The 173,072-nt window shown below is 38.2% G+C and carries 154 protein-coding genes, 1 tRNA gene and 3 pseudogenes (1 of these 158 only partly in view); 102 read left to right on the top strand and 56 right to left on the bottom strand.

Annotated elements, in window-relative coordinates:
* The 29 genes from AAZR93_RS18450 to AAZR93_RS18310 all read left to right on the top strand — a co-directional run.
* Window positions 1–349: FimD/PapC C-terminal domain-containing protein (locus AAZR93_RS18450; protein ID WP_434720682.1), on the top strand; the 349-nt coding region annotated here is incomplete at its 5' end.
* A gap of 102 nt (window positions 350–451) precedes the next feature.
* Window positions 452–1,192 carry a fimbria/pilus periplasmic chaperone gene (locus AAZR93_RS18445; RefSeq protein WP_434720681.1) on the top strand — a complete coding sequence of 247 codons (741 nt, stop codon included), beginning with the start codon at window positions 452–454 and terminating at the stop codon, window positions 1,190–1,192.
* Window positions 1,193–1,236: 44 nt separating this feature from the next.
* On the top strand, window positions 1,237–1,869 hold the full coding sequence (locus AAZR93_RS18440; RefSeq protein WP_294108515.1) for a fimbrial protein: 633 nt from the start codon (window positions 1,237–1,239) through the stop codon (window positions 1,867–1,869).
* A 13-nt stretch (window positions 1,870–1,882) separates the two neighbouring features.
* Window positions 1,883–2,440: a fimbrial protein gene (locus AAZR93_RS18435; protein ID WP_434720680.1), complete on the top strand. Its 558-nt coding sequence runs from the start codon at window positions 1,883–1,885 to the stop codon at window positions 2,438–2,440.
* Window positions 2,440–2,973, top strand: a complete 534-nt coding sequence (locus tag AAZR93_RS18430) for a fimbrial protein (RefSeq protein WP_434720679.1) — start codon at window positions 2,440–2,442, stop codon at window positions 2,971–2,973. Before AAZR93_RS18435 ends, AAZR93_RS18430 begins: the two co-directional genes overlap by 1 nt.
* Window positions 2,974–2,983: 10 nt before the next feature.
* Window positions 2,984–3,532, top strand: coding sequence for a fimbrial protein (locus AAZR93_RS18425; RefSeq protein WP_434720678.1), 549 nt, complete (start codon window positions 2,984–2,986; stop codon window positions 3,530–3,532).
* A gap of 360 nt (window positions 3,533–3,892) precedes the next feature.
* Entirely contained in the window at window positions 3,893–4,999 is a 1,107-nt protein-coding gene (locus AAZR93_RS18420; RefSeq protein ID WP_434720677.1) for a hypothetical protein, read from the top strand.
* A gap of 940 nt (window positions 5,000–5,939) precedes the next feature.
* Window positions 5,940–6,236, top strand: coding sequence for a helix-turn-helix domain-containing protein (locus tag AAZR93_RS18415; RefSeq protein WP_434720676.1), 297 nt, complete (start codon window positions 5,940–5,942; stop codon window positions 6,234–6,236).
* Between the two features lie 170 nt (window positions 6,237–6,406).
* Complete coding sequence (gene ecpA, locus AAZR93_RS18410; RefSeq protein WP_434720675.1) at window positions 6,407–7,015, top strand: common pilus major fimbrillin subunit EcpA; 609 nt, start codon at window positions 6,407–6,409, stop codon at window positions 7,013–7,015.
* Between the two features lie 93 nt (window positions 7,016–7,108).
* A complete protein-coding gene (locus AAZR93_RS18405) occupies window positions 7,109–7,792 on the top strand; it encodes a hypothetical protein (protein ID WP_294109141.1) in 684 nt (227 codons plus the stop codon).
* Between the two features lie 19 nt (window positions 7,793–7,811).
* Entirely contained in the window at window positions 7,812–10,310 is a 2,499-nt protein-coding gene (locus AAZR93_RS18400; protein WP_434720674.1) for a TcfC E-set like domain-containing protein, read from the top strand.
* A 7-nt stretch (window positions 10,311–10,317) separates the two neighbouring features.
* A complete protein-coding gene (locus AAZR93_RS18395; protein WP_434720673.1) occupies window positions 10,318–11,919 on the top strand; it encodes a fimbrial protein in 1,602 nt (533 codons plus the stop codon).
* Window positions 11,920–12,021: 102 nt separating this feature from the next.
* Window positions 12,022–12,705, top strand: a complete 684-nt coding sequence (locus tag AAZR93_RS18390; RefSeq protein WP_434720672.1) for a fimbrial protein — start codon at window positions 12,022–12,024, stop codon at window positions 12,703–12,705.
* 772 nt (window positions 12,706–13,477) lie between these two features.
* Window positions 13,478–13,834 (top strand): helix-turn-helix domain-containing protein, encoded by a 357-nt coding sequence (locus AAZR93_RS18385; protein WP_336430929.1) that lies wholly within the window; start codon window positions 13,478–13,480, stop codon window positions 13,832–13,834.
* A gap of 193 nt (window positions 13,835–14,027) precedes the next feature.
* The gene (locus tag AAZR93_RS18380) at window positions 14,028–14,549 is read left to right on the top strand and encodes a fimbrial protein (protein WP_434720671.1); all 522 of its coding nucleotides are present in this window, start codon (window positions 14,028–14,030) and stop codon (window positions 14,547–14,549) included.
* A 65-nt stretch (window positions 14,550–14,614) separates the two neighbouring features.
* A complete protein-coding gene (locus AAZR93_RS18375) occupies window positions 14,615–15,346 on the top strand; it encodes a fimbrial biogenesis chaperone (protein WP_434720670.1) in 732 nt (243 codons plus the stop codon).
* Window positions 15,330–15,911, top strand: a complete 582-nt coding sequence (locus tag AAZR93_RS18370; RefSeq protein ID WP_434720669.1) for a fimbrial protein — start codon at window positions 15,330–15,332, stop codon at window positions 15,909–15,911. Before AAZR93_RS18375 ends, AAZR93_RS18370 begins: the two co-directional genes overlap by 17 nt.
* A 15-nt stretch (window positions 15,912–15,926) precedes the next feature.
* Window positions 15,927–16,505 (top strand): hypothetical protein, encoded by a 579-nt coding sequence (locus AAZR93_RS18365; RefSeq protein WP_294108543.1) that lies wholly within the window; start codon window positions 15,927–15,929, stop codon window positions 16,503–16,505.
* Between the two features lie 11 nt (window positions 16,506–16,516).
* The gene (locus AAZR93_RS18360) at window positions 16,517–17,113 is read left to right on the top strand and encodes a fimbrial protein (RefSeq protein ID WP_434720668.1); all 597 of its coding nucleotides are present in this window, start codon (window positions 16,517–16,519) and stop codon (window positions 17,111–17,113) included.
* Between the two features lie 18 nt (window positions 17,114–17,131).
* On the top strand, window positions 17,132–17,887 hold the full coding sequence (locus AAZR93_RS18355; RefSeq protein ID WP_434720667.1) for a fimbrial biogenesis chaperone: 756 nt from the start codon (window positions 17,132–17,134) through the stop codon (window positions 17,885–17,887).
* A 19-nt stretch (window positions 17,888–17,906) separates the two neighbouring features.
* Window positions 17,907–18,704: a fimbrial biogenesis chaperone gene (locus AAZR93_RS18350; RefSeq protein WP_434720666.1), complete on the top strand. Its 798-nt coding sequence runs from the start codon at window positions 17,907–17,909 to the stop codon at window positions 18,702–18,704.
* A 78-nt stretch (window positions 18,705–18,782) separates the two neighbouring features.
* A complete protein-coding gene (locus AAZR93_RS18345; RefSeq protein ID WP_434720665.1) occupies window positions 18,783–21,443 on the top strand; it encodes a fimbria/pilus outer membrane usher protein in 2,661 nt (886 codons plus the stop codon).
* Window positions 21,444–21,653: 210 nt separating this feature from the next.
* On the top strand, window positions 21,654–22,778 hold the full coding sequence (locus AAZR93_RS18340) for a hypothetical protein (protein ID WP_434720664.1): 1,125 nt from the start codon (window positions 21,654–21,656) through the stop codon (window positions 22,776–22,778).
* 497 nt (window positions 22,779–23,275) lie between these two features.
* Window positions 23,276–25,270, top strand: coding sequence for a transketolase (tkt, locus tag AAZR93_RS18335; protein WP_294108554.1), 1,995 nt, complete (start codon window positions 23,276–23,278; stop codon window positions 25,268–25,270).
* 308 nt (window positions 25,271–25,578) lie between these two features.
* Entirely contained in the window at window positions 25,579–26,598 is a 1,020-nt protein-coding gene (epd, locus tag AAZR93_RS18330) for an erythrose-4-phosphate dehydrogenase (protein WP_294108555.1), read from the top strand.
* Window positions 26,599–26,703: 105 nt separating this feature from the next.
* On the top strand, window positions 26,704–27,867 hold the full coding sequence (gene pgk / locus AAZR93_RS18325) for a phosphoglycerate kinase (protein ID WP_294108559.1): 1,164 nt from the start codon (window positions 26,704–26,706) through the stop codon (window positions 27,865–27,867).
* A 60-nt stretch (window positions 27,868–27,927) separates the two neighbouring features.
* Window positions 27,928–29,004: a class II fructose-bisphosphate aldolase gene (fbaA, locus tag AAZR93_RS18320; RefSeq protein WP_294108562.1), complete on the top strand. Its 1,077-nt coding sequence runs from the start codon at window positions 27,928–27,930 to the stop codon at window positions 29,002–29,004.
* Between the two features lie 303 nt (window positions 29,005–29,307).
* Window positions 29,308–29,586 (top strand): type II toxin-antitoxin system RelE/ParE family toxin, encoded by a 279-nt coding sequence (locus AAZR93_RS18315; RefSeq protein WP_434720663.1) that lies wholly within the window; start codon window positions 29,308–29,310, stop codon window positions 29,584–29,586.
* Window positions 29,586–29,873 (top strand): HigA family addiction module antitoxin, encoded by a 288-nt coding sequence (locus AAZR93_RS18310; RefSeq protein ID WP_434720662.1) that lies wholly within the window; start codon window positions 29,586–29,588, stop codon window positions 29,871–29,873. The genes AAZR93_RS18315 and AAZR93_RS18310 overlap by 1 nt, the downstream gene beginning before the upstream one ends.
* A gap of 19 nt (window positions 29,874–29,892) precedes the next feature.
* On the opposite strand, the gene AAZR93_RS18305 is transcribed toward AAZR93_RS18310, so the two are convergent.
* Together AAZR93_RS18305 and AAZR93_RS18300 are read right to left on the bottom strand one after the other, a co-directional pair.
* Window positions 29,893–30,267 carry a DUF4440 domain-containing protein gene (locus AAZR93_RS18305; RefSeq protein ID WP_434720661.1) on the bottom strand — a complete coding sequence of 125 codons (375 nt, stop codon included), beginning with the start codon at window positions 30,265–30,267 and terminating at the stop codon, window positions 29,893–29,895.
* 2 nt (window positions 30,268–30,269) lie between these two features.
* Window positions 30,270–31,121: a LysR substrate-binding domain-containing protein gene (locus tag AAZR93_RS18300; RefSeq protein ID WP_434720660.1), complete on the bottom strand. Its 852-nt coding sequence runs from the start codon at window positions 31,119–31,121 to the stop codon at window positions 30,270–30,272.
* An 87-nt stretch (window positions 31,122–31,208) separates the two neighbouring features.
* Here AAZR93_RS18300 and AAZR93_RS18295 point away from each other — a divergent pair, with 87 nt between their 5' ends.
* Complete coding sequence (locus AAZR93_RS18295; protein WP_434720659.1) at window positions 31,209–31,913, top strand: ankyrin repeat domain-containing protein; 705 nt, start codon at window positions 31,209–31,211, stop codon at window positions 31,911–31,913.
* Between the two features lie 53 nt (window positions 31,914–31,966).
* Entirely contained in the window at window positions 31,967–33,151 is a 1,185-nt protein-coding gene (locus tag AAZR93_RS18290) for a cyanate transporter (protein WP_434720658.1), read from the top strand.
* A gap of 662 nt (window positions 33,152–33,813) precedes the next feature.
* On the opposite strand, the gene AAZR93_RS18285 is transcribed toward AAZR93_RS18290, so the two are convergent.
* From AAZR93_RS18285 to AAZR93_RS18160, 26 genes are all read right to left on the bottom strand, one after another.
* On the bottom strand, window positions 33,814–34,077 hold the full coding sequence (locus tag AAZR93_RS18285) for a helix-turn-helix domain-containing protein (RefSeq protein ID WP_434720657.1): 264 nt from the start codon (window positions 34,075–34,077) through the stop codon (window positions 33,814–33,816).
* Between the two features lie 62 nt (window positions 34,078–34,139).
* Complete coding sequence (locus tag AAZR93_RS18280) at window positions 34,140–35,090, bottom strand: O-antigen ligase domain-containing protein (RefSeq protein ID WP_434720656.1); 951 nt, start codon at window positions 35,088–35,090, stop codon at window positions 34,140–34,142.
* 155 nt (window positions 35,091–35,245) lie between these two features.
* On the bottom strand, window positions 35,246–35,599 hold the full coding sequence (locus tag AAZR93_RS18275) for a hypothetical protein (RefSeq protein WP_434720655.1): 354 nt from the start codon (window positions 35,597–35,599) through the stop codon (window positions 35,246–35,248).
* An 18-nt stretch (window positions 35,600–35,617) separates the two neighbouring features.
* Entirely contained in the window at window positions 35,618–36,670 is a 1,053-nt protein-coding gene (locus AAZR93_RS18270; RefSeq protein ID WP_434720654.1) for an adhesin, read from the bottom strand.
* Window positions 36,671–36,685: 15 nt separating this feature from the next.
* The gene (locus AAZR93_RS18265) at window positions 36,686–37,195 is read right to left on the bottom strand and encodes a fimbrial protein (RefSeq protein WP_434720653.1); all 510 of its coding nucleotides are present in this window, start codon (window positions 37,193–37,195) and stop codon (window positions 36,686–36,688) included.
* An 11-nt stretch (window positions 37,196–37,206) separates the two neighbouring features.
* A complete protein-coding gene (locus AAZR93_RS18260; RefSeq protein ID WP_434720652.1) occupies window positions 37,207–37,734 on the bottom strand; it encodes a fimbrial protein in 528 nt (175 codons plus the stop codon).
* Entirely contained in the window at window positions 37,727–38,077 is a 351-nt protein-coding gene (locus AAZR93_RS18255; RefSeq protein ID WP_434720651.1) for a hypothetical protein, read from the bottom strand. Before AAZR93_RS18255 ends, AAZR93_RS18260 begins: the two co-directional genes overlap by 8 nt.
* Before the next feature lie 28 nt (window positions 38,078–38,105).
* Entirely contained in the window at window positions 38,106–38,834 is a 729-nt protein-coding gene (locus AAZR93_RS18250; protein ID WP_434720650.1) for a fimbrial biogenesis chaperone, read from the bottom strand.
* Between the two features lie 13 nt (window positions 38,835–38,847).
* Window positions 38,848–41,337, bottom strand: a complete 2,490-nt coding sequence (locus AAZR93_RS18245) for a fimbria/pilus outer membrane usher protein (RefSeq protein ID WP_434720649.1) — start codon at window positions 41,335–41,337, stop codon at window positions 38,848–38,850.
* Window positions 41,338–41,372: 35 nt separating this feature from the next.
* Window positions 41,373–41,942, bottom strand: a complete 570-nt coding sequence (locus AAZR93_RS18240) for a fimbrial protein (RefSeq protein WP_434720648.1) — start codon at window positions 41,940–41,942, stop codon at window positions 41,373–41,375.
* Between the two features lie 42 nt (window positions 41,943–41,984).
* Window positions 41,985–42,536, bottom strand: a complete 552-nt coding sequence (locus AAZR93_RS18235; RefSeq protein WP_434720647.1) for a fimbrial protein — start codon at window positions 42,534–42,536, stop codon at window positions 41,985–41,987.
* Window positions 42,537–42,944: 408 nt separating this feature from the next.
* Complete coding sequence (locus AAZR93_RS18230) at window positions 42,945–43,427, bottom strand: hypothetical protein (RefSeq protein WP_434720646.1); 483 nt, start codon at window positions 43,425–43,427, stop codon at window positions 42,945–42,947.
* A complete protein-coding gene (locus tag AAZR93_RS18225; protein ID WP_434720645.1) occupies window positions 43,417–44,178 on the bottom strand; it encodes a winged helix-turn-helix domain-containing protein in 762 nt (253 codons plus the stop codon). The genes AAZR93_RS18230 and AAZR93_RS18225 overlap by 11 nt, the downstream gene beginning before the upstream one ends.
* Window positions 44,179–44,503: 325 nt before the next feature.
* The gene (gene hpaC, locus AAZR93_RS18220; protein ID WP_434720644.1) at window positions 44,504–45,022 is read right to left on the bottom strand and encodes a 4-hydroxyphenylacetate 3-monooxygenase, reductase component; all 519 of its coding nucleotides are present in this window, start codon (window positions 45,020–45,022) and stop codon (window positions 44,504–44,506) included.
* Between the two features lie 21 nt (window positions 45,023–45,043).
* Window positions 45,044–46,606 carry a 4-hydroxyphenylacetate 3-monooxygenase, oxygenase component gene (gene hpaB / locus AAZR93_RS18215; protein WP_294108607.1) on the bottom strand — a complete coding sequence of 521 codons (1,563 nt, stop codon included), beginning with the start codon at window positions 46,604–46,606 and terminating at the stop codon, window positions 45,044–45,046.
* 454 nt (window positions 46,607–47,060) lie between these two features.
* A complete protein-coding gene (gene hpaA / locus AAZR93_RS18210) occupies window positions 47,061–47,942 on the bottom strand; it encodes a 4-hydroxyphenylacetate catabolism regulatory protein HpaA (RefSeq protein WP_294108609.1) in 882 nt (293 codons plus the stop codon).
* A 304-nt stretch (window positions 47,943–48,246) separates the two neighbouring features.
* Window positions 48,247–49,617, bottom strand: a complete 1,371-nt coding sequence (gene hpaX / locus AAZR93_RS18205; protein WP_294108611.1) for a 4-hydroxyphenylacetate permease — start codon at window positions 49,615–49,617, stop codon at window positions 48,247–48,249.
* Between the two features lie 309 nt (window positions 49,618–49,926).
* The gene (hpaI, locus tag AAZR93_RS18200) at window positions 49,927–50,733 is read right to left on the bottom strand and encodes a 4-hydroxy-2-oxoheptanedioate aldolase (RefSeq protein ID WP_434720643.1); all 807 of its coding nucleotides are present in this window, start codon (window positions 50,731–50,733) and stop codon (window positions 49,927–49,929) included.
* A 10-nt stretch (window positions 50,734–50,743) separates the two neighbouring features.
* The gene (gene hpaH / locus AAZR93_RS18195) at window positions 50,744–51,547 is read right to left on the bottom strand and encodes a 2-oxo-hept-4-ene-1,7-dioate hydratase (protein ID WP_434720642.1); all 804 of its coding nucleotides are present in this window, start codon (window positions 51,545–51,547) and stop codon (window positions 50,744–50,746) included.
* 238 nt (window positions 51,548–51,785) lie between these two features.
* On the bottom strand, window positions 51,786–53,249 hold the full coding sequence (locus AAZR93_RS18190; protein ID WP_434720641.1) for an NAD-dependent succinate-semialdehyde dehydrogenase: 1,464 nt from the start codon (window positions 53,247–53,249) through the stop codon (window positions 51,786–51,788).
* Window positions 53,246–54,472: a Bcr/CflA family multidrug efflux MFS transporter gene (locus AAZR93_RS18185; RefSeq protein ID WP_336430939.1), complete on the bottom strand. Its 1,227-nt coding sequence runs from the start codon at window positions 54,470–54,472 to the stop codon at window positions 53,246–53,248. Before AAZR93_RS18185 ends, AAZR93_RS18190 begins: the two co-directional genes overlap by 4 nt.
* A 43-nt stretch (window positions 54,473–54,515) precedes the next feature.
* A complete protein-coding gene (locus AAZR93_RS18180; RefSeq protein WP_336430940.1) occupies window positions 54,516–54,899 on the bottom strand; it encodes a 5-carboxymethyl-2-hydroxymuconate Delta-isomerase in 384 nt (127 codons plus the stop codon).
* A gap of 9 nt (window positions 54,900–54,908) precedes the next feature.
* Entirely contained in the window at window positions 54,909–55,790 is an 882-nt protein-coding gene (gene hpaD, locus AAZR93_RS18175) for a 3,4-dihydroxyphenylacetate 2,3-dioxygenase (protein ID WP_434720640.1), read from the bottom strand.
* 247 nt (window positions 55,791–56,037) lie between these two features.
* Window positions 56,038–57,504 carry a 5-carboxymethyl-2-hydroxymuconate semialdehyde dehydrogenase gene (gene hpaE / locus AAZR93_RS18170; RefSeq protein WP_336430941.1) on the bottom strand — a complete coding sequence of 489 codons (1,467 nt, stop codon included), beginning with the start codon at window positions 57,502–57,504 and terminating at the stop codon, window positions 56,038–56,040.
* Complete coding sequence (locus tag AAZR93_RS18165) at window positions 57,504–58,271, bottom strand: fumarylacetoacetate hydrolase family protein (protein WP_294108633.1); 768 nt, start codon at window positions 58,269–58,271, stop codon at window positions 57,504–57,506. The genes hpaE and AAZR93_RS18165 overlap by 1 nt, the downstream gene beginning before the upstream one ends.
* Before the next feature lies 1 nt (window position 58,272).
* Window positions 58,273–58,902, bottom strand: coding sequence for a fumarylacetoacetate hydrolase family protein (locus tag AAZR93_RS18160; protein ID WP_434720639.1), 630 nt, complete (start codon window positions 58,900–58,902; stop codon window positions 58,273–58,275).
* A gap of 405 nt (window positions 58,903–59,307) precedes the next feature.
* On the opposite strand from AAZR93_RS18160, the gene hpaR reads away from it, so the two are divergent.
* The 4 genes from hpaR (at window position 59,308) to AAZR93_RS18140 (ending at window position 67,842) form a co-directional block, all read left to right on the top strand.
* On the top strand, window positions 59,308–59,769 hold the full coding sequence (gene hpaR, locus AAZR93_RS18155; protein WP_336430942.1) for a homoprotocatechuate degradation operon regulator HpaR: 462 nt from the start codon (window positions 59,308–59,310) through the stop codon (window positions 59,767–59,769).
* 451 nt (window positions 59,770–60,220) lie between these two features.
* Window positions 60,221–61,894, top strand: coding sequence for a ShlB/FhaC/HecB family hemolysin secretion/activation protein (locus tag AAZR93_RS18150; protein ID WP_434720638.1), 1,674 nt, complete (start codon window positions 60,221–60,223; stop codon window positions 61,892–61,894).
* 24 nt (window positions 61,895–61,918) lie between these two features.
* Window positions 61,919–67,228, top strand: coding sequence for a DUF637 domain-containing protein (locus AAZR93_RS18145; RefSeq protein ID WP_434720637.1), 5,310 nt, complete (start codon window positions 61,919–61,921; stop codon window positions 67,226–67,228).
* Between the two features lie 11 nt (window positions 67,229–67,239).
* Entirely contained in the window at window positions 67,240–67,842 is a 603-nt protein-coding gene (locus AAZR93_RS18140) for a hypothetical protein (protein ID WP_434720636.1), read from the top strand.
* Window positions 67,843–67,977: 135 nt separating this feature from the next.
* Here AAZR93_RS18140 and AAZR93_RS18135 read toward each other — a convergent pair whose 3' ends face one another.
* The 4 genes from AAZR93_RS18135 to AAZR93_RS18120 all read right to left on the bottom strand — a co-directional run bounded on the left by AAZR93_RS18135 (window position 67,978) and on the right by AAZR93_RS18120 (window position 71,981).
* Window positions 67,978–69,984: a BCCT family transporter gene (locus AAZR93_RS18135; protein WP_434720635.1), complete on the bottom strand. Its 2,007-nt coding sequence runs from the start codon at window positions 69,982–69,984 to the stop codon at window positions 67,978–67,980.
* Window positions 69,985–70,528: 544 nt separating this feature from the next.
* Window positions 70,529–70,795 carry a DksA/TraR family C4-type zinc finger protein gene (locus AAZR93_RS18130; protein ID WP_434720634.1) on the bottom strand — a complete coding sequence of 89 codons (267 nt, stop codon included), beginning with the start codon at window positions 70,793–70,795 and terminating at the stop codon, window positions 70,529–70,531.
* An 83-nt stretch (window positions 70,796–70,878) separates the two neighbouring features.
* Window positions 70,879–71,316, bottom strand: a complete 438-nt coding sequence (locus AAZR93_RS18125; RefSeq protein WP_434720633.1) for a GNAT family N-acetyltransferase — start codon at window positions 71,314–71,316, stop codon at window positions 70,879–70,881.
* Window positions 71,317–71,483: 167 nt separating this feature from the next.
* Window positions 71,484–71,981: a hypothetical protein gene (locus AAZR93_RS18120; RefSeq protein ID WP_294108653.1), complete on the bottom strand. Its 498-nt coding sequence runs from the start codon at window positions 71,979–71,981 to the stop codon at window positions 71,484–71,486.
* Between the two features lie 308 nt (window positions 71,982–72,289).
* Between AAZR93_RS18120 and AAZR93_RS18115 the strand changes: the two genes are divergently transcribed.
* Complete coding sequence (locus tag AAZR93_RS18115; protein WP_434720632.1) at window positions 72,290–72,985, top strand: DUF421 domain-containing protein; 696 nt, start codon at window positions 72,290–72,292, stop codon at window positions 72,983–72,985.
* Window positions 72,986–73,034: 49 nt separating this feature from the next.
* On the opposite strand, the gene cptA is transcribed toward AAZR93_RS18115, so the two are convergent.
* The gene (gene cptA, locus AAZR93_RS18110; RefSeq protein ID WP_434720631.1) at window positions 73,035–74,744 is read right to left on the bottom strand and encodes a phosphoethanolamine transferase CptA; all 1,710 of its coding nucleotides are present in this window, start codon (window positions 74,742–74,744) and stop codon (window positions 73,035–73,037) included.
* 396 nt (window positions 74,745–75,140) lie between these two features.
* Here cptA and AAZR93_RS18105 point away from each other — a divergent pair, with 396 nt between their 5' ends.
* From AAZR93_RS18105 to AAZR93_RS18080, 6 genes are all read left to right on the top strand, one after another.
* Entirely contained in the window at window positions 75,141–76,313 is a 1,173-nt protein-coding gene (locus tag AAZR93_RS18105; protein WP_294108659.1) for an NAD-binding protein, read from the top strand.
* Between the two features lie 30 nt (window positions 76,314–76,343).
* Complete coding sequence (gene ccmA, locus AAZR93_RS18100; protein ID WP_434720630.1) at window positions 76,344–76,961, top strand: cytochrome c biogenesis heme-transporting ATPase CcmA; 618 nt, start codon at window positions 76,344–76,346, stop codon at window positions 76,959–76,961.
* On the top strand, window positions 76,961–77,626 hold the full coding sequence (gene ccmB / locus AAZR93_RS18095; protein WP_434720629.1) for a heme exporter protein CcmB: 666 nt from the start codon (window positions 76,961–76,963) through the stop codon (window positions 77,624–77,626). The genes ccmA and ccmB overlap by 1 nt, the downstream gene beginning before the upstream one ends.
* Window positions 77,627–78,088: 462 nt before the next feature.
* Window positions 78,089–79,798: a ShlB/FhaC/HecB family hemolysin secretion/activation protein gene (locus tag AAZR93_RS18090; protein WP_434720628.1), complete on the top strand. Its 1,710-nt coding sequence runs from the start codon at window positions 78,089–78,091 to the stop codon at window positions 79,796–79,798.
* A gap of 11 nt (window positions 79,799–79,809) precedes the next feature.
* A complete protein-coding gene (locus AAZR93_RS18085; protein ID WP_434720627.1) occupies window positions 79,810–91,350 on the top strand; it encodes a hemagglutinin repeat-containing protein in 11,541 nt (3,846 codons plus the stop codon).
* A gap of 11 nt (window positions 91,351–91,361) precedes the next feature.
* Window positions 91,362–91,844 (top strand): hypothetical protein, encoded by a 483-nt coding sequence (locus AAZR93_RS18080; protein WP_434720626.1) that lies wholly within the window; start codon window positions 91,362–91,364, stop codon window positions 91,842–91,844.
* Here the strand turns inward: AAZR93_RS18080 and AAZR93_RS18075 are convergent.
* Window positions 91,758–91,991, bottom strand: coding sequence for a hypothetical protein (locus tag AAZR93_RS18075; RefSeq protein WP_434720687.1), 234 nt, complete (start codon window positions 91,989–91,991; stop codon window positions 91,758–91,760). The two genes, AAZR93_RS18080 and AAZR93_RS18075, sit on opposite strands and share 87 nt — an antisense overlap.
* Window positions 91,992–92,136: 145 nt before the next feature.
* Here AAZR93_RS18075 and AAZR93_RS18070 point away from each other — a divergent pair, with 145 nt between their 5' ends.
* Window positions 92,137–94,041 carry a VENN motif pre-toxin domain-containing protein gene (locus AAZR93_RS18070; protein ID WP_434720625.1) on the top strand — a complete coding sequence of 635 codons (1,905 nt, stop codon included), beginning with the start codon at window positions 92,137–92,139 and terminating at the stop codon, window positions 94,039–94,041.
* A 1-nt stretch (window position 94,042) separates the two neighbouring features.
* Complete coding sequence (locus AAZR93_RS18065; protein WP_434720624.1) at window positions 94,043–94,435, top strand: DUF6896 domain-containing protein; 393 nt, start codon at window positions 94,043–94,045, stop codon at window positions 94,433–94,435.
* Window positions 94,436–94,468: 33 nt separating this feature from the next.
* Here the strand turns inward: AAZR93_RS18065 and AAZR93_RS18060 are convergent, their stop codons facing one another.
* Window positions 94,469–94,663 carry a SymE family type I addiction module toxin gene (locus tag AAZR93_RS18060; RefSeq protein ID WP_434720623.1) on the bottom strand — a complete coding sequence of 65 codons (195 nt, stop codon included), beginning with the start codon at window positions 94,661–94,663 and terminating at the stop codon, window positions 94,469–94,471.
* A gap of 136 nt (window positions 94,664–94,799) precedes the next feature.
* On the opposite strand from AAZR93_RS18060, the gene AAZR93_RS18055 reads away from it, so the two are divergent.
* The 3 genes from AAZR93_RS18055 (at window position 94,800) to AAZR93_RS18045 (ending at window position 97,185) form a co-directional block, all read left to right on the top strand.
* Entirely contained in the window at window positions 94,800–95,039 is a 240-nt protein-coding gene (locus tag AAZR93_RS18055; protein WP_434720622.1) for a hypothetical protein, read from the top strand.
* Between the two features lie 127 nt (window positions 95,040–95,166).
* Entirely contained in the window at window positions 95,167–95,946 is a 780-nt protein-coding gene (locus tag AAZR93_RS18050; protein ID WP_294108668.1) for a sulfite exporter TauE/SafE family protein, read from the top strand.
* A 231-nt stretch (window positions 95,947–96,177) separates the two neighbouring features.
* On the top strand, window positions 96,178–97,185 hold the full coding sequence (locus AAZR93_RS18045; RefSeq protein ID WP_294350095.1) for a LacI family DNA-binding transcriptional regulator: 1,008 nt from the start codon (window positions 96,178–96,180) through the stop codon (window positions 97,183–97,185).
* Between the two features lie 83 nt (window positions 97,186–97,268).
* On the opposite strand, the gene AAZR93_RS18040 is transcribed toward AAZR93_RS18045, so the two are convergent.
* From AAZR93_RS18040 to AAZR93_RS18025, 4 genes are all read right to left on the bottom strand, one after another.
* Window positions 97,269–98,240 carry an ABC transporter permease gene (locus AAZR93_RS18040; protein WP_294108670.1) on the bottom strand — a complete coding sequence of 324 codons (972 nt, stop codon included), beginning with the start codon at window positions 98,238–98,240 and terminating at the stop codon, window positions 97,269–97,271.
* Window positions 98,241–98,250: 10 nt separating this feature from the next.
* Window positions 98,251–99,735, bottom strand: coding sequence for a sugar ABC transporter ATP-binding protein (locus tag AAZR93_RS18035; protein ID WP_434720621.1), 1,485 nt, complete (start codon window positions 99,733–99,735; stop codon window positions 98,251–98,253).
* Window positions 99,736–99,885: 150 nt separating this feature from the next.
* Window positions 99,886–100,746, bottom strand: a complete 861-nt coding sequence (locus AAZR93_RS18030) for an ABC transporter substrate-binding protein (protein WP_434720686.1) — start codon at window positions 100,744–100,746, stop codon at window positions 99,886–99,888.
* Window positions 100,747–100,888: 142 nt separating this feature from the next.
* Window positions 100,889–101,962: a zinc-binding dehydrogenase gene (locus AAZR93_RS18025; RefSeq protein WP_294108675.1), complete on the bottom strand. Its 1,074-nt coding sequence runs from the start codon at window positions 101,960–101,962 to the stop codon at window positions 100,889–100,891.
* Between the two features lie 1,219 nt (window positions 101,963–103,181).
* On the opposite strand from AAZR93_RS18025, the gene dmsA reads away from it, so the two are divergent.
* The 19 genes and pseudogenes from dmsA (at window position 103,182) to AAZR93_RS17930 (ending at window position 124,729) form a co-directional block, all read left to right on the top strand.
* The gene (gene dmsA, locus AAZR93_RS18020) at window positions 103,182–105,617 is read left to right on the top strand and encodes a dimethylsulfoxide reductase subunit A (protein ID WP_434720685.1); all 2,436 of its coding nucleotides are present in this window, start codon (window positions 103,182–103,184) and stop codon (window positions 105,615–105,617) included.
* A gap of 11 nt (window positions 105,618–105,628) precedes the next feature.
* The gene (locus AAZR93_RS18015; RefSeq protein WP_294108680.1) at window positions 105,629–106,246 is read left to right on the top strand and encodes a DMSO/selenate family reductase complex B subunit; all 618 of its coding nucleotides are present in this window, start codon (window positions 105,629–105,631) and stop codon (window positions 106,244–106,246) included.
* Window position 106,247: 1 nt separating this feature from the next.
* Entirely contained in the window at window positions 106,248–107,105 is an 858-nt protein-coding gene (locus AAZR93_RS18010) for a DmsC/YnfH family molybdoenzyme membrane anchor subunit (RefSeq protein WP_434720620.1), read from the top strand.
* Between the two features lie 114 nt (window positions 107,106–107,219).
* The gene (dmsD, locus tag AAZR93_RS18005; RefSeq protein WP_434720619.1) at window positions 107,220–107,822 is read left to right on the top strand and encodes a Tat proofreading chaperone DmsD; all 603 of its coding nucleotides are present in this window, start codon (window positions 107,220–107,222) and stop codon (window positions 107,820–107,822) included.
* 229 nt (window positions 107,823–108,051) lie between these two features.
* Window positions 108,052–108,228: pseudogene (locus AAZR93_RS18000) on the top strand (IS3 family transposase); the annotation flags it as partial.
* 871 nt (window positions 108,229–109,099) lie between these two features.
* On the top strand, window positions 109,100–111,640 hold the full coding sequence (locus AAZR93_RS17995; RefSeq protein WP_434720618.1) for a filamentous hemagglutinin N-terminal domain-containing protein: 2,541 nt from the start codon (window positions 109,100–109,102) through the stop codon (window positions 111,638–111,640).
* A gap of 78 nt (window positions 111,641–111,718) precedes the next feature.
* Window positions 111,719–112,105, top strand: a complete 387-nt coding sequence (acpS, locus tag AAZR93_RS17990; protein ID WP_434720617.1) for a holo-ACP synthase — start codon at window positions 111,719–111,721, stop codon at window positions 112,103–112,105.
* A 10-nt stretch (window positions 112,106–112,115) separates the two neighbouring features.
* A complete protein-coding gene (locus AAZR93_RS17985) occupies window positions 112,116–112,871 on the top strand; it encodes an SDR family oxidoreductase (protein ID WP_434720616.1) in 756 nt (251 codons plus the stop codon).
* 11 nt (window positions 112,872–112,882) lie between these two features.
* Window positions 112,883–113,440 carry a 3-hydroxyacyl-ACP dehydratase FabZ family protein gene (locus AAZR93_RS17980; RefSeq protein ID WP_294108696.1) on the top strand — a complete coding sequence of 186 codons (558 nt, stop codon included), beginning with the start codon at window positions 112,883–112,885 and terminating at the stop codon, window positions 113,438–113,440.
* Between the two features lie 19 nt (window positions 113,441–113,459).
* On the top strand, window positions 113,460–113,750 hold the full coding sequence (locus AAZR93_RS17975; protein ID WP_434720615.1) for an acyl carrier protein: 291 nt from the start codon (window positions 113,460–113,462) through the stop codon (window positions 113,748–113,750).
* Between the two features lie 30 nt (window positions 113,751–113,780).
* Window positions 113,781–114,947: an aminomethyl transferase family protein gene (locus AAZR93_RS17970; RefSeq protein WP_434720614.1), complete on the top strand. Its 1,167-nt coding sequence runs from the start codon at window positions 113,781–113,783 to the stop codon at window positions 114,945–114,947.
* A gap of 73 nt (window positions 114,948–115,020) precedes the next feature.
* Entirely contained in the window at window positions 115,021–117,606 is a 2,586-nt protein-coding gene (locus tag AAZR93_RS17965; RefSeq protein WP_434720613.1) for a beta-ketoacyl synthase N-terminal-like domain-containing protein, read from the top strand.
* Window positions 117,603–118,820: a beta-ketoacyl synthase N-terminal-like domain-containing protein gene (locus AAZR93_RS17960; RefSeq protein ID WP_434720612.1), complete on the top strand. Its 1,218-nt coding sequence runs from the start codon at window positions 117,603–117,605 to the stop codon at window positions 118,818–118,820. The genes AAZR93_RS17965 and AAZR93_RS17960 overlap by 4 nt, the downstream gene beginning before the upstream one ends.
* Window positions 118,820–119,878 (top strand): ATP-binding protein, encoded by a 1,059-nt coding sequence (locus AAZR93_RS17955; RefSeq protein WP_434720611.1) that lies wholly within the window; start codon window positions 118,820–118,822, stop codon window positions 119,876–119,878. The genes AAZR93_RS17960 and AAZR93_RS17955 overlap by 1 nt, the downstream gene beginning before the upstream one ends.
* A 20-nt stretch (window positions 119,879–119,898) precedes the next feature.
* Window positions 119,899–120,612: an ATP-binding cassette domain-containing protein gene (locus tag AAZR93_RS17950; protein WP_434720610.1), complete on the top strand. Its 714-nt coding sequence runs from the start codon at window positions 119,899–119,901 to the stop codon at window positions 120,610–120,612.
* Window positions 120,593–121,267 carry a hypothetical protein gene (locus tag AAZR93_RS17945; protein WP_434720609.1) on the top strand — a complete coding sequence of 225 codons (675 nt, stop codon included), beginning with the start codon at window positions 120,593–120,595 and terminating at the stop codon, window positions 121,265–121,267. Before AAZR93_RS17950 ends, AAZR93_RS17945 begins: the two co-directional genes overlap by 20 nt.
* A gap of 11 nt (window positions 121,268–121,278) precedes the next feature.
* Complete coding sequence (locus tag AAZR93_RS17940; protein ID WP_434720608.1) at window positions 121,279–122,583, top strand: ABC transporter permease; 1,305 nt, start codon at window positions 121,279–121,281, stop codon at window positions 122,581–122,583.
* Window positions 122,584–122,685: 102 nt separating this feature from the next.
* Window positions 122,686–123,630, top strand: coding sequence for an ACP S-malonyltransferase (locus tag AAZR93_RS17935; RefSeq protein WP_434720607.1), 945 nt, complete (start codon window positions 122,686–122,688; stop codon window positions 123,628–123,630).
* 262 nt (window positions 123,631–123,892) lie between these two features.
* On the top strand, window positions 123,893–124,729 hold the full coding sequence (locus AAZR93_RS17930) for a hypothetical protein (RefSeq protein WP_434720606.1): 837 nt from the start codon (window positions 123,893–123,895) through the stop codon (window positions 124,727–124,729).
* A gap of 157 nt (window positions 124,730–124,886) precedes the next feature.
* Here the strand turns inward: AAZR93_RS17930 and AAZR93_RS17925 are convergent, their stop codons facing one another.
* Window positions 124,887–125,198: a hypothetical protein gene (locus tag AAZR93_RS17925; RefSeq protein ID WP_434720605.1), complete on the bottom strand. Its 312-nt coding sequence runs from the start codon at window positions 125,196–125,198 to the stop codon at window positions 124,887–124,889.
* Window positions 125,199–125,839: 641 nt separating this feature from the next.
* Between AAZR93_RS17925 and AAZR93_RS17920 the strand changes: the two genes are divergently transcribed.
* From AAZR93_RS17920 to AAZR93_RS17780, 29 genes and pseudogenes are all read left to right on the top strand, one after another.
* Window positions 125,840–126,373: a hypothetical protein gene (locus AAZR93_RS17920; RefSeq protein ID WP_294108718.1), complete on the top strand. Its 534-nt coding sequence runs from the start codon at window positions 125,840–125,842 to the stop codon at window positions 126,371–126,373.
* A gap of 44 nt (window positions 126,374–126,417) precedes the next feature.
* Window positions 126,418–128,703, top strand: coding sequence for a TcfC E-set like domain-containing protein (locus tag AAZR93_RS17915; protein WP_434720604.1), 2,286 nt, complete (start codon window positions 126,418–126,420; stop codon window positions 128,701–128,703).
* 20 nt (window positions 128,704–128,723) lie between these two features.
* Window positions 128,724–129,401 (top strand): hypothetical protein, encoded by a 678-nt coding sequence (locus AAZR93_RS17910; protein WP_434720603.1) that lies wholly within the window; start codon window positions 128,724–128,726, stop codon window positions 129,399–129,401.
* An 11-nt stretch (window positions 129,402–129,412) separates the two neighbouring features.
* Window positions 129,413–129,934 (top strand): hypothetical protein, encoded by a 522-nt coding sequence (locus AAZR93_RS17905; protein ID WP_294108725.1) that lies wholly within the window; start codon window positions 129,413–129,415, stop codon window positions 129,932–129,934.
* Between the two features lie 7 nt (window positions 129,935–129,941).
* Window positions 129,942–130,574 carry a hypothetical protein gene (locus AAZR93_RS17900; RefSeq protein WP_434720602.1) on the top strand — a complete coding sequence of 211 codons (633 nt, stop codon included), beginning with the start codon at window positions 129,942–129,944 and terminating at the stop codon, window positions 130,572–130,574.
* 8 nt (window positions 130,575–130,582) lie between these two features.
* Window positions 130,583–131,566 carry a hypothetical protein gene (locus tag AAZR93_RS17895; protein WP_434720601.1) on the top strand — a complete coding sequence of 328 codons (984 nt, stop codon included), beginning with the start codon at window positions 130,583–130,585 and terminating at the stop codon, window positions 131,564–131,566.
* Between the two features lie 9 nt (window positions 131,567–131,575).
* Window positions 131,576–132,718 (top strand): hypothetical protein, encoded by a 1,143-nt coding sequence (locus AAZR93_RS17890; protein ID WP_434720600.1) that lies wholly within the window; start codon window positions 131,576–131,578, stop codon window positions 132,716–132,718.
* 211 nt (window positions 132,719–132,929) lie between these two features.
* Window positions 132,930–134,981, top strand: a complete 2,052-nt coding sequence (locus AAZR93_RS17885) for a hypothetical protein (RefSeq protein WP_434720599.1) — start codon at window positions 132,930–132,932, stop codon at window positions 134,979–134,981.
* Window positions 134,982–135,019: 38 nt separating this feature from the next.
* Window positions 135,020–136,981, top strand: a complete 1,962-nt coding sequence (locus tag AAZR93_RS17880) for an RCC1 domain-containing protein (protein ID WP_434720598.1) — start codon at window positions 135,020–135,022, stop codon at window positions 136,979–136,981.
* Window positions 136,982–136,997: 16 nt separating this feature from the next.
* Complete coding sequence (locus tag AAZR93_RS17875) at window positions 136,998–137,939, top strand: hypothetical protein (RefSeq protein WP_294108737.1); 942 nt, start codon at window positions 136,998–137,000, stop codon at window positions 137,937–137,939.
* Between the two features lie 218 nt (window positions 137,940–138,157).
* Window positions 138,158–139,108: a hypothetical protein gene (locus AAZR93_RS17870; RefSeq protein WP_294108739.1), complete on the top strand. Its 951-nt coding sequence runs from the start codon at window positions 138,158–138,160 to the stop codon at window positions 139,106–139,108.
* Window positions 139,109–139,231: 123 nt separating this feature from the next.
* Entirely contained in the window at window positions 139,232–140,185 is a 954-nt protein-coding gene (locus tag AAZR93_RS17865; protein ID WP_434720597.1) for a hypothetical protein, read from the top strand.
* Between the two features lie 51 nt (window positions 140,186–140,236).
* Window positions 140,237–140,341, top strand: a pseudogene (locus AAZR93_RS17860) (integrase core domain-containing protein); the annotation flags it as partial.
* 939 nt (window positions 140,342–141,280) lie between these two features.
* Window positions 141,281–141,580, top strand: a complete 300-nt coding sequence (locus AAZR93_RS17855; protein WP_434720596.1) for a helix-turn-helix domain-containing protein — start codon at window positions 141,281–141,283, stop codon at window positions 141,578–141,580.
* A gap of 376 nt (window positions 141,581–141,956) precedes the next feature.
* Window positions 141,957–142,526 carry a fimbrial protein gene (locus tag AAZR93_RS17850; RefSeq protein ID WP_434720595.1) on the top strand — a complete coding sequence of 190 codons (570 nt, stop codon included), beginning with the start codon at window positions 141,957–141,959 and terminating at the stop codon, window positions 142,524–142,526.
* 70 nt (window positions 142,527–142,596) lie between these two features.
* On the top strand, window positions 142,597–143,112 hold the full coding sequence (locus tag AAZR93_RS17845; protein WP_434720594.1) for a fimbrial protein: 516 nt from the start codon (window positions 142,597–142,599) through the stop codon (window positions 143,110–143,112).
* A gap of 53 nt (window positions 143,113–143,165) precedes the next feature.
* Entirely contained in the window at window positions 143,166–145,706 is a 2,541-nt protein-coding gene (locus tag AAZR93_RS17840; RefSeq protein WP_434720593.1) for an outer membrane usher protein, read from the top strand.
* A gap of 39 nt (window positions 145,707–145,745) precedes the next feature.
* Window positions 145,746–146,486: a fimbria/pilus periplasmic chaperone gene (locus tag AAZR93_RS17835; RefSeq protein WP_434720592.1), complete on the top strand. Its 741-nt coding sequence runs from the start codon at window positions 145,746–145,748 to the stop codon at window positions 146,484–146,486.
* A gap of 26 nt (window positions 146,487–146,512) precedes the next feature.
* Window positions 146,513–147,151, top strand: coding sequence for a fimbrial protein (locus tag AAZR93_RS17830; protein ID WP_434720591.1), 639 nt, complete (start codon window positions 146,513–146,515; stop codon window positions 147,149–147,151).
* A gap of 19 nt (window positions 147,152–147,170) precedes the next feature.
* Window positions 147,171–147,695, top strand: a complete 525-nt coding sequence (locus AAZR93_RS17825) for a fimbrial protein (protein WP_434720590.1) — start codon at window positions 147,171–147,173, stop codon at window positions 147,693–147,695.
* A 17-nt stretch (window positions 147,696–147,712) separates the two neighbouring features.
* A complete protein-coding gene (locus tag AAZR93_RS17820) occupies window positions 147,713–148,264 on the top strand; it encodes a fimbrial protein (protein WP_434720589.1) in 552 nt (183 codons plus the stop codon).
* A gap of 40 nt (window positions 148,265–148,304) precedes the next feature.
* Window positions 148,305–148,883 (top strand): fimbrial protein, encoded by a 579-nt coding sequence (locus AAZR93_RS17815; protein WP_434720588.1) that lies wholly within the window; start codon window positions 148,305–148,307, stop codon window positions 148,881–148,883.
* A 20-nt stretch (window positions 148,884–148,903) separates the two neighbouring features.
* On the top strand, window positions 148,904–149,482 hold the full coding sequence (locus AAZR93_RS17810) for a fimbrial protein (protein WP_434720587.1): 579 nt from the start codon (window positions 148,904–148,906) through the stop codon (window positions 149,480–149,482).
* A 9-nt stretch (window positions 149,483–149,491) separates the two neighbouring features.
* Window positions 149,492–150,031, top strand: coding sequence for a fimbrial protein (locus AAZR93_RS17805; protein WP_434720586.1), 540 nt, complete (start codon window positions 149,492–149,494; stop codon window positions 150,029–150,031).
* Window positions 150,032–150,044: 13 nt separating this feature from the next.
* Entirely contained in the window at window positions 150,045–150,557 is a 513-nt protein-coding gene (locus AAZR93_RS17800) for a fimbrial protein (protein WP_434720585.1), read from the top strand.
* Window positions 150,558–150,569: 12 nt separating this feature from the next.
* Window positions 150,570–151,481 (top strand): hypothetical protein, encoded by a 912-nt coding sequence (locus AAZR93_RS17795; protein ID WP_434720584.1) that lies wholly within the window; start codon window positions 150,570–150,572, stop codon window positions 151,479–151,481.
* 768 nt (window positions 151,482–152,249) lie between these two features.
* Window positions 152,250–152,444, top strand: coding sequence for a hypothetical protein (locus tag AAZR93_RS17790; RefSeq protein ID WP_434720583.1), 195 nt, complete (start codon window positions 152,250–152,252; stop codon window positions 152,442–152,444).
* A gap of 14 nt (window positions 152,445–152,458) precedes the next feature.
* The gene (locus tag AAZR93_RS17785) at window positions 152,459–153,307 is read left to right on the top strand and encodes an efflux RND transporter periplasmic adaptor subunit (protein WP_434720582.1); all 849 of its coding nucleotides are present in this window, start codon (window positions 152,459–152,461) and stop codon (window positions 153,305–153,307) included.
* 3 nt (window positions 153,308–153,310) lie between these two features.
* Entirely contained in the window at window positions 153,311–154,945 is a 1,635-nt protein-coding gene (locus tag AAZR93_RS17780) for an FUSC family protein (protein ID WP_434720581.1), read from the top strand.
* Between the two features lie 91 nt (window positions 154,946–155,036).
* Here the strand turns inward: AAZR93_RS17780 and AAZR93_RS17775 are convergent.
* From AAZR93_RS17775 to mutY, 5 genes and pseudogenes are all read right to left on the bottom strand, one after another.
* Window positions 155,037–155,195, bottom strand: a pseudogene (locus AAZR93_RS17775) (Arm DNA-binding domain-containing protein); the annotation flags it as partial.
* 195 nt (window positions 155,196–155,390) lie between these two features.
* Window positions 155,391–155,466 (bottom strand) — tRNA-Phe (locus tag AAZR93_RS17770).
* 228 nt (window positions 155,467–155,694) lie between these two features.
* Entirely contained in the window at window positions 155,695–156,768 is a 1,074-nt protein-coding gene (gene mltC, locus AAZR93_RS17765) for a membrane-bound lytic murein transglycosylase MltC (RefSeq protein ID WP_294108759.1), read from the bottom strand.
* A gap of 57 nt (window positions 156,769–156,825) precedes the next feature.
* Window positions 156,826–157,092, bottom strand: coding sequence for an oxidative damage protection protein (locus AAZR93_RS17760; protein ID WP_294108761.1), 267 nt, complete (start codon window positions 157,090–157,092; stop codon window positions 156,826–156,828).
* 11 nt (window positions 157,093–157,103) lie between these two features.
* Window positions 157,104–158,156, bottom strand: a complete 1,053-nt coding sequence (mutY, locus tag AAZR93_RS17755) for an A/G-specific adenine glycosylase (protein WP_434720580.1) — start codon at window positions 158,154–158,156, stop codon at window positions 157,104–157,106.
* Window positions 158,157–158,497: 341 nt separating this feature from the next.
* Here mutY and trmB point away from each other — a divergent pair, with 341 nt between their 5' ends.
* The 5 genes from trmB to AAZR93_RS17730 all read left to right on the top strand — a co-directional run bounded on the left by trmB (window position 158,498) and on the right by AAZR93_RS17730 (window position 162,460).
* Window positions 158,498–159,223 (top strand): tRNA (guanosine(46)-N7)-methyltransferase TrmB, encoded by a 726-nt coding sequence (gene trmB, locus AAZR93_RS17750; RefSeq protein ID WP_434720579.1) that lies wholly within the window; start codon window positions 158,498–158,500, stop codon window positions 159,221–159,223.
* A complete protein-coding gene (locus AAZR93_RS17745; RefSeq protein ID WP_294108767.1) occupies window positions 159,216–159,545 on the top strand; it encodes a YggL family protein in 330 nt (109 codons plus the stop codon). Before trmB ends, AAZR93_RS17745 begins: the two co-directional genes overlap by 8 nt.
* A 61-nt stretch (window positions 159,546–159,606) precedes the next feature.
* Complete coding sequence (gene glsB, locus AAZR93_RS17740) at window positions 159,607–160,533, top strand: glutaminase B (protein WP_434720578.1); 927 nt, start codon at window positions 159,607–159,609, stop codon at window positions 160,531–160,533.
* Window positions 160,534–160,573: 40 nt separating this feature from the next.
* Entirely contained in the window at window positions 160,574–161,302 is a 729-nt protein-coding gene (locus AAZR93_RS17735; RefSeq protein WP_434720577.1) for a DUF2884 family protein, read from the top strand.
* A gap of 207 nt (window positions 161,303–161,509) precedes the next feature.
* A complete protein-coding gene (locus tag AAZR93_RS17730) occupies window positions 161,510–162,460 on the top strand; it encodes a siderophore ABC transporter substrate-binding protein (protein ID WP_434720576.1) in 951 nt (316 codons plus the stop codon).
* A 126-nt stretch (window positions 162,461–162,586) separates the two neighbouring features.
* Here AAZR93_RS17730 and hemW read toward each other — a convergent pair whose 3' ends face one another.
* The 9 genes from hemW to rsmE form a co-directional block, all read right to left on the bottom strand.
* On the bottom strand, window positions 162,587–163,726 hold the full coding sequence (gene hemW, locus AAZR93_RS17725; protein WP_434720575.1) for a radical SAM family heme chaperone HemW: 1,140 nt from the start codon (window positions 163,724–163,726) through the stop codon (window positions 162,587–162,589).
* A complete protein-coding gene (locus AAZR93_RS17720; RefSeq protein ID WP_294108775.1) occupies window positions 163,719–164,312 on the bottom strand; it encodes an XTP/dITP diphosphatase in 594 nt (197 codons plus the stop codon). The genes hemW and AAZR93_RS17720 overlap by 8 nt, the downstream gene beginning before the upstream one ends.
* 15 nt (window positions 164,313–164,327) lie before the next feature.
* Window positions 164,328–164,912 carry a YggT family protein gene (locus tag AAZR93_RS17715; RefSeq protein ID WP_294108777.1) on the bottom strand — a complete coding sequence of 195 codons (585 nt, stop codon included), beginning with the start codon at window positions 164,910–164,912 and terminating at the stop codon, window positions 164,328–164,330.
* Window positions 164,913–164,930: 18 nt separating this feature from the next.
* Window positions 164,931–165,752, bottom strand: a complete 822-nt coding sequence (gene proC / locus AAZR93_RS17710; RefSeq protein ID WP_434720574.1) for a pyrroline-5-carboxylate reductase — start codon at window positions 165,750–165,752, stop codon at window positions 164,931–164,933.
* Between the two features lie 18 nt (window positions 165,753–165,770).
* Complete coding sequence (locus AAZR93_RS17705) at window positions 165,771–166,475, bottom strand: YggS family pyridoxal phosphate-dependent enzyme (RefSeq protein ID WP_434720573.1); 705 nt, start codon at window positions 166,473–166,475, stop codon at window positions 165,771–165,773.
* 237 nt (window positions 166,476–166,712) lie between these two features.
* Window positions 166,713–167,132, bottom strand: coding sequence for a Holliday junction resolvase RuvX (gene ruvX / locus AAZR93_RS17700; RefSeq protein ID WP_294108782.1), 420 nt, complete (start codon window positions 167,130–167,132; stop codon window positions 166,713–166,715).
* Window positions 167,132–167,695, bottom strand: coding sequence for a YqgE/AlgH family protein (locus AAZR93_RS17695; protein WP_294108784.1), 564 nt, complete (start codon window positions 167,693–167,695; stop codon window positions 167,132–167,134). Before AAZR93_RS17695 ends, ruvX begins: the two co-directional genes overlap by 1 nt.
* 148 nt (window positions 167,696–167,843) lie before the next feature.
* Window positions 167,844–168,797, bottom strand: coding sequence for a glutathione synthase (gene gshB / locus AAZR93_RS17690; protein ID WP_434720572.1), 954 nt, complete (start codon window positions 168,795–168,797; stop codon window positions 167,844–167,846).
* A gap of 9 nt (window positions 168,798–168,806) precedes the next feature.
* A complete protein-coding gene (gene rsmE / locus AAZR93_RS17685) occupies window positions 168,807–169,538 on the bottom strand; it encodes a 16S rRNA (uracil(1498)-N(3))-methyltransferase (protein ID WP_294108788.1) in 732 nt (243 codons plus the stop codon).
* 247 nt (window positions 169,539–169,785) lie between these two features.
* On the opposite strand from rsmE, the gene AAZR93_RS17680 reads away from it, so the two are divergent.
* A complete protein-coding gene (locus AAZR93_RS17680; RefSeq protein ID WP_434720571.1) occupies window positions 169,786–170,598 on the top strand; it encodes a prepilin peptidase in 813 nt (270 codons plus the stop codon).
* A 26-nt stretch (window positions 170,599–170,624) separates the two neighbouring features.
* Here AAZR93_RS17680 and AAZR93_RS17675 read toward each other — a convergent pair whose 3' ends face one another.
* Window positions 170,625–171,269: a DsbA family protein gene (locus AAZR93_RS17675; protein WP_434720684.1), complete on the bottom strand. Its 645-nt coding sequence runs from the start codon at window positions 171,267–171,269 to the stop codon at window positions 170,625–170,627.
* Between the two features lie 261 nt (window positions 171,270–171,530).
* Entirely contained in the window at window positions 171,531–172,403 is an 873-nt protein-coding gene (locus tag AAZR93_RS17670) for an MBL fold metallo-hydrolase (RefSeq protein ID WP_434720570.1), read from the bottom strand.
* Between the two features lie 123 nt (window positions 172,404–172,526).
* Between AAZR93_RS17670 and AAZR93_RS17665 the strand changes: the two genes are divergently transcribed.
* Window positions 172,527–173,072: the 5' portion of a LysR family transcriptional regulator gene (locus AAZR93_RS17665; RefSeq protein WP_434720569.1), read on the top strand. 375 nt of this gene lie beyond the right edge of the window; 546 of the gene's 921 nt are visible here — the first part of the coding sequence; the start codon lies at window positions 172,527–172,529; its stop codon lies off the right edge, out of view.

Genomic DNA, 173,072 nt, shown 5'->3' with positions numbered 1-173,072 from the left:
AGATGATGTAGATGCGCAGCAGTCAGTGGTACAAGCCACGATGACTGAAGGTGCCGTGGGCTTCCGTCGTTTCGAAGTGGTGTCGGGACAAAAAGCCATGACAGTGTTGAGTTTAACGGATGGTTCGCATCCTCCGTTTGGCGCGCAAGTGAAAAATGCCAAAGATCAAAATACGGGAATTGTCGGTGATGCAGGTAGTGCCTATATCAGCGGTATTAACCCAGGGGATGTAATGACGGTGACATGGGGAGAAAACAAGGCATGTAAAGTGACCTTCCCAGTACAGTTGGGCACTCTTGAGCGAGCACTATTACTGCCATGTACCCCTGTTGCAAGTACAGCTCTTTAGCCACCAGAAATTACGCAACGTTAAGTGTAATTAATAATTGATTTTTAATGTAAATAGGTTGCTCGGCCGATAGTCGAGCAACAAAAAATAGGTCATTACAGCATGAAAAAGATAACTCAACTCAGTGTTATTGCAAGTTTAACGGGTCTTATTCTGTGTTCCTCTGCTGCAAATGCTGCAGTGTCAATGGATCGTACTCGCGTGATTTATGACGGTGGTCAAAAATCAATTTCTTTAAATATTTCCAATAACAACAAACAGTTGCCTTATTTGGCTCAAGGTTGGATGGAAAGCGCTGAAGGTCAAAAAATAAATTCACCATTGGTGGTACTACCGCCGGTTCAACGCTTAGAACCGGGTAAATCAAGCCAAGTAAAAATCGAAGCACTGCCAGCCGTAAACATGCTCCCTAATGACCGTGAAAGCCTGTTCTACTTTAATTTGCGTGAAATTCCGCCAAAAAGCGACAAGCCAAATACATTGCAGATTGCTTTACAAACTCGAGTGAAGTTGTTCTATCGCCCGAAAGCGATTATTCCAGAGAAAAATACAGCACCTGCACAAGATAAGCTGACGTTAGAAAAACAAGGTGAAACGGTGATGTTGAAAAACCCAACGCCTTTTTATGTCACCATTATTAATGCAGCGGCAACCACAAAATCGGATGCAAAAGATTTTACCCCCGTGATGGTTGCGCCTTTTGCCAGTGAAAATATCGGTGTTAGTGCCAGTAAATTGGGTAGCTCACCAGTACTGACTTATATCAATGACTACGGCGGTCGCCCAGAGTTGAATTTCCGTTGTCAGGCTTCGAGCTGTCAGGTTATTCCTGAAACAAAATAATTGATTATCTCAGGCCTGTCGGCATGAATGGAAAGGAGAGAACTATGACTCAACAAAAACTGACTCAGCATATTCGCAATAGCCTCTTGGTTTGCCTATTTGTAGGAGCGAGTAGTTTGTCTGCTTTTGCAGAAGACAATAATCGAGCGTTGTATCGTCCGAGCGATAACTGGAATGTTGATGGTCAACATGGCGTGTTGTATGTGTCAGGTTCACTTACTGAAAGTCCATGTCGATTGGCAATGACCTCTAGTTACCAATCGGTGTTATTAGGCAATACAGAAACGGCAGAATTAAATCGTGTGGGTGGACAAGGTCGCCCAGTTTCATTCCAAATTGAATTACTCGATTGTTTAGAAACCTCGACCTTATTAGAGAATGTGAGGACAGGGCAAACCGCGTGGAGTTCAACTCAACCTGCGGTAAAAGTACGCTTTTTAGCACCCACGGTGCCATTTATGCCGAACTATGCAAAGGTGAATGGCGCGCAAGGTATTGGTTTAGTATTGCGTGATAGTCAAGGAAAAACATTGCCACTGGGTGAAGAAAGTAACCCCGTTTTATTGGTTTCAGGGCAAGAAAAATTAACTTATTACGTCACGCCAGTCAGAACCTCGGGTCCATTAGAGCCGGGCGCTTATTCTGCATTGATTGCGTTTGAAATGATTTATGAGTAATAGAGGGCTGAAAATGAAATCGATTATTGAGAAAATAAAAGATAAAAAGCCCTTTAAAACATTAGGTTCGCTGATGGTAGCGAGTGGGTTATTACTCATAAGTGGGCAGAGCATCGCAGAGGTATTTACTATCCAAGTCAAAGTTACTGTGGTGGAAAAAACCTGTGATATTTATGGTGATAATGGCAAAGATGCTCCAATCTCAGTTGTTTTTCCCGATTTGATTATTAATCAAATCAATGGCGTTGCATATGGTGAAACACCGATTAATTATTATTTGGATTGCGAAGATTCAGCTGATAACCCCGCACTAAAAATTCAATTTATTGGGGTTGATGCTCAATCTGTACCAAATAGTACCTTTAAAACTGTTGGCAAGTTAAAAACAACAGATAATAACTTAGCAATTAAAATTAATGCTAATAACAATCAATTGAAGCTGAATGATTGGTTTCTTTTTAACTATAAAACTCAACCTAAATTAACGGCAATTCCAGTTTCCAGCGATGAAGGTGGGATTAAAGGTGGTGAATTTACTGCAACGGGTACACTCAGCGTGGAGTATCAATAATGTCTATTTCAAAAAAACAGAGACGTTGGGCGTTTAGTCTTATTGGTAGCTTAGCATTATTGAGCTATAGCACTGCAAAAGCTGTTGAAGTTAATTTTTCAGGAAATTTACTTGAAAATCCACCTTGTGAAGTGGCGGGACCTGATGGCCCAAATCAGCCTGTTAAAGTGCAATTTGGTGAAATAGGCATTACCAAAATAAATGGTATCAATTATCAACAGGATTTCACTTTAACGTTAAGTTGTGGTCCTGAATTGGGTAACTCAGTTGGATTATATCTTCAGTATATGAGTCCTTTTGTCGCGTCATATGACAGTAAAGCACTAAGCACAAGTATTAACGGATTAGGGATTCGCTTGTATCACAACGGTGTGGTGGTAGGGGTAAATACAGGGTCAAAGATGATTATGTCGAGTAATGGAACGGCTACATTACCATTATATGCAGTGCCTGTTCGTGATCCAAATCCAGCCATCACTTTGCGCGAAGGTGATTTTACCGCCTCTGCAACAGTACAAATGTTGTATCCCTAAGGAGCTTATTATGAAAAATCATTGTGTTATTGGTGGTCTTATTTTTACCTTAGTGGGTGCGTTACCGATAAGTGCTTTCGCAGATAATAGTAACACCATTGAATACAGCGGTACGTTGATTGCCTTGCCTTGTACAGTCAATCCTGATTCCGAAAATGTTTATGTCTATTTTGGCGAAAACGTCAATGCGAAAGACCTGTATACAGGTCAACGCGGCGCTTACAGCGATCGTGAGTTTAATTTTTACCTCGATGATTGTGATATTTCATTGGGTAATACTATTTCTGCTAAATTTACTGGCAGTGCGACGGCGGATGGCATGTTAAAACTGGACCCCATCAGTGAAGCTTCGGGAGTCGTCGTCGGGCTGGAAACAATAAGTGGGAAGGCATTGCCAGTTAATGATACTAAAGTAGAGTCAGTATACCCAATTAAAGACGGTAATATGGTTATTCCTATTCGAGCTTATTTAAAAGCTGATGCAGATGCTATGAAAAATAAAACCATTAAGCCAGGCTGGTTCACAGCAACGTTAACTTATACGTTGATGTATGAGTGAGATCTAAAGGCATAAAGCGCTGGAAGTGTTATTTAATTAATTTTGATATTTGGCATTTATATTTTCAATAACAGGATAAAAATGAAAAACGATGGTAGACAGCATAGTTAACTTGAGCAGCGAATAAGCGTTAAATGTAGGAGTTACGATCAGAGCGTTTGACGAAAAAGATTAATAATAACAATGAAATTAGGAAATACTCTCGTATGTGCTGAAGTAAAGGCAAATTGAAAAAAGGAACACGCTTGCAGCGTTATGAGCAAATTCATTAACGATTAATGTTTGAGTGCTTGCGTATAATGAACAATCTTAATGATACAAATACGACTATTATTGAGATCCTCTGATAAGGTTTCTAAAATGAAATTCCGTAATACCCTAATGACTGTGCTAATGGGGCTGTGTGTTTATAATGCTGCATGGGGCGTGGCCCTTAACCGCTCTACTTTTAACTTCTATGATCGACATTTGGGCATAGCACGACCGGAAACTTACACTGGTGGATATCTGCTACCTGGTCGTTATGAGGTACAAGCTATGTCTACAAACTCTTTTCCTGGCTGTTCAGGTTCAGGTGGTAGCTTCTGTGCTGAAGTTGACGCTCGCCAAGCAACTTACAGTGGGGGGATTTTACGGGTGACTACGGGAGGAGTACAAGCACCATTTCCCGGAACTGCAGGGCAAACGTGCTCTATCTGGGGGATAAACGCAGTTGCTTTTTTTGGTCAGCATCCCCATTATTATGATGAACCGAGTCAAAGCTTAATGTTTCCAACAGCCTCGGATGCGGTAGATCCAAATAGAAGTGCTTGGGCTTTCATATCCGTCAGTGAGCGTATAGAGGTACCATTCTCTTGTTATGAACTTGTTAGCGGACCTAAACGTTCATTCGATCTTGCTTATCCTGGAGAAAACTACTATATAGCGACTTCTTCTACACGCACTTATGAAAATATGTATTATCCGTATTTTGGTGGGGGTCCATCTATAAAAGCGCTGGGGCCTGATGTTACTTTGTCACTGCAATCGAATGCACTATTGTGCAATTCCAGTACTTGGAGTAAAGGGGATTGTATGTTATCTCGATATGCAGGGTGGTATGACTTTGGAACAGGTGGCGGGTTAACCCCTATTGAACCTGCGCAATGTGAGTTATCGGGGTCAACGACACTGGATTTTGGGACGATTTCAAAGAAAGATGCTATTGGTGAGTCATTGCGAACCGTATTGACAATTCAGTGCTCAAAAAATGCCACTGTTAGGATGCAGATTCTTGATAGTACACTTTCGAAAGAGGGGTTAGAGGTCGGTATAGCATTTGGCGACACTGATTCAGTGAGTCATCTGCAGAATGTAGGGAAAACTCCCGTTGAAGTATCAGTTGTCGCACAAATTAAAGGGATAGCTGAAACTACGCCGGCAGGAGAGTATGCTTTCAGTACGCCATTAGTGGTGACTTATTACTAATATTAAAAGCCCTGAGTCTATGACTCGGGGCTTTTTTGCATTCAGGTTCGCCTATTTTTATTGGCTTATACTCAAGTGTAAATTCTTTATAACAATTTACTCCCAACCTATTTACGCAATGGTCACTTCTCCTTTTCTTCCTTCCTTGCATTACTAAACTGTAAATAAGCTATAAACTTTTATTTCTTAATGCCGATAATCATAAGGTGGCGTTATTTAGAAGATTAGTATTATTAGTTATCAGATAAATCAAGCATGTCTAATATGGAAGATTTATAGCTATATATGGTTTTGGTGATATCTATAAAATTTTTCATTTAAATATGAATAAGAAGATTCTCTTTTCGTAGAAAAATTGCTACTTTTAAGATAATTCCTGTAGCTGGCATTCTTTCTTCATTAAATTAATTTTTTCTTTTTTTAATAAAAAAAGTAATGATTTATAGATGTTTGATTTTGATCAAGAAAAAATATTGCGAGGTTTTTAAGTCTGCATTGGTAATATTTTACGGGTAAAAAAACTTTATTACTCCTTTTAGGTGTTGGTGTAGATTTAAATTAATTCTATTTGTGTTCATTTGTAACAAAATGAAAAAATAAGCTAAATTAAGTTTCTAATCATAACGTGATTATCGATAAATGATATTATATGTCACTTATAATTAACATTCTATAAATAATGTTTTTTCCAGTATTTAATTATATTAATCAAATATTTAATATAACTAAAGTCAAATAAGGTACGTACTTTCCCTCATTAAAAACAATGTTATTAACTAAATATTTAGTTATGATAGTTTAATCCTATTAAACTTCATTATTTCCATCGGTTTAAACATTTTTACTCATATTTTAATCTGTCTATATTAAAAAGGAATTAATAATTAATACTATTAGAAAATAATAATTAGATTAAATTTATTTTTTGGGAATTAAGTTTATGGAATCAAATAAGATAAGTTATTACGCTGGTCGTTTTTTGCGTAAAGCAAGAAAAGATAAAAATATGACGGGGCAGCAATTAGCAAAATTAATGCATGTTAGCCAACAACAAATATCTCGATATGAAAACGGAAAAACGCCATTAACAATAGATACATTAAGTCAAATTTTAAAGTTATTAGATAAAACTTGGCCTGAGTTAATTTTTTTTGTCCAAGAAGAATCTAAGTTTGATAAAGATGAGGATGAATTTTATTCATTAAGTAAACATTTAATCAACAATCTTTTTAGATAATTAATGATTTTTATATGAATTCATATTTAGTGTTTTTATTATTTTTTTTCACTAAAATTTAATTAACGATTATGTTTTATAAAAAACACAAATAAAAGTGTTTTTTGTACCATGTATTTGTTTTTTTTACCCTGTGTTTGTTTTTTGAATAATAAATTAGAGAGAATAAAATGTTTAATAAAAAAATAACGGCTGTAGCGCTATCTACAATTATTGCTGCTTCTTTCACTACTATTGCTAATGCAGATACTCGTACCGCTCAAGCGACGGCAACTTGGCAAGCGACAGCAATTAAAGATACAACAAGTATGTTGGTTGTAACGCCATTAAAAAGCTTAACTTTTAATTATGCAGAAGGGCAACAAAGCTTTAATCAACAAAATGGAGCTTTTGATGTTGCTATTCAAGGACAAACTGGTGCAACTGATTTTAAATTAACATCAAAGATTATTGCAAATACATTATCTAGAACTATTGATGATTCAAAATTAATGGTTGGAGTTAAGTGGAATGGCGAAGATTTAGATAAAACAACAGATACTACACTTGTTGATGTTTTGGCGGGGCAAACTTCTGGTCTGGATAACTTAGCGGCAGATGGTGTTTATAATGGTGCTGACCGCGCAACAGATCGTGGTGAATTCACTTTTGTTATTGCAAGCGCCGAATCTGCTGGTGCAGCTGCTGAATTTAAAGATCTCACTGATGGTGTTTGGGATGGCGATGTGAAAGTTCAATTTACTGCAAATTGGGAAGGAACTTTCACTCCAACTCCATAGTTTATTCATGTTAATTAAATAGAAAATTTTATATTACGATAAAGATAATATAAGGAAATAGTATCTTTATCGTTATCTTATTTGAGCTTTTTTATGAAAAAAATAATACTTGCAGTTATTTTATTATCAGTGGTACCAATAAGAAGTAGTTTAGCGGTAAATGTTGGTAATATAACAGAGATAATGTCTTCAGAAGAGGGGATGCTATCAAAAGAAATAGAAAATACAGTTGATACTGCAAGATTGGTTAATTTAAGTATCGAAAAAATAGATTCTCCGTTAGAGAATGGAAAGTTAATTGAAATTAATGATCCTAATGAAATATTGTCAACACCAGCGAATATTATTCTTCCGGGGAATGCTAAAGATATATTCAAGATAATTTACCAAGGCCCTAAAGATGATAAGGAACGTTACTATAGATTAAATTGGAAAGATGACCCAATTAGTGAAAGTGGAATGACTAAGAGTTCAAAGTCTGCTTCTGCAACAACATCAGCAACAATTAGCACTATACTTGTTGTTGCACCAAGAATTGAAAATTTTAATTATAAATATGAAAAATACCAAGTCGCTAATATGGGAAATACCTCTTTTCGTGTAGTTGCATCTGGGCCTTGCTTGACGGAGAAAATTAAATTCGGAACTGAAGGGATCTGTCGCGAGCGTTATTATCTGATGCCGAAGTTAGCAGTGAAACTTCAATTAGTCGATATAAATAATAAAAAAACAAGCATTGGTATTTGGCACAAAGGAGAGTTCATTGTTGTCAAATAATTAGGAATGGACTTTAATTATGCGCAAGAGTGTTATTGCATTATCAGTAATGAGTATTATTTTTTCAAATGCTGTTCATGCCAAGGACATAAAACGAATCAAAGTGGGTGATTTTATAATTCCACCTGCTTTTGTTATGGCTTTGGAAGAAGGGATGTCTATCCCAGTATTCTTGCGACTAGACAATGAAACACAAAAAAATCAAAGTAAAGATAAAATAGCTGATGCTACAATTGTTATTGATAAAGGGAAAATTAAACTTGCTAATATCCATTTGTTAGATGCAAATCAAGGGCCTAAATTAAATAATTTATTAATTGAAAAGTTAATAAATAAAAAGGATGCTTTTTTTGATACAAATAATGGTATAACAATTGATAATGACGCTACTTTAAAACTCAATATATCATCTTTTAATTTATCATTAGATGTTGATAAGACTGCTTTTTCTCCTAAAGAAAAAATTAGAAAATTCTCACTTGGTGACTCTTCTGTAAATACGATTTCAGCGGTGGCAAATTACGATCTTGGCGTTTTTCAAAGCCAGATCAGAAAGGGAAAAAATTCATCAAGTAGTTATTTCAACTTAGATACTTTATTGGCAGTAGCTGAGCATCATATTAACGTTAACGCATCAGCTTACAGTATTGGAAAATCAAATTCTAATATTGAGCTTTACCGTGCGATGTATGAACGTGATTATAATGGATTGCGTTTTGCTTTTGGATTAATGAGTACGTGGAACCTACAATCTATTGCTAGCTTGACAACATTAAATAGTAGTAAGGTTTATGCTGCTTCTATTGGTAACAATTCATCCAGTATCGTTGTTAATAAGCAACATTCGCTAACACCAATTTATGCATTTTTAAATAGCCCAGGCGAGGTACGAATTTATCGTAATGGGAAGTTATTAAATATTCAAAATTTTCCAATGGGAAGTTATGAAGTTGATACCAGCATTCTACCATTTGGTATTTATGAGGTTACAGTTGAAACTGTTATAGACGGTAAAATTATTACAACACAAAATCAAACTATCAATAAATCCTTTGGTTCTAAAGGTATTAATTTTGAAAAATTGAGCTGGGAAATTTATGGTGGCTATATTGATTTTGACAAGAAAAGATATGTTCGAGGTAAATATAATCAGCGTAACTCGTTAGATAAGAGCTATTTATTTGGTGCTTCAGCTGCAAAAGGTTTTCCTGTGCTATCAGGACTAAATATACAAATGTCTAACTATGGTTATGACAACTTTTTGGTCAATGAAAGTAGCGCAAATCTTTCTTTAAATCAGTATATGTCAGTTTCTTGGCAGGGAATGATTGAGAATCATGGTAGTCATCGAAATATTGCGACGTTATCCGTAAATATACCTGAAGGGTATGGGTCTATATGGGCATCCAAAGAAAAAGCTGTTATTAAAGGTGATTTACCTGTCTATGATGCTGACAGTTATTCTTATGGTGCAACTATGAACTTCGATAAAGTTATTGAGCGTACTGGTACTTTTACTATTAGTAGTACAACAGATAAACGCACTAGAAGCGATTCAATTAACTATGAATATGCGAATACATTATTTTCAGGTCGTTACGGTACTGTCGGTTTAAGGGCGGGTGTTCAGCGTTATCATTATGACGACCAAAAAAGTATGAATGAAAAATTTGTGAGCCTTGATTTTTCACTTCCATTAGCGACATGGTTAAGTACAGGGGTCTCTTCAAGTAATGGTAATGTTAAAGCTAATATTTATGCGAATAAAAATTTTGAAGATTCTGCTATTACTAATATAGGCGGCTCAGTTTCTAAATTAGTCAAAGATAAAAATAATGGAGAATCTGATATTTCCACTATGGCTTATGCATCTTATGACATGAAATATAATTCTGGAATGATAACAATTAACAGGCCTGATAATAATCGACTTAATGGTAATTTTACCTCAAGAGGTGCTGTAGCTTATAGTGATGGAATTGTTATGCCTAGTGGGCAGCAAGGTAAATCAGGAGTCATTATTAATTCAGATATTTATGGAAATGGCAGTATGACTGCTCGCGTTAATGGGCAAAGTTATCCAATTAGTGGGAAAAACACCTTTATTCCATTATCACCTTATTCAAACTATGACATTCAATTAATGAATGATGCAAAGTCTAAAGATAGTTTTGATATTGTTTCAGGACGAAATAAGTTAGTAACTTTATATCCAGGTAATATTGCTATTTATAAACCAGAAGTTAGGCAGCTTGTTACTGTATTCGGTCGACTTAAATCGCCAGATGGTGAGTTTATTAAATATGCATCGATCCGTAATCATATTGGCAGAACTAAAACAGATCAAAATGGTGAGTTTTCCATGGATGTTGATATTCGCTATCCGGTTATTTCTCTTCTACAAGAAGATGAGAAAACAATCTGCGAAGCCGATTTAAATTTAGCAGGCGCGCGTGGTGCATTATGGCTAGGTGATGTGACTTGTGATCCACAAAGAATAGTTGCGCAAAGACAATGAGAATTTCATGATGAATAAGACGATTTCCACTATTTTTTTGACGAGTTTTCTATTAGCTAGCGATATTGCTTTAGCTACAACTGTTACTAACAGTTATGTTTTTATCGAAAATGGTGTGGATAGTGAATATTTTATTACACCGAAAACGACTGATCCCCGATTTTCTGGAGCTAATAAATATACCCGCTATTCTGGTAGCTCACAATTAAGTTTGGGGTATATGGGATACGTTAATACTAGTATTAGAGCGAACCAAAATGTTGATATTTGGTTAGAGAATTCGCCAATAGATGGACCTTTTACAGGAAATAGATGTATGCGTGGCTATTGTGGCGATGATAGCGGCTATTGGCCTGCCCAATATATTGGCAGTGATGGTGCGTATAAAATAGTGCAGAGTGATGTTCGAGGGGAATCAACCTATGCGCGAGGGATATTTAGTGATTCAACCTATCGGTATTTCCTATCTGTACCGGTGGGTACTGTAGAAACGTATAGCTATAGAGCTTGTATGACCACAGTCGATTATGATCCTAGTCGGGGAGAGTCTTGTCGAGGTGTTGGTGGCAATATTATTGCGTCACATGAGTTTGTAATAACTAAATCAGGCCATATTAAATTAACGGCTACGGGGGCAATGCAAGAAGTTTATATTGATACTAACGGTAACCCAAGCCTTGGCCCGGGTGCAGAGTTTTGTCGCTTGGGTACAGTTTCTCGAGTAGATGGTTTGATTTGTCAAATGATCAATCATGAAACGACAGGGGATATTTTTACAAACATTCGGTTAGGACTAAAAATAAACTCGACTTTAATTCCGTTCACGCCAACAGGAAGCTCAATAAAAATTGGGCCTGATGACGGAAGTGATAATTGGTATAATTATAATACAACTTATAATGCTAATTATTATTTTACAAACAATAGCAATCATATTGCTATCTTTTTCTCAAACACCTTTTTTAAACAACTGATAGCTCAAAATGTAGATTTTACGAATAGCCAAGACTTTTTTACATTCTCATTTACTAATACAGCTGCACCCCAATCTGGATTCTATGAGTTTACACCTTCAAACCAATTAGTGATTAAACCACGAGATTATGGAATTAGCATTGTTCCTAGCGATTTCGTACCGAATCCATCGAAAACGGGGAAAGTAGGCGCATCAGAGCCGCCTATTGAATTTAATTATATTGTTACGACAAGTGGCCCAAGGCAGGCTGATTCAATTACAGCTCGAGTAGAAGGGCCAAATATTAATGTTAGTGGGCGAAATTATTGTTTGTTCACATCCGATGATGACAGATATCAAGTGCCATTTTCTGCTTATCTTTCATTTAAAAATGCCTCAGGTATTGAGGAGTCGTATCGTTCAAATTGTGATAGTACTGAAATTTCTATGAAAAATGCACTCTGGGTAGAAACACCATGGGATATTCCTAATCAAGATTTAGGGTCATTTTACCGTACAAATTTAGATTTAAGCTTTCCAATGAACGACTCAAATTCACTTTTTACTTTAGATGGTATTGATTGGTTAGGTACCGTTTCTGCGAGTGGAACTGTTGTTGTAAAAGCTATTTGGACTGGGCCAGATGTACATTAGAGGCTTCGTCGTTTCTATAGTAAATGAAAATGGTCTGTTTTAAGAATAGTAGCTATTTGGGATATTAAATGAATCAGTTAGTTCTAATCGATAAATTTATATATGATGAAAATAAAAATTCCTTGTAAAAACATATTATTAGTTTTACTCCTTTTGTCTTTTGGGAGAGCTTATGCGTTGTATATTAGCTCTGATATATCGTCATTAGAGGCAAGTAAAACATTTTTTTCAAAATCCTATATTAATGATACTAAAAAGACCAATTTGTATGATTTTAGTGCATATAAAATTGATAAACCGGGAAGTACAGAAAAAGGGCAGGCTATTATTGATGGGGAGATTATTTTTACACCACTAAAAAAAATCTTACTACCCGGTGAACAGGAGTTTTTTAAAATTTTTTATCGCGGAAATAGCGATGAAAAAGAACGTTATTACAAGATTATTATTAGTGAAACACCACTTGAAATGCAGAGTGAAAATCGACGTGAAAGACAATCTTTGTTTTATCCTACTATGAGCCTAGAAACCTATTTTGTCGTGAGACCAAAAGATATCAATTTTAAATATGAGGTTAATACCAATGAAGGGGTGATAAAAAATATCGGTAATACCTATTTTCGAGTCATCTTACACGATGATTGCAGTTCTGAGGATGAAACGCCGTTAGTATTATATTTGTTACCACAGGAAGAGTATCGAGATTCAAAAGTAAAAAATAAAAGTCGAAAATATATTGTGATTTTTGATAAATATTATCCTATTGGCAATTGTGAAACATTCTAAATAAATGGGTTGAAATTATAGGTTTAATTTATTGATTGTTATGCATAACGTGATTGAAATGATGAAAAATCAAGAAGGAGGCTAATTTTAGCCTCTTTTTTTTGAATAAGATAAATAATGATAAGAAAAAAATTATGTTTAACATGATGGTTTGGCAGAATTAAGTACATAAAACAATTAAATTGGTTTAAGGATAGCCCGGTTAATAACTATGAAAATTTACTATAGAGTAACAAATTAGAATTTTGCAAACAATACTTCACTTAAATTTACAAAGTAAGTCGTAAATGGATTTGTTTTATTTTATTAGTATGATTAACTCAATATAATTGCTTAAAAGATAACTAATATATTTTTAGATGAATTATTATAAAAATTTTTATAAAACAAATTGTTATATTGAAATTAAATTATGTCATTATGTGACTTTGAGGTTTCCATTAATTTCAATATGTAAAAAATTATTATTTTTAGAGTTTAATATTAATTAACTAGTCATTTTATGATTAAAGCAAGATTATTAACTATTTCAATAGTTCTGTTTGAACATCGTTTATTATAAAAATAGTATTGTTTTGGTTTTTAACGCTTACTTTACGCTTGATTTGTGTAATTTAGATGCCACAGCTAAAAGCCATTGTTAAAGTATGGTTTTTATTTTTTTTATTTGGCATTAGAATTTACTTCCCTTGTAAAACACTGTGATTGTTTGTTTTTACTATACAATTCACTTGTTTTTAGGAGTAAAAAAGCCAAAATGGAATGAATTAGTATGAATAATTTAATATCAACGACTAAAGATCACATAGCAATTGCCATCGGCTATGAGCTTTCAAAGTTAAGAAAATTACGAAACCTATCGGGAAAGAAACTTGCTGAAATGATAGATATTTCACAGCAACAGATTTCTCGATATGAAAGAGGTACTTGTCGTATCAATACCGACACATTAGTTTATTTATTATATAAATTAGGTACCTCTCTTGATGATTTCTTTATTGGTGTATCTTTGAGATTAAAAGAAATAGATCCTGAATTATATAAAAATTATCGATTTCTGTTTTATCCCTTAACTAGAGATAGCTATAAAAAATATTTTAAATTTGATGATACATCTCATTTTGGTTGACGCTATTCTATTGAATTTATTTTTAATTAATTTTATTAATTAATTTAATGGGTTTTTAGCTGCACTTATTTATTATATTTGTGTAGTGATAAGCTTATGTTAAATATAAATTGAAATATAAGAAAATAATTCAATATCTAATATTGGGTTGTCTTTGCTGTGTATTTTATTTAAATATTAGAGAGATTATAGTATGACATTTAAAAAAATTGTTCTCACTACTACATTATTTGCAAGTACTGCTGGTATGAGTTTAAGCACGAGTGCTTCACCATCAGCAGAAGTTACATTACAAGGTGTTATCACGAGTACAACCTGCGATGTGACGATTAATGGTGGGAAATCTATTTTAAACGTTGGTGTATTTAAGCCAGCAGATTTCGTGGCAAATAAAATGTTAGGTGCCGTCAAGATGCCTGTCACACTAACTAATTGTAAAGCTGATGAAACGGGTGATTTGATTATTCAAGGCTTAACGTCTGTCGCTAATAATGACCAAAATATTTTTGTTAGTAATGATGCAGAAAAAGTTGGTTTCATGGTTGCGCAAGATGATGGAAAAACGATTGTTAAAAATGGTCAACGTATTGGTTTGGATGCTAAAGAAGATGGTGTGACTGAGTATGTCTTTACCGTTGGTATGGCTTCTGCTGCCGCAAATCCTGAGCCAAATGCTTACAGCGCTCCTATCTTAATTTCTTATATCGTTAATTAATTTATCGGTAACTAATGCGAGTTAGCAGGAGATATCTCCTGCTAACTCTAATAAAGGTTGTGTGGATGATGCGTATTTATCGTTTTTTGTGGTTGAGTGTGATGAGCCTTTATTTTTTTTGTACTCATGCAATGGCCGGGATATCTCTAGATAGTACTCGAATTATTTTCGCGGAAGGTCGTGAAGCAAAAAGTCAATCGATAGGTGTGACAAGCAGTACCCAGTCAGTAACTCCTTATTTGGTGAAGGCGCAAGTGATGGGAGATGTTCGAGGGATACAAATGCAAACGCCTTTTTCTATAACACCATCACTTTTTCGCTTAGAACCAGGAAGTTCTAATCAGTTGCGGATATTGAAGACTGGAAATCAAGTGTTGCCTCAAGATAGAGAGTCTATCTTTTACCTTCGAGTCATGGCGCTACCATCAGGGCAAGAAAAAGAGTCTACATCGACAATAAAATTAGGTGGTGCTATTACAGTGTCAACTGGAAATGTGATTAAACTTTTCTATCGCCCATCTAAATTATTAATGACCCCACAGCAAGCGATGGCGTCACTGCAATTTTCACGCCACGGGCACGTATTGCAGGTAAATAATCCAACACCTTATTTTGTCACTTTATCATCACTGTCTTCTGGGGGGAAAATCGTTCCAATCAGTGTTCGTGAGCAAAATACAATGATTGAACCTTTTGGAACAATGGCGTACCCGGGTGCAAGTGTGGTGGGAAAAGTGACATGGAAAGCCATTAATGATTATGGCGGAACGGAGGTTTTCCATGGCGTTATTCGATAACTCAATGGTTTTAAAGTTCTTTATAGGAATGAGTGCATTATTTAGCAGTTCGGTAGTGCTTGCCACATCAGCATCTGTCGAATTTAGTGCAAAAATTGCCTATGAGGGAGCTTGTGAGATAGCGGTACCACCAACGGTAATTTTTAATCATGGCGAAGAGATTTTACCGAGCCAAATAGAGGCAAAGGATGCCGCGGCGAAAAAAAACTTTAATTTGATGCTGACTAATTGCAACGGGGTTGGTGTGACACCGAAGATTAGTATCGTAGGCCCTTCAAATGCTGATTATGGCGATGATTTATTTTTAGACCCTATTGGTACTACATCAATCGGCTACGGTATTTTATTGAAAACTGAAGGGAATGCAACGTTCCAACCAAATGTGAATTTAGCGAGTAATAAAACCATTTCAACGGTTGATCATTGGGACAAAAGTACGAGCTTGGACACTATCAATGGCGCATTACCTATAGTGGCTATTTTAAGCTGTGGGCGTTGTGATGCTAAGGGACGTATTGGTGGTGAGTTGAATGCTACTGTGACTTTTGATTTTCAATACGATTAATTCATGAGGCGAACAATGAAATTACTGACCTTTACTTTTCAATGTATGGGAGGGCTCGTTTTCATGTTTACGATTAATTCGATGGTATTAGCGGCGGATCTTTCCATGATGGCATCAATAGCGAAGAAAGGCGTAGGGTGCGAAATAACCTTACCGCAGAATGTATTGACTTTTGCTCCCCTAAGTATGCGTCAGCTTAAAGGCCCAATTCAAGCTCACCAAATTAAGTCGTTAATTGTGCGCTTATCCTGTGTAAATGAAACTGAATTAATTAAGCCAATGCTGACCTTGCGAGGTATCACACCTTATGCAGAAGATTTGCATCAAACTGTATTTTTAGATGATACGCCTAACGGGGTTGGGTTCATGGTGCGTCAGTCACCGGATGATAAACCAATCGGGTTATTAGATTTTTATCAGCCTGATGCTGCGATTGGTAATGATAACACTGTGCAACCACTTAATGTTCTGAATAACGACAATCAATACAAAAGCGATAACGTATTGTGGGTTGGGATTGTAGGACCGTTGCAAAGTAACATTATTGCAGGGCGTTTTCATGCATCGCTGACCATCAATGTGGCATTTCAATAGTGGATATCGACATGAGGGTGAAACGCTTAATTGTATGTTTTAATTTGATAAATAAGACTGTATTAGGGTTTGTGATTGCCGTTTGGAGTGTAGCGGGTATTGCTGATACCAGTAGTAGTACGTTTAATTTCACTGCAATATTTGTGGGGGGAAGTTGTGAAATTAGCGCACCCACGAGCATTCAGTTTAATGATGGTGAGGCGTTACGGCCTTCTGAAATTGAACAAGGAATAGCCGCAACAACGCAGTCATTTAATCTTATTCTCAGTAAATGTAGCGGATGGGGATTAACACCTTCTGTCAAAGTGAATGGTCAGAAAACGTCAGACTTTGGTCCTGCACTTTTTCGCAATACGTTAGGTGCGATGGATTCAAATGGTTATGGAATTTTATTAGCGACAGATGGAAATACCTCGTTTGTTTCAAATCCTAATTTAGCCGCGACAGGGACAATCTTAGCTAAAAATTGGAATTCAGAGTCGCAACTGGATTCGATAGATATCCGCATTCCAATAGTGGCGAAATTGACTTGTGGCAATTGCGATTATGCAGGGCGCCAAAGTGGTGCATTTAAAGCGACGGTTACTTTTGATTTTGTATATGAATAAGGCTAGTGAGTTATCGACATGAACAATATTAGGCTCAAACAAGTTTGTACAACTTTAATTTTTGCTGCTTTGTTGGTCTGGGGATTACTTTTCGCCAAAGAGAGCTATGCAGAAGGCGGGCTTAGCTTAGATCAAACTCGAGTCGTGTTTGATGGAGACGCGAAGAGTGCCAAAGTGACATTAAACAACCAAAGTGAGCGTGTGTATTTGATCAATAGTCGAGTATTAATGACACCCGATGGGAATGAGAGATCGACAGCAGTACTGCCATTTATGGTGACGCCTCCTTTGTTCCGGTTAGAGAAAGAAAGCCGCAATACAGTGTTAATTTCTCGCAATAACATTTCGGGCTTACCTACTGATCGTGAATCTTTATTTTATCTGAGCTTTTTAGCAATTCCATCAATAAAAAAAGGTAGCGAAGAGGTAACGGAAAAAGGATCAACCACGACACAAGTGTCTTTTGGTATCCGTATGTTAATTAAACTATTTTATCGGCCAACTGGTTTTTCGATGCCAGTATTGGCAGCGCCTGAAAAATTGACCTTTGTTCAGCAAGGTATGCAATTACAAGTTACTAATCCGACGCCTTATTACCAGACGTTAGCGCAACTGACACTTAATGGGCAGTCTATCAATGTGCGTGAACAAGGTGCGATGATAGCGCCATTTTCAACTCAAACTTATCAAGTGAAAGCGCAAGCGCATGATATTCATTGGTCTGTCATTAATGATTTCGGTGGGTTAAGTGAAACCTTTCATTGGGCGCAATAAGTGAATGAGGAGTAGGACGATGAAGAGCAAGTACACCCTATTTCCGAAAGGTATTCATAGCTTGGTGATTATTTTATTCTTAGCCAATATTTCAGTAGCGAAAGCCGAAATACCGAGTGAGAGTAATGGAATTGTCTTGCAAGGCACAAGGGTAATTTATCCTAGTAATGAAAAGAATGGCATTACTTTTACGGTGACTAATCGAACATCGCAAGTCTATTTATTGCAATCGAGGGTTTTGTCGTGGCCAGTTTTGGCGGCTCAAGATGACTTGCAATTATCGGAAGAAACGAAAGGTGAGGTGACCACTAATGCGCCATTTATTGTGCTGCCGCCGTTAATTCGTTTTGCACCTTTGGATGAAATGACATTACGTATTCGGTTGACAAAAAATACATTACCAGTAGACCGTGAATCAGTATTCATGTTGGCGTTAAAAGCCATTCCAGCACAATCAGACTCTGAAGAGCGGTCTGGCGCAAAGATGGTACTAGCCTTGCAAAATAGCCTCAAATTATTTTATCGCCCTGAAGGTTTACCTTTTATGGACGGTGATGAACGAGCAAAACAATTGCAGTTTTCACATCAGGGTATGCAGCTTGAGGTTAAGAATCCAACACCTTATTACGTGACGATGAGTGATATTTCTGTCGATATGGATTCTGTATCGTTTGAGGGACATTCCATGATTGCGCCTTTTTCGGTTGAGCATTATGGACTCTCTACGTCAGGTGGTCGCTCGGTGAGTTGGCAAATTATCGATGATAATGGGCTTAAATCCACGGTACAAACTCAGAGACTAAATACCGCACTTTAATATTTCCACACAAATTTTTTTACGATGGAACACAGCCATTGGGGGTTAGTGTGCCTGTTGATTAATTGAGATAGATGTATGCAAAGTATTCGAAAACAAAAAATGAATAAAGCGCAGGGGCTGCCAATGCTTTTTCGCTTAAAGTTATTAAGTGTGGGCGTAATATTGGGCGTGTCGCCATTGGCTTACTGTGGAGACTATTTCGATCCGAGCTTTTTGACTTTGAGTGGTGAAAATAGCCAAGTTGATTTGTCGGCATTTAGTCAAGAAGGTGGTGTTGCCGAAGGGGATTATACGGTTGCCGTGTTTGTGAACCACCAAGATGCAGGGCAATTTACGCTTCATTTTGAAAAAAACGTGAAACAAGTCATTGTGCCTGAATTAACGCCTGCTCTTTTGGCATCATGGGGGGTGAATGTGACCAATGTGCCAAAGCTTAAATCGTTACCTTTGAAAACCCCAATTGACGATTTAGCGGCTTATATTCCGCAGGCGACCACAAAACTAGATTTGGCGCGTTTGCGTTTAGATATCAGTATTCCGCAAGTGGCGATGAATTCGGTGTTAGCTCGTCAAATGGACCCGGCACTGTGGGAAGATGGTATTTCTGCGTTGATATTAAATTATAGCCTCAGTGCAGGTCGAAACCGTAACCATAGTGCGAGTAACAGAACTTCACAGGCCGATAATCTATTTGCTTCAGTGAGGGGGCGTGTCAACTTTGGGCCGTGGCGCTTAAACAGTACGATGACTCATACCCGTTTTGGCTATAGTGGGCAATCGGAGCAAGGAAATCGAACTCAGCAACAAACACGTTTTTCGAATACTTATTTGTCTCGTGATATTCGTGGGCTACGCTCGACATTATTGGTAGGGGAAGCCAGTACCGGAGGTGAAATATTCGATGGCGTGCCATTTAAAGGAGTACAACTTACCTCAAATGAGCAAATGTTACCGAGTCAGCTGCGTGGTTATGCACCTGTGATTAGTGGTGTTGCCAATACAAGTGCCCGTATTACGGTGCGTCAAAATGGCAATGTGGTGTATGAAACCTATGTGGCACCGGGGCCTTTTTATATAAATGATATTCAACAAGCTGGATTATCTGGCGACTTTGATGTGACCGTGACGGAAACTGATGGTACTGAACGCCGCTTTATTGTGCCTTATTCCGCATTGCCGATGATGTTGCGTCCTGGTAGTTGGAAATATGAATTAACAGCGGGGCGTTACAATGGCTCACAGACTCAAGGATCGAAGCAATCAGATTTCGTGCTCGGTACGGGAGTGTATGGTTCACAAAGTGGGATCACATTATTCGGTGGTGTACTTGCAGCAAAGGATTACCAATCCATCAGTGCGGGGTCGGGGATCTCATTAGGGGAGATTGGCGCAGTTTCGGCAGATATTACTCAGTCAGTTGCCAAGTTTCAAACAGTGGCGGGGAAATCTGATCGCAAAACGGGTCAATCATACCGGTTACGCTATTCGAAAAGTTTAGTCTCAACGGGTACATCTGTAGATTTAACGGCACTCCGTTATTCGACAGAACATTTTTATAATTTTAGTGAATTTAATAGTCAGGGCTATAGCCTTGAAGAGGGGGTCACCCCATGGACTTTGCAACGTCGTCGTAGCAGCTTCCAAACACAATTAAGTCAACAATTAAACGGATACGGTACGCTACATTTTCGAGCGCATCGAGATGACTATTGGGGGGGAAGTAAAACCTTAACAGGATTATCCTTGGGATATAGCGGAACGGTGAAAAATGTCAGCTTTGGTGTGAATTACAATGTTGACCGAATGAAAGATACAAATGGAAATTGGCCTGAAAACCGTCAAATCAGCGTCAATATGAGTATTCCTTTGCGTGTTTTTGGTTATTCAGAGGATTTACAGTCTATCTATGCGACTTCGACGATGACCCAGGATAATCAAGGGCGGACACAAAATCAAATTGGGCTGAGTGGTAGTCTAGTTGATAGTGCGATGTCGTACAGTGTCTCACAAAGTTGGGGAAACCAAGGGCAAACAGCGGTTAGTAATGTCAATTTAGGATATCAAGGCAATAAAGGTAGTTTAAGTACGGGGTATAGCTACAGTGGTGATTCTCGTTCCATTAATATGAATGCCAGTGGTGGACTTCTAGTTCATGCCGGTGGGGTGACATTATCTCGCTCAATGGGTGAATCAGTAGCGTTGGTCAGTGCTCCTGGTGCGTCTGGAGCCCACTTGACTAATGGTAATGCGACCGTAGATTGGCAAGGCTATGCTGTTGCTCCTTATTTATCTGATTATATGAAAAACAGCGTGGGAATCGATCCGACAACATTGCCTGAGGGGGTGGATGTAACGCATTCAAATGTAAATGTTTATCCAACCAAAGGGGCGGTAGTTAAGGTGAATATTGCCACCCGCGTTGGTTATCAGGTATTAGTGACGTTGAAGCAATCAAATCAGCAACCCGTACCATTCGGTGCTATCGCAACATTAATGAATGCTACTAGCGCGGATGAGGTTAGCAGTATTGTTGGCGATATGGGGCAAGTATATCTAGCGGGCCTTCCTGAAGAGGGGGAATTATTAGTTAAATGGGGAGAGACACCAGACCGCCAATGTCGAGTGAAATTTGCACTTACGCATTTGAACATAAATTCAGATAACCCAATACGCCAAGTGACTTATACCTGCAACAGTGTAATTGATAAAAAAATTATGTTAGCAGAGCCTAAATAAGTAGAAATGAGTTCTATTCTACTCACGTTAGAACATGAAAAAAATAATCAAAAACGTATATTTTTACGTTGAGTTCATATTAATTGAGATGTTGGATTTCTGAAGGTGAAAATAAAATGCCAATAAATTTATTAAATAAATAATCACTTATATTTCGTAGTGATGGAATAAATTTCAATTTAATATAATGTAATGAAAAGGGCGAGCTTAATGATATTTAAATTAAAAAATAGTTATTATCGATGGATAGTCACTATATTAATTGGAATTGGGTACTTTTTGGTAGGAATGAATAATTCTTATGCGGCTAGGATTAATGCTTCAATTAATGAAGGTTTTATACCAGTAGGCTCTTTTTCAGGTTCAGTCACTGTTCCTGCGAATACATATTTAAATGAAAGTGACTCCTTATATTCAGGCTTTGCATTTGCACTTACAAGTATGGGAGGGGGTATTTGTTCCAGTAACCAAAGCAATTGGAAAACAATTGATGGTTATTATGGATATGAATTAGAGACTGGCATTTTATTAATTATATATGATACAAATATTACAGGAAGTGTAATTTCTTCTTCGCATGGGACAGTAGCAGTTAATGGTACATTTAATCGTTATGGCGTTTTATCTGGAGCGATACCACCAAAAACAAATTCAGAAAATTGTTACTCTTATTTAACTGAAAGTTTTAGAACACCAAGCAAAACGACAATACAAATAAATGGTCAATATGGTTACTATATTTCATCTCGTGCAGTTGCCGGTTCTTTTTCATTACAAAGAATTGGGTTGCGACGGGCTCAAGGTCAGGGAACAAATGGTGATTACATTAATATTAATGCTTCTGATTTACTAACGGTCACCTATATTCCCCCATTGAATTGTTCTATATCCGCGCCACCAACCATTAATTTTGGCACAATTAGTGGGCTAGATGTGAAGGAGAATACATTCTTAGCACAACAAGTTGGAAATTTGAATATTAATTGTTCTAGCGATGATTTCAGTAGAGCGGCGAGTGTGAAGGTGCAAATCTTGGGTGAGGCGGTACCAAATTATAGCTATATTCTACAGCTACGTAATGAAAGGAATGAACCTGCCCCAGGAGAAATACGAGGTTGGATAAATAGACCTGCGGATCAAACCTGTAGCGGTTATGGAAGTGTAACTGATGGTTTATATTTTGGTGACAGCAGTAAATGGTATAGCAGTGGCGAGCTAAAAGTAGGTACAAATATAATTCCTTATGTCTTTAATTTGTGTGGCAGTGGCCACAATAAAGCCAATAATTTGGGGCGCGCAAGTGCTACTGCGACCATTAATCTTTTGTGGAATTAAATTGAGTGATGAGTTTAAGTGTAATACTTAAGCGTTCCACTTAAGACAAACATTGATGATAAATACCGATAAAAATGATAGCTCACTGCTAGCTATAATCATTTTACTTTGACGATTAGGCAGAAATTGATTTGGTTTTCATTTGGTTAAGGAAATTGAAACGCACTTATTTTAATCGTTTTTTTTCAAGAAACGTTGTCAGTTATCACTAAATTTACGACTAATTGCTTCAGAATCATAAATCACCTTGATCCCTGATAGTGAACTCAGGTTTAATAAGGGTAATGTTTTGCGCAATAAGGGCGCCTTAAAGTGAAATTTTGCGCAATAGAATGGATTCAGCACTGCGATAGCCTATTTTATTAACAGTTGGCTGTCAGGAGCGTAGCAAATAAGATCAAATTGCGTTAGTTTCATGGTCTGGCTGTGAAATTAGTCATAATTTTGAAATGTGAAAACTGGCTTAAGTACGTTTTTATCCTACCTGGAGTATACTGATGACGACTCGTAAAACCCTTGCTAATGCTATCCGCTTTCTAAGTATGGATGCGGTTCAAAAAGCAAAATCAGGGCATCCTGGCGCGCCTATGGGCATGGCTGATATTGCTGAAGTGCTTTGGCGCTCACACATGAACCATAACCCAGCAGATCCACATTGGGCAAATCGTGACCGTTTTGTATTATCAAACGGACATGGTTCTATGTTGATTTATAGCTTATTGCACCTTACTGGCTATGACTTATCAATCGAAGAGTTAAAAAACTTCCGTCAACTACATTCTAAAACACCGGGCCATCCAGAATATGGTTATACACCGGGTGTTGAAACGACTACCGGTCCATTAGGACAAGGTATTGCAAATGCTGTTGGTTTTGCAATCGCAGAGCGTACATTAGCGGCACAATTTAACCGTCCAGGTCATGATGTTGTTGATCACCATAGCTATGTATTTATGGGTGACGGCTGCATGATGGAAGGTATCTCACACGAAGCTTGTTCTTTAGCGGGTACCCTGAAATTAAATAAACTGATCGCATTCTATGATGACAACGGTATTTCTATCGATGGTGAAGTAGAAGGTTGGTTTACAGACGATACCGCAGCACGTTTTGAAGCTTACAATTGGCATGTGATCCGTGATATTGATGGCCATGATGCAGATCAAATTAATGCGGCAATTAATGAAGCGAAAAACCAAGCAGATAAACCAACACTTATCATCTGTAAAACAGTGATTGGTTTTGGTTCACCTAACAAAGCGGGTTCAGAATCTGTTCACGGTGCGCCATTAGGTGATGCAGAAATCGCGGCAACACGTGAAGCGTTGGGCTGGCATTATGCGCCATTCGAAATTCCACAAGAAATTTATCAAGCTTGGGATGCACGTTCTGCTGGCAAAGAAAAAGAAAGCGCTTGGGATGTTAAATTTGCGGCTTATGCAAGTGCATTCCCTGAGCTAGCAAAAGAATTTACACGTCGTATGGCGGGTGAGTTACCTGCAAGCTTTGATGCTGATGCGAAGAAGTTTGTTGAACAACTGCAACAAAATCCAGCGAATATCGCGAGCCGTAAAGCTTCACAAAATGCATTGGAAGCTTTTGGTAAAGTATTACCTGAATTTATGGGCGGTTCTGCTGACTTAGCACCTAGTAATTTAACTATGTGGTCAGGTTCTAAAGCACTGAACGTAGATGTTGCAGGTAACTACATCCATTACGGTGTTCGTGAATTTGGTATGTCAGCTATTATGAACGGTATTGCGTTGCATGGTGGCTTCATTCCTTACGGTGCAACTTTCCTCATGTTTGTTGAATACGCGCGTAATGCGGTTCGTATGGCAGCATTGATGAAAATCCGTAGCATCTTCGTTTACACACATGACTCTATCGGTCTAGGTGAAGATGGCCCAACGCATCAGCCAGTAGAACAACTTGCAAGCCTGCGTGTGACACCAAATGTCAGCACATGGCGTCCTTGTGACCAAGTCGAATCTGCGGTTGCATGGAAATATGCTGTTGAGCGTAAAGATGGTCCAAGTGCACTGATTTTCTCTCGTCAAAATCTGGAACAGCAACCTCGTACCGCTGAGCAATTAGCGAATATCGAAAAAGGTGCTTATATCCTGAAAGATTGCGCGGGCACACCAGAGCTTATTTTTATCGCAACTGGTTCTGAAGTTGAATTAGCTGTGAAAGCGGCTGACCAACTGTCTGCTGAAGGTCGTAAAGTTCGTGTGGTTTCAATGCCATCAACAGATGCATTTGATAAACAAGATGCGGCATACCGTGAAGCGGTTCTACCTGCAAATGTTAGCGCTCGTGTGGCTATCGAAGCGGGTATTGCGGATTACTGGTTCAAATATACAGGTCTGAATGGTGCAATTATTGGTATGCATTCATTTGGTGAATCAGCTCCGGCAGAACTTCTGTACAAAGAGTTCGGTATTACGGTTGAAAATGCAGTTGCATCAGCAAAAGCATTATTGAAATAGCTCCCAAATTAATTGCTGGTAAGTGACGGCAATAGAGCTAAAAAGCGCTCTTGTATCAATTTAGGTACAAGGGCGTTGTTTTTTTGTGCATTCGTACCTGTTTTGCTATTGCGTTCTGTAAATTTATCCCTTAATCTAATTCTAGATAAGCTGAACCGTTTCAGTTTTAGTTAATCCAATGAAAAAAAATATCAAAAATGTCGAGTGAAGCACACTTTTGATGTTTGACAGCTAAAATGAGCAGTAGAGTTTGTGTGAGTCAGTTATCCTAAGCAACCGTGTGATTTTGCTCAGATATAAGGTATTCAATGGCAATCAGGGTAGCAATTAATGGCTTTGGTCGGATTGGTCGAAGTGTTTTAAGAGCTTTATATGAATCTAGCCGCCGAGCGGAAATCGTGGTGGTGGCAATCAATGAGCTGGCCGAGCCTGAAGGCATTGCGCACTTGTTGAAATATGATTCAAGCCATGGGCGCTTTGCTTGGGATGTGCGTCTCAATGGTGAGCTTCTACAGGTTGGTGATGACAATATCCGTATATTTCATCAATCTGAGATAAACCAATTGCCTTGGAAAGAGTTGGGAATCGACATTGTACTCGATTGCAGTGGGGCTTATGGCTCCCGTGAAGATGGCTTACAGCATCTTGCATCTGGCGCAAAAAAAGTGTTGTTCTCTCATCCGGGTACTGACGATCTTGATGCGACCGTTGTGTATGGCGTTAATCATGATAGCCTTAGACAAGAAGATAAAATTGTCTCTAACGCATCTTGCACCACAAACTGTATTATTCCTATTATCAAATTATTGGATGACGCGTTCGGCATTGAATCAGGCACGGTGACAACGATCCACGCATCAATGAATGACCAACCAGTTATCGATGCTTATCATAAAGACTTGAGGAGAACGCGTGCGGCAAGCCAATCTATTATCCCTGTTGATACTAAGCTAGCTGCCGGAATTACCCGTATTTTTCCGAAATTTGAAGGTCGCTTTGAGGCTATTTCGGTGCGTGTGCCAACCATTAATGTGACGGCAATAGACTTGAGTGTTACTGTGCATGAAAACGTCTGTGTCGAAAAAGTGAACTCACTATTGCACGGCGCCGCACAAGCACATTTTCGTGGTATAATAGACTATACTGAATTACCACTTGTCTCGACGGATTTTAATCATGATCCCCACAGTGCCATTGTTGATGGAACTCAAACGAGAGTAAGTGGTCAGCATTTAATTAAAACCCTAGTCTGGTGTGATAACGAATGGGGTTTTGCTAACCGGATGCTAGATACAACACTAGCGATGGCAAAAACAGGTTTCAACTAATTGACTACTGATAATCAGCTATTGATATACAAAAAAGTTTGGTATGCCTGATTATTTACATAGGGTCGATAAAAATTTTATAGAGAATCAACAAGAGGATTCACCATGTCTGTAATTAAGATGACCGATTTGGACCTAGCGGGTAAACGCGTTTTTATTCGTTCTGACCTAAACGTTCCTGTAAAAGATGGCAAAGTTACTTCTGATGCGCGTATTCGTGCTTCATTACCAACAATTGAAAATGCTCTCAAGCAAGGTGCTAAAGTCATGGTCACTTCTCACCTCGGTCGCCCGACTGAAGGTGAATACAACGAAGAGTTTTCTTTACAACCTGTTGTTGACTATCTGGCAGCAAAAATTGATTACCCAGTTCGTTTGGTTAAAGACTATTTGAATGGCGTTGATATTGCTGATGGTGAGTTAGTCGTTCTAGAAAACGTTCGCTTTAATAAAGGCGAGAAAAAAGATGATGAAACCCTATCTAAACAATATGCTGCACTATGTGATGTTTATGTGATGGATGCATTTGGTACGGCTCACCGTGCTCAAGCGTCAACGCATGGTGTTGCAAAATTCGCTCCTGTTGCTTGTGCAGGTCCATTGCTGAGCAATGAACTGGAAGCATTAGGTAAAGCGCTGGGTAACCCTGCGCGCCCAATGGTAGCGATTGTTGGTGGTTCTAAAGTTTCAACTAAACTGACTGTTTTAGATTCACTGTCTAAAATTGCTGATCAACTGATTGTTGGTGGTGGTATCGCAAATACCTTTATCGCTGCGCAGGGTAATAATGTGGGTCGCTCATTGTATGAAGCAGACCTAATCCCTGAAGCGAAAAAATTACTGGCTAACTGCCAAATTCCAGTGCCAACAGATGTTCGTGTTGCAACTGAGTTCTCTGAAACTGCGGCTGCCACTTTGAAACCAAGCACTGAAATCAAAGATGACGAACAAATTTTGGACTTAGGTGACGAATCCGCAGAACGTTTGGCTGAGATTCTGAAAAATGCAAAAACCATTCTGTGGAATGGCCCAGTTGGCGTATTTGAATTCCCTAACTTCCGTAAGGGAACAGAAATCGTTGCTCGTGCAATTGCCGAAAGTGACGCATTTTCTATCGCTGGTGGTGGTGACACCCTAGCAGCTATCGATTTATTTAATATCGCTGATAAAATTTCCTATATCTCTACCGGCGGTGGTGCTTTCCTTGAATTTGTTGAAGGTAAAAAGCTCCCAGCTGTTGTGATGCTAGAAGAACGTGCTAAAGCGTAATTAATTTGTTCATACACAATAGGCGGCATTGACCGCCTATTCACCACAGGACCTTTTCACATGTCTAAAATTTTTGATTTTGTTAAACCGGGTGTTATCACGGGTGATGATGTACAGAAAGTTTTCGCAGTTGCCAAAGAAAATAACTTTGCATTGCCAGCGGTGAACTGTGTTGGTACTGATTCAATTAACGCCGTACTTGAAGCGGCAGCAAAAGTACGTGCTCCTGTTATTGTTCAGTTCTCAAACGGTGGCGCTGCATTTATCGCAGGTAAAGGCTTGAAAGCGGAAGGCCAACAAGCGGCTATCTTAGGTGCAATCTCTGGCGCTCATCATGTGCATCAAATGGCAGAACATTACGGTGTTCCTGTTATTTTGCATACTGACCACTGTGCACGTAAATTACTGCCATGGATTGATGGCCTGTTAGATGCGGGTGAAAAACATTACGCGAAAACAGGTAAACCATTATTCTCTTCACATATGATTGATTTATCTGAAGAATCATTAGAAGAAAATATTGAAATCTGTGCTAAATACTTAGCGCGTATGGCAAAAATCGACATGACTCTAGAAATCGAGCTAGGTTGTACTGGCGGCGAAGAAGACGGTGTTGATAACACAGGAATGGATAGCTCTGAGCTATACACTCAACCAGAAGATGTTGCTTACGCTTATGAGAAACTGAACGCAGTTAGTCCACGTTTCACTATCGCAGCATCATTCGGTAACGTTCATGGTGTTTATAAACCAGGTAACGTGCAATTGACTCCAAAAATTCTGCGTAATTCACAAGATTTCGTTTCTGAGAAATTTAACTTGCCACACAATAGCTTAGATTTCGTTTTCCACGGCGGTTCAGGTTCAAGCGCTGAAGAAATCAAAGAAGCTGTCGGTTACGGTGTTATCAAAATGAACATCGATACTGACACTCAGTGGGCAACTTGGGACGGTATCTTGCAATATTACAAAAAGAACGAAGGCTATTTGCAAGCTCAGTTAGGTAATCCAGAAGGTGCGGATAAACCTAATAAAAAATACTATGACCCTCGTGTATGGTTACGTAAATCACAAGAGTCAATGGTTGTTCGTTTAGAGCAAGCATTCAAAGAATTGAATTGCGTTGACGTTCTGTAATTAACTAACTCGTTAATTTAGAAAGTTTAATCCCTCCGTAAGGCGACTTTCGGGGGGATTTTTTATGTCAGCGTATTTTAGAAATACTTTAACATTTATTGCTTTTTTGAATTTAGTTACTCAATAAATGGATAGTTGGATTTATGTTCAAATTATTTTCAGAATAACTTTATGAAGTTTTTTACCACTGATGAAGTTAAAGTTGGAGCGAAAAAAGAGAAATTGTGCCGACTAAAATATAACCAGTTGTTGCGCGATACGCAACGGCAGTGATACAATCTTATTGAATCTATGGATAAGACGATGATAAAAGATTTTAAACATAAGGGATTAAAACAATTTTTTCTTTACGGATCCGTGGCCGGAATAAATATAGAGCACAGTAATAAAATTCGTTTACGATTGGCTGTCATTGATTCGGCAGCACAAGTTAATGATATTAATAGACCCGGTTATAATTTGCATCAATTGAAAGGAAATAAGCTTGGATACTGGTCCATCGTTGTCACTGGTAATTGGCGTATCACCTTTCGTTTTGAAGATGGCAATGCTTATATAGTTAATTATGAGGACTATCATTAATGAATATGTTCAATCCCCCCCATGCAGGTGAACTGATAATAGAAACTTTGGATGAGTTAAATTTGAGTGCTCGTGATTTAGCAAAAGCCTTGTGTGTGGCACCTTCTACCGTTCATCGTATACTTAAAGGCACTGCAATTGTTACGCCTGAAATGGCAATTAAACTATCTAAAGTTCTTGGGAGTTCACCAAAATTTTGGCTCAATATTCAAGATAATTACAGCCTTTATATCGCAGCAGGGAAAGTTGATGTTACACATTTAGAGAGTCTCGTTACCACGGCTTAATTTTTTTATTAATAAGTACTTATAAAGCCTCGGTTTTATAAGGCGTACCTTGATGAAATCTTAATAGCCATTGATTGGCTGGATTTCTTAACCAAATAGATGAACGATTGGTGTGTTTTATTTCTAACCCTTCCTCAAGTTCAAAACTATGGTAATTGATAAGAACGGAATCGTCACCTAGCATAGAACAAGTATAATTTTCTGAGTAAATTTGTTTTGGCTCTTCTTCGCTCAAGCTTGCTAGCGTATCGAGTTTATTGGTCGATACACCTGAGCGGCAAAATTCAAAAAAATCCTCATGTAATATTTCAGCTAAAAAATCTGAATTATGCCTATTAGTTGACGAATGTAGTTTTTTCTCTAGCCCAATCAACAACTCAAAAATTTCATTCATAATTATAACCGCCCAAGCTGGCGAGCGAGTTGTTGTGCAAGTGCATTTAATGTGTCAGAACCCGTATGAAAATGCATCGCAATTTCCATTTCTTGTGCTGTGGGGAAGCCATCTTCTTCCGTTAAAATACGATGTTGAGGGAGTTTCGCTCGTACAGGTAGCAAACTCACCCCAAGCCCATCAGTGATGGCGCTTTGGATACCCGCGAGGCTAGAACAGGTGTAGGTGATGTGCCAAGGACGCTGTTCAATATCGAGTAACTTAAACATATCATTACGATATAGACCATTTTCGGGAAATACTATTAAAGGGACTGAATCTGTGTTGACATGTTCTCGTCTATTCGTTGTTAACCAACAAAGTGGTTCAGGCCAATGATAGTGACTTTTGAATTCACCTTTTCGTTGTTTTACGATAATTAAGTCTAGTTCACCATGTTGATAACGTTGATGGAGCTGGCGACTTAACCCACTTGTTACTTCAAGGCGGATATTGGGATTATCTTGCATAAAAACCGCTAGTGTTGGCGTGACTTGGCCGGAGGCTAAATCTTCAGGAAACCCAAGTCTAATGGTCTGAATAATGGCATTACCCGTCATTTTCATAAAGAAAGTATCATTTAGCGCTAAGATTTTTTTTGCGTAACTTAATAATACTTCGCCAGTTTCAGTTAAAGCCAATATGCGATGTCCTCGGATAAACAGTGGTTGTCCTACTAGTGCTTCTAGGCGTTGGATCTGTTGGCTCAACGTTGATTGTGTTGAGTTTAAATGTTGAGAAGCCACCGTAAAATTACCCGTCTCAGCAACCGCCACGAATGTTTTTAACAAAACAAAATTGAGTAATGAATTCATTTTATTAATACCTGAGATTTAATTATTTAATTTCTAAATAGTATATATTTTAAGTAGATTAAAGAGTCCCCAATAAGGAGACAAGTGATGAATGTACTATTTTTAAAGATTAAATGGTTTTTAACAACTAAATGGGCTATTTATTCCTTTGGAATATTCAGTATTTCATTGATACTTATGGTTAAATCTATGGCAAATTCAAGCTCTGAACAATTAACGATACTCGCTGAAAAAGGTCAACTTAGTGCGGTGCAACAACGCATTGAACAAGGGGCTGATATCGAACAGCGTGATCCTCGCTTATGCACGCCATTAATGGCGGCCACTCATGCTAATCAAATTGATGTCGCCCGTTATCTTATTGAGCAGGGTGCAGATGTTAATGCTGTAGATGCAATGCAAGACACCCCTTATTTATATGCAGGTGCGCGAGGTTTGCAAGAAATTCTTGAGATGACGCTCAGTCATGGTGCAAATTTAAAAAGTACCAATCGTTATGGCGGTACAGCGTTGATCCCAGCTGCCGAACGCGGACATGTTAAAACCGTGAAAACACTGATTGATGCGGGTGTTGATGTTAATCATGTTAACCGATTAGGTTGGACTGCATTAATCGAAGCGATCATTCTAGGTGATGGCAGCGATAAATATGCCACAATCGTGACGATGCTGATTGAAGGGGGCGCTGATGTTAATCTCGCAGATTCGTCAGGTAATACGCCATTAGCCCTCGCAAAAGATAAAGGTTATCGCCATCTTATCGCGATCCTCGAACGTTCAGGCGCTAAATAAGGCGAGATAAACAGTTTTGTAGCAGAACATTAGCAGTAGGAATAAGTGGGTTAATGAATAAACCAATTGCATCATCGTTAGGCTTAGTCGCCACTATTATCTTAGTTGGCATTAACTTACGACCTTTTATGACAGGGCCGGGTCCGGTTATTGACGATATCATCCGAACGACAGGGATGAGCTATCAAGATATTTCGTTATTGACCTTATTACCTATGCTACTGATGGGCGTTGGTGCGCTGATTGTGCCCGCACTGAATCGGCGTTTGGGCGAGCGCCTTGGTATCAGTATAGCGATGCTATTACTGCTATTGGGATCATTTACGCGACTCTTTGTCACGACAGGCTCTGCGCTATTATTGACGGCTTTTTTGTGTGGCCTTGGCGCCGCTTATATTCAGGCTGTGTTTCCAGGGATGATTAAGTCTCGATTTCCCAAAAAAATGGCCACAATGACCGGGCTCTATTCTGCAACCTTGATGGTGGGCGGGGCAATTGGCGTACAGTTAACGCCAATATTGTCGAAAACATCAGGACATTGGCAGCAGGCATTGGCTTGGCTTGCTCTTCCTGCATTGATTGCGCTTATCGCTGTGTTGATAAATATTCGCTCTACTCCTTCAATGATAAATACCGCACAAAGTTCGATATGGGATTTTCTTACGAAGCCAAGAGCATGGTTGCTGATGATTGGTTTTGGCTTGGTGAATGCAGGCTATGGCACGGTAGTGACTTGGTTAGCCCCTTTTTTCCAAGAGCAGGGAATGAGTGCGGAACAAAGTGGTTCTTTTGTCGCGATGTTAACTATTTTTCAAGCAGCCGCTGCATTGATGATCCCCGTGCTTGCTTCCCATAATATTGATCGCCGCTTTTGGCTAATAATGACGTTAATCAGTCAAGCGTTAGGATTTGCCGGATTAATGCTATTACCTAATTTTGTACCACTTGTCTGGGTCGGCTTATTGGGTTGTGGGCTTGGGGGCAGTTTTGCCTTGACGATTATTACGTCACTCGATCATTTACCTCATCCGGCAAGTGCTGGGGTATTAACCTCATTGATGCAGGCGGGTGGCTTTATTATTGCGGGTTTTGGTCCTTTATTAGCGGCATGGGTGCATCAAGTTAGTCAAGGTTTTAGCTGGGTATGGGCACTACATATCGTGATGGTGCTAATAACATTATTATTGTTTTTGCGTTTGAATCCACAGGGCTACAGTCGGATTTTTAGCGTAAAGTGAATAATTTCATGGCACATGATGCAAATGATAATCATTGTTATTTTCTTGTTTCTTTGTCAAGATAGCTGCAAATTTGTTCATCGGTTAAAGAGCCATTATGCAGCAACGCATCGAAGAAAAACTCAGTTTTGCTCACCCGAGAGCAGCTAATTAATGAAGAAACACATTTATTAATTAAACATGTTAGAGGATAAATTCTCTGAAATGCTAGTTGCTGCAGGGGGAAACCGTTAAAAATAGATCAAAATGAAGCATTGATATGTGGTGTGGATTGTTATTTACAACTTGCAACAGCAACATTTGAATTTTCTGATATGAGTTTACCAAACCATGTGAAATTTATTGGCTCTTTGCCTATAAAAATGGAAGAAGATAGCCTAAAAATTAATTGGAAAAATGAAAATCAGCCATTGATTATAGTCACATAAGGCACATTGTCTAATGTTGAAAAAATTATGAAAGATGACAATGAGAAATATAACGCTTTAGAGTTGTCTCTATATTATATAAATAGGCTGTTAGGTTCATAATTAAAATTTATCAACATTTTTACGTTAATTTTAATAAGAATACAAATTATATTTTTAAAAGTAGATAATTAACTTTAAGCCAAGGCCTAGTTTTATTAGTTTCATGAAACTAGGCATTGTCTATTGTAGCTTTTAATATAATTGGTTTATTTCTAACGTTATTTCATGACTATTTTTTTCAAGAAAATAATCTAGGTCACACTGCAGTATATTGGCAAAGATACATAGTCGATGAATCGTAAAATTCTGAGTACCGCGCTCATAGCGGGAAATTTGCTGTTGGCTTAATCCCGATTTTTGCCCTAACGTATGTGCCGTCCATCCCATCTGTAAACGACGTTTTCGTAATTGAAATCCAATATAACTGTTTGAAATTTCAGTTTGATATATTCTCATAATATTATCCTGATTAATATAACACTACTTGAGTGCAAATATGTTGAGTGTATATAGTTTATTTATATGGTTTTATATTTATACGTTGTTTTTTCTAAAGTAATTGAATTAGATAGTCTCATCTCTATTCTTTCATTGTGATTGTTATCCTGAGCATAAAAAGATTTTTCACCATTAAATAGAAACAACCCAATAATAAACACTCCCAATCCAATAATGAATATAATAAAACTAAATAAATAAGATAATTGTTTGTTTATATAAAATAGGGATTGTTCTTCTAATGCAAAAGCTGCATCTGAAAATGATAAAAATAATATGACGATCCCCCAGTGTAATACCGAAAGTAAAAAAGGGTATTCAACTTGATTATGAATTATAATAGGAATTATTGATAGAATGATTGCTAGTGGATAACCATTCCCATTAATTTTATACTTTATAAACGATTGAAATACGACATAGATACCTCCGGTTAATAATAAAGATAAAAATATTAAATTAGTTACCCCTCCAGTTATCAGCCAGAGTAGTATTTCATTATGTGGATGAGGGACAATATACATTTTAGGACTGAAAAAAGGAATAGCTGTTCTTTCATAGTTATTTTCAAATAAAAATGATTGTTCCCATGCATCATAAGGTTTTTCTAAGAACAAAGTAATAGAAAAACGTAACATTTGTTTTAAATGGAACTGATTCATAGCATCTGCTTCAATGTGCTGTGGGCATAGCCTGATTAGATAAATTCCAATAAAGATCGCTATAGCAATAATAAAATAACTAGAGCTAACACGTAGAGGATTTTTCTTGTAAAAAAGGCAAATAAAAATAAATGCACAAACAGTAAAGCTTAGCCAAGCAATAACAGATTGTAAAACGACTAAAGTTAATGTGAAAAATAAAATACAAGTACCTAGTAATACAATCCTAATTTTTTCATGGCGTTCAGATGATAACGAAAATTGTGATAATACAAGAGCCATCAGGGATAATAAGCACGCAGTTGCCATATTGATAGACAATATATTGACTTGTTGTGATAACCCATTTGACCGCATTCCTGAAGCGAGATAAAAGATATCAGCTTCAAATATATATTGATATGCAGTGATAAATACTTGAACTACACTAATAGTGATATAACAGTAAATACAAAATGATTGTATTAACCATTTTTTCTCACTTGTAGCCCAGCGATATATAGTAATACGCCAACAGTAATACCAGAGCAATACCAAAAATCAATACTATTACTTTCTCCCTGATAAGATATTAATCCCATCATTAGAATGGCTAAAGAAAAACAGTAGAAAATCGCGGGTAATGTAATAATTATTTTAATTTTCTGATAGAAAACAGTAAATGCTATAATAGATATAGTCAAGGAAATAGATAACCAACTAATAATATTTTGTGGTAATGATTGTCTCTGGCTTCCTAGACTATCAATATAAATAAGGCTAGCAAGGTGCCAAACAATAAAAATACCAATAAATAGTGAGCGGGATATTATGATCATAGTACACTTACCGCTATATTAAATAAATGTGGCGATTAACCAAGCATTGCCTTTGTAGTCTCCAGGTTCTGCATTATAACCTGAAACTTTACTTTCAATCGTAATGTTTTTTACTTTATCTATTGTTGTTTCAAATGTTTTTCCACTTTGATTATTTTGTTCATCGAAAAGTGTAAGTTCAGAATAAATGGTATTATTTCCTGATTTTAATGGAAGTCGTTTTTGTGGATCACTATCAGTGGCATAGTCTAATGTTAATTCTACTTTAACTGGCTGTACCCTGTCGCATGTATAAGTGACAGTGCGAGTTTCTTTGCTATTAAATTCAAAAGCATCCAATGTTTTGTGATCAATATTTAAATTATCAATATTTGAACGGCAGTTGGATGGATAATTAATCACCGATGTGGCGAGGTCTAATTTAACTGTTGCTTTTTCAATAGGTACATAAATATCAGGTGTTCCATAGTCTTGGAATAACCGGGTATAACCTGCGATCATTGCATTTGGAATAACAATTTTTCCATCAATAGGAATATCTTTGACATAAACTCTAACAGTAAAAGGAAAATGAACAGTGAAAAATGATGTTGTTAATGGCCCCATTTCTTCATTTGAACATCCTCTTCCTGCAATATTTCGCCAACCACTAGTTATCCCATTCTCAGAATAAAGAGTAAAAAATGTATTATTGTTAATTTTGTATGCATTCAGCCCCCCAATAGTAAAACCTGCTTCTGGCATATAGGCAAAGACACGGTGGTAGGCGTAATTCCAACTAAGACCTGATAAATAATTTCCTTGTAAGAAATTAACAGTGCAATATACAGTTCCATAAGGCTGAGATGAACTTTCATCAATAACAATACCGGAGCTGTTTGCGGGAGCTATTAAATAATATTTATTGTTATCACTTCCAATTGCAGGGGTATTAGAAACAACTGAATTATTAGATACTAAACTCATTTTATAACCACCACCACTTCCTGAGTAGCGGGTCGCACTATAGGAATTTAAGCTAATTAATAGTAGTAATAAAAATAATGCTGAATATTTTTTTATATTTTTCATAAAGGCTTCCCGATATTACAGATAATCTACCATCACTGATAAAGCCGCACTAAATGGCCCAGCAGTGAGATTTTCAATCGCTTGATTAGTGACTAATTGTGATTGGATAACAACTTTCCCTGTATCACCACTCACTGATGGAGCAATTCTTTCCCATTTATTAAGATTGAGTGCATTACTTTTATTTTCTTCTGAAAAACGAATACCGAGCCCATTAATCGAGGTCGCAAGTACAGTTTCATTATTTACTATCAGGGTATTTCCTTCTCTAGGAGATAGATAAACTTGTAAATTTTTTCGAAGTTCACATTGTTTAATGAGAATACCAAAGGACTGTTTTTCTTCAGTGAGTCTGTCTAGTGCTACCTCACGAAAATTGATTACTAATTCTTTTTCGCCATTTTCTGCTGTAAGCACACAAGGTGGCCGAACCAATTTTGCAGAAAGAGAAATTAGTACATCTGCTTGAGTACCTAAAGAAATTAATAAGCTAATTAAAGGGAATGAAAAACAAATGAATTTCATTTCAATTCTCCTTATTGATAATCAAGATTAAAAGTAACAGTTGAGGAAAACCCACCTGTTTTTAATCGAGTATTAAAGGGCTTCTGCACATAAACACCGAATAAAAGTGAATTAATAGATCCTTTACCTGATTCAGTTACTGTACTGATATCAATAGTTGTATTAAGGCCAAGTTCCTTACCACGACTATCCGTCAGAGCTAATAACACATTAGATTCACCGGTAGTTTTTAAATAGTTAATACCATTATGTATTTCAATATTTTGGGTATTTAACGTTATTTTGATAGTTTTATTCAAAGCCATCTCTGAACAGTCCATGATATCCAATTTAAATGGCTGTATATCTGAATGTCCTAATGTTTCTATTGAAGAAAAACGCAGTCCAGAAAGATATATTTTTTTCTGTGTATCATCATCACTAAGTCGGCAACCTAGCGGCACTAGTACACCTTCGAAGTAAACGGTTAGGCTATTGGCAAAAGCGGTATTCCACGTTAGGAATAAAAAGCTAAATAATAATGTTGAACATCTAGTCATAATTTATCTCCACACGTTGCATCTTATTACTAGCAGGAATAGAGAATAAAATGGTGTTATTGCGTAGTGGTCGTGTTAATACATACTGGTTATTACCTGATTTCAGTGTAAAAGGGGCCCAAGCTTGCTTTTGTATTGATTTGCTACAATGAGTAAAATGCATTTCTACTCTATAGGTTGCTGAAATTAAGGTACTTTCATTTAGTTTTAATGAGACGTTGGGTAGACAAGGAGCAGTAACAATTCGCGCATTGACATATATAGTGCCTGTTGTGACTGGCACAGCAGATTCAGCAAAAATAGGTATAATAAAAGCCCATAGCGCTAGGTAATTCAATTTCATTGTTCTGCTCCTATCTATTTTTTACTCGTTATTCCGTCACACTGCATTTTGAAGCTTGGCATTTGAAAGCAAGTGAAGGTTTTCCTCCATAATCATTGATGTAAGTTAAATAAGGCGTTGAAAAATTAGAATATTTTATTATTTGATTGGATTTTGGTGGTATCATGACAGCATCAAAATCACTTTCTTCAGATTGTTTTTGACTGTTTCCTAAACCAATCACAGTCAAATAAAATGGTGTTGGATTATTTAACATATAACCAGATGGTGTTGCTGTTAATGTTATATGTTTCGTCCAATCAGTTTTACTTTGCGCAACAATACCTTCTGGGCGATAAAATAGTTTTACCCTACTTTGCAATGCAATTTGCAATACGCCAGCTTCTGATGATTTAGGCGGAATTTCGCGCAGGTTGTAATAAAATAGGGATTCCCTGTCTTGCGGTACTTTTGCAACGTCAGGTGCTGTACTTAAACGAACCAAGCTGGTGGATTTTGGTTCCATACGCTGAATTGGCGGAGTGGCAATAATTGGGCCTGTTTCGAGCTTCTGCTCTAACGCATTTTCTAGCCATGACTGTGCTAAATAAGGTAATTCAGGATTATCATTACGGATCGTAATATTAATAGATGGCTGATTTCCATCGAAAATTATACGAGTGCGATCAAGCGTAACAGCGGCATGTGCAGCTGAAATTACACTAATAGTTAGCGTGAATATGCTAGTAAGTAACAAAAAAGGGTAATTCAGTTTCATCTTAGTTCTCTTCTTAACGGCAAATGATAGTGGGGTAAACTTCCTGAGGATTAATCACGTCAGGAACTTGAGCGCTGCACTGAAGTTTGTTTCCCCAATAGATGTTTAATAATTCTTTAGCGCGGATACCTACAATCCATGTAATACCTTGCTCTCCGACAATTCCCAGTTCAATATTGTTGCTATTACGTACGCTAGCGCCAAAAGGTGGATAAGCGTTATCAGCCAGCTTTAAGCGAGCAAACGTTTTTTCACCTTGAATAACGTTAAGACGGCGATATCCGATTGCTCCGCGAGTCAGAGTGGCATCTGTGACAGTCTCTAATGCTTCAACATCGTTTGGTAATTTACTGGTATTAATTGATGCACTGGTTTTTCGGTAACTACTAACGTTTGGCAATACCGCGAGTCCGAAGTGATTAGTTTGATATACGCCGCCACTAAGCGGAACGTTAGTCGCACCTGGGGTTTCTATAACAAGTCGAGTTCCGCCATAGGCAGCTTGGTGCATGGCAACACCCTCTTTAATTAAAGTGATCCCGCCATTAATTGATCCCCCAACACTGTGATATTCATTCGGGACATAACTTGCATTCCCTGAAATCGAAGCATATGGCAGGTTTTGACTCAAATAGCCGCTAAAGCTGGTTTGGTTATCTTGATGACTTCCTGTTTGGTAACCGATGTTGAGGTTATAATTGCGCTGTTCGCTATATCCGCTATAACCAATATTATGAGTTGAGCTATGTTGACCATTTTGGCTTTTTGTATAGCTTTCAGAAAGGCTAATGCTATTTCCTTGGGCTAAAGGAATGGTAAAATATAAGCTAATAGCATCATCTTGGTATCCCGCTCTTTTTGAGCGTGTTGCCGAGGCGGTGAGGTTAATATTTTTAAGCCCAACCGCAGCCCAATTGAGAAGCGTACTTAAGTATAAGCTGTACTGTTCTTCCGCTTCGCTGTTCCAATAAGTGTTGTACTGGTAGTTGCCCCCCAATGAAAAATCATCAAAATATTTGTTGATATTTACTTGGTAGCTTTCTTTTTGTGCTTGGGCCTCATTGCCCGTGCGGCGTTCATCCAAAGTTTGTTGTAAGGATCGATAGGTTTCATCAGAGAAACGATATCCAGCGAACGTAATGTCAGTTCTGGCTTCATCAAATGATTTTGAATAGCTAAGCCGATAACTTCGACCAGTTAACGTTTTATCTAGCAATTGAGCGTGTGACTGAGTCGCATCGAATGAAAGACTACCGAATGAAAATAAGTCACGACCAAAGCCTGCTGAAAGTGCCTGATAGTTTTTTGATAAAATAGAACCACCATAGATAGACCAAAAGTTATTTAGTCCATACGATAGCTCTCCCGAAGCCGTTAAATCCCCTTCGAGTTGACGCCCATTGAAACGTGGTTTCCCTGCCGCAAATTTATAGCGAATTTGCCCAGGTCTGGTTAAGTAGGGTAGTGCCGCAGTTGTAATGCTAAATTGTTGTTCTTCCCCATTTTCTTCTCGTACAGTGACATCGAGTGTTCCACGAATGGAGCTATCGAGTGTTTGGATGCGAAATGGGCCCGCAGGTACGGTTGTTTCTAAAACGATACGGTTATGACTTTTGACAATAACGGTGGCATTAGTTTGAGCAATACCAATAATCTCTGGCGCATAACCGGTTAATTTAGGTGGCATCATATTTTCATCGGTTTCAAGAGATACACCGGTGTACTGCCAAGAATCAAAAATAGCAGAGTAAAAGTAGTTCTCACCTAAAGCTAAAATAGATGCAATAGATTTTATTGAGCGATAAGCAAATAATCGACTAAATGTGGCATCGCTATATTGGTTTTCGAAGCTTCCTACCGATTTTCTATAGTTTGCCTGGTAATCGCCGCGTAAACGCCATGCACCAAAATTAAATCCTGTTGTACCGTTAGCAGAAATGTATGATTCTCTTGAACCTGAATTTCGACGAGTTAAAGAACCTGTTAGGTTGTAATCTAATATAAAGCCATTTACACCTTCTTCCCAACGTGAAGGAGGAACCCAACTTGAGTCTGTATATTCTAAATAGCTTTGTGGGATAAAAATGGATAACGTTAATGTCGATAAATCTACATTTAATGACGTACCTTCAAGCATAGATAAATCAAGGCATTTACCTTCATCACGATATTCAATTAATTTGCTTGCATCAGGAGTAAGCCCTAAACGATCAAGAATATTAACGGGAATACAAACGGTATCGAATAAACTAGTATTTTGGGATTGCGGGGCTATCACTGTGATATCTTGCGCGCTACCCATACTTTCATTATTGACTTTGAGCGTTAAATGATAAGTGCCAGGCATAATAAATCCAGCCTGAGAGAATTGGCTAAAGTCAATATTTTGAGTGTCTTCTGTATCTAACATATCTGTATTAAATTCGACAGCATAAGCTAACGAAGAGATTGAAGATAAAAAAGAAGTCACAATAATATAAGAGTAAATATTAAATTTAACCATGTTTTTTTTCATTAAATTAATTATAAGTTTATTTACTAATCGTAAGTAACGTTGAATTTAATTGTGGTAAAGTAATCACCAGGTGTAATTTCGTTATTACTTGCACTTAATTCTGTTTCATATTTTAAAAAGCTCTCTTTACTTTTATTATCAAAATAAATGTAATTATTAGAAATGGAGTAGAGCTTGTTTGGTATTAATAAATTGTTGTTAATGTCATAAATGTATAGAACAACTCCAGGTTTAGGGCCTGACAGTTTTATTGCATTACTGTATGTATCTTGCGGCGCAAAAAAACGAATTTTAATACCTTTATGATTACTACTATCATATTCGCTAATACAGTTATTTAATTTTATATAGAAAGGTTTTCGCATTAATTTTTCGGCTTCTATATTATTTATACTATAGTTAGAAATGTAATCGTAATTTATATATTGATATTGGCTATTGGTTTCAATTGAACAAGGTGCCGAGACGATATAACCTTGCATTACTGCTTCACCTTGAAGACCATCTTGAATATGCCCAAGGTTAGAGCTAGTGGCATTAGAGTTAATCGAGTTAAATAATAAGGCAATCCATAGATAAGTATTTTTTTTCATAATGAGCCTTTTATGGGGAGAGAATTCTCTCCCCTAAAAAAATTACTCGTATGTGATTTTAAAATCAGCAATAGAACTAAATTCACCTTCAATAACTGGTGTTGTACCATCAACGCGTTTCGCCAATGCTGTAAACTCTAAAACGTTTTCACCTTGTGTATTACGAATTTGGTTCATGATAGATTTAGCTTCATCAAATTTAAAATCTTTAATCTGAACACCGATATTTGAAGCTGTACCAGTAGTACCTAAGAATTCTTTGTTAGTACCAACATAGTTTTTACCACCAAAAGTGATTTTGATATCTTTAACTGCAACCCAGTTATCATCTTTGTCTTTAGTAAACTCATTGAAATTACAGTCTTTGATCTTAATTGCGATATCTTTTTCAGCTGCATTGCCTGCTTCTAAAGATGCACGAGAAAGTTGGCCGAATGGAACTTCTTGTTTTGTACTTTCTGATTCGATATTACATGGGGCATTTACAACTTGACCGCTGAAATGTAATTCACCGGCGTTAGCGCTAGCAAAAATAGAAGTTGAAATAGCAGAAGTAGCGAATAAAACAGCAATAGAAAGTTTATTTAATTTCATACCTTACATCCTTAAAAATAAGTAAATATTTGGTCCCTGGTGAGCTTTTATAAAAAGACGGTCACAGGAATAAAGTTCAGCATCCATCAATGGATTTTAAAATGTCCTAATCACAGAGCGCTTAACGTATTTATATAATCGTTTTTAGCGAGGTCATTTCGACGGAAGAAAGCTTATCCCTCTAGCGAGTAAAATGGAATAAAATTCTTTATTTTTAATTAAATTAAAAACAATAATTCAATGATAAGATTTTTTTAATGTGAATTAATGTTTTTATGCTAATTTAATTAGCTGTGAAATGTTTAATGTTTGTGAGTTTAAGGTGTTTTAAGGTTGAGGTTGTTTATAAATAAAAAAAATGCATCAAATTATCAATATTTGATGCATTTTTTATGGTTTTTTTGGAGATTATAGAGTGCAAATAAAAATGGGAGAGAAGTTTTCTTCAAATATATAATTTTTTTCGGTTAATTTTTTTATTTTTAAAAAATAAAGTTGATTAACTTCAGGTACTCCTCGAATCTTAATTTTATCTTGAACCTGATCCGATGGGTCTATAAATATATTCTCAACGCGTAAAAAGAAATGATCGCCTAAATATTCATGTTTCATCAGATATTTTCGTGAAATAGTATAGTCTTTACCATTGTCATTAATATTTCCATTCATTATGAATGTGTTTTGGTCAGGTTTATTCTCATTAGGAATAACACTTAATAGGTAAAAGCCTTTTAAGTTAGAACGATTATCAGAGATGTTTATTCTTAAGGTTGTCTGACAATTGGGAATAATAGGAGTATTAATTATATGGTGAAAATATAGGCTAGTTGAAACTAACACTACAGATATGATGGATAAAAAAAGCATTCTTGTTGATATTTTATTTAACATAAAAATTCTCACAACTTACAGTTGCACTATCTTTAGGTGCACTAGGACAATATGAGATAAATAAAAAATCATCATGTATATTTTTATTATGAGTGAGTGTGCCAACATTATAATAGAAGATAGTTGCTGGTTTTTGACAGTTAATATTTAGGTTTTTAAGCTTTTCTTGTAATATCGTAAAACTTACAGTGGTTGTATCGGGTTTATGGTAGCTATTAATGTAGCGGATGCTACATTGATCTATCCGACCAACCTCTGGGTATTCCACTTTATTAGCGAAAAAATAACTTTTAAATAAATAAATCAAACAAAAAATGATGATACCTATAAGTGCAACTTCAAGATATCGGTTATTTAAGATATAGCTTTTTTTAGCTATTACTGATTTTGTTTCGATTTCAGGTTTAACAATAGCTGCTGGTTCACTTTCAATATCTGAATTCAAACTAACTATATCTTCAGGTGGCAAGTTTTCACTATCTTCAAATTTCAGTTCTGCCGAAAATTTTATACCTACTTTAGGAATAGTGGTAATAATTTCCTCATCAAAAAAAGAAGCTAAATGGCGACGTAAAACAGAGATACTACTATTTAAGTTATTATCAGAAACAACTTGATTATAGTCGTCCCAGACACGTTGAAGTAGCGTTTCTCTATCTAGAATTTCATCATTATTTTGAACGAGTACTAATAATAAGCGATTTAAGGTCGTCGTTAATTTTATGGCGTTATTAACGTCGTCAGTGTACAACAGCCCCTGATGGCTATCGTAGATAATGTGGTTATTAATAAAATATTTCATTTTAAGATTGGTTTTTTTATAGTAATAAACAACTGTATAGAGTTAGTTTATACCTGAAATTTGAGATGTGTCAATAAAACCAAATAGGTGTGAATTTTTAAATTGTATTAAATCAATAAGTTATTTTTTATTTATATAATTTAAAAGCATTATTTAGAAGGTTAATTTTTCAATAATAACATTTAGATGAAATAAAAAACCTCTTTTAAAAAGAGGTTTTTTCGTAACTCGATAATTTTAGTAAATAATCACTCAGTGAATTATTATATTAATGTTAATCAGTTGTTTCTAAAATCTGATGCATTACCGGATGAAATTTACGTTTGAAGTAAACTAAGCCATGACCTTCATCATTGACGATGATTTGTTTCATTTCAACCATGTAGACGGAATGCGTACCGATATCTTGTACTTGCGTTATCTCGCCTTCTAAATTGGCTAGGGCATTTCTTAATTGTGGCTGTTGTAAAATGCCTTTATCCCAAACGTTCCAGCCGAAACGTTCTTCCATTGTAGAACCCTTCATGCCGGCGAAATGACACGCTATATCTTCTTGTTCATGGCTAAGCACGTTAACACACAGGCGGCCATTCTTTTGAAAGACCGCATTCATTGCACTGTTGCGGTTAACACAAACCATCAAAGTCGGTGGCGTATCGGTAACCGAACAGACAGCAGTTGCTGTAATACCGCAGCAGCCTTCAGTACCATCAGTGGTGATGACGTTAACTGCGGCACCGAGACTTGCCATCGCATCTCTGAAACGTAGGCGATGTTCATTTTCTAAAGACATATTGACCTCCTGTGTTGCCGATTATTTCAGCAACAAATCTAACTGATTAATATCGTTGTTGTTATGTAAATGAGGGCGTTTCCAACCGTGCTGATCGTAATCAGATAGGCAACGGTCAACCATATCAGTCATCGCTTTCATGTTGCCAGAACCTTGTGCATGACGCAGACATTGCAGACGAATTTCATCTTGGCTACCTGCATAGTTAATTTCATACAGTTCATGGCGACCACCGAATTCACTACCGATAGCATCCCACATTAATTTTAAAATTTTGATACGTTCAACGTGATCCATACCATTAGAACCGCGAACATATTTAGCCAGATATTTATCTATCTCTGGATTATTCATATCCCGAACACTTGATGGCAGGTAAATCAAGCCGCTCGTGACGTTACTTTCTATTATATTCTTGATTTTCGTGTAGGCCATTGGTGCCATTACGCGATAAGTTTGAATTGCTTGGGTATCTGGTAAGTATGCTCCACCTTCCCAAGCCTTGGCTTCAGAGGTCATGGCATCGGTTAATGACCAGAATAAATTACGCCATGCAACAACTTCACCTAAGTCTGCTTGAACACCGCGGAAATCAAGTACCCCAGTACATTCAAGGCTTTTTTGTAGTAAGCCAGTAATGAAATCTAATTTAACGGCTAAACGAACGCAAGCTTGTAATGGAAATAGGCGTGCGAATCCGCCTTGTACTGCCCAGTTACGCGCGCGGTCGAAATCACGGTAAATTAAAACGTTTTCCCATGGAATCAAAACATGATCCATAATCAAGATGGCATCGTTTTCATCAAAACGGCTTGATAGGGGGTAATCAAATGGAGAACCTGTTGCACCAGCGACTAATTCATAAGACGCTCGTGAAATTAATTTCACTCCATCAGCATCCATTGGCGCGACAAACATCAGTGCAAAATCAGGGTTATCGCCCATCACTTGTGCAGAGCCAAAACCGATAAAATTATAATGTGTTAACGCTGAGTTAGTGGCGACCACTTTTGCACCGCTGACGATAATACCTGCATCAGTTTCTTTTTCTAGTTTTATATACACATCTTTAACTTCATCGGCAGGTTTATGACGGTCGATCGGTGGGTTAACAATGGCATGGTTAAAATACAAGCCACTTTCTTGAATACGCTGATACCAAGTTCGTGCATTGTCTGCGAACTGGCCATAATATTCAGGATTTGCCCCTAAACAACTGGCGAATGCCGCCTTATAGTCTGGAGTGCGTCCCATCCATCCATAGCTTTGGCGTGACCAGTCTGCAATGGCGTCGCGCTGTTGGCGTAGTTCGTCAGCACTTTTGGCGAAGCGGAAGAATTTATGAGTATATCCACCGTTGCCTGTGTCGGTGTTCCAGCAAAGCTTGTCATGAGTCGTACTATCATGGAGTGCATCATATAATTGTCCTATGGAAGCTGCGGAATTACGAAATGCTGGGTGAGTAGTCACATCCTTAACACGTTCACCGTAGATATAAATTTCACGGCCATCTTGGAGACTCTTTAGATACTCTTGACTGTTAAAAGGGCGTTTAGCATCGGAACGAAAATCTTCGGGTTTCATGTTTACCTCGTTATCTCACATAGAGGGCTTGCGGCTATAGGGTAAAGGTTGCAAGCGATAATGTTAATTTTATGTTTATTTTGTGTTTCTTAATTGAATCGCTTTTTGAGGTGATTTTAAAGAGACTTTCGAAAGGTTTACGGGTACTTTTCGTTGAAATAGATGATTTGTGATAGAACTGTGATCATGACGATGTTTCTATATTAATGTAATTGTTGTTTTTTAATAAATATTGTTATTTATTAGTTCGTTACTGATTTTTTTATATTAATGAATAGGTTTTTTTCATATTTCCATAGTGTATTTTTTGTGCTTTATCTTCATTTTTAGTCGGTGGTAATCAAGATAAATGATATTTAAAAATAATTACATAAAACATCAAAAATGTTTTTAATATGTAAAATTATTTGATGGAAAATAGAAGATGGCATAGATAAGTGTTAAATCGGGGGTGTTAATGAATATTTTGCTCACGCCATTGGCTTGGGGAGCTACCTACTAAGCGGTTAAAGAATCGAGCAAAATAAGCGGGATCTTTGAATCCAAGTTGATAAGCAATCTCTGAAACGGGACTATCCGAAAATATTAGCATGCGTTTGGCTTCTCGCAATATTCTATCAAATATCAATCGCTTAGGTGGCCTGTTTGCAAATCGGCGACACATATCTTTAAGCCTTGATTCTGTGACTCCCAATTTTTGAGCATACTCAGGAACAGTAAGGTGTTGCTTATAATATTGGTCAATAAACTGGTTAAAACGTTGAAATAGACGGTGTTCACCTCGAACTCCCGTGATGTGGTGGTCATCAAGGGGAATCGATCTTAACAAAAAAGTAAATAAGGCTTGAGCTAAGGATGAAAGGACTTGATCTCGGCCTTTATCAGTATTAGCCGATTCTCGTGCCATTAATGCCCAGTAATGACTAAACGTATGAATATCATCGGGTTTATCAGCAACAGATAAACAAATAGCAGGAACCTCAACAAGATCACGATTGGTGGGATAAAGGGACTCAAGTAAAGGTGATATTAAGTCTTGGCGCACTGTTAAAACATGGCCATCAGTATCTTCTTGAGTAAAAAAGGCATGAGCCACAGAAGGGGGAGTTAAAATAAATAATGGCGCCTGCACTGAATAACGGGACTCATCAAGCTGCAAAGTGATATGGCCAGTTTCAAGATAATGAAGCTGGAAAAAACCATCGTGGCGATGTGCCTGCATATCACGACCAAAAAAAGCGGCCATGTTGCCGAAGGTTTGGTAGTGGACGTCGTCGTTGCCTTGGGTTTCGTCGTAGTCTGTGCCTAAATCGATATTCGCTATTATACCCTTCATTCTTCTTCCTGTAGCGTTGTTGGCTGCGTTCAGTTACTCGGGTCACATACTTTTGTATGCTCCTCGAGGTAACTTCGCTTGCCGCCTAGCTACAACTCGAATTGTTCTTCATTCTTCAAGTCGCAGTGTTGTTGGCTGCACAAGATAACCCTAGTCACATACTCGTGTATGCTCCTAGGGATTAGCTTGCTTGCCGCCTAGCTGCAACTTGAATTATTTTGAACAACATTTAGGGAGGGCTAAATAAATTCAATTTTTTCAAATTATTGCAGCACTCAATTTTTAAAATTCGACCGTTGCTATTTTACGGTGTTGCTCTTGGGCGTGATTTTTTCATTGGGATAGCGATGACGATCAGTGCGCCGATAACCAGTAAACCGGCCACAAAGTAGAGGCCAGAGTTGAAGCTACCTGTTTGATCTTTCAGCCAACCAATCAATAGTGGACTCACGGCTGAACCTATATTACCTGTTGCATTGATAACCGCAATACCGATTGCGCGAGCGCGGAAACTGATCGACTGGTCAGGTGTGGTCCAAAAAACAGCCATGGCCGTAAACGATCCGGTTGATGCCATAATGATCCCAAGTAATTGGATCATCGGGTGGCTCGTCATAGCCGCTAAGATCCAACCTGCGGCGGCAAATAAGAACGGCAAGGCAGTATGCATCTTTCGTTCTTGCAGACGGTCAGAACGCCGACTCCAATAAATCATACCGAGAATAGTACAAAACTGCGGAATAGCCGTAAGTAAGCCGATCATGGCATTGCTGCTACCTTGATTAAAGCTTTGCATAATTTGCGGCGTCCAAATATTAATGGCGCTCAGGGTATTGGTTAAGCAGAAGTAAGCGACGGTATACATCAATATTACTGGGGTGAAAATTTCTTTCCACAAACTCGTGTTTTGCAGTGCCGTTTGGCTTTTAGAACCATGGGGTTGTACAAGCTCAAGCTGATCTTTATCCATCATCTCTTGCAATGTATCTTTATCTTCTTGAGTTAACCATTTGGCTTTTTTAGGTGAATCATCTAAATAGAACCAAACTAGGCCACCAAGGATCACCGAAGGGAAACCTTCAAGTAAGAACAACCACTGCCAACCCTTAAGATTTAAAACTCCATCCAAACCTAGAATATAACCGGACGCGATAGAACCAAATGCCATAGTTACTGGCATTGCAATCATAAATAAGGCATTGGCACGAGCGCGGAAATAGGCTGGAAACCAATAGGTTAAATACACTAAGATACCTGGTAAGAAACCCGCTTCAGCAATACCGACCAACATGCGTAATACATATAAACTGGTCGGCCCCGTAGCAAACATGGTGGCAGTTGAGGCGATGCCCCAAAGTACCATAATGGTGGCTATCCAGCGGCGTGCGCCGACAATACCCAGCATAATATTGCTAGGAATACCAAAAATAACGTAAGTGACATAAAACAGTGTTGCGGCTAAGCCAAACATAGTGGACGACAGCCCAATATCTTTGCCCATAGTGAGACCCGCAAAGCCAATATTAATGCGGTCTAAGAATGAAAAAACAAATAATACAAATAAAAAGACGATGAGACGTTTAAATAATTTATTAATGACCCGTTGTTGTGGCTCAGTTAAATTTTTATGTTGCTGAGCGGGATTATCGCCAGCGGTATGTTGTGAATGACTCATTGTAGACCCTCAATTTTATGCATTGAAAGCAATATCCATTTTTATTCAACATACTGTTATGTCTGTGGTATTTAGTATTTTCTAATCCTGTTTTTTATCGGTGACTAGTAAAATATATTGACCGCCTGACGATAACTTAAATGATAACTTGAATTAATTTGGCTATATTAAGGGCGCAGAAAATCCCCTAGGCTGCGATAAAGCGCCTGCTTTGCATTGTTGAATGTTGTTTTTTTCTAATCTTCTAAATAAACCGTTTGTAGGGTTGGGTTATTTAAAAGTTCTCACTACTGCCTCATGTCCTATTTGTTAATAAACGCTAGGAGAACTTGAGGTAATTCCTGATACTGTTTTACCAAATTTAGCGGCAAGTGCTTCTGCTGAACGAGCTAGCAATGTGGTGTCAACGCCGACGGCAACAAAAAGTGCACCGAGTTTAATATAGTGTTCAGCAATATCGGGCGCAGCCATGAGAATGCCCGGCGCAATACCTGCTGCGCGAATTTGTGTTATTGCTTTTTCAATCGCCGCTTTAACTTCCGGGTGATTTGGATTACCGGAAAAACCCATATCAGCACTGAGATCTGCCGGACCAATAAAGACGCCATCAACCCCTTCAACTTGTAATATTTCAGGTAAATTTTTAATAGCTTCACGGGTTTCTACCTGCACAATCACACACATCTCATCATTGGCGCGTTGCAGGTAATCAGGCACACGATTCCAGCGTGATGCACGCGCTAATGCACTGCCAACACCACGAATACCGGCTGGTGGATAACGCGTCGCACGTACTGCTTGTTGTGCTTGTTCTGCATTTTGTACCATAGGTAGCAATAATGTTTGCGCACCGATATCTAACAGTTGTTTGATAATAACTGGGTCATTCCACGGTGGACGTACAACGGGTTGAGAAGGGTACGCCGCGATAGCCTGTAACTGAGATAATGTTGTTTGGATATTATTAGGCGCATGTTCGCCATCAATTAATAACCAATCAAACCCCGCACCTGCCACTAATTCAGCGCTGTATGAGCTACATAATCCAAGCCATAAGCCGATTTGTGGCTGACCGCTTTTTAGTGCCGCTTTGAATTTATTGTGTAAGATATCCATGGCAATTTCCTTAAACGAAACGGCAGCTAATTGAGCCCATTACGCCGTAGTCAACGTGGAAAACATCTCCTCGACGGGCAGGAACAGGGCGCGTAAATGAACCACCAAGAATGATTTGGCCGGGTTCAAGTTCAACATTGTGTGGTGCCAGTTTGTTGGCTAACCATGCAACACCATTAGCGGGATGGTTAAGCACTGCTGCTGCTACACCAGACTCTTCAATAACACCGTTGCGATACAGTAATGCACTGATCCAACGCATATCGAGATCGCGCGGTTTAATCGGTCTTCCACCTAAAATAACCGCAGCATTTGCAGCGTTATCGGAGATAGTGTCGAAGACTTTGCGTGGGCGATTTGTTTCAGGATCGACATTGTGGCAACGCGCATCGATAAGTTCTAACGCAGGAATCACGTAATCAGTCGCGTTATAAACATCAAATATTGTACAGTTTGGGCCACGTAAAGGTTTGGCTAACACAAACGCTAGTTCGACTTCAATGCGCGGAACAATGAAGCGGTCAATGGGAATATCGCAACCATCATCAAAAAACATATCGTCAAGAAGTGCGCCGTAGTCAGGTTCATCAATTTGTGAGCTAGCTTGCATGGCTTTTGATGTTAAACCAATTTTATGGCCTTTCACCACGCGCCCTTCTGAAAGTTTCAATCCAACCCATTCACGTTGAATTGCATAAGCGTCTTCAATGGTTATTTCTGGGTGATCTAGTGAAATTTGACGGATTTGCTCACGCGTTTTCTCAGCTTGATTTAGGCGTTGGGCAATTTGCGAAATGATATCTTTTTGTAACATTGTTAAGGCTCCAGGCTACTCTTCATACTTCGCATTACAGCGTTGTTGGCTACGCGCCTTAACCCTAGTCACATACTTATGTATGCTCCTAGGGATTAACGCGTTTGCCGCCTAGCTGTAATACGAATTATTTTGAGTAACATAATTTAGAGAGCGATTTTTTAATTAGCTCTAAGTTGAAATTATGTATATTTCTAACTGTATACTTGTATTTCTTCAAAAATAGCCCATAACTTCACTAGTGGGATAGCCCACCAAAGCAGAGATATTTCACTTCCAGGTAATCTTCAATTCCGTAGCGTGAACCTTCACGGCCTAGTCCTGATTGCTTGATGCCGCCGAATGGAGCGACTTCGTTTGAAATAATGCCTTCATTAATACCGACCATGCCGCTTTCTAATGCCTCTGCAACGCGGTAGATTCTGCCGATATCTCGTGAATAAAAGTATGAGGCCAAGCCAAACTCGGTGTCATTAGCAAGGTCAATGGCTTCTTGCTCGTCACGGAATTTAAACAGCGGTGCTAATGGACCAAAAGTTTCTTCTTTTGCAACTTTCATTGATTTGGTGACGCCAACTAAAACTGTCGGCTCAAAAAATAATCCACCTAAACTGGCGGGTTTTCCACCTGCAATAACTTTTGCACCGTGGGAAACCGCATCAGCGATATGTTCACTAACTTTATCAATTGCAGCTTGGTTAATCAGAGGGCCTTGTTCTGAATCTGCTTGAGTGGCAGGGCCAATTTTTAGGGCGCTCACGGCTTTAGCTAGACGAGCTGCGAATTCATCGTAGACACCTTCTTGCACTAAAATTCGGTTAGCACAAACGCAGGTTTGTCCGCTGTTACGAAACTTAGCCGCTAATGCGCCTTGAACTGCTGAATCTAAATCTGCATCGTCAAAGACGATAAATGGCGCATTGCCGCCTAGTTCGAGAGACATTTTCTTTACGGTATCAGCACATTGCGCCATCAATAATTTACCGACGCGCGTCGAACCGGTGAAAGTTAATTTGCGGACAATTGGGCTAGAGGTAAGCACGCCACCAATGGCTTGTGCATCAGTACCTGGCACAATATTGAATACGCCTGCAGGGATCCCAGCTTCTTCGCCTAGGGCAGCTAAAGCCAGTGCAGATAACGGTGTTTCGGCCGCAGGTTTGAGTACCATAGTACAACCGGCAGCAAGGGCTGGACCGACTTTACGGGTGATCATTGCATTTGGAAAATTCCAAGGTGTGATAGCCGCAACTACACCAACGGGCTGTTTGATGGTAACCAAGCGGCGACCGGGTAGGGGAGATGGAATTGTTTCTCCATAGGTACGCTTGCCTTCTTCGGCGAACCACTCGATGAAACTTGCGCCATAAGCAATTTCACCCATTGATTCAGTGATGGACTTGCCTTGCTCGGTACTAAGTAATTGCGCTAATTCTTTTTGGTTATCCATCATTAAACGGAACCATTTATTCAGGATTTGGCTACGTTCTTTAGCACTTTTAGCCCGCCAAGCGGGGAGTGCCTTTTGCGCCGCATCAATAGCATTTTGTGTTTCTAATGCGCCCACATTACTGACTTTGGCAATGATTTCGCCGTTGGCTGGATTGGTGACATCAAAAACAGCTTTATCGTTCGCATCAACCCATTGGCCGTTTATATAAGCCTGTTGACGGAATAATGTTGAATTAGTATTTATGCTCATTTTTCGTTTTTCTCCGAAGACACCGAGTGAATTTGTGCGTGAACATTTTTAGCTGACAAGCGTTGGCTTGTGAAACTCAGTCCGGCACAAATTGCCATAACGAGTGCCATAGCAAATGGGGATTTATCCTGTAATACAGAAACCGCAACACTGGCAAGTGCCGCCAATGCAAATTGAATTGAAATTGCTAACGCACTGGCGCTACCGGCGATTTTTCCGCGATGTTGCAGTAACAATGATAAGCTGTTGGTACCGATGGCATTAACCATTGATAGGAACAGCACAACTAGGATAACAATAATAGACAGGCTTTGTTGGTAGAAAATGAGCAATAACACGCCAAAAAGTAATTGAATCCCACTTTGCATACCGAGTATGCGATTTAAGCTATATACCTTGAGCAACCTGACATTGAGCAATAGCATCACAATCATACCTAATATATTGCAGCCAAAAAGCAGGCCATAATACTGCTCAGAAACACCAAAATAGTTAATATAAACAAATGGAGAGCCACTGATAAAAGCAAACATACCGGCGAAAGAGAACGCCATCGTGCCAATAATGCTCATGGCCTCTTTATCGGTGATAATTTGGCTGTAATTGCGAAAGGCCACTGCGATTAAATTTTGCTTTCCTTGTTCATGCACTAAGGTTTCAGGAAGGAGTAAAAAAATCGTGCATACAGACGTTAAACCAATCAGTGCAAGAAGATAGAAAATCACTTGCCACTGAAAATGGATCAATAAAAAACCGCCAAGCAATGGCGCGAGTAAAGGTGCAATCATGGTGACTAACGTCATTAATGATAAAACCCTAGGCAGTTCGTTAGATGGATAAACATCTCGAGCAATTGCCCTTGCCATTACAATAGCTGCGCCACTTCCAAAAGCTTGTAACGCTCTGAAAATAATTAGTGAATTAGCATCAGTCGCTTGCGCGCACAACAGGCTTGCGATGGTAAAAATAGCCAATCCACTTAATAACATTTTTCGGCGGCCTAATAAGTCACTTAAGGGACCATAAAACAGCATGCCGACACAAAAACCTGCAAAGAAAGCCCCAAGGGTATATTGCATTTGGTCTTGTGTTGCTTGTAAAGCTAATCCCATTTGCGGAAGAGCCGGAAGGTACATATCAATCGATAAGGGACCAAAAGCGACAAGGGAACCGAGTAGCGGAATAAGCCATTTAGGTATTTGCTGATCGAATTTAGTCACCATAACCGCCCCTTATTACTGATGTTATTTATAACGTTTTACGCCATCATGATTTAAACAAGGCATGAACATTGTTTTGCTTATAATTCAGTACAGGATCTAACTCTTCCATGGTGAAAGATAGGGCAAGGTAGCGTTTCGTCATCAAATCAGCAAAATGCGCTTTAATCAGTGTGAACAGCATTTCACCTGTTTTTTGTCTATCTTCAAGGGAACGGCCTGCCCCAATTTTTAGCGTCATATGGACAAAAGCATAATCTTGCTTGCCGTCTGCCATTTGCCAAGTATCTAACCAAATAGCGCGGCTACGAATACCGGCTAATGGAAAAATACCCGTGCCTGCTAATGCTTCATTGATTTTAGCAAATAGCGTTGGTAGCGCCGCTTCATCACGAATATTATCAGTACATTCAGCGTAAAAATGAGGCATGTTAATTCCTTAAGCGTTAGTGACTTGTTTATCAGTAATATAGCTAGGCAGTGGGAAAATGGCATTTAATTGCCCTGTGCCTGAACTTGCAAATAAGTCGGTTAAAATCTCAACTTGTTCTGCATATTTATCCCAACCTAACAGACCTAATAACATAACTGTGTCATGCATGTGGCCTTCGCCATAACAATAATCCGCATATTCAGGTAGCATTTTGCAGAATTCTTCAAAGCGGCCTTCACGCCATAATTTCACGACACGTTTATCCATTTGCTCGTCAAATTCACGGGTGTAGCTGTTCATACCATCTTCTGCTTTTTGGTCATCAATAAAGCGGTGAGACAATGAGCCACTCGCGAGAACAGCGACAGTACCATCATATTTGTCAATGGCGGTGAGTACAGCTTCACCGAGTTTACGGCTATCTTCAAAACTATGAGAAGTACAAAAAGCAGAGATAGAAATCACTTTAAAATGGCGATCACTATTCATATAACGCATTGGAACGAGTGTCGCATATTCAAGAGTGAGACTTGGAATTTCATGAGATTGAGCACGAACGCCAAGTTTGCGGGCTTCTTCACCAATCATGCGACCTAATTCTGAATTACCCAGATAGTCATATTCCATATCACGAATGAAATGAGGGAGTTCATTACTGGTGTAAATACCTTTGAAGTGATCGGCACAGTTGATGTGATACGCACTATTGACCAGCCAGTGAGTATCAAAAACAATAATCGTATCGACGCCAAGTTCGCGGCAGCGACGGCTGATTTCTTTGTGTCCATCAATGGCAGATTGGCGGCAACCGAAGTTTTTCCCCGGAATTTCCGACAGGTACATTGATGGGACGTGTGTTACTTTGGCTGCGAGTGCTAGTTTACCCATTTCATCCTCTCTTACCCGTTATATTTTGAGCTGTAGCGGTGTTGGCTTCACAAAACCACCCTAATCACATACTTATGTATGCTCATAGGGATGATTTCATTTGCCGCCTAGCTACAACTCAAACTATTTAGGGTAAGGAACGATTTTACCCATAATTTGTTGTAGCTATTACTTGTTGTTAACTATTTACAGTTCAAATTTCTACAGATGTCTTTTTGATAAGTTTAATAAAAAATAAATTTATAGGTCATACACCCCAGCGTGGGATGTTGTGATCACCGAAAGAGATACAAACGTTCTTCATTTCGGCAAAGACATCAAAGCTGTACTCGCCACCTTCACGACCGACACCAGAGGCTTTTACCCCACCAAATGGTTGACGTAGATCGCGGACATTTTGGGTATTTACAAAAACCATGCCGGCTTCGATACTGCGCGATAAACGCAAAACTTTGCTGACATCTTGTGTCCAAATGTAAGAAGCAAGGCCATATTCAATGTCATTTGCCATACGCAGGCCATCTTCTTCTGTTTTGAAAGGGATCAGACAAGCGACAGGGCCAAATATTTCTTCTTGAGCTACACGCATACGGTTGTCTACATCCGCTAAAACGGTTGGACGTAAGAAATGACCATTACGCAGATGAGCGGGGAGATCGCTTGGTTTGTCTGGCCCACCCGCTAGCAGCGTTGCGCCTTCTTCCATGCCGATACGAATATAGCCTGAGACTTTATCCCAATGTTGTTGGCTAATAAGTGCGCCGACTTGTGTTTTGGGATCGGTTGGGTCACCTACGATCAGGCGGTTTGCGCGTTCTGCAAAACGTTTGACGAATTCAGGGTAAATACTTTCTTGAATGAAGATACGAGAACCTGCGGTGCAACGTTCCCCATTAATTGAGAAAATAGTGAACAAGGCTGCATCAAGGGCACGCTCAATATCCGCATCTTCAAACACCAGAACTGGCGATTTGCCGCCAAGTTCCATAGAATATTTTTTCAGACCTGCATTTTGCATGATCATGCGGCCCGTAGAAGTACCACCGGTAAAGGAAACGGCACGAACATCGTGATGCTTAACTAATGCATCTCCGGCAGTGCTGCCATAGCCCTGAACGACGTTAAGTACGCCAGCTGGAATACCCGCTTCAAGGGCGAGTTCACCTAAGCGATTGGCAGAAAGTGGCGATAATTCAGACATTTTTAGTACGGCGGTATTACCCAGAGCCAAACAAGGAGCCGTTTTCCATGTGGCTGTCATAAACGGCACGTTCCACGGGGAAATTAGCGCACAAACACCTACTGGCTGAACTAAAGTATAGTTCATCATTTTGTCGTCTACAGGATAAGTACGACCATTCATCTGCTGACAAATTTCGGCGAAAAACTCAAAGTTATGAGACGCTCTTGGGATCAACACATTTTTGGTTTGATGGATAGGTAAACCGGTATCGTTGGTTTCCATTTCCGCAATTTGTGGTACGTTTTCATCTATTAGCTCACCGAGACGGCGCATCAGGCGAGCACGTTCTTTCATCGGTGTATTAGCCCATTTAGGGAAAGCGTCTTTTGCTGCTGCAACTGCTTGATTGATTTCGTCTTGTCCACCTGAGGCAACTTCGGCTAATACTTCACCTGTAGCGGGGTTCGTGGTTTCAAAATATGCTTTGCTGGCAACGTTTTTACCGTTGATCCAATGGTTAATCTGCGTCATTACACTATTTCCTCATAATCTTTTTCACTGATAATGGTATTTATCAGCCTGCCGACACCTTCGACTTCGACAATAACTTCATCCCCAGGAACGACATCAGAAAGCCCTTTAGGTGTACCAGTCGCAATCATATCTCCTGGTTGTAATGTCATGAAATCGCTGAGGTAGGCAATTAAAAATGGGATATTAAAAATGAGATCCGCAGTGGTACCTTTTTGGCGCAATTCACCGTTGACATAGGTATATAAAGCCAAATTGTGAGGATCTTTAATATCAGACTTATCGATAATCCAAGGCCCGATTGGCGTGAGGGTATCACGGCTTTTTACTCGCAGGTTTGGACGATAATAATTCTCTAAATAATCGCGAATAGCATAGTCATTACAAACGGTATAGCCTGCGACATAATCCATCGCATCTTCTTGCGAAACTTTATGCGCCGTTTTGCCCATGACTACCACAAGCTCAGATTCATAATGCATGTATTCAACATTATCAGGGCGAACAGAGACTTGTCGGTGACCTGTTAGACTATTTTCTGCTTTGATAAAAATTAACGGCTCTTCAGGGGCTTTAAATTCTAATTCAGCGGCATGATCCGCATAGTTCAATCCTAGTGCGAACAAGGTACCTTGAGCGGGGGGTAACCAAGTAACATCAGATGAGTCACCTGAAATAACATCACCATTAGGTAATTTAATGGCTTCATTATCTTCGGCAGTAACTGAATATTCAGTTCCTTTATAAAGGATTTTTGCATGTTTCATCTTATTGTCCTCCTGCCGCAATAACTGTATTTTTCAGACTTGGAAAACCTTCAGCTTGAATGACAACCTCATCACCGGGCTTAATGGTGACTCGTTGATGTGGCGTGCCAAGTAAAATCACATCACCTTCTTTGAGCGTAGCAAAGTCACTTAATGCTGCGACTAATTCACAGGCATTGCGGATGAGATCTTTTGTTGACCAGCGATCAACTTCTTTACCGTTAACTTGAGTGATTATCTCAATGGGGGCGGACAACGTCGTTTTTATCATTTCACCTATAGGGCAGAAGCTATCACGACACTTTGCTTTAATAGCCGGACGATAAAAGGTTTCCTCTGGCAGGCTAACTTCATTGGCAAGAGCAAAACCCGCAATAAAGTCGAGTGCATTTTCTGAACTTACTTTTCTTGCATTTTTGCTGATGACCAGTGCCAGTGTCGCGCCACTTTGCACTTCTTCACCCACTGGGTGCAAAATAGTGTCACCTGAATTGATTCGTGTATTACGCGGCTTAATAAACCACACGGGCGTTTTAGGTGGGGTTTGATAAGGGGCTTGCTGGAATGCCTTGAGCCAATGGCTAAGTTGGCTTTGATGATTGAGGGCAACAGCGAAAACGGTGCCTTTCATTGACAACTCCTCATTAAAAAATACGAGTGACTAAATAATTATTAACATATTAATAAAGTATAATTTTGAAATAGGCAATAGTTTTATAAAATGTTAATTTTAATTGTGATCTCATTAACATAATTCATTAGAACAAACATAAGCCTTTATTATTTAATGTTTTATTATTTCTCGATGATTTATTTTGTTACAATTATTTAACTCGATGTTATTTTTTTGTGTTGTTTACTCATTAATATTTTAGGGTTTTCTTTGAGATTGTTATTTTCCCGTGCTAGTCTTAATTTCAATCTAGTTGGTATTGTTGGTATCACAATAAATAACGCTGAGATGAAAAAAACAGCGCATGAGTAATACCCGCTATTGGTATTAAATAACCTTCATTAAGTGGTGAGTTTTAAGCGTATGCATGAATCATTGACAATTGCACTTTTGCAGGCAAGAGAGACGGCGATGGGGTTTTTCAGACCGATATTAAAGTCTTTCAATTTGACTGAGCAGCAATGGCGTATCATTCGAGTTTTAGCTGATAATCGTTCAATTGATTTTCATGAGCTATCAGTTAAAACCTGTATTCTAAGACCTAGTCTTACTGGGATTTTGACGCGTATGGAGCGTGAAGGGCTGATTTTTCGTTTAAAGCCGTTGAACGATCAACGTAAACTTTATGTTTCACTGACTCCCGCAGGGCAAGATTTATACGATCAAGCGCGTCAGGAAGTCGAAGAAGGCTATCAAAAAATAGAGCAGGCGTTTTCACCCGAAAAAATGAAACGTTTGACGGCTTTATTGGATGAGTTGATTGCGTTAGAGAGTCCAGATTATAGCCATATAGCCGCCGAACGACGCATACCCGTCATTCTTTGAGCCGTAGCGTTGTTGGCTACGCTCAGTTACTCGGGTCGCATACTTGTTGTATGCTTCCCGAGATACCTTCTCTTGCCGCCTAGCTGCAACTCAAACTATTTAGAGTATAAGTTATGAACGTTTTACTTATTACTTGCTAGATAAGTGCTAAATCCCTCACTGTCATATTCCTTTTTTGCAATTGTGAGATTGCATGTAGGGCTATTTGTGACAAATTCTTTAGTAAAATTATTCAATTAAAATCAATCGATTGATTATTAGTATATAACATTGATTTTTACCGTTAACTAATAACTTATTGAAGTAATAAAATTAAAAAAACATAAAAAAACATATTAAATATAAAAAAAATCAATTTTTATTCATGGCATCTTTTTTTTATCTAAAAATATTTAATGAGAATGAGTTACATTACGATAAATTTACCATTTGTGACATAAACTCAAACAACATGACAATTTATCAAGCTTTGTGGCGTTTTTTATATTTATCACTATTCATTATCTCTCCTAATGGTTACTCAGAAAATCACTTACTGCCCTCCACACAGGAAAGTATTCAATTTGAACAAAAACAACGCTTAGAGTCAGAGTTGAATCAACGTAATCTATTGGAAAAACAAAATACAATCACCCTTGATAGTGCTGCTTCCAAACACCCTCAAGATGAAAGCTGTTTCCCTGTCGATAACATCCAATTTGTCGGCGCCACATACCTCACCAGCACAATTCAAACCCAATTAGCTTTAACTTATCTCAAACGTTGCCTCACCCTAAGCGAAATACACGAACTCACCAAGCGTGTCACTAATTATTATATTGAACAGGGTTTTATTACCTCTCAAGCGATAGTCCCTGAGCAAAACTTATCTTCACATCAATTAATATTACAAATTATTGAAGGGCGAATTGAAACTATCGAGATTGAGGATTCCCCTGAGCGTCTAGTTCATCAAATTTATCCCCATCAACAGGGGAAAATATTAAATCTACGGGATATTGAACAAGGGTTGGAGCAACTCAATCGATTATCATCGGCTAAATACACTATCGATATCCAGCCAGGAACCCAAACCGGCTACTCACGGATTATTATTCATAAGCAAGGAAAAAAATGGCCCATTACGAGCCAACTGAACCTCGATAATTCAGGTATGAAGGCAACGGGAAAACAACTGTTTACGGGCAGTTTAACAGTGGACTCCGCTTTGGGATTGGGTGAACAGTGGTCTGCCTCGGCTAATACCGATATGGCTGGAAGTTCGTCCTCTCATAGTCGCTATATTGTGGCGAGCTTGAATGTGCCTTATGGCTATTGGTCTTACCGTTACCAATTTTACCGCAACAACACATTACAGCCGTTTCATGCATCAGGTCAGCAATACCGTTATGAAGGGAAAAATACCAACCAGCAATTTGATGTAAGCCGCTTAATATATCGCGATGGCAAGCAGCGTTTCACATTACAAGGCAGTTTAAAACATAAAAATGCCAATACCCAGTTGGCCTCCCAAACTTTAAGTATCAGCAGCCCAACGTTAACCTCCCTCTCGTTTACTCCGCAGTACAGTACCACGCTCGGACAAGGTTACTTCACGTTTAACCCTGCCGCTGAATGGGGAATATCCGCCTTTGGTGCATCACCTGACAGACTTGCGAAAGACTCACCCCGCAGCCATTACCAAAAGTTTAGCTTAAGTAGCAGCTATCAATATTATTTTACCAATGGCATGACCTATTTAACCTCATTTTATGGTCAATATTCACCCGATAATTTATATGGTATTGAACGCATGACTATTGGCGGGCAGTATTCTGTTCGCGGTTACCATGAACAATCATTGAGCGGTAATCGGGGTCTATATTGGCGTAATGAAATCAACAAAGACATTGCCAATACTGCCATTGGACAACTTCGTTTTATCAGTGCTTTAGATTACGGTTTTATCGCCTCAGATAGATACCACGTTGAACATGACACCTTAGCAGGTGGAGCCGTAGGTCTCTCTTTTACAGGCAATAGCCTGTTTTATTCACAGTTTCTGCTCAGTAAACCTTTGCATTATCCCTCACAACTTAAACCAGACAATTGGTCGGCCTACTGGTCGGTCTCATTATCTTTGTAACTTTACGTTTTTAAAGGATTAATTATGCTAAATGAACCATTGCCCTCACGCCCTAAGCGGATATTAAGTTACATTATTATTTTCTTAACTACAGTCTATCCCTTACATCCTGCTTGGGGTGCAGCCATAACGGTGGCGGATAAAAACACCCAAATCAGCCAACAAAATAATATTCCGATTATTAATATCGCCACGCCAAATGGGGCGGGGATATCGCACAATAAATTCCAAGACTTTAACGTGGATAAACAAGGTGCGGTACTCAATAACGCCACCACCAATGTAAATTCCCAAATTGCAGGGCAAATTAAAGCCAATGCGAATTTAAAGGGGAATGCCGCCAATCTGATTATCAATGAAGTTACAGGCAGTAGCCGCTCAGAATTACAAGGCAAGCTGGAAGTGGCAGGCAAAGGCGCCAATGTCTTAATTGCCAATCCGAATGGAATTACCTGCAATGGCTGTAGTTTTGTGAACACCCCTGCTATTACCTTGAGCACGGGGAAACCCATTCTGGATAACAAGGGCGCATTGTCTGCGATTGAGGTGAAAAAAGGCAGTGTGGTTATTGGGGCAAATGGCATGAATGCTGAAGCACAAAGCTATGCCGATATTATCAGCCGTGCAACTGAATTGAATGGTCAAATCAAAGCAAAAAATTTGACCCTGATGCAAGGTACCAATCGTGTCGATTTTCAAAAAGGGACGGTCACCCCCATTGCGGGAGAGGGCGCTAAACCGAGTATTTCCGTCGATACTAAAGCTTTGGGGGGAATGTATGCCAACCAAGTCAAATTGGTGAGCACCGAAGCCGGCGTTGGTGTCAACCTCAGCAATATACAAACCAGCCAAGGCGATTTGACGCTAACTGTGGATGGTAAAATTACCCTTGCTGGCAATATCCAAGCGAAAAACGACATCAATGTCAGCACCAAAAATCTGCAAATTAACGCCAATGCGAAAGTGAACGCGGCAAAAGAGATTACATTGGCGACAAATGCCTTAACGAATAATGGGCAAGTTATTGCAGATAAGGACATGCGTGTATTTGCCGAGACAGTGAGTAATACTGGCAATGGCGCGCTCATTCAAGCACAAGACAATCTGTGGATGCAGAAAAATGCCAAAGGGGATTTAAGTACATTAATAGAAAACAAATCAGGAACGATAAAAACCAATTCGGGGGATTTGGTTGTTAGGGCGAAGAAATTGACAAATACAGCAATGACATCTCCCATAAAGATTTCCAATATCAATGCGACTACCCGTGATAATACTGGATATCATATCTCTTCTTTTTTTGGTACTAGGCAGGGGGTTGTATCGATTATCTCTCTCTATCCTCGATTAGAAAGTTTTCCCTATACAAAATGGTTCGGGACAATGGATTTAATCAACAGTGACAGCATTAATGTTGAACGAAAGCATTATTCAAATCAGGGAGGTATTGGCGTTATAACATCAGGAAAGAATGCTTATATTAACGCAAATGACTTAGTGAGTGATTTTGGAGAAATCGCTGCAAAAAACAATGTGATATTGACCGGACAAAATGCATCAATATCCTCTTTTGACTCAGGCAAATTAGATCTTTGGTATAAGTATGATACATCTAATGCAAATTTAGGAGAATTTGCGGATGAAAGTGATGATACAGGAACTTATGATATTTTTTATGTTAGTGAGCCAGTAGATTTCAAATTAATTGATAAATTCTATTCTTGGTCTCCTGATACATTGAGCCATCAATCCATATCTGCTGGAAATAATGTTGTTCTTGATTTTAAAAGCACCATTAATATTGACAGTAAACTCCCTAATACAGAAAAACCCATCGCGAAAATAGTACAAATAGCTAATCCTTCGTTTGCTATTACCGCAAAAAACATTATCTTAAATTCCAATAATGTAAACATTTCCTCGAATTTACAATCAACCAATGACCTTTCTATTATAGCGGGTCAAAGCATCAATATTAACAACGCTCAGCTCGTTGCCAATCAATCGCAAAGCCTGATTGCCAACAACGACCTTAATCTAAAACAAGTCAACTTAACCGCTAAAGACAGCACCTTAATAGCCAAAAATGGCAGTATTCAATACAGCTTAAATCCCGTATCTGCCTTTAAAGATAATGTGTTATCTCCTCCCGTGATTAACGCCGCAAATTCTTTACATGTACAAGCCGGCAAGAACATCACTTTTGATAATGCGCAATTAGTAAAAACGAATAAACTCACCCTCAGCGCCAATGATAACATCCTCATTCGTCGCGATGAATCAGTTTTAATTAAACTCGCGGCTTCAGAGCCTGTTGCAAACATTAATGCATTACTTACTAAAACAGGAAACTGGGCAAGTTCGGGAGAGATAAACCTCACTGCCGGTAAAAATATTGAAGCCCGAGGTATAACTTTTAACAGTGGTCAAGCACTCACTTTGAATGCAGGACAAGATATCCTTTTGGGTTCTAAAGCCATTAAAGATGTCGATAATCTGTTTAAAACTAACCGCTACCCAGAGTTACGCTCTCAACTCATTGCTAATGGCAATATGACGTTAAACGCAGCTCGGGATATTGATTTACAAGCGGCAAGCGTGCAGTCCAAAGGCACAATTACCGCGCTTTCCGGTCGTAATATTGGCCTATTAGCCAGTACTTATTCGGCTATCCCTAACCCGAATGAAGATTACCAAGATGTTCGATATGTTGCAGCTCAACTGTCAGGTGATAAGGGCGTCACGCTGGCTTCCAATGGCGCACTCACCGCGCAAGGCAGCACAATAAAATCCTTGGGTGATATTACGATTTCCAGTGGCGGAAATGTTCGGTTAGAGTCTGTCAAAACCCATTATCGTAAACAAGAAGGGAAACGGTTAGAGGATCTATACCGTCAAATTGGTACTGAAATTAACAGTGGTAAAACTCTGACCATTTTATCCGAAGGGAGCATTCTTTTCCAAGCTTCTCGTCTCGTTGCCAAAGGTACTATGGATATCGCGGCAAAAGGCGGATATCTCTATGCGCAAGCCATGGAAGAAACCAGTCACTATGAAGAGCAAAGTAAAAAATGCAATAAATGGACACTTTGCATCACTAAAAAAGAAGTTAAAAAAACACGCAGTGAAACCACCAATAAAGTGACTGAATTTACCGCTGGCGGCGATATTAATCTTTATGCCAAGGACGATGTCACTTTAGAAGCCACGAAAATTAATGCAGGCAAGAATGCCAAAATCATCAGCCAAACCGGTAAGGTGAATTTCAAAGCGGTGAAGAATACCACCTTTGAGGAAGTGATTTCCAATTCGAAAGGGTTTTACATCACTCAACGCAATAAAGGTTATACCGAAGATAAATGGATACTGCCTGTCCTGCATATTGGTGGAAAACTAACCATTGATGCCGCAAAAGGGATTACGGCAGATATCAAAACCAAAAATAACCAAAGTTTACAAAATGCCTTAAATTCACTCGGACAAACTGAAGGAACAAAGTGGTTAGCAGGGTTAAAAGAGCGTAAAGATGTCCAATGGAATTTAGTTCAAGATGCTTACGATGGCTGGGATTATAAAAGCCAAAGCTTAAATCCAGTTGCTTCTGCGTTAATTATGATAGCAGTCACGGCGATGACATCCGGTTATGGCCTCGCTTCTTGGGCTGCAGATGGCGCAGTGGCAGCAACAGGTGCAACTGGTACAACCGCTGCGGTAATTTCAGGTGCAGCTTACTCTGGTATGACCGCACTTACCTCTCAAGCCGCTGTCGCTCTGGTTGAAAATCAAGGCAACTTATCTAAGACACTAAATTCACTGGGTAAAAGCGATACCGTCAAATCCATTATTACTCAAATGGTCATTTCAGGGGCATTAAATGGCCTTGATATCAAAATGGAGTGGACTAAAGGTAACCCCGCTGATGCTAAATTACCGTTACTCGCCAATGGCGATTGGAGCAAAGTCGCCCAACGAGTTGCAGCACAATCCGTTATCAGCTCAACGGTAAATACCACGATACAAGGTGGTAGTTTTACCGATAATTTTAAAAATGCCTTATTGAGTAATATCGGCAGCCAAATCAATGCGGAAGGCGCAAAACTGATTGGCGATAATGGTGAAATTTTAGGGCATACAGGAAAGTTACTAAGTCACTCCGTTGTTTCAGGTATCAGTGCAGAAATTGCAGGTGGTAATGCAAAAGGAGCCGTTGTTGGTGCATTAGCTGCAGAATTGGCGGCAATAACATTAAATAGCAAATTATTTGAACCAAAATATATTAATGAGCAAGAGCGGCAACTGGCGCTAATACAAGAAGCAATCAATGGGAATGAAGCCAAAACTCAATTCACTAAAGTATTAGGTGGATTCGCAGGGGCGTTAATTACCCATAAGCCAGAAGGGGCTTTTTCTGCTGCTAACTCTGCTGAGCTGGTTTATACGTATAATTATACAGAGCATATGCTAACCCAAATAGCATTAGAGAACGCTCTGGATGTTATAGCTGCAGATAAAGGAGATAAAGCGGCAGCGAAACGTGTTACTGCGCGCCAAGAAGCGGCAATATTTGTTGGTTTTGTTGCTGCAGGCGGATATGTCGCAGTTATTGGTGGTGAAGTTGTTTTAGCTGCATCTCCTGAAATATTAGCCGCAGCAAAATTAGGAATGCAAGGATGTAAAGCAGGGTTAGTGCACTGTATCAATAAACTAGCCATTAGTTCAGCAGAAGTTATTGCTCCAGAAGCTGCTATTTCTAGCGGAGCAGCTTTGGGGGCTGGTTATAAATTACTAGCGAGCTCAGAGGAGGCTGCCAAAGCTCTCGCAAATACTACAATGAACAGCTCAAAGCATATGCTAATAGCTGGAAAACAAGATGCGAGTAAACTAAAGTCTCTCCTAGGCGCTGAGAAACTACGTGTTGAGGCTAATAAAAAAGTTATTGAGGAAATTAATAAATTTTCATCTAAAAACAAAGCTAGAGATACAGCAACTATGGTTGCTGCGTATGATATAAAAAGTGGCACTATTGTTGTCAAAGGTAGCGTAGGTAATAAAATTGAGGCCGATATGCTTCATAAAGATACAATAACTCTTCTCAAGCAAAAGTTGGGGGGAGCTGATGTTGGGACTAAAACTATTTATTGTAATAATATTGTTGGGGGATGTGGAGAGGTATTAGCTGCTGACCAACTAATAAGACAAGGAGTTAAACCAACAGACATAAGGATTTCACAAGCATATAGACCTAGAGATGCTCATGGATTCGATATATCGGAAGTTCCTCCAGAAGCGCTTGTATCTACTTGTAAAAATTGCATCAAAGTATTTTTAGAATAATAAGGATATCTATGGAATTACAGTTAGATAATAATTGGTCACCCGATTTTGCTTGTAATTATACTTGGGTCGCCGGAGATAAAAATGGATTGCTATCCTTGATGTTAAGTAATGGTTATGGTTGGCTACCTACAGTTTTACTTAACTCATCTATTAGCAAAAATGATGTTAACCTTTTATGTGAATATATAGATGGAGAATCAACAGAATATATTAACGAAATAAATCTGAATGGTAGTTATACAATCGATTTATATTCAAGCTATTCTTATAAATCATACCGAGATAAGGATGAGTTAATAAAAAGTTTTAACTCTAGACTTGAAAATAATAAAAATTGTATTGCTTCACTCGCTACCAAAATGGGAATGTTTTGTTATGAGGCTTTAGAGTTACCTTCAGAAGGTGATAACTATCCAATAGGATATGATGGAAAAACAACGATGGGAGATTATTATCGTTTTATTGTCCCAACTATTTTCGCAACTATAGAGGATATTCCCCTTCCTTTAAGGCAATATATTGTTGTTTCAAATACAATTGATTTCACAATAGATAGGCTACTGGATAACGATAGAATTAGTGAGTATTTCCCTCGTATGTACCATGATTAAGGTTATGAGTTATTAGACGAAAAAATAAAACAAGACAAAGTTAGGAAAGAATCATAAGTAACCGCCATCTTTACATAAAGATGGCGGTTACTATGTAAGCTTCAGTCTCTAATGTTCAATTTCTCTCTTTTTAGGCTACTTACCCAATAAGTGTAAGAAATGAATGTGTTTTTCATACTGATCAAGAATGTCATGAATGATCTGTTCTTTTGCCCAGCCCATCACATCATAATCTTGCCCGCCTTCTTTTAGGTGGATCTCGGCGCGGTAATAGCGCTGTTCTTCACTTTTTTCATCATCACTATCTGTGGCCATACCAGCGAGAGCAAATGCTGGCTGAACATAGTAACGGAGGCGAACTTCGTAGAAAAAGTTCATATCGTCGCCTAAATCCACATCAAAACTAATTCGGTCATCTTTCTCTATGTTGATATGGCAAGTAGTGCCTTGTTTAGCTAATTCTTCAGAAACCATCTCCATTGAAGGTTTGACGACCTCTTCAATAAAACGTTTAACTTGAGAGCGTTTCGGAAAATAAGCAATATTACGTAGTCTGCGCTGCCAAGGAATTGGGTTGCGGCTCGCTGTTGGTGCAATTGTTGCTAATTGCTGACTATCACGTTTATAGGCATCGACACGTAGCGCTTTAAATAGGCCATAGATTGATACGAGTAAGACCATCGCAAAAGGTAAGGCACTGGCTATAGTAAGGGTTTGCAGTGCTTTTAAACCACCCGCAAGTAGCATGGTGATAGCCACGACACCCATAAGACCAGCCCAGAAAATACGTTGCCAAATTGGTGTACCTGAGTCGCCACCGGAAGCTAGAGTATCTACAACCATTGCCCCTGAGTCAGCGGAAGTGACAAAGAAAACCACTACCATCAACATCGCAAAGAATGATAATGCAGTTGAAAATGGAAAATAAGTTAGAAACTCAAATAAGGCTAGAGATACATCAGATTGCACGGTTTCTGCTAGACGTGTAGCCCCTTGATTTTTAATCAGGTCGATGGCTGTATTTCCGAAGAAGGTCATCCACAGTAAGGTGAAACCCGCAGGCACAAACAATACACCCATCACGAATTCACGGATAGTACGCCCACGGGAAATACGCGCAATAAACATGCCGACAAACGGTGACCATGATAACCACCAACCCCAATAAAGTAGCGTCCATCCACCTAACCAATTACTGGATTTAGGCTCATAAGCATACAAATTAAAGGTTTTCGTGACGATTTCAGAGAGGTAGCCTCCCGTATTTTCAACAAAAGATTTTAGTAATAAAACCGTTGGTCCCAAGACAACAATTAGTACCAATAACAAGAATGCGAGGCCCAAATTTAATTCAGATAAAATACGAATGCCTTTATCGAGTCCTGAAACAACGGATAAAGTGGCAAGTCCGGTGAAGGTGATAATCAAGATAACTTGGATGGTTTCGTTAACTGGCCAACCGAATAAATGATTCAATCCTGCATTGACTTGCAATACTCCAAATCCTAGCGAGGTGGCAACACCAAACACGGTACCGACAACCGCAAAGATATCCACCGCATGGCCTATAGGACCATAAATACGTTCGCCAATAATGGGGTAGAGTGCGGAGCGCAGTGTTAAGGGTAATCCGTGGCGATAACTAAAAAAGGCTAGAATTAAAGCAACAATCGCATAAATGGCCCACGCATGTAACCCCCAGTGAAAGAAGGTTAAACGCATAGCTTCTTTGGCGGCTTCAATGGTTTGTGCATCCCCGACTGGTGGATTGAGATAATGCATCACAGGTTCAGCAACACCGAAGAACATTAAACCAATACCCATACCCGCAGAAAACAGCATGGCAAACCAAGAAACATAACTAAAGTTAGGCTGTGCATGGTCAGGTCCAAGTTTTATCTGACCATAACGAGAGAGTCCCAGATAAGTCACACTCAGTAAAATGATGGCAACAGCAAGTATGTAGAACCAACTGGCGTTATCAAATAAATTTTGTTGAAGATGACTTAGATGAGATTCTGCGACTTCAGGCATCAAGGCGGCAAAGCCAACGATGATCAAGATAATGAGGGCGGAACTATAAAATACCGGAGGACTAATTTTCGATCGTACTTTTTTGATATCAGTATCAATTTGACTCATGACTACCTTCTTTGGTTTTATTTTTGGCATACCAATATAATGTCGAGTATGCAGCGAGCGTCCTTCTTAAAAACAATGGATAATTGCGAAAGGGTTTCGGTTAAGAAACAAAATAGAAAGAACAGCGAATAAATAGTGGTGTTGATAGCAGTTAAAACCGCCATAAATATTAACAAAAATCTTGCTTTATAGTCCTTCAGTTCAAAAAAATAGGGGGTAATACTGCCATGTTATGGCCTAACATTCAACTTACTCGTCATACTTTGAACTGTAGGGGTGTTGGCTTCATTCGCTAACCTCGGTCACATACTTATGTATGCTCCCAAGGATTATCTCAATTGCCGCCTACCTACAATTCAAATTATTTAGAGTAAATAATAATGTGGTGAATATATTTAAAATGAACTGAATGAACTGAATGAACTGAATGAACTGAATGAACTGAATGAACTGAATGAACTGAATGAACTGAATGAACTGAATGAACTGAATGAACTGAATGAACTGAATGAACTGAATGAACTGAATAGGGAGAAGTGAGTTTTTATCTTAGCTGGCTGTCTTTACTGCCTCGGCGGTTGTAGCCAGAGAAAGCGGCCTGCTTTTTATCTAACTCGTTTTGGCATGTGATACACAGCTTTACGCCGGGAAGGGCTAGGCGCCTTGCTTGAGGGATTTTATTGCCACACTCTTCACAGCATTCAGCGCTTTCTCCTGAATGTAACTCACTGCGCGCTTTGGCGACGGCGTCAGCTAATGTGGCGTCGATTTGCTCTTGAACGGCATTCTCATTTGCCCAACCCGTAGCCATGTTTACCTCAATGGTTAACTAATCATCGATATAATTATTATTGAGGTGAATTACAAGAAATCAAGTTTCTTACTGATTAAATTTCACTTAAGTTGGATCGTCATATAAATATGATCCATCCCATCTTCATCGTACATCTCACCTTGGGTTTGATAGCCTAAGGTATGATAAAATTCGATAGCCGTATGTTGAGCAGAAAGGCCAATCGCACTGTAATGGTTTTCTAAACCATATTGTTCAACGAATCTCATTAATTCGCGGCCGAGTCCTTTACCCCGATGTTGCTTTAATACTGCGACTCTACCGACTTTAATTAAGCCTTTGTCTAGTAATAGACAACGTAATACGGCGGCAGGTTTATCCGTTAAATAAAGCACCACATGTAAGGCGTTGTCGTCATATTCGTCAACATCAATGTCTGCCGGAAACCCTTGCTCATGAGTAAATATTTGCTGACGAATATCGAAAGCGTGACTCACTAATGTGGGGAGCGCATATCCGTGACTGTGTTTGATTTGCATATTATTCCCTATAAAGGCATTCAAAGTTCAAATTTTCGCTAAATAGCGCTATTAAATCTATAATAATATAGCTTAAGGAAGATGCTGAGATTTATATTTTGAATTAAAAAATGCAGGTATGAGTCACCTGCATTTTTCAGTATATGACGGCTTATATAGGTTGAGTACTATTTATTGTCAGCCTTTGCATCATTATCTGCTTTTAATGATTCAGTCTTATTTTTTGCATCTGTCGCAAGCTCATCGGCTTTATTGATAGCATCAGTTTTGAGTTGTTCTGACTTCTCACCCGCACTTTCAGTGGCTTGGTTATATTTAGTCTCAAGTTCATCTGCTTTTTCAGATGCGCTTTGTTTTAGCTCATTGGCTTTAAGTTTGGCGTCATCGGTTAGTTCATCGGCTTTTTTCTCACCAGCTTCTTGCAACTCTTTCGCTTTATCGGTGATTTGGTCAGCTTTTTGTGAAGCATCTTTTTGCAGATCTTCGGCTTTTTCTTTTGCACTGTTGGTCAGTTCAGTGGCTTTTTGTTCACCTGTTTCTTTCAATTGCTGCGCTTTTTCTTCCGCTTGCTTCATCGTGTCGTCTGTTTTAGATGAATCATCACAGCCGGTTGTAACAGCAAAAACACCCGCTAGAATAAGTGAAGCGATGATTTTCTTTTTCATAAACATTTCCTTAGCATGAAGTTTGTCGAGTTATTGATTGAAATTCAAATCAAATATATTAATAGTTACTTCATTAATATAGACCAAAATTAGTTCGATGGATAATAGTTATGTCCTTTTTTTGATACGTATTAAGTTATGAAAGCTTTAATGCGATTTAATTTTTTATTGATTTTAAATAAATTAAAAACCTAATTTTATATTTAAATAATATGAAAAATGATTGGTTTAATGGTATTTTTATTAATAGAGATAGGTTTTTTAAAGTGGGAGTCTTAAATGAGTTTTAATAATATAGGGATAACAAAATGACATATTATTACACGCTCGTTATTATAAAGTTTATCATTGGTTTTACTATTGTAATAACACACATGAATTTTTCGGGGAAAACACAACTTTCACAAATGACACCAATTGATTTTATTGGTAATTTTGTGTTAGGTGGTATTATCGGTGGTGTAATTTATAGTGATACCATTCCATTGCATCAATATGTAATTTTATTATTTATGGGTGTAATGTTTATTTCATTATTGAACTTTTTAACAAAAAAATTCAATTTTTTCCGCAGTGTTACTATTGGTAATACCATTCCAATAATTAAAAATGGGCAGTTTATTATGGAAAACATACAGGAGAAAAGGAATAAAATTGATATGTTGAATATCACTTCTCGCATTCATGCCCAAGGTGTCTATTCATTTCAAGAAATTTATTATGCGCAGATAGAGCCTGATGGCCAACTAACTATTATTTGCGATAAAAAAAATATGCCATCGGTGATATTAATTAAAGATGGTGTTATTAGAACCAGTGAATTGGAAGCGATTGAACGGGATGAGGACTGGCTTAAGCAACAAATTGAAAAACATGGAATTAATAATATCGCAGATATTTTCTTAGCTGAGTTTTGGCATGGTGAAGTTAGTTTTATTTTGCAAGATGGTAAGATAAAACGTGTCGATGAACAAAAGTTGAAAGTTGTTGCTGAAAATAGTTAGTGAAAAAGTGGATGAAACGAAGTTATTCATTTCATCCACAAATTGAACACTATTTTTTCAAATCATCATATAGCATCAGTGATGATTTTTTATCCGGATCGCCTATATACCTTGGTTGAGGCTTGAATTCAGCATTGAATAAGCTCTTTTCAGGTTCAAATCCGGTGTAGTTTAGCCCCGCTAAATCAGACCAAGCATAGATAAAATCCATGGTACTAAAAGGTCTGGTGGTTTTGCTATTCAAATCAGACTGATGAGTCTGTAGCCATTCAGGTGATTGCCAAACTAAGAAAGGAATGTTGTACATAACCTTTGTCGGCTTACCTTCACTACGGCCTAACATCTCATGCGGTGGAGTATCAAATACATCTTCACCGTGATCGGAAAAGAACACCAAAAAGCCATTTTCTTTTGAAGAGTCGAAATCTTTAATCAGTGATGAAACCACATAGTCATTATAATGCTGAGCATTATCATAAGCATTGTAGTCTTTGATTTCGTCATCTTTCAGATTCGCAGGGATGAGACTATCTTTATTGGTAAAAATGGCTTTATCTTCAGGGTAGCGGAATTCATAACGCATATGCGTTCCCAACAGATGAACCACAATGAATTTTTTCTCAGCAGGATCTGCGAGTGCTTCTTTAAATGGCTCAAGTACTACGTCATCATAGATTCGAGAGCTTTGTGCCATATCATTATTCAAATAATATTGCTTATCTGTTTGGCGTGAAAATGCTGTTAACAGGGTATTACGCTCTGTCATAGTTTGCTGATTGGTGATCCAAAAAGTCTTAAACCCTGCTTGTTTCATCATATTCATGATAGACGGGCGCGAGTTAAATAATTCAGGTTCAGTTTGCGATGCAAAAGTCAGCACTTGTTGTAGTGCTTCGATGGTATAAGGACGCGATGTTACGACATCATTAAAGACGGATAAATTCGCGGGATAATCTTGAGCTAATTGAACAAGTTCAGGTGTTGTCGGACGCTGATAGCCATATAAACTCATTCTATCGCGGCTAGTCGATTCACCAATAACTAATACAAAAGTTCTCGGTGCATTGCCGTTGGCATCAACAAAATTTTCTAGTGGTAGAATTTTGTTATTGTCACGGATCAGCTCCTCCATGTTTGCCAATTGGTTTTTGTAGAGGAAATAACCACTAACAAACTGCCACGGTGCTGCATACGCCAATTTACTATTGATATATGAAGTCACATTGGAAAGCGGGCGATCTTGCTTGATAGCTTTATTATAATAAGGCACACCAAACAGGATAATTAAAATCAGTAACGAAACGCCAATTCTCCCAGTGGTTGGTAATGTGATTGGCTTTAGGCGAGTCCATAAAAAGATAGCTACAAGCGTATAAGCAAGGATGACGCCAACGACTTTGAAACTGAAATACTGTCTGAGGAATTCTCCGGCTTCATTGGTGTTAGTTTCGAACATAACAAACATCACACTTTGTGATAATTGATGTCCATAAACCACAAAATAAGCTAAAGCGATAACGGAAGATAGCCAAAGGACAATACCGATAAGACCGGCAACGAGTTTTATTTTTTTAGGAAAAAGTAGGGCTGGAATAATCCAAAGTGAGCTATAAAGGAGTGAGTCTCTGAGTCCGATAGTGTTACTTTGGCCAGTAACGACAACATAAAGTTGCAATATCGATGAGAAATACCAAAAGTAGATTAATAGCCAGAGCAATGACGACCAGCTAAACTTGTTTGTTTGTGTAGTATTAACCATAAGTTTTTTGACTCTTACTTTTTTGTATTGTTGAGTAGCTATAAAGTAACGATAAGTAACTATGAAAAATAGTTGAAAAATCGATTTTTAGATAGAGTGACAATCGTTAAGTTCAATAATAAATTTAGTGAGATAATAATCTCTTAAGGTTACCTTTAATCATCTGTTTATTAAAATGAGTCTATATAGCGCTTTCCGTTTAGAAATTTTGATTACACTATAGTTTAGAATGGTGAATTGTGCCTTATTATACTAGGGTGACGGCATAACTTAGCGAACGATATCATCATGCTTTGCCTGTTGCACAACTTGCCAAAATGATATTATCCTTAGCTAAACTAACTGGTATATAAACAAACGTTAATTATCTTTTCGATGAAAGGATGAGGCCAAATAATGTTCGATAACTCTTTTGTGGCTTTCTTAAAATCATCCTTATCAATCAGGCTGTTGCTATCCTTATTGATTATTATTGATGGTTTTATGATTTTAAAACCAGTGTTAAGTGCTTATACCGACTATATCGATTGGCGTGAAACAGGCTTCACAGAATGGTTGAAGTCATTGGGTTTTATGAAATTACTCGATATTCCTCGGTTTTTATTGGGTGCCTCGCTGATTTTTCTTTCGTTATTTATGATCAATGGCGCACGGATAGCTTGGGTATTTTCCCTGTTTTTATTAGCCATTATCTCTTTTGTTGATTTAAGACTTGCTCAAGAGAACATTCATCAAGGTTATTTTTCTCTCGGTTTATTTGTCGCATTATGTTTATTTTGGAAGCTTTATCATCATCATAGCTTAACCAGTGCTGGCTTTGTTGCTGTCACCTGTATTATTGGTTTATTGCTCTATTCCATTTTTGGTACGCTCTATATTGGCAATGAATTCTTTCCTATTGTGAAAGATGGCACAACGGCATTTTATTTTGCACTTGTGTGTATGACAACGGTTGGATTTGGCGATATTGTGCCTGTGACAGTCGATGCTCGCGTTTTTACTGTTACTGTTATTATTTTGGGTATTACTATTTTTACAACATCGGTCGTTTATGTCGTTGGCGTATTGGCTAAAGGGACGAAAGAAATTGTCCGCAAGAGGTTTTCTTATATGAAAGATCATTATGTCGTCATTGGTGGTACACCTATGGCCGTGAATGTTTATCAAGGACTTAAAAAACGTGAGCTTCCTGTTGCGGTCATCTGTCAAGAAAACCATCGTAGCCATTATCCAGAAAAAGATAATATTGTAACGGGTGATCCTACGAGCTCAGAATTACTGGCCGCTGCTAACGTCAAACATGCTAAGTGCGTGCTTATCATGACGGATAGTGACTCATTGAGTACTTTTGCTTTACTCGGTGTTAGGGAATTAGCGGGCAAAGAAGTCAAAACAGTTGTGCTTATTAATCAAGAAAATAACATGGATAAAGTGCGTCTACTGCATCCTGATATGTTGTTTTCATTATCTTCTCTGGGTTCTGAAGTTTTGATGCAAGTGCTTTGCGGTGACGCAATATCCAGTGACACTATCAGTGATATGCTATTGAATAAAGTTGCAAAAAGCTAATAACAAAGCTCTAAACAGGGAATGTAACCCATGCTAAGCGCACAACAAATAAGTTGTCATCGACAAAATAGAGTATTGTTTCAGCAGTTAGATTTTACAGTATTACCGGGGCAAATTTTACAGGTTGAAGGCCCTAATGGTGCAGGCAAAACCACTTTATTGCGTATGATGGCTGGTCTGTTAAAGCCCGATGATGGCGATATTTTTTGGCAAGCACAATCGATTGAAAAACTAAAAGAAGATTATACGCGTCATTTACTTTATTTAGGTCATAAGCCCGCGGTAAAGTCTCTGTTAACACCTTATGAAAACTTGCTATTTTACTATCAAATGCACCATAAAGAGCCTGAAGGTGAGCGTATTTGGCAAGCGTTAGAGGAAGTTTCGCTGATAGGTTATGAGGATGTTCCTGTTTGCCAATTATCTGCGGGTCAGCAACGTCGAGCTAATCTGGCACGGTTATGGTTAAGCGAAGCATCACTTTGGATTTTAGATGAACCGTTTACCGCTATTGATGTGGCGGGTGTTAAACGCTTAACTGAACGTTTTCATCAGCATGCTGAGCTTGGTGGTATTATTTTGTTTACATCCCATCAAGCGATGTCGGGCCATTTTGGATCATTAAAACTGACGGGCGGGTATGAGTAATGTTTTGGTTATTAATTAAAAGAGAACTAAAAATTGCCTTTCGAAGTTTTTCTGAGTTAGTTAATCCGTTATGGTTTTTCTTAATTGTGATCACGTTGTTCCCGTTGAGTATTGGTCCTGAACCTCAGTTACTCGCCCGTATTTCGGTCGGTGTTTTCTGGGTTGCAGCCATCTTGTCCTCGCTATTATCATTGGAACGCTTATTTAAAGATGATTATCTCGATGGCACTTTAGAACAGCTTTTATTAGCACCTAACCCGTTATTTATCACCGTATTAGCCAAAGTTATTGCACATTGGTTAGTGACTGGTTTGCCATTAATTTTGCTTTCGCCAATCGCCGCATTAATGTTGTCTTTTAACAGTGATACATTAGTCGTACTCGCGGGCACACTCTTATTAGGCACGCCGGTGCTCAGTTTTATCGGCGCAATTGGTGCTGCGTTAACGGTTTCCCTTAAAAAAGGCGGCGTTCTTGTGAGTTTACTGGTGTTACCGCTCTATATCCCTGTCTTGATTTATGCCACAGGTACCATGGAAGCGCATAGTTTTAATATGCCATTAAATGGTTATTTCGCTATCTTAGCGGCGTTATTTGCTGCAAGCCTAACATTTTCCCCCTTAGCCATTGCTGCTGCATTGAAAATCAATATTAGTCACAGTTGATTGTCACTTAGTTAATTGTCACCTAGTCAATTGCTGCCTAGTCATTAGTTACATAGCTAATTTCTAAAAGGCGTCATCACGCATTTATGCATTTTTACATCTATATTTTTTGTTTTCTTTCATTAAATGGTAGTGCTGTGGATTAATATATGTATGTTAAATTTTATTACTTATTTTGTGAGTGATTAATGTCAATCAGTGAATTTAACTTAGATTGAGATGATGCGATAATTTAAGTCGATAAAGTTAATTTGTTTTATAATATCTTAGCTATTCAACATAAGGGATTTAATTATATAATTGATTTAATTATTTAAATTGACTTTTATCTTTTGGGGGCGAGAGTGAGGGCTAAGTCACTATTTAACTAAAAATGCGATAATAGCTGATTGTGATTTAGGTTAAAGTATGTAAAGTTATGCGCAGATAATTAACTTACACTTTGGGCTATTAAAAAAACTAATGATTTTTGTACGGACACTCATTTTCGGATCGATTTTTTTTACCTTTTGTTTCCCTACGCTAGCAAAAGCTTCATTATTGAAACCGGATAACACAGACGATCTATTTAATCGACAAACTCAGCAGCAGCAAGCTCAGCAGCAGCAATTTGAGGCAAAAGCCCCAGATGTGAGCTTATCTACGCCTATCGCCAAGGCGAAATTACAATTTCCAGATGAAAATCCGTGCTTTAAAATTGAGCAAGTCTCTATTACAGGCCAAGAGGCCTTGCCTCATTGGGTTCCGGTTCAGAGACTGGCTAATCAGGCCGTTGGTCATTGTATTGGTGTTGAAGGGATTAATTTATTGGTTACGGATGTGCAAAACCGATTAATAAGTCATGGGTGGATTACAAGCCGTGTTTTAGTTCCTGAACAAGATTTATCCACGGGTCAGCTTAATTTAGTTGTATTACCGGGTAAAGTCCAAAAAGTGGGTTTCACTGACAACTCATCGACCTACAGCACGTTATACAGTGCAATGCCAGCACGTTCGGGTCATTTATTGGATTTACGGGACATTGAGCAAGGTTTAGAAAACTTACAGCGCCTACCCACCGTACAAGCCTCAATGGAAATGGTGCCCGGTGATGGTCCGGGTGAAACCCAAATTGTGATCAATCGCCAGCAGTCGCGTTATTGGCACGCTGGCGCGTGGGTGGACAATACTGGCTCAAAAAGCACCGGTAAAAATCAAGTGGGTATGATGTTGGCACTGGATAACCCGACTTCCCTCAGCGATCTTTTCTATATTACGGCAACGCGCGATTTAAGCTTTTCTAGCGATAAAGACACCACTAACTACAGTGCGCACTATTCGGTGCCGTTTGGTTATTGGCAGTTTGCCACCACAGCGAGTGATTATGAGTACACACAAACTATTGCTGGCACAAATAGCGACATTCGTTATCGCGGTAAAAGCAAAAGTTTGAACCTACAACTGAGCAATGTGCTGTACCGTGATGCCACAGCGAAAACCACAGCGACCTATGATGTCAATTTACGTGAGACGCGCAACTTTGTGGGTGAAACTGAAATTGAAAACCAAAAACGGCGCACTACCGCTTGGAAGCTCGGCCTTAATCACCGTCAATACGTGGGGCAATCCACACTCAATGTGGGGGCGAGTTACCAGCATGGGACGCGCTGGTTTGGCGCAATGCCCGCTTTTGAAGAGTTTAGCAGTAAAGGCTCCCAAGATTATGCGACCGCACTGGCGATAATTATGCAATTTTCCGCGTCTGCGAGTATCCCGTTTACACTTGCGGAGCAGCCACTTCGGTTTGAGTCACAATACTTACGTCAAATCAGTGACAGGCCTCTAACGCCTCAGGATCAATTCAGTATCGGTAACCGCTGGTCGGTACGAGGTTTTGATGGCGAACGCACCTTAAGTGCGGATGAAGGCTGGACGCTGCGCAACACCCTATCATGGACATTACCTGTTCCTGCTCAAGAACTGTATGTGGGCGTCGATTACGGCAAAATTAGCGGACGTGGGACTGACATTAACTTAGGCTCACACCTTGCGGGTGGTGCGATTGGTTTGCGTGGTGCGATTAACCCCGCCAACTTAAGTTATGACTTCTCTATTGGCACCCCGTTCTCTAAACCAGAAGGTTTTAGAACCGACCCAGCTACATTTTCGTTTTCGGTTAATTGGAATTACTGAGGCACATCAGGATGAATAAGTTATTTTACCGCTTAATTTTTAATGCAGCCCGCCAAATGGTGATGGTCGTCGCGGATATAACGCGTAGTCATCGTGCGGAACCTGCTTGCCACAGTGAAAATCGTGTCGAGAAAACAGCCAGCAGTCGCATTCGTTGGTCAATCAAGCCACTCGTCACTTCCCTTTGGTTGACGCTGGGCATGGTGAGTTTTAGCGCGTCGTCATCTACCATCGTAGCGGATGGTAATGCGCCGGGAAATCAGCAGCCTACCATTGTGAATACCCAAAATGGTTTACCTCAAGTCAATATTCAAGCGCCTAACCGTGACGGGGTTTCGCGTAATCAATACAGCCAATTTGATGTGGATAACAAAGGCGCGATTTTAAATAACAGCAGCACCAATGTGAATACTCAGCTCGGGGGTATAATTCAAGGCAATGACTGGTTAGCCAAAGGTGAAGCTAGGATTATTTTAAATGAGGTCAACAGCCGCAACCCAAGCCAACTCAATGGTTTTATTGAAGTGGCGGGTAAAAAGGCTGATGTGATCATTGCTAATCCGGCGGGGATCACTTGTAACGGTTGTGGCTTTATCAATGCCGATAAAGCCTTACTTTCAGCGGGTAAGACGCTGATCGAAAATGGTAAAATTAAAGGTTTTGAGGTTGATAAAGGGAGTATCAATGTTATTGGTCAAGGCTATAACGGCAACGGAACTAACTATACGGCACTGATTGCTCGCTCGGTGAATATCAATGCCAAACTGCATGCGAAAGAACTAGCCATCACTACCGGTAAAAATACCGTTGCCGCAGATGGTCAAACGATCCTTAAAACGGATAATTCATCCACCGATGATCAACCAGAATTTGCGCTCGATGTTGCTGCTCTTGGTGGTATGTACGCGAATACCATCAAAATGCGTGGTACTGAACACGGCGTGGGCGTGCGCAATGCGGGGCATATTGGCGCAGAGGCAGGCGATATTACGTTATCCGTTGACGGTAAAATTGGTAATGCTGGGGTAATAACAACCAACCAAAATATCGCGATAGACAGCCAACAAACGATTAATAATAGCGGCACCGTATTGGCACAAAACGATATTCAGCTCAATGCAAAACAAGCAATAACGAACACAAATAAAGGCCAAATTGTCGCAGAGCATGATGCGACGTTGAATGCTGATCAAATTAATAGCGATACAACGGCATTATTAGCTGCGGGCGTAGACAGTAAAGGGAAATTAACTTCAGCAGGTTCATTAACGGTTAAAGGCCAAAAAGACGTTGCATTGCAGGGGGATATTGTTGCCAAAGACAGCTTAATCGCCACAGGCGGTTCACTCGACTTGTCTGATTCCAATACTCAAGCCAAAAATATTTCACTGACGTCAACAGTAACCGATATCCGCACGAAAGATGCGCACCTACAAGCCAACGATAGAGCCACACTGACGGCTAAAACGGGTATTGATAATCAAAACGGTGAAATTGTTGCCAATGAACTCACCTTAACAGCTCCTGAATTTATTAAAAACCAGCAAGGTAAATTAGTTCAAAAAGGCAATTCAAAAAATATCTTAAATACTAAGGTATTCGAAAACCAGCAGGGGGAAATTAACTTTGCGGGTGACACCGTTGTATCAACACAACAACTGAATAACCAGTCCGGAAAGATATTAAGTCGTGATGGTAAAGTCGATATTCAAACTAAAAATCTAGACAACCAACAAGGGACAATCTTAGCCTCGGGCAAACAAGGGCTTACCATCAAGGCGGATAAGCTGGATGGACAAAAAGGGGAAATCCTGACCCGTGGCGTATTAAGCTTAGCAGGGCAATCCATTAATTTGGATAATGGAGCCACCCAAGCTGAACAAATCACCTTGAAAGCTAATGCGCTCTCTCACCGCCAAGGGAATCTACTACAGACGGGCAATAAAGCCATGACCGTTGAAATCGCCACGACGTTGAATAATCGTGGGGGAAGCGTGTCATCCAAAGGTGATTTGCATATACTTGCAGATAGCCTTGATAACAGCGATGGTAAATTATTCACGAGTACTAACAAACAGTTAGCACTTACTGCAACTACTGAGTTGAATAACACGCGAGGCGTGATTCAAACAGATAAGTATTTAGCCATTAAAGCCAATAAACTGGTTAATTCTCAAGGGAAAATCAGTAGCTTATCAGGGGCAGCATTGCTCAGTGCAAATCAGTTGGATGGTAATAAAGGGACGATTTTTGCGCAAGATACCTTACGGATTGAAAGTGCCAATATCAATCTAAGCCAAGGTTTTACTCAAGCAAACCAGATTTCCATTTTAGCCAACAACTTCACACATCAGAATGCAACGTTACTGCAAACAGGTGAAGGAAAAACGGAACTACACATTCAAAGTCAATTTGATAATCAGCGAGGGGAAATCTCTAGCAATGGTCAAATTGATATTGTGGCAAACAGCTTGAATAACCAAGATGGTAAAATCATTGCCGCAAAATTGGGTAAGCTGACGCTCAGCATTCAACAGACGCTGAATAATACTCAAGGGATATTATTAGGTAATCAAGGTATTCAATTAGCGGCGAATCGCTTAATTAACCAATCGGGTAAACTCATTGCGAGTTTTGGTGATAACCAATTAACGCTCAAGCAGTTAGATGGCGAGAAAGGCGAAATCCTCTCGAAAGGTAAGTTGGCTTTGACCGGAGATAATCTCAATCTCAATGATGCCATTACACAAGCCGATAAACTCCAAATTCAAGGACAAAATCTCTCCCATCAACGTGGAAAAATGCTGCAAACTGGCAGCGAAAACGGTGAAATTAAGCTGACTCAAACCCTTGATAACCAATCGGGTAACATCAGCAGCCAAGGCACGTTAAATTTGGATGTTAATAAACTGGCTAACCAACAAGGCGTTGTGGTTGCCGCAAAAGCGGGTGCATTAATTTTAAATGCTAAAGGCGGTGTGGATAACACACAAGGTACCCTTTTTGCCGAGCAAAATTTGACGCTCAATGCACCGTTGCTCGCTAACGTTGACGGTAAAATCATTAATAAAAACGGGGATATGTTAATTTCCGCTGAAAGCGTGCAAGGTCAGCGAGGGGAAATGGTTGCGGATGGGGAGTTAGTGCTACATGGTCAAGAAATTGACCTGACTGCGGCGAATACCCAAGCGAAACATATCGAACTGACCGCAAATAATTTAAATCATCAGCAAGGTACAATGACCCAATTGGGTGAGCAACAAGGCACAATTTTAGTTTCTCAATACCTGAATAATCAAGCGGGTAATATCAGTGGTAATGGTTCGTGGCTGATCAACGCGAATACCCTTGGAAACCAGCACGGTAAAATATTCAGTGCGAAAATGGGCGAGCTAGACTTACACATTCAGCAAGCGCTGGATAACACGGGTGGAACGTTAACCGGTCGCCAAGGTGTATTTATTGAGACCCAATCACTGATTAACCGTACTGGTAAAGTTATTGCCAATATGGGAAATGTCACCTTGAATAGCCAATCGCTGGAGGGCGAGAAAGGTGAAATACTGGCAGCTAACACCTTGAATATTCAGGGTGGAAGCCTTTCGCTTAATCAGGCTACGACGCAAGCCGATCAGATTTTAATAACTGCTAATATTCTTGATCACCAAGGCGGTAAGTTATTACAAACGGGTGATAAAGCGGGAAAAATAACGCTTCAAGGTCAATTAAATAACCACGCGGGTGAAATCGGCAGTAATGGTGATTTTACGATTAAAGCCGACGCATTAAATAATCAGGCTGGACAAATTCTAACGGCGAATAGCGGGCATTTATCCCTTGATTTAAAAAATACATTATCCAACCAAAGTGGCGTGATTGTGGGTGATAATGGGCTGGAAATTACGGCGAGCCAGTTGGATAACCAACAAGGAAAACTGGTTGCTCGCCATGGCGATACTACGCTGGATGTTACCCATACAATCAATAATCAAGCAGGGTTAATTGCGGCAGCGCAATTGTTGCAGATGCGTAATCAAGCGCTGCAAAACCAGCAGGGTTATCTTCAAGCCAATACCATCAATATCGATACGCATAATCAATTGTTTGATAATACGGGTGGTTCGCTATTAGCTCAGCAAAAATTGACTTTAAATAGCGGTAAAATTGAAAACCAACAAGGTTCAATTCAGTCTGGCAGCGACATGCAGATTGATACCCATGGGAAGCAACTCAATAATACCCAAAGTGGAGAAGACAAAGGCATTTACGCACAAGGCGGGCTAATTTTAACCACTGGACAACTCAATAATGAGCAAGGTCGCATTGTCGCTAAAACCGCATTGGATTTAAAAAGCCAAAACTTAAACAACCAGCAAGGTTTGATTGGTAGCCAGTCTGCTATTTTGATGAAAACGCAACAGTTGGATAATAGCCAAGGTGTGATCAAAGGGCAATCCATCACCCTTGATACCCAAGGACAGCGTTTAATTAATACGGCTAAAACTGATGAGCAAGGGATTTTTGCTAGCCAAGGATTAGCGCTAGCTATTGGTGAATTAATTAACCGACAAGGCCATATCCAAGCAAATAATATCACGTTAACAACGCAGAAAAACCGTGTTGATAATAACCAAGGTGAGATTTTAGCCAGTCAAACTTTGAGCCTAAAGAGTGGTGAATTTGATAACCAACAAGGGCGTGTGCAGGCAGGCCAACAGCTATCGTTCAACACTTATGGGCAACTTCTCAACAATAACGACACACAAAAAAGTGGTGGGTTGTTAAGCGGTGGCCGTCTAACCCTCAATAGCGGTAAATTAACGAACCAGCAAGGACAAATCCAAAGCGCAGCGGCAAGTGAATTAACCACTCAAGTCTTGAATAATCAGCAAGGGCAAATTTATTCAGGCGGTTTATTAGATATCAATACTCAGAAAAACAAGGTATTGAATCAAAATGGTGTACTGGCGAGTGAGGGGCAATTCACGCTAAAAGCTAATGATCTGAATAACCAGCAAGGGTTCGTACAAGGCAAAAAAGGCTTAAATATCGATGCTCATCAGATTGATAACCAAAAAGGCACTCTGCTAAGCAAATCCTCAGCACAAGTAACAGGCGCTTCTCTTAATAACCGCGAGGGCACCCTGCAATCACAGGGAAATACTGACTTAACGATCGCGCAGCATATCGATAATCAGCAAGGAAAGATTTTGTCGGGGGCTAATCTGAATATTGGTAGCCAACGTCTGAACAATACTGAAGGTACTGTTCAAGGGCTAAACAATGTTGAATTGGCTGTAGTGCAACAGCTTGATAATCAACAAGGTTGGATCAAAGCCAATGAAAGCCTAAATGTCACAGCGCAAAAGATTGATAACCAAAATACGGCTAAAGCAGGGAAAGGGATCGAAGGGCAAAATGTTACCTTTAAAACAACAGATTTAAATAACCAAACCGGTGCTATTCGTGCAGGGAAAGCTATCGATGCCGTTGTGGCGCAAAGTTTAAATAACATTCAAGGAATGATGTCAACGGGCTCGGCGCTTATTATTACGGATAATGCCAAAGGGAAAGCCTTAGCGATATCAAACCAACAAGGGGTGATGGTCAGCAATGGTTCTGCGAGTGTATCGGCGAATCAATTAACGGGCGAAGGCAAGCTTATTACTCAAAAAGCGTTGACGTTGAGCCTATCTCAAGCTTTTACAAACCAAGGTCGTATTCAGGCTGGTGAACATTTAACCGCTAATTTTGCGCAAGGGCTCACGAATAGTGGGCTAATTTCTAGCCTTGGTGAGCTCGCACTCACTACCACGACGGTCATCAATCAACTTTCCGGTGAAATCAGCGGGCAAAATACCCGTATTAAAGCGAGTGGTCAGGTGCTCAATACCGGGTTAATTGACGGTGTGTTAACGCATATCATGGCAAATTCATTGGATAATTTAGGCACTGGACGCATTTATGGTGACTTCTTGTCCATTGCCGTCAAAACCTTGGTTAATGATAAGCAAGGGGACAAAGCGGCAGTTATTGCAGGGCGTAAAGCCGTTAATATTGCGGTTTCTGAGTTGTTAAATCGCGATCATGCTTTGATTTACAGTGATGGTGACTTACATATTGGCAACTCGTTAAATGACCAATTGCAAGCCACAGGTCATGCAACCCAAGTGAAAAACCACAGTGCGAATATCGAAGCGGCGGGTAATTTAACGTTGAAAACCAATCTGCTTGAAAACAAAGATATTCATTTAGAACTGACGGATAAACCAATTGAAATGAGCCGTGAGCATTTTGATTGGTTTGATTATGGTAATGGCAAACGTTATAAAATTCAGCCACGTAATGGTAACGAAACCCGTTATGCGATTAATGATGATGGCACGCTGAATAAAGAAGTGGGTATTCACTACGAAAAATCCAATCGCTGGCGGATGTTTGAAAATGGTAATTGGACAAAAGATTTTTATGAATACGATTACGACCGTGTTGTTTATGAAACTCAGGTTATCAATCGTGATGCTGCACTGATCACCAGTGGGAAACATTTAACCCTTGATGGGCAACAGCTTAGTAATGAAAACTCACGCGTAGTGGCAGGACAAAACTTGATCCTAACAGGCAATGACCTGAATAACGAAGAAGCGCAAGGTATTCGCCGTATTGTTGAGGATGGTAAGACGATTTATCGTTATAAAGGCGGTAAAAAATGGAAAACACGTGAGTCGGTTTATGCATATCAAGGGGTTAATCGTGAAGACGACTTGTCGTTACATTTATTGGAAGTCACAGATAATGCGGGTGGTATTGATAAAACCCAACTTGATTCAGCGAAAGTTAACAAACTTGATGGCGCAGCAGAGACGGTTTCTGAATCAATCCTAAAAGAAAACCAAGGGGCAACACTCACTGAGCAAACATTAAAAGACAGTAAAAATACGCCTCTCGAACTTTCTGCGGGTCAACAAGTTGAAGTCACTCAGTTGCCCTCTGTTTCGGCTAAAGTTGATGTGACGGATAATAAAACCGTAGGAGCAACGACTCAGGCAGATGATGCCAATGTCGGGAGTGGTGTTGAGGTTCAAGGACAAACCGATGCCGGTAAAGGGGAAAAGGCCACCGCAGAAACAGGGCCTCAAGGTAAAGATAACCTGGATACCGTGATAAGAACCGTCGGGCCCAACACCAAACTACCGGATAACAGCTTGTTTAACCTCACTCCGGGTAGTGATAGTCAATTTTTGATTGAAACAGACCCACGCTTTACCAATTACAAAAAATGGTTATCGAGTATCGATATTGTCACCAACGAGCAACTGCATAAGCGTTTAGGCGATGGCTATTATGAGCAGCGCTTAGTGCGAGACCAACTGATTGAAACTACCGGTCAACGCTTGCTAGGCAATTATCATAGTGATGAAGAGCAGTATCGGGCGTTGCTGACTAATGGCGTCGCATTCGGTCATCAATTTAACCTGACACCGGGCATTTCATTATCACCCACGCAAATGGCGAACTTGACCACCGATATTGTGTGGATGGTCAACAAAGAAGTCACTCTGCCCGATGGTCGCGTTGAGTTAGTCAGTGTGCCTCAAGTGTACGTCCGTGCGCGCCAAGGAGATTTAAATGGTAATGGCGCATTGCTGGCGGGTCGTAATGTGTCTGCTGATATGGTGGGTAATCTTCTCAATAGTGGCGAAATCAGTAGCCGTGAACTGACCGATTTACGTGCAGAAAACATTGAAAATAGTGGTCGACTCCAAGGAAAAGATGTTCAGCTCAATGCATTGAAAGATATTAAAAATATTGGTGGTGAAATTCGTGGGTTAGACAGCGTATCACTTTCTGCAGGACGCGATATTTTTAGTGAAACCACACAACGTAGCGAGGGCAACGCCCAATGGCTCGATCGCCCTGCTAGTATTTATGTCACTGGTGATAATGGACAATTGACCTTAAAAGCTGTGCAAGATATCAACTTGATCGCGACAGATATTGGCAATTTAGGTGTCGATGGTAAAACCGCAATTATTGCCGGACGTGATATTAGTTTAGAAACTCGCGATGTCAGTTCTGCATTTGATTACACTCGTAATTCAAATAATTATTATCGTGGTTCAAACAGTACGGAAGTCGGTACGCAGATCCAAACTCAAGGGGATTTAACGTTATCCGCAGGACAAGACCTTTCCGCTCGCGCAGCGAATGTCTCTAGTGGCGGCGAACTGGCAGTCAATGTTGGGCGAGATATTAACCTAACCTCCGGTGTTGAAACTCGAGATTACGCGAAGCATACAAAAAGTACAGATAAAGGCTTTTTATCTAGTACGACGAAAGAAAATCATGATGAAGTCAACGAGCGCACGGCAATCAGCAGCACGCTGAGTGGCGATAGTGTGAAAGTGACGGCAGGGAATGACGTGAATATTCAGGGCAGCAATGTTCTGGGCACAAACGATGTTACCGTCAATGCAGGCAACCAACTGAATGTCACCACATCTGACGAGGCGTTGTATGAAACGCACATGTCGAAAACGACCAAATCGGGACTGATGAGCACGGGTGGGTTAGGCTTTACAGTGGGTTCAAACTCACAAAAAGTCACCACCGAAACTGACAGTAATCAGAAAAAAGGTAGTGTCATTGGGAGTAGCGCAGGTAGCGTAACATTGAATGCTAGTGATACCGCATCGATTCATGGCAGTGATGTGATTGCCGCGAAAGATATTAATATCACGGGAAGTGATGTGTCCATCACTGCCGCTGAAAATAGCCGTACTGATATTACCACAGTGGAAAGTAAATCCAGCGGTTTGACGGTCTCGCTAGGCGGTGCGGCAGGCAGCCTGTTAGATGGCATGGCGCAAACGGCCAAGTCAGCGAAAGAAGAAGATGACGGTCAGCTAGCGGCACTTAAAGGGATAAAAGCAGGGTTGCAAGGTGTTCAAGCCGAACAAGCCGGAGAATTAGCCGGACTTAAAAAAGGCGGTAGCGTCAAAGATGCTTTCGGTGTGAATGTGTCTTATGGTAGCAGCTCTTCAAAATCGACCACTAAAACCGAACAAAACACGGCATCCGGTAGCAGTCTCAGTGCGGGGGATAATATTAATCTCACTGCGACGGGTAAAAAAGAGGGAAGCCAAGGCAATATAGCCGTGCAAGGCAGTCAGTTGACCGCGGATAAAGATATCACGCTGACTGCGAAAAATGATATCGATTTGACCAGTGCTAGCAATACGCAAAAAGTGGATGGCAAAAATTCGAGTTCAGGTAGCTCCATTGGGGCGGGTATCAGTACTGGCGGTTGGAACGTTAATGCCAGTGTTAATAAAGGCAGTGGTTTTGAAAAAGGCAACAGTGAGTTTTATACCGATACGCAGGTGGATGCAGGCAAACAATTAACCCTTAATAGTGGCAAAGATACTACGTTAACGGGAGCGCAAGTTAGCGGCGAAACAGTGAAAGCCAATGTGGGCGGTGATTTAACGTTATCGAGCCAACAAACTACGGATAAATACGACTCTAAGCAAACAAGTGGCAGTCTTTCAGGCAGTATTGGTTCAGGAATGAACACAACCGCCTCCATAAACGCCAGCAAAACCAAAATGCACAGTGATTATCAATCCGTTGACCAGCAAACGGGTCTCAACGCCGGTAAGGGCGGTTTTGATATCACGGTCGGCAATCATACCCAGCTTGACGGTGCGGTGATTGGCAGCACGGCAGAGTCGGGCAAAAATAAACTGGATACGGGCACATTGGGCTTTGGTGATATTAAAAACAAAGCGGAGTACCAAGTCGAAAGTCACAGTGCCGGTTTTAGTACGGGCGGCTCACCGTTTGCCGACCAACTGGCGGGTAATGCGGCAGGCTCGCTACTGACGAATGTGAATAATAAGGGTGAGTCGAGTAATACCACTCAATCGGCGGTATCCGAAGGTGAGATTGTTATTCGCGATAAGGATAATCAGAAACAAGATATCAATGAGTTAAGCCGTGATACGGATAATGCCCATGAGAAGCTCAATACCATTTTTGATAAAGAAAAAGAGCAGAAACGGATTGAGAAAACGCAGTTAATTGGCGAGTTGGGTAAGCAAATTACTGATATTGCCGTGACAGATGCGACGATTAATGCGACAAAAGAAGTTAACAAGAATCATCCATCTCTTAGTGGTAAAGAACGCGAAGAGGCTATTCAGGCCGAAATCAATGGTTCTGGCTGGGGGGTAGGCGGTGATAAGCGGCGGATTGTCGAGTCAGGAACTGCGTTAATTCAAGGCTTGGTAAGTGGTGATGTGAACAAAGCGGTGGCGAATGCGAGTGCGCCGTATATTGCGAACTATATAGGTCAATATATCGAAGATGATAAAGCGAAAGTTGCCGCACACGGTATTGCCAATGTTGCATTAGCGCTGGCAAAAGGTGAAAATGCAGGAGCACAATCGCTTGGCGCGATGACAGCTGAAGCGGTTGGTATGCTGTCCAAAGAGCTTTATGGAAAAGACCCGAGTAAGCTGACGGAAGATGAAAAAGCGACGGTGAGTGCGTTTGCGAGTTTGGCGGCAGGTATTGCGGGTGGATTAGTTGGCGGTGATACCTCCAGTGCTGCAAATGCCGCCGAGGCAGGGAAGACGACGGTTGAGAATAACTATTTACATGGTAAGGAAATCATTACTTTTGTTGGTTCGTTCGCTAATGCAAAAACACTTGAAGAGAAAAAACAGTTACAGCAAGATATTGATAAGCTAGACAAACAACTTCAGTCAAAAGCGGAAGGATGGGGAATATCAACCAATGATATGAAGAGTGCATTAGCAGACCTGAAAACGTTGGAAGGCTTGCCAGACTGTAATGCACAATGTCAAGAAATGGTAAGAGATTCAATATCTAAACTCGAACCTGCATTAGAAAATAGGATCAATAAACATTCATCACAAACAGAGAATCTTAAAGAGCTAACGGGTATTTTAGCCACTGTGATAGTGTTGAATGAAAATGGATTGATTGATGGTCGAACCACTACATCAGGAAGTGGTAAAGGGATATCTAGCAGTACAGGATCTTCCAAATTGGATGATTCAATTAAAGGAAGCACGAAACCCATAGGAAAAGATGTTATTGGAGCCCCTGTTTACACCGCTAAAAATCCATTAAGTCCAGTACAACAGAGAGACGCATATGGAAATGAAATTGTTTATAGAACAATGTCACCAAAGCAATATGAACGATTCTTGAATACAGGTGTAATGCCTGCAACCACTGAAACATCGGTATCTCCTGTTTTAAGTTATTCATCTAAGTATGAAGGAATTATGGTGAAAATAGCTGTTAAGCCGGGTACATTTGCTGAGTTAGAAAAAATAGGTATTGCGGCAAATAAGGCTACGTCAAAAGAATTTCCTAACATGTCAACTCAAACAGGTAAATGGATGGATACAAATACTCGATTCAAAGTGGAGGGTGGACAAATGACAACTCAGCTTGGACAAGGACAAGGAATGGAAATATTTAACAAAAATATTGTTCACTTTGAAAAGGTTCAATAAAGGAAATATGTATGTTGTTAATACTAGATAATCACGAAAGATCAATGAAGAAAGTTTACACACTTTCTGAAGAGCTAAAAGAAGATCCTGAATATGCCACTTTAACTAGAGCAGTTACGCTTGATGAGTCAAAGCCAAATATAGGACTGAATGGAACTTTTGGTCTGTTTGATACAAAAGAATGGTGGGACAGTATCAAACAGAGAAAAATGCCACTACTATTTTTGAATGGAGTAATCAAAAGAAGTTATGTTGCAGGGCAAGATTTGTCGAAGTTCAATAATGCTATTGACTTATTACTAGATGATGGCTCAATAAAAATGGTTAGCATATATGTTAATAAAGAGTCGGATGCCGATTTATTTAAAGTTGGGCATGAGGTGAATATTGTTTATGCTTTAGATGAGTTAAAACCAGCTGCTGCAAAACTTTTTGGTCAAAAGTACAATCAAATAGCACTTGAAATGGCTGTTTCTCTTGAACCAGTAATTTAATGTAACTTTCTTTAAATAAAAGATCCCAGCCCCACACAGGGATCTCTTTAGCTGTCTCACTCCCCTCTCAGCCAGCCAGATAATCAACTGCCCGGCTTGGCGAGTGAGGGGGCAGTGACTGCCTACCTCAAATCCCATCTCTTTCAGCCACTTACCGCTTAAGGTGAGTTGTGGGCTGGGGTTGGGTTTACCTCGGTTGGGGGGGGTAACCCACTGTATACTGTCTGGTTTTAATCACTTCTTCTTTTTTTTAGTCGTCAGTATTTCTACTTTAAACGCCAGCAAAACTAAAATGCACGGTGATTATCAATCGGTTGACCAGCAAACGGGTCTCAACGCCGGTAAGGGTGGCTTTGATATCACGGTCGGCAATCATACTCAGCTTGACGGTGCGGTGATTGGTAGCACGGCAGAGTCGGGCAAAAATAAACTGGATACGGGCACATTGGGCTTTGGTGATATTAAAAACAAAGCGGAGTACCAAGTCGAAAGTCACAGTGCCGGTTTTAGTACGGGCGGCTCACCGTTTGCCGACCAACTGGCTGGAAATGCGGCAGGCTCGCTACTGACAAATGTGAATAATAAGGGTGAGTCGAGTAATACCACTCAATCGGCGGTGTCGGAAGGGCAATTGATTATTCGCGATAAGGATAATCAGAAACAAGATATCAATGAGTTAAGCCGTGATACGGATAATGCCCATGAGAAGTTGGGCACGATTTTTGATAAAGAAAAAGAGCAAAAACGGATTGAAAAAACGCAGTTAATTGGCGAGTTGGGTAGGCAGATTACTGATATTGCCGTGACGGATGCGACGATTAATGCGACAAAAGAGGCGAATGAGAAAAAGACAATCCCGACACCACAAGAGCGTGAGACTGCGAAAAAAGCGCTTGAAGTACAAGGTAAAGTGGTCAGTGATGAGGCGATTGATAACTATATTCACGAGCAAGTTATTCAGGCGAAAGTGAATGAGTCAGGCTGGGGTGTAGGGGGCGATAAGCGGCGGATAGTTGAGTCAGGTACGGCTTTAATCCAAGGTTTAGTTAATGGTGATATGAACAAAGCGGTGGCGAATGCCAGTGCGCCGTATATTGCGAATGAAATTGCTAAACAGATACCGGCAGAAAATAAGGAAGGGCGGATTATAGCCCATGGTATTGCCAATGTTGCATTAGCCCTTGCAAAAGGCGAAAATGCAGGCGCACAATCGCTCGGTGCAATGACAGCCGAAGCGGTTGGAATGCTGTCCAAAGAGCTTTATGGAAAAGACCCGAGTAAGCTGACGGAAGATGAAAAAGCGACGGTGAGTGCGTTTGCGAGTTTGGCGGCAGGTATTGCGGGTGGATTAGTTGGCGGTGATACCTCCAGTGCTGCAAATGCAGCAGAGGCAGGGAAGACGACGGTTGAGAATAACCATTTAAGCCCTGAAAAGACGAAAGCCAGAAGTGAAGAATTTGCGAAATGCGACGGTGATAGTAGCTGCCGCGCTGAGGTTAGAGATATTTATCGAAAAGAATACGATAAAGTTCAGGAGCAAATAAATAACTGTAGTAGCCCAGACCAATGTGTTGCTGTCGCAAAAGAGTTAAAAGAGTGGCAGAAAATTTACTCTGAAAGAGAGAAAGAGCTACAAGATAAAGCACATAACAATGGCGGCATTGCTGCCCTCACTGACGCTGAACGGAAAGAATGGGCTGAGATTAGAGGCACACTTCCGAATCTAGAAGGTTCTCGCAATTTAGCAATCTATCGTGCTGAACAGTTAGGCGGTTCAGCGGAAACTACAAAAGAACGTGATTTAGCGATGGCGGCGGCAGGGATCGGTTCTGGTATTGGAAGTGGGAAAGGTGGAAGTAAGAATACAAACAAAGATCCACAAACTAGCCAGCCAAACCAACAACAGTATAAAAATGTTTCGCCTAGCACTTTAATTGGGAGGCAAGATAATACTGAAATGTCAGGCTCGCAAGTTAAACGCTTAGTGAAAGATATGAAAGCAAATGGTTTCAACAAAGATGAACCAATTGATGTTGCTGTTGTTAATGGAAAAATGATTATTATTGACGGCCACCATCGAGCTGAAGCTGCAAGAAAGGCTGGTATTAAAGATATTCCTATTAGAATTAATACAGTAACGAAAGAGCAAGGCGATCAATTATTACGCGAAGCAGCAGAAGCAAGAGCTAGGAGATAGCATGCTAATCCCAATAAATGATGCAACATTGAGAAATTTTGTTGTGACCCAAAAGAAATTAGTCACATCGTTTATGGAACAATATCCAAACGTAAAGGATTATCAATTTTTATTGGATTTCCCTAAACATGGAACGATCCGAGTTGATGATAATGTTTGGAACTTTTCAAAACATGGAAAAGGAATCAAATTTTATCTAGGTGATTCATCCAGTGCAAAGGTAGTAGATATTCATTGCAATATTACCGAACCTGAAATGTTTGATTTATGGCGTTTGAGTCAGTATTTTCAATTAGACAATGATGCTGAATTGAAAAGTCTATTAGATGATATGGTTAGGTCAGGTTTATTACTTATTTCTGATAAATTTTATACATTTACAAGTTGTATATAAGATCCCAGTCACACTGGGATCTCCTTAGCCGTTTTACTCCCCCTCGGCCAACCGGATAATCAACTGTCTGGCTTGGCGGGTGAGGGTGTAATGGCTTCCCACCTCAAACCCCCTCTCTTTCAGCCACTTACCGCTTAAGGTCAGTTGTGGGCTGGGGTTGGGTTTACCTCGGTTGGGGGCGTAACCCACTGTATACTTTCTGGTTTTGACCACTTCCTCTTTAGTCATCAGTATTTCTACTTTAAACGCCAGCAAAACCAAAATGCACAGTGATTATCAATCGGTTGACTAGCAAACGGGTCTCAACGCCGGTAAGGGTGGTTTTGATATCACGGTTGGCAATCATACTCAGCTTGACGGTGCGGTGATAGGTAGCACGGCAGAGTCGGGCAAAAATAAACTGGATGCGGGCACATTGGGCTTTGGTGATATTAAAAATAAAGCGGAGTACCAAGTCGAAAGTCACAGTGCCGGTTTTAGTACGGGCGGCTCACCGTTTGCCGACCAACTGGCGGGTAATGCGGCAGGTTCGCTACTGACGAATGTGAATAATAAAGTTAGCAGCAGTAACACTATTTATTCCACGCTGGTTGATAGTGGGTAAAATAGTATTATTCGCAGCTATGTTTACATAGTTGTCGTTGATTAATATTATTGCACTGAATATATCTCTGGCTTATGCTTTAATGAACTTAGCGTAAATATTGCGATTTTATAAGTAAAATTCTGCCATGCTAATACTGATATTTGAAGGTTTATTGATAGGTTGTTTGCTTGGTTTAACTGGTGCTGGTGGTGGTATTTTGGCGGTTCCTGCGCTAATTGCAAGCCAAGGTTGGAGTGTGGCTCAGGCTGCGCCTGTTGGGCTATTAGCAGTAACACTCGCTGCCTTTGTGGGGGTGATCGAAGGGCTAATTAACAAAAATATTCGTTATAAAGCAGCTCTGTGGATGGCTTTAATTAGTATTCCTTTTGCAAAATATGGCGTGTACTTAGCCAATATTATTCCATCAGTATGGCTAACTTTTGTATTTAGTCTGGTCATGTTTTTTATCGCTTATCGTATTTTTTATAATAAACTAAATGAGTTAGATGATGCTCCTTGTCGCATTAATCAACAAACAGGGCGGTTTATCTGGAATTTTAAAACAGCGCTTATTTTAGGGGGGATCGGTATTATTGCGGGACTATTAACTGGGGCTCTTGGTGTTGGCGGTGGTTTTGTGATTGTTCCTGCATTGTGTAAAGCCACTAACTTAAAAATGAAAAGTATTGTTGCTACCTCGTTAATGGTAATTTTTTTAATTGGTAGTATTAGTATTTCAGTTAATTTATTAAATGGCTTTCAATATCCTATTAATATTAGTACCACCTTCGTTTTATCTTGCATCTCAGGGCTATTAATTGGGCGAAAAATAATAACATATATTTCAGCTAAAACAGTGCAAATAATATTTGCTTATACTGTTATTGTAGTTGCTTGTTATATGTTTTATTTGTCTTTGTTTTAATTAATGAGATTTTTATAATGAAAATTAATTTCATATTTTAACTCGTCAATTTGATTTTGATAATAAGCTTCTTTGAAATGCTACTTATTTTATTTGTTTGAAAGGAAATAGATTTATCTTCATTGATAAATTGGTATAATGAGGAATCGCATACTCATCACGACTGATAATAGCTAAAAAAATTTATATCATATTAATCAGAGTGGTCATTGAAGGTTGACTAATATAATTATGTCTAAACAAGATAGCTCAACAACGATAATTGATATAGCTAAGCGGGCTAATGTGACCGATATCACGGTCTCTAGGGCATTTAATCATCCTGAAATGGTAAAAAAAGAGACCAGAGATAAAATATTAGCGATTGCTCAAGAATTAAACTATGTACCTAATTTTTTTGCTCGTAATCTAAAAAATAATAACAGCCGTATTATAGGCGTAGTTACTGATAGTACGTTTAATCCATTCTATGTTGTATTAATCCAAACAGTTTCTCGATTAGCCAAAGAAAAGGGCTATCAGGTCATGATCTTTGATTCGGATAGTGACGAAAAAGCCGAGCAAACCGCTATTGAAACTTTAGTGAGTTATAAAGCCAGTGGCATTTTATTATCCCCTGTTCGTGATGATAAAAATTATCAACCAAGTTATCTTTCATTAATTGACCAGCACAGAGTTCCATTAGTTTTTGTCGACCGTTCTATTTATGGCTATGGTGAGAAATATTCAGGATTATTTTTGAAAAATTTTGAAATTGGTGCATTAACGGGTGAGTTTTTGAGTAAGCAACATTGTGATAATATTTTAGTTGTTTCTGGCCCTAAAAGTTCTGAAATTAGTATTTCACGTCTTTCTGGAATATATGAAAGTTTTTCTAATCGAAAAAATTTCAATGTGCTTTATAGTAGCTATGTGTTTAATAAAAAAGATGAAGCCTATCTTAGAGAGAAAATTCAGGCGTTTTATACACCTAATATGTATATTGTCGGGTTAAACGGTATTATCACAGCAGGTATGTATAAAATAATTTCAGAGCTCGGATTATCTTGCCGTTATTTTTCTGTTGATTTACCGCCTTATGCAGATACTTATCACTTATCGATTTCTGGTGTACATCATGATTCGGTTTATTTAGGGAAATTAACAGCTGATCTTCTATTTTCAGAGATAGAAAAAAACTCAAATGATAATAGTGAATCTAAACAAATATTTGTCGATGGGAAGCTTGTTGTATATTAAAAAATGATAGTACTAAATAAAAAGGTTCACTCTTATAAAATAAGACAATAAGAGTGAGCCTTTTTATAATAATGAGTATGAAGTTAACGTTTCATTGAGCTAATTAAAGTTGCTCCCCAAATAATAAGTCCTTTCACAATATATTGAACATATGGAGAAATACCTAATAAGTTCAAGCCATTATTTAATACACCTAAAATCATCGCCCCAATCAGCGTACCAATAATCATACCTCGGCCACCTGCGATAGAAGCTCCGCCCAAAACAACCGCAGCAATCGCATCTAATTCAAAGCCGACCCCTGCGTTTGGTTGACCACTCATCACTCGGGATGTGAAAATTAATCCAGCAAAAGCGGCGGTAAAACCACTAATCACATAGACTAGCATTTTATAGCGTTCAACGCGGATACCACTTAAGCGAGCCGCTTCTTCATTTCCACCAATCGCATAAATATAGCGACCAAATGGAATGTGATTTAAGACGACATAGAAAATAAGATAAAGGCCAAGCATTAATAAAATTGGTACTTGAATACCTAATAACTCTTCACGCCCCCAAAATGCAAACTCTTTGGGTAAACCTGAAATTGGATAACCTCCGGTATAAATTAAGGCTAAACCTTTGGCAATAATCATTGCACCGAGGGTTACAATAATAGGTGGCATTTTTCCATAGGCAGCTAAAATGCCATTAATAAAACCAAATGCAATACCCGAAAGTAACCCTAATGCAATCGCAACAGAGGGGTCCATGCCGTAATATTTCATTAAACCGGCCATTAAGGTTCCGGATAATGCCATTACTGCACCAACAGATAAGTCGATACCTCCTGTCAATATGGCAAACGTCATACCGATGGCGATAATGGCGTTAATGGAGACTTGACGCGCAATGGTTGATAAGTTACTTACGGTTAGAAAGTGTTCATTGAAAATGGACATACAAGTGAATAGCAGCACTAAGCCCACAAGAGGTAAAAAGGCAGGTATCTTTGTTAACTTGCTAAAGTTTAACTTATTTTTTGTTAGAGGAAGCGTATTTTCATTAGACATAGTCGTTATCCTATATAATATTGCCAGCCGCATGCACCATTATCTGAGTTGAGTTAATATCATCTCCACTTAACTCAGCGGCAATTTCACCATCTCGAAAAACTAAAACGCGATCACTCACACCAATGACTTCAGGTAATTCGGATGAAATCATAATAATGGAAATACCTTTTTCGGTTAATGAGCGCATCAGCTGATATATCTCTGATTTTGCACCTACATCTATTCCTCTTGTGGGTTCATCAAAAATAAGAATTTTAGCTTGTTTATTTAGCCAGCGAGCAATAACAACTTTTTGTTGATTTCCACCGCTTAATGTAGAAACCGGAGTATGAGGCTCTGGTGTTTTTACTTTTACTTGAGAAATTAAATCAATGGATAAGGCGAGTTCTTTTTTATTTTGAATTAAAAATAATTTTTGGACGTGGTTATTTAGCCAAATATTTTCTTTAACAGAAAAGGGGAGTACGAGACCTTGGGTTTTGCGGCTTTCGGGTAATAAACCAATACCCAATTGTAAGGCAGCTGCCGCTGATTTTATTTTGACTTCTTTACCTTCTAATAATACTTTTTTCTGATAACATTTATCCGCACCAATCATCGCTAAAATTGTTTCAGTTCGACCAGAACCCACTAAACCTGCAAGTCCTAATATTTCACCTTTTTTAACTTGGATTGTATTGATTGGGCTTGTCGAGAAACGTTGAATTTGTGCATCTAGAATGATTTCTTGTTCATTAAAATGGCGTTTATGTGGATAGATATTTTCAACTTCTCTACCTACCATCATTTCGATAATAACGTCTAAATCTGTATCATCTACTTTACGCGACCCAATATATTGCCCATCACGTAACACGCTGATAGTGTCACAAATTTCATAAATTTCTTCTAAGTGATGGGAAATAAAAAACATACCAACCCCTTTTGATTTTAAATCGCGCATGACATCAAAAAGGTGATTGGCTTCATTTGGGGTTAAAGTGGCGGTTGGCTCATCTAAAACGAGAATTTTAGCGTCTAATGATAATGCTTTTGCTATTTCAACAAATTGTTGTTCAGCAATACTCAAATGGCTGATAGGTTCATCGATATTAATATTAACGCCTAAATCAGCTAGGATAGATTGAGATTTTTCACGCATTAATTTTCTATCTAATAATCCCAATTTGTTTTTTAGCTCTCGATTTAAAAAAATATTTTCAAATGCATTTAAATAAGGAATAAGCGAAAATTCCTGAAAAATAATACCGATACCGGCTTTGATTGCATCTCGATAATTATGAAATACATATTCTTGGCCTTCGATAAAAATCTTCCCACTATCTGGTTTATGAATTCCACATAGCACTTTCATTAATGTTGATTTGCCGGCACCATTTTCACCTAGTAGTGCATGAACTTCTCCCTTTTCTAGGGATAGATTAATGTTGTCGAGTGCCTTAACCCCAGGGAAAGTTTTACTGACATCTTTCAATGCTAATAATTGCATCATATTGCTTCCCTATGTTTTTAAATTGCCTAAAATTGGGTAACAAAATCATTTGAAATAGTGATATTCCATATGTATTAATTATTATGAAAATGTATTGCATCGAAATAGTTAAATAACGAGTGCAATACATTTATTATGGCTAACTAAACATTACCAACGGAAATCTTTAGCATTTGTTTTATCAATTAATTTAACATCAATAGGGACTTCTTTAGGGACATTTGCACCCCAATATTTTGCTAGACCCATTGCTAAACCAATACGTACTTGGTCACGTGGGAATTGTGCTGAAGTAGCAATAAAAGGTGAATTACCTTTGGCAATTTCAGCAACCGCTTCAGGGGAACCATCAACGCTGACTAGTTTTACATCTCGGCCTGAGGATTCAATCGCCGCTAACGCACCTAAAGAACCCACATCATTGACACTGAAAATACCATTTAGTGTTGGATTCGCCTGTAACATATTTTCGGTTACGTTCATGGCTGTATCACGTTCTTGCTTACCATTAAGTTTGGTCACAATTTTAATGTTTGGATATTCTTTCATCGCGGCTTCAAATCCGCGGACACGCTCAAGGATAGGAACAACAGGGATGCCATCAAGTATCGCAACATTTCCTTTACCGCCTAAAGCTTCCCCTAGATGTTTGCCTGCCATTAAACCTGCATCATAGTTTTTAGAACCAACGAAGGAATCAATAGGGCCATTAGCTTGGGCATCAATGGCGATAACGACGACGCCGGCTTTTTTCGCTGCAAGTACGGCAGTTTCAGCACCGACGCTATCGGCTGGGTTAATTAACAGAATATCGATTTTTTTCTGTAACATATCTTCGATATCGCTGGTTTGTTTTGAGACATCATGGGCTGCGTCAGAAATATATAATTGTGCGCCAATATCACCGGTTGCACTTTCTAACGCTTCTTTCATGGTAACGAAATATTCATTATTAAGTTCTTGAAATGACATACCAACTGAAACAGGTTTTGCCGTTGCATTAAATGCCATACCTAAAGTTATTACACTTGCAGCTACAGCTAATGTTTTGAATTTACTCAACATAAGATGTTCTCCTAAAAGAGCGTTTAGTAATATGTAGGGTATTACTTATTTAGTGTTTATTTATTATTAATACAATCAGTTAATGCATTTATGGCTTAATGACGACTTTTATTGAGTCTGCTGATTTCGCCATAACAAACGCCTCTTCCCAATCATCAATTGAGTAGAAGTGGGTAACGATATCATCAGCACTGACTAAACCACGGCTAAATAGGTCAATGGCAACCTCATAGCTGTATGGACCTAGGTGCGCGCCACGGATATCTAACTCTTTACGGTCTCCAATAATTGACCAGTCAACGGTTGTTTCTTTACCAAAGACACTGAATTCAACAAAACGACCCAATTTTCGGATCATTTCTAACCCTTGGGTTACACCAATTGGTGCGCCAGTTGCTTCAATATAAACATCACAACCGTATCCTTCTGTCATGTCTTTGACTAATTTAATCGCATCTTCTTTTAGTGGATTGATAACCACATCGGCACCGAATTTTTTAGCTAATTCAAGGCGTTCATCAATTGCATCAATGACAACCAATTTTTTGGGTGTTTTGAGTTTTGCCACTTGGATCATACACAGCCCTAATGGACCTGCGCCAGCAATGACGACGACGTCATTTAAGTCAATGTCTCCTCGGCGAACGGTATGAATAGCACATGCCATCGGCTCAATTAATGCTGCATCTTTTTCTGAAAGCTCATCGGGAATTTTGTGGATAATCGCGCGTTCTGAAAAACGCATGTATTCAGCCATACCGCCATCAGCGACTTCCTTTTGGAAACCGTAAATATCATGGACTTCACACATCCAGTATTTACCTGATTTACAGAAGCGGCATTCCCAACATGGGACAATTTGTTCAGCCAAAATACGGTCACCTACCTTCAATTTGTATTTTTCTGCTGATCCATCACCTAATTCTGCAACTCGACCATAAAATTCATGTCCCGGTACAACAGGCGCTTTTATCCATGGGTTATCTCCCCAGAACATTTGTGCACCATCATTGGCCTTACAGTCTCCAGCACAGATCCCACATCCATCGACTTTGATGACAACTTCTCTAAACCCTGGTGTTGGTTTTTTGATTGTTTCAAAGCGGTAATCATGGGGGCCATGACAGACAACTGCTTTCATTTTTTCAGGTAGGTTACTCATGTTCTTAAACCTCACTCTTGATTTTAACCCTAATGTTGACGTCAACATTAAGCGTTTATTTAGTATGAAAAACATTCTGTTCTTAACGCTTAATCATCAATAACGATACTTATGTAATAAAAATGAATCTCTAATGTTATAAATAAAATAATTTATTTTTAATATGACGACGTCGTCATTTTTGATATTGAAGTGATAAAAAAGTAATAAATGTGACTTATATCTTAATTTATGTGTTTTAATTTTCTACTTTTCACTAAAAAGTGAGAATAAATGCAAAGTATTTTAGGTAATCGAAGGATCTAAATTATTTTGAAAAATGGTTAGTTTTGTTAAATAAATAGATTGCCTATTTAAGCTAGAAGTATAGTTATTTTGTTTTTTTTCAAAAGGAGATAATTTATGCAGAAACATTTCAGCTCAATTTTTTAATTGTAATTGAATGAAATTTTTATTGGGTTAAGTGATGAGGATCTCGTGTTTTTTGATAATGAGAATTATTATTTATTAGTGTAAGTTAATTTGATGCTTTTATACGTAAATTTAGTTTGTCGTAAATTTTATTTTTGGTTTTATATAATTAGTTAAATCTTGCTGTGTAAGATTAATTAATGTTTGTTCTTAATTTTTAATTATATAGGTTAGTCGTTATTTTATGTAGTACATAGTTTGTTTTTATCATTATAAATTTGAGGAAATAAAATCAATAACGATTTGCTTATCTTTGTTGCGTTGTAATTAATTGAAAAATAATGTTTTTTATATTTCAAATGGATTATTTAATTAAATAATCCATGGGTGTTAAAATAACTAAGTATGGATAGGAATATTAAATTAATTATTAATTACTTTAACTTAATTCAGTGTGTAACAGCCAAGTATTGCGATGCTGCATTTCTTTTTTTGTCCTAAGATATATATCAATCAAATATAAAATTTACGTTAGGGTGTTGTTTTAATATTATAAATTAGGAAACAAATAATGTGAGTATGTTCATATAAATACAATAGTTTTTAGACTTTATTGATGTAAAACAATCTCTCAATTTCATAGCTTGATAAGATTAGCTAAATCAAAAATCCAATAATATCCAATTTTGTTTTTAACAAATTTCATGACCTGATGACTGATAGCTGAAATGTGTTTTATACAATTTTGATAAAAAAGTCATTTCTACCATTTAAGTAAATTTAATCAAGTGAGCAATGTATGGCAAATATGAAAGAGAAAGCATTAGATTTTGCTCCTCTTACCCGTCGTGGATTTGTTAAAGCAGGAACTATCACGGGTTTGGCTGCGGCGGCTGGTGGGTTTTCTCTCCCATTCAGTGCCTCAGCAGTTGAAGAGCAAAAAATAGCCAGCCCTACTGGGGATGAAAAAGTTGTTTGGAGTGCATGTACCGTTAACTGCGGAAGCCGTTGCCCATTACGGATGCATGTTGTTGATGGTGAAATTAAATACGTTGAAACTGATAACACAGGTGATGACGTTTACGAAGAATTTCATCAAGTTCGCGCTTGTTTGCGTGGACGCTCTATGCGCCGCCGAGTGTATAACCCTGACCGCCTGCGTTACCCCATGATGCGAGTGGGTAAACGTGGTGAAGGTAAATTTAAACGAATTAGTTGGGACGAAGCGTTTGATGCTATTGCCGATAATATGAAGCGCTTAATTAGCGATTATGGCAATGAATCTATCTATCTGAATTACGGCACCGGAACTTTGGGCGGCACTATGACAAAATCATGGCCGCCGGGTGCAACATTGATTGCACGTCTAATGAACTGTTGCGGTGGTTATTTAAATCATTACGGTGATTATAGTACTGCGCAAATTGCTGCCGGACTCAATTATACTTATGGTGGTTGGGCTGATGGTAATAGTCCTTCTGATATCGAAAATACAAAATTAGTGGTGATGTTTGGCAATAACCCTGGTGAAACACGTATGAGTGGCGGCGGGGTGACTTATTTTGTTGAGCAAGCGCGTGAAAAATCAAACGCTAAAATGATTATCATTGACCCACGCTATACCGATACTGGCGCGGGTCGTGAAGATGAATGGATTCCAATTCGTCCAGGTACGGATGCTGCATTAGTTAATGCATTGGCCTATGTGATGATCAAAGAGGATATGGTCGATAAACCTTTCCTTGATAAATATTGCGTGGGCTATGATGAAGTCACCATGCCTGCTGGTACACCTAAAAATGCACATTATAAAGCCTATATTTTAGGGGAAGGCCCAGATGGGCAAGCTAAAACCCCTGAATGGGCAGCAAAAATTACCGGTATTCCTGCTTCACGTATTGTGAAATTAGCGCGTGAAATTGGCAGCGCTAAACCTGCTTATATTGTGCAAGGTTGGGGGCCACAACGTCGTTCTAATGGTGAATTAGCCTCGCGCGCAATTTCTATGTTGGCCATCTTGACCGGAAATATTGGTATTAATGGTGGAAATACGGGTGCCCGCGAAGGGTCCTACAGTATCCCATTTGTTCGTATGCCAACTTTCACTAACCCAGTTGAAACTAGCATTTCAATGTTTATGTGGACCGATGCAATTTTACGTGGTCCTGAAATGACAGCAACTCGTGATGGTGTACGCGGTAAAGACAAACTTGATGTACCTATCAAAATGGTGTGGAACTACGCCGGTAACTGTTTAGTGAATCAACATTCTGAAATCAATCGAACCCACGATATTTTGCAAGATGAATCTAAATGCGAAATGATTGTGGTGATTGATAATCACATGACTTCATCAGCTAAGTATGCGGATATTTTGCTACCTGATTGTACGGCATCAGAGCAGATGGATTTTTGTATGGATGCCTCTGCCGGTAATATGTCTTACGTTATTTTTGCCGATCAGGCGATTAAACCTCGTTTCGAAAGTCGTAATATCTATGAAATGATGAGCGAACTTGCCAAGCGCATGGGAGTTGGTGAAAAATTCACCGAAAACCGTACTCAAGAAGAGTGGTTACGTCATTTATATGAGCAGTCACGTGAAGCGTTGCCTGAGCTCCCAACTTTTGAAGCTTTTCGCGAGCAAGGTATTTTCAAAAAACGTGATCCAAAAGGCCATCATGTGGCTTATCAGAGCTTCCGAGAAGATCCCGTTGCTAATCCTCTCACGACACCTTCGGGCAAAATAGAAATTTATTCTTCTCAACTAGCCGAATTACAAAATTCTTGGGAATTGGATGCCGGAGATGTGATTCATCCACTGCCAATTTACTCTGCGGGTTTTGAGCAATTTGGCGATCCATTAATGGAAAAATTCCCACTACAACTGACAGGATTCCACTATAAGTCACGTACTCACTCCACTTATGGCAATGTTGATGTATTAAAAGCGGCCTGTCCTCAAGAGCTGTGGGTCAATCCACAAGATGCGGGCAAACGAGATCTTAAACATGGCGATCTTGTTCGTGTGTTTAATGATCGTGGGGAAGTACGCGTGAAGGTGAAAGTGACACCGCGTATTTTACCGGGTGTCGTAGGTTTGAGTGAAGGGGCTTGGTATGACCCAGATGGTAACCGAGTTGATCATGCGGGGAGTATTAATGTGTTAACCACGCAGCGTCCATCGCCACTGGCGAAAGGGAATCCATCGCATTCTAATCTTGTTGAAGTTGTTAAGGCTTAAGGGTGTCAGTTATGTCAACGCAATATGGTTTTTATATCGATTCAAGTCGTTGCACTGGCTGCAAAACCTGTGAGCTAGCGTGTAAAGACTTTAAAAATTTATCACCACAAGTGAATTTTCGTCGAATTTATGAGTATGCGGGAGGCGATTGGACCGAACAAGACGGTGTCTATTCACAAAATATTTTTGCCTATTATCTCTCAATATCCTGCAACCACTGTGATGATCCTGCTTGTGCCAAGGTTTGTCCGAGTGGTGCAATGCATAAACGCGAAGATGGTTTTGTGGTGGTGAATGAAGAAGTGTGCATCGGCTGCCGTTATTGCAGCATGGCTTGTCCTTACGGTGCACCGCAGTTTGATGAAGAAAAAGGTCATATGACCAAATGTGATGGTTGCTATGAGCGCGTTGCAGAAGGTAAAAAACCGATTTGTGTGGATTCTTGCCCATTGCGTGCTTTGGATATGGCTCCAATAGAAGAATTGCGTGAAAAATACGGTACCTTGGCGGAAATTGCGCCATTGCCATCTGCTGAATATACGCATCCAAACATTGTTCTAAAATTGAATGCCAATAGTCGTCCTGTCGGTGATACCACCGGGCATCTGGCTAACCCGGAGGAGGTATAATATGGGATCGGGAATTCATGAATGGCCACTAATGTTTTTTACGGTGATAGGCCAAAGTGTTGCAGGGGCTTTTATCATGATGGCAGCGGTGCTGCTAAGTGGAAAGCTCTCTACTGATTTGGCACGTCAAATAAAACTCAGCATGTTTGGGCTATGGTTGTTGATGGGTATTGGTTTTCTTTTATCAAGTATGCATATGGGAACCCCAATGCGTGCCTTCAATGCTTTCAATCGCTTAGGTAGTTCTTCATTAAGTAATGAAATTGCTAGTGGTGCTTTATTCTTTGCCTTTGGTGGTTTGTATTGGCTGTTGGCGGTACTGAATAAAATGCCTGCGGCACTCGGTAAGCTGTGGTTGATTGTCGTGATGGTTTTGGCTGCGGTGTTTATCATCTCAATTTCACGTGTTTATTTAATCGAGACGGTACCAACGTGGGATAATGGCTATACGATAGTGAATTTTATCCTGACCGCATTCCTTGGTGGTCCGATATTAGCAGCATTATTGCTGCGTATTGCGGGATTTGATTTAAAGTGTATACGCAGAGTTCCTGCGGTGAGTATTATTGCTCTGTTAGTCGGTATTTATGCCGCTATTTCACAAGGCTTTGAGTTGGGAAGTATCCAAACCTCAGTACAAAAAGCGGTAGATTTAGTGCCTGATTATGGGATGTTGATGGGTATTAAAGTGATTGCTGTTGCATTGGGGCTAGGTTGTTGGATTATGCCATTAGTGGCGAAACGTAATCCATCCGTTGCTATTATGGCGATTGGCTTCTTATTCGTCTTTGTCGGTGAACTCGTCGGTCGAGGCGTTTTCTATGGCTTGCATATGACTGTAGGCATGGCAGTTAACTAGATAGTTAACTATGTTATTGACTAAAGCGTGATATTTTAGGCTTAGTAATGAATGCTCCGTTTGTTGCTAAGCCTTTTATATTAGATACATCACAATAAGCGAAATTACATCATTATGAATGAACAATTATTAAATAACATTTCCTTGACCGCTAGAGTTCTCGGCGCTGCATTTTATTATTCTCCATCTGCAATCCAAGATATTACAACTTTATTATCGTCAAAGGCGTGGACTGAAAGCTGGCCCTATGAATCAACCGAGTTAAAGCAATCTATTGCACAGCAGCTTGCTGTTACGAAAACAGCGAATGAGAATCTGGATGAAGCTTATCAGCGATTATTTATTGGCCCCTATGCATTACCTTCACCGCCTTGGGGCTCAGTGTGGTTAGATAACGAAAAGGTATTATTTGGTGATTCAACATTACAGCTTCGAGAGTGGATGCAGAAAAATAAAATTGATATTCATTTAGCGCAAAATGAACCGGAAGATCATATTGGATTACTTTTTATGATGGTGGCTTGGGTTGCTGAAAATTGTTCGTCAAAGTTACCAGAATTACTGACTGACCACATTTTACCTTGGAGTTTCCTGTATTTGGATAAATTGCAACAAAATGCCGATTTTCCTTTCTATACTGGGCTTGCAAGATTAGCTAATCATAGCTTGATAAGCTGGCAGCGAGATCTCAATATGCACGAGTCTACAGTGGTGTGATTTAATTAATCTAGTCTGAATATTGAATTATGTGAAATTAAATTAACGTCAAATAGCCATAGCCTGGGAGTCTATTATTAGTAAGGTGTGTATTTGACATTAATAATGTTACCAAATTAGCACTTATAAAATATCGAATGCCATGAAATTAAATCAATGAGTGGCAATTAGACTCACGAAAAAGCACGACAATCCTTCATCGGGTAACAAATATCGATATGCTCCTAATATTAATCATCAATCTGCCGTCTATGAAATTGAAAATTACATTCAGTTTTACAATTATTCTCGACGCCATTCGATGATTGGTTATTTAACGCCACATCAAAAATATCATGAACTAAAAATGCAGCTTAGATCTTCTTCAGTCTTTATTGACCATTACAAGTATACATATATTAAATAATCAATAAAATGTGATCGCGATTTTAGGTTTTTTTTAATCATTAATTATCCTCTATTGAGGATGATAAACAGTAGCATTGAACTAAAATTTGGCAAGTACCTGTTAAGTTAGTGATTTTTTAAGTTTTAAATATGGAATGCAATTACCATGTAATTAATAGGTCGTTATAATCAGATTAGCTGATTATAACTATAATCATTATGCAAATAATAAAAAGTATCGGCGATTAATAATTTATTGGCTATCGTATAAATATTGAGGGGTATAGTCTCAAGTTTTAAGGAAAAAGGTTGCTAAGATAGGTATGAACCACTTAATAAAATCACGAATTTAGAGTTGATTAACTCGTTATAATTTAAAGGGAATTTTTCAGAGTGGCTGTATTTACAACTAGAGGAAATGGCTTTTGTATGGGGGTAATATTTTGCCATTATGCACTGTGATTTATCATTAATTTTTAAAGAATATAAGTTTTAGAATCGTGAAAAAAGAATAATAAATTTAATTTTTAGTCTATTTATAGTTTTATTTTATATTGTTATATATTGAAGTTATTTAAATTTAATTCGGTTTTTTTGGGGTTTTAATTTTATATCCCATGATATTAGATTGTGAATATTAAGCGATAAAGACCATAAAAAGAGTTGATAAATAAAACGGCTTGTATATATTTATGCTCAATAAGTAACTTCAATCATTATAATTTATATTTGGGATGTAAAATATTTTTTTATTTTAAAATTCTATTCGTATCATATTTTGATAGGGTTGCTTTATTTTTATAATTAACCAATAAGTTGTTTTTTATATATTCTATCTTATCGCTACTCGTCATGTGCTAATTATTTCAATGTTAAACTAAGGATTTACAATGAAAGAAAGTAAACATGTTTTTTTTAATAAAGAGGGTAAAAATTTAACTAAGCTAAAACCTATCGCACTTTCAATTTTTATGACGATAGGTATGGTATCTATTGTGAACGCTAATACAATTTCAACAGAAGCGTTAATTGAAGCGGTTAAAAAAGAGAATGCTAAAGTTTTAAATATTGCCACGGTAAGTCATGGTAACTCATATAATACCTATGAAAATTTCGATATTTCCGAAGCCGGGTTGGTTATCAATAATAGTTCTACAGATTCAGACACTCAACTGGCTGGTAAAGTACCTGGAAACAGTAACTTGGCGGATGGAGAAGCCGATATAGTACTTATAGATGTAAAATCAACTAAAGCAACGACACTAAATGGCATTATTGAAGTGACAGGAAAAAGTGCCAGAGTGATAGTTTCCAACCCATCAGGTATTAATTGCAGTAGTTGTACCTTCCTTAGTGCTAACCGCGCCGTTTTAACGACAGGCTCATTGGTACTTAAGGACAATGCATTAAGTTCATATAAAGTAGTAAAAGGCACTATTTCTATTAGTGGAAATGTTGCATTTGATGATTCGCCTAGCAATATTGATTTAATTTCTCGCGATGTAGTCGTCACGGGTATTGTACATGCAGAGGAAACTGATTTACGGGTAACGACTGGCGCAAATGAAGTTAATGCAGAAAATGACAAAGTTACTGAAATCAAAGGAACAGGAACAGCACCTAAAACAAGCCTGAAAGTTGAAAAAGATGCAGAGATAAAAGCAAAAAAAATCACATTGGTGAGTACGGATGCTAAAGCTGCTTTTTCTAATCAAGGACAAGTAAGAGGTGGGGCTGATGGATTTATTATCGATAATAAAGGGGAGCTACTGAATAGTGCAGGTAAAATTGTTGCAAAAGGAACTGTAAATATCAATGTTGCGAGTGATATTAAAAATACGACGGGTAAAATCCAAAGCTTAAGTGCAATTAATATTAATACCCAAGGCTCAAAATTAGTAAACTCTTCGAAAGGTAATATTTCATCGAAAGGTTCGGTGTCGATCAATAGCGGTGAATTAAAGAATGATGCGTCCTACATTGCAAGTGAAAGTAATATAATTATCAATACTAATGGTAAAAGTATTATTAATGACACGACATTAGGAACCAAGGTTGGCTTTGCTGCAATAGGCAGTATTAAAATAGAGAGTGGTATATTCACGAATAATAATGGCCAAATTAAGGCGGAAGGTGATATAGATATAGATACAAATATTAAAGCATTCAATAATAAAAATAGCACTATAGATACAGATGGCAATATTAATATTAAAAGCGGAAAGTTAGATAATAATACAGCACGTATCCGCTCAGCTAATAAACTCACTATTAATACTAATGGAAATAAATTATCGAATAATGGGCTGACAGCAGATACAGCAAGTCATGATACACGAGGTATTTTAAGTGGTAAGGGTGGTATGTCTATTAATATTGCTGGTTTGAGCAATGATAAAGGTATTTTGGCCAGTGAAGGCGACTTCGAGTTTACAAATACAGGCACGATATCTAACCAATGGGGGCAAATAAAAACTGATGGGAAACTGCTATTTAAAAGTGATAATGTAGATAATATGTATGGCGGTATTGCATCTAAAAATGGAGGCGATATCGTTATTACTAAAAAACTCGATAATCATTTTGGTGTTTTATTCTTCGAGGGTGAGGAAGCATTAATTAAGTCACCCACTATCGGGAACAGTAAAGGTATCATTAAAGGTGATAATATCAAGGTAGAAACAGATACTCTAGATAATGACTCTGGCTTTATTGTTTCTGAAGTGAGTCTTGATGTTGCGGCCAATAATTTAAAAAATAGTCGTAGTTCTGGCTACAAAACTGAAATGGGGTTCTATCTAGGCCAGCCGGATCAAGTTGGTGGTATTGTTAGTAAAAAATCAATGACATTGAAAGGTAAAAAACTATCCTCGAACTCAGGCCGAATTATTACTGAAAAAGGTAACATGGTTCTTGATTTCAACCAATTGGAAAACGCTAGCAGTATGATTGCTTCTGAGCAGGAAATAATTATTAAGGCTGATTCCTTAAATAATACCCATGGTACCGTCTATGCAAAAGAGAAGTTAGAATTGAGTACTGCAGAACTGAAGAATGTAAGTTCGGGTTCATTGGAAGCCAACACACTAACGGGGGTTATTGCGTCTGAAGGTATTACTGATATTTATATTACTAAAGATTTTAATAATTCCGGAGTTATTTCTGGCATTAAAGGTTTGAATATAAATGTTGGCGGTAAATTTGATAATAGTATTAAAAGTACACTATCAGGCAAAGAGTCATTTACGTTGACCGTAAAAAAAGACATTGTTAATAAAGGAACTTTAAATTCAGATCTAAACAGTACGATCTCGGGCGTGAATATCACAAATGAAAAATCAGGATCGTTAATTGGCAGGGAAGGCGTGAAAATTAATGCTTCTGGACAGTTTGTCAACAAAGGCCGCTTAGTTGGGCCAATTATTGAATAAATAAACTTGTTATAACAGAGGTGGCAAATAATTAGTTACCTCTATATTTTAACTATTATTTATTTTCGGAATAGTATTATGATAAGTATAGGCACGGATATTATTGAAATTAATAGGGTTATTGTTGCGATAGAAAGGAGTAAGGATAGCTTAATTAAACGTTTATTCCGAGATTATGAAATTAGCTATATTGAAGATGCATATGAAAATCCTCAACGAGTTGCTGGTTTATGGGCTGCAAAAGAAGCCGCAGTGAAAGCAGTCGGTATAGGGTTTAGGCTGGGGATTACATTTCATGATATTGAAATACGCCATGATGAGTATGGTTGTCCTTACTATAAGTTTAATGGAGTGATGCTTGAGATAATGAATAAAAAAAATATTCAAACATCATCTCTAAGTATTTCACATTGCCGTTCTTATGCCGTGGCAACAGCACTATTAGGTGGGGCATCATTATTATAGAGAGTATTATATGTTCATTTATTCTGATCTAAATAAAAAAAATGTAGTGGTAACAGGGGCAAATGGCGATATGGGGCTGGCAATCTGTGCTAAATATTTAGAACAGGGATGCAATGTTTATGCAATATATCATCGTTTTCGAGATTCTTTAGATGAATTGCAATTAAAAAATAAAAATAGTCATTGTTTATATATAAAACAATGCAATATCAAAGATGACAATTCAATAAATGAATTAATGAACTTTTTAACCAAGGAAGTCGGATATATTAATGTATTAGTGAATAATGCGGGCATTGTTAAAGATAATTTGTTTGCAACAATGGATGCTAACGATTTTTCAGAGATTATTAGCACTAATTTAATTGGCATGTTTAACATTACTAATAAAATGTTAACTTTATTACGAAGTGCAGAGAAATCAACAATTATTAATGTTTCATCGATTGCCGGTATTATACCAAGTGTAGGACAAATTAATTACAGTTCTTCTAAAGCGGGAATTATTGGGTTTACTCGTACCTTGGCTGCTGAGTTGGCAAGTAAAGGAGTACGAGTAAACGCGGTAGCGCCCGGGATGATTGAATCAGCGATGGTGAAGAAAGTTTCCAGACAGGTTGTCCGTCAAGTTATCTCGACTATCCCATTGCAACGCTTAGGGTTAGCTAGCGAAGTCGCGGACGTAATCGTTTTTCTAAGTTCAGCTGCATCCAGCTATATGGTTGGTCAAACTCTGGTCGTTGATGGTGGCATGGTAATGCGTTAAGAGATCAGCACATGGTTAATTATAATAATTCACTTGTTTCACCTGAGCTTTTTTTGAAACTAGGTGGTTGGAGACAACCAATCATAATGGTAGATAGGATCGTAGATTTTATACCAGGAAATAAAGCCTCAATAACGGTTATAAAACATATTACTTTTAATGATAATTATATTATAGGACATTACCCAGGTTCCCCGGTTATGCCTGGTGTAATGATTGCAGAGATATTTGGTCAGGCCAGTGAATATTTATCATTTATTAATGATTTTTGTAACAAACATAAAGATAGAACCGGTATTGAATTACATGGGTTCAACGAAATATCACGCGAAATAAATAGGCCAGAATCAGAAATAATGTTAATAGAGCATAGGAAAAAAGTTAATGGTGTACTAGCCTCTCAAAATTTAAAGTTCACAAATGCAGTATACCCGGGGGATACAATCGAAGTGAAGAGTTCAGTCTCTTTTTCTGACGCCAATAAATTTAAACATTATGCCGTTGAGGCAAGGGTTGGGAGGCATATAGTTTGTCAAGGAACTATTGTCAATTATAGAGAGAGTTATTAGCAAAGGTTTATATATTACTATGAATGAAAATTCAGTATTAGAAAAAATAGAACAACGAAAATTAATTTTGAATAAAGTAAAGTGTGGTTTAATTGAACGTTTAAATTTAAATAGGGAGCCTAACCAGATAGATGATGACACTCCATTATTTAGCACTGGCCTAAGACTAGACTCAGTAGATGCAACGGAAATTCTAGTTTTCATCAACGATGTGTTTGATATACAAGTTAGTGAAGGTGATGATCCTAGTTATATGCGTAATATAAATAATATGGTTTCTTTTATTCTAATGAAGACGAGTTTTAAATAAAGTTAAATATTCTAAAATATAGGAATAAATATGGGGTCTATAGTTTCTGGAACAGAAATAAATGGTTCACTTTTGGATGGAAATAATCAGATGAATTTGATGGCTAATCAGTCTTGTATTAAAGATGAATACTATGCTGTGCGTAATAATGTATTATTGGTTGATTATTCTCATTATGGTATTGCAAGAGTGATTGGTGAGGACGCATGGTTATTATTGAATTATATGATTTCAGCTGATCTTTCTTCTATTCGTGATGAACAACTATTATATGGATTATTTCTGGATGATTTAGGTAAGATCATTAGTGACCTTTATGTCGCTTGTGATGATGAAAGCTATTTATTGGTTTCTGAATGGTTAACAGGTGATGCGTTATCTAAAATGGTGAATGATGTTATAGAAAAAAAAAGGCACGAAGGTGAACATTATAAAATTGAAACTGTAAAATCACTTAATTCTGAATGGGGCATGCTTTGTGTTGAAGGGCCATATTCATGGGAATTGTTATCAGAAATATTCGGCTTGGATATTATAGGATTACCGTTTCATGAACATATGCATATTAATACAGAGCTTATTCTGATGCGTGCTGGCAAGCATGGTGAATTTTGTTATCACTTACTGGGTGAAAAAGTTGAGTTAGATGATGCATGGGGCCAAATACTCAAATTAACGGATAAATATGATTTAAAAACTAGCAGTTTGAGTTATTTACAGGATGTAAGGTTAGAGAATCCATGTTGGGATCCTGATATTCTTAACATGTACACACGATGCCCTATTGAATTACAAATGCAATGGGTGGTTAGCTATGATAAAGAAGAATTTATTGGACTAGAAGCAATTAAAGAAAAATTAAAATCAGGAGCAACAAAGCGAGTAATCGGCGCGAAGATTATTAGTGATAATGGGGATAAATTATTTACTGGAAATAAAGTTTTATTCCATGAAAAAGAAATCGGCATCGTTATTAATATTGGTTTCTCTAGGGCATTAGGCCAGTATATCGCACGATTATTAATAGAAGATAAATATGCTTATGCCGATATAGATAGTTATATTATTAAATCAGATGACGTTACCGTTGAAATTGTCACTTCAAGTATTCCATTTATTTATAATTTAAGCCTGATGATTAGCCCTATTGAGCATAGTTATGTAGATAGAACGCGAGCGTTGAGTTTTATCGAATAAGAATAATTTTAAATTATAAGAGCTCTACATATTAGTGTGAGCACCAAAAGATAGAATTTGGAAGGGATCTTGCATGAAAATAAAACGTCGTCGTGTCGTCATAACGGGTATGGGCATCCTTTCCGCACATGCAGAAAATATACCTGAATTTAAAAATGTATTACTGTCAATGGATTGTAGTATTAAGGCAAGTAAACGATATTCAAAATGGTTCGTCAATGCGAATGCCTCAGAGATAGAACAAGATATTGATTATTCGGATATTCGAAAAGATATAGTTGGATTTTTGGATAACGCAGCTTTGTGGGCATACAAAGTTACCAAAGAGGCATTACAACAAGCTAATTTAAAAGATAATAAAGCAATATTAGATAATACAGCAATGATTGTTGGGGTATCTTCTGCGGGTACAGAAGCTTTTTTACCTCTATTTGAACAGCATGTAGAGGATTTTTCTATTAAGAAAGCGATTCTTTCCGGCGGCTTTTCATCTTGCAGCTCAAGTGTATCCAATTTGCTTGGATTACGTGGTGGAGTTGAGTTAGTTGCTACAGCTTGTACAGCGAGCACTAATGCAATAGGTATAGGATATGATTATATTCAAAATGGTAAACATCCTGTTGTATTAGCGGTAGGGACTGAGCCAATTTATTTACCCACTTTTGCTGGTTTTTATGCTCTTAACGTCATGAAGAACACACCGACTTCACCTTTTTCAGGCGAGCCGGGTATGTCTATTGGGGAAGGTGCCGGGGCGTTAGTATTGGAGGACTACGAACATGCGCAGGCTCGTGGGGCAACGATTTATGGTGAAATAGCTTCATATGCGACTTCATGCGACGCTTATCATGAAACTGGACCTGACCCTCGTGGAAGTGGAGCAGTTCAGGTGATGTTAAAGGCGATGCAAAACGCCGATATTACTGCTGATGACATTGATTATATTAATGCTCATGGAACGGGAACGGAGGCTAATGATCGCATTGAAACCATGTCAATGAAAAAAGTTTTTCCTAATATAGACAATATACCGCTTAGCTCTACTAAATCTTATGTCGGTCATAATATTGGTGCTGCGGGTATAGTTGAAATAATTGCTTGTTTAATTACTACAGTTGATAACAAAGTTTTGCCAACATTGAATTTTACAAAGCCAAGACTAAATTGCGATCTCAACTATGTTCCAAACCAATTCCAAGATAAAAAAATTGGTTTATTTATGAGTAATAATTACGCCTTCGGTGGGAATAATTGCTCAATTGTCGCTAGCCCACATTTATTAACAGGTGAAATATCAGAATATACCCCTAGGCGAGTTGTTATTACGGGGATGGGAGCGGTGACATCAGCTGGGAATAATATTAAAGAATTAATGCTTGCTGTACAAAATATGGCGGGGCCAAGTGAATTAGAGCAAATCGTATTTGGTCATGATGTTCGTAGTGATATAAATAAATTAATGACAGCGATTAAACATGATCATGAATTCGAAAAAACATTAGGACATCCATTTTATAATCAAGAAATTGAAGAAAAAATAAATCACAAATCAGGTCAGCACAGGGTTAAAAATATTAATCCTAAAAAATTACTACGCTGTTACGATCCGCGCAAAGCGATTCCTAGCGGAACATATGCTTTGATTGCGTTAACGGAGGCACTAGAGAATGCAGGCCGAAAAATAAAACGGGATGGTGAGAATATTGGTTTAATTATGGGAATGTCAAAGGGGCCTCAGAGCACCGTGAATCGCTATTTACAAAGTCTGATCCCAGATCCCAACAAAGTAAGGACATCTGAGTTTGCTGGAACTTTGATGAATGCGGTACCGACATTTTGCTCAATTTCTGCGGGTATAAAGGGTTATACAACCACATTAGCAACGGGAGTTAATGCGGGTTTAGGTGCTTTAACTTATGGTTATGAAATTATTCGGCAAGATTTACAGCCTCAAGTTATTGTAGGTGGAGCAGATGAAAACTTTGGTTCAATTTCTATCTACATGCAATCGATGAATAAAAAGGTGAATTTAACTTTAAACGCAGAAGATTTTCAGATTTATAGCAAAGACGCCAAAGGGTATATTCCAGGAGAAGGCGCGAGTATGCTGCTGTTAGAAGACATGCAACATGCGAAAGGAAGAAATGCAAAGATATATGCTGAAATAGTCGGTTACGGAAAAGCAAATGACAATTCATTTTTTAATGAAGAGTATACTAAAGTTAGTGAAAGTATCGATATTAGTGATCGTTCCAATGCCTTGGTTAGTGCAATTGAGCGGGCATTAAAAGAAGCAAAAATAGGGCCAAAAGATATTGACTTGGTTTGTGGTTCCAGTGATGGAAATAAATGGAACGATGCAACAGAAATTACAGCCATCCGTAATGTTTTTCAAGCATCTTTAGCGGAGACTCCAGTCGTTAATTACAATGCAATACATGGTTTCGTCGAGTCATCAGCCGGTTTGCTAAATATATCTATTATTGTGAATATCATGTGCACCGGTGTAATACCACCAATTCCATATACCAGTGATTTTATTGCAGATGATGTTAATTTTATTACCATCCCAACGAAGAAAAATATTAATTATGCACTGATAACAGGATCATCGGAAGGGGGAAACCACTATGCAATAATTGTCAGGAGGATGCCTTGACTGATAAAACTATATTAAGTGGATGGGAAATAAATTTACCAACAATAAATGACTTTAATGAATTAATAAATAAATTGACAGCAAATGAATGTGTACCGAAAAATAAATGGTTTAATGACGAAGACTTAGTGACCGAGCTTGAGTTATATGGAAATCCATCCGTGGTGACTTATCATAATAAACCGCACGCGTTAGATTTTTTTTTAAAGGAACTAATCGATAAATCATTAAAAAAGGCAAAGCTAGATAAAACGAAGTTACAAGGAAGAAGAGTCAGGTTTTATCTCGCTGGACACGGAATGAGAACTGATTTAAATAATTACCAGGGGTTTTATAATAAAAATGATGTTGAGGATATCAACTATTCTCCTAGTATAAAAAAATTACATGCTAAGTATTATGCACAAGATCATCTCGCTAATGAATTATTACGATACTATGGGTTAACATGGCCTCCGATAAGTATATATGGCACCAGTAATTCTGCATTAATGGCCACGCATATAGGGAATAAAGCAATTAATAATGGGGAGCTTGATGTTGTTGTTGTAATTTCCTGGCTAGATATTTATTTACAAGATATTTTATTTATAGATGGCCAAGATATGTTGGTACAAGAGTATGCACAGCCTTTTAGTTTGGCTAGTGATGGCGCTATACTTTCGGAAGGTTATGCAGTATTAATTTTAGAAAGTGAATCTCATCTTAATAAGAGACAATTTCATCCTAGAGTCTATCTCAATTATTCTGGCTGCATGCAAAGCCATGGCGAGCGTAATAGTAATGTTTCCTTTTATACAATATCTAAAGTCATTGAAAATACGATGGAAACGCTAAATTTGAATGAATCAGAGCTTGGTGCAGTATTTGCTCATGGCAATGGGTCCATAATCAGCGATAAAGCAGAAGCTATGGCAATTGAAAATTTATTAAAAAATAATTTAGATATTCCAGTTTTGAGCTATAAAGGGCAAATTGGTTATATTTCAAATTGTTCAGGCATTATTGATTTAATGATTATGACTGAAGCAATTATAAATAAGAGAATACTCCCATCGGTTAGTCATTATCCAATAATAAGTAATTTGAAATTTAATTTTTTTTCGGATACTGAACCATTGCCATATCTTAAAAAATGTATGCTGAAGTTAGGGCTAGGAATGGATGGTTCAATTATTACTATGGTGCTTTCATCATATCAGGAATTAAATTAATGAAAACTGATAATAAGAATAATATCCCCCCAAAGGCAATGAGCATCGCTGCATTTTCAATGTGTGAACCTGAGGAACCTATAATGCCATTTGTTCCATCATGGTATAATGTATGGGAGTCACATATGCTAAATTTAGCCAATAAAAGAACAGGAAGTTGCCATTGGGCATTTAGGCGGTATGGGGTTAATCATAAAATTTATCCTAATGAAGGTATAAGAAATGCAAGTTATCGGCCTTATCTCCATTCTATGGAGCGATCTTGTGACTATGCAGTTTCAAAATTAAATATTAGAAATAAACTCTCATTGAGAAAAGGAAATAATGGTTTCATATATGTTGAATCTTGGGGAGAGATTAGTACATTTGAAGATATTTCAAGTTGGCGAGATTCTTTTAATATAAATATAGTTCCTAAAAGTATATTGAAAAAATATGGAATAAGAGGTTTTTCTTGCAAAGTAAGAGGTGAACGCAATGGACTTATGTCAGCGCTACTATTAGCTCAAGATTTATTAAGTTGTAATGAGTTTGATAATATATTTATTTGCGGAGCATTTAGAGCAATTCCTGTATTGGTTTTTAGTGAAATTGAAAATCAGCCTAAAAATTTGCTTAAAAGGTTAAATGACACCAATAATCAAATAAGTGTTGAGCGCACAGGTTGCCTTATCTTAAATAAAGAAAAAAACAATCATATGCAAATTTGTGTGAGGGATTATTTTATTTTACCGAAGGGAAATCGTAAAGCATCAGATTATCTGTCAGATATATGGAAGCAATGCTTAAACTCAGGTGCGAAGTCATTATTTACTACAGCATTGCCGACAGTAGAATTTAGAAAAATTCAAAGATTTGCATTTAAAAAATTGGGAAAACGAATCGAATTTCATCAATTAAATGATATTTACGGTGATAGTGGTTGTATGATGCCAGCATTAATGTGGGAGTATTTAAGTCATGTTCAGCCAACCAACTCTTATCATGCTATGACAGTCATTGATGGCGATAGAGGGGGCTGGCTCCTTGAGTTATGGGAAGCCAATTCGCAAAAATAAAATATCAATGAGGTGATTTTATGACTCAAAATCAACGTGTGAATAAAATACCAATTATTTCTTTATGTAATATTATTAAATATTTTGGAGATGGTTTTTATGAAAATATAAGCTTTGATGAAATAAGCTTAGAAATATATTCAAATGAATTTATTGTTATTACGGGTTCCAGCGAACATGAAAGAGTTAAGTTGCTTAATATTATTTCAGGCATTGATAATAACTATATAGGGCATGCTTATTTAATGGGGGATTATTTGTCTTCTCTTAATAGATTAAAATGTTCAATATTACGTAATAAATTCATTGGCTTAATTTATAAGTATCCTTGTTTATTATCGACGTTAACAATTTATGAGAATGTTTCTTATCCGCTATTATTAAATGGAATGAAAAAGCGTAATGCTAGGAATCATATACTAAAAATAATGGAGTATATTGGTATCAATCAATTTGCTGATAAACTACCAAAAGAATTACCTCCCTTATTGTTGTACAAAGCCGCTATCGCTAGAGCACTGATAACGAATCCTAAACTGATTATCGCCTATGAGCCTATCGTATATTTTGATGCAAATCATAGTGAACAATTGATTGAACTATTAATTAATATCCAACAAGAGTTAGGGATCACGGTCATTATTTCCACTCATAATGATGCGATAACATCAAAAGCGAATAGAGTTTTGGCGCTTGAAAATGGAAAGTTAAAAAATGTTAAATTTACTAATTAAAAAAAATGAATTTATTTCATACATAGTGTTTTTTGGGATTATATTATTGGTGCCTTCTGTTCTTTATGGAAATAATTTCAAAGATAAACTTTATGGTAATAATTTGGAAATGTTATTATCAATTAATCAATACATGAATTTTGAATCGTTAATTTCAATGACTAATGAGCTAGATAAAAATATTAAATTGAAGAATAATAGTATTGAAAAGATTTTCTATGGTTATGGGATGCTATTTATTTCTGATATATATGTTAAAAATAATAAACCAGCTAATGCGGCCGAATCAGTTAAGAAGGCATTTTACTCTATCGATGAGGCGGTAGAATCAAATAATAATCAATGGCAGCTGAAGTATTTACGGCTACGTATGGATGCTTTTGTTCCTCAAGCGTTAGGCCGTTGTGTGGTTGCAATTGCGGATAGTCGTACGTTAATGAGAAATACTAATGTCGTTCAAGAATTTTTACCTATGCTTGAATATATGCAAGCTAGGGCATTAATGAGTTGTAATCGAAAAGATGAATCTAAAATGCTGATGAGAAAACTATTTTTACAAAATGATACGGGAAAAATACTTTCACAATATGGCTATACTGGTGTGCCTCCTTGGTCAGTATCAGAAATTGAGTCTATATTCCCTCCATTATTATAAGAGGGTGGTTAATGGGTATTTTATTAAATGTGATTATTCTTAGCCTTGCACTCATCGTTGTTCTATATACATTTTTAGTTAAATATACTGATACTAAATATTTATTTTTGATTTTCAAAAATAACTTTAGGATTAATGTATTTGTATTAATAATTATCATTTTTTTCTATGTTTTTTCATTTTTATGCGGTGGTTTTTTAAATCATTTGATTATTCAGTTAGAGGAGCATACAGCTAGAACAAACATTGGTCATATCCAAATATACCAAAAAGGATATCTCGATAGTTCCCGGAATGAAAGTATGAAGTATCTTATAGAAAAGCCATTAGAAATAATAACGCTATTAAATGAAAACGATGATTTGAATGGCTTAATATCAAATATTGCGGAGCAGCTAGTATTTTCTGGGTCTATACACAATGAAGAAAAAAATACTTCAACTTATTTTAGAGCTATTGCTATAGAGCCGTTTGAGTCTATAAAGTTTGGGGCTTATGACCTTACTATCTCTGGTAGTGATTTATCGAAAGTTAATCACCAAGAGATAACATTAGATTCAAAATTAGCGAGTTCAGTGGGTTTAAGCTATAGTTCTAAGGCCGAATTACGCATTATTGATAGTTTAGGACGGGAAACTAAAACCAATACCCGAGTCAGGGGGATTTTTCAAGCCGGTGCCAAAAGTTCAGATTTTGGAATATTGAAAATCCCTATAGAAACTGCACGTAAAATTTTAAAGACCAGTTCAGCAAGCACGGTGAGTCTATTTCTTAACGATGCAAAAAAAACAGAACAGACGTTAGCTATTATTAATAGTCTAATAGAACAACATCATTTTGAATTAGAAGTATTGCCTTGGTATGAATTATCAGACCATGTGAGTGAAACAATTAAATTTTTTTCAGTGATATTTTTATTTATAAAGGTATTAACATTAATAATTTCATTTTCTCTGATCGGCCTTATTCTGATGATCAATACCGAATCGCGTCATAATGATATTAATGTATTGGCAAGCATAGGTGCGAATCAGTTCTACCTCGCTCGTATGGTTATTTTTGAAGGTATTTTCTTGGCTTTAATTATTTCTTTTTTAAGCTTTATTATAAATTATTCCATTTATTATTTAATAAATATAAATGGTTTAAGTATTCCATCGGAAAAAACGGGGGGGAATAGTTATCAAGCATATATTGTATGGGATAAATGGTCTGATCTTGTTTTAATTTTAGTTATATTTCCTATTATTTCAACGATTGCGGCATTAATTTATCCAGTATATAAAATGTTATGCGTTAGAGTTAATTTTAGATAAGGGTGAAAGTATGGGAGGACATAAAATAGCATTCAAATAGAAAGTCGGCACGGATTATACAATTACCAATAAAATTTAAGTGATAAATAAGAGGGGCATTAATTGTTAAATTTAAAAGAGGATATTTTTCGGAGTATAACGGATGGATGGGTTTTACTATTTTCCGGGCAAGGATCTCCAAGTTTGGGAATGGGGACTACCGTTTGTGATGTTTCAATAGATACATCGCATGTTTGGGACTGTGCTAGTGATATCTCTGGTATCGATATAAGAAAACTTTGTATTAAAGGCCCTATGAGCAAGCTTATTCAAACACGTTATCAACAACTCGCAGTTACAACAATTAATGTCGCAACACTCACTTTATTAAGAGAGAAATTTTCAATTGAGGAGCGAGGGTATTCAGGACATAGTGCAGGTGAATATTCAGCCTTATATGCTGCTGGGGTAATGGATATGGAAACATTATTTAAAGCAATAGATAAACGCTCTATTATCATGCAATCACTCGCAAAGGAGAAAAAAGGAGTGATGTATGTTGTTAAGAAATATAGCCATAATAAACTTTGGAGACTCATCGAGTATTTAGGGTTAAACCCATTTGTTAATATATGTTGTGATAATAGTAACAATCAACAAGTTATTGGCGGTAGGTTTGAAGAAGTTAAAATACTCGTCAATTATTTGCTCTTAAATCATGTTGAAGTTATTAAATTATCAGTGAATGGTGCGTGGCATTCAGCGTTAATGCGCGATGGAAAGGGACCATTAAGAGAATACTTAGCGAAACTCGATTTCGCTCAGCCGAAAAAGCCTATTATAATGAATGTATCTGCCCTAAATATTTCTAACGGAATGGATATTAAAAATCAATTAGTTAATCAGTTAACTAATACAGTCAAATGGCAAGATATAATAAAAGAATGGGCGAAAATTGGACATGAAAACTTCCTAGAGATTGGTAGTAAAAAAACACTACTACCTTTAATTGATGATATTTTTCCTAAAAATAGTTTTAATAAAAGACATGCCAGCGAATTTATTTAATAGATTATAATAATAGTGTTCTTAGGGAGTCAATATGTTACCAACCTGCAATTATTATATAAAAAATCACCATTTCACCATTCTTAAACCAATCATAATAACCTCATTAATATTAGTGCTATGTTTTATTAATAATATTCAGAATTTATCTTTTTTAGAATTGTATTTTGGTATAGCGGCCATTTCGATATCAATTATTTGGAATATATCAGAATGTTATAATTCGTATTGGGTCTATTGTGTTTTTTCGGGTAAATTCAAAATGAATAAAATTAATCGACAGTTATTAACAATAAAAGAGAATATGTGGCTTTGCAGAATAATGTCTTTTTTATCCTCCCCATTACAATCTTCTTTTTTAATATGTGTGATTATTTGGGGAATTGCTTTCACTATGTGGCCATATGGAAAGGATAATGTTCGATTGATGGTCTTCTGCCTAGGCGCTGTCGTATCACCACTGCTTATTTGGTGTATTTTACGGTTTACATATTTACATCATCTCTCTATCGCTAGCGAGAAAGTAAAAAACTATACTCGCGATAAACCAAACACTAGTAGGAAGGTGATTAAACTTGATGAGATTATAATAAAAGAAATTTTTTTCAGTGTTATTGTAACTTTAGCGATTGTTCTGCCTATTAAGCATAAAAAAGCATTTGATTTAGGGCAAGGATATGCAAGCCCAAGTTTTATTGTAGCATTAATCATATTAATATATTGTATACTGGGTATTATGCTATTTTTATCTAGAGGTTCCCAAATAAATTTCCTTGTGGGGAAGATATTATTATCTGAAATTGATTTCAATTATAGCTTTACTCGTGGTTCGGGGGGCTATTCTCTTCATACAACAAATTTTTATCTTAGGTTGCTAGTTTGGATGTGTACTATTTTTATATTAGTCACTATATTTTGTTTAGTTTTTGAACTGTTGAATGTACCAGTCTGTTTTGCTTATATATTGTGTACTTGTCTTATCCCAACCATTATTATTTATAGAGTCGAAAGGGTTATCCATTGGCGGCATGATTTCAACCTTGCATCTGATATGTGTTTACGAATCAATGCAGTTAATCAGGCAGCTACTCATGGATAATGGAATACTTAGAAAAAAGCTAAATTTAAGCTTCTATTTATTTATAGATGTTAGATGTTCTAATAAAAATAGCTACGATAATCGAGAGCATGAATTTGAGCTTAATTTTTCAAAGGGGCTCTATAGAACATGAACGTCAAATATAGGGAAGATATTATTAATCACAGACATCGTCACCAATAAATGACCAATGTAAGGAGTTGCTAATAACTTTTCCTGATGAGCGAATATATCCCTCTTCACTTAGTTTTATAAGTAAATGTCTGGTTTTGTAAATACTAAATTGACAATACTCGGAAATCTCTCTAGTTGTAGGCCAATGACTTTCATCTTTCTGAGAAAATTGTTTAATATTTTCCATTTTTAATCGATGCTGTTGATTCAATATTTTAACTGCATTGAGTATGAGAGCTAATTCAAAGTTATTAATTTTTCGGCGCTTTTTCGTAGTGGCGGTTTCATCGCTCATAATGGTTCCTTTCAACAAAGTATTTATATCACCTGATAATGAAAATTGGGTCATAAGGTTATTATTTAAATATTGAACTAATCTTTCCTTTAGATATGACCATCTATATAGAGAAGGCAAATAGATACCCATAATATAGAGCATAACTAAATAGTATCTAAAGCTAAATCTAAAGGTTATGACTTAAGGTAGTTGCTGTTCATATATATATATTATTAAGGCATTCTCGGGATAATTCAATAGTGTTTTAGCTAATAAATGAGAACAGAATATTGTATCGCTATTTACAAGCTTGCGATCCTTATTATCGCATGACGCTTGTGTGATTAAGATAAATAATTTTATACTTTGAAATGACCGTTTTATTTAACTTTGGGTTTTTATCGGTGAATTATTAATGTATTATTCGAATCAATCACTAATTAAGTGATCAAGTAAAGCACTGCAATAATTTACATTGAAAGTTTCAAAGCCGAAGTGAATGATATTATCTACTCATCCTCTCTTTTAATTTGTATTCTTTCTTTACAGCAATGTGCTTTATTTTTATAGCGCTATTATCCAATATGCATGACTTATGATGTAGTTATAGGTGGCATTTAATGGATTTAATTTCTTGAAATAATAATGGGAATATATGTATGAACTTTAAAAAAATGTCGAGTAACGTCGTTAGTATTATTGCATTGGGCTCTATTCTCGGTGGGGCAGTTATTGCTAATGCTGCTGATGGTGTAGAAAGGAAAATTACGCTAACCGCCCAAATCAGTGATGGTATCTATGTCACTAAGCCTGATGGGAAAACGTGGTATACCACGGAAGAATTAGAGTCCGTTGATCATAAGCAAAGTGCTTTTGCTAAAACATTAGATGTGCGGGTTTGGACTAAAGGTGAGAAATTTAATGTTTCAATGATTCAGCCTCTTATTATTCAACGTAATGATGGTGCCTATCGCTTAAAAGATACTAAGGTTAGTTTTGGCGGACCTGCAAATATCTTAGATTATGGTAAACCACCAGTTTCTATCACACAGAATTTAGTCGGTGATGGTGGTTTTGATGATATTTATAAACTGAATATTGGCGCTACTGCACCGACAAGTACAGGCGCAGCAGGCGAGACTAATGGCGCATATAGTGGTGATCTCGTCATGTTATTTGAACCATCTGCATAGAAATAAGGTTATTATCTAGTGAATTAGTAGGCACAAATCAAATTATGTTTAATGTTATTATTACAGAGTCAGAAATATGGCGTTATAAATTTAAGATGTGCCTACTAGCTATTTATGTCGGTTTATATAGCCATGGCGTAAAAGCGGATAGCACATCTTTAGTATTTAAAACTCCTCCGGGTTTTGAAAATATCAACGTGGGAAAAGCATCAGGTTTTTTAGTAACCTATAATGGTAATGCTTTACCAGGTTATGCTACTTACAATTTAAGTACTAAACTATTATCTATTGATAGTAGACGTTATAAGGAAAATGCTTTTAATTCTAAGGATGTTAAAAATGTAAACGAAATACTGAAACGCATTAATTTTGAAAAATGTGAACGAGGTTGTGAGATTCAAGTAGATAATAACGATGTATCTATTGATAAATTAAATCAAACCATATCTATTTTTGATAAAAATTCAAAATATATTACACCTCAAACTGATTTTAGCTTAGTGCATAATCAGACTATAGATGTTAAGGGTAATAATGATGGTTATCGGAGTGCTAATATATCAGGGAATGGTTATATTGGTCTTCCATCACAAATGTATGGCTATTTTAATTGGTATTATAATAATCGTACCTATCAAAATACTCAATCTAGTAACTCTGCGATATCAACTTATTACCTTCAGAAAAATTTTGATAAATACTATGTAAGAGCGGGAAAACAAAATTCACTTGATTATTATGCAGGGGCTGTAAATTCTGTTATTTCGCCAAGTTATAATAGTTTTTTGACTGTAGGTAGTCAGGATAATTTCAGCCGTGAAACTAAGCAGAATGGCGCAGATGTATTGACCTTTTTTGCTATGAGCGAAGGTAGCGTAGATATTGAGCGAGATGGACGAGTATTGCTCAATCGTTCCTCTAGTATTGGTAAAAATGAAATTGATTACCGCATGCTTCCTAGTGGTTATTATCCTGTAGAGATAATTTACTTTGATAAAAACGGTCGAGAAATAGGTCGTGAAAGCCAGATGATCAATAATGTTAATTATGGTAATCAGGGTGATAATTGGCATATTACAGCGGGGAAACAATTATACGATGATAGTAATATTTTGGAAGTTGGTGTCGGTCACGATATGCAAGGTTATTATGGTAACATACTGGCATTAGCCGCTGATAATGGCAAATGGACGACTGATATTAATATTAACAAGCCATTATTATTTGATGAGCAAGTGTTTCAGCCAACAATAGGGTTCCGAGCGGGTGAAAAAGGAATCGGTGGATATGCTAGTTTGGCTGTCGGCAATAGCGAACTTGGTAGCATTACGGCATCTTATTATCAGCAAGATGATGTATCTGATGCATATTATACGGCCAATAGCAGCTCTATTAGCTATTCTCGTAACTTTGGTGCCAGTTTAGTTTCATATTCATATGGTCGTTTCTATAGTAGTGATTATCAGCAACTCCAAATTAGCCGTTTGTTTACCGGCGAGACATTTTATGCAAATACATCATTAGGTGTTAAGAGACAAACAAATTTTGGGGATGGAGTTTACCTGAATCTAACTCTATCCTATAAAGATAGTCAGACGCGCCTAAATATTTATAACTCGAGTGGTGATATTGCTTATTCAGCGAGTTATCAAAAAGAGTGGATTGATCAATTCGGCTCTACGACTGCGAATATTGATTATGGGCATAATAAAGACAACGATAGTATTACTTTAAGTGCAGGGCGATCTGGGTCTTTAGGTGAGTTAAATACTTCAGTTGGTTTTGACCGCAATAACACTCAGAGTAGTATTTATTATCGTGGTGGATTATCTGTCAGCAAATATGGTATTTATCCTGGCCGTTATAATAATAGTGGTTCAGTATTATTAGTAGATACCCCTGCTAATGATGGAGGTAGCTATTATGGGTTTAATGTATTTGGCAACCCTGTGAAGAGTGGGCTAATATATTCAGTTCCAATTAATAGTTATAAGCCAATTGGTTATGCATCAGTTTCAAATAATAATGCAGAAGATATTGATATGCAAATTGAGGTTCCTGTTAATGTACTTAAGAGTCATCCTGGCCAGGTTTATTACTCTAAGGCTTTAGTTAATATCAATCAAATATATAGTGGCTTTATGCGTAATACACTGGGTGAGCCTGTTTCCGGAACGCTTAGCAATGGTGAACCCGTTTACCGAAATGGATTATTTTCTTTCAACTCAGAAAAAGTACTTAAAGACATATCTTTAAGTCATGGTGACGTTAATTATAAATGTGATTTGACGTTAAAAAAAGATAACGGCTATGTTTGTATTCCATTATAAATAATCCATAAGGACACGATATGCTAAGGTTATTTCTATTATGTATTTTACTCATTCAATTTGGCAATGCTTGGGCGGTCGGGCAATTATTAGTTACACCTGCAAGTACAACAGTTGTATCAAAACAATCACGTATTATAACGATTAAAAATACAGGTGATGCGCCAATATATGTAAATGTGTCGTTATTCCATGTTGAGAATCCAGGTCTGACTCCTGAGATTAAAACGTCGATTCAGGAAATGTTAGAACCAAATATTATTGCTTCACCCACTAAGATATCACTGGGTCCGGGGCAAAGTCGCGAAGTTAAGCTAGTTGGTTTAAACGCTCCAGTAAAAGAGACTGTATATCGATTATATGTACTTCCAGTCTCATCTTTTAATGTTATTGGAGGCAAGGAGGCTAATAAAAAAATTTCCGCACCCACTGTAATTTCTGTAGGTTATGGCGTTTTAGTACGGGTATTACCCGATGGTGAAGTACATCAAGAACTAACATATGAATGTAAATCGGATGGAATGTTGTTAATTAATAATGGCAACACTCGAGCAGATTTAATGAATGTGACTACAGATGATAGTAAGCAGAAGGCAATATCTCGCCTTAGTGTTTATCCGTCTACACCCGTACATTTTTCTTATAAGAGTTTTGTGGCTAAATTTAAAGGTAAAGAATTTTCTGCCTCTTGTAAATAATGGTGGTGAAAATGAGTTTTAATAAATTAGCATTATTGTTGATATTTATTAGTTTTATTTCTCAAGCGGAAGTTACTATTCACGGAAATAAAAGTATTGAAATAATAGGTGAAGTTGTAGAGGAAGACAATTTTGAAGTCACGGATGGAAATGGAGGTTGGTATAACGAGCTTGAGTTAAAGCAGCAAGAGATAAATTCTCCGTATCAAGTTGACGCACGGGTTCATGTATTATCAACCAACCCAAATTTTATGGTTACTCTGCAAAATATTGTTGTTTTAAGAAATGATTCAAAAGGTTTATCTTTTGCACCAGCTGAAGTTATTTTTTCGAGTATTCAGGGTGAGACTAAAAAATTAAAGCCAATGGAAAGTCAGAGTTTTACTAATCCGGATGTACCGGTTGGTGCTGATAGTGAAGGCGAGTATACACTTAGTATATCGGCGAATGCTCCAATCGGTAGTAATCAAGATATCTCAGGTGCTTATGTTGGTGAGATTGCACTTATTTTTGAACCTTCAGCTTCGGATTAGTTTATATATGAAATTACGATCTTATCGTTTAGTTGCAGCATTTATTTTTTTATATTCATTTAAAGTATGGTCTGCAATAGATGTCGTGCCTAAAGTGTTGGAATTAACTGGTGATAGTGATCGTATTGCAATAATTAATAATGGCGAGAAAACAGAATTTATTAATATAAAACTTAAGAAGATAACTAACCCAGGAATTGATTATTCTTTTGAGGATTATATTGATATAAAAGAAGATGACGATCCAAAAATATATTATTCACCCTTTAGGATTGCGTTATCACCTAAGCAAAAAAAATATCTTACCGTAAAAAGGGTAAAGGAAGTTTTATTTGAGGAGGTTTATCGTATTGATATAATGCCTAGCCTACTTCCGGTTTCTAATGGCAATGATTCCGCTGTTATTATTAATATTGGTTTCAGTTCTATTATTCGAAATTACCCTAAGGTTATCAGAAAAGAGTTTGAGTTTAATTGCGGAAATACACAGGATGTGGCCATAAACAAAGGTAATACTCATATAACTGCAAGGTATATAAGTGGTGATTTAAAAGGTGAGGCTATCAATATTTATCCCGGTCAAAAGAAATTTTTTCCTCATAAAGATGTTGTTGTGGAAAATCAAACTTGTAGGTTATAGGTATTTAGATGAAAATTAATATTCTTTGTGTTTGCTTGTATCTCATTGTCATTACACTTTTTGAATCCACTTCGGCCTGGGCAGCTTCTGTGTATCCTAAAAGGGTGGGGAACTACTATAGCTGTAGATTAGAAGATAATGGGAATAATACTAGCAAGGCAACACTTAGCATAGATTATATGGCATACCGAGGGGATTACTCCTTAACTTCACGTGCTATTGCAGTGGTATTTTATAATTTCAGTGGTAAGCCTATCGGAAGGAACCTTCAACCTAGTAGTGTGATCCTCGATGGCGTTAAGGCAACAACAGTTCATACTATCCGAGAAGTACAATATTATCGAGCGAGTCTCAGTAAGGTATGGAAAAATAACGATTATTTTTCAGCCGAAATTGTTATTGATAATATCAGTAATAAATATTTTAAAGACTGGCCAGCTATGTCGGTTGGGCTTGCGGATCAAGATTCTAGAGGTGACTTTTATGTCAATAATACTGGGGTCGCATATCTTACTTTTGATAAAACAACGGACAGCTGCTGGCTTGTAGAACCTGAGGATCCACCTCCTCCAGAACAACAAATTACTTTTAATTTTGATTTACCGCAGCGCTGGGACTTAAAAACCATTAAACCGGGGAAGTCAGTCATCAATTTAAGTGGCACTGGGAATAACCCATTTTGTATAAATTATAACGGTATGGAAACTGCAGATAATAAATTTATTTTAATGGTTAATAGTGATAGTGAAAAAAATAATACATTTAATTTACGTAATCAAAATGATGTTTCTAAAGAGATACAGTATCAACTACGACTCAACAATGGAAGTAATGTATTAAGATTTCCTGCGATTGCAGGCCGAAGTTATTCCTTTGATAAAAATGCCACCCAAGTTTGCTTTTTGCCAATTTTTGATATTGACGCAGGAAGCAGTCCACAAGCAGGTAATTATAAAGATGTTCTTAACTTTAACATTATTGTAAAACCATAAGGAGTTTTTATGTCAAATAATTTAATGCTTAGCACAAAGGCTATTATTCTTGATGCAAGAAAGCCAGAAAATAAAATAAAAGATTTAGTGATTACTGTAGAGAATGAGTCAGGTGAACCAGTTATTGGTCTTGATGTTACTTTAACACGGCATAGAATTATAAAGTTTCCTGATGTGCCGAATAGTGATGATCCTGCAGTACCTGTGGTGGTTAAAACTGATCAAGAGGGTAGGTATACACTTAAGGTATCAATGGATTTAGACCCTGGGTTAGCTTGGGCAAGTGAAGGCTTTATTAATGTCTCAGTGGTTGCAGATGACGGTAATGTTGAAAATGTCATAACATCCACAGTAAAAGTATTTTATGGTACTCGTCCAGAAACTTATTTCCTTAATATTAAAACAGACCCAGTTTCGGGGGATTTAGAGTATGACCGTTATGAGAAAGAAGATACTACATTCGTAATTGTTTATGGTACTCCACAGCCACCGGAAGCAACCTTGACTCTTAGATTATACTTAGATGGTAATATGCATGAACGGTTTCTGCCAGATCCTGTAAAACAGACAGCTATTGATTTGAGGGCTGTTTTTGATAAGAAAAGCTTTGTAGATGGTGAGCATCACCTTTATTATACTTTGTCTGGTGAGCCCGGGAATATTGCAACTTCTTTTGACCTACCATTCAAGATTAGCCGTGGGTCGACAGTCAGAGAATTGAAGTCTATCTCTATTCCAAACTTGTATAATGGTTATATTAATCAGGCCCATTGGTATGATGGTATTAGCTATGATTTTTCTGAATTGTGTAAGAGTGTCGTTTTTGATGATATTGATGTAACAGTAGAAACGCCTTTAGTGCTTCGATTCTTACCTTTCAATACTGCCGGTGATGAAGTAGAGCTTACAGCCCCTAATGAGGTCAAATTGAGTCTTGAACAAATTCAGGCAATATATGATGATCCAAAACATTTATATGTAGGCCCTCCGGGTTCTCAAGATGATATTTTCTATGCATTACAGCAAGGTTCTTTGCATATTGACTACCTTTTGAAAATAAAAAGAATTGAATATCCAAAACTTTCAGCTGTATATCGAGTCTTAGTTGATCTCTTACCGCCTGCAGTTAGAAATAAATTAATTAATAACTAATAATTAATATGCCGCATTTAAATATAATACTGATACTGAAATATTTAAGGTTAAAGGTTTTGAAATTTTAAATTAATTAAAAAGTATTTTAAGCCTGATTCATTGCTGATTTATAAAGCATGACTGTTATATTATATTATATTCAGAACCTACTTGACTGGTTAGAGTCAGGTATTTGAATGCGGTTTTTTTTACATTGGTTGGTGATTCTATGTTTAAATATTATGGCTTGTTTCCTCCTTATCTTCCACAAATGAATAATGGGATAATTAATGAGGATGATCTTTCAGTTGATAATAAAATATATGTAGAAATAGCAGAGTATCAACGGGCTGATGTTGCTGATGAAATTAGAGTTAATTTTGATAAAATTAGTTCAAAACTAAAAGTTATAACTGATCCGAGACACGAATTTCCTGTGCAAATGGTATTTGATGCAAATATCATCCCAGACGGCGTTTATAAAATAGATTATTCTGTCACTGATTTTGCAGGAAATACCAGTGAATCACCATTTACGTTTGCCATTGTAGATAGACGGGATAGCGGAACATTGCCAGCACCTATTTTTATTGATGCTGATATTAATAATATTATTAACAATAATGATGTTATTTCTAACTTTGGAACACATATTCACGTTCCAATATATCCGAATATGTCTATTGGCGATGAAGTGGTTCTTTCATTTTGGATTATTGATGATGAAACTAATTTAGTTGCTCCCGGGTCGTCTTATACGATTAAACATCTTATTGTTGGCCAAGATATCACTGATGGTTTTGTCACTTTGGTTCCTGAAATCAATATACTCTTAGTTAAACGCGGGAAGGCTAAAGCACGCTATCAGTCAATTGATGCTAGTCAGCATGTTGAAACGTCTAAAATTGCCACTGCCATACTCGAATTAGATATCAGTGTTTCTCTTCCGGCTCCTGTGTTTATTGATAATATTCACGGATGGTTAACATCGACACAGTTGAGTAAGGGTATTAGAACAAGATGCAGTTATGATGATATGGCTATAGGTGATATTGTTACTTTGTATATTCGTGGTTATACCATGGATAATATCCCGATTAATGGGACGAGTGCCAATATCATTCACACTGTAACTTTATTTGATGTTGATGACGGTTATTTACTTCTTACCTTTTTGAAAGAAATTGCTGAAAAATTAAATTTTGGCTATTTTACTGCTTACTATAAAGTTTTCCGTGCGAATAGAACCAGATACTCCTATTTTAGCAACGTCAAAGTTGATTTGGTGCATATGAACCCATTGAGTGCACCGGTGTTCATGCAAGCGGAAAATGGTGTTATCTATATTTCTGATATAGAAATGGACGATGGTGCTATTGTCCGAGTGTCGTATCCTGAGATGGCCTTAAATGATACCTTATCAATTTACATCCATGGAACCGATGAGAATGGTCATTTTATTAATAACTCTGGATATCAGAATGTTGTTATTTTAAATACAGGTGATGTCGCTAATCAGTATTACGACTTTATAGATCCCAAAGAAAAAGCATTACTTGTTCCTAAGAATGGGAAATTACATGCTTACTTCACCGTTATTTATGCTGATGATGGAGGGTTTTCCTATTCCGAGCAGTCTAATGTCGTTGTTGATAACAAAATAAGTGATGTTATTACAAATAATGCTGCACCTTATGATTATGATGTCGTACATGTCCGTCCTTATAATTACGCAAGAGTTATTGACGAGCCGGGTACAATATTAAAGCTTTCTTCACCTATTTATACTCAGTTCGTTGAATCTGGCACGAATACTCATCAGATAACAGTTAATTTAGAAGGTGAAGGACGTTTTAGATTATTATCTTCACATTCAGGTAATGTAACGATTTCTATTGTAAAAGCAGCTAACCCCATTATTAGTCGAAGTTTGATGACCCATTTTGGTAATTATATTCTTACCGACGGAAATATTGATTTCTATAATAATTCAACCAATGCATTAAGTGATGGTGTTATGCCATGCTGTATATATTTAAGAACCGCCCCTAAAGATAATATAAGTAATGTGGATATTACTAAGGTGTTTGTTCAGGTAGATGGTAATGCAAAGATTGTGGGTTCTACTGCGATTGGTGGTCAATCTGCAACAATTAATCTTAATGATGACTTTTCATGTGAAATTCAGGTTGTTAATACTGTTTCTGAATCAATCTCAGCCATAATTACTTTGCCTGAGAGTCCAGGTACGTTACTTATTTTAAATTTACTATTTCAATAGAATTTATTACACGACGAATTTTTTATTTAGAGGTTATTATGGCCCTTTCTGTAACTATTACAGCAACATCAGGAGCAGCCGCAGATGGTATTGCTGAAAATGCTGCTTTTGCTGTGTTACATGATGGTAGCATTTTAATTGATAACAAAATCTTAATTTTTACTCTTAGTGGCTCTGCTATTTTTACAGATAGTCTTACCAATACAACCAGCCGTGTGACTTCTGTTATTGGTTCTGCCAGTGTTAGTTTTACCGATCTTGTTGGTGAGACAGTTATTATTACTGCAGCTTATCAGGATGACCCTTTAGTAAGTGGTTACACTGAGTCTACTTTTGTTGATATACCACTGGTGTTAGAACCACCCTATATTGAACCATCATTTGGTAATATTATCGATTATTCAGTGATTGAAAATACTATCGATTTCATCGTGCCACCTTGGGCCAATATGAAGGTAGGTGATATTGCCCATGCTTATATTGGAAATATTACAGCATGGGATGCGATATATCGTGTGGAACAAAATGATATTGGTAATTCTATTCGAATTGTTATTAACAATGCAAAAGATTTACTTTTTCAGTATATCGATAAAACATTAGTTGCATATTATAAGGTTGGGGATATTCAATCTCCTGACGCATTATATTATGTTGTTAATGCTTATATTAGGAATGTTTCTATTATTGGCAACCGTGATAGTGATGGTTCCGCTTTACATTTATGTGCCTTTAATTCATTGACAGGAAATCCAATAAAGGTGAGGTGGCAGTATTACCTCGAAGATACTTGGCAAGAGTCTGCTCGTTTTACTGATCGACATCCGTTGAAAGAACTTCATGTTTCTCTTGCTAATCAATCAGGGTCAATCACTATTTATCCAATGAATACGGCTGCAGTAGGGGATAGTAATAATAGTATTGCTTTTGCGGTTACTTTAGCGGGTAAGCTTGTAACATGGGGAGGCCGTCTGGAATGGGCTGTCCCCCCTAGCAATGTAGCCGCTCTTTCTAACATAACGGCTATTATTGCCTCACCTAATATCGTTGCAGTCCTCGATACAAATAATACGCTTTATTCATGGGGGAATAATGCGGTTGGCGGAAATCTTACCGCTATTGTTGATAATGTTTTAACGGCAATTTGTAATCGAAGTGCGATTTGTGCGATCACTGATGGTGGCTATCTGAATGCTTGGGGCAATATTTATGCAGGCGGAAAACTCCCCACAGGACTGCCTGTTGAGAATGATTATATGTCAGTATCTGCTGCAAGAGGGGCCTTTTGTGCAGTAAATCGACAAGGATTCGCTGTGGCTTGGGGAGAGAATAACTTCGGAGGTAATATGCCGAAGGATATACAGAATATTAATAATATTGTTGATGTTTTTGCTACAGATGGTGCTTTTGCGGTGCTTACTGATATTGGTGTTGTAAGAGCTTGGGGTAATGGTGATTATGGCGGTACATTACATAAGCCTATTAACAATGCTATAGCGATTGCATCATCGAGCAAAGCCTTCGCTGTACTTCGAAGTGATAATACTGTGACTGCTTGGGGGAATGGTTTATATGGTGGGATCGTCCCTGCAAATATTGCAGCCCTCAGGAATATAATAGCTATAAGTTCTACTGATGGTGCTTTCTGTGTGCTTTGTGACAATGGAAAAATCTATACTTGGGGAAGCAAGGAATATGCGGGCGTGATCCCGCCTGATATTGTTAATAAAGATATTTTAACTGTTTCCGGAATTAGTGGAGCCTTTTCATATATCACGAATAAAGGTTCTGTATCTGGTTGGGCTAATTCAGGAACCTTCAATACAGTGAGCGACCATTTTTACAGAACAGCATATCGCTTAACGCGTAATACACCAATTAATACTTTTTTATGTATGGATTTAGATGGAAATATAGTTTCTATAGGCGATAAAGGCAGTGTTGGTAATTTACCACCAGGAATTAATAATATGCTTCGTTATAGTGAGTTTAAATTTTAATATATAGGAGAATTAAATGATTGAAATGAAATATGCCATTAATGTTTCTGTTAAAAATAATAACGCACCAGCAGATGGTGAAAGTTTTAATAGTGTTAGTGTGATTTGTTTGGATAATAGGGACTTCAAACCCGTTGCAGGTTTGGAAGTTATTCTTAGCGCATTAAGTATTGGAGGAACGGCTTTTTTTAAAGAAACTGACACTACAGTGTATCCTGCAATTACGAATAGTATAGGCCTAGTAACCGCCGATATCGCGGATACAGTCGCAGAGAACATCGTTATTAAATGTCATGTTAAATCTGACCCTATTAGTCAGCACACCGCTGCATTAACATTCCGTAAGCCAACAAAAACGTTTGAAATCACCAGAGCAGCAAATCTTAACCGAACTTTCTTATATGGTGAGCCTACAGTATCTTGGGCAGGTGCAGAGTTTACTCTCTATACAGACGGTGGTAGTGGCGATATCGAATGGTCGACAAATAATATTACTTCTGAAGTAACTATTCGCCCTAATGCTAATCAATCGGCATCGATTATGATAAATGCAGATCCTGGGAAAAATATTCGCATTATAGCGAAAGATAGGGTTACTGGTGAGTCAGATGCTTATTCATTCTACCTTCATTCATTTATTCAATCAGATCGTCAAAAGCATACTTTTTCAGAGGCTAAGGAAAAATTTGGCGACTATCTGTTACCTGTGAGTACTTATGAAAACGTATTTTCACAATGGGGTAACCTCATGGTTTATTACATTTGGTCAACAGCTGTTGATGACACCTATTGGACTAGAGAGTTAATTCCTAATAGTAAGCAGGCCGGTGAAAACGTAACTGATGAAGTTGAATCTCGTAACTTTGAACGTGTTATTGTTTTTGATGTTAAAACGGGTGTTAAATCAATAGCCAATACTTTATTTAATAAAAAGTATTTCATGTATGCTATTAATTAATTATTTCCACTTCAGATGGCAAGTGAGCTCAGGAATAAGACATTATTTTCTCTATATTATTGAAAATGATCCAACTGGTTTTTTATCTGTGGCTGAGCTTTCTATATATTAGCGAACGTTTATTTTACTGGGGATATTATTTATATCACTAGTTGTACAACATATTCGTTAATAATGGTTTTTTATTGTTAGTCTGCTCAATAATATGGGGTAATTATATGGCTGATAATCAGTATTTAGTAAATATAAATGTGGTCAATAATAATGCTCAAGCTGACGGTAAGAGCTTTAATCAAGTAAAAGTAATTTGTATGGATTCAATTGATCTTCGACCCGCAGTTGGCTTAGAAGTCGTTTTTACTGCGATCAGTGTACGTGGAACCGCTTTTTTTCGGGAAAACAATGCTGCAGTATACCCCAGTGTGACTGATGGTATTGGCGTTGCTTCTGCAAATATCGGGGATACTATTGCCGAAGATATTGTGCTCAAATGCCATGTTAAATCGGATAATACCAGTCAAAGTTCTGTGTCACTGACCTTCAGAGCAGCAACGGGTAAATTTGAAATTACGAATGCATCTAATATTAATGCGACTTTCTCTCCTGGTGAACCAACCATTGCATGGGGAGGTGCTGAGTTTGTTATTGATACTCAAGGGGGGTCTGGGGATGTTGAGTGGTCGATCAATAATATCGTTTCTGAAATCACCATCCGAGAAGGAGCTCAGCAGAATGCATATGTCATCATTGGAGAGGACCCAAGAAAAGAAGTTCGCATCACGGCAAGAGATAGAGTGACTGGTGAATCTGATATGTATACTTTTTATCTGCGTTACTTTATTCGTTCAGATCGACAGAAACATAAATATTCGGACGCTGTGGCGAGTTTCGGTAGTTATATGCTGCCAGTGGCAGTTTATGATCAGCTTTATTCTCAATGGCGTAATCTTGCCATGTACTTTATATGGTCGACTGCTATTGATGAAACCTATTGGACTAAGGATTTGGGGGTCTTTAATTTCAATAGTATCGATGGAGTACCATTGATAGAAGGCGATAAAACTCCTCGCGCTTCATCACGTATTGTTTTTGATGTTAGAACAGGCACTAAATCAAGTAGCTCAACTTCCAGTAAATATAAAAAATATTTTATGTATTCCCTGCCTTAATTTTTCAGGATGTGAATTTTATTAGTTTATTTCAGGAAATGTTGTTATTTCGCATTTCCTTTTCATTAACTTAAACTTTTTTGATTAAATTGTGATTCATCAATTTTATAATAAGGTGAAATAATGTCTCTTAATAATTATATAATAAATTTATCTGTCGAATTTAATAATGCGCCGGCGGATGGGATAAATTCTAATGTTGTTAATGTCATTTGCATGAATTCAATAGATAATTCGCCTGCTATTGGGGTTGATATTGTGTTCAGTACGTTCAGTATTAAGAACTCAGCTTTTATTAGTGAGTCTGGTAGCTCAAAATATTCAACAGTGACAGATATTACAGGTAAAGCATCGGCAAATATTTGCGATACCCTTGTTGAAGATGTGCTTGCGCGTTGTCATATAAGGTCTGATTTCACTAATCAAGATACTGTATTATTAACCTTTCGTAAGGTAACTGAAAAATTTGCAATCACTAATGCTAGCAATATTAATCGTACTTTTTTAGCAGGAGAACCCACGATTGCTTGGAGTGGTGCTGAGTTTACCCTGTATACTAAAGGGGGTTCTGGTAATGTTGAATGGTCATTTGAACAAAATACTCCGGCTGTTACCCTTCGTCCTGGAGCCAAAGGGGTTGCTTATATATTAATTAAAAATGACCCTAGTAAAGAAGTCCGCATTATAGCGAAAGATAAACTCACCGGTGAGATTGATAGCTATTTCTTTTATTTAAGTAATTTTGTTCGTTCAGATAGGCAGAAGCATACTTTTTTTATGGCTAATGTAGGCTTGGGTAAGTTTATGTTGCCTGTGGTTGTTTATCAGCAGATATTTTCCCAATGGGGCGATCTTACGTATTACTTCATTTGGTCGGAAGCAGTTGATACTCCTTATTGGACAAATGAAGAAGCCCGAGTATTAGTTGAAAAAGAGGGGATGGGAACCGATAACTTTACTACTGAACATGTTGTATTTGATGTTAGAACGGGTGTTACATCAACCAGTCCTGATGGCACAACGTATGAGAAATATTTTATGCATAATCTTTCATTTAAACCAAGTGAGTTGGAATAGTAAATACAATCAAGATAATTATTTTTATTTCATGATTTTACTTTTTTGTAGTTTTTATTTGAGTTATTAAGCCAAGTACGTGAAATGGTGTGGTTTTGGCAACAAGATTATAACCAAAACCGAACGCACGAAAGCTTAAATCACCTCCCACCATAGGCATATCGTAAACAGTTAGAAAACTCTAAGTTGAAGTGTTTCAATTAACGGGGAGTGGACAGCTCAGCGGCAGGATTTACCGTTACTCGTCCTGTTGCAATGGTACTGAGACTTGAACTCTTATCATGATTATATTTAAGTTGGCTCGGTAAATTTAGCTTTGTTGATGTCTTTAATTAGTGCTATTTATCCATCTATAGGGGTTGTTGAGTTAGCTATAAAGTTTTTAGGAGAAAGGATATAAGTAAAAACACTTAAAACAATATGAGAGCTATAGCTAAAAATATATAAAATGAAAATAACCTATTAATGTTAAATTTATACGGTTATTAATTAATCACTTTTATTCTTGTGAATGCCTCTTATTTTCCCCGCTTGCTAACGATAAAACAATTTACCTTTAAACTAACCTAAATGTGTTATAGGTGTAATTTCGTTTTATTGTCTATAACATTCCTCTATTTCACTTCATGAATGACAACTAATATAAGTAATCACTCAATGAAAATTGAATTTATATAATCTAAAAAAGAGTATCGTTATTAAATGTTTTATTTCTCCTACATTTATAAATGTAACAAATTGAAATTAAAGTCCATATAAATAATACGATTAAATTTTATTACTCATAACAGGTGTATTGGTTTTTTTTTACTCCAATTGTGCTTAAAGTTTTTATTATTTGAATTTATTGAATTTATAGTTAGTTTGTTGCTGATTTTAACGATTAATTTCGCATAATCGATAGCTTGTAGCTATTGCGGTTAGCTTATTAATCGATTTAAACGTATTTACAGTATATGGCAAGAGATTTATTGTTTACACCAGTGACGCGTTATTTGTCTTTTATTGTTGGTTGGTTATCGCTATTTATCCTTCTCGATTTCATTACGCCAAAATAAAGTATTTGTATTTTTACGTGAACAAAGGAGGTTATTAATGAACATAAAAGAAAATGAATATAACAATGTTGATTCATTGCGAAAAAATATTGGTTTCTTTATTCGTGAATCACGTGTAAATAGATCGTTAACGGGTGGTCAGTTTGCTAAATTAATTAATGTGAGTCAACAGCAAGTTTCTCGTTATGAAAATGGCTTAACTAATATGAGTATTGATATGTTAAATTCCATATTCATAGTTTTAGGTGTGGAGTGGCAGGATTTTTATCGTAAAGTTCTCCTTATAGAAGTTAATAAAAACATTACGAAGAATACTAACTCGTTTCCTTTTTATTGAAAATTAGTCGGTGGAGAAAATCTTTCAATATTTTAACGTATTATAAATAGGTGTTGTTAATATTAATTAAATAAAACTCAATGTTATATTTAATAATTAAATGTAAATGAAAAATACCATTTTGTATTTTACATTTCATTATGTATTTAATTTCATTTTTTATTTTTGAACTGCATGAGTTCACGGCTAACTCTTTGTTAATTGATATTTATTTTTATGTGTTGACATTGAATAGATATTATTTGTGTTTTTTACTTATTTTAAATTAATAAGTGATGTCATTTGTATGTTCGTCATCTCAATGTATTTAATCTTTGAGGTGTTTTTATTTTAATTGTTATTTTAATTGTTATTTTAATTATTTTTAGAGGAATTTATGAAAAAATTAATGCTTGCAACTTTGGTCTTTGGCGCAATGAGCTCTTCTGTTTTTGCAGCGGATGCAGGAACTGGCCAAGTAAAATTTAATGGTTCTATTGTTACGTCACCATGCTCTATTGCACCGGGAGATCAAAATCAAGAAGTTGCATTAGGTCAAATCTCTAATGTCACGCTAGAAAATGGCGGCATGTCGTCGGCTCAACCTTTTCAAATTAAATTGGAAGGCTGTGCATTAAACGCTAAGTACATGGGCAAAGATACTGAAGGTAAAGATGTTGAAAAAACCTACAGCAATACTGTTTCAGTACGTTTCAATGGCACTGAGTGGGTAAATGCTCAGACAAATACCGGTTTACTGCAAGTGACTGGTGAAGGTCAAGGCGCGGGTGTGAAACTGATGACACCAGCGGGTACTCAAGTAAATATCAATAATGTCACGACTCAGAGTTTTGTGTCTGGTGACAATACATTGCGCTTCCAAGCTGCGCTACAAGGTATTAAAGGTACTTCTGTGACGCCAGGTAAATTTGATGCAGTGACCAACTTTGTTCTGTCATACAACTAATCCGTTGTAAGTCTCTGGGGGCGGTACGGTATGTATCGTACCCCGCTTAAAATAAAGGATGGTGGATGACATGAAGCGAGCATTCCAAGTGCTGAGTCTCTGTGTTGGTGTGGCTGTTAATGCATCAAGTGAGGACGTTAAAGGGCAAATTGCCATGGCTGGCAGTATTTTAGAAACCCCGTGTGCGATAGCTATGGAGTCGGCTGACCAAAGTATTGATTTGGGGACGGTGCCTCTCAGTGTGTTGAAGCAGTGGGGACAAGGACCTCGCCATCCTTTCACTATCCATTTGATTGATTGCCGATTGGCGTCTCGTACTGGGGAAGCCTTGAAAACCTTTGCTATGACCTTTGACGGTCCAACGGATAACGTCGGTTTTTTGGTATACGGTCAAGCCGCAGGCGTGTCACTTGTCTTAGATAACCAGGACGGTGAACGAGTAAATCCAAGGGTACCTTTGAATAGAGTTAGGCTATTTCTCGGCGATCGACAACTTAAGTACGGCTTACGTGTGGTGAGTAATCATACGGCGTATTCTCCTGGCAATTTTCAAACCACCCTCCGTTTTAAGTTGGATTACTACTAACTAACCAAAAATGTGTTCAGTAGTAGGCACATTGTCTTGAACAAGGATTTTTTATGTCTTTTCATCAATCCCCCTGTTGGCGATATGGGGCTGTATATGTGCTCATCGCCATGGCGTTATACAGTAGTTCTATGCCAAGGCTATGGGCGAGTAATGTTGAATTTAATATGGACGTGCTTGATGTAGAAGACAGAAAAAATATTGATTTAGACCAGTTTTCTCAAGTGGGACACATTATGCCTGGCCGTTACACTTTGACGGTTAAGGTGAATCAACAAGCGTTAGGCGATTTGCCAGTCACTTTTTATGAAGATACTGAAAGTAAGACGGGAAGTGTGGCGTGTTTATCCCCTGAAGTCGTTGAACAAATAGGGTTAACGTCTACGGCTTTAAAGCAATTGGTATGGAATCAGGATGGACAGTGTTTAGTGCCTTCCAGTTTACCGGGACTCGCCATAACAGGGGATTTAACGACGTCTTCTTTATTGGTAAATGTACCGCAGGCATATTTGGAGTACAGCTCCCCCGATTGGGATCCGCCAGCACGCTGGGACAATGGATTATCGGCGCTGATGTTTGATTACAGCATTAATGGCAGTATCAACGCCCCGAAAAAGGGTAACGAAAAAACTTACACGTTAAGTGGTAATGGGGTGACCGGCGTGAATTTGGGGGCATGGCGCTTTCGTGGTGAGTGGCAAGGCCAGAGCACCAAGGTAACAGGGCCAAATTCTCAATCTGATTTGAGCATGACGTGGAATCGATTTTATGCCTATCGAGCACTCGCGGCGCTACAAGCCCAGCTCATTGTGGGTGAAGACTATTTGAACTCTGCGGTATTTGATTCTTTTCGCTTTATTGGTGCCACCGTTCGTACTGATTTAAATATGATGCCGCCTAATTTACGTGGGTATGCACCAGAAGTCGTAGGCACGGCAAAAACCAATGCCACAGTGACTGTGCGTCAGCAAGGACGGGTGATTTATGAAACACAGGTCGCGCAAGGGCCGTTTCGTATTCAAGATTTGTCAGACGCTCTCAATGGCACGCTGAATGTGACCGTGACCGAGCAGGATGGTTCTACGCAGGAATTTGATGTGGATACTGCGAATCTGCCGTTTTTAACACGTCCTGGGCAATTGCAGTACAAACTGGCAATGGGGCAACCAACGGATTATCAACGCCGTAGCCAAGGGGAAAACTTTGCTTCTGGGGAGTTCTCGTGGGGGGTGAGTAATGGGTGGTCTTTGTTTGGTGGGCTGTTGGGTAGTGAACGTTATCAAGCGGTTTCCTTGGGGGTTGGGCGTGATTTGTTGGCCTTAGGGGCATTATCTCTTGATATGACTCAATCGTATGCTCGTTTACCAATAAATGACACGTTAAGCGGTGGTTCGTATCGATTGAGTTATTCGAAGAACTTTGAAGAGTACAACAGTCAGGTGACTTTTGCAGGATACCGTTTCTCTGAGCGTGATTTTATGTCGATGAATGATTTTTTAACGGCTAAACAGACAGGTATACATCTGGGAGGCAGTAAAGAGTTGTATAGCTTGTCATTCAGTAAAAATTTCGTCGATAACGGGTTATCAATGTACTTGAGTTATAACCACCAAACTTATTGGGATCGACCGGAGAATAACTATTACAACCTGATGTTATCGAAATACTTTGATTGGGGACGAGTCAAAAATATTAGTGCTTCCATGTCATTGAATCGTCAAGTTAATCAAGGTGTCAATGATGATAGTGCTTATGTGTCAGTGTCATTTCCATGGGGTGCTGGTAGCAATATCGGTTACTCGATGGATGCACGGCGCGGCGGGGTGAGTAATCGTGCATCGTATTTCAGCACGATCAATGACCGAACATCGTATAGCGTCAGTGCCGGAGAGAATCGCCAAGGTGCATCAGGTAGTGGATTTATATCGTATCAAGGAGATACCGCATACCTGTCAGGGAACGCCAGTTACTCGGCGAATGATTATCGGGCGATGGGTTTTAGTGCGAATGGAGGAGTGACTTTAACTCCTGAAGGTGGCGCATTACATCGTATTAACCAAGCTGGCGGAACACGCTTGTTAGTTGATACGGATAGCGTAGCGGGAGTACCAATCCGTGGGGTTGGAGCACCCGTTATCAGCAATGTATTTGGTAAAGCAGTGATTGGTGACATGAATAATTATTATCGTAACAACGTACAGATTGATTTGAATAATTTACCGAGCAATGTGGAAGCAGAGCAGTCAGTGGTACAAGCCACACTGACCGAAGGCGCTGTCGGATATCGTCGTTTTAATGTGCTTTCAGGCGAGAAAATGTTGACGGTTATTCGATTGGCTGATGGCAAGTTTCCACCATTTGGGGCGCAGGTGAAAAATGCACGGGGACAAAACACGGGAATTGTTGCAGACAACGGTAACACCTATTTGAGCGGCATTGTTCCGAATGAAACCATGACGGTAATGTGGGGCAATGATACTACCTGTCACGTGAATTTTCCGAAGGAATTGGGTGATATCGCGCAGATGACGTTATTGCCGTGTGAAGTGAGCCCCAGCGAATCGCTTACAGATACGATTAAGCCTGCGATGTAAATGAATTATAAAATCGACAATATTATAAAGGTAAAAACAATGAATTTAACAATTATACAGCGTACCGCGATAGCCCTTTCAGGGGTGTTAATTAGCCATTTTTCGCTTGCTGGCGTCACTATGGATCGCACTCGAGTGATATTTGAGGGAGATAAAAAGTCTATCACTTTAAATATCAATAATAACAGTCAGGAACTGCCGTATTTAGCTCAAGGATGGCTGGAAAATGCGGAAGGACAGAAAGTGAACACACCCTTAGTGGTATTGCCCCCAGTTCAGCGGTTAGAAGCTGGAAGCTCGAGTCAAGTAAAAATCGAAGCGTTATCGGCAGTTGGTACATTACCGCAGGACAGAGAATCGCTATTTTATTTTAATCTGCGCGAAATTCCGCCGAAAAGCGATAAACCAAATGTCCTGCAACTGGCATTACAAACTCGAGTGAAATTATTTTACCGCCCTAAAGCGATCATTCCAGCTGAGAACAGTGAACCTGCAATTGAAAAGCTAACTTTAGATAAAACGGGTAGTCAAGCGGTGGTGAAAAATCCAACACCGTATTATGTGACGATTGTTAATGTATTTTCAGCCAATTTAAAAACGGATGACAGTAATTTTGAACCCGTGATGGTGGCGCCGTTTGGCCAAGCTAATTTAGGCATGAGCAACGCGCAATTAGGGAACTCTCCGACGCTCATTACGATTAATGATTACGGCGGTCGCCCTGAATTAACGTTCAGTTGCCAAGGTACTAGCTGTCAGGTTAATGGGCTGAAACCGTAATTGAAACTGCGCAAGGAGACACTGGCATGGATAAAATATTGCAAAAAAAATGGTCTTACCCACTGACCTTCTGTGTCTTGGGCAGCCTACTGAGTCTTGGCATGAGTGCTACGACTTTGGCTGAACCTAAACAGCTAGGGTACCGCCAAGTGGACAACTGGGGTGTAGATGGTCAACACGGCATATTGCGAGTTCGTGGGGCATTAACTGATAGTCCGTGCCGGTTATCAATGCGCACAGCAGACCAAACCATTGATTTAGGATCGGTGCCTGTGGGGAGTTTACCGCACATTGGTTCTGAGGGGCGGGGTGTAACATTTCAGATTGAGTTGACGGATTGTTTAGCAGTGGCTAATGCACGAATGGACAGACAAACGGGGCAAATGCCGTGGAGTACCGATGAACCCGCTGTATCTATCCGTTTTATGGCAATGGATACGGATAGTGCAGGGCGTTATGCAAGATTGCGTGGGGTTTCTGGATTAGGGCTAGTGATACAAGATGCTAGGGGTAAGCCGATGACGCTTGGAATGTATGGAACACCACAAATGTTACCCGCAGGGCAGTCCATCCTGACATATTCGGTTATACCCATTAAATTGGAAAATCGAGTATCACCAGGAGCATTCTACGCGGTTATCGGATTTCAGCTTAGTTATGATTAATTATCGAGGATGGAATGGTATGAGAGACAAAATGCAAGGGATCGGCTTGGGGCTCTGGATATTGGCCTGTGGCATGTTGCCTACTTCGGCGTTCGCAGCGAACTCGGTGACAGTAAATTTTAAAGGTAATTTGATTTTAAATCCGCCGTGTGAATTGACTGGAACGGGAAGTAATACGGTGGAAGTGGATTTTAAAGATATGGTGATCCGTAAAATTACGGGTACTAACTTTCAACAGCCACTGCCGTACAAATTGACTTGTGATGCTGAGGATGCAACTCGTGTCGCTTTAACCATTAAAGGGACTGGTTCTAGTTTTAATAACGCAGCATTGAAAACCAGCAATACGAATTTGGGGCTTCGATTTGCCACGATGTCAGGCAGCAGCCCGACGTTTGTAGGATTAGGGCAACCTATTGTTTTTACTAACAATCAGCGTCCAACCTTTAATGTATATCCGTTAATCAATAGTGGTGTTGCGGCCAGCAGCATTGCTGCGGGAGGATTTACAGCGTCAGCTACTTTAGAAGCGAGTTATCCGTAAGAGAAAAGGAATGCATCATGAATTTTTTGTCTCTTCAAGGTCGAGTGGTATTAGGTTTATTTCTTAGTAGCGCGGCATTTTCGGCTTTAGCAGCCACGAAAGCGGATATAGGCTTTAAAGGGAATTTGATTGTAAATTCGCCGTGTGAACTCACTGCCGGAGACGGCAGTGACACTATTAGTGTGAATTTTCAGGAAATTGTGATCCGGAAGTTGGAGACACAAGCTGCAAATTTCAACGCAACAACGGCGGCATATCAACAGCCTTTGCCTTTTCGCTTAGTGTGTGATGCTGAAAATGGCACTGCAGTGAGAGTAGGGCTGCAAGGCAATGCGAGTAGTTTTAATAATGAGTTTTTAGCGACGGACAATCCGAATGTGGGAGTGCAGTTTATCAATCTCGGGAAAGGAACATTTATTCCTAATAGCACCTCGCGTCGAGCGCAAATTATTGTGGGTACCCCTGCGTCATTTTATGTCGTACCGATACGCAATAGTCAGGTGAGTACGACGGAGGTTGCGACAGGCGGATTCAAAGCGACAGCGACCTTGTTGGCAAACTATGAGTAATTGTGGTGCGGTGAGTTACGGTGAAACAAGGTAAGGCTGTATGAAACGCAAAAAATGGCCACTTTATCAGCCGATAAAAACGATACACAGTTTAAGAGAGAAAGGGGTAATGATGATTAGGATGCGAATTGGAATACTATTCAGTTGCCTCGCTTTCTCTGCGTTGGCGAGTAACAGTACAAATGTCAGTATCGCTGGAAACCTAATAGTAAATCCTGCATGTGAGCTGACATCCACGACGGGGGAAGAGACAATTTTTGCCGATTTTGGGGAGATTGTTATCAGCAAAATGGGGACGTCGACGTCAGCCCGTAATTATCGGAAAACATTACCGTATAAGGTGGTGTGTGATGCACCAGAGGGCACTGGGATATACATTCAACTCCGCGGCGAGTCAGCATCTTTTAATCCTCAATTTGTCGCTACGACTAATGAAAATGTCGGCATTCTATTTTTGAACAAAAATGCGCTGATTACACCTACAGGCTATATCGCAGGTATGAAACTAGGAAATGAAACTGTGATGGAGGTCGTGCCTGTACGTAATGGGGCTACCGGAGTCAAGGTAGCAACGGGTGATTTTTCCGCTACCGCCACGTTAACTGTATTCTATCAATAAAGGTGTGTGGGGAATTAGAAATGAGTAAAAGGCAGAGGAAGCAGGGGATGAAAGAGAAAATACCGCATCAACTGACCCATATTGTGAGGATGGTATGTTTAGCCATGCTTAATGCCATATTAGTTGTATCGCCTGTCATAGCGAGTACGGTGGCAGGGGTGTCAGTGAAGGGACAACTATTAGATTTCCCCCCGTGTGAAGTCTATGGCGCCAATGGAAAAGGAACGCCTGTCCACATTGGATTTGATGAAGTTGCTATTCAGCGCCTCGATGGGCAGCGCTATCGTCAAGATATGACCTTAACGGTATGGTGTGATGGCACCTTGGGGCAGAATGTGCCTATCGAGCTGATATATAGCGGGGCGCCGAGTGCTTTTGATCCTCAGGCTTTAATGACTGATAAGGCTAATTTAGGGGTGCGACTATACCAAGATAATAGTGGGGACGTAGTGGCGCCAAATTCGACATTTCGTTTGACGCTGACGGGTAATAGTAGTGAGCAGTTACCGTGGTATGCGGTACCCGTGAAAGCGGCGGGGGCAAACTTGGTAGAAGGCAAATTTACCGCGTCAGCAACCTTATCCCTGAATTACCCGTAAGGAGGCAATATGAACGGCGTTAATAGTGCTCTTTTGGGATGTGTATTGTTAGGGTTTAGTCTGCCAGTTTGGAGTGACCATACCAATAAAGTGAATTATGAGGGAACGCTAATTTCATTGGCGTGCATGGTTGATGAAGATCGTCCCGTTGAAGTGGACTTGGGCGTAGTAGAAGATAAACGATTGTATTTGCATGAAAACTCGAACCTTGTACCATTTTCATTGACCTTGAAAAATTGTGATGCTTCATTGGCAAATAGTGTGACTGTCACTTTGCAGGGGACGCCAGGGAGTGTGACACCAGATGGATATCTGATGTTAGATAAAAACAGTGTGGCAGATGGTGTAGTGCTTGGGATTATGGATGATAATGCGACTCAAGGGCATATTGCTATCGGTAGCGGATTACCGAAAATACCGGTGAAGAATGGCACTATGGCTATCCCATTATCAGCTTATTTACATATTAAACCGATAGCTTTGGCAAATAAAACAGTTGTACCAGGTACATTTAGTGCGACGCTTTATTACAGCGTGAGATTCGAATAAGGTGAGTAACAACATGACATTATATAAAATAGTTATTATATTTTTGAGGTGTTTTATTTCGTTAAGTTTGCTTTTTTCTATGAGTGCAAAAACAGCAAATTATTACTCCATTAATATTAATGTAAAATTTGTACAATCAACATGTGATATATCCGGCGATAGTACGAATTTAAACAGCCCCATTAACATTGATTTTAAAGATATAGTCGAAAATAAAATAAATGGTGTGAATTATGAACAAACAATACCTTATTTTATTACGTGTGGAGGAAGTGGTAATCCATCACTTAAATTAATGATGTCTGGACCTAAGTCAGACTTTAATGATGATTTATTAATGACAACAGAAAATACTTTAGCATTAAACTTTAAACTTAATAATGTTAACTTAAAAATAAATACGTGGAATAACATTGCATTTAATAATCAACCTAAATTGACAGTGGTACCAATTATATCGAATAGATTAAATGCTATTGGTGGGGTTTTTAATGCATCTGCAGCATTAGTTGTAGATTACCAATAATAGGAAATGAAAATGAAATTATCAATAACTAAGGGTGCTATATTTCCTACAGTGATTTTTATCACGAGCTGCTTTTTAAGTGTTTTATTTGTTCCTTATTCGTCTGCTTGGGATTATAAGTTTTGGGTTACCGATGGAAATGTACCTCCTATACCATTTGAACAAAGAATGATGAATATAAGCATTACTGAGCTATCTGTTGATGAAACGAGAGTTAGATATGATATTAAACCTGGATGGAGTAGCAATTTTCCCTTTTATAATACTGGGCAATGCTATTTAACTATGTTAAGGGGGAATAATTTGGATAACGCTATATTTCCTGGGCATACACAATATAAATTTCCTGTTATTAGTAAGAGTTGTAGTCAAGTGACAAATCAAGAATTTTATAATTTAATTATGAGTGTTCGGGATTATTCATATTTATCGGACAATGCCTCTTATATTACTTCGGGGTTTTCGACTATGTGTGTATCTTATAAGGTAACTTCAGACTCTAACTGGTATAGTGATTATCGTTATATATTGCCACCTATTTGTAAGTTTCAAGCACCACCACCAGATAAAACTATCCCTTGTGAGTTTTCTGTTTCTCCAAATAATTATTTTTCTATTACAACTCGAAATCTAGCGGGGCGTGTATTCTCTATTGATTTACTGCCTATTTGTAAAAAAGAAATGTCAGCAAAAATATCGATGGGAGATCCTAATTTGAAGCTTTATAAATCTGGGGATAATGCTAAAACTATTTCTACTAAATCTAATTTTGTTGTTAATGGAAAGGATAGTGGTAGTGTATATCAAGGTAATTTAAAGAATGGGGTATCGGTTAAATATGACTTCACTATTACAGATAATCCCAGTTCAATATCCTTAGGTGAATACTCTAATAATCAGATAATTATATTAGACTATAATTAAAAAAATAATGGTTAGACAGTTATTTAAGCTCAGTAATGGGAGCGAAATGTTCCCATTTGAGGTAACTTTGACATTCATTAATGAGACAATAGTTAGTTTTGATGCTAGGGGAAAATAAGAAAATAAATTTATTCAATGCAATATAACCCAACGCAATGAATTAAATCAGAATAAAGGGTTATAATTGAAAGTACTTTCCTTAATAGCATGGTTTTTTATTTTGGCAAGTAGTCAAAAATAAAATTATTGGGGAGAATTGCCTTTATTTATAACGATACTTAACTAATTCAGTATTCTTCAATACATTATCAGAATGAGTCATTGGAATTGTAATGGTCTTATTGTCCCCTATAGGTCTTTGGTGAGATTACGAGTATTATCTTATTTCAAATAATTAATTTTACCAGTAAGAGATGAAAATTTTGCAAGACCATTGAAATGATGAAATAAATTTACATAAATTATGTATAATGGGTTTCTTGGTGAAAGATATTTTTTTTAATAATTGAGAACCTAACCCACTTTTAGTTCCCTTCTTTTTTATTCCATTTTTTATTTTAAGTTCAAATTAATTAAATAAACTAGTTATGAAATACTCATGAGAAAAGTATTTTTATTTTTTTTTAATGATAGCTTTAATAATTTACCTTAAGTGTGTAGAATCAGAGTGTTGAGATAAAGCACTATATTACTATAAATATATGATTTCACTATATCATATTGAATTTAGTATGTTATTTATGATAAATACTATAATGGAATTGTCATATGAAAGATTTAATTTTAGGGGGAGTCGTTTTTATACCTGGTATCACACTAATCTTTTTTTTAGGTTTTTTTTTATGGTTGATTTTAAGAGTTGCTTATACAGGTTTAACGGGTAAATATCAATATGCAGGGGATATTTTTGATATTTCCATGCTGTTTTTATGCATTTTAGTCGTACATTTCATTATAAATTAATCCTTGGTAATAAAATGAATATAAAGAAATATTTGTTGATTGTCATATCTGTTTTTATCATGGTGTCTTCTATTTTTTTATTATGGAATCACTATGCGTTAAGTCCATGGACTCGTGATGGTAGGATTAGGGCTGAAATTAACCAAGTCACGGCAGAGGTTACAGGAAAAATTGAAGCATTGTTGATAGTCGATAACCAAGCGGTAGATAAGGGCGAGCTATTACTTGTTATTGATCCTACTGACTATGAGATAAAAATTCGTGAGTCTGAGTTAGAATATAATGAATTAATCATTCAATATAATTTTGCAAAGAACCAATTAGCGCGACGTACAAAGCTGAGTCAAGTTGCTATATCTAAAGAAGAACTAGAAGATGCTAAATCACGTTTAGATAGTTTATCTAAACGTGTTGAGCTGGCACAGGTAAAAATTGAAAAAGCAAAGCTTGATCTGTCTAGAACACAGATTAAATCCCCTGTTAATGGTTTTATTACTAATTTAAGCTTGAGAACGGGTAATTATATCAATGCAGGTTCTCCATTGTTCGCAATAGTTGATAAAGACTCCTATTATGTTATTGCTTATTTAGAAGAAACTAAGATGACTAATGTTGCTATCGGAAATACAGCAACAATTCAGCTATATGGTAACAATGAACAATTAAAAGGTACGGTACAAAGTATCGGACGCGCCATTGATGATGATAATTCAACAACAGGTAAGCAATTATTAGAGAATGTGCAACCGAACTATCCTTGGGTTAGGTTAGCACAAAGAATTCCGGTAAAAATATCATTACAAAATCTAGGTGAAATCCCTTTGATCCCCGGAACGACTTGCACTGTATTTATTGAAGATTAAGCAATGAAATTGAATTGGATATTTGCAATAAAGTACACATTAGCCATTTTATTAGCATGGTATGTATCGTCATATTTTGGTTTTGATAAACCCTATTGGTCAATGATGACAGTTGCAATCATTGGCTATCCAGATCCATCATTAAGTTTAGCGAAAATGGCTGCAAGGCTGGCAGGAAGTTTCATTGGGGTCATTGCTGTAACTTTAATCGCGAATGTGAGTATCAGTGATCACTGGTTATTTACAGCCTTAATTATTATATGGTTATCAATCTGTCTGTTCATGACATTAATTTCACGGTATATGATGCCCTATATGTTTTCTCTATCTGGCTATACTTCTGCAATTATTGCCTTCGGAACATCTGTATACCCATTGCCTATTACTATCTTTAACTTATCCCAAGAAAGATTAATGGAAGTTATGATTGGTATTATTATGTATACCTTTATAGACTACATTTTACCCAATCAACAAGATAAGCCTCAAACTAAATACATTGATAACAATATAAGTTTGGATAGAAAAAAGCTTTTATCCAACCTATTCAAAGGCCATACTGAAAAGACATTAAGAAGCTTAAATTCGATCATTTCAAATAGTATAGCCCATGACGAAATCAGTAAATATGAAAGTCATTTCTTATCATTTAAAGAAGCCAGTAGCAGAGTATTAAAAATACCCATGCTTATCTTGTTCTCCATTATAGGAATGAGAAATAAAAGGTTTTTAACTTATGAAAAATATAGTCAATTTTTAGTTTTGAAAAAAAATAATGAGACTAAATCGTCGATTAATTTTTATCATTTTTTCGATTGGAAAGACGCTTTTTTGAATACATTAAGGCTTATACTAAGCTTAGTTATAAGTGTCTTGTTTTGGCTTAATACGGGTTGGGAATTTGGTTATATTCTCCCTGTACTTGTCAGTATCTCATTTACTTTTGGAATAACGATTCCTAACGCTAATAAACTTGCAATTATTATTCTTTTTGTCGCATTTTTAGTGATTATATTAAGTTATATATTAAAATTTTATTTTTTGATCCAAGCAACTGACTTTATGCAAGCTGCATTGATTATGGGGCCAATTTTTTTAATCCTAGGTATTCTAAAAACTGTCGGTAAGTTTGCTTTTCTAATTTCACATGTTATGTGTATATCATTAATTTTTATGATTAATTTTACTAACCCCATGGAATTTGATTTTACCTTCTTTTCAAATACATCTATTGCACTTATTTTCTCAATTATTATTGTGATACTCATGTTATGGATTATCCCATTGAGTAATGGTAAACAAATTGAAAATAGAAAGGTTGATTTTATTTTAGGGAAATTAAAAAAATCAGTATTAGATGATGAGTTCCTATTTAAGATGAAAAATACTCTAATATTAAATATAAATTCACTTTCAGGTGCTAAAAATATCAATCGCTTTTATGTGCTGATATCTCTAATTAGTTTATATGAGATGGCACAATCAGATACAACGAAAGAAATTATTGTTAATACAATTAGTTCAGTATCAAAGCAAGAGGATAAAATGATAACATTATCTTTGCTAGATAAAAATACTATGTTAGATACTGATATTATTATTAAATATGCTTATGAAGTTATCAGGTTTTTATTGTAATTATCAATATAATAGATAGTGATGTTTGAATTATTAACTGCTATAGCGTTCGGCTTAGCTGCCTTACTTTTATTATCAAATCAAATCAAATCAAATCTAAGGTTTTCTTTTTACCTAAATAACAATAGTGTAATCGCCAATATTTAGAGCCGTTGGTGTGAACCAATAAGTGCAATCCTGCACCATCGGTTAATTTGTAGGATTTTACGTCGGGTTTAGCGACCCGAATTTTAGCGTCAGTTAGAGCCATAGTGAGCTTCCTGAGGGATAAAATGGGTATAAAATTCTATCGAACTAGAGTATACCCGCAATTGTACCCACGCAATGAGGTTGATACGGGTAGAATCGAGTTGCATTCAGTTGAGTTGAAACTTTGGGAGAGTGTTGATTTTAGTGGGCGCTACAAACAAAAACAGACGTCGATTGACGTCTGTTGATAATAAGGTGGTGCCCGGACTCGGAATCGAACCAAGGACACGGGGATTTTCAATCCCCTGCTCTACCGACTGAGCTATCCGGGCAACGGAGCGTATTAAACCTGATTTAAGAGGGTGAGTCAAGGAACATTCTAAAAAACTTAGGTCGGATGCGCTTTTTTTCAACAGGTTAGCTAAATTTTAATCTAAATGAATAAAAAATGTGATAAGAAAACAAATGCCAGCGAGAAAAAAGATTATTTTCTCGCTGGCATTTAACGTTAATGCTTATCGATGATTTTTTAACATCATCTCTTTTCAAATTAAGATGTCTTAGCGTAAATAATTTTTCTGTGCTTTATTTACCTTGATAAGGTAATTGCGTGATTCAGCGGCAGGGTGCTTAGTCGATAATGTTTCATAAACCTCACCAGGCTCTAAATTATTAATACGCTGTGCTGCTTGTTTCTTATCACTGTGGAATACGCGCAATACGCTACCAGCACCACCATTATAGGCGGTAATAACCGCGTAGCGGCGAGAGGTTTGATTGCTTACCTCGCCCAAGTAGCTGTTTTGCAAAATAGCTAAATAAGCGGCACCTGTATCGATATTATTTTGTGGGTCAAACAAATAGCTACGACTTGGTACACCTGATTTACCTTGTGAGCGGAAAACATCCTTACCAGCAGTGTTTGGCATGATTTGCATTAAACCAAGCGCATCGGAGCGGCTAACTGCATAAGGGTTAAAGCTTGATTCTATCTGCATAATGGCAAGGATCAGCGATTCATCAACCCCATATTTAGCAGCAGATTTTTTAATATAAGGCAGATATTTATGCGCACGTTTATCAAGGTGGTTTGGCACGAGCTGCATGGTGACAGACCAAACGATATTCATGCCTGATTGGCGACGTTGCATTTTGTTAGTAATCAGATAATCTGCAAATTTAGTTGCGCGCCACTCCCAACGAAGGGGTTCACCCGTATTATCTAATACTTGACCAAACAAAAATGGTTCTTTGCTGTAAGGTATATCATTGGTATCAGAATAGAGGTCGATAGAATTAGGATCATCGCCCATCAATAAAGTAGTCACTATGGCTTTTTTGAGATGTTGTGCAGGCTCAATAGCTGAAATTGTTTCGACTGTGATGGTACCTGCGTCAAAGTTAATATGGCTGCGAGTGCGATATTCATCGGTATATTTCACATAGTCTTTAGGACCTGCAATAAGCACTTCTTTGATGCCCCAAATGTTTTCAATATTATGAGCAAATTGTCCCATAAGAATATCGAACCCATTGGTGTCTTTGATAAAGTCAGGGTTATAATCAGTTTTTTGATTGCTAGAACAAGAAACAATCAGTGGTATCAGCAATGTTAGCGCAAATAGTTTTTTCATACGATTCACAGTGTTAATGCAATAGGCCTACCTATAGGTAGATAGGCCAATAAGCGATTATTCAGGTGTATAACCATCAATTTGAATATCATGCCCTTCAAATAAGAATTTGACCATTTCTTGCTCAAGCATTTTACGGTCATCAGGGTTCATGGTGTTGAGTTTCTTTTCATTAATCAGCATGGTTTGTTTTGTCATCCACTGACTCCAAGCTTCTTTTGAAATTTCATTAAAAATACGTTTACCTAATTCACCTGGATATAGCTGAAAATCTTGACCATCAGCATCACGTTGTAAAAAAGTACAAAAAATGGTTCTACTCATTAATTATTTCCTCAAATATCAGGTAGTAAGGCAAGTTGTTTTAATAAACTATCAACCGGTGCTGCCAAGCCGATTGTTGCACCTAAGTGTAAGTTATACCAGAGTCCTTTGCCTTCATCCATGGCAGAATTAAATGCGTTAATATTAACTTTTACAGGAATAATATCTAGATGGAAATGGCTAAAAGTGTGGCGAAACGCAATTAATTGCTCAGGTGTATCATGACCTAGTCCTGAGTTGATAAGCCATTCATTCAATTTTTCGAAAGACTCAAATTGTGGAAAAACAAATAACCCCCCCCAGATGCCGGAAGGTGGCCGTTGTTCTAACCAAACTGAACTTTCTTGCTGCATAATTAAGAACCAAGCGCTTTTTTCAGGGATGGTTTGTTTTGGTTTTTTCCCTGGATAGGTCTGCCATGAATGATTGGCATAGGCTACACAGCCCATATTGAGCGGACACAATTCACATTTTGGTTTGCTACGAGTACAGACCATAGCACCTAAATCCATCATGGCTTGGTTAAAAAATTCGACTTCTATTTTTGGGGTCACTTTGGTGCTGATATCCCAAAGCCGATTTTCAACATCTTTTTTACCCGGCCATCCATCAACTGCATAACAGCGAGCAAGCACGCGTTTTACATTACCATCTAAAATTGGGTAATGTTGCTGTTGAGATAACGACAATATAGCACCAGCAGTGGAGCGTCCAACACCCGGTAAAGCAAGAACTTCATCAAAAGTGGTGGGGAATTGCCCGTGGTATTGCGTTGAAACCATTTGAGCCGCTTTATGTAAATTGCGTGCACGTGCGTAATAGCCTAGGCCTGTCCACAAGTGCAAGACTTCATCTAAAGGCGCAGCTGCTAGGGCGTTCACATCGGGAAACCGGTGAATAAATTTTTCAAAATAAGGGATGACGGTGCTGACTTGAGTTTGTTGCAGCATGACTTCCGATAACCAGACGTGATAGGAACTTTTTTCCTGTTGCCATGGTAAGGTTTTTCGTCCGTATTTGTGGTACCAGTCAAGCACTGCACGTGAAAATTGTTGAGCTTCCATTGATATATTATTTTTATTGATATTCCAGTAATGGTGAGGATTGCAACATAGAGCGCGGTGGCTGTAAACCGCTTATTGTGTGGTTTAGTGTAAAGTTATCCAATTATCAACTGCAACTGTGTGAGACTTTTGGTAAACTCCCATACCCGTCATGCTTCAAGTTGTCTGGGTGACGATTACATTCAGCTATCCAAATCACATAAACTTATATGTTTATCGAGATAGCACAACAGTACACAGACCAACAACTCGAACTATTTAGGGTATATTGAGTCGAGTTATATTTAACTTGATTGTTGGTACATTGACTAAATTGGGCAACTAATTCTTAGAACTTTATTATGATCAATAATGTTATCTCCCCCGAATATAATGAAGAAGGGCGGATTATGCGCCGTGTGCGCAGCTTTGTTCGTCGTCAGGGGCGTCTGACTAAAAGACAAGAAGACGCATTAGAAAGCGAATGGGCAGAAATGGGTATCGATTTCATTAACGAGCCCCTTGATTTTGCTAAAGTATTTAAAAATTCAAACCCTGTGGTACTTGAAATTGGGTTTGGTATGGGTACCTCTTTGGTCACCATGGCGTCACAAAATCCAGAGAAAAACTTTTTTGGAATTGAAGTTCATGCGCCAGGTGTTGGTGCGTGCCTCGCTTTTGCTAAAGAAGAGGGTGTGACGAATTTACGTGTGATGTGCCATGATGCAATCGAAGTATTAGATTGCATGATACCGAATGAAAGTTTATCGATGGTTCAGCTATTTTTTCCTGATCCATGGCATAAAATAAAACACAATAAACGCCGAATTGTGCAAGCACCTTTTGCAGAAAAAATACGCAGCAAGCTTGCGGTCGGTGGCGTTTTTCATATGGCGACCGATTGGCAGCCGTATGCAAAACATATGCTTGGGGTGATGAACAGTGTCGATGACTATAAAAATTTATCGTCAACTAATGACTATGTTCCTCGTCCTGAAACAAGACCAGAAACAAAGTTTGAAAAGCGCGGCCAGCGGTTAGGGCACGGTGTATGGGATTTAATGTTTGAGAGGATTAATCATGGCTAAACAACCACGCAGTCGTCGTTTACGTAAAAAAATGCGTATAGATGAATTCCAAGAATTGGGCTTCATCGTAAAATGGAATTTTAAAGAAGGCACGCCGATTGAAGAAGTTGACCGTATGGTTGACCTGTTTATCGCCGAAGCTATTGAACCAAATGGCCTTGCTTTTGAAGCTAGCGGTTATATGAATTGGGAAGGTATTGTTTGCCTACAACAAATTGGTAAATGTACAGAAGAACACCGTCAAATAGTTGAAAACTGGCTAAAATCTAAAGGCATGAGCGATATCGTCGTTTCAGAGCTTTTTGATGTTTGGTGGGAATAACTGATATTGGTTTTCTATAAAGGCATCCTCTTGGATGCCTTTATTTTCTGGAGTGAAAACTTTGAGTTTAATGTTTTCTAATCAATTGCTGAACGATATTCTCGATCAAGTACGTCCAATGGTCGGAAAAGGACAGGTTGCCGCTTATATACCGGCATTAGGCAATGTTTCTCCCCATCATCTCGGTATTGCTGTGATGACCGTAGATGGTGACATATTTACCGCAGGGGATACACAGCAACGTTTTTCAATCCAATCGATTTCAAAAGTCCTTAGTTTAACTTTGGCAATGACGCGTTATGAAGAGAATGAAATTTGGAGTCGTGTCGGTAAAGAACCTTCTGGATTACCCTTTAATTCATTAATTCAAATCGAGATGGAAAAGGGAATTCCACGTAACCCCTTTATTAATGCCGGTGCTATTGTCATTGCTGATATGTTGCAATCACGCCTCAGTGCACCTAAGCAACGAATGTTAGAGTTTGTCCGAAAGCTAGCTTGTGAGCCGGATATTTCTTATGACTCCGCGGTGGCGCGTTCAGAAATGGAGCATGCCAGTCGTAATGCGGCTATTGCCTATTTAATGAAGTCATTTAATAATTTTGAAAATGATGTTTTAACAGTACTTGAAACCTATTTTCATTATTGCTCTCTAAGTATGAACTGCGTTGAATTAGCGCGCTGTTTTTCTTATTTGGCATCGCAAGGAATATCGTCTTGTTCCATTGACCCTATCATTACACCTCTGCAATCTAGACAAATAAATGCATTGATGATGACATGTGGGATGTACGACGGTTCCGGTGAATTTGCATTTCGTATAGGTATGCCCGGTAAATCGGGTGTGGGTGGTGGTATTGTTTGCGTGGTACCGAATCAGTTTACCGTGGTTGTGTGGGCGCCTGAATTAGATGCAGCAGGGAACTCTTTAGTCGGTTGTGCTGCCTTAGAATTATTATCGAAACGAATTGGACGTTCTGTTTTCTAATTATCATCAATGATTGAAAGACGCTCTATTAGGAGATTTTATGCTACGTCATACATTAATTGCACTGTCATTATTCGCTTGTGCAGCTAGCCAAGCCGCTGATTACAACTGCGCGGTAACACCCAAAGATGATATTTTTATGACACCTGATAATATACAGGTGATAGGCCGTAGTGGTGATCTGAATATCACACCAAATGGCGATATGACTCTCAATGGTAAAAACATCGCCGCGACAGATGAGCAAAAGCAACAAGCCATCCGTTACCAAGCCGCTATTCGTAATGATTTGCCGTGGATCAAATTAGAGTCAGAACAAAAATTAGCTACATCAAAGCAAACACTTGATAAAGTAGTGGCTAGGGTGATGGGCAATGACAGTAATGTACGAAATCGCTTAACTAAGCTTGAAAAAGAGCTTAACGGTCAAATAAGCCAAATTATTGAAACGCGTCCAAATGGTTATGTTTTTCATCATGAAGCGATGAAACAAGTCGAAGCAAAAGGTCGTCAGCTAGTCAACGAAAGCCTAGGCGGTATATTGCAAGATAGCATTAATGAAATGGGGCGTAAGCAGCTACTTTCAGGTGGTGATGTAAATCAAGCACTGCAAGGCGTATTAGGCAATCTTGGTGGATTGCAACAAGAGCTGGATACCGAGTGGAAAAAGCAAGAAAAAAGCTTCCAACAATTCGGCCAACAAGTTTGTGCTAAAGTGACCTCTTTAGAACAACAAAGAATTTCATTATTGAACTCAGTTAAAAAATAGTGAATTAACTGAATTTAAAACAGAATAAAGAGCAAAAGCTGGTGGCGAATTAATTTTGTCACCATTTTTTTTATGGGTATTTAGGATAAGTGTGATACCGATATCATTAATGAGAATGAAAATGAAATTAATTATCATTTAATTGACATGTTTGAGTCTGACCTTAGAATACAAGGCTGGCTTAATGACTAAATGGTATTGTTTACTATGAAAAAATTCATTCCCGCTGTACTTGCTTCTCTGTTATCGTTCACCGCGCCTTACGCTCTTAGTGCAGAATCAACGGCTTTTACACCTAATGCAATCACGGCTCAAACTGCTGAAAAAGTGACTATAAAGCATCTTTCAGGTGAGACTGACGTGGCTAAAAAGCCACAAAAAGTGGTGCTATTTGATTTTGGTGTTTATGATTCAATGCAAAAATTAGGTTTAGGCGATAAAGTTGTCGCATTACCAACTGCAAATGCACCTGCTTATATTAAAGGTGATATTCCTGCATCAATGGAAAATGCGGGTGGAATGAAGCAGCCTGACTTAGCACAAATACAGCAATTAAAGCCCGATCTAATTGTTATCACCGGTCGCCAAGGTGCATCATATGAGGCTTTATCTAAAATAGCCCCAACGATTAACCTCGGTTCTGATAGCAAAAATTATATTGATTCAGTGAAAGCAAATATTACTTTGATTGGCGAGCTTTATGGCAATCAAAAAGATGTTGAAGCTCAGTTAGCTCAATTAGATAAAACTATTGCTGATGCTCAAAAGAAAGCGGCAGATTCCAATAAAAAAGTACTAGTGCTGCTGCATAACGATGGAAAATTGATACCAAATAACCAAGCGGTTGTTTATAACGTGGTTAAAGCGCAGCGTGCTGAATTACCTGTACAAGATGGCGCAGATAAATCCAAACGCCGTGTTGTTGATACGAAAACTATTGCACAAGCTAATCCAGATGTGATCTTAATTGTTGATCGCAGTGAAGCGATTGGTGCCGGTAAGTTGGATAAAACCGTATTTGAAGATACTAATATTCAAGAAACTAAAGCTTATAAAGATGGCAAAATCGTTTATCTGCAATCTGATCTTTGGTACTTGTCTGGCGGTGGTTTAGTGAGTTTGACTGAACAAATTGATGCCGTTACAAAGGCGCTGTAGTTAGTTTTGAACTAAATTATTATTACCTCAAGCAAAGCCAGCTCATGTCGCTGGCTTTTTTGTTTGCGTAATTTATTGATATAAATTGAGCTGAGGCGAATAAATTAATTTACTGATTCGATATCGTTACTCTTCACCAAGAAACAATTCTAATAATGAGTTAAGAAATAGTTTTCCGTGTTCAGTTATTTGCCATTCATCATGAGTTTCAAGGATATACCCCTTAGAGATAGCTTCGTCTATTGATGCTCTGACAACCGACTCTCCAAGTCCTGTATATTCGGTAAACTCACGTCTTGGCATGGCTTCAAGCAGGCGAAAACGGTTCATGAAATATTCAAATGGCCTATCTTGAGCTTCGACATCATAGGACTGATGTAAATAACGCCCTTCCATATAGCCTCGAGGGTGTTTAGTCTTAATGGTGCGTAGAATTCGCCCATCAGTAAAAGAAATTTTACCGTGGGAACCACAACCAATTCCTAAATAATCACCGAACCGCCAATAATTTAAATTATGTTGGCATTGATATCCCGGTTTTGCATAAGCAGACGTTTCATATTGCTCATAACCCGCGGCCGACAGTAATTTATGACCTTCAGAGTAAATATCCCAAAGGGTATCGTCATCCGGCAATTTGGGTGGACGAGAACCAAATTGGGTATTAGGTTCAATTGTTAACTGGTACCAAGAAAGGTGTGGAGGCGAAAGCTCGATAGCCTGACGTAAATCAGATAAACCTTCATCACGAGTTTGTGACGGAAGTCCATGCATCAAATCGAGATTAAAGCTGCGCAGATTAAGGTTTGTCGCCAAATAAGCGGCACGTTTAGCTTCATTTGGACCGTGAATGCGGCCTAACATGATTAGTTTGTCATCACCAAAACTTTGTACACCAATTGATATACGGTTAATTCCTGCTATTTGATAGCCCGCAAAACGTTCAGCTTCAACTGTGCCGGGGTTAGCTTCCATGGTCACTTCAGCTTGGGGATCTAACGTGATGCGTTGCCGAACGCCATCCATCAGTGCTTGCATTGATTCAGCGCTGAGTAGGCTTGGCGTACCTCCTCCAATAAAAATAGTTTTTACTGGGCGCGAGCCTATTAATTTTGCATCAATTTCAAGGTCACTAAGCAGGTGCTCAACATACTCTTGTTGCGGAATTTCACCTTTAAGCGTATGTGAGTTGAAATCACAATATGGGCACTTTTGTACACACCAAGGAATGTGAATATACAAGCTAAGAGGTGGAAGCTTAAGCATTTTTTAAGGCATCCAACATCATCGCTAAAGCTTTTCCACGGTGTGAAACCGTTTGTTTTTCAGATTTGCTCAATTCAGCGGAGGTACAATTTAGTTCGGGTACATAGAAGATAGGATCATAGCCGAAACCACCTTGACCTTGGGGTTCTTGGGTTATTATGCCATGCCAACGGCCGTGAAAAACTAGCGGCGTTGGGTCTTCTGCATGACGCATATAGACTAATACGCAGTTGAATTGTGCCTGACGTTTATCCTCAGGCACATTTTTCATTGCATCCAGTAGTTTAAGCAAATTTTGCTCATCAGAAGCATCTTCACCTGCATAACGTGCAGAGTAAATTCCTGGCGCGCCGCCGAGTGCATCAACAGAGATACCGGAATCATCCGCAATAGCGGGCAATCCCGTTTGTGCGGATGCATGACGTGCTTTTAAAATCGCGTTCTCAATAAAAGTAAGACCCGTCTCTTCTGCTGATTCAACACCAAGGGTCGTTTGCGCGACGATATCTAGGCCAAAATCACGCAATAGCTCTGCTAATTCATTCACTTTTCCGGGGTTGCCGGTTGCTAAAACAACTTTTTGCATCGTATCAAACCTGTCTTACATAATACCAATGGAATAGAGCATCGCAGTTAACGATGGGTCAATCATCAAAGAGACATCGACGCGTAAATAGTTAAGTGCAATCAAGATAAACATCACAATCATCGCTGAGAAATCTAATCCACCCATTGCTGGAATAATCCGACGAATTGGTGCCATTAGCGGTTCAGTTAATTGGAAAAGTAAGAAATCAACGGGGTTACGACCTTGGCTTACCCAACTTAGGATGGCACGAATTAAGATCATCCAAAAAATAAGTTTTCCCACATAAGTGAGTAATAAAATAATACCCATTGGTAAAATGGTAATACCTAAAGCGGGTAACATATTAGTTGCCCACATGCCAAAAACGATAGCCGCAAGGGTTAGAACAAATGCAACCAGTAAGGTGGCGGTATCAATAGGGCCAATGGCAGGAATAACGCGGCGCAAAGGGCCAACAATGGGTTGAGTTGCTTTTACAATAAATTGTGAAAATGGATTGTAGAAGTCAGCACGCACGCACTGCATCCAAACCCGCAGCAATAAGACGAAAATATAGAGCTGAATAACTGTTGTAGTGACAAAAACTAAAGTCTGCATGGTTTGTCCCGCGATTAATTAAAAAAGTTTTTCCATTTCTTCTGCGCGATCAATAGCACTTTGCATTGCATTTGCTACGACCTGCTGAAGATTTCCATTATAAAATTGCTCTAAAGCCATCGCGGTAGTACCGCCTTTAGAAGTGACTTGTTCACGCAGTGTTGAAAAGGCGATGTCCCCTTGAGATTTAGCAAGGGCAACTGAGCCCTCTATGGCATTGAGGACAAGTTCACGTGCTTGTTTCTCATCATATCCGAGTTGCTGCGCTTTTTGTTGCATGACTTCCATAAAGAGAAAGACATATGCAGGAGAACTGCCAGTGATAGCGATGATATTATTGATTTCTTGCTCTTTTTTACACCAAATTGTAGAACCTACACTTTGCATCAGTTCTTGAGCAAATTGTTTATCTTCAGTGGTGACAGATTCTTGAGCAAATAGACCACTGACGCCTTTACCGACAAGGGAAGGTGTATTTGGCATAATGCGTACTAAGTTAAGCTCATGAGCAAAATAATCATTGTAGCGCTGTGCAGGGATCCCCGCGGCAATCGTTAATATGAGTTTTTGACTAAAATCGGCTTGATTCTGTAGTGCTTCGCAAACCTCTTTCATCATTTGCGGTTTTACCGCTAACATAATCACATCGGCTTGTTTTACCGCTGTAATATTATCACTGGTGCTTATTATGCCATATTGTTCAGCAAGTTTGTCTCGGCGTACCGGCGTAGGAGAACATACGGTTATCATGGTAGCTGGATAACCATGACTAACGAGACCTGCAATAATGGCATGAGCCATATTACCGGCGCCAATGAAGGCAATTTTACGATGTTGCATATTGTTCTCCTCTATTGATCATTTTTCAGGTTGAGCATCATACTGGCGTGCACCAAAAATGGCTGTACCGATACGGACAAGTGTTGAACCACAATGAATGGCAGCACGCATATCATCTGTCATTCCCATGGAAAGCGTATCAACACTAGGGTAAATTTTTTGCAATTGCTTAAATGCACTTTCCATTTTACGAAATGCTACGCATTGTTTTTCATAATCAGTTTCTGGTGCAGGGATCGTCATCAAACCACGTAAAACTAAATTTGGCATTAGCGATATTTGCTGTGCCAATGGTTCCAGTTCTTCTAGTTTGATCCCAGATTTGCTGTTTTCATCACTGATATTGATTTGAATAAGCACATTTAATGGGGCTTTATCACTAGGGCGTTGATCATTTAAACGCTGAGCGATTTTTGCTCTATCTAAGGTATGAAACCAATCAAAGTATTCTGCCACTAGGCGGCTTTTATTCGACTGTAATGGGCCGATAAAATGCCATATTAGGTCATTTCTATCAGCAAAAAATTGAATTTTTTCGACACCTTCTTGTACATAATTTTCACCAAATTGGCGTTGTCCTGCCTCAATAGCGTCCAAAATGGCTTCACAAGGTTTAGTTTTACTCACAGCCAACAGTGTAATGTCTTGTGGTGAACGATGACACTCTGTTGCGGCAAGATTAATGCGAGCGATTACATCAGAGATATTATTTTGAATGGTCATTGTTTTATTCAATATAGTTTTATTCAATACAATTATGTTCAATTACATTGGGTGAATATTTAATGTTGATACTTAGTGTAAAGCAAATTGCGTGATAACGGCACCTTTGCATAGGTTGAAGGTGAAAAATAATCATAAAAATGGTTAAAAACCACGATTTTGATGCTACTTTTTCGGCTATGTCATGTTTTTAACTGTTTTGTTATTTAATTTTTAACGATGTTCTTAACTCTATTTTTAACTATGCTGCTCAAACCAGCTTTCGAGAATAACGACAGCAGAAGCTGAGTCCACTTTGCCTTTACTCAATGCGCGATAACCGCCTTGTTCAAATAGCCCTGATTTTGCTTCCACAGTTGATAGCCTTTCATCATGTAATTCAACTTTAACGCCGAATCGCCCATGTATACGATTGGCAAAATTACGCGCTTGGCTAGTGACTAGTTGCTCTGTGCCATCCATATTCAGCGGTAAACCAACTACCACTAATTGTGGTTGCCATTCTTTGAGTAGTTTTTCAATTTGTAACCAGTCAGGTCGACCATCGTGCGCTTTTAATGAAGTGAGGGCGCGTGCGGTTCCGGTGATCTCTTGACCAACAGCGACACCAATACTTTTGGTGCCAAAATCAAAGCCTAGTAATGTACGGCTAGACATTATGCATGCCCCGCTTGCATTGATATGGTTTGAATATTAATACCTAAAAGATTTGCCGCCGCTTTCCAGCGTTCATTAATTGGCGTATGAAAAATTAATTTAGGATCGGCTTCAACGGTGAGCCAACTATTTTCCATAATTTCACTTTCAAGTTGACCAGGTTCCCAACTTGCATAGCCTAGCGCGACTAAAGAATAAGTAGGGCATTGTTCGCTGCCGAGTGTCTCTAAGATATCTTTTGATGTGGTTACCATCACATCATCGTTCAGATGCAAGCTAGAAGAAAATCCAGAAATCGGGGTATGAAGGATAAATCCATGCTCTTCAGCGACGGGGCCACCGGCGATGACCATTCTTTCTAAATTACGAGTATCAATTTTATCTGAAATAGTAATATCAAGTTTTGTTAGCATGGTACTGACTGAAAAATCTTCAATCGGTTTATTAATAACTAATCCCATCGCGCCGTTTTCATTATGTTCACACACATAAACCACAGACTGTTCAAAATAGGGATCTGTTAAGGATGGCATAGCAATTAAAAAATGGTTTTGTAGATTCAAACTCAAATTCCCCTCAAATTTTATTTTGTGCAGATTATATTTACGGCTTAACTCGCTTACTTTTAAATAATAGCTTTCAAATAATTTGTTTCAAACAAAGAGTTAAAAGGCCTACAAGAGGCCCTTTAATCAATGATAGAAGGCTTGTTTAGCGAGCTTGCTTTAAACGACGTTCAATGGCATCCATTAGCATGCCTGTAATCGAAATATCAAAAGCAGCTTCAATTTCACGTGCACAGGTTGGACTTGTAACGTTAATTTCAGTCAACCTATCGCCGATGATATCAAGGCCAACAAAAAGCAGACCTTTTTCTTTCAATATTGGCGCAACTGCTCGGGCTATTGCCCAGTCACTTTCACTGAGCGGCCTTGCTTCACCACGTCCACCGGCAGCGAGGTTACCACGAGTTTCACCTTGAGCTGGAATACGCGCTAAGCAGTAAGGAACTGGCTCACCGTCAACAACAAGTACACGCTTATCACCGTCCTTGATAGCAGGAAGGAAATTTTGCGCCATACAAAAGCGAGAGCCATGCTCAGTTAAGGTTTCAATAATAACCCCAACGTTAGGATCGTCCTGTTTTAAACGGAAAATGGAAGCGCCACCCATGCCATCAAGGGGTTTAAAAATTACATCCCCGTGTTTTTGATGAAATGCTCTTAGTTGTTTCGCGTTTCGCGTCACTAAGGTATCTGGTGTTAATTCAGGGAACCAAGCCGTAAATAATTTTTCGTTGCAGTCGCGTAAACTTTGCGGTTTATTCGCGACTAAAGCACCGGCTTGCTCCGCTCTTTCCAGAATATAGGTTGCGTAGATAAATTCAGTATCAAACGGTGGGTCTTTACGCATTAAAATCGCATCGAGATCGCCTAAAGCGATATCTTGCTCATTGTGGAATTCATACCATTTGTTTGGGTTTTCTTCGACAGTGATAATTTTAGTTTGTGCACGCGCTTCGCCCTGATGTAAATAGAGGTCATTCATTTCCATATAATGGATTTCATAACCACGACGTTGAGCTTCTAGCATCATAGCAAAACTAGTGTCTTTCTTGATTTTAATGGACGAAATAGGGTCCATGACTATACCGAGCTTGATCATTTTTTCTCCTTAACCGAGATCACCTAGGCGCACTTGAAGTGCGGTGATTGCGGTTAGTGCAGTCGTTTCTGTTCGTAACACTCTAGGTCCTAACAGTATATCGATAAATTGATAATTTGCTGTCATGGCGATTTCGTCTGCTGAAAGGCCGCCTTCGGGGCCAATCAATAGCCTAACTTTTTTTTCTTCTCTTCGCAGGGTATTAATACTTTCTGTTGCGCGAGGATGTAAATTAATTTTTAATGCGCCGTCATCTTCTGCGCACCAAGCCTCAAGGGGTTGTACGGCTCGAATTTCAGGGATTCGATTTCGTCCACATTGTTCACAGGCAGCAATCGCAATTTTTTGCCATTGCTGTAATTTTTTTTCGAGTCTGTCGCCATCAAGGCGTACGCCACAACGCTCAGAAATTAGGGGAGTAATCGTATTTACACCTAATTCAACCGCTTTTTGGATAGTAAACTCCATTTTTTCACCTCGAGACATGACTTGTCCTAGGTGTAAATCAAGAGGAGATTCACGGTCATCCATACAGCTACTTATAACGTGAACGAATACATTCTTTTTAGTCGCTTCAGTAATTTCAGCGCTAAATGTTTGATTACTACCGTCAAAAAGTTCTATTTTTTGACCTGTCGTCATGCGAAGTACCCGTCCCACGTGATTTGCCGCATCATCGCCAAGCGATACCGTGGTATCGATTTGAAGTTGCTCTGGATGATAAATGCGTGGGATGCGCATAATGTTTCCTTAATGATACTGAGTTAATAATTAATATGGCTTTGATGGATATGGAGGCTGAATCTCTAAAAGCAAGGCAATGGTTCTAGTTTATAACGAATAAAAATGGTTTTGTAGTACGTCTGTGCGGTATCTAAAATCATCTTTGTCGGATAAACCGACCTTTAAACTCGGAATTAAGGTGTTGGGATATGTTTTAACTCACAGTATATTAATAAAAACCTCCATAATGGAATAAGGAGATAACATGATTATGTTTTTTTGGGATTCTAATAATGACTTAATTAATTATCGCTATTTAGTGGCTGAATTATTTACTCTTTTGTTTTCGTGTTTTGACCGAATGCTAGATTCAGTTCTCTCCATTAGCTTATCTTTCCAACGATTTATTTATCCTAAAGTAAATGTTCATTACTTTGATTTATATTGTTTTTTATTTATTTTTTCTATTGTATCTACCTTTGTAACCCATAAGATTTTAAATTATCTCCCTGAAAAATATTTTGATGAAAAAAATATTAATATAAATAAAGGTTACTGTTTTATTTTCTATATACTTATTGGTTCGTTTATTGTTTTTTTATTTAATAATTTATTAGTTATTATATTATTTTTTGGTTTTTTAAACTTGGTTGTTCCTTTATTTATTATCGATTTTAAAACAGGTTATTTACCTGACATATTAACGTATCCACTATTGTGGCTAGGCTTGCTTTATCAAGTTTGGATGCCTTATGGCAATGTAGTTTCTGCTATTTATGCGGTTATTTTAAGTTTTACGATGATGGTTGTGATAACGACATTGATAGAGAAAATCAAAAAACGACCACAAATGGGGCGAGGGGATTTTAAATTGATAGCCGCCTGTGCTGCATGGTTAGGCATACTTCAACTACCTTATTTTCTCGGATTAGCTGCATTTTTAGGACTAATACAGTATGGAATAGAGTACTTGAAATTGAAAAATAAACAGGTGGTTAGTATTCCCTTTGGTCCAGCGATTATCCTAAGTGCAAGTTTATGGCTGTATTTATTCAATGTTAATAATATATTGATATAACAGCCATAAGTATGAGCGTTTAGTTATTAATTAGCGGCGGTAACTAATGAATCTAAAAATTGTTGCCACTTAGTTGAGTCGCCCAAGTAATTTTGCAGCGGTACTTTTAACCATTTATCTTGTTGCTTGATTAATAGCGTTGGAAAGCCAGAAGAACTTGATTGGGCCAGTAATTTTTTACTATTTTGAATATGTGCAGCTGTTTCGGCTTGTTCACTCAATGTATAGTCTTGCTGGTATTTTTCGCTATCCAAACCTATTTCGTTAGCAATAGCAGACAAAGTTTGGGGCTCTTTAATATGACGACCTGAAATGTAATGGGCTTTTTGAATTGCTTTCAACATTTCAACGCCTTTACCCTGTTTAGTCGCCGCTAAAATAGCCGTCTGTGGCGGAGTTGAATCCATTACTAAATTCGGCTCGTGTAACATGTTGATATAGTCATCACCAAAAATTTGTCCAGTCATCGCTGCAATGCGCTTATCTGATTGCATTATATATTGGCGAAACTGATCATCCAAGTGAAGGCGCGAATCACCGGCTAACATGCCGCCACCATGTAATTCAAGTTCGATATCAGGGTGATTAGCCGCGATTTCAATTAACGGTGCTGCTGCATAACACCAGCCACAGTAAGGGTCATAGATATAATGTAAGGTTATTTTATTCATCATTTTTCTCAGCTTAAGTGTTTTGGGTATAGGGCTCAAATAAAGTGTTCAGATAAAAAGATTAAAGTCGTTATTGAAAATTAATTTAGTTTTAGTTGTTTGTTGACAGTTAAAACGGATAGTAACAATAAACGGTAGAAAACAATATATTCCCCATGTTATCGACGTTATTTAACTAAATGTGGCGGTAACCTTAAATCACAAAATTAAATAACCACGTTAAACTATAACGAAAAATAACAGGGGGATAGAAGTTTTATCTTATTGCGGCCACTGCATTTCGCCTTTGATCACTTTAGCACTGAGCTCTAAGCTAGAAACATCATCTAATTTAGGGTAGATAGCCTCCATTTTTTGCGTTAACTCAGTGGAGTCTTTGCTAACCGCAGCTTCAGTTTCAAAAGCATTTAAATATTGTTGAGTAAAAGTGACAGTACCAATATCCATTTTCGATGGGCCAGTAAAATGTCCCGGTACGACCGTTGTCGGTTTTAATGCCTTAATATTTCCGAGTGTTTGCTGCCAGTTTTGGCGTGATTCTTTGGTTTGTGTGTCCGCTATCCATATATGAATATTATCTGAAACAACCACACCACCGACCACGGCTTTTAGTGATGGAACCCAAACATAGCTTCTATCAGGAGATGCACCATCGAGGCCTTTTATTTGTAGCTTTTCACCATCAACCGTAAAACTATCACCTTTGATCACTTCTGGAACAATCACTGTTGTTGGTGCTTCATTTTTCAGTACATCGCCCCAATAGGCTAGCTTACCGTCTTTGGTTGCTTTAATTGCTTCGACTGTTTCAGCCGTTGCGACGACTTTTGCGTCAGGAAATGCTTTGGTGATAGTTTCTAATCCAAAGTAATAATCAGGATCTGAATGGCTAATATAAATAGTGGTTAGTTTTTTATTTAATTTTTTAATTTTATTAACTAACTGTTGTGCATCGTTGTTTTGAAACTGTGCATCAATCAAAACAACTTCATGATCACCACTAATTATTTCAGATGAAACAGGAAACACACTGTTATTACCGGGGTTATATACATCTAACGTTAAGTTTGCGGCTTGTACAAAAGAAGATGTTGTCACGAGTAAGGTTGCTGTTGCTAAAGTTGATAATTTCATTTTTTTCCTAGAATCGGGTTAAGTATTTAATATTCGGTTGCTTGGTATGTATATTAAATTGCAATGATAGGAAGAAAAACAGCATAATTAGTTCATCTTTGTTGCATAAATCGGTCAAATTAAATGGATAGACTCAAAGCAGTTCAGGTATTTATCACGATAGTTGAGCAAGGGAGCCTAAGTGCTACAGCTGATAAGCTGGAGATGTCACGGGCAATGGTGACGCGCTATTTATCTGAAATGGAACAGTGGGCAGGGGTTCGCTTATTAAATCGTACCACTAGAAGGCTAAGTCTGACTTCTGCGGGGGAAGGGGTATATCAGCAATCGTTACAGCTTAATGCACTTTCCCAAGCGGTGCCGGTTCAACAAAAACATGATGCGAAAGAGCTTTCAGGCTTAGTGCGTATTAGCTGTTCTCAGTCGATAGCGCAAAGCGCGTTATCTATGGCTATTGCTGAGTTTTTACAGCTTTATCCCAATATGGCAATTGATATGCAGATTTCAAATAAGTCGGTTAATTTGATTGAGGAACGTATTGATTTAGCGATCCGTATTACTAATCAACTTGAGCCAAACTTAATTGCAAGACCGCTTTCCACTTGTCATTCTGTCATTTGTGCTTCTCCTGCCTTTTTAAAAGGGAAAAAAATTCCGACTAAGCCAGAA

Origin of the sequence: Providencia sp. Je.9.19, assembly GCF_051129765.1 — a bacterium.
GTDB lineage: Bacteria > Pseudomonadota > Gammaproteobacteria > Enterobacterales > Enterobacteriaceae > Providencia.
Note: the sequence above shows the minus strand (reverse complement) of the source record. Positions and strands in the feature narration are given on the sequence as shown.

Excerpts from the sequence above, each read along its gene's own strand:
- AAZR93_RS18445 (WP_434720681.1), top strand. The coding sequence starts at position 452 with ATGAAAAAGATAACTCAACTCAGTGTTATTGCAAGTTTAACGGGTCTT.
- AAZR93_RS18440 (WP_294108515.1), top strand. The coding sequence starts at position 1,237 with ATGACTCAACAAAAACTGACTCAGCATATTCGCAATAGCCTCTTGGTT.
- AAZR93_RS18435 (WP_434720680.1), top strand. The coding sequence starts at position 1,883 with ATGAAATCGATTATTGAGAAAATAAAAGATAAAAAGCCCTTTAAAACA.
- AAZR93_RS18430 (WP_434720679.1), top strand. The coding sequence starts at position 2,440 with ATGTCTATTTCAAAAAAACAGAGACGTTGGGCGTTTAGTCTTATTGGT.
- AAZR93_RS18425 (WP_434720678.1), top strand. The coding sequence starts at position 2,984 with ATGAAAAATCATTGTGTTATTGGTGGTCTTATTTTTACCTTAGTGGGT.
- AAZR93_RS18420 (WP_434720677.1), top strand. The coding sequence starts at position 3,893 with ATGAAATTCCGTAATACCCTAATGACTGTGCTAATGGGGCTGTGTGTT.
- AAZR93_RS18415 (WP_434720676.1), top strand. The coding sequence starts at position 5,940 with ATGGAATCAAATAAGATAAGTTATTACGCTGGTCGTTTTTTGCGTAAA.
- ecpA (WP_434720675.1), top strand. The coding sequence starts at position 6,407 with ATGTTTAATAAAAAAATAACGGCTGTAGCGCTATCTACAATTATTGCT.
- AAZR93_RS18405 (WP_294109141.1), top strand. The coding sequence starts at position 7,109 with ATGAAAAAAATAATACTTGCAGTTATTTTATTATCAGTGGTACCAATA.
- AAZR93_RS18400 (WP_434720674.1), top strand. The coding sequence starts at position 7,812 with ATGCGCAAGAGTGTTATTGCATTATCAGTAATGAGTATTATTTTTTCA.
- AAZR93_RS18395 (WP_434720673.1), top strand. The coding sequence starts at position 10,318 with ATGATGAATAAGACGATTTCCACTATTTTTTTGACGAGTTTTCTATTA.
- AAZR93_RS18390 (WP_434720672.1), top strand. The coding sequence starts at position 12,022 with ATGATGAAAATAAAAATTCCTTGTAAAAACATATTATTAGTTTTACTC.
- AAZR93_RS18385 (WP_336430929.1), top strand. The coding sequence starts at position 13,478 with ATGAATAATTTAATATCAACGACTAAAGATCACATAGCAATTGCCATC.
- AAZR93_RS18380 (WP_434720671.1), top strand. The coding sequence starts at position 14,028 with ATGACATTTAAAAAAATTGTTCTCACTACTACATTATTTGCAAGTACT.
- AAZR93_RS18375 (WP_434720670.1), top strand. The coding sequence starts at position 14,615 with ATGATGCGTATTTATCGTTTTTTGTGGTTGAGTGTGATGAGCCTTTAT.
- AAZR93_RS18370 (WP_434720669.1), top strand. The coding sequence starts at position 15,330 with ATGGCGTTATTCGATAACTCAATGGTTTTAAAGTTCTTTATAGGAATG.
- AAZR93_RS18365 (WP_294108543.1), top strand. The coding sequence starts at position 15,927 with ATGAAATTACTGACCTTTACTTTTCAATGTATGGGAGGGCTCGTTTTC.
- AAZR93_RS18360 (WP_434720668.1), top strand. The coding sequence starts at position 16,517 with ATGAGGGTGAAACGCTTAATTGTATGTTTTAATTTGATAAATAAGACT.
- AAZR93_RS18355 (WP_434720667.1), top strand. The coding sequence starts at position 17,132 with ATGAACAATATTAGGCTCAAACAAGTTTGTACAACTTTAATTTTTGCT.
- AAZR93_RS18350 (WP_434720666.1), top strand. The coding sequence starts at position 17,907 with ATGAAGAGCAAGTACACCCTATTTCCGAAAGGTATTCATAGCTTGGTG.
- AAZR93_RS18345 (WP_434720665.1), top strand. The coding sequence starts at position 18,783 with ATGCAAAGTATTCGAAAACAAAAAATGAATAAAGCGCAGGGGCTGCCA.
- AAZR93_RS18340 (WP_434720664.1), top strand. The coding sequence starts at position 21,654 with ATGATATTTAAATTAAAAAATAGTTATTATCGATGGATAGTCACTATA.
- tkt (WP_294108554.1), top strand. The coding sequence starts at position 23,276 with ATGACGACTCGTAAAACCCTTGCTAATGCTATCCGCTTTCTAAGTATG.
- epd (WP_294108555.1), top strand. The coding sequence starts at position 25,579 with ATGGCAATCAGGGTAGCAATTAATGGCTTTGGTCGGATTGGTCGAAGT.
- pgk (WP_294108559.1), top strand. The coding sequence starts at position 26,704 with ATGTCTGTAATTAAGATGACCGATTTGGACCTAGCGGGTAAACGCGTT.
- fbaA (WP_294108562.1), top strand. The coding sequence starts at position 27,928 with ATGTCTAAAATTTTTGATTTTGTTAAACCGGGTGTTATCACGGGTGAT.
- AAZR93_RS18315 (WP_434720663.1), top strand. The coding sequence starts at position 29,308 with ATGATAAAAGATTTTAAACATAAGGGATTAAAACAATTTTTTCTTTAC.
- AAZR93_RS18310 (WP_434720662.1), top strand. The coding sequence starts at position 29,586 with ATGAATATGTTCAATCCCCCCCATGCAGGTGAACTGATAATAGAAACT.
- AAZR93_RS18305 (WP_434720661.1), bottom strand. The coding sequence starts at position 30,267 with ATGAATGAAATTTTTGAGTTGTTGATTGGGCTAGAGAAAAAACTACAT.
- AAZR93_RS18300 (WP_434720660.1), bottom strand. The coding sequence starts at position 31,121 with ATGAATTCATTACTCAATTTTGTTTTGTTAAAAACATTCGTGGCGGTT.
- AAZR93_RS18295 (WP_434720659.1), top strand. The coding sequence starts at position 31,209 with ATGAATGTACTATTTTTAAAGATTAAATGGTTTTTAACAACTAAATGG.
- AAZR93_RS18290 (WP_434720658.1), top strand. The coding sequence starts at position 31,967 with ATGAATAAACCAATTGCATCATCGTTAGGCTTAGTCGCCACTATTATC.
- AAZR93_RS18285 (WP_434720657.1), bottom strand. The coding sequence starts at position 34,077 with ATGAGAATATATCAAACTGAAATTTCAAACAGTTATATTGGATTTCAA.
- AAZR93_RS18280 (WP_434720656.1), bottom strand. The coding sequence starts at position 35,090 with ATGGCAACTGCGTGCTTATTATCCCTGATGGCTCTTGTATTATCACAA.
- AAZR93_RS18275 (WP_434720655.1), bottom strand. The coding sequence starts at position 35,599 with ATGATCATAATATCCCGCTCACTATTTATTGGTATTTTTATTGTTTGG.
- AAZR93_RS18270 (WP_434720654.1), bottom strand. The coding sequence starts at position 36,670 with ATGAAAAATATAAAAAAATATTCAGCATTATTTTTATTACTACTATTA.
- AAZR93_RS18265 (WP_434720653.1), bottom strand. The coding sequence starts at position 37,195 with ATGAAATTCATTTGTTTTTCATTCCCTTTAATTAGCTTATTAATTTCT.
- AAZR93_RS18260 (WP_434720652.1), bottom strand. The coding sequence starts at position 37,734 with ATGACTAGATGTTCAACATTATTATTTAGCTTTTTATTCCTAACGTGG.
- AAZR93_RS18255 (WP_434720651.1), bottom strand. The coding sequence starts at position 38,077 with ATGAAATTGAATTACCTAGCGCTATGGGCTTTTATTATACCTATTTTT.
- AAZR93_RS18250 (WP_434720650.1), bottom strand. The coding sequence starts at position 38,834 with ATGAAACTGAATTACCCTTTTTTGTTACTTACTAGCATATTCACGCTA.
- AAZR93_RS18245 (WP_434720649.1), bottom strand. The coding sequence starts at position 41,337 with ATGGTTAAATTTAATATTTACTCTTATATTATTGTGACTTCTTTTTTA.
- AAZR93_RS18240 (WP_434720648.1), bottom strand. The coding sequence starts at position 41,942 with ATGAAAAAAAATACTTATCTATGGATTGCCTTATTATTTAACTCGATT.
- AAZR93_RS18235 (WP_434720647.1), bottom strand. The coding sequence starts at position 42,536 with ATGAAATTAAATAAACTTTCTATTGCTGTTTTATTCGCTACTTCTGCT.
- AAZR93_RS18230 (WP_434720646.1), bottom strand. The coding sequence starts at position 43,427 with ATGTTAAATAAAATATCAACAAGAATGCTTTTTTTATCCATCATATCT.
- hpaC (WP_434720644.1), bottom strand. The coding sequence starts at position 45,022 with ATGTCTTTAGAAAATGAACATCGCCTACGTTTCAGAGATGCGATGGCA.
- hpaB (WP_294108607.1), bottom strand. The coding sequence starts at position 46,606 with ATGAAACCCGAAGATTTTCGTTCCGATGCTAAACGCCCTTTTAACAGT.
- hpaA (WP_294108609.1), bottom strand. The coding sequence starts at position 47,942 with ATGAAGGGTATAATAGCGAATATCGATTTAGGCACAGACTACGACGAA.
- hpaX (WP_294108611.1), bottom strand. The coding sequence starts at position 49,617 with ATGAGTCATTCACAACATACCGCTGGCGATAATCCCGCTCAGCAACAT.
- hpaI (WP_434720643.1), bottom strand. The coding sequence starts at position 50,733 with ATGGATATCTTACACAATAAATTCAAAGCGGCACTAAAAAGCGGTCAG.
- hpaH (WP_434720642.1), bottom strand. The coding sequence starts at position 51,547 with ATGTTACAAAAAGATATCATTTCGCAAATTGCCCAACGCCTAAATCAA.
- AAZR93_RS18190 (WP_434720641.1), bottom strand. The coding sequence starts at position 53,249 with ATGAGCATAAATACTAATTCAACATTATTCCGTCAACAGGCTTATATA.
- AAZR93_RS18185 (WP_336430939.1), bottom strand. The coding sequence starts at position 54,472 with ATGGTGACTAAATTCGATCAGCAAATACCTAAATGGCTTATTCCGCTA.
- AAZR93_RS18180 (WP_336430940.1), bottom strand. The coding sequence starts at position 54,899 with ATGCCTCATTTTTACGCTGAATGTACTGATAATATTCGTGATGAAGCG.
- hpaD (WP_434720640.1), bottom strand. The coding sequence starts at position 55,790 with ATGGGTAAACTAGCACTCGCAGCCAAAGTAACACACGTCCCATCAATG.
- hpaE (WP_336430941.1), bottom strand. The coding sequence starts at position 57,504 with ATGACGCAGATTAACCATTGGATCAACGGTAAAAACGTTGCCAGCAAA.
- AAZR93_RS18165 (WP_294108633.1), bottom strand. The coding sequence starts at position 58,271 with ATGAAACATGCAAAAATCCTTTATAAAGGAACTGAATATTCAGTTACT.
- AAZR93_RS18160 (WP_434720639.1), bottom strand. The coding sequence starts at position 58,902 with ATGAAAGGCACCGTTTTCGCTGTTGCCCTCAATCATCAAAGCCAACTT.
- hpaR (WP_336430942.1), top strand. The coding sequence starts at position 59,308 with ATGCATGAATCATTGACAATTGCACTTTTGCAGGCAAGAGAGACGGCG.
- AAZR93_RS18150 (WP_434720638.1), top strand. The coding sequence starts at position 60,221 with ATGACAATTTATCAAGCTTTGTGGCGTTTTTTATATTTATCACTATTC.
- AAZR93_RS18145 (WP_434720637.1), top strand. The coding sequence starts at position 61,919 with ATGCTAAATGAACCATTGCCCTCACGCCCTAAGCGGATATTAAGTTAC.
- AAZR93_RS18140 (WP_434720636.1), top strand. The coding sequence starts at position 67,240 with ATGGAATTACAGTTAGATAATAATTGGTCACCCGATTTTGCTTGTAAT.
- AAZR93_RS18135 (WP_434720635.1), bottom strand. The coding sequence starts at position 69,984 with ATGAGTCAAATTGATACTGATATCAAAAAAGTACGATCGAAAATTAGT.
- AAZR93_RS18130 (WP_434720634.1), bottom strand. The coding sequence starts at position 70,795 with ATGGCTACGGGTTGGGCAAATGAGAATGCCGTTCAAGAGCAAATCGAC.
- AAZR93_RS18125 (WP_434720633.1), bottom strand. The coding sequence starts at position 71,316 with ATGCAAATCAAACACAGTCACGGATATGCGCTCCCCACATTAGTGAGT.
- AAZR93_RS18120 (WP_294108653.1), bottom strand. The coding sequence starts at position 71,981 with ATGAAAAAGAAAATCATCGCTTCACTTATTCTAGCGGGTGTTTTTGCT.
- AAZR93_RS18115 (WP_434720632.1), top strand. The coding sequence starts at position 72,290 with ATGACATATTATTACACGCTCGTTATTATAAAGTTTATCATTGGTTTT.
- cptA (WP_434720631.1), bottom strand. The coding sequence starts at position 74,744 with ATGGTTAATACTACACAAACAAACAAGTTTAGCTGGTCGTCATTGCTC.
- AAZR93_RS18105 (WP_294108659.1), top strand. The coding sequence starts at position 75,141 with ATGTTCGATAACTCTTTTGTGGCTTTCTTAAAATCATCCTTATCAATC.
- ccmA (WP_434720630.1), top strand. The coding sequence starts at position 76,344 with ATGCTAAGCGCACAACAAATAAGTTGTCATCGACAAAATAGAGTATTG.
- ccmB (WP_434720629.1), top strand. The coding sequence starts at position 76,961 with ATGTTTTGGTTATTAATTAAAAGAGAACTAAAAATTGCCTTTCGAAGT.
- AAZR93_RS18090 (WP_434720628.1), top strand. The coding sequence starts at position 78,089 with ATGATTTTTGTACGGACACTCATTTTCGGATCGATTTTTTTTACCTTT.
- AAZR93_RS18085 (WP_434720627.1), top strand. The coding sequence starts at position 79,810 with ATGAATAAGTTATTTTACCGCTTAATTTTTAATGCAGCCCGCCAAATG.
- AAZR93_RS18080 (WP_434720626.1), top strand. The coding sequence starts at position 91,362 with ATGTTGTTAATACTAGATAATCACGAAAGATCAATGAAGAAAGTTTAC.
- AAZR93_RS18070 (WP_434720625.1), top strand. The coding sequence starts at position 92,137 with ATGCACGGTGATTATCAATCGGTTGACCAGCAAACGGGTCTCAACGCC.
- AAZR93_RS18065 (WP_434720624.1), top strand. The coding sequence starts at position 94,043 with ATGCTAATCCCAATAAATGATGCAACATTGAGAAATTTTGTTGTGACC.
- AAZR93_RS18060 (WP_434720623.1), bottom strand. The coding sequence starts at position 94,663 with ATGACTAAAGAGGAAGTGGTCAAAACCAGAAAGTATACAGTGGGTTAC.
- AAZR93_RS18050 (WP_294108668.1), top strand. The coding sequence starts at position 95,167 with ATGCTAATACTGATATTTGAAGGTTTATTGATAGGTTGTTTGCTTGGT.
- AAZR93_RS18045 (WP_294350095.1), top strand. The coding sequence starts at position 96,178 with ATGTCTAAACAAGATAGCTCAACAACGATAATTGATATAGCTAAGCGG.
- AAZR93_RS18040 (WP_294108670.1), bottom strand. The coding sequence starts at position 98,240 with ATGTCTAATGAAAATACGCTTCCTCTAACAAAAAATAAGTTAAACTTT.
- AAZR93_RS18035 (WP_434720621.1), bottom strand. The coding sequence starts at position 99,735 with ATGATGCAATTATTAGCATTGAAAGATGTCAGTAAAACTTTCCCTGGG.
- AAZR93_RS18030 (WP_434720686.1), bottom strand. The coding sequence starts at position 100,746 with ATGGCATTTAATGCAACGGCAAAACCTGTTTCAGTTGGTATGTCATTT.
- AAZR93_RS18025 (WP_294108675.1), bottom strand. The coding sequence starts at position 101,962 with ATGAGTAACCTACCTGAAAAAATGAAAGCAGTTGTCTGTCATGGCCCC.
- dmsA (WP_434720685.1), top strand. The coding sequence starts at position 103,182 with ATGAAAGAGAAAGCATTAGATTTTGCTCCTCTTACCCGTCGTGGATTT.
- AAZR93_RS18015 (WP_294108680.1), top strand. The coding sequence starts at position 105,629 with ATGTCAACGCAATATGGTTTTTATATCGATTCAAGTCGTTGCACTGGC.
- AAZR93_RS18010 (WP_434720620.1), top strand. The coding sequence starts at position 106,248 with ATGGGATCGGGAATTCATGAATGGCCACTAATGTTTTTTACGGTGATA.
- dmsD (WP_434720619.1), top strand. The coding sequence starts at position 107,220 with ATGAATGAACAATTATTAAATAACATTTCCTTGACCGCTAGAGTTCTC.
- AAZR93_RS17995 (WP_434720618.1), top strand. The coding sequence starts at position 109,100 with ATGAAAGAAAGTAAACATGTTTTTTTTAATAAAGAGGGTAAAAATTTA.
- acpS (WP_434720617.1), top strand. The coding sequence starts at position 111,719 with ATGATAAGTATAGGCACGGATATTATTGAAATTAATAGGGTTATTGTT.
- AAZR93_RS17985 (WP_434720616.1), top strand. The coding sequence starts at position 112,116 with ATGTTCATTTATTCTGATCTAAATAAAAAAAATGTAGTGGTAACAGGG.
- AAZR93_RS17980 (WP_294108696.1), top strand. The coding sequence starts at position 112,883 with ATGGTTAATTATAATAATTCACTTGTTTCACCTGAGCTTTTTTTGAAA.
- AAZR93_RS17975 (WP_434720615.1), top strand. The coding sequence starts at position 113,460 with ATGAATGAAAATTCAGTATTAGAAAAAATAGAACAACGAAAATTAATT.
- AAZR93_RS17970 (WP_434720614.1), top strand. The coding sequence starts at position 113,781 with ATGGGGTCTATAGTTTCTGGAACAGAAATAAATGGTTCACTTTTGGAT.
- AAZR93_RS17965 (WP_434720613.1), top strand. The coding sequence starts at position 115,021 with ATGAAAATAAAACGTCGTCGTGTCGTCATAACGGGTATGGGCATCCTT.
- AAZR93_RS17955 (WP_434720611.1), top strand. The coding sequence starts at position 118,820 with ATGAAAACTGATAATAAGAATAATATCCCCCCAAAGGCAATGAGCATC.
- AAZR93_RS17950 (WP_434720610.1), top strand. The coding sequence starts at position 119,899 with ATGACTCAAAATCAACGTGTGAATAAAATACCAATTATTTCTTTATGT.
- AAZR93_RS17945 (WP_434720609.1), top strand. The coding sequence starts at position 120,593 with ATGTTAAATTTACTAATTAAAAAAAATGAATTTATTTCATACATAGTG.
- AAZR93_RS17940 (WP_434720608.1), top strand. The coding sequence starts at position 121,279 with ATGGGTATTTTATTAAATGTGATTATTCTTAGCCTTGCACTCATCGTT.
- AAZR93_RS17930 (WP_434720606.1), top strand. The coding sequence starts at position 123,893 with ATGAATAAAATTAATCGACAGTTATTAACAATAAAAGAGAATATGTGG.
- AAZR93_RS17925 (WP_434720605.1), bottom strand. The coding sequence starts at position 125,198 with ATGAGCGATGAAACCGCCACTACGAAAAAGCGCCGAAAAATTAATAAC.
- AAZR93_RS17920 (WP_294108718.1), top strand. The coding sequence starts at position 125,840 with ATGAACTTTAAAAAAATGTCGAGTAACGTCGTTAGTATTATTGCATTG.
- AAZR93_RS17915 (WP_434720604.1), top strand. The coding sequence starts at position 126,418 with ATGTTTAATGTTATTATTACAGAGTCAGAAATATGGCGTTATAAATTT.
- AAZR93_RS17910 (WP_434720603.1), top strand. The coding sequence starts at position 128,724 with ATGCTAAGGTTATTTCTATTATGTATTTTACTCATTCAATTTGGCAAT.
- AAZR93_RS17905 (WP_294108725.1), top strand. The coding sequence starts at position 129,413 with ATGAGTTTTAATAAATTAGCATTATTGTTGATATTTATTAGTTTTATT.
- AAZR93_RS17900 (WP_434720602.1), top strand. The coding sequence starts at position 129,942 with ATGAAATTACGATCTTATCGTTTAGTTGCAGCATTTATTTTTTTATAT.
- AAZR93_RS17895 (WP_434720601.1), top strand. The coding sequence starts at position 130,583 with ATGAAAATTAATATTCTTTGTGTTTGCTTGTATCTCATTGTCATTACA.
- AAZR93_RS17890 (WP_434720600.1), top strand. The coding sequence starts at position 131,576 with ATGTCAAATAATTTAATGCTTAGCACAAAGGCTATTATTCTTGATGCA.
- AAZR93_RS17885 (WP_434720599.1), top strand. The coding sequence starts at position 132,930 with ATGTTTAAATATTATGGCTTGTTTCCTCCTTATCTTCCACAAATGAAT.
- AAZR93_RS17880 (WP_434720598.1), top strand. The coding sequence starts at position 135,020 with ATGGCCCTTTCTGTAACTATTACAGCAACATCAGGAGCAGCCGCAGAT.
- AAZR93_RS17875 (WP_294108737.1), top strand. The coding sequence starts at position 136,998 with ATGATTGAAATGAAATATGCCATTAATGTTTCTGTTAAAAATAATAAC.
- AAZR93_RS17870 (WP_294108739.1), top strand. The coding sequence starts at position 138,158 with ATGGCTGATAATCAGTATTTAGTAAATATAAATGTGGTCAATAATAAT.
- AAZR93_RS17865 (WP_434720597.1), top strand. The coding sequence starts at position 139,232 with ATGTCTCTTAATAATTATATAATAAATTTATCTGTCGAATTTAATAAT.
- AAZR93_RS17855 (WP_434720596.1), top strand. The coding sequence starts at position 141,281 with ATGAACATAAAAGAAAATGAATATAACAATGTTGATTCATTGCGAAAA.
- AAZR93_RS17850 (WP_434720595.1), top strand. The coding sequence starts at position 141,957 with ATGAAAAAATTAATGCTTGCAACTTTGGTCTTTGGCGCAATGAGCTCT.
- AAZR93_RS17845 (WP_434720594.1), top strand. The coding sequence starts at position 142,597 with ATGAAGCGAGCATTCCAAGTGCTGAGTCTCTGTGTTGGTGTGGCTGTT.
- AAZR93_RS17840 (WP_434720593.1), top strand. The coding sequence starts at position 143,166 with ATGTCTTTTCATCAATCCCCCTGTTGGCGATATGGGGCTGTATATGTG.
- AAZR93_RS17835 (WP_434720592.1), top strand. The coding sequence starts at position 145,746 with ATGAATTTAACAATTATACAGCGTACCGCGATAGCCCTTTCAGGGGTG.
- AAZR93_RS17830 (WP_434720591.1), top strand. The coding sequence starts at position 146,513 with ATGGATAAAATATTGCAAAAAAAATGGTCTTACCCACTGACCTTCTGT.
- AAZR93_RS17825 (WP_434720590.1), top strand. The coding sequence starts at position 147,171 with ATGAGAGACAAAATGCAAGGGATCGGCTTGGGGCTCTGGATATTGGCC.
- AAZR93_RS17820 (WP_434720589.1), top strand. The coding sequence starts at position 147,713 with ATGAATTTTTTGTCTCTTCAAGGTCGAGTGGTATTAGGTTTATTTCTT.
- AAZR93_RS17815 (WP_434720588.1), top strand. The coding sequence starts at position 148,305 with ATGAAACGCAAAAAATGGCCACTTTATCAGCCGATAAAAACGATACAC.
- AAZR93_RS17810 (WP_434720587.1), top strand. The coding sequence starts at position 148,904 with ATGAGTAAAAGGCAGAGGAAGCAGGGGATGAAAGAGAAAATACCGCAT.
- AAZR93_RS17805 (WP_434720586.1), top strand. The coding sequence starts at position 149,492 with ATGAACGGCGTTAATAGTGCTCTTTTGGGATGTGTATTGTTAGGGTTT.
- AAZR93_RS17800 (WP_434720585.1), top strand. The coding sequence starts at position 150,045 with ATGACATTATATAAAATAGTTATTATATTTTTGAGGTGTTTTATTTCG.
- AAZR93_RS17795 (WP_434720584.1), top strand. The coding sequence starts at position 150,570 with ATGAAATTATCAATAACTAAGGGTGCTATATTTCCTACAGTGATTTTT.
- AAZR93_RS17790 (WP_434720583.1), top strand. The coding sequence starts at position 152,250 with ATGAAAGATTTAATTTTAGGGGGAGTCGTTTTTATACCTGGTATCACA.
- AAZR93_RS17785 (WP_434720582.1), top strand. The coding sequence starts at position 152,459 with ATGAATATAAAGAAATATTTGTTGATTGTCATATCTGTTTTTATCATG.
- AAZR93_RS17780 (WP_434720581.1), top strand. The coding sequence starts at position 153,311 with ATGAAATTGAATTGGATATTTGCAATAAAGTACACATTAGCCATTTTA.
- mltC (WP_294108759.1), bottom strand. The coding sequence starts at position 156,768 with ATGAAAAAACTATTTGCGCTAACATTGCTGATACCACTGATTGTTTCT.
- AAZR93_RS17760 (WP_294108761.1), bottom strand. The coding sequence starts at position 157,092 with ATGAGTAGAACCATTTTTTGTACTTTTTTACAACGTGATGCTGATGGT.
- mutY (WP_434720580.1), bottom strand. The coding sequence starts at position 158,156 with ATGGAAGCTCAACAATTTTCACGTGCAGTGCTTGACTGGTACCACAAA.
- trmB (WP_434720579.1), top strand. The coding sequence starts at position 158,498 with ATGATCAATAATGTTATCTCCCCCGAATATAATGAAGAAGGGCGGATT.
- AAZR93_RS17745 (WP_294108767.1), top strand. The coding sequence starts at position 159,216 with ATGGCTAAACAACCACGCAGTCGTCGTTTACGTAAAAAAATGCGTATA.
- AAZR93_RS17735 (WP_434720577.1), top strand. The coding sequence starts at position 160,574 with ATGCTACGTCATACATTAATTGCACTGTCATTATTCGCTTGTGCAGCT.
- AAZR93_RS17730 (WP_434720576.1), top strand. The coding sequence starts at position 161,510 with ATGAAAAAATTCATTCCCGCTGTACTTGCTTCTCTGTTATCGTTCACC.
- hemW (WP_434720575.1), bottom strand. The coding sequence starts at position 163,726 with ATGCTTAAGCTTCCACCTCTTAGCTTGTATATTCACATTCCTTGGTGT.
- AAZR93_RS17720 (WP_294108775.1), bottom strand. The coding sequence starts at position 164,312 with ATGCAAAAAGTTGTTTTAGCAACCGGCAACCCCGGAAAAGTGAATGAA.
- AAZR93_RS17715 (WP_294108777.1), bottom strand. The coding sequence starts at position 164,912 with ATGCAGACTTTAGTTTTTGTCACTACAACAGTTATTCAGCTCTATATT.
- proC (WP_434720574.1), bottom strand. The coding sequence starts at position 165,752 with ATGCAACATCGTAAAATTGCCTTCATTGGCGCCGGTAATATGGCTCAT.
- AAZR93_RS17705 (WP_434720573.1), bottom strand. The coding sequence starts at position 166,475 with ATGACCATTCAAAATAATATCTCTGATGTAATCGCTCGCATTAATCTT.
- ruvX (WP_294108782.1), bottom strand. The coding sequence starts at position 167,132 with ATGTCTAGCCGTACATTACTAGGCTTTGATTTTGGCACCAAAAGTATT.
- gshB (WP_434720572.1), bottom strand. The coding sequence starts at position 168,797 with ATGATCAAGCTCGGTATAGTCATGGACCCTATTTCGTCCATTAAAATC.
- rsmE (WP_294108788.1), bottom strand. The coding sequence starts at position 169,538 with ATGCGCATCCCACGCATTTATCATCCAGAGCAACTTCAAATCGATACC.
- AAZR93_RS17680 (WP_434720571.1), top strand. The coding sequence starts at position 169,786 with ATGATTATGTTTTTTTGGGATTCTAATAATGACTTAATTAATTATCGC.
- AAZR93_RS17675 (WP_434720684.1), bottom strand. The coding sequence starts at position 171,269 with ATGAATAAAATAACCTTACATTATATCTATGACCCTTACTGTGGCTGG.
- AAZR93_RS17670 (WP_434720570.1), bottom strand. The coding sequence starts at position 172,403 with ATGAAATTATCAACTTTAGCAACAGCAACCTTACTCGTGACAACATCT.